The organism is Psychrobacter sp. GTC18467 (genome assembly GCF_055397455.1).
In genome coordinates, this window is sequence record NZ_AP038920.1 from 286,931 (window position 1) to 517,616 (window position 230,686).

General features: G+C 45.7%; 182 protein-coding genes, 1 tRNA gene, 1 other RNA gene and 2 pseudogenes (1 of these 186 only partly in view). 84 read left to right on the forward strand and 102 right to left on the reverse strand.

Going from position 1 to position 230,686, the window contains the following annotated elements:
• Nucleotides 1–66: the 5' end (the start) of an enoyl-CoA hydratase/isomerase family protein gene (locus ACZ5XY_RS01190; RefSeq protein ID WP_464742208.1), read on the reverse strand. 1,125 nt of this gene lie to the left of the window's left edge; only the first 66 of its 1,191 coding nucleotides appear in the window; the start codon lies at nt 64–66; its stop codon lies beyond the left edge, outside the window.
• A gap of 82 nt (nt 67–148) precedes the next feature.
• On the reverse strand, nt 149–1,276 hold the full coding sequence (locus ACZ5XY_RS01195) for an MFS transporter (protein ID WP_464743667.1): 1,128 nt from the start codon (nt 1,274–1,276) through the stop codon (nt 149–151).
• A 454-nt stretch (nt 1,277–1,730) separates the two neighbouring features.
• Here ACZ5XY_RS01195 and ACZ5XY_RS01200 point away from each other — a divergent pair, with 454 nt between their 5' ends.
• Nucleotides 1,731–2,480: a hypothetical protein gene (locus ACZ5XY_RS01200; protein WP_464742210.1), complete on the forward strand. Its 750-nt coding sequence runs from the start codon at nt 1,731–1,733 to the stop codon at nt 2,478–2,480.
• An 82-nt stretch (nt 2,481–2,562) separates the two neighbouring features.
• On the opposite strand, the gene ACZ5XY_RS01205 is transcribed toward ACZ5XY_RS01200, so the two are convergent.
• From ACZ5XY_RS01205 to ACZ5XY_RS01215, 3 genes are all read right to left on the reverse strand, one after another.
• Nucleotides 2,563–3,363: an ankyrin repeat domain-containing protein gene (locus ACZ5XY_RS01205; RefSeq protein WP_464742212.1), complete on the reverse strand. Its 801-nt coding sequence runs from the start codon at nt 3,361–3,363 to the stop codon at nt 2,563–2,565.
• A gap of 104 nt (nt 3,364–3,467) precedes the next feature.
• Nucleotides 3,468–3,935, reverse strand: a complete 468-nt coding sequence (locus tag ACZ5XY_RS01210) for an RrF2 family transcriptional regulator (protein ID WP_464742214.1) — start codon at nt 3,933–3,935, stop codon at nt 3,468–3,470.
• Nucleotides 3,936–4,001: 66 nt separating this feature from the next.
• Entirely contained in the window at nt 4,002–5,249 is a 1,248-nt protein-coding gene (locus ACZ5XY_RS01215) for an NnrS family protein (protein ID WP_464742216.1), read from the reverse strand.
• 146 nt (nt 5,250–5,395) lie between these two features.
• Here ACZ5XY_RS01215 and ACZ5XY_RS01220 point away from each other — a divergent pair, with 146 nt between their 5' ends.
• Nucleotides 5,396–5,629, forward strand: a complete 234-nt coding sequence (locus ACZ5XY_RS01220) for a hypothetical protein (RefSeq protein ID WP_464742218.1) — start codon at nt 5,396–5,398, stop codon at nt 5,627–5,629.
• A 108-nt stretch (nt 5,630–5,737) separates the two neighbouring features.
• Here ACZ5XY_RS01220 and ACZ5XY_RS01225 read toward each other — a convergent pair.
• Nucleotides 5,738–6,414: pseudogene (locus ACZ5XY_RS01225) on the reverse strand (aldehyde dehydrogenase family protein).
• Nucleotides 6,415–6,663: 249 nt separating this feature from the next.
• Between ACZ5XY_RS01225 and ACZ5XY_RS01230 the strand changes: the two are divergent.
• The 6 genes from ACZ5XY_RS01230 (at nt 6,664) to ACZ5XY_RS01255 (ending at nt 13,759) form a co-directional block, all read left to right on the forward strand.
• Nucleotides 6,664–7,287, forward strand: coding sequence for a TetR/AcrR family transcriptional regulator (locus ACZ5XY_RS01230; protein WP_464742220.1), 624 nt, complete (start codon nt 6,664–6,666; stop codon nt 7,285–7,287).
• Nucleotides 7,288–7,506: 219 nt separating this feature from the next.
• Entirely contained in the window at nt 7,507–8,709 is a 1,203-nt protein-coding gene (locus ACZ5XY_RS01235) for an iron-containing alcohol dehydrogenase (RefSeq protein WP_464742222.1), read from the forward strand.
• 44 nt (nt 8,710–8,753) lie between these two features.
• Nucleotides 8,754–9,824, forward strand: a complete 1,071-nt coding sequence (locus tag ACZ5XY_RS01240) for an NADP-dependent oxidoreductase (RefSeq protein WP_464742224.1) — start codon at nt 8,754–8,756, stop codon at nt 9,822–9,824.
• Between the two features lie 77 nt (nt 9,825–9,901).
• Complete coding sequence (locus ACZ5XY_RS01245) at nt 9,902–10,579, forward strand: type 1 glutamine amidotransferase domain-containing protein (protein WP_464742226.1); 678 nt, start codon at nt 9,902–9,904, stop codon at nt 10,577–10,579.
• A 211-nt stretch (nt 10,580–10,790) separates the two neighbouring features.
• Nucleotides 10,791–12,482: an efflux MFS transporter permease gene (locus ACZ5XY_RS01250; RefSeq protein ID WP_464742228.1), complete on the forward strand. Its 1,692-nt coding sequence runs from the start codon at nt 10,791–10,793 to the stop codon at nt 12,480–12,482.
• A 41-nt stretch (nt 12,483–12,523) separates the two neighbouring features.
• On the forward strand, nt 12,524–13,759 hold the full coding sequence (locus ACZ5XY_RS01255) for an HlyD family secretion protein (RefSeq protein WP_464742230.1): 1,236 nt from the start codon (nt 12,524–12,526) through the stop codon (nt 13,757–13,759).
• Nucleotides 13,760–13,848: 89 nt separating this feature from the next.
• On the opposite strand, the gene pdxH is transcribed toward ACZ5XY_RS01255, so the two are convergent.
• The 4 genes from pdxH to cysS all read right to left on the reverse strand — a co-directional run bounded on the left by pdxH (nt 13,849) and on the right by cysS (nt 19,310).
• Complete coding sequence (pdxH, locus tag ACZ5XY_RS01260; RefSeq protein ID WP_464743669.1) at nt 13,849–14,496, reverse strand: pyridoxamine 5'-phosphate oxidase; 648 nt, start codon at nt 14,494–14,496, stop codon at nt 13,849–13,851.
• A 91-nt stretch (nt 14,497–14,587) separates the two neighbouring features.
• Nucleotides 14,588–15,955, reverse strand: coding sequence for a phosphoglucosamine mutase (gene glmM / locus ACZ5XY_RS01265; protein ID WP_464742232.1), 1,368 nt, complete (start codon nt 15,953–15,955; stop codon nt 14,588–14,590).
• Nucleotides 15,956–16,150: 195 nt separating this feature from the next.
• A complete protein-coding gene (gene guaB / locus ACZ5XY_RS01270) occupies nt 16,151–17,620 on the reverse strand; it encodes an IMP dehydrogenase (RefSeq protein ID WP_464742234.1) in 1,470 nt (489 codons plus the stop codon).
• Nucleotides 17,621–17,864: 244 nt separating this feature from the next.
• Nucleotides 17,865–19,310: a cysteine--tRNA ligase gene (cysS, locus tag ACZ5XY_RS01275; protein ID WP_464743670.1), complete on the reverse strand. Its 1,446-nt coding sequence runs from the start codon at nt 19,308–19,310 to the stop codon at nt 17,865–17,867.
• Nucleotides 19,311–19,503: 193 nt separating this feature from the next.
• Between cysS and ACZ5XY_RS01280 the strand changes: the two genes are divergently transcribed.
• A complete protein-coding gene (locus tag ACZ5XY_RS01280; protein ID WP_464742236.1) occupies nt 19,504–20,133 on the forward strand; it encodes a cob(I)yrinic acid a,c-diamide adenosyltransferase in 630 nt (209 codons plus the stop codon).
• 95 nt (nt 20,134–20,228) lie between these two features.
• Here ACZ5XY_RS01280 and ACZ5XY_RS01285 read toward each other — a convergent pair whose 3' ends face one another.
• Nucleotides 20,229–21,197: a hypothetical protein gene (locus tag ACZ5XY_RS01285; RefSeq protein ID WP_464742238.1), complete on the reverse strand. Its 969-nt coding sequence runs from the start codon at nt 21,195–21,197 to the stop codon at nt 20,229–20,231.
• Between the two features lie 179 nt (nt 21,198–21,376).
• Between ACZ5XY_RS01285 and ACZ5XY_RS01290 the strand changes: the two genes are divergently transcribed.
• The 7 genes from ACZ5XY_RS01290 to ACZ5XY_RS01320 all read left to right on the forward strand — a co-directional run bounded on the left by ACZ5XY_RS01290 (nt 21,377) and on the right by ACZ5XY_RS01320 (nt 30,226).
• Entirely contained in the window at nt 21,377–22,120 is a 744-nt protein-coding gene (locus ACZ5XY_RS01290; RefSeq protein ID WP_464742240.1) for a glycerophosphodiester phosphodiesterase, read from the forward strand.
• Nucleotides 22,121–22,590: 470 nt separating this feature from the next.
• The gene (locus ACZ5XY_RS01295; RefSeq protein ID WP_464743672.1) at nt 22,591–23,769 is read left to right on the forward strand and encodes an acyl-CoA desaturase; all 1,179 of its coding nucleotides are present in this window, start codon (nt 22,591–22,593) and stop codon (nt 23,767–23,769) included.
• A gap of 134 nt (nt 23,770–23,903) precedes the next feature.
• The gene (locus ACZ5XY_RS01300) at nt 23,904–25,379 is read left to right on the forward strand and encodes a protein adenylyltransferase SelO (RefSeq protein ID WP_464742242.1); all 1,476 of its coding nucleotides are present in this window, start codon (nt 23,904–23,906) and stop codon (nt 25,377–25,379) included.
• Between the two features lie 263 nt (nt 25,380–25,642).
• A complete protein-coding gene (locus ACZ5XY_RS01305; protein ID WP_464742244.1) occupies nt 25,643–27,976 on the forward strand; it encodes an NADP-dependent malic enzyme in 2,334 nt (777 codons plus the stop codon).
• Between the two features lie 134 nt (nt 27,977–28,110).
• The gene (locus ACZ5XY_RS01310) at nt 28,111–29,292 is read left to right on the forward strand and encodes a tRNA nucleotidyltransferase (protein ID WP_464742246.1); all 1,182 of its coding nucleotides are present in this window, start codon (nt 28,111–28,113) and stop codon (nt 29,290–29,292) included.
• A complete protein-coding gene (locus ACZ5XY_RS01315; RefSeq protein ID WP_464742248.1) occupies nt 29,279–30,088 on the forward strand; it encodes a pteridine reductase in 810 nt (269 codons plus the stop codon). The genes ACZ5XY_RS01310 and ACZ5XY_RS01315 overlap by 14 nt, the downstream gene beginning before the upstream one ends.
• A gap of 61 nt (nt 30,089–30,149) precedes the next feature.
• Nucleotides 30,150–30,226 (forward strand) — tRNA-Ile (locus ACZ5XY_RS01320).
• A gap of 143 nt (nt 30,227–30,369) precedes the next feature.
• Here ACZ5XY_RS01320 and ACZ5XY_RS01325 read toward each other — a convergent pair.
• Nucleotides 30,370–32,052, reverse strand: coding sequence for an NAD-dependent malic enzyme (locus ACZ5XY_RS01325; RefSeq protein ID WP_464742250.1), 1,683 nt, complete (start codon nt 32,050–32,052; stop codon nt 30,370–30,372).
• A 569-nt stretch (nt 32,053–32,621) separates the two neighbouring features.
• Between ACZ5XY_RS01325 and otsB the strand changes: the two genes are divergently transcribed.
• The 6 genes from otsB to ACZ5XY_RS01355 all read left to right on the forward strand — a co-directional run bounded on the left by otsB (nt 32,622) and on the right by ACZ5XY_RS01355 (nt 38,576).
• Nucleotides 32,622–33,545, forward strand: coding sequence for a trehalose-phosphatase (otsB, locus tag ACZ5XY_RS01330; RefSeq protein ID WP_464742252.1), 924 nt, complete (start codon nt 32,622–32,624; stop codon nt 33,543–33,545).
• Complete coding sequence (locus tag ACZ5XY_RS01335; protein WP_464742254.1) at nt 33,542–35,080, forward strand: alpha,alpha-trehalose-phosphate synthase (UDP-forming); 1,539 nt, start codon at nt 33,542–33,544, stop codon at nt 35,078–35,080. The genes otsB and ACZ5XY_RS01335 overlap by 4 nt, the downstream gene beginning before the upstream one ends.
• A 75-nt stretch (nt 35,081–35,155) precedes the next feature.
• Nucleotides 35,156–36,265, forward strand: a complete 1,110-nt coding sequence (locus tag ACZ5XY_RS01340; protein ID WP_464742256.1) for an acyl-CoA dehydrogenase — start codon at nt 35,156–35,158, stop codon at nt 36,263–36,265.
• Complete coding sequence (locus ACZ5XY_RS01345; protein ID WP_464742258.1) at nt 36,253–37,119, forward strand: PIG-L deacetylase family protein; 867 nt, start codon at nt 36,253–36,255, stop codon at nt 37,117–37,119. The genes ACZ5XY_RS01340 and ACZ5XY_RS01345 overlap by 13 nt, the downstream gene beginning before the upstream one ends.
• Nucleotides 37,103–37,885: a class I SAM-dependent DNA methyltransferase gene (locus tag ACZ5XY_RS01350; protein ID WP_464742260.1), complete on the forward strand. Its 783-nt coding sequence runs from the start codon at nt 37,103–37,105 to the stop codon at nt 37,883–37,885. Before ACZ5XY_RS01345 ends, ACZ5XY_RS01350 begins: the two co-directional genes overlap by 17 nt.
• A gap of 22 nt (nt 37,886–37,907) precedes the next feature.
• Nucleotides 37,908–38,576, forward strand: coding sequence for a glycosyltransferase family 2 protein (locus ACZ5XY_RS01355; protein WP_464742262.1), 669 nt, complete (start codon nt 37,908–37,910; stop codon nt 38,574–38,576).
• Nucleotides 38,577–38,582: 6 nt separating this feature from the next.
• Here ACZ5XY_RS01355 and ACZ5XY_RS01360 read toward each other — a convergent pair whose 3' ends face one another.
• Both ACZ5XY_RS01360 and ACZ5XY_RS01365 read right to left on the reverse strand, forming a co-directional pair.
• Nucleotides 38,583–39,341, reverse strand: a complete 759-nt coding sequence (locus ACZ5XY_RS01360; protein WP_464742264.1) for a hypothetical protein — start codon at nt 39,339–39,341, stop codon at nt 38,583–38,585.
• Between the two features lie 182 nt (nt 39,342–39,523).
• Nucleotides 39,524–41,023 (reverse strand): aspartate ammonia-lyase, encoded by a 1,500-nt coding sequence (locus ACZ5XY_RS01365; protein ID WP_464742266.1) that lies wholly within the window; start codon nt 41,021–41,023, stop codon nt 39,524–39,526.
• A gap of 186 nt (nt 41,024–41,209) precedes the next feature.
• Here ACZ5XY_RS01365 and ACZ5XY_RS01370 point away from each other — a divergent pair, with 186 nt between their 5' ends.
• The 4 genes from ACZ5XY_RS01370 (at nt 41,210) to ACZ5XY_RS01385 (ending at nt 46,349) form a co-directional block, all read left to right on the forward strand.
• Nucleotides 41,210–41,743, forward strand: a complete 534-nt coding sequence (locus ACZ5XY_RS01370; protein ID WP_464742268.1) for a DUF2058 domain-containing protein — start codon at nt 41,210–41,212, stop codon at nt 41,741–41,743.
• A 112-nt stretch (nt 41,744–41,855) separates the two neighbouring features.
• On the forward strand, nt 41,856–44,321 hold the full coding sequence (locus ACZ5XY_RS01375) for an alpha/beta fold hydrolase (RefSeq protein ID WP_464742270.1): 2,466 nt from the start codon (nt 41,856–41,858) through the stop codon (nt 44,319–44,321).
• Nucleotides 44,318–45,487, forward strand: coding sequence for a patatin-like phospholipase family protein (locus tag ACZ5XY_RS01380; protein ID WP_464742272.1), 1,170 nt, complete (start codon nt 44,318–44,320; stop codon nt 45,485–45,487). Before ACZ5XY_RS01375 ends, ACZ5XY_RS01380 begins: the two co-directional genes overlap by 4 nt.
• A 40-nt stretch (nt 45,488–45,527) precedes the next feature.
• Nucleotides 45,528–46,349, forward strand: a complete 822-nt coding sequence (locus ACZ5XY_RS01385; protein ID WP_464742274.1) for an SDR family NAD(P)-dependent oxidoreductase — start codon at nt 45,528–45,530, stop codon at nt 46,347–46,349.
• Here the strand turns inward: ACZ5XY_RS01385 and ACZ5XY_RS01390 are convergent.
• The 18 genes from ACZ5XY_RS01390 to ACZ5XY_RS01475 all read right to left on the reverse strand — a co-directional run bounded on the left by ACZ5XY_RS01390 (nt 46,312) and on the right by ACZ5XY_RS01475 (nt 64,375).
• Nucleotides 46,312–47,127: a phosphatidate cytidylyltransferase gene (locus ACZ5XY_RS01390; protein ID WP_464742276.1), complete on the reverse strand. Its 816-nt coding sequence runs from the start codon at nt 47,125–47,127 to the stop codon at nt 46,312–46,314. The two genes, ACZ5XY_RS01385 and ACZ5XY_RS01390, sit on opposite strands and share 38 nt — an antisense overlap.
• A 101-nt stretch (nt 47,128–47,228) precedes the next feature.
• Complete coding sequence (gene modB / locus ACZ5XY_RS01395; protein ID WP_464742278.1) at nt 47,229–47,927, reverse strand: molybdate ABC transporter permease subunit; 699 nt, start codon at nt 47,925–47,927, stop codon at nt 47,229–47,231.
• A 42-nt stretch (nt 47,928–47,969) separates the two neighbouring features.
• Nucleotides 47,970–48,917, reverse strand: a complete 948-nt coding sequence (gene modA, locus ACZ5XY_RS01400; protein ID WP_464742280.1) for a molybdate ABC transporter substrate-binding protein — start codon at nt 48,915–48,917, stop codon at nt 47,970–47,972.
• Between the two features lie 150 nt (nt 48,918–49,067).
• A complete protein-coding gene (locus ACZ5XY_RS01405) occupies nt 49,068–49,571 on the reverse strand; it encodes a molybdenum cofactor biosynthesis protein MoaE (protein WP_464742282.1) in 504 nt (167 codons plus the stop codon).
• Nucleotides 49,572–49,592: 21 nt separating this feature from the next.
• On the reverse strand, nt 49,593–49,850 hold the full coding sequence (locus ACZ5XY_RS01410) for a MoaD/ThiS family protein (protein ID WP_464742284.1): 258 nt from the start codon (nt 49,848–49,850) through the stop codon (nt 49,593–49,595).
• A gap of 47 nt (nt 49,851–49,897) precedes the next feature.
• On the reverse strand, nt 49,898–50,437 hold the full coding sequence (moaC, locus tag ACZ5XY_RS01415; RefSeq protein ID WP_464742286.1) for a cyclic pyranopterin monophosphate synthase MoaC: 540 nt from the start codon (nt 50,435–50,437) through the stop codon (nt 49,898–49,900).
• A gap of 12 nt (nt 50,438–50,449) precedes the next feature.
• On the reverse strand, nt 50,450–51,118 hold the full coding sequence (gene mobA, locus ACZ5XY_RS01420) for a molybdenum cofactor guanylyltransferase (RefSeq protein ID WP_464742288.1): 669 nt from the start codon (nt 51,116–51,118) through the stop codon (nt 50,450–50,452).
• 44 nt (nt 51,119–51,162) lie between these two features.
• Nucleotides 51,163–51,690: a molybdenum cofactor biosynthesis protein B gene (gene moaB, locus ACZ5XY_RS01425; RefSeq protein WP_464742290.1), complete on the reverse strand. Its 528-nt coding sequence runs from the start codon at nt 51,688–51,690 to the stop codon at nt 51,163–51,165.
• A gap of 46 nt (nt 51,691–51,736) precedes the next feature.
• Nucleotides 51,737–52,825, reverse strand: a complete 1,089-nt coding sequence (gene moaA, locus ACZ5XY_RS01430; protein ID WP_464743674.1) for a GTP 3',8-cyclase MoaA — start codon at nt 52,823–52,825, stop codon at nt 51,737–51,739.
• A gap of 69 nt (nt 52,826–52,894) precedes the next feature.
• The gene (locus ACZ5XY_RS01435; protein ID WP_464742292.1) at nt 52,895–54,205 is read right to left on the reverse strand and encodes a molybdopterin molybdotransferase MoeA; all 1,311 of its coding nucleotides are present in this window, start codon (nt 54,203–54,205) and stop codon (nt 52,895–52,897) included.
• A 46-nt stretch (nt 54,206–54,251) separates the two neighbouring features.
• Nucleotides 54,252–54,944: an NTP transferase domain-containing protein gene (locus ACZ5XY_RS01440; RefSeq protein ID WP_464742294.1), complete on the reverse strand. Its 693-nt coding sequence runs from the start codon at nt 54,942–54,944 to the stop codon at nt 54,252–54,254.
• On the reverse strand, nt 54,934–56,094 hold the full coding sequence (locus ACZ5XY_RS01445; RefSeq protein ID WP_464742296.1) for an XdhC family protein: 1,161 nt from the start codon (nt 56,092–56,094) through the stop codon (nt 54,934–54,936). The genes ACZ5XY_RS01440 and ACZ5XY_RS01445 overlap by 11 nt, the downstream gene beginning before the upstream one ends.
• The gene (locus ACZ5XY_RS01450) at nt 56,088–58,568 is read right to left on the reverse strand and encodes a molybdopterin cofactor-binding domain-containing protein (protein ID WP_464742298.1); all 2,481 of its coding nucleotides are present in this window, start codon (nt 58,566–58,568) and stop codon (nt 56,088–56,090) included. Before ACZ5XY_RS01450 ends, ACZ5XY_RS01445 begins: the two co-directional genes overlap by 7 nt.
• A 9-nt stretch (nt 58,569–58,577) precedes the next feature.
• Nucleotides 58,578–59,615, reverse strand: a complete 1,038-nt coding sequence (locus ACZ5XY_RS01455; RefSeq protein WP_464742300.1) for an FAD binding domain-containing protein — start codon at nt 59,613–59,615, stop codon at nt 58,578–58,580.
• Nucleotides 59,612–60,292 carry a 2Fe-2S iron-sulfur cluster-binding protein gene (locus ACZ5XY_RS01460; protein WP_464742302.1) on the reverse strand — a complete coding sequence of 227 codons (681 nt, stop codon included), beginning with the start codon at nt 60,290–60,292 and terminating at the stop codon, nt 59,612–59,614. Before ACZ5XY_RS01460 ends, ACZ5XY_RS01455 begins: the two co-directional genes overlap by 4 nt.
• 220 nt (nt 60,293–60,512) lie before the next feature.
• Nucleotides 60,513–61,448, reverse strand: coding sequence for a formate dehydrogenase accessory sulfurtransferase FdhD (fdhD, locus tag ACZ5XY_RS01465; RefSeq protein WP_464742304.1), 936 nt, complete (start codon nt 61,446–61,448; stop codon nt 60,513–60,515).
• A gap of 1 nt (nt 61,449) precedes the next feature.
• A complete protein-coding gene (locus ACZ5XY_RS01470; RefSeq protein ID WP_464742306.1) occupies nt 61,450–63,144 on the reverse strand; it encodes a molybdopterin-dependent oxidoreductase in 1,695 nt (564 codons plus the stop codon).
• A 115-nt stretch (nt 63,145–63,259) separates the two neighbouring features.
• Complete coding sequence (locus ACZ5XY_RS01475; RefSeq protein ID WP_464742308.1) at nt 63,260–64,375, reverse strand: RNA-guided endonuclease InsQ/TnpB family protein; 1,116 nt, start codon at nt 64,373–64,375, stop codon at nt 63,260–63,262.
• 467 nt (nt 64,376–64,842) lie between these two features.
• Between ACZ5XY_RS01475 and ACZ5XY_RS01480 the strand changes: the two genes are divergently transcribed.
• Nucleotides 64,843–66,042, forward strand: a complete 1,200-nt coding sequence (locus ACZ5XY_RS01480; RefSeq protein ID WP_464742310.1) for an amino acid aminotransferase — start codon at nt 64,843–64,845, stop codon at nt 66,040–66,042.
• An 8-nt stretch (nt 66,043–66,050) separates the two neighbouring features.
• Nucleotides 66,051–67,226, forward strand: coding sequence for an MFS transporter (locus ACZ5XY_RS01485; protein ID WP_464742312.1), 1,176 nt, complete (start codon nt 66,051–66,053; stop codon nt 67,224–67,226).
• Between the two features lie 32 nt (nt 67,227–67,258).
• Here ACZ5XY_RS01485 and ACZ5XY_RS01490 read toward each other — a convergent pair whose 3' ends face one another.
• The gene (locus ACZ5XY_RS01490; protein ID WP_464742314.1) at nt 67,259–68,206 is read right to left on the reverse strand and encodes a WG repeat-containing protein; all 948 of its coding nucleotides are present in this window, start codon (nt 68,204–68,206) and stop codon (nt 67,259–67,261) included.
• 119 nt (nt 68,207–68,325) lie between these two features.
• Between ACZ5XY_RS01490 and ACZ5XY_RS01495 the strand changes: the two genes are divergently transcribed.
• Nucleotides 68,326–69,468, forward strand: coding sequence for a glycerate kinase (locus tag ACZ5XY_RS01495; protein WP_464742316.1), 1,143 nt, complete (start codon nt 68,326–68,328; stop codon nt 69,466–69,468).
• Nucleotides 69,469–69,526: 58 nt separating this feature from the next.
• Nucleotides 69,527–69,877, forward strand: a complete 351-nt coding sequence (locus ACZ5XY_RS01500; protein WP_464742318.1) for a DMT family transporter — start codon at nt 69,527–69,529, stop codon at nt 69,875–69,877.
• A 2-nt stretch (nt 69,878–69,879) separates the two neighbouring features.
• Here ACZ5XY_RS01500 and ACZ5XY_RS01505 read toward each other — a convergent pair whose 3' ends face one another.
• From ACZ5XY_RS01505 to ACZ5XY_RS01540, 8 genes are all read right to left on the reverse strand, one after another.
• Nucleotides 69,880–70,434 carry a histidine phosphatase family protein gene (locus ACZ5XY_RS01505; RefSeq protein WP_464742320.1) on the reverse strand — a complete coding sequence of 185 codons (555 nt, stop codon included), beginning with the start codon at nt 70,432–70,434 and terminating at the stop codon, nt 69,880–69,882.
• A 14-nt stretch (nt 70,435–70,448) separates the two neighbouring features.
• Nucleotides 70,449–71,285, reverse strand: a complete 837-nt coding sequence (cobS, locus tag ACZ5XY_RS01510; protein ID WP_464742322.1) for an adenosylcobinamide-GDP ribazoletransferase — start codon at nt 71,283–71,285, stop codon at nt 70,449–70,451.
• Nucleotides 71,285–72,337, reverse strand: a complete 1,053-nt coding sequence (gene cobT, locus ACZ5XY_RS01515; RefSeq protein ID WP_464742324.1) for a nicotinate-nucleotide--dimethylbenzimidazole phosphoribosyltransferase — start codon at nt 72,335–72,337, stop codon at nt 71,285–71,287. The genes cobS and cobT overlap by 1 nt, the downstream gene beginning before the upstream one ends.
• A gap of 90 nt (nt 72,338–72,427) precedes the next feature.
• On the reverse strand, nt 72,428–73,678 hold the full coding sequence (locus tag ACZ5XY_RS01520; protein WP_464742326.1) for an NAD(P)/FAD-dependent oxidoreductase: 1,251 nt from the start codon (nt 73,676–73,678) through the stop codon (nt 72,428–72,430).
• Nucleotides 73,679–73,917: 239 nt separating this feature from the next.
• Complete coding sequence (locus tag ACZ5XY_RS01525) at nt 73,918–75,249, reverse strand: serine hydrolase domain-containing protein (protein WP_464742328.1); 1,332 nt, start codon at nt 75,247–75,249, stop codon at nt 73,918–73,920.
• An 81-nt stretch (nt 75,250–75,330) separates the two neighbouring features.
• Nucleotides 75,331–75,885 (reverse strand): protein tyrosine phosphatase family protein, encoded by a 555-nt coding sequence (locus ACZ5XY_RS01530; protein ID WP_464742330.1) that lies wholly within the window; start codon nt 75,883–75,885, stop codon nt 75,331–75,333.
• Between the two features lie 90 nt (nt 75,886–75,975).
• A complete protein-coding gene (locus ACZ5XY_RS01535; RefSeq protein WP_464742332.1) occupies nt 75,976–76,932 on the reverse strand; it encodes a MaoC family dehydratase in 957 nt (318 codons plus the stop codon).
• 284 nt (nt 76,933–77,216) lie between these two features.
• The gene (locus ACZ5XY_RS01540) at nt 77,217–78,617 is read right to left on the reverse strand and encodes a 3-oxoacyl-ACP reductase (RefSeq protein WP_464742334.1); all 1,401 of its coding nucleotides are present in this window, start codon (nt 78,615–78,617) and stop codon (nt 77,217–77,219) included.
• A gap of 1,233 nt (nt 78,618–79,850) precedes the next feature.
• Here ACZ5XY_RS01540 and ACZ5XY_RS01545 point away from each other — a divergent pair.
• The gene (locus ACZ5XY_RS01545; protein ID WP_464743676.1) at nt 79,851–81,137 is read left to right on the forward strand and encodes an acetyl-CoA C-acetyltransferase; all 1,287 of its coding nucleotides are present in this window, start codon (nt 79,851–79,853) and stop codon (nt 81,135–81,137) included.
• Between the two features lie 90 nt (nt 81,138–81,227).
• On the opposite strand, the gene ACZ5XY_RS01550 is transcribed toward ACZ5XY_RS01545, so the two are convergent.
• From ACZ5XY_RS01550 to rsmG, 8 genes are all read right to left on the reverse strand, one after another.
• On the reverse strand, nt 81,228–81,575 hold the full coding sequence (locus ACZ5XY_RS01550) for a PilZ domain-containing protein (RefSeq protein ID WP_464742336.1): 348 nt from the start codon (nt 81,573–81,575) through the stop codon (nt 81,228–81,230).
• Between the two features lie 61 nt (nt 81,576–81,636).
• Nucleotides 81,637–82,737: a DNA polymerase III subunit delta' gene (locus ACZ5XY_RS01555; protein ID WP_464742338.1), complete on the reverse strand. Its 1,101-nt coding sequence runs from the start codon at nt 82,735–82,737 to the stop codon at nt 81,637–81,639.
• A gap of 28 nt (nt 82,738–82,765) precedes the next feature.
• Nucleotides 82,766–83,602 carry a 3-deoxy-manno-octulosonate cytidylyltransferase gene (gene kdsB / locus ACZ5XY_RS01560; RefSeq protein WP_464742340.1) on the reverse strand — a complete coding sequence of 279 codons (837 nt, stop codon included), beginning with the start codon at nt 83,600–83,602 and terminating at the stop codon, nt 82,766–82,768.
• 20 nt (nt 83,603–83,622) lie between these two features.
• Nucleotides 83,623–84,729 (reverse strand): tetraacyldisaccharide 4'-kinase, encoded by a 1,107-nt coding sequence (gene lpxK / locus ACZ5XY_RS01565; protein ID WP_464742342.1) that lies wholly within the window; start codon nt 84,727–84,729, stop codon nt 83,623–83,625.
• Nucleotides 84,730–84,740: 11 nt separating this feature from the next.
• Nucleotides 84,741–86,507 (reverse strand): lipid A export permease/ATP-binding protein MsbA, encoded by a 1,767-nt coding sequence (gene msbA / locus ACZ5XY_RS01570; protein ID WP_464742344.1) that lies wholly within the window; start codon nt 86,505–86,507, stop codon nt 84,741–84,743.
• Nucleotides 86,508–86,574: 67 nt separating this feature from the next.
• Complete coding sequence (locus tag ACZ5XY_RS01575) at nt 86,575–87,609, reverse strand: ParB/RepB/Spo0J family partition protein (protein WP_464742346.1); 1,035 nt, start codon at nt 87,607–87,609, stop codon at nt 86,575–86,577.
• A gap of 99 nt (nt 87,610–87,708) precedes the next feature.
• Nucleotides 87,709–88,500 (reverse strand): ParA family protein, encoded by a 792-nt coding sequence (locus ACZ5XY_RS01580; RefSeq protein WP_464742348.1) that lies wholly within the window; start codon nt 88,498–88,500, stop codon nt 87,709–87,711.
• A gap of 57 nt (nt 88,501–88,557) precedes the next feature.
• Complete coding sequence (rsmG, locus tag ACZ5XY_RS01585) at nt 88,558–89,241, reverse strand: 16S rRNA (guanine(527)-N(7))-methyltransferase RsmG (RefSeq protein WP_464742350.1); 684 nt, start codon at nt 89,239–89,241, stop codon at nt 88,558–88,560.
• 196 nt (nt 89,242–89,437) lie between these two features.
• Between rsmG and ACZ5XY_RS01590 the strand changes: the two genes are divergently transcribed.
• The 3 genes from ACZ5XY_RS01590 (at nt 89,438) to ACZ5XY_RS01600 (ending at nt 94,002) form a co-directional block, all read left to right on the forward strand.
• Nucleotides 89,438–92,077, forward strand: coding sequence for an AAA family ATPase (locus tag ACZ5XY_RS01590; protein WP_464742352.1), 2,640 nt, complete (start codon nt 89,438–89,440; stop codon nt 92,075–92,077).
• A 99-nt stretch (nt 92,078–92,176) separates the two neighbouring features.
• Complete coding sequence (locus ACZ5XY_RS01595; protein ID WP_464742354.1) at nt 92,177–93,349, forward strand: helix-turn-helix transcriptional regulator; 1,173 nt, start codon at nt 92,177–92,179, stop codon at nt 93,347–93,349.
• Nucleotides 93,349–94,002: a TerD family protein gene (locus tag ACZ5XY_RS01600; protein ID WP_464742356.1), complete on the forward strand. Its 654-nt coding sequence runs from the start codon at nt 93,349–93,351 to the stop codon at nt 94,000–94,002. Before ACZ5XY_RS01595 ends, ACZ5XY_RS01600 begins: the two co-directional genes overlap by 1 nt.
• A 43-nt stretch (nt 94,003–94,045) precedes the next feature.
• On the opposite strand, the gene ACZ5XY_RS01605 is transcribed toward ACZ5XY_RS01600, so the two are convergent.
• Both ACZ5XY_RS01605 and ACZ5XY_RS01610 read right to left on the reverse strand, forming a co-directional pair.
• On the reverse strand, nt 94,046–95,020 hold the full coding sequence (locus ACZ5XY_RS01605; RefSeq protein ID WP_464742358.1) for an ion transporter: 975 nt from the start codon (nt 95,018–95,020) through the stop codon (nt 94,046–94,048).
• Between the two features lie 55 nt (nt 95,021–95,075).
• Nucleotides 95,076–95,303 carry a hypothetical protein gene (locus tag ACZ5XY_RS01610; RefSeq protein WP_464742360.1) on the reverse strand — a complete coding sequence of 76 codons (228 nt, stop codon included), beginning with the start codon at nt 95,301–95,303 and terminating at the stop codon, nt 95,076–95,078.
• Nucleotides 95,304–95,619: 316 nt separating this feature from the next.
• On the opposite strand from ACZ5XY_RS01610, the gene ACZ5XY_RS01615 reads away from it, so the two are divergent.
• Nucleotides 95,620–96,264 carry an OmpW/AlkL family protein gene (locus ACZ5XY_RS01615; protein WP_464742362.1) on the forward strand — a complete coding sequence of 215 codons (645 nt, stop codon included), beginning with the start codon at nt 95,620–95,622 and terminating at the stop codon, nt 96,262–96,264.
• Nucleotides 96,265–96,407: 143 nt separating this feature from the next.
• Here the strand turns inward: ACZ5XY_RS01615 and ACZ5XY_RS01620 are convergent, their stop codons facing one another.
• The gene (locus ACZ5XY_RS01620; protein WP_464742364.1) at nt 96,408–98,138 is read right to left on the reverse strand and encodes a 2-oxo acid dehydrogenase subunit E2; all 1,731 of its coding nucleotides are present in this window, start codon (nt 98,136–98,138) and stop codon (nt 96,408–96,410) included.
• A 24-nt stretch (nt 98,139–98,162) separates the two neighbouring features.
• Entirely contained in the window at nt 98,163–100,976 is a 2,814-nt protein-coding gene (gene aceE / locus ACZ5XY_RS01625) for a pyruvate dehydrogenase (acetyl-transferring), homodimeric type (RefSeq protein ID WP_464742366.1), read from the reverse strand.
• Nucleotides 100,977–101,657: 681 nt separating this feature from the next.
• On the opposite strand from aceE, the gene ACZ5XY_RS01630 reads away from it, so the two are divergent.
• From ACZ5XY_RS01630 to ACZ5XY_RS01650, 5 genes are all read left to right on the forward strand, one after another.
• Nucleotides 101,658–103,502 carry a hypothetical protein gene (locus ACZ5XY_RS01630; protein WP_464742368.1) on the forward strand — a complete coding sequence of 615 codons (1,845 nt, stop codon included), beginning with the start codon at nt 101,658–101,660 and terminating at the stop codon, nt 103,500–103,502.
• Nucleotides 103,503–103,792: 290 nt separating this feature from the next.
• Nucleotides 103,793–104,197, forward strand: a complete 405-nt coding sequence (locus tag ACZ5XY_RS01635; protein ID WP_464742370.1) for a hypothetical protein — start codon at nt 103,793–103,795, stop codon at nt 104,195–104,197.
• A gap of 61 nt (nt 104,198–104,258) precedes the next feature.
• Nucleotides 104,259–106,259, forward strand: a complete 2,001-nt coding sequence (locus ACZ5XY_RS01640) for a hypothetical protein (RefSeq protein ID WP_464742372.1) — start codon at nt 104,259–104,261, stop codon at nt 106,257–106,259.
• Between the two features lie 98 nt (nt 106,260–106,357).
• Nucleotides 106,358–111,571 (forward strand): hypothetical protein, encoded by a 5,214-nt coding sequence (locus tag ACZ5XY_RS01645; RefSeq protein WP_464742374.1) that lies wholly within the window; start codon nt 106,358–106,360, stop codon nt 111,569–111,571.
• A gap of 69 nt (nt 111,572–111,640) precedes the next feature.
• A complete protein-coding gene (locus tag ACZ5XY_RS01650; RefSeq protein ID WP_464742376.1) occupies nt 111,641–112,408 on the forward strand; it encodes a hypothetical protein in 768 nt (255 codons plus the stop codon).
• A gap of 96 nt (nt 112,409–112,504) precedes the next feature.
• Here ACZ5XY_RS01650 and ACZ5XY_RS01655 read toward each other — a convergent pair whose 3' ends face one another.
• From ACZ5XY_RS01655 to glpK, 4 genes are all read right to left on the reverse strand, one after another.
• Nucleotides 112,505–113,200 carry a TetR/AcrR family transcriptional regulator gene (locus ACZ5XY_RS01655; protein ID WP_464742378.1) on the reverse strand — a complete coding sequence of 232 codons (696 nt, stop codon included), beginning with the start codon at nt 113,198–113,200 and terminating at the stop codon, nt 112,505–112,507.
• Nucleotides 113,201–113,420: 220 nt separating this feature from the next.
• Nucleotides 113,421–114,296 carry an endonuclease/exonuclease/phosphatase family protein gene (locus ACZ5XY_RS01660; RefSeq protein WP_464742379.1) on the reverse strand — a complete coding sequence of 292 codons (876 nt, stop codon included), beginning with the start codon at nt 114,294–114,296 and terminating at the stop codon, nt 113,421–113,423.
• A gap of 516 nt (nt 114,297–114,812) precedes the next feature.
• Nucleotides 114,813–115,325 carry a glycine zipper domain-containing protein gene (locus ACZ5XY_RS01665; protein WP_464742381.1) on the reverse strand — a complete coding sequence of 171 codons (513 nt, stop codon included), beginning with the start codon at nt 115,323–115,325 and terminating at the stop codon, nt 114,813–114,815.
• Between the two features lie 258 nt (nt 115,326–115,583).
• Nucleotides 115,584–117,182, reverse strand: a complete 1,599-nt coding sequence (glpK, locus tag ACZ5XY_RS01670; protein ID WP_464742383.1) for a glycerol kinase GlpK — start codon at nt 117,180–117,182, stop codon at nt 115,584–115,586.
• Nucleotides 117,183–117,396: 214 nt separating this feature from the next.
• Between glpK and ACZ5XY_RS01675 the strand changes: the two genes are divergently transcribed.
• Genes ACZ5XY_RS01675 through ACZ5XY_RS01690 form a run of 4 tightly spaced genes read left to right on the forward strand, consistent with a single transcriptional unit; the run spans nt 117,397 to nt 122,730 of the window.
• Entirely contained in the window at nt 117,397–118,998 is a 1,602-nt protein-coding gene (locus ACZ5XY_RS01675) for a TolC family protein (RefSeq protein WP_464742385.1), read from the forward strand.
• Nucleotides 118,999–119,045: 47 nt separating this feature from the next.
• Nucleotides 119,046–120,323: an HlyD family secretion protein gene (locus ACZ5XY_RS01680; protein ID WP_464742387.1), complete on the forward strand. Its 1,278-nt coding sequence runs from the start codon at nt 119,046–119,048 to the stop codon at nt 120,321–120,323.
• Nucleotides 120,324–120,328: 5 nt separating this feature from the next.
• Nucleotides 120,329–121,594: an ABC transporter permease gene (locus ACZ5XY_RS01685; protein ID WP_464742389.1), complete on the forward strand. Its 1,266-nt coding sequence runs from the start codon at nt 120,329–120,331 to the stop codon at nt 121,592–121,594.
• Nucleotides 121,594–122,730, forward strand: coding sequence for an ABC transporter permease (locus ACZ5XY_RS01690; protein WP_464742391.1), 1,137 nt, complete (start codon nt 121,594–121,596; stop codon nt 122,728–122,730). The genes ACZ5XY_RS01685 and ACZ5XY_RS01690 overlap by 1 nt, the downstream gene beginning before the upstream one ends.
• A 64-nt stretch (nt 122,731–122,794) precedes the next feature.
• Here ACZ5XY_RS01690 and sthA read toward each other — a convergent pair whose 3' ends face one another.
• Together sthA and ppsR are read right to left on the reverse strand one after the other, a co-directional pair.
• Nucleotides 122,795–124,411, reverse strand: coding sequence for a Si-specific NAD(P)(+) transhydrogenase (sthA, locus tag ACZ5XY_RS01695; protein ID WP_464743678.1), 1,617 nt, complete (start codon nt 124,409–124,411; stop codon nt 122,795–122,797).
• A 116-nt stretch (nt 124,412–124,527) separates the two neighbouring features.
• A complete protein-coding gene (ppsR, locus tag ACZ5XY_RS01700; protein ID WP_464742393.1) occupies nt 124,528–125,415 on the reverse strand; it encodes a posphoenolpyruvate synthetase regulatory kinase/phosphorylase PpsR in 888 nt (295 codons plus the stop codon).
• 466 nt (nt 125,416–125,881) lie between these two features.
• On the opposite strand from ppsR, the gene ppsA reads away from it, so the two are divergent.
• The 5 genes from ppsA (at nt 125,882) to rplI (ending at nt 130,707) form a co-directional block, all read left to right on the forward strand.
• Nucleotides 125,882–128,263: a phosphoenolpyruvate synthase gene (gene ppsA, locus ACZ5XY_RS01705; protein ID WP_464742395.1), complete on the forward strand. Its 2,382-nt coding sequence runs from the start codon at nt 125,882–125,884 to the stop codon at nt 128,261–128,263.
• 124 nt (nt 128,264–128,387) lie between these two features.
• Nucleotides 128,388–129,344, forward strand: coding sequence for an RDD family protein (locus ACZ5XY_RS01710; protein WP_464742397.1), 957 nt, complete (start codon nt 128,388–128,390; stop codon nt 129,342–129,344).
• Between the two features lie 196 nt (nt 129,345–129,540).
• Entirely contained in the window at nt 129,541–129,939 is a 399-nt protein-coding gene (rpsF, locus tag ACZ5XY_RS01715; protein WP_169391361.1) for a 30S ribosomal protein S6, read from the forward strand.
• Nucleotides 129,940–129,955: 16 nt separating this feature from the next.
• Nucleotides 129,956–130,183 (forward strand): 30S ribosomal protein S18, encoded by a 228-nt coding sequence (gene rpsR / locus ACZ5XY_RS01720; RefSeq protein WP_169391360.1) that lies wholly within the window; start codon nt 129,956–129,958, stop codon nt 130,181–130,183.
• A 23-nt stretch (nt 130,184–130,206) separates the two neighbouring features.
• Nucleotides 130,207–130,707: a 50S ribosomal protein L9 gene (gene rplI, locus ACZ5XY_RS01725; protein ID WP_464742400.1), complete on the forward strand. Its 501-nt coding sequence runs from the start codon at nt 130,207–130,209 to the stop codon at nt 130,705–130,707.
• A 130-nt stretch (nt 130,708–130,837) separates the two neighbouring features.
• Here rplI and ssrA read toward each other — a convergent pair.
• Both ssrA and ACZ5XY_RS01735 read right to left on the reverse strand, forming a co-directional pair.
• Nucleotides 130,838–131,196, reverse strand: a transfer-messenger RNA (tmRNA) gene (gene ssrA / locus ACZ5XY_RS01730).
• A 93-nt stretch (nt 131,197–131,289) separates the two neighbouring features.
• Complete coding sequence (locus ACZ5XY_RS01735) at nt 131,290–131,976, reverse strand: alpha/beta hydrolase (RefSeq protein ID WP_464742402.1); 687 nt, start codon at nt 131,974–131,976, stop codon at nt 131,290–131,292.
• Between the two features lie 184 nt (nt 131,977–132,160).
• On the opposite strand from ACZ5XY_RS01735, the gene ACZ5XY_RS01740 reads away from it, so the two are divergent.
• Together ACZ5XY_RS01740 and creC are read left to right on the forward strand one after the other, a co-directional pair.
• Nucleotides 132,161–132,976: a response regulator gene (locus ACZ5XY_RS01740; protein WP_464742404.1), complete on the forward strand. Its 816-nt coding sequence runs from the start codon at nt 132,161–132,163 to the stop codon at nt 132,974–132,976.
• Nucleotides 132,977–132,992: 16 nt separating this feature from the next.
• Nucleotides 132,993–134,684, forward strand: coding sequence for a two-component system sensor histidine kinase CreC (creC, locus tag ACZ5XY_RS01745; RefSeq protein ID WP_464742406.1), 1,692 nt, complete (start codon nt 132,993–132,995; stop codon nt 134,682–134,684).
• A 39-nt stretch (nt 134,685–134,723) separates the two neighbouring features.
• On the opposite strand, the gene aroC is transcribed toward creC, so the two are convergent.
• Nucleotides 134,724–135,827: a chorismate synthase gene (gene aroC, locus ACZ5XY_RS01750; RefSeq protein ID WP_464742408.1), complete on the reverse strand. Its 1,104-nt coding sequence runs from the start codon at nt 135,825–135,827 to the stop codon at nt 134,724–134,726.
• An 80-nt stretch (nt 135,828–135,907) separates the two neighbouring features.
• Nucleotides 135,908–137,077 (reverse strand): 50S ribosomal protein L3 N(5)-glutamine methyltransferase, encoded by a 1,170-nt coding sequence (prmB, locus tag ACZ5XY_RS01755; protein WP_464742410.1) that lies wholly within the window; start codon nt 137,075–137,077, stop codon nt 135,908–135,910.
• 341 nt (nt 137,078–137,418) lie between these two features.
• Here prmB and ACZ5XY_RS01760 point away from each other — a divergent pair, with 341 nt between their 5' ends.
• On the forward strand, nt 137,419–138,774 hold the full coding sequence (locus tag ACZ5XY_RS01760; protein ID WP_464742412.1) for a L,D-transpeptidase family protein: 1,356 nt from the start codon (nt 137,419–137,421) through the stop codon (nt 138,772–138,774).
• 82 nt (nt 138,775–138,856) lie between these two features.
• On the opposite strand, the gene ACZ5XY_RS01765 is transcribed toward ACZ5XY_RS01760, so the two are convergent.
• Nucleotides 138,857–139,069 carry a hypothetical protein gene (locus ACZ5XY_RS01765; RefSeq protein ID WP_464742414.1) on the reverse strand — a complete coding sequence of 71 codons (213 nt, stop codon included), beginning with the start codon at nt 139,067–139,069 and terminating at the stop codon, nt 138,857–138,859.
• Nucleotides 139,070–139,345: 276 nt separating this feature from the next.
• On the opposite strand from ACZ5XY_RS01765, the gene ACZ5XY_RS01770 reads away from it, so the two are divergent.
• From ACZ5XY_RS01770 to ACZ5XY_RS01790, 5 genes and pseudogenes are all read left to right on the forward strand, one after another.
• Nucleotides 139,346–140,740 (forward strand): DUF389 domain-containing protein, encoded by a 1,395-nt coding sequence (locus ACZ5XY_RS01770; protein WP_464742416.1) that lies wholly within the window; start codon nt 139,346–139,348, stop codon nt 140,738–140,740.
• Between the two features lie 187 nt (nt 140,741–140,927).
• Nucleotides 140,928–143,600, forward strand: a complete 2,673-nt coding sequence (alaS, locus tag ACZ5XY_RS01775; RefSeq protein ID WP_464742418.1) for an alanine--tRNA ligase — start codon at nt 140,928–140,930, stop codon at nt 143,598–143,600.
• Nucleotides 143,601–143,892: 292 nt separating this feature from the next.
• A complete protein-coding gene (locus ACZ5XY_RS01780) occupies nt 143,893–145,176 on the forward strand; it encodes an aspartate kinase (RefSeq protein WP_464742420.1) in 1,284 nt (427 codons plus the stop codon).
• Nucleotides 145,177–145,550: 374 nt separating this feature from the next.
• Nucleotides 145,551–145,718, forward strand: a pseudogene (gene csrA, locus ACZ5XY_RS01785) (carbon storage regulator CsrA); the annotation flags it as partial.
• A 130-nt stretch (nt 145,719–145,848) separates the two neighbouring features.
• The gene (locus tag ACZ5XY_RS01790) at nt 145,849–146,262 is read left to right on the forward strand and encodes a HopJ type III effector protein (protein ID WP_464742422.1); all 414 of its coding nucleotides are present in this window, start codon (nt 145,849–145,851) and stop codon (nt 146,260–146,262) included.
• 114 nt (nt 146,263–146,376) lie between these two features.
• Here the strand turns inward: ACZ5XY_RS01790 and ACZ5XY_RS01795 are convergent, their stop codons facing one another.
• Together ACZ5XY_RS01795 and ACZ5XY_RS01800 are read right to left on the reverse strand one after the other, a co-directional pair.
• Nucleotides 146,377–146,691, reverse strand: a complete 315-nt coding sequence (locus tag ACZ5XY_RS01795) for a YeaC family protein (RefSeq protein ID WP_464742424.1) — start codon at nt 146,689–146,691, stop codon at nt 146,377–146,379.
• A 70-nt stretch (nt 146,692–146,761) separates the two neighbouring features.
• Complete coding sequence (locus tag ACZ5XY_RS01800; protein ID WP_464743680.1) at nt 146,762–147,667, reverse strand: NAD(+) kinase; 906 nt, start codon at nt 147,665–147,667, stop codon at nt 146,762–146,764.
• A gap of 418 nt (nt 147,668–148,085) precedes the next feature.
• Between ACZ5XY_RS01800 and ACZ5XY_RS01805 the strand changes: the two genes are divergently transcribed.
• Entirely contained in the window at nt 148,086–148,805 is a 720-nt protein-coding gene (locus ACZ5XY_RS01805) for a Bax inhibitor-1/YccA family protein (RefSeq protein WP_464742426.1), read from the forward strand.
• A gap of 110 nt (nt 148,806–148,915) precedes the next feature.
• Here the strand turns inward: ACZ5XY_RS01805 and ACZ5XY_RS01810 are convergent, their stop codons facing one another.
• A complete protein-coding gene (locus ACZ5XY_RS01810) occupies nt 148,916–151,600 on the reverse strand; it encodes a heavy metal translocating P-type ATPase (protein ID WP_464742428.1) in 2,685 nt (894 codons plus the stop codon).
• A 429-nt stretch (nt 151,601–152,029) separates the two neighbouring features.
• Here ACZ5XY_RS01810 and mrcB point away from each other — a divergent pair, with 429 nt between their 5' ends.
• From mrcB to purH, 5 genes are all read left to right on the forward strand, one after another.
• Nucleotides 152,030–154,411, forward strand: coding sequence for a penicillin-binding protein 1B (gene mrcB / locus ACZ5XY_RS01815; RefSeq protein ID WP_464743682.1), 2,382 nt, complete (start codon nt 152,030–152,032; stop codon nt 154,409–154,411).
• A gap of 55 nt (nt 154,412–154,466) precedes the next feature.
• Nucleotides 154,467–155,393 carry a 50S ribosomal protein L11 methyltransferase gene (prmA, locus tag ACZ5XY_RS01820; protein WP_464742430.1) on the forward strand — a complete coding sequence of 309 codons (927 nt, stop codon included), beginning with the start codon at nt 154,467–154,469 and terminating at the stop codon, nt 155,391–155,393.
• A 70-nt stretch (nt 155,394–155,463) separates the two neighbouring features.
• Nucleotides 155,464–156,546 carry a DUF3426 domain-containing protein gene (locus ACZ5XY_RS01825; protein WP_464742432.1) on the forward strand — a complete coding sequence of 361 codons (1,083 nt, stop codon included), beginning with the start codon at nt 155,464–155,466 and terminating at the stop codon, nt 156,544–156,546.
• Nucleotides 156,547–156,602: 56 nt separating this feature from the next.
• Entirely contained in the window at nt 156,603–156,881 is a 279-nt protein-coding gene (fis, locus tag ACZ5XY_RS01830) for a DNA-binding transcriptional regulator Fis (RefSeq protein WP_464742434.1), read from the forward strand.
• 166 nt (nt 156,882–157,047) lie between these two features.
• Nucleotides 157,048–158,625: a bifunctional phosphoribosylaminoimidazolecarboxamide formyltransferase/IMP cyclohydrolase gene (gene purH / locus ACZ5XY_RS01835; protein ID WP_464742436.1), complete on the forward strand. Its 1,578-nt coding sequence runs from the start codon at nt 157,048–157,050 to the stop codon at nt 158,623–158,625.
• Between the two features lie 100 nt (nt 158,626–158,725).
• Here the strand turns inward: purH and ACZ5XY_RS01840 are convergent, their stop codons facing one another.
• Nucleotides 158,726–160,600: a SurA N-terminal domain-containing protein gene (locus ACZ5XY_RS01840; protein WP_464742438.1), complete on the reverse strand. Its 1,875-nt coding sequence runs from the start codon at nt 160,598–160,600 to the stop codon at nt 158,726–158,728.
• Nucleotides 160,601–160,832: 232 nt separating this feature from the next.
• Entirely contained in the window at nt 160,833–161,105 is a 273-nt protein-coding gene (locus tag ACZ5XY_RS01845) for an HU family DNA-binding protein (protein WP_464742440.1), read from the reverse strand.
• Nucleotides 161,106–161,704: 599 nt separating this feature from the next.
• Between ACZ5XY_RS01845 and ACZ5XY_RS01850 the strand changes: the two genes are divergently transcribed.
• The 8 genes from ACZ5XY_RS01850 to fdx all read left to right on the forward strand — a co-directional run bounded on the left by ACZ5XY_RS01850 (nt 161,705) and on the right by fdx (nt 168,245).
• A complete protein-coding gene (locus tag ACZ5XY_RS01850) occupies nt 161,705–162,346 on the forward strand; it encodes a hypothetical protein (RefSeq protein WP_464742442.1) in 642 nt (213 codons plus the stop codon).
• Between the two features lie 257 nt (nt 162,347–162,603).
• Nucleotides 162,604–163,104 (forward strand): Rrf2 family transcriptional regulator, encoded by a 501-nt coding sequence (locus ACZ5XY_RS01855; RefSeq protein WP_464742444.1) that lies wholly within the window; start codon nt 162,604–162,606, stop codon nt 163,102–163,104.
• Nucleotides 163,101–164,327 carry an IscS subfamily cysteine desulfurase gene (locus ACZ5XY_RS01860; RefSeq protein ID WP_464742446.1) on the forward strand — a complete coding sequence of 409 codons (1,227 nt, stop codon included), beginning with the start codon at nt 163,101–163,103 and terminating at the stop codon, nt 164,325–164,327. Before ACZ5XY_RS01855 ends, ACZ5XY_RS01860 begins: the two co-directional genes overlap by 4 nt.
• 14 nt (nt 164,328–164,341) lie before the next feature.
• The gene (gene iscU, locus ACZ5XY_RS01865; RefSeq protein ID WP_464742448.1) at nt 164,342–164,734 is read left to right on the forward strand and encodes a Fe-S cluster assembly scaffold IscU; all 393 of its coding nucleotides are present in this window, start codon (nt 164,342–164,344) and stop codon (nt 164,732–164,734) included.
• 161 nt (nt 164,735–164,895) lie between these two features.
• Nucleotides 164,896–165,216, forward strand: a complete 321-nt coding sequence (iscA, locus tag ACZ5XY_RS01870; protein ID WP_464742450.1) for an iron-sulfur cluster assembly protein IscA — start codon at nt 164,896–164,898, stop codon at nt 165,214–165,216.
• 33 nt (nt 165,217–165,249) lie between these two features.
• Nucleotides 165,250–165,813: a Fe-S protein assembly co-chaperone HscB gene (hscB, locus tag ACZ5XY_RS01875; RefSeq protein ID WP_464742452.1), complete on the forward strand. Its 564-nt coding sequence runs from the start codon at nt 165,250–165,252 to the stop codon at nt 165,811–165,813.
• 151 nt (nt 165,814–165,964) lie between these two features.
• On the forward strand, nt 165,965–167,842 hold the full coding sequence (hscA, locus tag ACZ5XY_RS01880; RefSeq protein ID WP_464742454.1) for a Fe-S protein assembly chaperone HscA: 1,878 nt from the start codon (nt 165,965–165,967) through the stop codon (nt 167,840–167,842).
• Nucleotides 167,843–167,906: 64 nt separating this feature from the next.
• Nucleotides 167,907–168,245, forward strand: a complete 339-nt coding sequence (gene fdx, locus ACZ5XY_RS01885) for an ISC system 2Fe-2S type ferredoxin (protein ID WP_464742456.1) — start codon at nt 167,907–167,909, stop codon at nt 168,243–168,245.
• 48 nt (nt 168,246–168,293) lie between these two features.
• Here the strand turns inward: fdx and ACZ5XY_RS01890 are convergent, their stop codons facing one another.
• The 6 genes from ACZ5XY_RS01890 to ACZ5XY_RS01915 form a co-directional block, all read right to left on the reverse strand.
• The gene (locus ACZ5XY_RS01890; RefSeq protein ID WP_464742458.1) at nt 168,294–168,719 is read right to left on the reverse strand and encodes a hypothetical protein; all 426 of its coding nucleotides are present in this window, start codon (nt 168,717–168,719) and stop codon (nt 168,294–168,296) included.
• 151 nt (nt 168,720–168,870) lie between these two features.
• Nucleotides 168,871–170,286 carry an adenylate/guanylate cyclase domain-containing protein gene (locus ACZ5XY_RS01895; protein ID WP_464742460.1) on the reverse strand — a complete coding sequence of 472 codons (1,416 nt, stop codon included), beginning with the start codon at nt 170,284–170,286 and terminating at the stop codon, nt 168,871–168,873.
• 115 nt (nt 170,287–170,401) lie between these two features.
• Complete coding sequence (locus tag ACZ5XY_RS01900; RefSeq protein ID WP_464742462.1) at nt 170,402–170,833, reverse strand: HIT domain-containing protein; 432 nt, start codon at nt 170,831–170,833, stop codon at nt 170,402–170,404.
• Nucleotides 170,834–170,940: 107 nt separating this feature from the next.
• Entirely contained in the window at nt 170,941–174,582 is a 3,642-nt protein-coding gene (mfd, locus tag ACZ5XY_RS01905) for a transcription-repair coupling factor (protein WP_464742464.1), read from the reverse strand.
• A 166-nt stretch (nt 174,583–174,748) separates the two neighbouring features.
• On the reverse strand, nt 174,749–175,264 hold the full coding sequence (gene rraA, locus ACZ5XY_RS01910) for a ribonuclease E activity regulator RraA (protein WP_464743683.1): 516 nt from the start codon (nt 175,262–175,264) through the stop codon (nt 174,749–174,751).
• A gap of 110 nt (nt 175,265–175,374) precedes the next feature.
• On the reverse strand, nt 175,375–176,073 hold the full coding sequence (locus ACZ5XY_RS01915; RefSeq protein ID WP_464742466.1) for an NAD-dependent epimerase/dehydratase family protein: 699 nt from the start codon (nt 176,071–176,073) through the stop codon (nt 175,375–175,377).
• Between the two features lie 397 nt (nt 176,074–176,470).
• On the opposite strand from ACZ5XY_RS01915, the gene rpsT reads away from it, so the two are divergent.
• Nucleotides 176,471–176,737 carry a 30S ribosomal protein S20 gene (gene rpsT / locus ACZ5XY_RS01920; protein WP_201535991.1) on the forward strand — a complete coding sequence of 89 codons (267 nt, stop codon included), beginning with the start codon at nt 176,471–176,473 and terminating at the stop codon, nt 176,735–176,737.
• Between the two features lie 105 nt (nt 176,738–176,842).
• Here the strand turns inward: rpsT and ACZ5XY_RS01925 are convergent, their stop codons facing one another.
• The 18 genes from ACZ5XY_RS01925 to ACZ5XY_RS02010 form a co-directional block, all read right to left on the reverse strand.
• Nucleotides 176,843–177,685: a histidine phosphatase family protein gene (locus ACZ5XY_RS01925; RefSeq protein ID WP_464742468.1), complete on the reverse strand. Its 843-nt coding sequence runs from the start codon at nt 177,683–177,685 to the stop codon at nt 176,843–176,845.
• 87 nt (nt 177,686–177,772) lie between these two features.
• The gene (locus tag ACZ5XY_RS01930; RefSeq protein ID WP_464742470.1) at nt 177,773–178,240 is read right to left on the reverse strand and encodes a hypothetical protein; all 468 of its coding nucleotides are present in this window, start codon (nt 178,238–178,240) and stop codon (nt 177,773–177,775) included.
• A 112-nt stretch (nt 178,241–178,352) separates the two neighbouring features.
• Nucleotides 178,353–179,069, reverse strand: coding sequence for an orotidine-5'-phosphate decarboxylase (gene pyrF / locus ACZ5XY_RS01935; RefSeq protein WP_464742472.1), 717 nt, complete (start codon nt 179,067–179,069; stop codon nt 178,353–178,355).
• A gap of 108 nt (nt 179,070–179,177) precedes the next feature.
• The gene (locus ACZ5XY_RS01940; RefSeq protein ID WP_201535986.1) at nt 179,178–179,480 is read right to left on the reverse strand and encodes an integration host factor subunit beta; all 303 of its coding nucleotides are present in this window, start codon (nt 179,478–179,480) and stop codon (nt 179,178–179,180) included.
• 348 nt (nt 179,481–179,828) lie between these two features.
• Nucleotides 179,829–181,511 carry a 30S ribosomal protein S1 gene (rpsA, locus tag ACZ5XY_RS01945; RefSeq protein WP_464743686.1) on the reverse strand — a complete coding sequence of 561 codons (1,683 nt, stop codon included), beginning with the start codon at nt 181,509–181,511 and terminating at the stop codon, nt 179,829–179,831.
• Between the two features lie 147 nt (nt 181,512–181,658).
• A complete protein-coding gene (cmk, locus tag ACZ5XY_RS01950) occupies nt 181,659–182,393 on the reverse strand; it encodes a (d)CMP kinase (protein WP_464742474.1) in 735 nt (244 codons plus the stop codon).
• Between the two features lie 129 nt (nt 182,394–182,522).
• Complete coding sequence (tadA, locus tag ACZ5XY_RS01955) at nt 182,523–183,044, reverse strand: tRNA adenosine(34) deaminase TadA (RefSeq protein WP_464742476.1); 522 nt, start codon at nt 183,042–183,044, stop codon at nt 182,523–182,525.
• A 62-nt stretch (nt 183,045–183,106) separates the two neighbouring features.
• Nucleotides 183,107–183,844, reverse strand: coding sequence for a uracil-DNA glycosylase (gene ung / locus ACZ5XY_RS01960; protein ID WP_464742478.1), 738 nt, complete (start codon nt 183,842–183,844; stop codon nt 183,107–183,109).
• Nucleotides 183,845–183,944: 100 nt separating this feature from the next.
• The gene (gene clpA / locus ACZ5XY_RS01965) at nt 183,945–186,452 is read right to left on the reverse strand and encodes an ATP-dependent Clp protease ATP-binding subunit ClpA (RefSeq protein WP_464742480.1); all 2,508 of its coding nucleotides are present in this window, start codon (nt 186,450–186,452) and stop codon (nt 183,945–183,947) included.
• Between the two features lie 311 nt (nt 186,453–186,763).
• Nucleotides 186,764–187,255, reverse strand: a complete 492-nt coding sequence (locus tag ACZ5XY_RS01970) for an ATP-dependent Clp protease adaptor ClpS (RefSeq protein WP_464742482.1) — start codon at nt 187,253–187,255, stop codon at nt 186,764–186,766.
• A gap of 137 nt (nt 187,256–187,392) precedes the next feature.
• Nucleotides 187,393–188,319 carry a hypothetical protein gene (locus ACZ5XY_RS01975; protein ID WP_464742484.1) on the reverse strand — a complete coding sequence of 309 codons (927 nt, stop codon included), beginning with the start codon at nt 188,317–188,319 and terminating at the stop codon, nt 187,393–187,395.
• Nucleotides 188,320–188,563: 244 nt separating this feature from the next.
• Complete coding sequence (gene argC / locus ACZ5XY_RS01980) at nt 188,564–189,631, reverse strand: N-acetyl-gamma-glutamyl-phosphate reductase (RefSeq protein WP_464742486.1); 1,068 nt, start codon at nt 189,629–189,631, stop codon at nt 188,564–188,566.
• A 60-nt stretch (nt 189,632–189,691) separates the two neighbouring features.
• Nucleotides 189,692–190,837 (reverse strand): uroporphyrinogen decarboxylase, encoded by a 1,146-nt coding sequence (hemE, locus tag ACZ5XY_RS01985; RefSeq protein WP_464742488.1) that lies wholly within the window; start codon nt 190,835–190,837, stop codon nt 189,692–189,694.
• A 116-nt stretch (nt 190,838–190,953) separates the two neighbouring features.
• On the reverse strand, nt 190,954–192,126 hold the full coding sequence (proB, locus tag ACZ5XY_RS01990) for a glutamate 5-kinase (protein ID WP_464742490.1): 1,173 nt from the start codon (nt 192,124–192,126) through the stop codon (nt 190,954–190,956).
• Between the two features lie 106 nt (nt 192,127–192,232).
• Complete coding sequence (gene cgtA / locus ACZ5XY_RS01995) at nt 192,233–193,438, reverse strand: Obg family GTPase CgtA (protein ID WP_464742492.1); 1,206 nt, start codon at nt 193,436–193,438, stop codon at nt 192,233–192,235.
• Between the two features lie 201 nt (nt 193,439–193,639).
• On the reverse strand, nt 193,640–195,076 hold the full coding sequence (locus tag ACZ5XY_RS02000; protein ID WP_464742494.1) for a glyceraldehyde-3-phosphate dehydrogenase: 1,437 nt from the start codon (nt 195,074–195,076) through the stop codon (nt 193,640–193,642).
• 150 nt (nt 195,077–195,226) lie between these two features.
• Nucleotides 195,227–196,756, reverse strand: coding sequence for a lipocalin family protein (locus tag ACZ5XY_RS02005; RefSeq protein ID WP_464742496.1), 1,530 nt, complete (start codon nt 196,754–196,756; stop codon nt 195,227–195,229).
• Between the two features lie 324 nt (nt 196,757–197,080).
• Nucleotides 197,081–198,148, reverse strand: coding sequence for an NUDIX domain-containing protein (locus ACZ5XY_RS02010; RefSeq protein WP_464742498.1), 1,068 nt, complete (start codon nt 198,146–198,148; stop codon nt 197,081–197,083).
• Nucleotides 198,149–198,416: 268 nt separating this feature from the next.
• Between ACZ5XY_RS02010 and hemP the strand changes: the two genes are divergently transcribed.
• Nucleotides 198,417–198,581: a hemin uptake protein HemP gene (gene hemP, locus ACZ5XY_RS02015; protein ID WP_201535951.1), complete on the forward strand. Its 165-nt coding sequence runs from the start codon at nt 198,417–198,419 to the stop codon at nt 198,579–198,581.
• Between the two features lie 107 nt (nt 198,582–198,688).
• Here the strand turns inward: hemP and ACZ5XY_RS02020 are convergent, their stop codons facing one another.
• Together ACZ5XY_RS02020 and ACZ5XY_RS02025 are read right to left on the reverse strand one after the other, a co-directional pair.
• Nucleotides 198,689–203,680: a translocation/assembly module TamB domain-containing protein gene (locus tag ACZ5XY_RS02020; RefSeq protein WP_464742500.1), complete on the reverse strand. Its 4,992-nt coding sequence runs from the start codon at nt 203,678–203,680 to the stop codon at nt 198,689–198,691.
• A 173-nt stretch (nt 203,681–203,853) separates the two neighbouring features.
• Entirely contained in the window at nt 203,854–206,976 is a 3,123-nt protein-coding gene (locus tag ACZ5XY_RS02025) for an autotransporter assembly complex protein TamA (RefSeq protein ID WP_464742502.1), read from the reverse strand.
• A gap of 177 nt (nt 206,977–207,153) precedes the next feature.
• Between ACZ5XY_RS02025 and ACZ5XY_RS02030 the strand changes: the two genes are divergently transcribed.
• The 7 genes from ACZ5XY_RS02030 (at nt 207,154) to ACZ5XY_RS02060 (ending at nt 216,185) form a co-directional block, all read left to right on the forward strand.
• A complete protein-coding gene (locus tag ACZ5XY_RS02030; RefSeq protein ID WP_464742504.1) occupies nt 207,154–208,491 on the forward strand; it encodes an MFS transporter in 1,338 nt (445 codons plus the stop codon).
• A 115-nt stretch (nt 208,492–208,606) separates the two neighbouring features.
• On the forward strand, nt 208,607–209,251 hold the full coding sequence (coq7, locus tag ACZ5XY_RS02035) for a 2-polyprenyl-3-methyl-6-methoxy-1,4-benzoquinone monooxygenase (RefSeq protein ID WP_464742506.1): 645 nt from the start codon (nt 208,607–208,609) through the stop codon (nt 209,249–209,251).
• Between the two features lie 215 nt (nt 209,252–209,466).
• Nucleotides 209,467–210,588: a tetratricopeptide repeat protein gene (locus tag ACZ5XY_RS02040; protein WP_464742508.1), complete on the forward strand. Its 1,122-nt coding sequence runs from the start codon at nt 209,467–209,469 to the stop codon at nt 210,586–210,588.
• Nucleotides 210,589–210,598: 10 nt separating this feature from the next.
• Nucleotides 210,599–213,034 (forward strand): esterase/lipase family protein, encoded by a 2,436-nt coding sequence (locus ACZ5XY_RS02045; protein ID WP_464742510.1) that lies wholly within the window; start codon nt 210,599–210,601, stop codon nt 213,032–213,034.
• A 492-nt stretch (nt 213,035–213,526) separates the two neighbouring features.
• Nucleotides 213,527–215,029 (forward strand): cytochrome ubiquinol oxidase subunit I, encoded by a 1,503-nt coding sequence (locus tag ACZ5XY_RS02050; RefSeq protein WP_464742512.1) that lies wholly within the window; start codon nt 213,527–213,529, stop codon nt 215,027–215,029.
• Nucleotides 215,029–216,045, forward strand: a complete 1,017-nt coding sequence (gene cydB, locus ACZ5XY_RS02055) for a cytochrome d ubiquinol oxidase subunit II (RefSeq protein WP_464742514.1) — start codon at nt 215,029–215,031, stop codon at nt 216,043–216,045. The genes ACZ5XY_RS02050 and cydB overlap by 1 nt, the downstream gene beginning before the upstream one ends.
• Nucleotides 216,046–216,068: 23 nt before the next feature.
• Nucleotides 216,069–216,185, forward strand: coding sequence for a DUF2474 domain-containing protein (locus ACZ5XY_RS02060; RefSeq protein WP_464742516.1), 117 nt, complete (start codon nt 216,069–216,071; stop codon nt 216,183–216,185).
• 88 nt (nt 216,186–216,273) lie between these two features.
• Here the strand turns inward: ACZ5XY_RS02060 and murU are convergent, their stop codons facing one another.
• Entirely contained in the window at nt 216,274–216,993 is a 720-nt protein-coding gene (gene murU, locus ACZ5XY_RS02065; RefSeq protein WP_464742518.1) for an N-acetylmuramate alpha-1-phosphate uridylyltransferase MurU, read from the reverse strand.
• A 22-nt stretch (nt 216,994–217,015) separates the two neighbouring features.
• On the reverse strand, nt 217,016–218,116 hold the full coding sequence (locus ACZ5XY_RS02070) for an aminoglycoside phosphotransferase family protein (RefSeq protein WP_464742520.1): 1,101 nt from the start codon (nt 218,114–218,116) through the stop codon (nt 217,016–217,018).
• Nucleotides 218,117–218,889: 773 nt separating this feature from the next.
• Here ACZ5XY_RS02070 and ACZ5XY_RS02075 point away from each other — a divergent pair.
• Together ACZ5XY_RS02075 and ACZ5XY_RS02080 are read left to right on the forward strand one after the other, a co-directional pair.
• On the forward strand, nt 218,890–221,469 hold the full coding sequence (locus ACZ5XY_RS02075; protein WP_464743688.1) for an LPS-assembly protein LptD: 2,580 nt from the start codon (nt 218,890–218,892) through the stop codon (nt 221,467–221,469).
• 117 nt (nt 221,470–221,586) lie between these two features.
• On the forward strand, nt 221,587–222,963 hold the full coding sequence (locus ACZ5XY_RS02080; RefSeq protein WP_464742522.1) for a peptidylprolyl isomerase: 1,377 nt from the start codon (nt 221,587–221,589) through the stop codon (nt 222,961–222,963).
• A 438-nt stretch (nt 222,964–223,401) separates the two neighbouring features.
• Here the strand turns inward: ACZ5XY_RS02080 and ACZ5XY_RS02085 are convergent, their stop codons facing one another.
• Nucleotides 223,402–224,529, reverse strand: a complete 1,128-nt coding sequence (locus ACZ5XY_RS02085; protein WP_464742524.1) for an endonuclease/exonuclease/phosphatase family protein — start codon at nt 224,527–224,529, stop codon at nt 223,402–223,404.
• A gap of 355 nt (nt 224,530–224,884) precedes the next feature.
• Between ACZ5XY_RS02085 and asd the strand changes: the two genes are divergently transcribed.
• Both asd and tgt read left to right on the forward strand, forming a co-directional pair.
• Nucleotides 224,885–226,018 carry an aspartate-semialdehyde dehydrogenase gene (gene asd, locus ACZ5XY_RS02090; RefSeq protein ID WP_464742526.1) on the forward strand — a complete coding sequence of 378 codons (1,134 nt, stop codon included), beginning with the start codon at nt 224,885–224,887 and terminating at the stop codon, nt 226,016–226,018.
• 180 nt (nt 226,019–226,198) lie between these two features.
• Entirely contained in the window at nt 226,199–227,350 is a 1,152-nt protein-coding gene (tgt, locus tag ACZ5XY_RS02095) for a tRNA guanosine(34) transglycosylase Tgt (protein WP_464742528.1), read from the forward strand.
• Between the two features lie 97 nt (nt 227,351–227,447).
• Here tgt and ACZ5XY_RS02100 read toward each other — a convergent pair whose 3' ends face one another.
• The 4 genes from ACZ5XY_RS02100 to fabZ form a co-directional block, all read right to left on the reverse strand.
• Nucleotides 227,448–227,579, reverse strand: coding sequence for a methionine/alanine import family NSS transporter small subunit (locus ACZ5XY_RS02100; protein ID WP_464742530.1), 132 nt, complete (start codon nt 227,577–227,579; stop codon nt 227,448–227,450).
• A complete protein-coding gene (locus ACZ5XY_RS02105) occupies nt 227,580–229,064 on the reverse strand; it encodes a sodium-dependent transporter (protein ID WP_464742532.1) in 1,485 nt (494 codons plus the stop codon).
• Nucleotides 229,065–229,319: 255 nt separating this feature from the next.
• On the reverse strand, nt 229,320–230,099 hold the full coding sequence (lpxA, locus tag ACZ5XY_RS02110; protein ID WP_464742534.1) for an acyl-ACP--UDP-N-acetylglucosamine O-acyltransferase: 780 nt from the start codon (nt 230,097–230,099) through the stop codon (nt 229,320–229,322).
• Between the two features lie 51 nt (nt 230,100–230,150).
• Nucleotides 230,151–230,663, reverse strand: a complete 513-nt coding sequence (gene fabZ / locus ACZ5XY_RS02115) for a 3-hydroxyacyl-ACP dehydratase FabZ (protein ID WP_464742536.1) — start codon at nt 230,661–230,663, stop codon at nt 230,151–230,153.
• Nucleotides 230,664–230,686: the final 23 nt, after the last annotated feature.

The following is a 230,686-nucleotide window of genomic DNA, read 5'->3' on the forward strand; positions in this document are numbered from 1 at the left end:
CTTAATTTTTTCAAAAATTACCACATCGTTCGCCATTTTTTGAAAGTCATTATTCTTGGCAGTCATCATTTATCCTTTAACTTAACGCATTAAATCGTAGCAAAATTAGTTATTTAACATCAATTATTTAGCAGCAGTGGCACTAGGCTTATCCTGCCGCTGCTTTTTTCATTTTTACCATGCCAAAGCTTGCCATAAGCAGCGCTAAGACTTGAACAAATAACAATAACCCGACCGTCATTGACCACGCGCCTTTGGCAAACGCAATGCCGCAAAGCCAAGCGCCAATCGTGCCGCCGGCGTAATAGCCCATGTAATAAAGCCCTGAAGCAAGCGAGCGCCCCGATTTGACATTGACCGCGATATAGCTGATGGTCGCCGCTTGGGTGATAAACACGCCCGATGACATGATGGCAAGCCCTGCAATCACCCCCCAAAGCGGCGTCACCAAGGTAATTAAAACACCTGCCATCGACATAATCACTGCCGCGCGAACGGTTTTTGCCGCCCCAAATCGGCGCAGCAGCTTGGTTGATAACGGCGTAATCACTACGCCAATCAAATAAACGGCAAAAATGTTGGCAAGCGCGCCGGTTGATAACTGATAAGGCGCCGCAGCTAAATGCAAATTGATAAAAGTAAAGCAGCCAACGAGCGAAAAAAGCACGCAAGCGCCAAGCAGACAAGCGGTGATGACATAGCGGTTGGTCAAATGGGATTTTAGCGTTGCCATTGCCGAGCGAAAATTGGGGTTGGGAACAAATTTTTTGGATGCCGGAAGCGTTTTGGCAACCCAAGCTGCACCAACCAATGTCATCAACGCCATCACAAAATAGCCGTGCCGCCAGCCGATAAATTCGTGCAAATGCCCCAGTAAAAAGCGCCCTAAAAAGCCGCCCAAAACCGTTCCTGACACATAAAATGACATCAGCTCAGTGACCGCGCGACCCTCAAACTCCTCGCCGATATACGCCAAAATCACCACGGTAATCCCCGGAACGGATAAGCCTTGCAAAAACCGAAACAGCGTCATCCAGCCAATGCTTGGGCTAAAGGCAATCAGCGCGGTTGGAATGGCTAAAAATAACAGCGCCCCGACCACCAAAACTTTGCGACCAATGGCATCCGACAGCATCCCCAAAAACGGCGACATAATTGCAATCGCCATTACCGTTGCCCCGACGACCACCCCTGCTTGCACCTCGGTTGCGGACAAATCACTCATCAATACCGGCAAAATGGCTTGAATCGAGTACACCTGCAAAAACGCAAACATCCCAATCATGCCAACGGTCAGCTTGAGCAGCAATGACGGCAAGGCAGAATTGGGAACATTGTTTGGTGCGTTTTTTGACGTATTTAAAGACGCGTTTTGCGGATTGGACGGACTGTTAGATGAGTTCACAAGGATTCTGGCTATATTGGTCGCGGTGATAAGTCGCTTGAGTGATTGAAAAGTAATAATTTTAACGGTTCATAAGAGCCAATAACGTAAACTTTAAATGATAAGCGATTTATATAATATCACAATAATGAGTGTTTTTAGGGGGCAAAGTGTGATTCATTAAAAGTAAGCGCGTGGTGAATAGTAAGACAAACCCTCAATTTGCCATAATATAATCGCAACGCAATACCCCGCTTTGCTAACAGTTCGCCCCCCCCTTATTCTCTTTATAATGAAAAAGTTATCGTAAAACCAAACCAATAAAAACAACCTTAGGAGAATAACAATGAGCGATTCGATTACGGATTTAGGGTCAGGATTTTGGAATATCCGCGGCTCGTTTCGGGTGGTAGGCGTTATCGATGTGGGCGCTCAATGCTCATTGGTGCAGCTCAACTCCGGAAATTTTATTTTTTTAGACAGTTATACGCTAACAGATGACGTCCGCGATGAAGTCATGAAGCTTACCGACAATGGCAAAAAGGTCGAAGCGGTGCTTAACGTCCATCCCTTTCATACCACCCACGGCGCGCAAATGGCAAAGGATTTTCCAGAGGCAGCCTTTTTTGGCAGCCGCCGTCATCATGAGCAAGTCCCTGAAGTTAATTGGGCGGAGGAGTTGGTTGAAAGTGACGCGGTCACCAGCCGCTATCCGGAGCTTGAATTCTCCTTGCCAAGAGGCATTTATTACATTGCGCCCAATGACAACGTTCACACTGGCTCCTTGCTTGCGTTTCATCCTGCCAGCAAAAGCCTTCACGTCGATGACACCTTTATGACGCCGCCAATGAAAATCCTTGACGCACTCTTGCCCGAGGTGCTGTTAAGCCCGACGACCAAAGCCGCCCTTCTTGATGAGCCAGACGCCGGCAAGCAGTATTGCGACTGGGCAATGGTTATTACTGATAAATGGGGCGATACCCGCAATTTTTGCGCGGCGCACACGCACCGGATTGAATTTAAAGCGGGTGAATTTGGGCAGGCACTGACTAAAGCCATTGACAAAGCCCGACCGAAACTTGAGGAAGCTGAATAAGTTTTAAAAGCTATTAAACAATAAAAAGGCTGTCAATATGAGCAGCCTTTTTGTTTACTTGTGTTTTTTTACTTTTGCCCGCTTACTCGCAGCTTGCCTTTCCAGTTCTATGATTTATCGCGCCATTAGCAGCAAGCAGCTGCTGCATCTCAACCAGACCACGCGTGCAAGCGTAAGAATAAGCGCCTTGGTTGTATGACCCCATACTTTTGTCTTTGGTGGTGGCAACCAAATTTGGATTCGCGCCTTGCGACAGCAAGTATTTTACCGTTTCAATCCGGTTGTTACTTGCCGCTACCATAATTAGCGTTTCGCCGTCGCTCTCAACGGTTTGGTCATTTAAATCGACCGCGCCTTTTGACTTTAAAATTTGATGAATTTTTTTGACGATATTGGTATTTTTACCCAGTACGGCTGACTTCATAACATTATAAACGTCGCCTTTATCGGTCGCATAAACACTTGCGCCTTGAGACAGCAAATAATCAACCATATCCTCATAGCCAATAAACGCTGCCCAGCCAAGCGCGGTTTGACCCAAGCTTCCGGTGTCTTTGGCTTCCAAATCTTGACCGTTTTGGGCCATATATTTGACCGTTGCCAAATCACCGCGTTTCACTGCATCAAACCAAGCGGCATCCGCGCCTGTTGATGGCTTATTATAAAAAATCCGATGCGCTAATTTATTTTTATTGGCGATATCGGCATTTTCAACATCGCTAAAGCGAAATCCAGATTGCGGCGTTGGCGCAGCGCTTACCGATGCTACAGCTTGCACAGCGGCATCTTTTTTGACGTTCTCATCAGTGTTCATTGCTGAGCAAGCGCTCAATAGTGCTGCACCTGCCAGTATCAAAGCGCTTATGTTTAAAGTCTTGGTCATTACATTGCCCTTTTTTAAGTTAACCTATTTTTATTTTTATAGCAAAAAAGTTAATTATAAGTTAACAATAACCTTGCTGTAAATCAAAAATATTCAGCTATTTATTAAGCCAACAATGCCGCAAGCTCGGCGTCATTTTGGACAATATCGGCAAGGCTATAGCGGTCAAGAACGCCAATAAATGCTTTGAGCGCCTCGGAAAACACGCGCTTTAGTTGGCATTCAGGGCTGATCACGCAGCCGACGACTTCTTGATAAATCAAATCGGATTTAGGCGCTACAGACTGCCCAAAGCACTCCACCAACTCAAAATCCGGCTCAATTTGCCGAATCAGCGCGCCCAAATTAATATCTTCAGGGTTTTTTGCCAAGCGAATGCCGCCGCCTTTACCGCGAATGCTTTCGATATAGCCAAGTTTCCCTAGTTGATGAACAACTTTGGTTAAATGGCTTTTTGAAATGTGATAACTGTCCGCAATATCGCTGATGTTGGCAAGCATGCCATCTGCCGGAACGACCGCCAAATACATAAGCGTTCGTAGCGCAAAATCACTATAAGTGGTCAATCGCATAAGCTTCCCAACCTTTTTAATTTGTTTATAAGCCCGTTTTTAGCAAACGATGCCATTGCCATGACCCTAGCCAAATAGCCCATCGGGTCGCGGTTTGGCAAGTATCGGCAAATAATAACGGCAAAACAGCACAAAGCAGCCAATCCAACCTGCCTGCGCAATCATTATCCACCATAAATAATGGCTGCTATCGACAAGCGGCAACAAGGATCGGCTCACGAACACCAGCGCCATTAACAAAAACATCACCGTCACCGCGCGCGGCGGCGTATGAATACTGCGACCGGTGTGACCAAGCGAGACCCGCGTCATCATCGCCACCGTCATCATCCCAATTCCTGATACCGCAAGGGCATGAACAGCAAGGCTATGACTAAAACCAAGCCACGGCTGCACCGCAAACAAGAAAAAGCTGATGCACATGCCTAAAAATGCCAAAAACAGCGACCAAAGCAGCGGCTTTTGCCAAATGTTTGGATGATACCAACCCAAAAGCCGCTTGAAGTTCACAAGCCCCACCCCAAGCGCGGCAATACTGAGCAGATACGGATTAGCATAAAACACATCGACAAGAAAAAACACCAAAAACAGCAGCAAACTTGCAATATCTTGCCAGCGGCTATTTTTTACTTTTATGGGGGCAGGCAGGTCAGGACTCAATCCACGCTCAATAAAAAAGGGCACAACGCGGCGACCAATGGTCAAAACCAGTCCAATAATCAAATAAAACCCAAGATAAATGCCGATTTTACTTAGCGCCATATTGCTGCTAAAAATGCCCAAATAACAAAGCCCATTGGCAAGGGTGAGTAGCGCAAGCTTTGCTAAAATTCCCAATTGCTTATATTGCTTGACCGCCAAAACTGCTCGAAAAATCGCCCCTGCCATCGACAGCATAAATAAGCCATCAAAAATAAGCGCCGCAACGAGCCAAACCTGCGAGCCAATCGCCCCGCCAAAATCAACCCCAAAGCCAAACAGCAGCCAACCAAGCCTTGCAAGTAGCCAACACATAAAAATGCCAAGCAAGCGATAGCCATAAGGCATCATCTGCCCCGTCCAAGTCTTCACCGCCGTCAGTAAAAACCCTGCCACTACCGCGAGCGCATAACCAAAAATCATCTCATGACCATGCCAATAAAATGGATTCAGGATATTTGTATCAATCTTGCCGTGACCGGTAAAAATAAACGCCCAAGCCGTCATAATGACAATGGCAAAAAGCCCTGCAGCACTAAAAAAAATCCGAAACGCTAAATTTAAAATCGGGTGCGGCGAGCTTGGCGGCTTAGACGGCAGGGAGATGGATTGCATGGCGATTGTCCTTAAAAAACAACGATGATTACCAATAGATTCATTTTAAATGAATGTTATATAAGAAGCAATGATTACTCAAACACCGTGATGAGCCCTTGACTCCCTAAAGCGGCATTGCTTAAATAGCGGTAAAGGAGAGCACTATGACCGCAACTGACGACAGCAATACCACCAAAAAACGCCAAATCATCAATCGATTTTTGGCAAAGCTGACCCGTGATGACCCGCAAATGTATTACGCGCCGACCGCGGAGGTGGCTCGCGCTTTATTTATAATGATAAAAGAGCATCATAACCGCTTGCCCGTTGAGGAGCAGTTGCTGGTAAAACATTTAACCAGCCGCGATATTGAAATGATTTTGGGATTTCATCATTGATTTTTTAATACTGATTTTTAAACAACCTATAAAAAAGACCAGAATTGCGCTGGTCTTTTTATTAAAAATACAAGATTAAACTTTATTTAACTGCGGATTAATCCCTATTTAAAATGGATAATCGCGCGGCTCATGCTGAACCGAAATCCAATGCAGTGTGGTGAACTCGTCCAGTACCCACTCACCATTAAAGCGCCCGACGCCAGAGTTTTTCTCGCCACCAAAGGGCACATGGTTTTCATCATTGACCGTGATGTCATTAATGTGGGTCATTCCAGCTTTAATACGCGAGCAAAGCGCAAGCCTTTTTGCAGATCGTTGGTAAAGACCGCGCTTGATAAACCAAACCTCGTATCGTTGGCAATCTCAAGGGCGTCGATTTCGTCTTTGGCGCGGATGATACCGACCAAAGGTCCAAAGATTTCATTTTTTGCCAAATCCATATCGCGGGTAACGTTGGTGAAGATATATGGCGACACCAGTTGACCGTTGATGTCCCCTTCAAGCTTGACGGTGGTACTCCCCGACTCTTTCACCAGCCAATCGATGATTTCGTCTTTTCTAGAATCAAAAATCTCAACGACTTTATAAAGCACTTGAGCGCGCTCACTTGGCGTTTTTTGCGCCCAGTCGATTTGTGCTTGCTTGGCGACTTGATAAGCGCTATCTAACTGCGCTTTGGTTGCTTGCGGAATTTTAACTAAGGTTTCGCCGTTAAAGGGATTGGTATCGACATTTTCGCTGTCGTCCTCGCCTTTTTCCCAGTAGCCGGCGATATATTGCAAATGAAAATCTTAATAGCGGTTTTTGGTAGCGGCGTTTTGGCTGCTGTTATTTTGCTTGTTGTTATTGTGGTTATTGTGGTCGGTCATAATTTATCCTAATTTTTATTAAAAATATGATTACAGCTTTTCTTAAGGCTCACGAATTTTAGGCTAACATAGCCGCTTGATTTCTCATCTGATTTTTTGCAGAAATGTGTTTACAATACGTAATCTTAAGTCTGATTTAAAACCAGGAACCTTTTTATCATTATGACAGAACCACGTTTTTTAAAGCCGCAAGCAAATTCACATCAAGACACCAAAACGCATCTGCTTGAGGTTGGCTATCAGCTGCTTGCAAAAAAAGGCTTCTCGGCGGTTGGACTTCAGCAAATATTGACCACCGCCGGCGTTCCTAAAGGGTCGTTTTACCATTATTTTGCTTCAAAAGAAGCCTTTGGCGAGGCGATTATTGAGCATTATTTTTTGCAATATCAAAACAAGCTTGATGAGCTTTCTCAAACCCAATCGAGCGCAAGTCAGGCACTTTATCAGTATTTTTTAAGATGGTACGACACTCAGCAAAGCAGCTGCGATGTGGATAAGTGCTTGGTGGTAAAATTAAGCGCGGAGGTTGCCGATTTGTCCGAGGCGATGGCAAATGCGTTAAATTTTGGCTATGAGCAAACCATTCACTGGCTTGGCGGTCAAATCGAAATTGCCATTAACGCCGGCGACATGAACCTAAAAAATGACGCGGACAGTCAAGCAAAAAGCCTTGCCAAACGCTTATATTTTGCTTGGCTTGGCGCAAGCTTAGTCACCAAAATCAGTCGTTCAACCGCGCCGCTTGATGAGGTTTGGCAGATGACTTGTGAAGCCTTAAACCTTTGATCAGAATTGTAAAATTAATTGCAAAGCTAACTTCGTGTTTTGCCACCACACCCTTTGAACCAATGTTTGTTTTTTATAGCGACTTTTAGTCTTTTTAGTTTTGTTAATCAATGACTCTTAATTCAGCAGTTTTTTGTAAAAATTACTAGACGACCGGTCTAATTTTAGTACAATGCACCGTATCAAAGATTTCTGCACCCTTTAAGAATTAGGTTAATTATGAAAAATTTCCAATATTACAATCCGGTTCGAATTGTCTTTGGCGACAATCAAATCAAAGAGCTTGCCAATTTAGTGCCGCCTGAATCACGGGTGCTCATCACCTTTGGCGGTGGCTCGGCAAAAAAACATGGCACGCTTGATGAGGTCAAAGCCGCGCTTGAGAGCAATGGGTCGCGCGAAGTCTTTGAGTTTGGCGGCATTGAGCCCAATCCTGAATTTGACACGCTATTAAAGGCAGCGGATAAGGTCAATGAGCTTGATATTGATTTTATCTTAGCGGTCGGCGGCGGCTCGGTGATTGATGGCAGCAAATTTGTGGCGTTGGTTGCGTCTTTAACCGATGACGGTAACTCAAAAAAAGTATCGCGTGAAAAAGCTTGGCAAGCGCTGACCAGTCGTTGCCGCAATTTAGATTCTGCCATTGATTTGGGCGCGGTGCTGACCATTCCGGCAACGGGGTCAGAGATGAATTCTGGCGGGGTGATTAATGACAGCAATCGCCAAGCCAAACTGTCCTTTAGCAATCCGCTCGTTTATCCTAAATTTTCTATTTTAGACCCAACCAAAACCTTAACACTTCCTGAGCGGCAAGTGATGAACGGCGTTGCGGATGCGTTTGTTCACGTGATGGAGCAGTATTTGACCTATCCGGTCAATGCTAAAGTTCAAGATGCGTTTGCCGAGCAGCTGCTTAAGATTTTAATTGAGGAAGGTCATACGGTTTGCCAAAATCCTGAGGATTTGGAAACTCGCAAAAACATCATGTGGTCGGCGACGATGGCGCTCAACGGCTTGATTGGAACGGGTGTTCCGCAGGATTGGACGACGCATATGATCGGTCATGAGTTGACCTCGCTGTTTGGCATTGACCACGCGCGGACGCTGACCATTTTGCTTCCTGCCGTCATGCATGAGCTAAAAGCCAGTAAAAAAGGCAAACTGCTGCAGTTTGCTAAAAACGTTTGGGACTTAACCGACGACAATCAAAGCGATAATGACAAAATTGATGCTGCCATCGACATGACCGAAGCGTTTTTTCAATCGCTTAATTTGCCGGTATCTTTAAGTGATGTCAATCTTGACGCCAGCATCCTTGATGCGGTCATTAATCAGCTTGACGCCCACCAAATGACCGCTTTGGGTGAACATGGCAGCAATGACTTGGCGGTATCGCGGCGGATTTTGCAGCGCGCGGTTTAATTTTAAACTTAAAAACAATAACTATCTTAAAAAAAGGATAACTCATGAGCTTTATTAACAACAACAGCCAACAAAATCATCAGCAAAATAACCAACAAAACCGTCAAATCAAGCTTGCCAGCCGACCTAATGGCGAGCCAAGTTTTGATAATTTTGCTTGGGAAACCAGCCCTATTCCAAAGCCAAAAGATGGTGAAATGCTGCTTCGGACGGTTTATTTGTCGCTTGACCCTTATATGCGCGGTCGAATGAGTGCAGCAAAAAGCTACGCTGAGTCGCTTGCTATTGGCGATGTGATGCTTGGCGCGGCAGTTTGCCAAGTGGTTGACTCCAACCTTGATGGTTTTGAGGTAGGCGATTTGGTCGTTGCTAATGCCGGTTGGCAGGATTACAGCGTAAGCTGCGGCGCAGGCGTGGTTAAACTTGATAAAAATATGGCGAACCCCTCTTATGGCTTGGGCGTTCTTGGCATGCCAGGGTTCACAGGATACATGGGGCTGACCGACATTGGCAAACCTAAAAAAGGGGAAACTTTAGTCGTTGCTGCTGCTACAGGACCTGTTGGTGCAACCGTCGGTCAAGTTGGAAAGCATTTAGGGCTTCACGTGGTTGGCGTGGCAGGTGGCGCAGAAAAATGCGCGTTTGCGACAGATGAGCTTGGCTTTGATGACTGCCTTGACCACCAAAGCGCGGACTTTGCGGAAGCTTTGGCAAAAGCTTGCTCCAATGGTATCGATATTTATTATGAAAACGTTGGCGGCAAAGTCTTTGATGCGGTGTTGCCGCTTTTAAACGCTCACGCTCGGATTCCGGTTTGCGGCTTGATTTCTCAATATAACGCCACTTCCTTGCCGGATGCTCCTGACCGCTTGGGGCTACTCATGGCAACGATTTTACGACAGCGCTTAACGGTTAAAGGCTTTATTATCTTTGAAGAATACGGCGAGCACTTCCCTGAGTTTTTAGCCACCATGACAGATTGGGTCGAATCCGGCGTTGTCAAAACCAAAGAGCATATCACCGATAGGCTGCAAAATGCGCCGCAAGCGTTTTTTGATATGTTAAAAGGTGATAACTTTGGCAAAACGGTGGTTAAAGTTGCTGATGTTCAATAGCTTTATAAATAGTAGCTTTATAAATAGTAGCTTTATAAAAATAACGTTTAATAAATAGCTTATAATAAGGATAACTGATGAAAATTTTAATGGTATTAACCTCACACGAGCGCCTAGCCGACACCGGCAAAAAAACTGGCTTTTGGCTTGAAGAGTTTGCCGCGCCCTACTATACCTTTTTAGATGCTGGCTGCGACATTACGCTTGCCTCACCCGCCGGTGGTCAGCCGCCACTTGACCCAAAAAGCGATGAGCCTGCCGCACAAACCGACGCGACCCGCCGCTTTAAAGACGACAAAGATACTCAAAACAAGCTTGATCACACCAAAAAACTTGCCGAAGTTAGCGCCAAAGACTTCGATGCAGTATTCTACCCCGGTGGTCATGGTCCCCTTTGGGATTTGGCAGTGAGCCTTGATTCCATCGCGCTGATTGAAGATTTTAACACTCAGCAAAAACCGGTTGCCTTTGTCTGCCATGCCCCTGCCGCCTTGAAAAACGTCAAATCAGGGGACGACTATTTTATTAAAGATAAAAAGGTCACCGGATTTAGCAATTCTGAGGAAAAAGAAGTTGGACTTTATGATGAGGTGCCATTTTTATTGGAGGACATGCTCAAAGATCGCGGCGCTCATTATGACAAAGGCGCGGATTGGTCATCGTTTGTACTTACCGATGGCAATTTGGTTACTGGTCAAAATCCGGCGTCATCAGAAGATACTGCTAAAGCACTGCTAAAAGTGCTTGGTCAATAAGCACTTTTGAAATACGACCCTTAAAATGAAAGCATTAAAAAACATAACCAAGCGTTATGTGGTGATTAAAAAATTGTGATAAAATAGCCCAAAACAGTCTTGGGCTGTTTTTTTTGCCTTTTTAAATGCCAATAATTACAAATCACGTATTATCAGCGCCAAGATTTTACTTAATAATGGAGTTGACTTCTAGCCAACCGATGATGTAATCATGAGTCAAGAATACCAGTTCAAACCCCACGAACGCCCCATCATGGTAGGCTCTCCTGCCAACCCTGACCATCCGACGCGCCGCAAGTTTTTCTACCTGATGATTGGTATTTTTATCGGTCTTACCGCAAGCTTTCAAAATGGGCTGTTGGTTGCCAATCTTAGCCAAATCCAAGGCGAGCTTGGCTTAACGCCGGTTGAGGGCGGCTGGATTTCGGTCGCTTACAACATGACCAACGCCTGTATTACCATTTTACTGTATAAAATCCGGCAGCAGTTTGGCATGTCGCTGTTTAGCAAAATTACCATGTTTTTTTTGCTGGCGGCAACCAGTTTGCAATGGCTTGTCAGCAGCGGCATTATTGAAACGTCCTTTGGTGCTTGGGTTGAGCCGTATTATTTAGAAATGGTGGCGCGCGGCTTTAGCGGTATTGTGGCAAGCGCGATGACGGTATTGTCCATTTTTTATTGCTTGCAAGGCATGCCGACCGCCAAACGAATTAGCGGCTTGATTTTGGGCTTTGGCTTGGTTCAGTTTGGCATCCCGTTATCACGGATTATCTCTCCTTATTTGGCGGGTGATGGCTCACTTGATACTTTATTTTTATTTGAATTTGGCTTGGTGCTGATTTGCTTTAGCCTGATTAATCTGCTTGAACTTCCTGCCGGAATTACCGAAAAAGTCTTTGAAAAGCTTGATATTATCAGCTTTGGGCTATTTGCCATTGGTATTGCGGCACTTTGTGTATTTTTGGTTCAAGGTCGCATTTTGTGGTGGACGACGCCTTGGCTTAGCATTCCGCTGATTATTGCGGTGGTAACCATTATTCCGGCGCTTTGGATTGAAACGCACCGCAAAAACCCGATGCTGCAAGTTCGCTGGATGCGCAGCCGAACGATTATTGCCTTTACCATTACCGGTGCAGTGATGCGCATTTTGTTGTCCGAGCAAACCGTCGGCGCGGCAGGACTGCTTGCCAATTTGGGCTATGGCAATGACCAACTGATTACCTTTTATGCCGTGGTTTTAGCAGCCAGTGCGTTGGCATTGGTCACGAGCATTTTTACCACCAATGCGATGGATTTGCGCCGACCGGTGATTTTTGCAGTGGCGCTCATTGCCGTTGGCGCTTGGATTGATATGGGGTCGTCCTTAAATTCAACGCCGTCGATGTTTTATTTTAGTCAGTTTTTAATTGCCTTTGCCGCCGTTTACTTCATGGGACCTATGGTGTTTGAAGGCATGTTCCGCGCCATTGCCAATGGTCCTGCCTACATTATCAGCTTTTCGGTGATTTTCGGGATTTCACAAACCATTGGTGGTCTTGCAGGGGCAGCCGCCATTCAAGCCTTTACCACCATTCGAACGCAAATGCATTACGCGGATATGGTAAGCTCGCTCAATCTTGGCGATGCAGGGCTTGCCGCAAGGGTTGCCGGTGCTCAAGGGGCGCTGTCCGGTCAAATCACCGACCGTGCTCAAGCAGGAAGCACGGCGATGGGGCAAGTGCTTCAAGGCGTTCAGCGGCAAGCAACCGTTGCCGCCTATGATGATTTATTCTTTATTCTTGCCACGATTGCTACCATTACCGCGCTGCTTTTATTAATGAACTATTTATATTACCGCTATCATAAGCGCAATCCTTTAGCCAAAGAGCTTGCTGCGCTTGCTAAGATGAGAGCACGTGATTAATCAAACCTTTTTTATAATGACTAAAAATTTAGGAGCAAGTCATGAGTGAACCCTCTCCCCGCGAACCGGCAGACCCTCATGATGACCGCGCTACAGTCAATGAGCTGCCAAAATCAAGTGACAACGCCGAGCAAGCCGCCAATGAAAAAATGGCAGAAGACAGCCTAAAAGCCGATGAAGCTGCGCTTGAAAACGACACGCCGATGCCGCCAAAAGAGCCGATTGATGAGCCTGCCGGCTGGTCGCCGAAGAAAAAATCGATGTTTAATTTGGTGCTGTTGATTGCTTTAATTGCCATTGGCGTAGGCTTAATTTTATACGCTTGGCGGCTGCCACCCTTTACCCCAAGCGTTCAAAAAACGGACAATGCCTTTATTAAAGGTCAAACGACCATCATCAGCCCGCAAGTTTCAGGGTATGTGACCGAAGTTGCCGTTGAAGACTTTGCACAAGTAAAAGCCGGTGATTTATTGGTAAAAATTGATGACCGAACGTTTCGCCAGCAGCTTGAGCAAGCTCAGGCAAATATTGAAGTGGCGCTCACCAACCGCTCAAGCAACGAGCAAGATACCGGAACCAGTGAGGCGCAAATTAAAGCTCGGGAAGCGGACGTTTATAGCGCAAAAGTTAGCGTTGACAGCGCTCGTGAAGACGTCAATCGCTATCAAGGTTTGGTCGCCATTGGCGCTGTGGCGCAGGCAGAAGTTGCTCATGCCCAAGCGCAATTGGCAAAAGCAGAAGCTGCCGTTCGCCAAGCCGAAGCTAACTTGCAAGCCGCAAAAGAAGCCGGCAAAAAAACTACCGGAAGCCGAGCCTCACTGGATGCCAACATCAAAAACGCTGAAGCTGGCGAAAAACAAGCCAAAATTAACCTTGAAAATACCATCATCCGCGCTCCTGAATCTGGTCAATTAAGCCAAGTCAGTGTCAAAGAAGGTCAATTTGTCAACGCCGGAACGCAGCTGATGTACATCGTCCCGCGCGGCGTTTGGGTGATTGCCAACTTTAAAGAAACGCAAGTGGCAAATATGAGCATTGGTGAGCCTGCAACCGTTCACGTTGATGCGCTTGGCGGCGTGAAATTCCGTGGTCACGTCAGCAACATCTCTCCGGCAACGGGAAGCGAATTTAGCGCAGGAGCGGCTAACCCTGCCACGGGCAACTACATTAAAATCGCTCAACGAATTCCAGTTCGCATTGATTTGGATAAAAATCAGCCGCGCCTAGGCGAGCTGCGACCGGGGATGTCGGTATCGGTCAATGTTGATACCAAATAACGACTTTGAAATAAAAGCATAAAAAACCCTTTAATAGCTTATTAAAGGGTTTTATTGTTATCAATTAAAAAACGAGTTCATTTTAAAAATTAAGGCAATAAGCGCTCAATATTCCAAGTTGAGTCTTGCTGATTTTTTGAGTAAACAATCCGGTCATGCATTCGGTTAGCGCGACCTTGCCAAAACTCGATGTTTTCAATGGTGATTTCATAACCGCCCCAAAATTCAGGCGTTGGCACTTTATCATTTTCGGGGAACTGTTTGACCAATTCCTCAAACTTTGCTTGCATTATATCGCGATTTTCAACCACGCCACTTTGCGGCTGACTGACCCAAGCGCCCACTTGGCTGTCATGCGGTCGTTTTTGAAAATAATCGGCAGATTTTTGCGCGTCAATCTTGGCAATGCTGCCACTGATGCGGACTTGACGCTCAAGCTCATGCCAAAAAAACAGCGCCTCAGCGTTTGGATTTTCGCTGATATCTTGACCTTTCGCACTGTCATAATTGGTATAAAACACGATGCCTGTGTCCGTCACCTCACGAAGTAGCACGATGCGAACCGAAGGCTTCATGTCCGCGCCGCAAGTGGCAAGGCTCATGGCATAAGGCTCTTGAACCTTTTCTTCAAGCGTTTCCTTCATCCAAGCATTAAACAACTCAAATGGCGACTCTGGAACAGATGCTTTATCAAGCTCGCCTTTTTCATATGACAACCGCTGGTCGGTAAAGTCCATTTTCATAAATTCGCCTTTTTATTAACGTGACTAAATCAATCTAATGAGTAATATAAGCCGATTACGATAATTTTGCCATTACTTATTCAAATTAGCTATCAAGCTGCTGCTTAATCTTCGCCGCTAACTCATTGGCAATCACATCACATTCAATCTCATCATCAGACTCGACCATAACCCGAATCATGGGCTCCGTTCCTGATTGACGAATTAACAGTCTGCCACGACCTTCAAGCGTCGCTTTGGCGTTATCAAAAGCCGAAACCAGTTCTGGATAAGCAAACGGGTCTTGCATTTGCGATAAACGAACGTTAACCAGCTTTTGCGGTAATACCTCAAACCCTGCGGTCAAATCACTAAGCGCCAAATCACGCTCTTGCATGACTGCCAACACTTGAAGCCCTGCAATGATGGCATCCCCTGTTCGGCTTTTATCTAAGCATAAAATATGCCCCGACGGCTCACCGCCTAAAATCCAGCCGTTGGCTTCAAGGTCTTGCATGACATAGCGGTCGCCAACTTTAGCGCGGCAAAAGTCAATTCTGGCGCGGTTTAGCGCAAGCTCAAGCCCCATATTGCTCATTAACGTTCCGGCAACGCCAACCGCTTTAGTTTGACCTTGAGTGGCAAGAATAAATAAAATACCGTCGCCATCAACCAAACTGCCTTTTTCGTCAACCATGATGATGCGGTCGCCGTCACCGTCTAAGGCAATCCCAACGTCAGCGTTATAATCAACCACCGCTTGTTGTAAACCCTCAGGATGCGTTGAGCCACATTTTTCGTTAATATTAATGCCATCAGGCTTATTATTAATGGCAATAACAGTCGCGCCAAGCTCACGAAGGACGCGCGGCGCCACGCTATAGCCTGCCCCATTGGCACAATCAACGACGACCGTTAAGTTTGACAAGTCATACTGATAAGGAAAGCTGCCCTTACAAAATTCGATATAGCGACCTTTGGCATCATCAATGCGATGATTCTTACCCAATTGTGCAGGGTCAATAATAGGCATAGCAACACAATTTGAAGCATCATTTGCCATAATCGCATCGAGTTTTTGGTTGATGGCATTTTGCATGTCATCGCTGATTTTTTTGCCATCGCTTGAGAAAAACTTCACCCCATTGTCAAAATAAGGATTGTGTGAAGCGGAAATCACCACTCCTGCATCGGCATGAAAGCTGCGGGTTAAATGGGCAATCGCTGGCGTTGGCAGTGGTCCTAACATATGAACGTCAACCCCTGCCGCGTTAAAGCCAGCTTGAAGTGCCGCTTCAATCACATATCCTGAAAGCCGCGTATCTTTGCCAATAACCACACTTGGCTTTTTGCTCGTGGCACCATTTTCAACCAACACGCGACCGGTCACATAACCCAGTTTTAAAATAAAATCGGGGGTAATGGGCAGCTCGCCAAATTTACCGCGAATGCCGTCGGTGCCAAAATAGCTCATAAAATATCCTTGGATTATTATTGTGCTTTAAAAATATAAAAAATCGTTGTCATGAGTACCAAGCCACGAAACGATTGGGCTGCCTAATTTTACAAAAAAAACAGCCAACAACATACTAGTATTGTTGGCTATTTGTATCTTTTATCGCCAAAATCGACCGCTTATCGATTGGCGCTTGTTATTAAGGACTTTTTATTAAACGCGGTAGTTCGGCGCTTCTTTGGTAATTTGAACGTCATGAACGTGCGACTCTTTCATTCCCGCTGATGTGACTTGAACAAACTGCGGTTTTTTGCGCATCTCCTCAATAGTCGCGCAGCCGGTATAGCCCATCGATGAGCGCAAACCGCCGACCAATTGATTAACAATTCCGGCAACAGGACCTTTGTAAGGGACGCGGCCCTCGATACCTTCAGGGACAAGCTTTTCAACGCCTTCTTTGGCATCTTGAAAATAGCGGTCTGATGAGCCATGCTGACCTGACATTGCGCCCAAGCTTCCCATGCCGCGATAGGCTTTGTAGTAGCGACCTTGGAACAACTCAACCTCTCCTGGGGCTTCTTCTGTTCCTGCCATGAGTGAGCCGACCATAATACAAGACGCCCCTGCAGCAATGGCTTTTGCTAAATCGCCTGAATAGCGAATACCGCCATCAGCAATCAATGGGATGCTGTCTTGAAGCGCGCTTGCCACGTTGTCGATGGCAGAGATTTGCGGAACGCCAATACCAGCAATGATTCGGGTGGTACAAATTGAACCCGGACCAATACCAACTTTAACCGCATCAGCGCCCGCATCACGAAGGGCTTGTGCCGCGTCACCGGTGGCAATATTGCCGCCAATCACTTGAATTTGCGGGAAGGTTTTTTTCACCCAATTGACTTTATCAATCACACCTTTTGAGTGACCGTGAGCCGTGTCAACCACAATAACGTCAACGTCAGCAGCAATCAGTGCTTCAACGCGAGCTTCGGTGTCCGCCCCTGTTCCCACTGCCGCGCCAACCCGCAAGCGACCTTGGTTGTCTTTACAAGCATTAGGATTGTTTTCAGCTTTGGTAAAGTCATTGACGGTAATCAATCCGCGCAGGCGAAACTCATCATCAATGACAATGACTTTTTCAATTCGGCGCTCATGAAGCAGCTTTTTGATGTTCTCATTGCTCTCGCCTTCATGGACGGTAACAAGCTGCTCTTTTGGAGTCATGATTTGACTGATGGGCAATGCCAAATTGGTTTCAAAACGCCAATCGCGGTGGGTGACGATACCGACCACGTTGTCCGTGCCTTTTTCAACCACCGGAACGCCTGAGATGTTGTTGTCTTGAGTGATTCGTAGCAGCTCACCAATGCTCATTTCAGGGTGAACGGTGATGGGGTCAACGACCGTTCCTGCTTCAAACTTTTTGACACGGCGAACTTGGGTGGCTTGCTGAGCAATGTCCATATTTTTATGCAAAATGCCCAAACCACCAAGCTGCGCCATGGTGATTGCCATATCTGACTCAGTCACGGTGTCCATTGCGGCTGAAATCAGCGGCAAATTGAGCGTGATGTCTTTGGTCAATCGGGTGGTTAAATTTGCGGCTTTTGGCAACACTTCAGAATAAGCAGGCAACAACAAGACATCGTCAAATGTTAATGCTTGATCGACAATTCGTAACATAAAATCCCCTAGCAGTGGTTATTTTGAGCGGTGGGAACTCAGACGTTGCTAAGCCGCTATTTTAAAAATAACGCAAAATTGTGCCGCTACTTTCAAAAGTGACGTTATCCCTTAAAAATAACGCCACATTATACCAAAAAAACCAGCTTTCCGTTTGATTTATTTTATATCCGCGCAACTTTTTTGCCGTTTTTTTTATCGCAAATTTTTTAGCAACAAAGTTTTAATAAGCGCTTTGGCAAATTCATGACGCGCGCCGCCAAGTCGTTCCGGCTCGGCTGTCCTCAAGCTCAATGCCAGCGTCTTTGAGCGTTTGGCGAATCTCATCCGCTCGAGCAAAGTTTTTATCAGCTTTGGCGGCGGCGCGCTCGGCAATCAATTGCTCAATGGCATCATCACTTAAGCCATTGTGATTACCGCCAATGCTTGCCTGCAAAAATTGCTGCGCCGATTGCTGCAAAATGTTGAGCGGCTGCGCCAATGCTTTTAATAATTGCGCTTGCTGCCACGCTTTTTTAGTATCGCCTTCTTTAATGGCTTTATTAATATCGCGAGTCAGCCCAAACAGTACGCTGATTGCCGCCGAGGTATTAAAGTCATCATTCATCGCGGCAATGACATCTTGACCGGCTTGACTTTGCCAAGCGTCTTTACAAATATCTTTAATAGCCGCTTCATCAATGTGGCTATCTTGCCCCTGTTGCTCAGCGGTTTTTAACGCGTGGTATAATGTACTTAGGCTATTATGAGCTTCGGTTAACGCGCTGTCCGAAAAGTTCACTTGACTGCGATAATGACTGGATAATAAGAAAAAGCGAATGGTTTCGGGGTGAAACTGCGCCATCACCTCGCGAATGGTAAAAAAGTTGCCCAAGGATTTGGACATTTTTTCGCCATCAACATTGATAAAGCCAACATGCATCCAATTGCGGGCATACTCACAGCCCGTTGCCGCTTCGGATTGGGCAATTTCATTTTCATGATGCGGAAACTGCAAATCGTGACCGCCGCCATGAATGTCAAAGCTGTCGCCTAGGCAGTGCGTTGACATTGCTGAGCACTCAATATGCCAACCAGGGCGACCTTGACCCCAAGGTGATGACCACTGCGGCTCATCAGGCTTAGCGGCTTTCCAAAGCACAAAATCAAACGGATGGCGCTTATTGTCATCGACATCAACGCGAGCGCCTGCCTGCATATCCTCCAAATTGCGCTTGGACAATTTGCCATAACCTTCAAAGCTATCGATGGCATAATAAACGTCGCCATTGTCTGCTTTATAAGCATGATTACTGGCGACAAGTTTGCCAATCATTACTTGCATCTCATCGATATACTCAGTCGCTCGCGGCTCAGCGTTGGGTGGCGTGCAGCCAAGCGCGGCGGCATCTTCATGCATGGCGTTGATAAAACGGTCAGTCAGCTCATTGATGCTTTCGTTATTTTCAATGGCGCGGGCGATGATTTTGTCATCAATGTCGGTGATATTGCGGATATAATCGACGTCAAAGCCCAAGGTGTTAAGCCAGCGAACGACCATATCAAAGGCAACCATCACCCGAGCATGACCAATATGACAATAATCATAAACCGTCATTCCGCAAACATACATTCCCACTTGACCGGCTTTTAGCGGCTCAAAAACGCGCTTTTTGCCAGTTAATGAGTCATAAATCGTCAAATGGTTCATGGCGTCGGCAAGAGGGTTGGTCATTAAATTCGCCTTTTAAAATCAATGCAGTTCAGCGCGGCTATCGCGTTATCATTGCAGTTAGGGTTGATAAAGTGACCGCTATCTTAGCGAAGATTGCCAAAAAATGCCACAATAGCACGCCTTACTTTCAATTGGTGATTAAAATTACGCACAACGATAAGGAAAAATTATGGGAAACCGCTTAAGTAAAATTTATACCCGAACCGGCGACGATGGCAGCACCGGAGTGGCAGATGGCAGCCGCGTCAGTAAAGCTGACCTGTTATTTGATGTGATGGGTGATGTTGATGAGCTGAACTCGCAACTTGGCTTGGTTCGCGCCTTATTAAATGATGCTCAAAAAAACGCTACCCTTCCTGAGCGCGTTTTTAACGATAACGAAAATAAAAGCGCAAAATTTGCGCAAAGCTTAACCATCATTCAGCATTTATTATTTAACCTCGGCGGTGAGCTTGCCATGCCTGAATTCGTTGGGATGACGGCGGCGCATATCTCTTGGCTTGAGCAGCAAATCGACGCCATGAACGCTCATTTGCCGCCGCTTAAAGACTTTATTTTACCGACAGGGTCGCTTCTTGTCAGCCAACTTCACGTAGCAAGAAGCATTTGCCGCCGCGCCGAGCGTCAAGCCGTTCGCTTAAAAAATGCCAATCCGAACGCCATCAGCACTCCTGCGCTGCAATTTATCAACCGCCTATCCGATTTTTTATTTGTGGCGGCAAGATTTTGCACCGATTCTGCGCAAACTCGAGAAGTGCTTTGGGACAGTCAAGTGCTGAGCGTTTTTGATGACAACTAATCTTTGAAAAATGGTTTCTAAAGATATTTTGCAGAAAATAAAAAAGGCTTATCCATGTAAGCCTTTTTTAGTTATAAAGCAATTAACTTAACTGATTAATAAGTGCCATTTTCTTCGATGATGACCATGTCGATACTGTCATCTTTTGGCGCAGAAGGTTGCGGCTTGGCAGCAGGTTTACTTGGATTGGCGCTTTCAGAATTGCTGCTTGTCGCTGAGCTGTTTGAGCTTGAAGATTGCGAACTTGAGCTTTGATTGCTTGAGCTGTCATTGTTACTTGAGCTTGGCTTTGGCGCTTCAGCAGGTTTTGATGGCTGAGCCGGTCTTGCAGGAGCGGCAGGTTGAGCCGGTACCACCGGTCTTGGCGCGCGAACGACCGGCGCTGAGTCTTGATTGCTGCTTGATTGCGGCAAGCTTTGGCTTTGATTATCGAGCGCTGATTTGAGCATTGAGCTTGCGATCACATCAGCGGCTGCCGTTAGCAATGGAGGGTTGCTGACAATACGAACTTGGACTTGACCATTTTGCGTCCCCACAATATAAGTTAACGCATCATCAATCATGGTATTGCTGCTCATTCGAACTTGATCTTGAGCAACTTGCGCTTGAACGGTTGGGTGACCATTGTCAGCATTGAGCTGGTTGGTTAAAAACACATCTTCGCTGGTTAACACCACACTCACCGCTGCCTGACAAGTGGTGATGCCGTTATTATTTGCCGCCTGAATCATTGTGATGTTGTTAATTGCTACCCCTGTTGCATTGATTTTATTGCGAATACTTCCCAAATCAAGACTAACATCAGCTTCACTGGCATAACTTGAGGCAAGCGACTGCGACTGCTGATATAAGGCGTTTTTAATGGCATTTTTAAGGCGGTCTTGAACCAATGGGTCTTGACAACCCACTGCCGGTGCAACCTCGCTATTGTCCACAACGACTGTCTCATCAGAAACGTCTGCCGGCTTATCAGCTTTACTACAACCGATAAGCGCCATGCCAGTCATAACTCCTATTCCTGCTATTTTTGACCACATGAGTGGTGATTGCTTCGCTGCGCTCATTATCCCTTGCTCCTAAACTTGTCGATAAATAAAATGAAGCCATTATACGGAATTTATAATCTTGGGTCATTACCCAAACCAATTGATTCCATATTATCTTATCCAGTAAACTAAGCTTTATTCGCTTGAAATTTCAATTTGCAATGTGATCCGCCTCAGCGCGCAATTAGGACATCAGCATGATTGCACTCAATCGAACTCAGCTGTTAGGGCATCGCGGCGCACGTAGTGAAGCGCTTGAAAATACTTTATTTGGCTTTGAATACGCCAAACGGCTTTTGCTTCGGGGGCTTTCTGGCATTGAGTTTGATGTTCAATTAACCCAAGACAATCATTTGGTGGTATTTCACGATGATACGCTGCAACGGCTTTGCGGCAATCAATCAAGAATTGACCAATTGACCTTAAAAGAAATCCACCGGCAACTGCAATCAGGTCACCCCATCATCACCCTTGAAACCTTAATTCAAGTCCTCAATCAGGCAGAAGCGGTGACCGCAAATTTTAGTCATATTGAGCTTGAAATTAAAACCCACAATCGAACTTCCTACCAAAATTTAATTAAAGCGCTTAATACCGCGTTCATTGGTGCAGAAATTCACAACCTACCGATTGTTTTGACCACGTTTGACGATCAATTGCTGTCGCGATTACAATGCCACGCTATTTTAAAACAAGTGCCACGCGGATTATTAATTCAAACACCCGAAGCCTTAACCCATGCCGCAAACCGCGCGCTTCAACTCGGCTGCCAACAAGTGGGCATTTATTACCCCCTATTAACCCAAGCCGTAATTCTAAACTGTCATCGCTATGGTCTAAAAGTGAGTGCTTGGACCGTCAACGATATTGAAGTCATTAAAACTTTGGTGCTTTGGCAAGTTGATGTTGTTATCACCGACATTCCGGCACAAATTTTGTAGCGGTTTTCTACGACTTATCATAAAAAAACTCCTCTAAAACTCTGTCGAATAAAAGCTTTTTTAATTACAAATTGCGCTAAATCCTGAAAGGTATCAGGGTTTTAGTTCAACCTCCTACTAAAATTCATACAAGTTATTGTTATTTAGTAATATTTTTATGAATAATAAGCGTTCACTTTCTGAATCAATTGCGGTAAGATAAGGGCTGAAATCAATACCGCTAGGGATATTATATGATTGCAAAAAAAGCAATGGGCTTGCCACTTAAAGGCTTGCGATTGGCAATCCAATCTGGTGATGCATTAATCCAAACTGCTGGGACTCAGGCACTGCGCCTAAAGTCGTGGCTTGAGGACAAAGACGCACCAAAAACTAATCTGCAGCCAAAATCCAACTTATCAACAAAGGCAAGCAGTTATCTCAATAAACCGTCAACGGCGACTGAGGTCACCATCAGTGAAGCCATTGACATTCGTGAACTTGAATTTAAAAAAGCGCCGATTAACTGGATTCCAGCAACGATTTTGGTTGCAACGCCACTTGCTGCTGCTGTCATTACCCCGTGGTATCTACTCACTCACAAAGTCAGCTTACCCGTTTGGGGCGCGTTTGGCTTTTTTATGGCGTGGACGGGGCTTAGCATCACCGCAGGCTATCACCGCTTGCTGTCGCATCGCTCCTATAAGGCGCACCCGTTTGTTAAAAACTTTTTATTAACCGGTGCCACCCTTGCTATTCAAGGTTCAGCGTTTGATTGGTGTTCAGGTCACCGAACCCACCACCGCCACGTTGACCACGAAATGGACGACCCGTACTCAGCCAAGCGCGGCTTTTGGTTCAGCCACATCGGTTGGATGCTAAAAAACTACCCAAGCGGTAAGTTTGATTATAAAAACATCCCTGATTTGACCCAAGATAAAACGCTGCAAATTCAGCACAAATACTATGGTCTTTGGGTACTTGCGGCCAACATCGGTATCGTCGGCGCGGTAGGTTGGTTGTTAGGTGACGTTTGGGGAACGTTGGTGCTTGCAGGGCTTCTGCGCTTGGTGCTTACCCATCACTTCACCTTTTTTATCAACTCCTTATGTCATATGTTTGGCACGCGACCTTATACCGACACCAATACCGCGCGTGATAACTTTATCCTAGCGATTTTCACTTGGGGTGAAGGCTATCATAACTACCATCATTTCTTCCAATACGACTACCGAAATGGAGTGAAATGGTGGCAATATGACCCAACCAAATGGCTGATTGCAGGATTGTCAAAAATCGGTTTGACCAGTGATTTACGAACCATTGATGACGCCACCATCAAGCATGCTGAAGTTCAAATGCAGTTTAAACGCGCCCAAGAGCAGATTGACACCGTAAGCACCAGTGGTATTGATTTGCCTCAAGCGATGATTCATTTCCAAGAGCGTATCAAGCTTGAATTTGAGGCGTTCACGCAAACGGTTGAAGAATGGCAAGCGCTAAAAACTAAGACCATTGAGATGAAAAAGACAGAGTTTGCTGACCGCTTGCATGAAGTTGATGAAAAGCTGAAGCACGAATATGCGAAAATTGAGCAAAAAATCATTGCCCATAATGACAATTTAAAAATTGCCTTTCGCTCATTGGGCTTTGACCAAAAAGCTGCTTAATCCTTAATTTAATCCGCTTTTCTCCTCCCTCTAACTGACACGGTTAGGGGGATTTTTTTATGTTGCTTTTTATAGCCAGTTTTTTCGTCCGATTGCTGCTGTGATATAGTGGTAAAAAAGTAAGGACAGCCATTATGAATTACCAAAACACTTACGTGAATCTCGACCCAAGACTATATCACCGTCAGCCGCCAACGCCGCTTGATTCACCAATACCGGTTCATTTTAACCAAAACTTAGCAAAAAAAATCGGGTGGTCTGATGATGATGACTTAATGAAGCATTGGGTTGAAATTATTGGTGGTAGCTACATTTCAGATGGCTTTTGCCCGCTTGCCATGGCATATGCCGGTCATCAATTTGGGCAATGGGCAGGTCAGCTTGGCGATGGTCGCGGGCTGCTTTTGGCGCAAGTGATTGATAACCACGGCAAGCTTCAGGATTTGCATTTAAAAGGCAGCGGCTTGACCCCGTATTCGCGGATGGGCGACGGTCGGGCGGTACTTCGCAGCAGTATTCGCGAGTATTTGGGTGGTCATGCCCTCACCCATCTTGGCATTGCCTCATCAGAAGCGCTTGGTATCGTTACCTCAAAAACGCCGGTTCAGCGCGAAACGCTAGAGTCAGGAGCGGCGCTGATTCGCGTGGCTGATTGCCATATTCGCTTAGGTCATATCGAGTGGATTGCAAGCTTTGCGCCGGATTTATTAAAGCCCTTTACCGATTATATGATTGCCACCTATTACCCAGAATGTCAGTCCGCGGACAATCCAGTTTTGGCATTTTTAGAAAATGTCGTTAAAAATACCGCGCGCTTGATTGCCGATTGGCAGTTAATCGGCTTTGCTCATGGGGTGATGAATACGGACAATTTGTCCATTACCGGCAGTACGCTTGATTTTGGTCCTTTTGGCTTTATGGAGCGCTTTAATCCGGCTTGGATTAACAACCATTCCGACTTTACCGGTCGTTATGCTTACCAAAATCAGCCGGCGATTGGGCATTGGAATCTAAACGTTTGGCTGCCGCATTTTATGCGCTTATCCGGAATAAGTAGGCAAGCGCTTGGCGATACTTTAGCCCATTATGAGCCGACTTTTATGCAGCGTTATCAACTGGGGCTTTGCGATAAAATGGGACTGCCTCACAGTGAGGAAAGCTTAAGCTTGGCTTTTGATTGGTTAAGCTTGTTGCAAGATTACCGTTTGGATTATACCAACAGCTTTCGGGCGCTATTAGCACTTATTGACCCTGATAAATTCACTTTTGAGGCGCAATTACTTAAAACGCTTACTCAAGAAATCGAAAATCAAGGCGATAAGGCGTTGCAATCTTGGCAGGACTGGCAATCACGCTATCAAGCGCTTTGGCACAATCTGGCTAAAAATGAGGTTATCAAGCGCTTAACAGCGAACAATCCGGTTTATATTTTGCGAAATGACATGGCTCAGCGCGCCATAAAGGATGCTGAAAACGGTAACTTTGATGAGGTTGCCCGCTTATTTGAACTCTTGAGTCAGCCGTTTAGCGTTCAAGATATTGCGACAAGGCTTGATTGCACGCCACCAAACCATGACGCGCCGCCGCTTGCGATTAGCTGTTCGTCTTAATTTAAAAAAATATAATATTATCAATAGCTTACAATTTTAGGTAGTAAAATTTTTTATCGTCTAATTTTCGATTATCATTGCAATAATCGTTATGTATTATAGTTTTGTATATTAATAACAGTTCACTGGTCAGTAAATTATTAACAGTGCTAGAATGAATGGCGATTGGCTTTTCGGGAAACGGGGGCGAATCGCCATTCAAGGTTGCGGCAGTAGTTAAGCGCTCGCGTTATTTTTATGATTTTAACCATGGCACTATTATTATGACCGATATGACTGACGATAAAAATTTAAATTCAGACCATCCGAATTCGGATAAAGAGCAGTTTGAACAAGCTGCCCTGCATTATCACGCCCACCCTCGCGCCGGTAAAATCTCGGTTACCCCCACCAAGCAGCTTGCCAACCAACGCGACCTTGCCCTAGCCTACTCGCCAGGGGTTGCCGTACCTTGTCTTGAAATTGAAAAAGACCCGACCCTTGCGGCAAAATACACTGCCCGAAGTAATTTGGTTGGGGTCATCACCAATGGTACGGCGGTGCTTGGGCTTGGTAATATTGGCGCTTTGGCATCAAAGCCGGTGATGGAAGGCAAAGGTGTTTTATTTAAAAAATTTGCCGGAATTGATGTTTTTGATATTGAAGTGGCGCAAAATGACCCCGACAAATTTATCGAGGCGGTTGCCGCGTTAGAGCCGACCTTTGGCGGGATTAATTTAGAGGATATCAAAGCGCCTGAGTGCTTTAAAATTGAGCGCGAACTTCGTAAACGCATGAACATTCCGGTGTTTCATGACGACCAACATGGCACGTCCATTATCGTTGGGGCTGCCCTTTTAAATGCCTTATTGATTGCCGATAAAAAAATCGAAGAGATTAAAGTGATTTGCTCAGGCGCAGGCGCTGCGGCGATTTCATGCCTTGATTTACTTTGCGCGCTTGGCGTTCAAAAGCAAAATATCTTTGTGGCAGACTCGCGCGGCATCATTTCAACCCATCGTGATAACTTAGATGAGTCCAAACAGCGTTATGCTCGCGACACCGATGCCACCACCATTGAGGCGCTTATCGATGGTACAGATATGTTTTTAGGGCTATCGATGCCCGGAATTCTTACCACCGATATGGTCAAGCGCATGGCTCGCGACCCGATTATTTTTGCACTTGCCAACCCAACTCCTGAGATTATGCCCGAAGTTGCCCATTCGGTGCGCCCAGATGTCATCATGGCAACGGGGCGTTCGGACTACCCAAACCAAGTGAATAATGCGCTTTGTTTCCCTTATATTTTTCGCGGCGCGCTCGATGTTGGCGCAACAACTGTTAATGAGGGTATGAAAATTGCTTGCGTCCGTGCGATTGCGGCTATGGCTCATGTTGATGCCATGTCAACCACCACGCGCGCGAAAACTGATGACACTAGTAAACGCTTTGGTCGCGATTACTTAATTCCAAGTCCCCTTGAACCAAATTTAATCATTGAGATTGCCCCTGCGGTTGCCAAAGCGGCGATGGATTCTGGCGTTGCCACTTTACCCATTACTGATTTTAAAGCGTATCGTCAGCAATTGTCCGAATTTGTTTACAACTCCGCCTTTGTCATGAAGCCGATTTTTGCTCGTGCCAAATCTGAGCCAAAACGTATTGTTTATTGTGAAGGTGAAGACCAAAATATCTTGCTTGCCGTTCAAGTAGTGGTCGATGAAGAGCTGGCTAAGCCGATTTTGGTTGGTCGCCCTGCCATTATCGAAAAAAATATCAAGCGCTTGGGACTGCGCCTCAAAGATGGCGAGAACATCACTATCGTCAATCAAGACAACGACCCGCGCTATAAGGATTATTGGCAAGGCTACTATGAAAAAAATAAACGCGCAGGTGTCAGCCCTGAGCTTGCCCGCCGTGATGTTCGCCGAAAAACTTCCCTTATCGGCGCACTTTTGGTAGAAAATGGCGCAGCGGATGGCATGATTTGCGGAACATATAGCCATTATCATTTGCACCTGCGCTATATCCAAAACGTTATTGGCAAAAAAGCGGGGGTGAAAGACTTTTACGCCATGAATGCCGTGCTTATGCAAGACCGCAACATTTTTATTGCCGATACCTATATCCACGATGATCCAACTGCCGAGCAATTGGCGGAAATGACCGTTCTTGCTGTTGCCCAAATGCGCCGCTTTGACATCACCCCGCGCGTAGCACTGGTGTCACATTCCAACTTTGGCACCTCAGACCGTCCAAGCGCGGTCAAAATGCGCAAAGTTTACCAGCTTTTAAGCGATATGGACGTTGATTTTGAATTTGATGGCGAAATGCAAGGCGATGCGGCGCTTAACGAGCGTATTCGTTTGGATGATTTACCATCAAGCACCCTTAAAGGTTCCGCAAATTTACTGATTTTACCATCTGTTGATGCGGCAAACATCGCTTTTAACTTGCTAAAAACGGCAACACAAAGCGCCTCGATTGGTCCTATCCTACTTGGTGCAAACAAACCCGTGCATATTTTGACCCCATCAGCAACCGCTCGCCGCGTCGTTAACATGACCGCGCTTGCGGTAACCGAAGCCCAAGATTTGGAAAATGCTCAGCATTAAGCTTTAGCATGGTAATTATCAAAATTTACCTTAGCCAATATCGCAAGATGTTGGCTTTTTTATTCTAAAAGCCTTTAAAATAAGCCATCAAAAATAAAGCTTAAAAATGAAGCTTAAAACGAACTGAGGTCAGTATGAAAGTTTATTTGGTAGGCGGCGCCGTTCGCGACCAACTGCTTGGACGGCAAGTCAAAGACCAAGACTTTGTGGTGGTTGGCAGCACAGTCGATGAGATGCTTGCGGCTGGGTTTTGCCAAGTTGGCGCTGACTTTCCGGTATTTTTACACCCAAAAACCAAAAATGAATACGCCCTTGCCCGAACCGAGCGCAAACTTGGTCATGGCTATCAAGGCTTTGCTGTGTTTGCCAGTCCCGAGGTGACTTTAAAAGAGGACTTACAGCGCCGCGACTTGACCGTAAACGCCATGGCAATCGAGGTCAAAAGCTTAAGCGACCCCTCGCCGCTTAACGGTCGCGTGATTGATTATTACGGCGGTCTTGAGGACATTAAAACCAAAACGCTGCGTCACGTTTCAAGTGCCTTTAGCGAAGACCCATTGCGAGTGCTGCGAACGGCGCGCTTTTATAGCCGCTATTTTTCACTTGGCTTTGCTATTGCAGACGAAACTTTGGCGCTGATGACCTCACTGGTTGATAGTGGTGAGCTTACCCATTTAAGCCGTGAGCGCATTTGGCAAGAGTCAAGCCGCGCTTTGATGCAAGACTCACCGCAAGTTTATTGGCAATGCCTTGATGATATTGGCGCAATCAAAGCGCTTTACCCTAAGCTTTTTAAGGCTTGGCAGCAAAATAAGGCGGCTAATCAATTAAAACGACAAGTTCTTAGCAGTCTTAAACTTTCCCAAAGTTTTCAGCTAAATTTGCAGCAGCGCTGGGCATTACTAATGAGTAGTTTTAGCCCGTCCTCATCCTCAGAATTAGAAGATGCGCTTGTCACTATCCGAAGCTTCGGCAATCAAAATAAAGTTCCTAAAAATGTCACCCAATTTGCGCTTTGGCTTGTCACTCATGAACAAACTTTAACCAATTTTGATACGATTAATGCAAGCCGCTTAGCAGATTTTATTCAATCAGTATCTTTGGATAAGCACCCTGAACGCTTTATTGAGCTGATGAAAGTAAAGCAAATTTGGCAATTGGCAGGTCAACAAATCAAAATATTGCAAGCAATTGAGGACTATAACAGCATCTCGATTAAGGATATTGACCCCAATTTACAAGGCGCGGATATTGGCGCCGCGATTAAACAAGCAAGGATTGATAAGATTCACGCCAAGCTTCATGATGCCATTTGAAATGAACTCGCCAACTTTTAAAACAACAAATGCGCCGGTTATGTTGGTCACGGGCGCGGCAAAACGAATCGGCGCGGCGATAATTTGCGCGGCGCATCATCAAGGTTACCGCGTCATTATCCACTGCCATCAAAGCGAACAAGACGCTTTAGAATTAGCAAAAAAATTGAACGCCAAACGCGATAATAGCGCTGCGGTTATTAAAGCTGATTTGACCGTGGTTAATTGTCCGCGAAAACTTAATGATTTTGCGCAAATGATTATTCGCACGTTTGGCAGGCTTGACGTACTAATTCATAACGCTTCGCGATTTTATCCAACACCGATTGGCGATATTACTCTGCAAAACTGGGATGAATTGATGCTAAGCAATGCCAAAGCGCCGCTATTATTAACTCAAGCGTTACGCGCTGAGCTGGCAAAAACCAAGGGCTGTATTATTAGCTTACTTGATATTCACGGACTTCAGCAGCCATTTTTAGGCTATACCGTTTATAATATGGCAAAAGCCGCTCATGCTATGATGGTCAAATCTTTAGCGCTAGAGTTTGCGCCAAAGATTCGAGTGAATGGCATGGCTTTAGGGGCTAATATTTTGCCTGAAGATGACAGTGACCAAGCGCTAAGCACCCTAGAAAAGCAGCAGATTTCTCAATCTATTCCGATGCAGCGCTTGGGAGTGCCAGAAGATGTTGCCGATTGCGCCTTATATTTAGCAAAAGCCAGTTACATCACAGGAGAAATCATCACGATTGATGGCGGTCGCAGCCTTACCATAGCAGGCGGCTTAGCTTAATCAACGCTTAACTTTTACTTGATAATTTTAGAAAATCAGGTATCATAATGCTTCTTCATTAGGGCCTATAGCTCAGTTGGTTAGAGCAGAGGACTCATAATCCTTTGGTCGTAGGTTCAAGTCCTACTGGGCCCACCAAACATTCTAAAAAAGCAAACCCTTACAATCATTGACTTGTAAGGGTTTTTTTATGTTCTAAATTCATGATGCGTAATAAAAAAACCCAACGCTGCCACTTCCTGCAACGTTAGGTTCGGCTGAATCTACATTATTTGCCAAATTTAGAACGCAGTTCGGCGATAATTGCGGTATTTAGGCAACCAAAAATTCGTTTTTAAACGTTTTTCTAGGTTTTCTGCAGTGACCGGTAACGCTAACTTGTCTTCAACAGCTTGGTGAGCAACGGCATAAGCAATTTTTGTGCTGATTTCTCTGATAAGTTTAATCGGCGGCAAAATTGCTCCAGGCGCTTTGTCGTATTCCATAGAAATGTCTGCAAGGGCTTGACTGGCTGCCATCAGCATATTGTCACTGATTCCGGTCGCTCGCGCTATCAACGCGCCCAAACCAACGCCTGGGAAAATATAGCTGTTATTGCACTGAGAGATCTCGAAAGTTTGACCTTCAAACGTGGTGTGCGCAAAAGGACTTCCTGTTGCAATGATGGCGCGACCACGGCTCCAGTTGGTGATTTCTTGCGGGGTCGCCTCAATTCGTGAGGTTGGGTTTGACAGTGGCAAGATAATTGGACGCTCAGTATTGTCACACATTGACTCAATTACTTCTTGCGTGAATAACCCTTTTTGACCACTTACGCCAAACAAGACGGTGATTTTTGCTTGTTTGACCACCTGTAGCAAACCAAGTTTTTGGCTTTTGTCCCAATTTTCGATATCGGCTTCTTTTTGAACTAATGGTTTTTGGAAGTCTTGAAGCTCAGTCATTGCGTCAGTCAGTAGACCATAACGATCAACCATAAATACTTGCTTGCGCGCCTGCTCTTCGCTTAAGCCTTCGCGCTGCATTTGACGAACAATATGTTCAGCAATACCGCAGCCGGCTGACCCTGCCCCTAAAAAGGCAACGCGCTGTTCGCTTAATTTTTGACCGTTATTCAAGCATGCCGCAATCAAAGTTCCCACGGAAACGGCAGCCGTTCCTTGAATGTCATCGTTAAAGCAGCAGATTTCATCACGGTATCGGTTTAATAATGGCGTGGCATTTTCTTGAGCAAAGTCCTCAAATTGCAACAACACCTCTGGCCAGCGGCGTTTGACGGCTTGGATAAATAAATCCACAAACTCGTTATACTCTTCGCCTGAAATGCGTGGGTTTCTCCAGCCCATATACATCGGATCATCAAGCAATTCTTGATTGTTCGTGCCCACGTCCAATAAAATTGGCAAACAATACGCAGGGCTAATGCCGCCACAAGCGGTATATAGTGCCAATTTACCGATAGGAATCCCCATTCCGCCAATACCTTGGTCGCCAAGTCCCAAAATGCGCTCGCCATCGGTCACAACGATAACTTTAACTTTTTGTTTGGTGGCATTTTGCAGCATGTCATCGATTTTGTGACGTTCAGGATAAGAAATAAACAAACCACGTTTGCGGCGGTAAATCTGCGAGAATTTTTCACAAGCTTGACCGACCGTTGGGGTATAGATGAGCGGCATGATTTCTTCAATATTCTGCTCAACCAAATGATAGAACAACGTTTCATTGGTATCTTGAATATTGCGCAAATAAATATGCTTATCCATATTACTGTCAAAAGATTTTAGCTGATGATAGGCACGAATCGATTGCTCTTCAATGGTTTCAATGGTGTGCGGCAATAATCCCGTTAAATTAAAGTTATCGCGTTCCTCTGCTGAAAAAGCACTGCCTTTATTAAGTAGCGGGGTTTCAAGTAAAGCAGGTCCTGCAAAGGGAATATATAACGGGCGTTTGGTTTGCATAATAAAATCCTTTTATTAAAGATATTAGGTTGGGGCGTTTTTCTTGGGCGCTATTATACATAGCAGCGGCAGTTTTTTCTTAAGTAATATCACCTTTAGGCAAAAATCAGCCTGTAAAGCAGCTTACTTAAGCTCAACGAAATAGGCGTGGGAGCATTAATAGCGACGTAACGACGTAACGACGTCATCAATCACAACGCTAGGTCAGGAAAATTGCTGTTTTAAAAATATTGCGGCACGCCATTTTAACAGATGCTTTACGCTCAAGCTACCAATCTTAGCAGCAATCGCTTTAATAGCATTAAGGCTTGCTAAAAATAAACTATAACAATAATTTTTATCTCACTTCTTCATAAAACATTCAGAGTTTACTCGAACTTTAGGGCAATAATTGAGCCTCCATAAGCGTTAACTGCGAGTACAGTTACACAACTCCTGCCAAATGATGCACAGTTGTTAACGTTGCCCAGTTCAAACCATGGCAGACTAAAGCTTAAATTTGCCTGTTTGAGTTCACGCATATCTAATTAAATGATTAAAAATCAGTTTGTTATTGATGAGGAAAAAGTGTGACTTCAGCCAACGACTCTCGCCTCAAGGCGCAAGCGACGTATATTCAGCCAAAGAACCTGAGCAAGGTGTTATCTTGCCACCAAAATTATGCTTTATTTTTGGACATTGATGGCACGCTAGCCGAATTTACCCTTGAGCCAAAAGACAGCGTGATTCCAAAAGAAACGCTCAACCTTTTGCAAAAAATTCAGCAGCAAGGCGTCAATGTTGCCGCCGTGACCGGTCGCAGCTTGGTTGAGGCGCGGCAAATGCTTTTTCCTGTCAAACTGCCTATCGCGGCAACTCATGGTTTAGAAATTGCCTTTGATAGCAGTCTGCACGACAAAAGCAGCCATCAAACCCCGACTTTAATTAATAGCGATGAGCTTATCGCGATCAAGCGCGCTATTTGTTCAGCCTGCCTGCCTTATCCAACATTGAGAATTGAAGATAAGCCTTACTCCATTGCCTTGCACTTTCGAAAAAGCCCTAACCTAGCCGATAGCGCCTATCAAATTATGACCGCCCTATCTCATGACTACCCAAATTGGGAGCTAAAATCAGGAAAGTTCGTTTGGGAGCTGCTTCCCAAAGGGGTCAATAAAGGCGCAGCGATTTTAACGCTTTTAAAAAAAATGCCGAACTATCCTAACCTTTGTCCCATTTTTATCGGTGATGATGTCACCGACGAAGCAGGATTTTTGGCAGTTCAGGGCGAAAGGTTGGCTAAAAGCGATACGATAAAAAACTGCAGTAATATCAATGGCATTGGCATCAAAGTTGGTAGTGCGCCGACCTTTGCGCGCTACTATTTGCAAAATATTGATGAAGTCACCAACTTTCTTAAAAGCTTTTTAACCTTTTGCCAAAGCAGTTCTCAAAAACCAACGTCCTATTTTGCTAAAAATACAACCAAGCAAATCACAAGGAGCGCGATATGAGCCGATTAATTGTGTTGTCCAATCGCGTGAAGCTTCCTGACAATAAGCCCATGGCGGGCGGTCTTGCTGTTGCTTTAAACGATGTTTTAATTGAGCACCCTGCCATTTGGATGGGCTGGAATGGCGAGATTATTGAAAGTAGAAATTCAGATAAGGACAGTTTGAACCAAAGCGCGGTCAATCAGTTTCACGAAGTTCGCCACCCCATTAGTGCCGATTTAACGCCGACTCAAGCGAATATAAGCTATGTCACCACAGCGCTTAGCAGCAAGCAGTATCAGCATTTTTACTGCGGATTTGCCAATAATGTGCTTTGGCTTATGCTTCATGGAAATACCGAGCTGATTACTCAAGACCCAATGGACTTTGCCGGCTGTCAAGCGGTCAATCGGCTTTTTGCTGAGCAGTTAAGCCATATTGTCGAGCCGGATGATGTGATTTGGGTTCATGATTATCATTTTTTAAGTGTCGCCTATTACTGCCGAAAGCTTGGGATTAAAAACCGGATTGGCTTTTTTTTACACGTGCCCTTTGCCGCGCTGCCTTTTTGGCAATCGCTGCCCCAAAGCGCTGAATTAATTACGCAGTTAGCAAACTATGATTTAATCGGAGTTCAATCACAGCGTGATAAAGCCAACTGTTTGGCTGTATTCAAGCACTATTTAGCAGAGCGCCTGCTAAGCGTTAATAATACCAAAAACCAGTTAACATTCAGCCTTGATGATGCTTGCCATAAGTTGACGCTTGATGCTTACCCTATCGGTATCAATGTCGCCAAAATTCAGCAAGAGGTTGAAGATTTAAGCCCACTTCAGCAAACCGGTGATGAAAAATCTAGCGCTCAGCAAATCATTGCCGTTGACCGAATTGATTACTCAAAAGGTTTATTAGAACGGTTTTCAGCTTATAGCAAGTTTTTGCAGTGTTATCCTGAGTATCAACAGCAGCTTAATTTATTTCAAATTGCCTGCCCAAGTCGCTTGGATTTACCCGTTTATCAGCGCCTTTATGACAAGGTTAAACAAGCCGCCGGTCAAGTCAATTCAGAATTTGCTTTAAAAAACACTAACGTAGATGATTTAACGTCGTACTGGCAGCCCATCACCTATAGCGAAACGGTGCGAAACCGGACGGCGCTGATGGCGGCGTTTTGGCAAAGTGATGTGTGTTGGGTTAACTCCTTAAAAGATGGCATGAATTTGGTCGCTAAAGAGTATGTCGCTGCGCAAAATCCGCAAAACCCGGGGGTGCTGTTGCTGTCTTGCTATACCGGCGCGGCGGAACAAATGACCGCAGCGGTCATCATCGATCCAAACGACCCGCAAAGCATGATAAACGGCTTAAAGTTAGCGCTAACCATGCCCCTTAGCGAGCGAAAAGCACGCCATCAAATGCTGCTTCAAGGCTTGAAAAATAATGATTTAGAACACTGGCAGCACAATTTTTTAAAAGATTTGTGCCCCAAAAATAGTAATTTAAAAAACAACTCTCTAAAAGACAGCGGTTTTGAAGCTTGCCAAAACGAAACTGCTTGAAATAAAGTTAAGGTTAATAATTTTATAAAAAAAGACCGATAACAATAAAAATTTAAAAATAGCTAGGAAGCTTTTATGTCACTTGTTACATCAAAAGGCGCTATATCACAAGGCACTGCCAAAAATTTGTTATTAACCCAAATCAAAACTACGATTACCGGCGTATTTCCTACCGAGGCAAACGCTAGCGCGGCAACCGTCATGACCGATGAGTTGCGGCGCAAGATTTTAGATATTTTGGTCAGCTTTAGCGAGCAAATCCCTCACCCTGCAAGCGGTACAAACGGTTCAGGGTCGCAAACGCTGATTCGTTGGCAGATCTTGGCGTTTGTTGCAGGGCTTGATTTGACGATTGCCAAATGGTTTGAGTCGCACCTTGACGCATTCAGTATTTTAAAGGAAGTTGGCGATATTAAAGCGCAAGGGCTTTGGGCAGTTTGGGCAGCTGAGGGGCATCCTGACCCGATTCGCTTTGAGAGCGGTAAGATTTTTGGGACTAAAGCGTGGTGCTCAGGAGCAAATATGGTCGATTTTGGGCTTTTGACCTATCGCGATGATGCCGGACAATCGCAACTGGTCATGGTCGATATGGCGCAGTCTGGGATAGCTATTGATAATGGCGCTTGGCAAGCGGTTGGAATGCAAGCGACCGATACCGCAACCGTTCAGTTTCACGGCGTCCCTGCGCGCCTTGTCGGCAGTCCAAATGCTTATTTAGACCGGTTTGGATTTTGGCATGGGGCGGCAGGCGTTGCGGCGTGTTGGTTTGGGGCGACAACAGCAATAGCAGACTATTTGTTAACTGCTTTTGCAAAAAAGCCGAACCCTTTTAAAGCGATGTATTTAGGACAAATTGCGACGGCGCTCGCAGTAAATCAGCAGTATTTTTATGACGTTGCTGACTTGATTGACACGAAACCAAACAGCAATCATGAGCTTATGATCCGGCAGCTTCGGGCAAATACCGAGCAAGTCGCGCGGCAAGCGTTAGACACCGTTGGGCAAGCTTTGGGCGCAGCACCATTTTGCACTCAAGCGCATTTTGCAAGGCTGTCAGCGGATTTGACCGTTTTCATTCGTCAAAGCCATGGCGCATTTGATTGGCAGCGCATTGGTGAGCTTAGCGCGCAAAGTCAAAAAGCTTTAGGTTCAAACGAACATCAGGAGCGCTTATGGCAACTTTAACGGCAACAAAATCAGCGTTTAATGAAAACGGTGCTGACTCAGAAAGCCTTTTAGTCAATCCTGATGCAACCCCGCTTCATCCGATTGTCGGCGACCGCGTCATTAAAGGCGATGGCACAAGTTGCGAGACGTGGCAAAACTGGCAAGGGCTTCATAATTTGCCGCGATTAGACGTCACAAAGCACTTTGCACCGAACAAGCGTGTTTGTATTTTTGCGCCGCATCCTGACGATGAAATTTTAGGTTGCGGCGGTCTGCTGCAACAGTTGGCGGCAAATGATGTTCCTATTGTCATCGTTTATGTGACGCGCGGCACACAAAGCCATCCTGACTCTAGCATTTATCCGCCAAATAAGCTTGGGACTATACGCCCGCAAGAAAGCGCTGCTGCTCTTAATGCGTTAACCATTGCTGGAAAAGTGACCACGGTTAGCCTTGATTTACCGGACGGTGATGTGATTTCAAATCAAAGTGAGTTTACCAAAAAGCTGAGCGCGATTGTCCGTTCTGATGATATTTTGGTGACGCCTTTTGTTCATGACGGTCACCCCGACCACGAGGTAACGGGGCAAGTGGTGGCAAACTTTGCCAAAGCCCATCATCTGCCTTGCTATCAAGTGCTGATTTGGGCGTGGCATTGGGCAAGTCCAAATGACCCGCGAATCCCTTGGAAAAATGCCCTTCGGCTTGATTTAACGGACAATCAACTTCAGCGAAAATCAACCGCCATTTCATGCTTTACCAGTCAAATTACCACCGACCAAAGCACCGGAAACCCGCCGATATTATCCGAAATCACCATTGCCAGAGTCAGCCAACCTTGGGAGGTGTATTTATATGAAGCCTACGATTGATACCATCACGCCCATGAATCTTGCCAATCAGTTAAACGCGGCGGAAGCCATAAAAGACGATGGCGCGACGGCAAATTATTCAGAAGCTTATTTTGATGCGCTTTATGAGGGCAATAAAGACCCGTGGCACTACCAAACCCGTTGGTATGAAAAAAGAAAACGGGATATCTGCTTGTCGCTACTGCCCCAAAGTCAATATAAGCGCGGCATTGAACTTGGCTGCGGTAATGGCGTGTTTAGCGAGCTGCTTGCAAGCCGTTGCCAAAGCTTGGTCAGTATCGATGGCAATCGCCAAGCGGTAAGCTTAGCCAAACAGCGCTTAGCCAAAGCCTATCATGCTAAAGTGATTCACGGCATTATTCCTGATATATTTTCAACGTTGCCAAAAACACTTTTGCAAAATGGCGCGCCAACCAACAACAGTTTGCAACCAACTTTTGATTTGATGGTCATTAGTGAGATTTTATATTATTTATCAGCAACTGATATTGATATTGTGATTGCTTGGGTGCAAAAGCACTTAGCAGTAGGTGGGACGCTGCTTTGCTGTCACTGGCGCTACGAGATTGATGGCTTTGACATGACCGGCGCGCGCGTTCATGAGCGCTTGCAAAATGCGTTTAACTTGCCGGCGAGCATTGAGCCAAATCAAAAAACGCCACAAGCGGTGTTCACTCATCAAAGCTGCCTTGTTGACCGCGACTTTTTGTTGGACGTTTGGCAAAATACGCTTTCTTCAGTCGCTGAGCAAGAAAACTTGGTATAAATTTGGATAATTTAAGATTAATATGAAAATTGGTATTGTCATTCCGGCGCATAACGAGGCGCTAACGATAGCGGACTGTTTGGCGGCAATACAAACTGCCATTGCGCAATTGCCGGACTCTGTTGACGCTTATCCGCTTGTGGTTCTTGATAATTGCAGCGATGACACGCAAAATATTGTTAAAGCTTTGGGCGTCGATTGCTTATCTTGTAACTATCGCTGCGTGGGACGGGTGCGGGACTTTGGACTTCGCCATGCGATTGATAACGGCGCAACTTGGCTTTGCTGTACCGATGCGGACTCGACAGTAAGCAAAGATTGGTTGGCTCAGCAAATCAATCATTTACAACAGCCAACCGATATGATTTGCGGTGTGGTAAGCATCGCGGACTGGTCACATTTAACCGCAAAAACGCGCGCCCACTATCTTGCGCATTATCAAGACATGATGGGGCATCGCCACATTCATGGCGCAAACTTAAGCTTTAGCAGTCGCGCTTATCTTGCGGTGGGCGGTTTTGAGCCCATGCCTTGCCATGAAGATGTGAGTTTAGTTAAAAAATTTGAAAATCAAGGCTTTAACCTCATTTGGAGTAACCGCGTTCGGGTGACCACAAGCAGCCGGCTAGAAGCGCGAGCCGCAGAGGGCTTTGCGGCGTTTTTGGCAAATTTAGAAAAAAGTAATTCATAGCAACAATTATAACGTTTTGCGAAAGTTTAAAATTTGCCCCCTGACCACCTGCTCAATTTGTTGCCAATCAGCAAGATTATGACGAGAATACTGCACACTGAGATCTAATGCCATCTGTGGCTCTGAATCGAAGAGGTGTTGACAAGGTGGGCTTGGTACAGCTCTATTACTACACTTTATATAAGTTGTGATTTGTCCCATATCATCTCTTTGAATAAACACATCTTCTGCATCAATGTCTTCACGCCATGATTTATTGGTCTTCGGGTCGATACCTGGCGGTGCGTAAACTTCCAATCCGTATTGATCATTGTCAAGCTTTGCATATCTATAAACGGGGTGTACGTCACTTGCACTAATCGTTCCATCCCCCATACGGTGAATCCCACCTGCTCCATGATATCTGTCTCCAGATGAGACGTTTACCGATACCCAAGGGCTATCCGGTAAGTTCTTTTCTTCATCATAAGCGCGTTTGATTTCCTTATTGCTCTTATCAAGCATGGTGTTATCGGTATAACGCACATCAAAGCCAAAGCTATTAATCTTTGAATCATAGCTACGTGTAGGTTTTGGACCCTCCCGTTTTTTGCCCCAAGCAGGGTCACCGTCATACTCAACTAGATGTACGAGACTCTTCGGTAGATCAACGGGAGTACCGCCTAAATCCCCAATATAGTTTGTAGAAAACACATCGCTACAAGATGCCATGAAGGTCGAGGTCATCACCATAATCATTACCTGACTTAATTTTTGGATAAACATTGAATACCTGAATAAATTGAGAAGCGACTATGTTTGGTTTTTATTGCTAGGTAGTTTGATTAAAAATACCCAAATTTACCTTTGCAAATTTGACATAAAAGGTCAGTAATAAAAAGCTCCTAACTCATATTAGAAGCTTTTTTATTTAACCATTGGGCTTATTACAACGGCTCAAGCTTTGATTACAAATTATGAATGATATTGCCAAGCGATAAGATTTCTTCAAGCTCGTCTTCGGTGAGCAAACCCTCTTGTCGAACCAAATCAGGAACGCTCACCCCGCTCATCAGCGCCTGCTCGGCAATTCGCGTGGCATTTTCATAGCCAATATGCGGCACAAGCGCGGTGACAATGCCGATGCTGTTTTTCACGTGCTGCGAGCAGTGTTCTTTATTCGCCGTAATCCCTTGAATACAAAGATTATCGAGTATGTGAATGGCTTTTTGGAGCATGCGAGCGTTATTGAGCAAATTATAAATAATGAGCGGCTCCATCGCATTTAGCTGAAGCTGACCGGCTTCCGCTGCCATGGTGATGCTCATATCCGTTCCCATCACTTGAAACGCCGTTTGATTAACCGCTTCCGGAATTACCGGATTGACTTTACCGGGCATGATGGAGGAGCCAGGCTGAACGGCGGGGAGGTTAATCTCGCCAAGTCCGGTTCTTGGACCACTGGACAACAGACGCAAATCATTGCTAAGTTTTGACAGTTTAATGGCAAGGCGACGAAGGGTCCCTGAAAACTTCACAAACGCGCCCATATCCGAGCTTGCGGCAATCAAATCTTTGGCTAAATGAATGGGCAATCCGCTGATTTGGGTCAACTCATTAACCACCGTTTCGGCATAGCCATTTGGCGCGTTAATCCCTGTGCCAATTGCCGTTCCGCCCAAATTCACCTCGCAAAGTTGATGACAAGAATGGTTAATCTGCGCCACCTCCCCGCCCAAATCACTAGCAAAGGCTTTAAACTCTTGACCAAGGGTCATCGGAACGGCATCTTGCATTTGCGTTCGCCCCATTTTTAGCACCTCAGCAAACTCATCGGCTTTTTTTGCCAAACTGTCTTGAAGCTGATTTATCGCATCTTTTAACGGTTGAGCGGCAAAAATAACCGCCAAGCGCGCCGCACTTGGATAGACATCATTGGTTGATTGCGATTGATTGACATCATTATTGGGGTGCAAAAACTGATATTGACCAAACTCAAGTCCCATTTTAGCAAGCCCGATATTGGCAATCACTTCATTGGCGTTCATATTGGTTGACGTCCCCGCCCCGCCTTGAATCAAATCAACGATAAACGCCTCGTGATGCTCCCCTGAAATCAGCTCTTCACAAGCCTCAATAATGACCTTAGCCTTGTCATCGCTTAGCAGTCCATGACGCTGATTTGCCTTTGCAGCTGACAATTTAACCATTGCAAGCGCGACGACCAACTCTGGAAAGTGGCTGATAGGAACGCCGGTAATATGAAAGTTTTGGTGAGCGCGCTGAGTTTGGATACCGTAGAGTGCATCGGCCGGAACGTTTTGCTCGCCAAGCAAATCCGACTCCACCCGAAATTCAGGAGGGTTATCTAAAGCCGTGGTCAAATCAACATCTGTCAAAAAAGAATCTTGCAACTTATTTATGCTGCCGCTGTTACTGCTACTTGTTGTTGGGGCTGCAACTGCCATAATACGTCCTAATTAAAATATGAATGCCTTTTGATAATAGCACTTTTGTAGAGCCAAAATGCTCGGTACTGTGTGATAAATGTAGGCAATTTAACAGCTAAATGAACACGACAAACTGCGCCAACCTTCTTTAAAATTTGCTACCATAGTCTTTTGAGTGTTATTGATGATATTTTAGGAAAAACTATGGCAAAAAACGCCCTACAAGCCCAACTGTTAAAAGCCGGACTGGTGGATAGCAACAAGGCAAAAAAACTGAACAAACAATCGGCTCACGCCAAGCGCACCGGCGACGACGCGGCGACTGAAGCCAAAAAAGCACTGGCTGCCGCTCAAGCTGAAAAGGTTGCCAAAGACCAACAGCTCAACCAAGAAAAACAGCAGCAGCTTGAACAAAAAACCCTTGCCGCCAACATCAAACAAATGATTAAGCAGCATCAAATTGCAGATACCGCAGGCGATGTCAGCTATCAGTTCGCCGATAACAGTAAAGTCAAAAAAATCCATACCACGCAAAAACTTTTTGACCAAATCGTGTCCGGTCATGTGGTGATTGCACGCTTAGATGACAATTATGCGCTGCTGCCCTACCCACTAGCTGAGCGCATCAATGACAAAATGGAGGGCTTTATCGTTGTTTCAAACGACAAAAACAGCGCTGAGGTCGATGAAGATGACCCGTATGCCGCTTATGTCATTCCGGATGATTTGATGTGGTAACGGCTAAATTTAGCGTTAAATTAACAACTAAACACCCCTCGTTAAATTTTAGCGCTTTTGCTATGCTTCTTAACACGGATTTATAAACTTTGATTCGGAAAAGGTCTTAGCAGTGTCGTTATATCAGCTCAAATCAGGGTTTCAACATCAGCTGCGACCTATCAGCAATCACTTGGTAGCGATAGGCATCAGCGCAAACCAAGTGACCATTAGCGCAGTGGCGTTAAGTGTTGGAACGGCAGTTATTATTGCGCGCATTGATTGTGACCATCAGCGCCGTATTTGGCTGATATTGCCGTTGTCCTTATTTTTGCGAATGGCAATGAACGCCATTGATGGCATGATGGCACGCGAGCACAAGCAAGCAACCAAACAAGGCGCTATTTTGAATGAAGCCGGCGATATCGTTTCAGACTGGGCGCTGCTTGCCAGCTTTCGGGCGCATTTAACGCCTGATCAACAATGGCAGTTATCAAGTGTTCAAAAATTAAGCCTGATTACCGAACTCATTGCCATTGCAGCTGAAAAAACAGCAGGAGCGCGCGCCAATCATGGACCGTTAGGAAAAAGCGACCGCGCTTTTGAAATAGGTATCATCGGTACATTGGTTGCCCTAAATGCGCCTTTAAAACCCATCACTTCCTTGTTATTAGCTATCAATCAATTACTGCTCATTAAAACCAGTCTCAATCGCCTTGCTTTTATCGCCGAGCATTATTTTAATCATTTCCATCCGCCGCCATTGGCAATCGCTCAATCAAAGCCCTTACCGTTTTTTAGCCCATCGCAAGGAGGCGATATGCCAAATTCATCAACTAAAACGCCGCCAATCATCAGCGAACAAAGCTGCTTTAACGCTTACGATGGCACGGCGATTTATTATCGCTATTGGCTAACCATGCCTTTATCCGAGCTAAAAAATAGCCAAAACGCGCAAAAACAAGTCATCCTAATGCACCGAGGTCACGAGCATTCAGGGCGATTAGAAGACGTGGCGTTAGGCTTTGTTAACTCAGGCTACCAAGTTTTTGCTTGGGATGCTCGCGGCAATGGTCGCTCAGGCGGCATCAAAGATTATGCCAAAAGCGTGACCGAGCTTGAACGCGATTTGGACGATTTTGTGCGCTTGGTGGTTAAAAAATCAACCATCGCCATTGACAACACCGTCATTGTCGCAAGCAGCATTGGCGCAACGCTTGCCGCAGCTTGGGTTCACGATTACGCGCCTAATATTCGCGGCATGATTTTGGGAACGCCTGCCCTGCGCATTCGGCTTTATTTGCCGTTTGCCCTGCCAATGCTCAAAGCCGCTCGCAAGCTTAACCTGATGCCGCGCGTGTCAAGCTATGTCAAAGCGCAAGTATTAACCCACGACAAAACCGCGCAAGCCGAATACCAAGCCGACCCGCTGATTTCAAGCAGCATTTCAAGCGACTTGCTGATTGACACCCACGCCACCGGAAAGCGGCTACTTGAGGACGCCGGCGCAATTACCACGCCGACCTTTATCCTTTGCGCGGGCAAAGATTATGTCGTGGATAAACAAGCTGAACGCGAGTTTTTTGAAGGTATCCGCGCGCCTAACAAGCGTTGGAAGCTTTATCCTGACAGCTTTCACGCCATTTTTCATGAAACCAACAAGGCTGAGATCATCCAAGACTGTATCAATTTTGCCGAAACGCTGTTTGACGCGCCTGCCAAAACCGTTGATTTAAGTCAAGCTCATAACGACAGCGCGAGCAAGGATACCGTCGATAGGCTTGCCATTAAGCCATTTAACCCAAGCTTTGCCCTCACCCGACTTGCCATGCAAAAATTCGGTCATATCAGCGATGCGATTGCAACAGGGCTTGAGCATGGCTTTGATTCTGGCAGCTCGCTTGATAAAGTTTATGACAATCAGCCTCGCGGCAAAAACGTACTTGGTCGCGCCGTTGACAGATTTTATTTAAATAATATTGGTTGGCAAGGCATTCGCATTCGCCGTCAGCATTTATTGGAGCTTGCTAAGCTTGCCATTGATGACTTAAGTACAGATAAAACTCCCCTAAAGCTGCTTGATATTGCCAGTGGCAACGGCTATTACGTGATGGAGCTGTTGCAACAATTTGCGCACATCAGCGCCGAACTTCGTGATTATGACGCTCATAATATCAAGGTTTTGCAAGAAAAAGCGCTTGAGCATGGCGTAAGCACGCAAGTCCAAACACTGCAAAAAGACGCCTTTTGTAAAGACAGCTATTTAGACCCATCTGAATTTGATTTGGCAATCGCGTCAGGCGTTTTTGAGCTGTTCTCAAGCAATGACTTAATTATGACCGCGCTTGAGGGCATTTATCATAGCCTAACTGACGGCGGTTATTTCATTTACACCAATCAGCCGTGGCACCCTGAACAAGAATTTATCGGCAAAACGCTCACCAACCATCAAGGTCAAAGCTGGCTCATGCGCTGCCGCTCGCAAGCTGAAATCGACCAATTGGTGCAAAAAGCAGGATTTACCAAAGTAGCGATGCGAATCGACCATTTTGGCATTTTTACGGTTTCGCTTGCCAAAAAAGACAGCTGCGCGATATGACGCCTTATCAAAGGGTCTTGCTATTTTCAGGCGGCAGCGTTCGATTTGGCTATTATTTGGGCAGTTATGCCGCGCTTTGTGAGTTTGGTTTGCCGCCCGATTTGATTTTAGCATCTTGCGGTGGCAGTTTGGCGGCGCTTTTGGTGGATATCGCCCCTGACCCAAAAGACTTACGCGACCTATCGCGAAGCCGAGCCCTTTATCACGCCCTTTGCCAAAATCAGCCCAATAGCACAAAAAACCCGTTTAGCATGACCAATCATCGTCATTTATATCAGGCGTTAAAGCGCTACTGCTTAAATCAAAACCGAAGCCAAAGCTATTTAAACCAAAAGCTTAAAAAATTTGCCGATTACCGCGCCGCTGACTGCATGGAAAGCTTGCTTGATGAGCTAACAAACCAAGCGCTATTTACCATTGATGACGATTGGCTAACTCCGCTGCTAACTTTAAAAGCAAATTCCAATGCGAAAACTATTCCAAAAGCTCCAGATATTGCCATTATTGCCAGTCGTTTTTATCAACCGAATAATGAAACCAAAGCGACGACCCTATTAAAAACGCGAACCCCAAACTTTTATCTTCAAGAAGTGCTTTTTGCGCCAAAAGCTTTAGCCAACCATCCTTTGCTAATGGCAATGACCTGCCCGCTGCATCAAGCCGCGCCCAACCGAATTGCCAAAAGCATTTACCCCGTTTTTGATTGGCAGTTTGAACACGCCGTTCGCGCCTCTATTGCCGATATGTATTATTTATCACCGATTTATATTGATGATTTGGGTTGGTCGCTTGGCGGGGTGATTGATTTAACGCCCATTGAAATGGCAGTGACACTTGGCAAAACGGTCTTTGCCGAAACCAAAGCCGATTATGACCCAAAACTTGCCAGCCCTGCTATCAAGTACGTTTTTGGTTTTGACCCCAATCAGCGTTGGCAAAATGTTTATCAAGAATTTGGCGACTCTTTAGAACATAACGTTCACTGGCTGCCTTTTGCCGACCAAGTTGCCGCTTTAAATGGCAATTATATGGCTAAAAAATTTCGACCGCTATTAGGAAAAGTTGAGCTGAATTATCCAAGCTATGATAAGTTTGTTCAGCAAATGACGGCGCAGTGGCAATTTGGCTATCAACGAACTGCGGATTATCTTAAAAAATTATCTTAAAAAATTACCTTAAAAAATTAGCTTAAAAAGGACAATTCACTTGCCTGACAATGATTTAGCCAATCCGCCAAGCGTGCTAATTTTTGGCGGCACAAGCGGGATTGGTCTAGCACTTGCACTTCGGCATTTGGCAGACGGTTGGCGCGTTACCGTTGTTGGCAATTGCTTAGATAAAATTAACAAAATTCGTAAAACTTATCCCAATATGCAAACGCTACAATGCGATTTAACGTTAACGTGTCAGCGGCGGCAGTTGTTTTATCAGCTTAAAAATGACACCAAGCCTTTTTTTAATCGTGTGATTTATTCAGCGGGTTGGTATCTCAACGAGCGCCAATTACAATTAAATAGTGAGGACAGCCATAAAATGCTGGCGATAAATTTGCAAGCGTTTAACGATATGATGCTTTGGGCAAGTGAGGTGCTGACCGCGCAAGCAAATCATCAACCTTTAAATTCAAACTTGCCAAAACCTGCCATAATTTGCCTCGCCTCTATCGCCGGAATAATGACTTACCCTTACGCCAGTCTTTATGCGCGCTGCAAACACGCCATGATTGCCACTTGTGACGCTTACCGATTGGCGCTGAAACCTTTTAACATTCAGGTCAATTGCATTGCCTCAGGCTACATCGATACCCAAAGCCTTCGCAACTTAAATCATGGTGATGCCAGCCACAAGCCGTTTATTATCAGTGAGGCGCTCGCAACCGATTATATGATGACCGCCATTAATGACGATATTAAATTGGCGATTTTTCCAAAGCCCATGCGCTACCTTGTTCAAACCTTAAACGCCCTCCCCAAGCCTTTACTCAACTTTCTTATGAAAAAACGCTTGGATAAGCCTGCCAATAAATAAGGGTAAATAAAGGCACGCCAATCAGCAAACTGTCCACGCGGTCTAATATGCCGCCATGACCGGGCAACAGCGCGCCCATATCTTTGACCTGATGGCGGCGTTTAAATGCCGAAACGAGCAAATCGCCGCAAATCCCCGTCACCGCCAATACATAGGCAACCCCAAAGCAAACAAGCGCTCCAAAAGGCGTCAACCAAAGCCCAAGTAGCGCTGCTAATAGTGACGATAACAAACTGCCAAATACCGCCCCTTCAATCGTTTTATTGGGGCTGATCGTGGGCGCAAGTTTTCGCTTGAACAAGCGCTGACCCAATGCTTTTCCGCAAAGATACTGCGCAATGTCGTTAAATTGACTGGCAAACAGCACAAACAATATCACGCCATGCTGATGATGATAAAGCGTCAAATGATTGAGTAAGATTAAGCTTAAAATTAACGTAAAAAATAGAACCGTTAAAATTACGGTGAATAACGTATGTTTTTTCGCAAGGCGATTGCGAGAAACCCTGAACATCTCAATGCCGCCTTGAGCCCCCATTAAAACAAACAACCCATCTAATAGCCAACGATAAGGATAACTACCTGCCGCATTTTGCCATTGTGACCATAAATAGCCAGAAAATAAGATAACAAGCAGCCACCACCATGAGCGGGCAATTAAGTAAATCGAGGAAAATTTTTGATGATTATCAGGCAAGCGCAGCCACTGCCAAACCACAAAATTGACAGCTAAAATAATGACAATAAACTGCTGGTCGGAAGCTAAGTCTGCGGTCATTGCCTTTAACCTACCATTAATTCAACAGCAAAAAAGCGGATTAAAATCACAATTTCACTAAACTTAAGCTTTATTATACGGCTTTCAATTAAAAAAGGCGCTTAGCGAACGCCTTTTTTGCCAACGCTTGCAATCAGCGCGACCATCACCATTCCCATGATGATTAACATCAGCGACATCGTGTGCGCAGCTTCATAATTGAGCGCCTCGACCTGCTCATAAATAGCGATGGATACGACCTTGGTTTCATGCGGAATGCTGCCGCCAATCATCAAAACGACGCCAAACTCACCAATGGTATGGGCAAAGCTGACCAAGCTGCCAAGGATAATGCCGATTTTAACTTGCGGTAAAATCACTTGCCAAAAGCAGCGCAACCGGCTTGGCTCAAGCAAATGCGCTGCCTCAAGCATACTTTTTGGCAAGCGCGCGCACTGAGCGTAAACCGGCTGAATGTAAAACGGCAACGAATAAACAATCGAGCCAATGACCAAGCCTTCAAAGGTAAAGGTCAGCGCGCTTAAATGATGACTGACAAGCCATTTGCCAATGCCATAATTTGGGCTAAATAGCAGCAGCAAATAAAAGCCAATCACCGTTGGCGGTAGCACCAGCGGCATGGCAATCACGCCCATCAGTAGCACTTTGATACGCTTGACAATCGTGGTGCTACTTGGCTTAGCAAGCCAATAGGCAAGCGGAGTGGCAAAAACAAGCAAGCAAAGCGTCGTCACAGCAGCAAGCTTAATGCTTACCCAAACGGGGGCAAGCATTTCAGCCGCAACCACCTGCCCTATCATTATAACAACACCTAATGTTTACCTAAAATAAGCCGTTAGACCTCATTTCAATGGCAAATAACCGGCTTTGGCAAAGTAGTCTTGACCTTTTGCGCCAAGTAAATAGTTGGTAAAGTCGGTGGCAACTTTGCCCTCTTTTACTACGATGCCGTCTTGCAAAATCGCCGGATAAGCGCTTTGCTCTAAAACGTAATATTTATCAGCAGGTGCGTCCACGCCTTTGACTTGCGATAACGCCACAAAGCCATAATCAACGCTTCCAGTGTGCGCGTATTGAAACGCTTGACCGATATTTTCCGCCTGAATCAGCCGCTTTTTGGCAACCAAGTTATCATAAGCTTTTTGGTCGCTCAGATACATTTTCGCTGCCGCACCATACGGGGCAAGGTCAGGATTGGCAATGGTAAATTTATTGCCGCTGTCTTCGGTGACCAGTTTTTTCAGCGAGTCAGGGGTAAAATCCGTTAAAGCGTGTTTGGTGCTGTAAAGCGTTAGCTGACCTTGAGTGTAAGTGAATGGCATGCTTTTGTCTTTAAGCATGCCACCTGCAAGCTTTGCCGGAAAATCTTGGTCAGCCGATAAAAAGATATCGTAAGGCGCGCCGGCTTCAATTTGAGCAACCAGCTTTCCTGAGGAGGCAAAAGTAACGTCAATTTTTTGATTGGGAATATTATTATCAGCTTTATAACTGTCGATGATTTCCGGCAACACGTCCGATAAGTTGGCGGCGGCGGCAATGCGGATTTCCTTTCCTTCGGTCGGCTTAGCATCCTGCGCAGTTGCGTCTTGGCTTTGCTCTTGTTGGTTAGGCTGTTGCGATGACGTCTGCGTAGTTTCTTGCGTAGTTTGGTTAGCAACAGGGTCGCTTGGTGCTTCAGTTTTGCTACAAGCGGTTGCCATAACCCCAACAGCGGCGCTCAAACCAATCATCAATAGCTTTGATGGTTTGGTTACTTGTGCGGTTAATAGTTCGCAATCAGCTTGGGTCATCGCAATCGTCCTTAATTTCGATAATTTTATGAATTTTTAATCAGCAAAGAGTCGATAATCGTTCTATTGTGCCAAAGCACTTATTATAATGATACTTAAATTACCAATTTAATTATAATTTTAAGAAAAATAGTTATATCGACCAATTTTTTAACCATTGTTGCTTAGCCATTTTGATGGCGCATCAGGATAATATTCTTGCTTCCAAATTGGAATATCTGCTTTGACGGTATCCAAAATCCAGCGGCAAGCTTCAAAAGCGGCATCTCGATGCGCCGCCGAAACGCCTATCCAAACCGCCACATCGCCAATCGCAAGCGCGCCAATTCGGTGCATGGCAACGGCATTGACAATATCAAATTTTGCTTTGGCCTCAGCAATAATCAAGCGACCTTGGTTAATCGCCAAGTCCTCATAGCCATAGTAGGTGAGGCGCTGAACGCTACTGTCATTGTTATGATTGCGGACGCGACCATCAAAGCTGACCAGCGCCCCGCTTTCATCATTAATTAGCGCGCGTTTTAATCGCTCTTCATCAATCGGCAAATCTAGCAGCGCAAAGCCGTCATTAATAGCAAGATGATAAGCGTCATCAGCGCTACGTTTAATTTTCATTGCGCCTTGATGAACGCTTTTTTCAATATGATTTTGCATGACCGTTATCCTCGTTTAAGCTTAACCACCAGCAACAGGGCTGATAAATACAATACTATCACCGTCGTTAATAGCATCGTCCCATGAGGCAAAATAGTCGTTGATTGCCACGCGCAGCAATGATTGCGGCAGGCTTAACTTATGCTTTTGCCGCAGCATTTCATAAAGTGTGCTCAGCGAGGTATTTTTATCGATGGTCAGCGTTTCATCATTGATTCCGGCGTCATCGGCAAGGCTTGTAAAATATAAAATAGTAATTTGAATGGTTTCTGCGCTCATAGTCAACTCCTTTTGTGAAAACTTAAATAGTTATATGACTTTTTGCGCTATTTATCGCCGCTCATTGCATAATCCGATTTGCCACCAGTTTTTTGCAATAGCTGAATATTATCAATGACAATATCGTGCGATAGGGCTTTGGTCATGTCATAAATGGTCAAGCAAGCCATGCTGACGGCGGTTAAGGCCTCCATTTCAACGCCGGTCTTATGAGTAACTCTGACGGTCGCAGTCACGCTGATGGCAAAGTTTTTATCATCAAAGTCAAAGGTCAAACCAATCTTATCAAGCGGCAATGGGTGACAAAGTGGAATAAAATCGGCGGTTTTTTTCGCCGCCATAATTCCTGCAATGTGCGCCGTTTGGGTGATGCTGCCTTTTTTGGTCATGCCATCGGCGGCTTTGATTTGCGCGTAAATTTCGGGTAAAAAACGCACCTGAGCTTGGGCGGTCGCCTCGCGCGTGGTCGCTAATTTGCCGCTGACATCGACCATTTGAATGTCGCCTGACGCATCTAGGTGCGACAGTTGATTGGCGTTTTGATTGTCGCTGCTATTTGACTGACTGGTATTTAATTGACTGCTCATAACTTTCCAAAATTATAAATCTTTTAATGATAATTTTTTTAATGCTATAAAAGCTTGGCAAGCGCTTTTAAAGTCAGCTTGGGTGTTAAAGTTTGCTAGCGGCTGCCAAGATTTTGGTGCATCGACTGCGTCAGCCTTTGGCATGATAAATGGCATCACTCGGCGCTCACTACTATCAAGGTATGTCTTTAATTCGTTTGCTAATCTTAAACGATAAGCGCCCAATAACGGCAGAATTTTATGCTCGCTATTTAAGCAAATGATATCAGCTTGATTTGTATTATTTGCCGAAGCAACTTCATCGCGCAGTTTTTCCCAAAGCATCTTGGCTGAAATCAAACTGTCACAGCTCACTACCAATAGCCAACCATCATCAGGCAGCTCTTTCAGTGCTTGCATCGCGCCTAAAATCGCGACCAACGCCCCGCCCTGATTTTGGGCTTGAGCGCCTTTTATTTTGTAATCGCTGATTTGCTTTATATTTGTGCCATCACGGTTTTTTACTTTATCGAAAAAACCTTGACCATTATCTGCAATCAAAATCGGGCAGTTAAAAGCTTTTGCAGAATCAATATGATAATCAAGCAGCGGCTCACCATTTGGCAAGGTTAACAGCGCCTTTGCTGACCCCATCCGCCGTGATTGACCCCCTGCCAAAATAACGATAGCAACAGGCTTCAAAAGATTATCATTTGCCAACATATTATTTGCTTTAATTACGCTGATTAATGGCTTGGATTTTCACCTAAAAAGTGGGCGACAAAGTTACAAGGTCGGGTTCGGTTATCCAGTTGCTCTTTTAAAATACCTTCCCAGCCCGTTCGGCAAGCGCCCGATGACCCCGGTAAGCAAAAAATGCCGGTATTGTTTGCCATTCCGGCAATGGCTCGCGACTGCATGGTTGACATGCCAATATCGTCTTTGGAAATCAAGCGGAACATCTCGCCAAAGCCATCAACCAACTTATCAAACAGCACGCTGACCGCTTCAGGAACGCTGTCGCGCTTATAAAACCCAGTGCCGCCGGTGGTGATAATGGCGTGGATGTTTTTGTCAGCAATCCAAGCGCTAATGACGGCGCGGATTTGGTAAACATCATCGGTGACCACTTTTCGGTCGGCAAGATTGTGACCGGCTTCGGTTAAGCTGTCGGCAAGATATTTTCCTGAGGTGTCCTCAGCCAAAGTTCGGCTGTCGGAGACGCAAAGCACGGCAATATTAAGCGGTAAAAATGGCGCTTGGAGCTTACTCATTGGTGATCCTTTTTTATGTTTTTTAATGAAGTCTTTCTTATGACTTTTAACCGCCAATGATGGATAAATTGGTCATCATTCCGCTGTTGTTATCGTGCAAATGGTGGTGCTCAGGTTTGATTGGCATCAGATTTTGCAGCGCATTTATTAATGGCTGCGGATTATCCTGCTGCAAAAAAGGTCGAATATCATAGTTACCTTGGTCAAATAAGCACAAATGAACGCGGCCGTGACAGCTGACCCGAAGCCGGTTGCAATTGTCGCAAAAATGGGCAGCATAAGGGGCAATAAGCCCAATCCTACCTAAATAATCCGGATGCGAAAATTCAATGGCAGGACCATCGCTTTGACCTCGGATTTCTGCCTGCCAGCCGCGCTCAAGCAGATAGCTTTTAACGCGGTCGGCGTTGGCATGCTGCGCAAAAAACAGCTGACTGTTGTCACTGGTCTGCATAAATTCGATAAAGCGATAGGTGACCGGTCGCGATTTAACAAAATCAAGGGCGTAAATCAGGTTATCAAAGACCGTTTCTTTCATCAAAATGCTGTTGATTTTAAGCTTAATATCGGTGCTTTCAAGCAGCATTTCCATATCTTTCATGAGCATAGGTAACGTATTCATGCCGGTCATTTGATGAAAAATATCAGCATCAAAGCTATCAATGCTGATATTCAGCTGATTAAGTCCGGCAGCTTGCCAGCCTGCCAAATGCTTGCCAAGCTTATAGCCATTACTGGTCATCGCAATGGTGTCGATTCCGGCAGTTTGGCGAACGGTTTCGATAATTTGGGTAACGTCTTGGCGGATGGATGGCTCGCCGCCGGTGATTCGCACTTTTTTGGTGCCAAGCATGGCAAAGCCTTTCACCAAGCATTTGATTTCAGGCAAGGTCAGCTCGTCTTTGGCGCGAACGCCTTGATAACCGTCAGGCAGGCAGTATTCACAGCGAAAATTGCAAAAATCGGTGATGGAGAGGCGCAAATAAGTCAGCTGCCGCGAAAATCCGTCGGTAAGCGCATCAACCGTTTCGGACGCTGGAGCGATTGCACTCAACTTTGGCGAATCAACGCTTGCGCGAACAGGCGTCGGCACAAATTGCTGAGCGGTGTTGGCAGTTGGGCGCTGATACGTCATCATTCACATCCTTGGTTGATGGCAGGTTCGTGGCAGTTATAGTTAACCATCTTACATATATAAGGTTTTTTAAGCAAAACTCCATGGAAAAGGCTGAACTACTACGTCACTTCCTGCCTTTAGGCTTCCTGAATCCTTATCAAGAACGATAAAGCAATTGGCATCGCTGAGCTGCTTGATTCGGTGCGACTGCTGATGGGCACTGCCTTTGACTTCATAATTGCCCAAGCCATCTTGGGTCAAAATACCGCGCTGAAAGTCTTTGCGACCGGCGGCTTTTTTAATGTCGCAAGTCAGCTTGGCTTTTATCATCAATGGCTTTGGAATGTCGCAAGTAGCTGTCCCTGACAGTTGCCAAAGCGCCGGAATGACAAATTGCAAGGTTCCTACCAGTGCCGATAACGGATTACCCGGCAAGCCAAAATATAAAATCGGTGCTGAGCTGTTTTCTGCCGATTTTGAGCGCTTTAACTCCCCAAAAACAAACGGCTTCCCCGGTTTCATGGCGACTTTATAATGGTTAATTTTGCCGACTTCTTCGATGACCGGCGTTAAAAAGTCATAATCACCAACGGAAACGCCCGCGCTTGAGACCAAAACGTCGCACTCGGTTGTCGCTAATTTTATAGCGTTAATGGTGGCGTCTTTATTATCAGGAATGATGCCATAGTCTTTTATATTGATAGGCAAGTCAGTAAGTAAGGTCTTGATGGTTGGCGAGTTGCCGTTATAAATCTGCGCTAGGCTCTCAAGCTTGCCACCAAGCGCCACAAGCTCGTCACCAGTAGCAATCAGCCCAACGGTTAACGGTTTAAAAACTTGAACTTCCGCTATTCCTAAATTGGCAAGCAAGCTGATATCGGTAGGATTTAAGCGTTTTTGGGCGCTAAGAACCACCGCGCCTTTGGTGATTTCCTCCCCTTGGCGGCGGATATGGTTATCCACGCTTGGCAAGTCGGTGACGGTAATATCATAAGGTTTTGATTTGTCGATGTGATGGCGAATGGTGGCAAAATCGGTATTTTCTTGGATTAAAATGCGGTCGCAATCGCTTGGAACGACCGCACCGGTAAATATCCGAACGCCCTCACCTGACTGCAAATTGCTGGTAAAGGCGCGACCGGCTTGCGACTCGCCAACAATACTGATTTTGGCATCTTTGGCAATCGTCGACCCTTTGGCAATCGCATAACCATCCATCGCCGATAAGTCCTGCCGTGGCACATCAAACGGCGCGGTAACATCGACCGCCAAAATATGATTAAGACTATCAAGTAGCGGAACAGTAATAGCTTGGCGCTTGTTCAGTGGCAAATCAGTTTGGTTATAATCATCAATCCGCGCGCTAATCGCGGCAACCAGCGCTTCCATCGTAATCATATTTGGCTCTTTTTATTTGTTTTTTTTAAATAAGTTTGCTTTTTTCTTAATCATCTAGCCAGCCATTTTTTTGCGCAAATTCAAGCTGACTTTTGGTATCAATATCATAGCAAAGCTTTGGATTGGTTAAGGTTGCAATTTGGCAAGCGTCCAAACTACGAATTAGCACACGAAGCCCTTTATCGCCTGAAAGCTTATCTTGCCACTCCATAAGCTTAGCATAATCAATGGCAATAGGAAGCCCAACAATATTAGCGCGCGGGTCATCAAGATTGGCAGAGGCGTTACAATCTTTTGGATAACGGCTCGCTGCGACGACTTTTTTAACCGCTAATAGTTTTTGCAGAAAATCGCTGTTTAAATGAATTTGGTCAATTCCTAAAATTAATACGCGGTTAATACCAAAGCTTTCTGGCAAAGATTTAAGCATTTTTATCCCTAAATTTAAGCTTTGACCCATGCCTTTTTCGGGAGCCGGATTGATAACAATGTAATTGCGATTCGATAATTTGCTAAGAGAGGTTAAAACATCAGCTAAATTTTTGGATTGGTTTTGACTGATGATAATGATGGCAGCAGGGTTGGTTTTTAGCGCGGCTTTGGTCATCACTTCAATTAATGGTTGACCATGTTTGCAAAGTAGCTGCTTTGGCGTTCCAAGTCGCGTGCTTAACCCTGCCGCTAGAATAATGACGACGTGACGGGAAGTTGGCACTGCATCTTGAAATTCAGTGGTCATTGTTTTTTTGACCCTCTTCCATTTTTATCAAATCACAATCATGAATAACCGCGCTCATTTGCGCCATGATGCTAAGGGCTAAGGCTTCAGGACCATCGCCGCCAAGCTTAAGACCAATGGGGAAATGCAGCTTTTTAATCCCTTGGTTAAAAATTTCAGGAGTTAAACTTGCCGTTTTAATCTCGCCAATCAAGCGCTCAGTTCGATATTTGGGACCAAGTTGACCTAAATAATGATAATGATTTGGTTTGGCAAGCAATATATTAAGCCTTGCTCTATCTTGACTTAAGCTGTGCGACATGACGGCAATTAAGGCATTTTTGCTTAAATCAAGCAGCGTTTCGGCATCATCAAGTGAAACGCAAAGTACGTTATCAGCCGCCGAAAATCGTAACCTTGTTGCATAATGCGCTCGGCTATCAATGACGGTCACGTGCCAATCTTGCATTTTAGCAAGGCTGACCAGTGGCATCACGTCGTTTCCTGCACCGCAAATTAGCAGTCGAATTTGCGGTTTTATTTTTTGAATCAGCCAAGTGCTTTTATCCACTTCACAATGAATAAAAGGTTTTTTATCAAATTTTTGCGCATTAAAATCGGTTAACTTCGGCAATAATTTATCGCCAATAACTTGCGCTTTATCTTGACTATTTATTAATCTATTTTCATCTTGCGATAAATCATCTAAGCAAAACCGTGTTCCGATAGCAAACTTTGGGTTATTTGAATCAATAACGGTGGCAATCGTTTTAGATAATTGCGATTGCCGGACGTGCTCAATTAAGCTTAAGAAAGGTTTTGCGGCAGTTAACCGCTCAAATAACACGTGAACGCGACCGTTGCAGCCAAGACCAAAGTTTAACGCTTCATCGACCTCGTCGTCGTCATCGTCGCTGTTGCCCGTTTGGTAAATTTGAACGGTTGCGCCGGCTTTGGTGAGCCAAAACGCTTTTTTGATGATATGCGGCTCAAGGCAGCCGCCGCTGATCATACCAACGGAGCGACCATCTTCGCAAATGAGCATCATCGCACCAACTTGCCGATAAGCTGAGCCTTCAGTTTTCACCACCGTTGCCAAAACCGCGTCAATGCCCTCATTTCGAGCCGTTTTGGCAAGGCGTAAAATATCGCTAACTTGGTTCATCAGCATTCAGGAAGCTTGTCAAGTAAGTGCTCGATTTTAATAGGAAACTCACGGATACGGACGCCAGTTGCGTTATAAACTGCGTTGGCAATCGCTGCTGCCGCCCCCGAAATCGCCGTCTCACCAATGCCTTTAATGTGAATGGGATTGGTATATTTATCGTCCTCATCGAGCAGGGTAACGTCAAGCTGTGGCACGTCAGCATTGACCGGAATATGATATTCTGCCAAGTCATGGTTACAAAGGCGACCGGTACGTTTGTCGTGAACGATTTCCTCCATAAGCGCTGAGCCTATACCAAAGACCATGCCACCATAGCATTGGGACGTTGCGGTTTTGTGGTTTAAAATCCTGCCGGCGGTAAAGACGCCGGTCATTCGGCGAACGCGAATCTCGCCGGTAACGCGATGAACGCCAACCTCAACAAAGTTTGCGCCATAGCAAGCTTGGCGGTAGTCTTTTTGGGTTTTCCCTGGTTTAATCGTGCCAAGGGCGCTGATTTTATTGTCATCAAAATGCGTTAATATTTCGCTTAAATTTTTGGGTGAGGATAAATCGATTGGGCTAGTTTTATGGCTGTCTTGGTCTTGTTTTCCTTTGTTATCGTTAGAGAGCTTATTAAGCGCATCTTTTGCGGTTTCGGTTGCTTTGTTGATAATTTCAGCTGAAACGATTTCGGCTTTTTCTTTAACTGCTTGTTTTAACTCATCAATCATTCCAGAGTGATTTTGCTCATTCTCGTCAGACTTTTGAGCCGTACCGTTATCCATAGTGAGGCTATCGCTTGCAATACTCGCACGCTCGGCAATCAGTTCGCGAAGTTTTTGACAAGCTAAATAAACACTGCTTCCGGCACTTGCGGCGCCAACACTACCGCCTGATCCGGATGCCGGTGGCAAGTTGGTATCGCCTAAATTGATGACGACGTGGTCAAGCGGTAAGCCAAGCATTTCAGCGGCAATTTGCGCAAGAACCGTATAAGAGCCCGTGCCAATATCGGTCATATCGGTCTCAATGACAGCTTCAATGCCAAGCGGCTTTTGGTCACTTAATTGCAGGCTTGCTCGGGCTTGCGACTTTTGCAAATTGTTGACGCGGCAAGCCACCGCCACTCCCATGCCAACGAGCCAATCGCCATCGCGGGTGCTGCAAGGGGTGGGTTGACGCTGATCCCAGCCGAACTTTTCCGCGCCAACTTTCATACACTCCACCAAGTGACGGCTTGAGTAGGGAATGTCTTTACTGGGGTCTTTTTTGGGTTCGTTTAAAATCCGCAATTTAATAGGGTCAAGGTTCAGCTTTTCGGCAAGCTCATCCATCGCGCATTCCATGGCGATTTGACCAACCGCCTCCCCTGGCGCGCGCATGGACCCTGCCAGCACTTGATTCATCCGAACCATTTTATAGCTGATTTTGCGGTTGTCCCCTTGATATAAAAACGGCGTGGACTCCGCGGTTGGCTCATAAAACGTTTGGTCAGGCAAATTGGTAATGATGCTGTCGTGAATAATGGTATGAATTCGACCGTCCTTGTCCGCGCCAAGTCCGATGCGCTGCTCGGTGTTGGAACGGCGAACGGTGGCTTCCATCACTTGCGGTCGTGACATAACCACCCGAACCGGTGCGTTTAATTGTTTTGCAGCCACGGCAGCGGCAATGAGTTCAGGGGCAATCCCAAGCTTACTGCCAAAGCCGCCGCCAACAAATCGCGACACCAAGCGAACGTTATCGGGCTTTAAATCAAGGGCATCAGCAACTTGCTGCTTACAGGACGCCAGCATCTGATTGGCAGTATAAAGGGTGATGTTGTCGCCATCCCATTTGGCAATGGTCGCGTGCGGTTCCATCGGCGAGTTGCTTTGGCTTGGTGTGATGTACCTTTTATCAATGCTAACTTCTGCATCTTTTAGCGTTTTTTCAGGGTCACCTTGGATTTGGGTCGGCACTTTGGGCATGCTATGCGCGCCCATTTTTTCTTTAGCAAAATTAAATGCGCCGTTATCTGTCTCATCTTGATATTCAATTTGAACTAATTTTGCCGCCTCGGTTGCTGCCTCAAAAGTTTTGGCAACGGCAAGGGCGACCGGCTGACCATGATAAACGATGGTATCGGCGCCTTGTGATGGCGACTTTTTCTTGCCGCCTTGCTGAGGATGGCGGATAAATTGCTCAAAATCGATGACGATATCCACAACGTTTGGCAGTTTTTTTGCAGCATCCGTATGAATTTGCGAAATTTTGCCTTTGCCAATGGTTGCACAAACCAAAACGCCAAACAGCTCATCGTTAAAGCGGTATTCGGCAGCATATTTGGCGTGACCGCTGACTTTTAAATCACCATGTAAGCGGTTGACCGGCTTGCCAACTTCAGGATTTGGCGTTTGACCAAGCAACGTTGGCACCGCCTCGTCCATGGTCAGCGTTTTGTGCGGCGCAAGTTTGTCATCAAGAAGCGATTTAATCTCAGAAATAGATGGCATAACGCGCTCCTAAGGCAAATTCAGATTGTCAGGTTGGACGGTGGTGTCAATCGCGGTATTTTTACTGGCACTGATGGCGCGCTCAATCGCTTGGATGATTAAGCGCTTGGTTAATGGCACTTTAAAGGCGTTTTGCTCGGTGGTTTTGGCGTCATTTAATAGTAAGTCAGCAGCTTGAGTGATGGCTTCGCGCTCGCCTTTTGAGCTCATTAGCATTGCCTCAACCGCCCTATTGCGCCACGGCATCACCCCAATACCACCAAAGGCTAACTGAACGGTGGTCAAATTACCCTCATTATCAACATCGATAATCGCCGCAAGCGACACGAGGGCAAAGGCATAAGAGGCGCGGTCGCGAACTTTGTCGTAAGTTTGCATACCACTTACCGGTGGCGGCAAAATAATATGCGAAATCAGCTCGCCAGATTGCAAATTGGTTTCGATATTTGGGGTATCTTTTGGTAAGCGGTAAAGCTCATCAAGGCTAAGCGTTCGCGAGCTGCCATCGGCAAGTTGGGTAATAACTTTGGCATCAAGGGCGCGCATTGCTACCGCCATATCTGAGGGATGCTGAGCAATGCAGTCATCACTTACACCCAAAATGGCAAGCTTTCGGCTCTCGCCTTGAATCGCAGGGCAGCCAGATTTGGGAACGCGTTTGTTACAAGGACTATCCGGCTGATAAAAATAATAGCAGCGCGTCCGTTGCAGCAAGTTGCCAGCGGTCGTGGCTTTATTACGCAGTTGCCCCGATGCGCCTGCCAATAATGCTCGTGATAACACCGGATAATTGGCAATAACTTCAGGATGGGCTGCAAGGTCACTATTACTTACCAATGCGCCAATTTTTAACTCGCCAGAATCCAATTTTTCAATTTGACTCAGTTCTAAATGAGTGATATCAACAAGTTTAAGCGGCGTTTCAATTTCATGCTTCATTAAATCTAGTAAATTGGTGCCGCCCGCGATAAACGTAGCATCTTGCGCCGCGCCATCTTTAGTTGCTGCACCTATATTATCAGGACGCTGATAAACAAAAGGTTTCATGATTCAGCTCCTAACTTATTTGCCGTTTGGTTTTGTGTATTTTGACGCGAATCTTGCTTGGGATTGGCGTTGCTTGCAGGAGGTGACCAAATTTGCAGTTTGCTTGTTGTTGAAGGGCTTGATGTTGCAGAAGTTGCAGCATCAGTAAACTTATCCTCAATTTTTACCAAGCCTTTATTGGCTAATACTTGATAAATCGCCTTGATGATATTGGGATACGCCGAACAGCGGCAAAGGTTTCCGCTCATGCGCTCGCTGATTTCTTCAATGGTAATTTGTGGGTTTTTTAAACTTGAGGTGACGTGACTTGACCAAAGCTTAGCAATCTCATCCATCATTGCGGTTGCTGAACAAATCTGCCCCGGCGTACAATAGCCGCATTGAAAGGCATCATGATCGATAAAAGCTTGTTGCAGTTCGCTAAGCGAATCCGGCGTACCGATGCCCTCAATGGTGGTAATCTCATCGCCGTCGTGCATGATGGCAAGGGTCAAGCAGCTGTTAATGCGCTTGCCGTTGATTATCATGGTACAAGCGCCGCATTGACCGTGGTCACAGCCTTTTTTAGCACCGGTTAAGTCAAGATGCTGACGGCAAACGTCAAGCAAACTGGTTCTTGGGTCAAGGTCATCAAAATGATGCGCTTGACCATTTATCGTTAAGGTCAAATTTGGCATGCTGGCATCTCACAGGCTGGCAATATTTTTTGTTATCACAGAATTTACTAATCGTTATCGATATTCTTTTTTATCATATCGGCTTTACGACAGTTAATTTTGCCAATTGCGTTGAGCTTGCGTGATATTTTTCGACCGTTAATCAGCAGTTTGGTAACGTTGGTTAAAAATTGTGAGTTTAAATGAGAAGCGTTTAGGATGAGAAGCTATTGGTCAAAGATTACGGATTTGAATAAAAAGTCACCCGATTGCCACGTAAAAACCCGCCAAGTCCCAAGCCATAACGCTCAGCAACCAAAACGGCGGTACTCGTTGGCGCAGACATGCCAATCAGCCACGGAATATCAGCGCGGATGGACTTTTGAACCAGTTCAATCGATAGCCTTGAGGTCATCACTACATAATCAAGCGTTACGCCAGTTTTAAGCAGCCAGCCAATCAGCTTATCAAGGGCATTATGACGACCGACATCTTCAAATAAAAACAGCTGACCGTTATAAATGGTTGCTGCCGCATGAACCGCGCCGGTTAACTGGTGGGTAAATTGGGAATCGTTAATGGCTGAGCGAACAGTTAATAAGGTTTCAAGACTTGGTTTTGACGTCGTTTTAACGATAGGTTGCAGCTTTGGAAGCGCTTGATAAACCCCCGTCATCCCGCACATGCCGCAGCCCGTTCGCCCTGACAGCAGCCGCCTTTGCGCTTGAATGCGTTGATGGCAACGCTGATTTAAGGTCAGCTCAACCAAATAAATGTCATAATCGCTTAAATGCGCTAAATCACTATTTTCATCAAATTCAGCTGACGTGCTTATCGTATCAGCAAGCACCGTCAAATCGACAATCGGCGTAATTTCCCAATCTATTAAATCCGACTTTTTTGAAATAAGCCCTTCGCTAAATAAAAACCCAAACGCCAGCTCGTCTAACTGGTTTGGACTTGCCATCAAAATGGCGTAATGAATGCCGTTAATGACAATGGCAATCGCCGCTTCAACGACTAAGCTTTCGGCGTTGTCGATTTTTTTTACTGGTTTTTCTACCTGATTTCCCTGATTATCGTCACAAATATGCTTTTGGGTGACATGCTCACGACTTAGCGGCGCAATTTCTGTTGCTACTAAGTTGTTATTTTTAAGTTTTTGATAGTCCTTCATATTAGGCACTGACGCCTTGTTCTTCACAGCACGAGATGCTGACGGTCATTGACTTATAAGCCGGCGTTCGCGACTCAGGCGCGTGACTGTCAAGGTCGATTAAATCATTACATTCTGGATAATAAGTGGCAACCGACCCTGCCGCGATGTCCATTTTGGTTAATACTAAAGCTCCAAGCGTTCGTATATTTCCGCTACTGTCCTCACGCGTGACCATGACGCGCTCGCCCTCATTTAAGCCTATCCGCGCCATCTCGTCAGGGTGCATAAACAGCACGTCTCTTTGGTGCGTCTGCCGATAGCGGTCTTCAAAACCAAAAATCATGGTGTTAAATTGGTCGTGGCTGCAGACGCTGGTTAATTGCCAAACTGAGCCGTGATTTACCGTTTGCTCAATTTTGGCGGCGCGGTCGGCAACTAGCGTAATCGGATGGGTTGGAAGCTCAAACTGCGCTTTGCCGCTTTGGGTTTTCCATGAGCGATGGCGCGCTGGATGGTATAAATGAAAGCCGCGCTTGTGCTCACGGATTTTGGCATTAAAGTTTTCAAAACCTTCAATCGCTTGGGCAATATAATCGCGAGTAAAATCAAAATCGGTACTCATTTTTTGCCAATCAATTTTTGATTTTTCAGCATTATCAAGTAGCTTAAGCGCAATTCCAGCGATGATTTCAGCCTCTGATTTTAAATGCTCGCTAATGGGTTTTAAATGACCTTTGGTCGCGACAATTTGGCAAATCGAATCTTCAATGGTGGCAAACTGCTCGCCGTATTCCGTTACGTAGCGCTCAGTTCGGCTCAGGCACGGCAAAATAAGGCTGGTTGTTGCCGGATAAAGCATCGTTTCGTTATCAATAAACTCATGGTTAATCCTATCGTTTTCAACAAGCCATTTTGCTATTCCAGTTAACAGCGCCACATCGCCGCCCACGCGAATTTGAATCACGTTATCGACCATCTCATCGCTCATTCCCGCCGCCATGTGCGTGGGCTTTTGCGGGTTGCGAAATGCTTTTAAGCCTTGCTCGCGCATGGGATTAATAGAAATAATCTTACAGCCCTGTTTATGAGCATGAGCAAGCATCTCAAGCATTCGTGGGTGATTGGTGGCAGGATTTTGCCCAAACATTAAAATCAGTTTGGCGCGCTCAAAGTCCTCTAAAATAACGGTCGCTTTACCAACGCCAAGCTGCCGCGCAAGCATCACCGAGGTCGGCTCATGGCACATATTTGAGCAATCGGGCAAATTGTTGGTGCCAAAGCAGCGCACCATCAATTGATATAAAAACGCCGGCTCATTGGTCACCCGACCTGAGGTGTAAAATAGCGCCTCATCAGGATTTGCCAGTTTTTTTAGTTCTTCCGCCACTTTTGCAAAGGCATCTTCCCAAGAGATGGGCAAATAGCGGTCTTGCTTACTATCATAACAAAGCGGTTCGGACAAACGCCCTGCATGCTCAAGCTCATAGCCTGACCAGTCTTGCAGTTGGCTGACTTTGTTTTGATAAAAAAACTTGGCATCAGCCGTTCGACTTGTCGTCTCGCTTGCCAAGACTTTGATGCCGGTTTCGCAAACGTCAAGCGTTTTATGGGTTTTGTGGTCAGGCCAAGCGCAGCCTGGGCAATCAAAGCCGCCATGGGGCTGATTGCTGTGCAAAACGCTGACACTGCCGCGCAAAAAGGATTGATAATCCATCAGTTTTCGGCTTGAGGCAACGAGGCTGGGTGCGAATAAACAGGAATTTGGCGCATAAGCTGACCTTTTAAAATGGGTGAATGGCAATAGGCAAAACCTTGACTTCCTCCCCTCCCTAAAGGGAGGGGATTCCTACTGCTAGACGGTCAAGCCCGACCGCAAGAATGTTCTTTGCCGCGTTGATATCGCGGTCATTGGTGACACCGCACCCACAAGTCCATTTTCTTATTCCAAGCGCCTGACGCCCCTTAGGGCTACTGTCACCGATTTGGCGACAGCTGGAACAGGTTTGGGTGGTGTAACGCTCATTCACGATCTCAAAGTGGCAACCTGCATACTTGCATTTATAGTCCAATTGCCGTTTAAGCTCAAACCAACCTGCATCGTAAGTCGATTTAGCAAGATTGGTTTTCCTAGAAGTGAATGATTTTGATTTGATACCGCCGACCACAATCAGCGAATTGTCTTTAACCAATTGGGTGGTGAATTTATGAATGATGTCTTTACGGGTATTTTTAATCTTGGCGTGAATGGCGGTTACGCGCTGTTTGTTCTTGGTACGCCCCGCTATTGCCAGTTTTTTAGCCCATTTTAGGGTTTGTTTGACAGTAAGCTTGTCGCCACTTGAGGTAGTCGCCGCGTCTTTGAGTCCTAAATCAATGCCAACTTTGCCGCTACCGCTTTGGGCTTTGGCGTCAGTTTGAGCTTTGGCTTTAACCGTGATACAGGCGTACCATCTACCCCTCGCGTCTTGAACCAGCTCAAGAATATTGATTTGATATAAGCTTAGATTGTAGCTGTCAAACAATTCAATAATCAGCTTTTGACCTTTAGCCAGTGACAGCTGAATGGTTGATTTAAGCGCCTTTTTACCGCTTTGTCGTGTGGCGAGGTGTTTGATGGCACTCTTTTTAAACGGAATCCAACCTAAGCTTTTTTTGCCTGTCTTAGGCTTATTGGTTCGCCATCGAAGCTTGGCTTTTTTAAACTGCTTTCGGCTTTTGGCGTGGGTTTCACTAATCGCTTGAATGGTTTGCGAGTGCAATCCTAAAAACTCGCCGCTACCTTTGGTATATTTGGCTAAATCGTAAGCACTAAAAAACTTTCCAGTTTTTTGTAAGTGCTTTAAACTCAACTCATTGACATAGTTCCAAACGAAATTAACTGAACCGCTTAATTGCGTAAGCGGCAGTGCGTGTTTGTCTTTAAGTCGAAGTTTAAGAGTTTTCATGGTTTGATTTTGCTAGGTTTAGTGAGTCTTAGCAAGCTTAAAGCCGCTTTAAACGTCAACCGCTGTCACCTGATATCCATGCTTAGAGAGGCATGGTTTTACGGCGAGTTTAGATAAACAAAAAACTATGACTAAAAAGCTATGAATAAAAGGCATTAATGTTTAAACTTTTCAATTTTTATTGAAAAAATAATTTTAAAAACAATCGTTTTACCTTAGGCTTTTTTGCAACCCTTGTAAATAAAGAAAGACCGATAGCTACAAAAACCGTAATAAAGCCTTAAATTTAGCTACATTGGCATTGAGCTTAACGCTTAACTGGTTTATCCTGACTACGTCGCAACCCTTAATGCGACTTTTCTTTTGACGAGTTATCTCTCTTTTTTTGGCATCACCGCGCTGTGAGGCTATTCTTATTTATAGTGATAGCGTCTTTATCAAATTTTAGAAATTTATAAGAGAAATTTATGTTTAATCATATCGAATATTATGCAGGCGACCCGATTTTGGGCTTGGTCGATACCTTTGTGGCGGATGAGAACCCAAATAAGGTTAACTTGGGCATCGGCATTTATTACGATGAGCTTGGTGGTTTAAACGTTCTTGAGTGCGTAAAAACTGCTGAACGCCGCATTGCTGACCCAATTTTACCAAGACCGTATTTGCCAATGGCAGGGCTTCCGGGTCACCGCTTGGCATGTCAGCAGTTATTGCTTGGTAAAGACTCAGCCGCCCTCAAAGAAGACCGCGTGGCTACCATCGCCACCATCGGCGGCTCAGGGGCGCTCAAAGTTGGTGCCGAATTTATCCATCAGTGGTATCCAGATGCCAAATGCTACGTAAGCGACCCAACTTGGGGCAACCATATCGGCATTTTTGCCGGTAGCGGCATGGAAGTTGGCAAGTATCCGTACTACGACACACCAACTAACAGCGTCAAATTTGACGAAATGAAAGACTTTTTTAGCAAGTTAAATGCCCATGACGTGGTTTTATTGCACCCTTGCTGCCATAACCCAACCGGAATGGACTTGACCCATGAGCAGTGGGATGAGTTGCTTGTTTTAATCAAAGAAAAAGAACTTATCGCGTTTATGGACATTGCCTATCAAGGCTTTGGCGAGGACATGGACGAGGACGCTTACGCGATTCGTAAAGCGGTTGATTTAGGCTTAAGCTTATTTATCAGCAACTCTTTTTCTAAAAACTTATCGCTTTATGGTGAGCGCGTTGGCGGCTTGTCGGTCGTTTGCCAAGACAGTGCCGAAGCGAATTTGGTCTTTAGCCAATTGCAATTGACCGTTCGTCAAATCTACAGCAGCCCACCATCACACGGCGGTCACGTGGTCGATATCGTGATGAACGATGAAGCACTTCATGAGCAGTGGCTTGGTGAAGTTTACGCCATGCGCGACCGTATCAAAAAAATGCGCTCACAATTAAAAGCAGTGTTGGAAGAAAAAGTTCCTGGTCGCAATTTTGATTATTTAACCCGTCAAAAAGGCATGTTTAGCTTCACAGGGCTTACGCCAACTCAAGTTCAGCGCCTGCAAGATAAGTTTGGTATCTATATGATTTCAAACTCAAGAATGTGCGTGGCAGGACTTAACGATAGCAATATCGATTATGTGGCAAACGCCATGGCTGAAGTCTTGCAAAACGCGTAAGTTAACTAATGACTGCTTTGACCGCTAAGCCCTCAGCGCCCTTGCCGTATTGGCAACTGTTTGCGTTTACCCTTGCTGGGTTTTTGGTGATTATGACCGAAACCATGCCGGCAGGACTGTTGCCGCAAATCAGTGCGTCGCTTGGCGTGTCAAAAGCGTTGGCAGGTCAGCTGATTACCCTTTATGCGCTTGGCTCGGTGCTTGCTGCCATTCCACTCATTGCGGCAACGCGAAGCTGGAATCGGCGGCGGCTTTTGCTGGTTGCCATTGGCGGCTTGCTGCTGTTTAATGTCATCACTGCCCTATCGACGCATTATGGCATCATTCTCGCGGTTCGTTTTGCCGCCGGAATGATGGCAGGGGTAATTTGGGGGCTATTTCCTGGTTACGTGATGAGACTTGTCAAAGATGGCTTGCAAGGTCGCGCTTTGGCGATTGCCGGCGTCGGTCAGCCGATAGCGTTTGCCGTTGGCGTCCCGCTTGGCACTTGGCTTGGCGGGATATTTGACTGGCGCGGCGTGTTTTGGGTGATGTCCGCCTTAACTTTGATGCTGTTTTTTTGGATTCGGTTGTTTATTCCTGATTTTGCTGGTCAAGCCGCAAGTCAGCGCTTACCGTTGAGTCAAGTGGCTAAAATTAAAGGCATTTGGGCAATTTTATTAACGCTATTGTTTTGGATTTTGGCTCACAATACCCTTTACACTTATATTGAGCCGTTTTTAACCTTATCAGGACTTGAAGCGCGCGTTGATGTTGTGCTGTTATTGTTTGGCGTTGCCGCGTTATTAGGAATTTGGCTGACAGGACTTTTGGTTGATAAATATCCACGGCAGTTAACGCTACTAAGCTTGGCAACGTTTGTGATTGCGGCGCTTGCCTTAGGCTTGTTCGGTGATGTTAAGCCCGTCGTATTTATCGCGGTTGCCCTTTGGGGCGTGACCTTTGGTGGCGCGCCAATTATGCTACAAACCGCCCTTGCCAATGCAGCTCGCGAAAATACCGATGTGGCGCAATCGATGTTTGTGACCATCTTTAATATTGCGGTGGGTGGCGGCAGTTTAACCGGTGCGATATTACTCAATCAGTTTGGCGCGGTGTCCTTCCCTTGGGCGGTGCTGATGTTGGCAGCCGCTGCGCTTATGATTGTTTGGTCAGCACGCCGACATGGGTTTCGGTCGCGCTGATTTTTAAACTTTTAATAAAATTTTTTAACCCTCTAGCGACAAGCGACCGTTTTGCCGGACTTGTTAATACAAACCGGTTCGCCATTTTTAGTGCTGACTTCGGCAACGCCTTTATCAAAAACGAAATAAGTCGCCCCTAAATAATTTACCCCGAGGCGTTGAACGTTGTCATCAGCATAGCGAAAGGGGATGACTACTTTATGAGCGCCATTAACAAAGCCCCAATTTTTGCCTTTGAGAACGCCTGCCAATCCTTCAGAAAAAGGTCGGACTTCATCGTAAACTATGGGTATAGCAACTTTGCCAGTTTTGGTAATAAAGCCCCATTTCTTGCCTTTTTGAACCGCCAACAACCCTTCAGAATAGCCTTCATTGCCGCCAAGGGTTCCATAAACATTGTCATAAATCGGCGCAACAACTTCTTTTCCTGAAGCGTCAATCACGCCATATTTTTGCGATTTTGCGGAAAATACAACCGCCCGACCATCTTTAAAGCCATCAATTGTCGCGTATTTATTAAACGGAACGATGATTTTGTTATTAGTGTCAATAACGCCAAATTTACCGTTTTTCTTGACGGTGATACGACCGCTACTGACTGCATTTGCCCAAGATTCATCGTATTTATTATCCTCATCGCCAACGCTGTCATAAACGGTCGGAACAACCAGCTTACCTTGGGTATTGAGGTAGCCGATTTTGCCATTTTTGGAAACAGGCAATAAACCTTCGCTGAGCTCCCAAGTTCCAACCTGATCAAAGCCTTTTAAGCTTGCAATCACTTTACCTTGCTTGTTTAATAAGGCTTGCGACTGATAATTTTTATCCATGCCAACAAAAATATTGGCATCACTTGTACAAAGCGTTTCACTAAAGCCGGTTTTTGGCGGTTTGCAGTCATCGTCACTATAAGCAAAGGCTTGCGAAGTTAAGCCAATGGTCAAAATGGCAGCAAATAATGGGGCAAAATGCAGTTTCATAAGTATTCCTAACTTTTTGAAAAATTAATCAACATAAATTGAATTGATTATTATAACAAATTGGCTCATTAAATATAGGCAAAAGTTTATTTGTCAATACTAAAAACTTAAGGCTAAATATGAACATTCTCCTCGCCCCCGACAGCTTTAAAGAAAGCCTTGCCGCCATTGACGTTTGCCGCGCCATTGAATCAGGATTTAGGACAGTTTTCCCAACTGCCAACTTTACTCTGCTGCCGATGGCAGATGGTGGTGAGGGTACAAGCGAGGTGCTTGCCTTTGCACTTGGTGGCAACTGGATTGAGACCGTAGTTCATGACCCGCTATTGCGACCGATTCGCGCACGCTACTTAATGCTTACCAACAAAACGGCGGTGATTGAAACGGCAAGCGCTTGCGGATTGCCCCTACTTGCAGGTCATGAACGCAATCCTATGCTCACCTCAAGCTTTGGTGTTGGCGAATTAATCAATGCCGCTATTGATAACGGCGCTGAGCGCTTAATTATCGGACTTGGTGGCAGCGCAACCAATGACGGCGGCGCAGGAATGCTGCAAGCGCTTGGAATGAAGTTTTTTGATGATAAAGGTCAACTGTTAAAAAGTGGTGGCGGCGCGTTAATAAACTTGGCGCGAATGGATTCGAGCGGTTTTTTACTTAAAGACATTCCCATTGAGGTAGCAAGCGATGTCATCAACCCGTTATGCGGTCAACTTGGTGCAAGTTCAGTTTTCGCCCCACAAAAAGGCGCAAGCGCAGCGGACGTGATTCATTTGGACAATAGCCTATCCAACTTTGCTAACATCACCCGTAATTACGGTTATCCTGACTTTCAAAACACCCAAGGCGCAGGCGCAGCAGGCGGTCTTGGCTTTGCGCTGTTAACCTTTTTAAATGCCAAACTGCAATCGGGATTTGACATTGTCGCGGACAGCGTTCAACTATCAGAGCATATTAGCCGCGCTGATTTGGTCATCACTGGCGAGGGCAAACTTGACGCCCAAAGCCTGATGGGAAAAGTCGCGGTTGGTGTTGCCAATTGTGCCAAAGCGCAAAATAAGCCCGTCATTGCCATCTGCGGCGGCGTTGATGACGGCATTTATCAGCAAAATCATGATTTGGATTTGCCATTTGAGGTGATTTTGCCAAGTATTCAGCGGCTTGACTTGCCGGATATCGTCTTTGCGTCAGCGTTTGACAATATTCAACTTACTGCAAAAAACTTAGCCGCCGCGCTGAAACTTGGTAGCCGGATTTTTTAACTTGCTTACCAATTACGCGATATAATGATTCGTTTAATGCAAATTTTTGAGAGTCGTTATGAGCAGCAACCCCGTCGTCGTGGGCTATACCTTTTTGGCGCTTGCCATTGTTTTTGAGGTCAGCGGAACGACGTTTTTGATGAAATCCGAGCAGTTCACGCGGCTACTGCCAACGCTTGCGACCGCCATACTTTATGTTTTTTCGTTTTATTTTTTGACCCAAACGCTCAAAACCCTTCCGCTTGGCATTGCTTACGCCATTTGGGGCGGCGTGGGTATTGTGTTGACCGCGCTCATTGGGCTGATTGTGTTCAAACAGCGCTTGGATTTGTTTGCCATTATCGGCATTGTGATGATTGTCGGCGGCGTTTTGGTGATTAATTTATTTTCTAAAACGGCAGGGCATTGATTTTATTTTATCTCAAGAACGCGAAGTTCATTGTAGCTTACCGCTTTTGACCACGTTGCGGCATCAGTTGGCACGGCTTGGTCATTGGCAATCATCGTTGCCGCGCTAATCCAACCGGAATGACCAACGATAAGCTTTGGCAAATTTTTTTCATTATCAAAGCTTGCTATAAGGTTTTCAATTCGCGCAAAAAACTCGGTCAAGTTTTCGCCATTATCCGGCGCAAAATTTGCAAAATCAGCGCACCAAGCATCGATTTGCCCTTTATCAATATTTTGCCAAAACCTGCCATCCCAATCACCAAAATTAATTTCCATCAATCGCGAATCAATATGACAAGTAAAACCACGAGCTGCTAAACACGCGCCAACTTGCCGCGAGCGCTGCAATGGACTGACCCAAATCACTTTTGGTAAATGATGTCGGCGGACAAAACGGGAAATGCGATTGGCAAGGCGTTTAATTTTACGGCGATTAACGGTTAAGTCTGTCTGACCAATGCAGCGATGTTGCGCGGCAATGGGCTTTGGGTGTCGCCAAAGATAAAGCGTTGTCATTTTATTTTTGCCCATTAATTAAATGGAAATGTCGCGGCAAATCCTGCATAAATGGCAATCTCGCTTAATTGCTGAGTCGCCCCAAGACCATCACCGGTGTAGCCGCCAAGCCGCCGTTTGAGCAATCGCCGAAAATAATCGGTCGCGGCAATTGCCAGAATGACGGCTAAAATCCACTGAAAAAGGCTGATATTTTGCAGCGTTTTTGGAAAAATAAGCATTAATAACAACAGTGCTATCACAAGCCAGCTGCCCGCTACCAATGCCTGCTTGAAGCTTAATGATTGCGCCATCGGTTTTGCGCGGGCATGCTCAATATCGCCGCCATAAGACAACAGCGCGATGAGGCTAATGCAGCAAAGCCGCGATGCGCCGTGGGCAATTATTAAAGCGATGACTGCCAAAACAGGCGGCAAACTGGCAAGCAAGACAATTTTTGACAAAATGGCTAATCCCAATCCCAAGACGCCAAACGTACCAAGCCTTGAGTCTTTCATAATGGTCAGCGCGCGCTCGCGGGTGTAGCCGCCGCCAAGACCATCGCAAATGTCAGCAAGACCATCCTCATGAAATGCACCCGTCAACCGAACGCCAAATGCGGTACTGACTATCGCTGCAATCAATGGCGTAAAAATTAAGCTGACAAGCCAAAAAATAACCGCGCAAAGCACGCCAACCAACAACCCTACCGCCGGAAAATGGCGGCTGCTTTGGTGCAGCCAATCGGGCTGATAGTTTGAAATACTTGGTACGGGGATTCGGGTTAAAAACTGAATAGCAATTAAAATAAGCCGCCATTCATGCTGCAAGGTAGCGACAAGCCCGACCGATGATTTTTGCGGATTTGCCATTAATGAGCCGGTACCGATTTTTCGCTAACGCCGGCTTCACTAAAGCTTGCCATCTCATTCATAATCACGCAAGCTGAAACCAGTAACGGATAAGCAAGCGCTGCGCCGCTACCCTCACCTAAGCGCAAGTCCATTTCTAAAAGTGGTTTGGCATTAAGCAGTTTTAGCATTTCAATGTGACCGGCTTCAGCAGATTTATGAGCAAAAATAGCAAATTGAGCCGTATTTGGCGCAAGATGCTCCGCAACTAACAGCGCGGCGCTTGCAATAAAGCCATCAATGAGCAAGACTTTACGCAGGCTTGCGGCTTTTATCAGCGCCCCTGCCATCATCGCAATCTCAAGACCACCAAGCGCGGCTAAAATCTCAAACGGCGATTTGGCACTCTCATATCGAGTTAGCACTTCGGTTAAAATGGCTTGTTTTTTTGCTAAACCCTTATCATCAAGCCCCGTTCCGCGACCGATACAAGTTGCTATCGGTAAATTGCCCAATTTTGCCAGCAGCAAACTTGCAAGCGATGTATTCCCAATTCCCATTTCGCCAACAATAAGCAAATTGCCGTTCATATTTTCAGCAATGGTCATGCCCTGATTCAGCGCGGTTTGGCATTCCGCTGCTGTCATTGCAGGCTCAGTGAGCGCATCGCGGCTGCCCATTCGGACTTTGCAATCAATTAAGTTTTTATGGGGCGCAAAGCTTGCATTGACACCGGCATCAACGACTTTTAAGCCAATATGATGCTGCCGCGCCAAAACGTTAATCGCCGCGCCGCCATTTAAAAAGTTTTGTACCATTTGCGCCGTTACTGCACTTGGAAACGCTGAGATGCCATGTTTTGTTAACCCGTGGTCAGCAGCAAACACGTAAATTTCGGGATTGACAATCGTTGGCGTGGTGGTGCCCAAAATCATCCCAAGCTGAAAGGCAAGCGTTTCAATCCTGCCAAGCGAGCCTTGCGGCTTGGTTTTATCATCAAGTTTTTGTTGCAGTTTGGCAGCAAGGTTGGGGTTATCAATAGCAGCAACCGTTGGGGCAATAAAAGCAGTCAAAGGAACATCCTAAAAGTAAAATAAAAACGCATGCAAAAAAGCCACTGCCAAAGTTGAAGTTGTACTTTGACAGTAGCCTTTTATTAACCACTAATCACCAAATCGGTCAGCATTAAATGGTTTAACATCAACCAATACGGGTTTTTTATGAATCAGCTCTTCCATAATTCGCCCCGTGACAGGACCTAAGGTAAAGCCTTGATGACTGTGACCAAAGGCAAACCATAAATGCTCATGCTTATTTGCCGCGCCAATCACTGGCTTCATATCCGGCATACAAGGTCGCGACCCTGCCCAAGCTTCGGACTCGACCGCCTCATCAAGCGGCAAAATCCGGCGCGCAAATTTCAGCACCGTTTCAAGCTGACCGAAGTTTTTCGGCGCGTCCATCAAGGTCATCTCAGCGCCCGTGGTGATGCGAATGCCCTGCTGAAAGGGTCCCATCACAAAGCCTTTATCCATATCAAACATGCTATGATGGATGGAGTTTTTATTATTAATAATAAAATGCTGATGATAACCGCGCATCGGAAACAGTGGTAAATCATAGCCTAGCGGCCTAATCAAATGATTTGACCAAGGTCCTGCGGCAACGACCAAATCATCGGCGTTAAAGTGTTCACCGCCGTCGGTCGTGACTTGCCAGCCGCCCTCAAATTGCTCAAGGCTCGTTACATCAAGCGTTAATAATGTGCCGCCGATGTCCTCAAAATTTTTGGCATAAGCTTTCACCAAAGCACTTGGATTAGAAACTTGCCACGAGTTCAGCCAGTGAATTCCGCCAACAAAATCATCAAAATTGGCATTTGGCTCTAAAGCTTTGAGCTCGTCAATGCTAACCACTTTATGCTCAACGCCGACCTCTTGGTCGCGAACGGCTGCTGCAATTGCGGCTTTTAACGTCTCCTCTGAGCGGTGCAATTGCAACCAACCATCACGCGAAATCAAGTTATCCGCGCCGGACGCCTCAATCATGACTTGATGCTCACGGGTACAATGCTCAATCAGGGTTTGCCATTCTTTTTCGATTTTGGCAATTGACTGCGGCGTTGAATATTTCCAATATTGCAAAAGCGCTTGCGAATATCGAAAAATCGCTGGCAGCCGGTAGCGAATGTCGGTGCCTTGGTTGGGCAATACCCGAAAAATCTCCGAAATCTGGCGCGGAAAAGGATGGGTATGCACCGCCTCACGCTGAATGAGCCCTGCATTACCGTACGACGTTTCTGACCCTGGCAGCTTTTTGTCGAGCAGCAGTACCTTTGAACCATTTTTTTGCAAATGCCAAGCGATGGACGTTCCCACCATTCCTGCCCCAACCACAATCACATCATAGCGCATATCTGACCCTTTTTATGACTTTAAGCTTATGACATTAAGCTACCAAAAAAATAACGCCGCGCCTTTTTTGTTGCTGCGTTACGATATAGAAATAGTGATAGTAACGCTAATATTAAAAATAATAAACCTCTCTTAACTAATTTTTTTGATTAAGCTAATTTTTAGCTATAAAATTATATCAAGACAAAACTTATCATTATGATAAGAATAAATTTTTAAAAACTTATGACTTATCGCCTTTAAAGCAGCTCATCGACCATCGCAATTACCGCCTCAGTCAATGCAAATTGGCGAATGTCGGTCAGCATCGTCACATCAAAATTATGCACAAAGGCAAAGGATAAATTGCGCTCGGGGTCACACCACGCTGATGCGCCATTGTAGCCCATATGTCCAAAGCCAAGCTTGCCGTTATCATTGCAAACTTGAAACAAGCGATGATAACCCAGCCGCCAAGTCATGTTGGTGGGCATGACTGCATCTTGACCGTCCACTTGCGGCGTTGATAATTTGGCAAAAGTCGCGCTATCTATCAGCGTTTTATCCTGCCAAGTTCCGCCACTTGCTAGCATCGCATAAATGATGGCAAGGGCTTTGGCACTGGCAACGCCATTGACCGCAGGCATGACCGATTGCAGCGCATCGGGCGCGTAATAATTAATCCCCGCGCCATTTGGAATGAGCGCCGCTTTATAGTTTTTTAAATTCAGCTTACTTTGGTTAAAGTATAATTGGCTGATTTGCGCCGTATTAAGCGGTTTATCAAAACTTGCAATGCCATTTTTAATAGCAAGTTCTTGCCAACAAGGATAACTTGGTAGCCTCTCAAACGTGGCAAGCGTCTCTAAACTTTCAGCTTTGAGCACCGGCTTTCGGCGTTTTTTGGCAGGCGACTGTGCCGCCGCCATTGGTGCAAAATCTTTGGGCAGTTTAGCGACAAAGTCGACCTTATCACTTGGCACGCCAAAATAGCAGCTGCTACTGATACCAAGCGGCTCGGTCAAATAGGTTTTTAAAATCTCTTGAAAAGGCTGATGGGTTGCTGCTTCAATCACGCCGCCAAGCACCCAACCGTAAACTAACGCGCTGTAAGCACTGGCATACGGCAATTGGCTATCAGGCATCGGCTCAGGAATGGTTAGCGACATTGCCGCGACTTTTTGCAGCATCAATGACCAATCCATCATTGAGGGCGCGTCAATCTCAAGGCTGGTAATCGCAAACAAATTGGCTTGATGCGACAACACCTCACGAAGGGTAATTTCTGCTTTGCCATTCACGCCAAAATCTGACCAATAACGGCTAATCGGCGCGTCATACTCCAAAATGCCATTTGATACGAGCACGTGAATAAGCGTTGCTAAAACCCCCTTTCCCGCCGAAAAATTCAGCGATAACGTATCAGGCTGCCACGGCAAATCGGGACGCGCCAATCCTACCGCCGCGCTTGCCAAACAAACGCCATCTTGATAAACCACCACCGCCCCGCCCGCCGGCGCATCATCAAGCTGTAACTGGGTTAATAAAGATTGTAATCGGTCTTGAATGGCAGAATTTGGTAGTGCGGTCATGAAATTACTCTTAAATTATGGCAAATTAAATATTACCAAAGCTTAAAACAAAAACTTATGTTAAATAACAATTTTGAAGAACTATCTTGGCACCAGCAGCCGGTTATAAACTTCATCTTCAAGTCCTGTTAAGCCATGACTGCGACCGCGCTCCATTGCCGTATCCATTTTGCGACCGCGAAGCCAACCTGCCCGAAGCGCGGCAGCGGCGCCAACGCGATTGCCAGATTTGCAGTGCATGGCGATTTTTTTACCATGATGCTTGCGTAAAATCCCATCAAGCACCAAAATATTGAGCTGCTTTAAGTCCTCCGCATCACGAATCGGCAGCGATTCATAAGCCATTCCGCTATTTTCAACGACCGATTTTTCATCAAATGTAAGCTCATCTTCCGGCTGAAGATTAATGACCACTTTAATGCCCGCATCAGCAAGATGCTTAACTTTGTCCTCATCAAGCGCACCGCAAACCACGGTCAACTCATCAGGTCGAAAGTATGGCGTTAGCACCTCACTAAGCGCCACCCCATTGTCACTATCAAAGCTATCAGCATTTAACTTAGCGCCAGCTTGCTCGTTTTGACGTGTTGAGTTTTGTGGTAACTCATCGTCGAGATTTAGATTTTCAGTCGTCATAACCGTCTTAACGTTAATATTTATTTAAAAAAGAAAGGAAAAAAAAGAAAAAGACCAGTTATTATAACCGGTCTTTGTTATTTTAGTCGCTTAGTCATTATTATCATGGTCATCGTCGCTTTCGGCGATAATGTGCTCGTCTGCAACTTTTTTATCAACAAGTTTAATCACACCTGCCAAATGCGGCTTGTCGTTTTTGGCATTATAAAGTCCAAAGGTGCACTTATCATCGACTTTTTCAAGCTGACTAATAGGCTCACCAATCAGCTCAACTTCTGACGGTAAAAAAATCGGCAGCTTAAAAGACACTCCAGCGGTGCAAGCGTCCGGTAACTCGCCCATGAGCGCCAAGCATTTTGCCTTTGACCACATACCATGAGCAATCGCTTTTGGAAAGCCAAACGCTTTTGCTGATAACGGATGCAAGTGAATTAAGTTAAAGTCGCCTGAAACAAAAGCATAACGGCGACCGATGTCTTCAGGAACTTCAAAAATATCGTGAACGCCTTTTTCATCAACCAACGGCTTTACCGTTACTTTTTTTGGCTTATTACTGCTTGTGGTTGGCTTTTTACCGCGCGCCAAATAGGTGGATACCCCCTCCCAAATCACATCATCTTGCGATTTAACTTGGGTCACAAAGTCAAACTGCTGACCTTGGGCATGGTCACGAAGGTTGGCAAAATGCACCGCCATCGAAACCGTTTCGCGCTCGCCAATTTGGCGGTACTGAGTCACGCTATTTTCAACGTGAACCAACCCAAGCATGGTAAAGGGAAACGGCTCTTTGACCATCATGTTCATTTGCAGCGCTTGCGACAGCACGGCAAAGTAAGTGATAGGTACTTTACCATCAGCTTTAAAGCCGCAAATTTTGCGATAATCCTCAAGGTTACTTTGGTCGATATGCAAGGTATCTACAAAATAAGTAGCTTGTGGCAACTCATCTTTATCGGCTTGCGCTTCGCCAATCGGCAATAAGCTTTTGATAATATTGGCATAAGTGGTGTGCGCTTTGGGCAGCGCATCATAGTGTTTGTCTGACATAATCTATCCTAAATCCAGCTTAAATAAGCCATCCGTGTTTTAACTGACCGTTTATTTTCAATGAACCGCAAGGTTAAAAAACCAAAAAAATTTTGACCCGTAAGTTTAACAAAGTTAACCAATAAAAGTTGTGAATATTAACCAATTATTTTTTATCCATTTATTTAGGTTATTTAAAGTTGTAACACACAAAAGCCGCCGTTGGGCAGCTTTGTGGTAACTTTTGACAATTTTTTGGTAAATACTTATGTCAGCTTAATATATTTTATATTAAAATCAAAAGCTTAAGCACCAAGTAAACTTTGACCACAAACGCGGACGATGTTGCCATTAAGACCGCCGGATGCCGGTGAGGCAAGCCAAGCGATAGTTTCGGCAACATCAATAGGCAAGCCGCCTTGGCTTAATGAGTTCATGCGGCGACCGGCTTCACGAATGGCAAACGGAATAGCGGCGGTCATTTGCGTTTCGATAAATCCGGGGGCAACCGCGCTGATGGTCATGCCTTTGTCATTGTTTTCAAGCTGTTTAGCGGTTGCATTTACCAGTCCAATCACGCCGGCTTTTGAGGTTGCGTAGTTGGTCTGCCCCATATTTCCGGCAATCCCTGCAATGGACGACACGCAAACAATGCGAGCGTTAGCATTTAACACGTTATTGTCGAGTAAATAGCGATTAATTTTAGCAATGCTGGCAAGGTTAATACTTATCACCAAATCCCATTTTTGATCATCCATATTGGCAAGGGTTTTATCACGGGTGATGCCCGCATTATGGATAACCGCATCAAGACCGCCGGTACTTTTAACCGCTTCGGCAATTTTCGTGCCAGCATCATCACTGGTGATATCTACCAAAAGCGCCGTACCTTTAAGCTCGTCCATCAGTTTTTTTAAGTCGTCTTGTTGCGCTTCAACATCCAAACCAATCACGTGAGCGCCCTCGCGCGCCAATACTTTAGCAATCGCCTCGCCAATGCCGCGACTTGCACCGGTAACGAGCATGGTTTTACCTTGAAGCGGCTGCGTCCAATCCACATCGATATGATGTCCTGCTTGAATATGAATCACTTGACCGGAAACATAAGCGGAGCGCGCTGAGGTAAAAAAGCGCAAGGTTGAATCAAGGTTTTGTTCCGCACCTTTAGCAACATAAATCAGCTGCGCGGTGATGCCCCGCTTAAACTCTTTGCCAACCGAGCGCACAAAGCCTTCAAGGGCGCGCTGAGACAACGCCGCATCAATATCATCTAAGTCCTCAGGTGGTCGTCCCAACACAATCACCCGACCTGACATTTGGACGCGGCGGGCAACCTTATGAAAAAACTCGTAAACTTGCTTTAAATCATCGGTATTGGCAACGTTGCTGGCGTCAAAAATCAGCACTTTAAACTTAGTCTCATCATCTGTCGCCGTTTTTGCGTGAATCCCTGCGCCATCAAGCGCGCTTTTGATACTGTCACCGCTATTCGCAAAAACTTCGGCTTGCAGCTTTGATAACACACCGGTTATCGCTTGACTTAAGCTTTGGTCACCACCATTTGCCCGACCAATCAGCACGCTGCCACGAACCAAACGCTGACCACTTTCAAAACGGTCAAGCTCAACCGGAAGCGGTAGTCCTAAATTTTTTGCAACTTTTTTGCCAATTGAGGACTGAACAAAATCACCATAACGGTCTGACATAATTTTTTTCCTAATCTAATTTGGTAGTTATTATTAAAAAAGCCCATGTTCGCTAGACAAGCAGCAATCAATTTTACGACAGCCAACAATTATAAAGAATACCACCGCCGCACTTTATTGCGATTTGGTAAATTTGCCATCATCAAAGTGCTGTTGGCAAATATTATGGCTAGCCGTATCAGTCAGCTTTAAAGCCCAAAGCTTGCCAAGCAAATCAATTAACCATGCTAAACTATTTTAAATCGGTTATCAAAAGCTAATGGTTTGATAATTTACAGTTATCAATAAAGCTTATTTGCCACTTAAGCGTTAATCAATCAAAGCGAAAGTTTGCTAAAGATATACAATAAACTTAAAAAATTTGATTATGATAGAGAAGATTTTACCCAGACGAAAACTCGGTCTTATCTTGTTCACCGTTTTATATTTTTCATAAGAGCAATAATTAAATAAAATATTTTTAAGGACATCACCATGAGCGATAAAAAAAATACCCCTATCGTTGAAACTACCGTATTAAAAGGCTCAGAGCCAACAAAGAACAACAATAATGACGTTAAAGATGCTCAAGACAACCACCAAAATGATGACGCTCATTTTGATTCTATTGCCGAGCTTGCCCGCGCCACCGAAATCGTCGATGCTGATGGCAATCCGGTGAATCAAGGCGCAAGCGGTGATAAAGATGAAAGCGACGCCGCTAAAAAGGCGCGCCTTGCCGATGAGCTTGCCCGCGAAAAACAGGCGGACGCCGAAGCCGCTAATCCTGATTTAGCCGCCGCTCATACTGCAAACACGGAAGCAAAAGACCAAGATAGCATTAAAGCTGATGCCAATAATCAGCAAAACAACGCGGATAAAGACAAAGCTGACAAAAACAATGCTAAAAAAGAAGACACATCTGCGTCAAAAGCTTCTGATAGCCAAGATAACAAAACTCAAAACAGCCAACCTCAAGATAATTTGCAAGATGCTGCTGCCAAAGATAATAATCAAAACAGCAAGCAGCAAGCAGCCGATGACAAGGCAGATGAGAAAAACGAGCCGGCAACATCGCAAGATGACGCCAAGCAAGACTCTGTCCAAAACGCTACTGATGACACCGCAGCAGACAAGTCAAAAAGTGAAAACACTCAAAACAACGACAACCAAAGCAGCGACCAAAAATCTGAGCAGTCGCAAGACAATAACAAAGCCACAACTACTCAGCCGAAATCAAAGCCAAGCAAACTCATTTCAGGTCAGCACCGCGTTGCCATCATCGGCGGTAACCGAATTCCGTTTGCGCGCTCCAATGGCGCTTATGCTGATGCCAGTAACATTGATATGCTCACCGCGGCGCTTAACGGCTTGATTGAGCGCTTTAATCTGCAAGATGAAAAAGTCGGTGAAGTGGTTGCAGGCGCAGTGCTCAAGCTTAGCCGCGATTTGAACTTAACCCGCGAGTCGGCGCTTAATACCGCCCTTGACCCGCACACCCCTGCTTATGACATTGCTCAAGCTTGCGCAACCGGAATGCAAGCCACCTTTGCTTCCGCCAATAAAATCGCCCTTGGCATCATCGACTCGGCAATCACCGGCGGCGTTGATACCACCTCGGATGCGCCAATTGCCATCGGTGACGGTCTTCGTAAAGTCATCTTAAAACTGGGCGCAGCAAAAAATAACAAAGACCGCCTAAAAGCCCTGCTTAGCCTAGACCCAAGAGAGCTGATTGACACCCCACAAAACGTTGAACCAAGAACGGGGCTGTCCATGGGCGACCATCAAGCCATCACCGCGCTTGAATGGAACATCAGCCGCGAAGACCAAGACCAGTTTGCCTTTGACAGTCATAAAAAGCTTGCCCGCGCCTATGAAGACGGCTTTTTTGATGATTTAATCACCCCTTATAAAGGCTTAACGCGCGATGACAACTTGCGCCCCGACTCAACCCTTGAAAAAATGGGTAAATTAAAGCCCGTCTTTGGTAAAGACAACGCCAACCCAACGATGACCGCTGCCAACTCAACGCCGCTCACCGATGGCGCCTCCGTTGTACTGCTTGCCAACGACGATTGGGCCCAAGAGCGCGGGTTAAAGCCACTTGCCTACATCACCCATCAAGAAACCGCTGCCGTTGACTTTATCGGTAAATCAGGCGACAAAGAAGGTCTTTTAATGGCGCCTGCTTACGCCGTTCCAAGAATGCTTGAGCGCGCAGGATTGACGTTGCAAGACTTTGATTTTTATGAAATTCACGAAGCCTTTGCCTCACAAGTATTGTCAACGCTTGCCGCTTGGGAAGATGAGACGTTTTGTAAACAGCGCTTAGGACTTGACGCGCCGCTTGGCAGCATTGACCGCGATAAGCTGAACGTCAATGGCTCATCACTTGCCGCAGGGCATCCCTTTGCTGCAACGGGCGGTCGAATTTTAGCAACCGCGGCAAAACTTCTCGACCAAAAAGGCTCAGGTCGCGCGCTGATTTCAATTTGCGCGGCAGGCGGTCAAGGCGTGACTTGCATTTTAGAAAAATAAGCCTGTCGTAAAATTAAGTCATAAAAAAAGTGGGCATCATGATTGCCCACTTTTTTATGTTTGTTTAAAATAGAAAATAACGTTTTAAAACTACATGGTGTAAGTCGCTTGCAGCCCTTCGGTTTTGCCAGCAAGCAAACGCTCAACTTCATTTTTAATTTTAAGACCGGCAGCATCGTTACCAATTTGAACCGCAAATCCTGCCGGACGATTGGCTTGTGATTTATGGTTAATCCAAACCACTTTGCCATTCATCGGTAAGCGCTCGCTTGACCCGGGTAAAGTAATGGCGATAAATACCTCAGCGCCAAGGGTTTGCGGTCGCTCTGAGGGCACAAATATCGCGCCGTTATCGACAAAGGATAAATAACTGGCGTAAAGCGTAGGAATGTCTTCAATTTGGCAGGTCAAAATCCCGCCACGACCGGGCATTGCCATAACTTACTCCTTGTTTATTATTGCTTTATAAAATCTGAATGATTAGCAAAAATCCAGCGGTCTAAAATGCCGCTAATACTGCCATCAGCTTATCATAAGCCACTTTTTCTTGCACATTTTGTTGAAGGGCAATTTTTGTGGTATCAATCTGCGCTAAAAACTGCTGAATGGCGTCAAAACTCGGTTGATGCTTTTGTAAAATATTGTCAAAATCAATATCTTGCTGAACACTTGGCAATCCCAAAAGAACCCGCTGAATGTCGCTCATCATAAGTTTACTTAACTCAATAAACTCCGTCAGCGAAAGCTCATTTTGCCAATAGTCGCTTGCGGCAATCACGCTGCGTTTTTTGCTAAACAGCGCTTGCCACGTGGTCAACCAAAGCGCGCGTTTGCCATACCAAGGCGACTGCGCCAAAGCTAGTGCCGCAAGCGGTGCGCCACAAGCAATATTGATTAACTGCTGAATGTCATCATCGGTTGCTGCCATTTTTTGAATGACGCCACCCAGTGCTTGGCTTACAAATTCAAAAGCTAGCTTGGGGCTGACCTGCTGAATCGGCAGCTGCTGCAATCGGCTGTTGATGGTTGGTAGCAGTTTGGCTTTGCTGTCGGTAATCAGCATTAAATGAACAAAATCTTGCGGCTCTTCAAGGGTTTTTAACAGCGCATTAGCCGCCGCCATGGTCATTTGCTCAGCGTTATCAATGACGCAAATTTTTAACCCTTGACCACCTTGATAAATAAACGGCTGAATGGCGCGAATGTCATCGACCTTGATGGTGGCATCTTTGGGCTTAGCGGTTTTTTTGGTGCTGTCGTCTTTGGCTACCACGTTAGGGTCTTGAGGGTCGCAAGGCAGCTTGGCAAGCGGCAGCACTTGTAGATTAGGATGTGTTCCTGATTTGAGCCAATGGCAGCTTTCACAAACCCCGCAAGCGCCCATCGGATGGCTTGCTCGCTGATAGCAAAGCAGCCAAGCTACCAGCCGCCAAATAAAGGCGCGCTTGCCAAGTCCCGCCATTCCTGAAGCAAGCAGCGCATGCGGTAGCGGCTTGTTAGGATTTTGCGAGCGCGTCGTTACTTGCTCCCAAAGCGCGGTTTGCCAAGGCAGCAATGGAGCAAAGTAAATGGCACTGGTTTGAGTGGCTTGATTTTGCATAAGAGTTACTTAATATTTTTTACTTAGGCTATTTTTCTTGAATAAAGCTTAAAAACTCAGCAAGCGGCATGGCATTGAGCCGAGCTAAATCCTCCGCCGTATCCACGCCAGCAGGAAGCTGTTTTTTAGCCTCGGCAATAGCAATTTGACCGCCATTTTCCAAAATCCGCAGCTGCTCTAAGCTTTCAAGCCTCTCAAGCGGCGTTTGCTCCCAAGTGACAAATTGCTTTAACAAGCTGACGCGATACGCATAAAGCCCAAGGTGGCGATAGGCGTTTTTTGGCGCGACTGCGGTTGGTGCAATTCCCAATACTTCATCACGATAGCAGGGAATCGGCGCTCGGCTAAAATACAAAGCGCGCTCAAGGTTGCGCTTGTTTTTATTGACGGTTGCCTTGACGACTTTAACGACTGACGCTCGCAAAAAGCTGTCCCTATTCTCAATCGGCTCATAAAGCGTTGCCATGACGCTGTCATTATCATGGGTAAGCAGCGCTTGAACCTGCGCAAGTAGCAGCGGCGGCACCAGCGGTTCATCGCCTTGCATGTTGATGACGATGTCGTTGTTATCCCAACCTTTAATAGCAGCAACTTCGGCTAGTCTATCCGTTCCTGAGGCATGACTAACTTTGGTCATGACCACATCAAAGCCGGCATCGCGGCAAACGGTGGCAATGCGCTCGTCATCGGTGGCAATACACAAATCATCAGCAAAATCTGCCATCTGCGCTTTTTGCGCGACCCATAAAATCATCGGCTTGCCATGGATATCAAGCAGCGGCTTGGCAGGCAGTCGTGAGCTTTGATAGCGCGCAGGGATGACGATATGCGTTTTAGTTGTCGCGTTATGGGTTTCGTTACTCATCAGCCGCTCCAATTGTTATTTTAAGTTAAATGAATTGAAAATTTTGCCAAGTCTTTTTGCAATTTATCATAGCAATTTGGGCTTAATTGAGCGCTCACCGGAAGCTCCCAAAGCCTACTTATCAAACCAACTAACAAGTCAAAACTTTCAGCGCCGCTTTGTGAAAACTGCGCAAACAGTAACGCGCGAATTTTTACCGCATCTTTACTGGTAACAATGATGGGATAATTTTGGTAAGGCTGCAAGTCGGCAAGGCTAAAGTCATGATGGTCAGGAAAAGGATGCTCAATGACGTTAAAGCCTAGTGCTGTAAGCGTTTCAAAAAAGCGCTTAGGATAGCCAATACCGCTGACCGCGTGAACGGTATCACCGGATTTTGGCGGGGTAATTTGGTGTTGTAATAATTGCGACTTTAAAGTGGCATCGTGAACCCTATCGGATAACAGTATCGGCGATACCTTATCAGGAACTAAAGTCATGACAAGTTTATTATTAGCCTTGTCAGCTTGAGAGTTAGGCTTTTCATGATAAATAACGGTCGCATCTTGTAGCCGCGATAACGGCTCACGCAAAAATCCGGTTGGCAGCAACTGCCTATTGCCAAAGCCGCGAGCAGCATCCACGACAATCCATTCAATATCGCGACTTAAAGCAAAATGCTGCAAGCCATCATCAGCGACAATCAGTTGAATATCCGGATGCGCGGTCAGCAGCGTTTCAATGGCTTGCTGACGATTGGGACAAACGGCAATTGGCGCGCCCGTCACCGCCGCAATCAAACATGGCTCATCGCCAACCTCACTTGGCAGGCTCACCGAACTCACAAGCGCGGGCATCTTATCAGTATCGCTGCCGTAACCGCGACTGATGACACCAACTTTAACCTGCTTTTTTTGCAAAAATTGCACGAGGCTGATAATAAGCGGTGTTTTACCACTGCCGCCAACGGTGATATTACCGATGACCATCACCGGAACAGGAGCGCGGTAACTTGCTAAAATGCCAGTTTGATAAAGCTTGCGCCGAAGCCAACTGATGGCGCCATAAAGCCAAGATAACGGCAACAAAAACCAAAGCCAAACGGCTTTATTTTGCCAAGCTTGGGTAATTTTTGTTTCAAGGCTCATGGCAGCAACCGTTATTCAAAATCGCGGGCGTACATTTGCGCATAAGCCCCGCGCTTTGCCATCAGCTCGTCATGCGTTCCAAGCTCGACAATGCGCCCTGCGTCCAGCACCGCAATTCGGTCTGCCGACTCAATGGTGGTCAAGCGGTGCGCAATCACCAGCGTCGTTCGGTTTTTCATGACGTTATCAAGCGCTTTTTGAATGTAATGCTCTGACTCATTATCAAGGGCACTGGTGGCTTCATCCAAAATCAAAATCGGCGCGTCTTTAAGTAGCGCTCGGGCAATCGATAGCCGTTGCCGCTGACCGCCGGACAGTTGCAGCCCTTCAGCGCCAATTTGACTTTGATAACCTTGCGGCAATTTCATAATAAAATCATGAGCAAAGGCGTCTTTTGCGGCTTGCTCAACTTCTGCTTGCGATTTATTGGCAAGGCTACCATAAGCAATGTTGTTAAAAACGGTGGTATTAAATAACACCACTTGCTGATTGACCATGGCGATTTGTGAGCGCAAGCACTGCAAGGTGATGTCCTCAATCGGCAAACCATCAATGGTAATTTGACCGGTTGAGGTGCTAAGCGTTCGCGTCAGCAAGTTAACCAGTGAAGATTTTCCCGCCCCCGAGCGCCCAACCAAGGCAATCGTCTCACCCGCTTTAATATCCAAAGTAAAGTCTTGCAGCGCCACCGTTTTATCTGGATAAATCAGACTGACATCCTTAAAATCAATCGCGCCTAAAATTTCAGGGCTTAAAATGCCGCTGTCTTGCTCCTCTGGCTCATCAAGCAGCGCAAAAATTGACTCCCCTGCCGCAATGCCTTTTTGCAATTTTTGGTTGACGTCGGTTAATGAGCGCACCGGTTTGCTTAACAGCCCTGCCGCGGCAATGTACGAGATAAACTGACCTGCCGAAATGTTGTCAATCACCGCTGGTCGCAGCGCAAGCCAAACCACCACCGCCATTGCCATTGCCATAAGTAATTGAACGGCAGGCGTATTAATGCTGTTGGTCACCACCACTTTCATGCCTTGGCGCAAGTTTTTTTTGGAACTGGCATCAAATCGGCGCGACTCATACTCCTGACCGCCGTAGTTTTTGACCACGTGATAGCCGCCAATCACCTCATTGGTGATGTGGCTGACATCGCCCATCGTTTCTTGAATGCCTTTGGACAATTTTAAATAGCGCTTTGAGGCCTTTTGAATGAGCCATAAAATCGGTGGCAGCACCACAAATAAAATGAGCGTCAAGCGCCAATTGCTATAAAACAAAAAGCCAATGAGACCGATGACCGTCAAGCCATCGCGAAGTACGGTTTTCATCGACTCAGTACTGGCAGCGGTCACCTGCTCGACATCAAAAATCAGCTTGGAGGAAATCGTCCCTGCCGGATTGACCAAATAAAAAGCGCTTGGCAGCCGCAATAGCTTGTTAAAAATCTGAACGCGAAGCTCATAAACCAAATTGCGCGACACCAATGCCGAATAATAATTGCCCAAAAAGCTGCCAACGCCGCGAACAAAAAACAAAATGACAATCAGTGCCGGAAACCAATCTTGCTTACTTTGGTCGTTATTATTAATGGCATCAGTGATAAACTGTAAAAGCTTGGCAATCCAAATCTCGGTGGCAGCATTGATGGCAAAGCCGATGATGGTTAACGCAATCGCCCACCAATACGGCTTAAGATAGCTTAATAGCCGCAAAAGCGTCTTATGCTTTGGCGGCAATACCGCTTCAATCAGCGGGTCTTTAGTCATATTTGGTTGGCTCATAAAAGCCTCAAATCAGTAAGGTACAACAAAAAAGGCGCTTGGTTCAATGACGTAGCGTCCAGTATTATCAGCCCGTCACGCCTAAGTGCTCAATTAACGCGGCAAGCTCATCAGCGCTTTGAAAAAAAATCTCAACGCTGCCTTGACCGTCTTTTTTATGCTTAAGCTTGACTTCAGCGCCAAGCGTTTCGGTTAAACGCTCAATTAAGCGCTCCGTGTCGCGATTGCGAGCGGCTTTGGCAGGAGTGGTCTTGGGTTCAGGCTGCAAGATGGATTTGACCAAGCGTTCGGCTTCACGAACGGTCATGCCGCCATCGATGATTTTTTGGGCGATAATCGGCTGCTGCTCAAGCGATAACGCAAGTAAGGTTCGCGCATGCCCCATATCAAGGGCACTGGTGGCTAAGTGGTCTTTGACGGTGTCGTGAAGCTGATTGAGCCGAAGTAAGTTTGAAACGGTCGTTCGCGCTTTTCCCACCACATCGGCAATCATGGCGTGACTCATGCCAAATTCAGTATGAAAGCGCTGTAAGGCGGCGGCTTGCTCGATGACCGATAAGTCCTCGCGCTGAATGTTTTCAATAAGCGCCAACGCAATGGCAAGCTCGTCGGATAAGGCGCGCTCAATTGCCGGAATGTCTTTTTTTCCTGCCATTTTTGCCGCCCGCCAGCGCCGCTCACCGGCGATAATCTCGTGGGTGACGTCATCGCGGCTTTTGTCCTCCGTGGCAAGCAGCGGTCTGATGACAATCGGTTGCATGATGCCGTGCTGCTCGATGGACGCGGCAAGCTCGCTAAGCGCCGTTTCGCTCATGTCGCGGCGCGGCTGATATTTTCCTGCTTGCAGGCGCTCAACGTCAATTTGAATCAAGCTGACTTGGTCATCGCCCATTTCAACCGGTTTTTTGGTAGGCTTAGCGGCTTTTGGCGAGCGGAGTTGGCGCGGGTTTGTTTCGGCTTCAGGCAAAGCTTCCTGCGAGTCGTGATCATGGCGCAGCGCCTCACCTTGTAGCGCGGTGGCGGTGATTTGCTTTTCTTTTTTGATTGACCCTAATAAGGCGTCTAAGCCCCGATTGGCAGCCAACCCTCTTTTTTTCGCCATGATTTGCTATCCTCAACTGTTAAAAAACTGCCCATGTCAGGGCGCTTTTTCATTTTTATGCCGTTTTTGAATGAAAATAAGCCCTAAAATGCTCGCTGATTATACTTGATTTTGCAAGCTTTGTTTGATGACCTCACCGGCAAGCTTTTGATACGCTTTTGCGCCTTTTGAGCGTTTTTCAAACGCCAGTACCGGCATGCCATGAGCCGGCGCTTCTGCCAAGCGGATATTTCTTGGAATATGCGTTTTGTACATGATATTGCCAAAATGCGCCTCAAGCTCGTTTGATACGTCATTGGCAAGGGTGTTTCTGGCATCAAACAGCGTTCTGACCACGCCTCGGATGTGCAGCTTGGGGTTTAATTCGGTCAATCGATCAATGGTTTGTGACAAGTCGGCTAGACCTTCTAAGGCATAATATTCGCATTGCATTGGGATAATGACGCCATCGGTTGCCACCAACGCGTTGATGGTTAACAGGTTTAAGCTTGGCGCGCAGTCCATAATCACAAAATCATACGGCTTTTTTTTCGAGGTTGCTTGGTCGTCAATCAGTGCTGCCATCGCGTTTTTCATCAATTCATGACTGTTGGCTTGACCCATCAAAGTGATGTCCATGCCGGCAAGCTCACGGTTGGCGCCGATAACGTCAAATCCTGCAGGACTTTGGTGAATGGCGTCCATCAGCGGCACGCCGTCAAGAAGCACATCCGCCATGGTTTGCTCAAGGCTATTTTTATCAAGTCCGGTGCCGGTTGTGGCATTGCCTTGCGGGTCAAGGTCGATGAGCAGCACCCGCTTTTTTCGCGCCGCTAAGCTTGCGGTCAAGTTTACCGCTGTGGTGGTTTTCCCCACCCCGCCTTTTTGGTTGGCAATGGCTATGATTTCCATACATGTACTCAAATTTATTGATAGAGGACGCTAACCGCGCCTTTTTATGCTGTAAGCTTAGTCATTTTTTGGCGATAATTCAATCAAATGGCGACTGTCATTTAAGTTTGGCACCAAAAGCGCGGTCGTTGTTATTTGCCAGTCATTTTGCAAGGCTTTAATTTCATCCGCACTTGGCGCTTTGCCTTTCATCGCACAAAGTTTGCCATCTGTTTTTAAATACGGCTTGGCAGCTGCCACAAAATCCTCAAGGCTTGCAAAAGCGCGCGCGGTAATTACGTCATACTGACCTGAATGTGCCTCAATCCTTGCTGCAACCGGTGTGACATTATTAAGACCAAGCTCACTGCTGATTTGCCGGATAAAGCGAATCTTTTTTTGGTTGCTATCAAGGGCGGTACAATGGCGATTGGGCTCGCAAATGGCAACAATCACTGACGGCAGCCCCGCCCCTGTACCAATATCTAACAAGTCACCTTTGGGCAATTGCGGTATAATGGCCAAGCAATCGATGACATGCTTAATCAGCCCCTCAACTGGGGCGGTAATCGCGGTTAGATTATACGCTTTATTCCAAAGCAATAAGCCATCTAAATAATGCAGCAATTGGGCAAACTGCGCCTCGCTTAAGTCAAGTCCAAGCTGCCGGCTGCTGTCTTTGAGCATTGCTGTCAGGCTATCGGCGTGATTGCCAAGCTTGGCAAAGGGCTTATTGATTTGAAATTGAGGCGCAGCAGTCATATCGCAAGTCCTGATTGGGCGTGTAAACCCGCCATTTTATCATGCACGCTGCGTATTGAATAGTTGCAGATTGCCCCAATGTCTTTTGCCGCGATAAAACCTTAATCATTGACAATTTACGCCTTTTTTAATTGTAAATTTTATTACTCCCAAAGTTATTTTCTTTGAGCCACTTTACCTGAGCGCTAAGCGATTTATGACTAAAACCACTTCTGCCAAAACCATTGATACCCCAATATCACCCAAAGCCGCCTTGCCGCCAGCAGTCGGCGCTGACGAGAGCCGCACTACCAATTCGTTACAACAAGAGGACGTCTTTGAGCGCTGCCAGATTGCAGCCGATAAGCTCAAACGCTATAGCAAGGTCAAAAAACTGCCAAAAACCACCCAAAAAGCGCCGGCGCTTGATGTGGGATTTGGGCAAAAACGGGCGGTAAAAGCGCTGCAAACGGCATTTGATATTAAAGCCAACGGCTATCACGTGTTTGCTGCCGGTGAAAATGGCTTGGGAAAACGCACGATTATCACAAGGCTTTTGCAACAAAGCGCAATTCATGAGCCAACGCCTGATGATTGGGCTTACGTTCATAATTTTACCGACCCGCGCGAGCCGATTGCAATTTGCTTGCCAGCAGGTCAAGCGCTCAAACTACAAAATGAGGTTGATACCCTTTGGCAAAATGCAAAAAAACGTCTAAGTCAGCGCTTTCGCAGCGAGCAGTATCAAAGCAAAATCGAAGCCATCAAAAACGACACCCATCAAAAAGAAAGCCAAGCTTATGAAGAGTTGAGCGCTGAGGGCAAGCAGTTTGATTTGACCTTGACCTTTCGCGCTTTTGATAACAAAGCCATGTTTGTTCACCCAAGTCAGCTTGAGGACGCCGTCGCTGACAAAGACGCCAAATCAACCGTTGACCCTGCAACTGACGACCTAGAAGCCGCGCCCATTGACCAAGATGCTTTAGACAGTTTAGAGGTACCAAACGCGCAATTTGCTCAAAAAAACCACATGCAAAAACGGCTCAATCAATTGACCATTGAGCTTGAAGCGCTTGAAGACGCGGCAAACGATGCTATCGAAGCGTTGCACCGCGACATTGCCAAGCGAACGCTGTCGCCGCTCTTTAATAAGTTGCAAAAGCAATTTGCCAAATTACCTGCGGTCACCACCTTTTTGCAAGCGATGATGGATGATATGGTCAATCACGTCGAGCGCATCGTTAATGCCGATGATGAGGAATTTATCGCCGGCGTGTTTGATAAAACCCCAAGCCGCTACGCCGTTAATGTGATGGTCAGCCACAAGGCAAAAAGCGGCGCGCCGATTATTTTTGAGGACATGCCAACGCATTTTAATTTGCTCGGTCACGTTGAGCAAATCACCCAACTTGGAACGGTCACCACCGACGTCAGCATGATTCGCGACGGCGCATTGCACCGCGCCAACGGTGGCTATTTGCTGCTTGAAGCTAACTCATTACTTGAGCATCCTTATGCTTGGCAAGGGCTAAAGCGCGCGCTGCAATCGGGCAAGATTAAAATGTCAAGCCTTGAGCAAATGCTGACCTTAACAGGAAGTTTATCGCTTGCGCCAAGCCCGATTGATTTGGACGTCAAAGTCATTTTGCTTGGTGAAGCTGACATTTATTACGAATTGCTTGAGCTTGAGCCAGAATTTGACGCGGTATTTAAAGTTCGCGCGGATTTTCACGATGATGTGGCAAGAACCCTTGAGCATGAATTAGCGCTTGTTGCCAAAATGGCAGACATGATTAACGCTGCCAATTTACTGCCCTTTGACAATACCGCGCAAGCTGCTTTGCTTGAACATTTAAGCTTGCAAGCCGAAGACCAAAACCGCTTGAGCCTACATAGCGACCTACTGATTAAATTGCTTCATGAGTCAGACCGCCACGCCAAAAAGCAAAATGACGCCATCGTTAGCGCCCGCCACGTTGAGCGCGCCATTGTTGATATGGATGAGCGTTCAGGATACCTTCGTGATTTGTATTGGGACGAATTAAAAGGCGGTCAGCAGCTCATTAACACCAAAGGTCTTGCCGTCGGTCAAGTCAACGCGCTTACCGTCGTCAGCTACGCCGATAGCGAATTTGGCATGCCGGCGCGATTAACAGCGGTCATTCAGCCGAATACCGGATCAGGCGATATTTTGGACATCGAGCGCGACGTGGATTTGGGCGGCAGCCTTCACGCCAAAGGTATGCTCATTATGACCAGTTATTTGCGCGCCTTATTTAGCCAACATCACGCCTTAAACTTTAGCGCCTCTTTGGCTTTTGAGCAAAGTTACGCCCACATTGACGGCGATAGCGCCACTGTCAGCGAAGCTTGCGCGCTATTGTCGGCGCTTGCTGATGTTCCCATCAATCAAGCCTTTGCCATCACCGGCTCGATGAATCAGCTTGGCGAAGTTCAAGCGGTCGGCGGCATCAATGCCAAAATCGCCGGATTTTTTGACGCTTGTGTCGAGCAAGGCTTGACCGGTGAGCAAGGCGTGATTATTCCCATGGCGAATATCAGCCAACTCATGCTCCGCGACGACATTATAAGCGCAGTAACAACGGGGCAATTTCAAATCTTTGGCGTCAATACTTTAAGCGAGGCGCTGCGGCTCATGACCAACATTCCTATTGACACGCTCAATAAAAAAGGTCGCTTCCAAAAAGACACCCTATTTGGCAAAATCTTGCAGCGCCTTGAGCTTTGGGATGACAGTTTGGACGATGAAGAAATAGAAGATAAAGGCAACAAGAAAAAGAATAAGAAAAAAGGCAAGTCGAAACAAAAAAAACCTAAAGCTGACCCGACAGCTTAATATAAAAGCAGACCGGCAAGCGGCGGCTAAGCTTTCATCATTGCCGCCGCTGCGCTTTTCTGCCATGATAATTGACGCATAATGTTAAAAAGGTAAGCAATGAGTGATTTCAATTCTCCTGAAGCCCAAGACCAAGTGAGCCAAGCTATTTTAGAAAATACTGATTTAGAAAATACTGAGGACACGGCAAGTCGTCACAGCGCCGCCACCACCGCTCGGCAGTGGCAAGTGTTATCACAGCTTCAGCGCAACCGCTGGGTAGGAACGGCGCACATTTATGAGCAGCTGAAACTTTCAGGGTTTGATATCAGCCTGCGCACCGTTCAGCGCGACTTAAACGCCCTAGCTAAGCGCTTTCCCATCGAAAAAAATAACGCCAATCCGCAAGGCTGGCGCTGGAAAGATGACGCGCCGCTTCAAAGCTTACCGCATATGAATTTATCGCAAGCCGTTGCCTTTAACATGGTTGAGGCAAATTTGACTCAATTACTGCCGCCTGCGATTTTAGATGAGCTGTTTCCGTGGTTTGATTTGGCGCGCCGGCAGCTTAAAAACAGCAAAGTCACCCACTCTTGGCTTGATCGCGTCCGTATTGAGCCTGCCACTCAGCCGCTTATCGCCCCTGCTATTGACTTGGACAGTAAAGATCACATTTATCATGCGCTATTTTATCAATTGCAAATCCGCGCCGACTACACCCGAAGCAATCACACGAGCGCCAGCGAATATATCTTAAATCCCATTGCCATCATTCAGCGCGGCGTGATTATTTACTTACTTGCCACCCGCGTGGATGACCCCGACGCGGTCATCCGCACCTTTGCCCTGCACCGCTTTACTTGCGTTGATATTTTAGAGACTCCCGCGCAAACGCCGGCGGATTTTCAGCTTGACCGCTTTTTAGATGCTGGCGTCATGGGATTTTCGCATCCCCTACTTAGTCAGCTGCCCCATCACGGCGAAAATACGCCCGTTGAGCTGCATTTCACCGCAAGAGCCGGCAGAAGCTTGACCGAAAGTAAACTTAGCCCTGACCAACAAGTTATCACCAACGACGATGGTACACTTAGCATTAAAGCCACGGTTAATTTGACCTCACAGCTGGTTTGGTGGCTTCGCGGCTTTGGCAAAGGCTTACTTAGCGCCAAACCCGACGCCCTTTATCAAGCGGTTCTTGACAGTCCCCTTGATTATTCCTCAGCGCCTGCAGAACATTTATTTGATAATGATAATTTAGACCACAAAAATAACGACAACAAAAGGGAAGAATAATGCTCGAAATAAAAAATAAAAATTTGCTTTCAGACAGTTTAAGCAATCTTGGCTTAACTTCCGATATTTTACTGTTTGCGTTAAATTATGATTTTACGCCGCCCGAGAGCAAAAAAAAGAGTATTTTGCAACGGCTTAAAGAAAACCAAGGCGAGATTGACCTTGATTTAAGCTGCGTGCTTTATGATGATGCTTGCCTGATTCAAGACATCGTTTGGTTTAAAGAACTTCGTGACAAGTCCGAAGCCGTCCGCCACCAAGGCGACAGCTTAACCGGCAAAGACCGCGGCTTTGAGGCGATGTATCACGCGCCACTTGACCAAGAGCAAATCCGCATTTATTTAAGTAAACTTCCTGCCAATATCACTAAAATTGCGCTGATTGCCAGCTCCTATTTTGGTCAAGATTTTAATCAGGTAGATAAAGGCGAGATTCATTTAAGTGATGACGAGGGCAACCTTGCTTTTGAGCTTGATTTAACCTCTTTGGAAAAAAAATGTCAAATGCTTTGGGTTGCCCAACTTGAAAAGCAGGTTGATGACTGGCAATTGACCATGCAAAATTTAACCTTGACCAACAAAGACATCCCCGAAGCGGCGCATTTCATCGGTCGCGAACTCGCCCGAGCGCTAAGCCTTCCCGAATCAGGCTAGAGTTTTAGAAAAAGTTAGAAAAATTTGCCTCAATATAATTTCGCTAATCAAGCGACTCGCCGCAATTGGGGCAAAAGTGCTTTTTTTTAACCTCAGCTTCGCGAGCCTCAAGCGCCTGTTCGCGCAGTACTTGCAGCACGATATCTTGGGCTTGTTCTTTATCCAGCCCCAATTTTCGGCGGATATTATCAATCCTCATTTGATTTTGCACCAAATCAAAATCACCATCCATAAGCGACTCGCGAAATTCCTGCTCAAGCTCCTCGCGGCGCGACGCAAGCTCATTGGCAAGCCCAGTTGCCAAAATACCCGCCGGAAGCGCGGCAAGCCCCACCCCAAGGATGGTAATCAGCGCCCCTAATATTTTCCCTGCCGTCGTGATGGGCGTCACATCGCCATAGCCGACCGTCGTGAGCGTGACCACCGCCCACCACATGGCTTTAGGAATGGATTCAAATTCTTCGGGCTGAGCGTGATTTTCGACCAAATAAATACCGCTTGATGCCGTGACAATCATGATGATTAAAATAAAAATCACCGCTTGAAACGAGCCACGCTCTTTATTAATGACCACCAATAAAATCCGCAACGAGGCAAAATAACGGGTTAACTTTAAGATTCTAAACAGTCTTAAGATTCGTAAGAAGCGCAAATCGATGCTGACAAAATAATTTAAAAACGCAGGCGCAATCGCCGCCAAATCAATCAAAGCGGATGGACTGGTCAGCCACTGCCAACGCTGCCGCCACGTTGTATGGTCCGGTTTGGCTTCCGCCACGCTCCAAAGCCTGAGCAAGAATTCTACCGAAAATACGGTAATCGAAAAATGCTCGAACGCTTTAAAATACGCTTGATAAGGATAGTACCAACTATCAACCGACTCAATAATCACTGCCGCGACATTGGTCATAATCAGTACAATTAAGAAATAATCGACATAGCGGCTCAGCCAGCTGTCATGATCATCATTTTGCAAAATGTCATAAACAAACCGCCGAACGCGCTTTAACAAACGCATAACTTGCCTTTAATGAGTAAATAAAATCTAAACACGCAATTTTTAATCGGTTAGGTTAAGCAAAATTTAGATAGTAAATGACGATCAAAGTTAACAGTAAGCCTACCGTAATGGCAAGGCTGATCTGTAAGATGCGCTGCTCCAGCCGTGAAGCCGCACTTGAGCGCTGACTTGCCACTAGCATCATACCACAATCAGGACAACTGCCGTTTGCTTGGTTTAGTTTGACCATAGACCGCGCATTGCTACAGCGCAGCGGCGAGTTACTACAATATCCTATCATGGCAATTCTTATCCTAAGTGAGCTTTAACATATTGGCTCTTTTATTAGCCTATAAACGTTATAGAAATTTTGTCACTGTAAAAAAAATTTCTCAAAAGCGCAACCCACCCTTACATAATGTCAAAAATCTTATTAGAAACAAATGCTTGCAATATTTCTAGTTTCTAACTAAATCACTACTGTTTATAAGGATTTTGTATTATAATGATACTATGGCGAAAGCGACTTTACTCAGTCTCTTGCCAGTTGTTGGTTTAAACCTTGTTGTTATCCCCAATGAGGGTTAAAGATGATCAATCACGTTAAGGATAAAATGATGAAACTACAATCCCTAGTTTTAGCAGCTGCCACCACCCTTGCCATGACCTCAGCCTTTGCTGTTCCCGCCGGAACTTGGACGGTTGGCGCAGGCGCTCACTACGTTGACCCAAAAAGCGACAATGGTACTGTGACAGTTCCAACAAAACCTACTGCTACTACTTTAGCCGTAGATGTTGACAGCGATATCCGCCCAACCCTTACTGGCGAGTACTTCTTTGCCGATAACCTCGGGGTTGAGCTACTTGCTGCGATTCCTTTTCATCACGACATTACCTTAACCGATGCAACCGGCGCGGAAATCAAAGGTCGTACTCAGCACTTACCACCAACTGTCTCACTTCAGTACCATTTTGACGGCTATAACATGCCAATGAACGTCAAGCCTTTTGTTGGCGTTGGTTTGAACTACACCACGTTCTTTAAAGAAAGAATTTATACGGGTGACGACTTAAATATCAAAGACAGCTATGGCGTTGCCGGTCACGTCGGTGTTGACTTCCCCTATAGCGCGACTGAAGCGTTCCGAATTGATGCGCGCTACATGGACATCAAACCTGATGTTGAGCTAAACGGTGCAGACATCGGCTCTGTTGACATTAGCCCTTGGGTTTATGGCGTTGCCTTTGTGAAAAGCTTTTAATTAATACGCTAAAAACCGCTTAAAAAATCAAATAAAAAGCTGGCTTGATTGCTGGCTTTTTTATTGTTTGCCTTTTTATTGTTAAAAATTTTAATAAAAAAAAGGCTATCCGAAGATAACCTTTTTTTTATTAAAATTTACGCTTAAAGCAAGATTTTACGCGGATCCGCCAACAGCTGAGTCACATAACGGGTAAAGACCGCCGCGTCTGCCCCATTAATCACACGGTGATCATAAGATAAGGACAATGGTAGCATGAGGCGAGGCTCAAAGCTTTGGCTGGCTTCATTCCATTTTGGCTGAATGGTCGCCTCTGATGCACCCAAAATTCCAACCTGTGGCCAGTTAACGAGCGGCGTAAAGGCAGTTCCACCAAGCACACCTTGGCTTGAGATGGTAAAACTTGCACCTTGTAGATCTTTTGCGCCAAGCTTTTTATCACGGGCTTTTGCTGCAAGCTCGCCAATTTCAATGGCGATTTGCTTGATGCCTTTGTCCTGAGCATTTTTAATGACCGGAACAATCAAGCCATCATCGGTTGCAACGGCAATCCCCATATTTACCGACTTTCGTAAAATCAGTTGGGTATTGTCATCACTTAAATGACTGTTAAAGCTTGGGAACTGAGTCAAGGCATAAGCCGTCGCTTTAACGATAAATGCTAAAATGGTTAGACCAATACCTTGCTTTTTCAAGTCGCCTTTAAGCTCATTGCGCAAGCTTTCAGTGTTGGTGATGTCAGCCACATCAAACTGGGTCACTTGCGGCAAATAAGTGTTTAAATTCAGCTGCGGAATCGATACTTTTTGCAAGCGGCTTAAATCAACCGTTTCAGTCTCACCCCAAATATCGCTGTTGCTCATATCCGGAAGGCTTGGCAGTCCCGATCCTACCGGCACGCTGCCGCCAACTGATGCGGTATTTTGCGCGGTCATCCGCGTTTTAACGAAAGCAAATAGGTCTTCTTTTAAAATGCGCTCATTTAACGCTGAACCTTGAACTTGGGTAATGTCCACCCCAAGCTCACGGGCAAGTTTACGAACCGCAGGTCCTGCATAAACATCAGTAAGTTTGGCATTAACTTCACTTTCGCTAAGCTTTTGTACGCTTGCTGATTGGCTTGTAGCGGCAGGGCTTGAAGATTTCGGCGCAGGGGCTTGCTTAGGCTCGCCCGTAGTTTGCTCTTGCTGTGGTTTATTATCTGATTTTGCCGCGGCTTCTTGTGGCTTAGGTGCCGCGGCTTCTGAGTCGCTACTGCCCTCGCTTTTAATGACAATATAGTCTTGACCATTGCTGACCATATCACCATTATTCACAAGGATTTTTTCAATGATACCCGCTTCAGGAGCAGGAACTTCAACCGAAGCTTTATCAGATTCAATCAGTAAGATTGCTTCGTCTTTCTCAACGCGATCGCCAACGCTGACCATAACTTCAGCCACTTGCGCCTCATCAACCCCTAAATCTGGCAATTGATGGGTGCTTGATTTTGCTGATACCGCTTGGCTTTTCTCAGCTTTTGGCGCACTTGTTGTTTTGCTCTTTTGATTAGTGGCTACTTCAGAACTATCGGCGCTACTTTCTTGTTTTTCCGATGCTTCTTCTGTACTAGCCACTATGTCATCACTTGCACTGTCATTTGAATCATCAGCGCTTTCCACTTCAATCAGGGTCATACCCTCACTGACCATATCACCAACATTGACGTTGATTTTGGTGACTTTTCCGGCAGCTGAGCTTGGTACTTCAACCGAAGCCTTATCAGACTCAAGCAGTATAATGTTGTCGTCTTTGGCAATGGTATCGCCAACATTGATCATAATTTCGCTAACTTCAGCGCTTTCTACACCCAAATCGGGGGCTTTAATTTCCATCCTAATTCTCCTTGAGTGTCAAAATTATTCTTTGATGTCGTCAGCGTCAAGTAGCGCTGCATCTGCTGGATCTTCAGCACGACCTTCGCTATTGATTTCATCATCATCTTCAACGACAAATTCAGGGACTGGATTAGGATTGACTTTATCCGGCGCTGGTGCATCTGGCGAATGGTCAAATTGCGGCTGCTGATGCCAAGCGGGTGGATGATCAATGTCGATATTGAGGCTTGAAATGGCATCTTTTACCAAGCGCATTTCAACTTCGCCTTCATCAGCCAAGCGCTTTAAGGTCGCCACAACAATGTGCTCAGCATCAACGTTAAAGAAGCTGCGCAGCTGTTCACGGGTATCCGATCTGCCATAACCATCCGTCCCAAGGGTGGTATAGGGACGATTGTCAGGGAGCCAGCCACGGATTTGCTCAGAATAGTTACGCATATAGTCAGTTGCGGCAACGACGATACCTTCGTGCGGGGCTAATTGTTCAGTGACCCAAGGCACACGCTCTTCCTCCATAGGGTGCAAGCGGTTGTAATCATCACAAGCCATACCATCACGGGTCAGCTCGTTAAAGCTGGTTACGCTCCAAACGTTGGCAGTAATGTTAAATTCATCTTTTAAGATTTTGGCGGCTTTTTGAACTTCGCGTAAAATCACGCCCGAGCCGAGCAGTTGAACTTGGCTTGAACCATTGTCTTCTAGCAAGTACATGCCACGCTTGATGCCCTCTTCAACGCCTTCTGGCATGGCAGGCTGCTCGTAGTTTTCATTCATCAGGGTAATGTAATAGTAAACACGCTCGCCCTCGCCATACATTCGGCGCAGACCATCATGCATCACCACAGCAAGCTCATAACCAAAGCATGGGTCATAGCTTACGCAGTTTGGAACGACGTTAAATAAGATTTGTGAATGACCGTCTTGGTGCTGCAAGCCTTCGCCATTAAGAGTGGTTCGACCAGCAGTTGCGCCAAGTAAGAAGCCTTGAGCTTGACAATCCCCTGCTGCCCAAGCCAAATCGCCCACGCGCTGAAAACCAAACATGGAGTAATAAATGTACAAAGGAATCATCGGCAATGCGTTCACTGAATAACTGGTCGCCAAGGCAATCCAAGCACTCATTGCGCCGGCTTCGTTAATTCCTTCTTCTAACATGTGACCGTCGATGGCTTCTTTATAGCCCATCAAGGCTTCGTTATCTTCAGGGGTATATTTTTGACCAACGGCTGAGTAGATGCCAAGCTGACGGAACATGCCTTCTAAACCAAAGGTTCGCGCTTCATCAGGAACAATTGGTACAACGCGGTCTTGAATGTCTTTGTTTTTGAGCATCGCAGACAGCAGACGCACAAATACCATGGTGGTCGATTGCTCTTTGCCATTACTGCCTTTTAAGATGCGATCAAAAATGGACAATTCAGGAATATTAAGCGGAATGTGACCGCTGCGGCGGGTTGGCAAATGACCGCCTAACGCTTCGCGGCGACCTTTAAGGTATTTCATTTCAGCCGAATCTTCATCCGGACGATAAAACGGTAGCGTTTCTAACTGCTCATCGGTAAATGGTAAATCAAAACGGTCGCGGAAATAGACCAAACCTTCTTTATCAAGCTTTTTGATTTGGTGCGATTTATTGACCGCTTGAGTTTGTGTTGATAAGCCGTAGCCTTTAACCGTTTTAACCAAAATAACGGTTGGTTGACCTTTAGTTTTCATAGCCTCACTAAAGGCAGCATAAACTTTTACTGGGTCATGACCACCGCGATTGAGTCTAGTAATATCCTCATCGGTAAGCTCTTTGGTCATTTCCTCAAGTTCAGGATATTTATTAAAGAACTCTTTTCGAGTAAAGGCAGCATCGCGAGCTTCATAAAGCTGATATTCGCCATCTACTGCTTCTTCCATTCGGTATTTTAAGACGCCGGTATCATCATTGGCTAGTAAGTTATCCCACTTGCCACCCCAAATGACTTTAATCACGCGCCAGCCAGCGCCGCGGAACACCGATTCAAGCTCTTGAATGATTTTGCCATTACCACGAACCGGACCATCGAGCCGCTGAAGGTTACAGTTAATGACCCAAATTAGGTTATCCAGCTTTTCGCGACCAGCAAGTGAGATTGCGCCCAAGCTTTCAGGCTCATCAGTTTCGCCATCGCCTAAGAATGCCCAAATTTTACGACCTTCGTCTTCTAGCAAATGGCGGTTTTCCATATAACGCTGAACGTGGGCGTGATAAATTGACATGATGGGGCCAAGTCCCATCGATACTGTTGGGAACTGCCAATAATCCGGCATTAAATAAGGGTGCGGATAGCTTGATAGACCGTGACCGCCAACTTCGCGGCGGAAGTTTTTTAGCTGATCTTCGGTCAAGCGACCTTCTAAATATGATCGCGCGTAAATTCCCGGTGCTGAGTGACCTTGATAGTAAATCATGTCACCACCAAAGTGGTCGCTTGCGGCACGGAAAAAATGGTTAAACCCCGTTTCATAAAGGGTCGCGCTTGACGCAAAAGTCGCTAAGTGACCACCTAAATCATCATCGTTATTGTTCGCGCGCATCACCATAGCAAGCGCGTTATAGCGAATTAAGGCGCGAATTTTGCGCTCAATCGCCAAATCACCAGGATACATCGGCTCATCTTCTGCCGCAATGGTATTGATATAAGCGGTATCCAAACGGTTAAACGGCAATCCTTCTTGAACCGCCATATTATAAAGCGCTTTTAACAAAAACTGCGCGCGCTCTTTATCTGCATGCTTAATCACCGACTCAAATGCACTGAGCCACTCTTGAGTTTCGGTGCTATCAGCATCCTTATAATAGTTCATTGATATCAATCCTTGTTTATAAATCACTTCTGAGCTATCCCAGAAATGCGGGACAAAATAAAGCCACAATACGGCAGATCCGAGCATTGCATCCGTGCTCAATTGTATCGTATCTGGGTTCAGCTAATAAACTTTCAGCGGTCAAAGCTACTATATTGACAACTATTTGTTGCACTTAAATATCGCTAAGATTTGTTCAAATTGCCTTAATCTCTCACTGGTACTAATATTTGGTCAAGATTATGTTGCGGCAAAACATCATAGCATATTGTCAAAAATAAAGGGTAAGCGCTACAGCGCCTACGTTTGAGTTCAGCTAGCTTAACACTGTTAGTATTAGGGTCGCAATCTTTTTGCGATTGCTCAGACTATTATAGAGTGAAAAAATGCAATGGCTTATAGCGGCGGCTAAATATCAATAGCTAAATTATTTCCAAATAAAATATTGTTGGAAATTTTGTTAGCCATTGAATTACGATTTTTTAGCCAATCATCTAAAAAATATTACCCTTTATCTGAACAAAGTCAATTTGATAGCAAATTTTTGTTACTATAGTTTACTTATTGTTCTATAAATGTTAGATTATATTACAACAATTGTTTATAAAGTCTAATTTCATACTGTACTTTTCGGACTGCTTATTACTTGAACAGCTTTCGTAAAGCAGAAATAGGAATATTATGTTGAATCTTTTGAAACCTTACATTCCTCTGCAAGTTGCTAAGTATTTTCCAGTTTTCATCGCTATGTCATCTGGATTGGCTCATGCTACCCCGACAAATATGGGAGTTTTTTCTGATACGTCATCCTTGAGTTTACCAGGTGGAGGGGCGGCTGCCGTTACTGGAAAATATACAACAGCTGGCGGTGCTACAGGAACATTTAAGCTGACTCGAAACAGCGCTACCGGTTATGACGGTGCTGAAATAAAGCAAGAAAATGGTTCTGTAAAAAACGGTTTAGAGATAAAAAATAGAGTAAATCAAGCTAGCAACAACGACCAATTTAATTATACTTTTGAGATTACCCCTAACAAACCTGACGATAAAAACTTTATCCATATTATCAAAATAGCTCAAGCAACCTACGATACAACCGGAAACTCAGAGCCTGCTAAACAAACTATCAGCTTTCAAACGCCGCTAATTTCGTTTCATTCGATGTCAGCCGAGGTAAGTAACAACGAGTCCGTCCCATATCACTACAACGCCATGGGCGACTATATTACAGGAACTAAAAACCCCAACAATACCTTTACCGATAACTCTAATGCTTCGGGGCAGCAGCTGCGTCAAGATGATAGCGGTGAGCCTGAAAATAAACTGTATTATTTTAAGCTTGCTGATTTAAAAGGGGCTAACTCAAGCCCTTATACGATTAGCACTCCGATAGGGTTTAAAGCGAACAAAAAAGGACAGCTCCCCAACCCAGTAAATTTTAATAATTTATTAAAATCCTCAGCTCAGCCTACTACTTATAAAGATTTGGCAAGCAATTTTTCTATCAATAGCGGCGGTACCTTTGTCAGCTATGGCGTAGCAAACGCTAATAGTACCTACGTTATTTCGATAAACAACGCCACGCAAGCCACCGTGAATTATAAAGGCATCATGAACGGGCATATAGGGGGTAGTGAAGTGGGCGAAACTTACAATGAATGGATTACCTTCGGGGTTGCGAGTGTTCCCATTACGGATTTTTATTATACTTTTTCAGGATTCGTTTTTAATGACAATGGCGGAATAAGCGATAGCTTAGCCAATAGTAATGAGGTTAACGCCCCCTATAAAAACAATGCTGCATTTTTTAATGGTAAAAAAGACAGCAATGAGCTTGGTATATCGGGTATTACTATTGCTTTAACGCAATGTAACAACCCATCAACAGTCTTGGCAACTGCTATAACAGGCACAGATGGCGCTTACAGTTTTACAATACCGAAAACAGTAATTGCAGAAAATACGGATATCTGCCTATCAGAAGTGACGCCTCCGGCATTATTCCCTATCTCAACTACTGTTAGTAAAATACAGAGAACCGTCTCCACAGCAACCCCTTCATTTACTAATCTAGATTTCGGTCACGTTGCTAACAGTAATGCGGCCTTAGTCCTCAAAAAATATCATTACGTTCATGATTGCAACACCAATCTTGACTATTCTCAAGTTCCTAAACAAGCTACTTCAGCCTTAGTCGGTTTTAGTATGGCAAGTATCAGTAATGTTGAAGCTGGAAAATGTATTGCTTATCAAATAGAAGCTTATAACCGCGCAAACTTAGACCTTACTCAGGTGCAGATTTTCGATACCTTAAATAAAAGCAATGAGGGTCAATCGGTTTTTTATGCGCCGCTGCCCACAGGCGTAACTTCTACTCTATATTCACTCGCGAGCACAAGTAGCCCAACTATTGGTTTAAATGAGCACGGTACGATTATCTCTGCACCGTTTGACTTACAAGAATCACAGCAAAACAGTCCTAAAATGTTATTTTTTAATTCCAAGTTCCTCCCCAAGTTAGAGTGATATCTAATCAATTGTATATTATTAACCTACTCATGATTCTATGCACTTAAAATCCAAAATATAACCGTTAAGATTATTTTAATGACCATTTGTCGGATTTTTCATTTAAATAACAAATAATGTTTGTTAAAAATTGCCCGCCAGTTCTATAATAGTTTTGTTACGTTGCTTACATAATTTATACGTTATGTTAATTTATATAACATGGCGACCGCATCGCTCAGGAGTTTATGATGTTTGCTCAGTATAAAAAAATATTCCTCTTAGCTGCTATTACAATTAGTGCTTCAATGACATCGGCAGTTGCAGCCGATGCGCTAAAAATGGAGCTTGTTGCCAACAAAGTGGTTAAAAGCGCTGATGGCAAGACAAGCTATACCTCCGTTCGCAATGCCCCTGCGGGCACGGTAATCCAATATAAAGCTACCTATACCAACACCATCAATCAAAATATCGATGATTTACTCGTAACCCTACCAATTCCTGCCAACATGACCTTTAACGGCGAAGCATTTCCGAGCACCGCTCAAGCCACAACAGATGGCAAAAACTACGCCAACATGCCATTGATGCGAAAAGTTAACGGCAAGATGGTAAAAGTACCTTTATCAGAATACAAAGCGTTGCGCTGGAACATAAAGCTACTTCCTGCCAATAAATCAGCCGACGTTTCTTTAAATACTATTGTTAATTAAAAATTTTTGATGTTGTACCAAAAAAACCTGTTTTTAAATTACCTAAATTTCGGAGTCTTTGATGAAAATTACCTATTTTACCCCCTCACTTCTTGCGGTAGGCGTGGTTAGCGCGCTAGGATTAAATAGCGCTTTTGCGGCTGAAACTAACAACACTACCCCGACCGCATCGGCAATTGAAAACATTGCCACAGCAGTATATAAGGTCGCAGGTAAAGACCAGCCTGAGGTTCAATCAAATAAAGTCACGGTAACCATCAATACAACAGCAAACTTTAGCTTAGTATCAGCCAATAACACTGATGCTAATAAAGATGTAAAGGTCGCTCCAAAGGGCACGAGCACATTTACTCATAAGCTATCAAACGATGGTAACATCAGCGACACTTATACCATTAGCGTCAAAGCCGATGACGATGCTAGCATCGTAACGCAAACCCCTGATTATAATTTAAGTCTAGCAGACAATATCAGCTATACCATTACAGGTAAAAACGGTGCAGCGCTTACCCAAGCTCAAATTGACGAGCTTACGGCATTAGGGCAGTCAGCAACTGGCACTATAGCAAATAATGCAGCAATTAAACTTCCTGCTGGTACGGAAGCAACACTAAGTTATAATGCAGTGACCCCAAACACTCAAGAAGGTGGTAATTTTGGTGTTGGCACAATCAGTGCGACAAGTTCGATTTTGACCTCTACCACGCTTGTCAACGAAAACCAAACACTGGTTAGTCTGCCCGTATTTAAGATTGAAAAAACCGCCGCCTGTCAAAGCAATACGACCTGTTCAAGCTTCGATGTAAATGCTACGGATAAGACGATTGACTATACGATTAAAGTCACTAACGTTAATCTTCCTTATAGTGTTGCTGCAAATGTCTTTATTATCAGAGACGTACTGCCAAAAGGTCTGACCCTTAATGGCAACGTCACGATAAATGGTGCTCCTGCTAGCCAAATTAACTCTGCAGGTATTGATGCTAATGGTAGACAGATTATTAACATTCTTGTGCCAACCTTATTGGTCGGTAGTGATATGACAGCGACCTTTAAAGTTGATGTCAATCCTGCGGAGCTGACCGATAAAAACAACTTAGTCAACCATGCCGACATCTATGATAGACTCGGTTCACTTGACCTCTTACCACCGGATCTTACTCCTAATGCGCCAGATGGCTATGATGTCTTTGATACTACCGACATCAGTAACCCAAATAAAAAGACTTATCTAAAGCCAGCCGTTGAGAGCAACGAAGGTAAAGACAGCGCCCCAACGATTACCCTTACCAACCGCAACCTAGCGATTACTCCAGGCACAAGCCAAGAGATTCCGCTGAAAGATAGCACAGTGACTTACGCTCACACCATCACAAACAATGGTAATGCTACCGAAGGCGGTGCGACGCGTCCGATTACCATTACAATTACCGACCCCAGCAGTAGCGCTCCGCTTACTATCACAAACGTATATTATAAAGAGCCTAACGGTCAACCTGTAACGGTAACTCTTGACCAAAATGGCTCAATTACCTTACCCAACACTGTCACTATCGCGCCAGGTGCAACTATTGAAATCGGCTATAATGTGACCTCTTCTGGAACAAATTCAGCTACTGAACTTAATTTATCTGAAGTAAATACAGTGACTGTTGCCGCTGCAAATGGTGGCTCATCAAATAACGCTAGCAATACCACCACTATTAAAGGGTTGCTGTTAAATAAACTGGCCGCTATTTCAACAGACTGTAGCGCTGTGCCTGCCGCTAGCGCCTACTCAGCTACAGTAACCGGTACTGCGAAACCAGGTGATTGTATTTACTACCAAATCACTGCAACTAACGGCTTTGGCAGCTTAGATATGACAGATGTTACTATTTCCGACTTAACCAATCAGTGGAATGGCCAAGCCAAATATAAGGCAGCTTCTGCGATTGCCTCTACAGGTGGAACTAATACTGGTCTTTCAGGCTCAGGTGCGACTGAAAAGGTATCAACCACTTTTGCGACGCTGAACGCCGGCGCTTCAGGAACATTGACATTTGCTGTTGAAGTTAAGTAGACCGTTTTAGTTTTTATATCAACAACTCTCAAGCTTGAAGCTTAAGCTTGAGAGTTACTTAACCTTATATTTTATTGGATAAGAAATATAGACCAGATATGACTAAATTTGCCATCACTCTGCCCAAGCCGTATGTATGCGTTCTGAAACTCTCGACGCTATCATTTGCTATATTATTTATCCAATCAAATACGTCAGCCGCTGCTGGCTTTAACTCTGCATCACCTTTTATTGATAACATCGCCGATGCCAGCTATCATGTTGCGAAACAATCGGCTTTTTTCACCGCTGATTCTAATAAAGTTCGGGTGTTAGCATCTCAGCTACCTAAGTTTGGAATAAAGTTATCGCAAGCACCTTTGGAAACGGTCGCACCGGCAACTTACGCTGAATGGAAAAACACCCTTAGTAATACCAGCTATAGCACCCAAACTATTGATTTATCACTCATTGCGCCAACATCAGTATCAAACGCGCTCATTTACCGAGACTTAAACAACAACGGCAAATTTGACTCAGGCGAAGAGCTCAAGCAGATTACTTTAGGTCAAGGCGAAAGTATAGATTTTATTGTTCAGGCATTAATCAACCGCGATGCCAGTGACGGCGACACCGCCGATATTAAAATCGGGGCTACCGTCCTTGAAGACCCAAGTGTCAAAGCGGCAGTTACCGACAGCCTTGTCGTGGTTGCCCCAAGCATCAACTTTATGACTGACGATTGGCAAATCAAAAAAGACAATGTTCAAATTGGCAACAATGTCTTTGTTGAGGCTAGTTTTGCTCAGTGTAATGCCAACCCAAATAAACCAGACCAAGTTTGGGTTACCATTACCTCAGCTAAAACCAAAGATAAATACTCCCTTAAAGCGATTGAAACGGGTAACAATACGGGCAAATACCGCCTGAGCGCGGTCACTGAAAATAATGCCAATGCCATTAATGATAAAATCATTCAAACCTTATCAGGGGATACGTTATCCGTTGACCTTGTGGCTTGTATCGACCCATCAGTTGGGCTAGACGAGACGCCAAAGCCATCAGACTTTACCTATATCAACGGTTATAGCGACCAAGTTAACGTAGCAAATGAAATACCGCAGCTTAAAATCCAAAAAGACGCCGACGTCAAAGAAGCTGATATTGGCGATTATGTCAACTACACCATCAAAGTTAAAAACGACGGCGCAGCGACCGCTTATGATGTCAATTTAAAAGATGCCCTGCCGCGCGGCTTTAGCTATGTTCCAAACAGCGTTCGTGTTGATAAATTGCGCTCAAATGAATTTAAAGCGATTGGTAAATATCAGGTATTGCAGCTTGGCAACTTAGATGCCGGCGCTGAAAAAAGCATCACTTATCGCGTCTTGATTGGCGGGGCGGCGCTTGGTGGTGACGGTATCAACCGAGCTGTTGCCACGGCTCGCGATAACAAAAATAACGCCTTTACCTCCCTTGAAGCCCAACGACCCGTAAAGGTAGGTCGCGGCGTTATGAATACCGATGGGGTCATCGTCGGTAAGGTTTATCACGACATTAACCGTGACGGCATTCAGCAAAAACAAGATGGCGAAATGGGCGTTGCCGGCGTCCGTATTTATATGGAAAACGGCAACTTTGTGGTCACCGATAGCGAAGGTAAGTTTAACTTTTATGGCGTCAGCGCCAAAACTCACGTGTTAAAAGTTGACCGAACCACTTTGCCGGAACAAACTGAACTTGTTACCCAAAGTAACCGCAACGCAGGTGACGCTGGCAGCCGCTTTGTGGATTTAAAATACGGCGAATTGCAGCGTGCGGACTTTGCGATTGCCGGCGGTCTTGGCGACAGCACCGAGCGCTTAAACGAAGTCTTAATCGCTCGCGCCCGCTTGGTCAATGCCAAAAACGATACCCTTGAGCAAGCTATTAAGCGCGAACTGATTCTTGAACCCGATTACAACCGCAAGCTTGATAACATCGATGCTTACGGCTGCAAAAGCAATGACGAGTTAGAGACTTCCATTACTTGTGATTCAGCCATCGTCCGCGATTTGGCAGCCGAGCCCAATACCCCTGCCCGCTTAAGCGTTAACACCATCGCGCCACCAAAAGAAGTCGAGCTTGAAGAAGTTCTTAAAAACGTTCCTGACAACAAGGTACGCTTTTTAAACTTGACTGAGGGTGACCAAGTTGCTTCTTTTAAACAACTGGTTCAAGTTCAAGCACCGCTTGGCGCAAACTTTACCCTTTATGCCAATAACAACGTCGTTCCCGTTGAAAAAATCGGTAAAACCGCCGAGCAAGAAAAACAAAGCGTCACTGCCTTTGATTATTATGCGGTTGAACTCAATCGCGGCATCAACACCCTTCGCGGTGTGGCGTTAGATGTCAATGGCAAGCTCATTTCTGAAAAGTCCATCACCATCATTGCTCCTGATGCCTTGCAAGGTATTGATTTTGACGCGCAAAAGCAACTGGTTGAAGCTGATGGCGTCAGCGAATATCAAGTGGTGATTAAACTTAAAGACAAAGACAACCGACCGTTTATTGCCTCAACGCCGATTACCATTGATACCAATATTGGTCGTATCAACCTTACGGATAGCAACAAAGACCAAGCCGGAACGCAAGTGATGGTCAATGGCGGTGAGCTGCTGATTCCGGTGGTTGCGCCAAGCACACCGGGTAAAGGCGAGCTTATCATTAAAGCCGGTGACACCAAACAAACTATCCCGCTACAATTTACCGCCAAACTGCGACCGCTGATTGCTGTTGGGGTTGTTGAGGGCAATATTTCTCTTAAAAACTTTGATAGTAGTAATATCACCAGCGCTCAAGGGGCGTTTGAACAAGAGCTTCATGAGTTTTCAAACAGTGATGACCACGCCGCCAGTGGTCGCGCGGCGATGTTCCTAAAAGGTAAAGTTCGCGGCGATTATTTATTAACGCTGGCTTATGACAGTGATAAAAAAGGCGAGCGCTTATTTCGTGATATCGAACCGGGCGAATATTATCCGGTTTATGGCGACTCTTCAGCAAAAGGCTTTGACGCCCAATCCACCAGCAAACTTTATGTGCGCTTAGACAAAGGTCGCTCGTTTGCGATGTTTGGCGATTTAAAAACCCAAATTGACAACGATGACGGCATCAAACTTGGTCAATACAACCGAACCTTAACCGGACTCAAATCACAATTTGAAAACGATAAAACCAAAATTACCGCTTTTGCTGCCGAAACCAGTGCCTCGCAGCGCGTCAATGAAACGCGCGGTCTTGGTGTTTCAGGACCTTACCCTTTAGCAGATAACTTTGACGCTGTTTTTGAAAACTCTGAAACCGTTGAGGTCATCACTCGTGATGCCAATAACGCCGGTCGCATTATTCGCCGCGAAACCTTAACCCGATTTGCCGATTATGACATCGACCCCATCAGCAAAAGCTTGTATTTAAAAGCGCCGATTGCCAGTCAAGACTTTGATGGCAACCCCATTTATCTTCGCGTTACCGTTGAGGTTGACAATGGCGGCGATAAATACTGGGTTGGCGGCATGGCTGCAAAACAACAACTGACCAAAAATATTGCTATCGGCGGCAGCTATATCAACAGCGATGACCCGCTCAATAAAGAAGAGCTTGCCAGCATCAACAGCGTCATCAAATTTAATGACAAGCTTAAACTGATTGCTGAATTTGCCAAAAATAAAGCGGAAAACCCCAATTATCAAGCCAGCAACCAAATCAATGCTGATGAGCTTACCGGCAATGATGTCAAAGGCGACGCTGTTCGTGTTGAGTTGACCTTTGATGACAAACAAACCCGCGCCAAAGCCTACTATAATGATGCGGACAAAGGTTTTGTTACCGGCGCATCCCCGATTACTGCCGGTCGCACGGAGTCAGGACTTGACATCACCCATAAGCTTGCCAACGATAAAACGGCGCTAAAGCTTGAAGGCATTTACAGCAAAGACCACACTACAGAAGCCAGCCGCCAAGGTATCCTTGCCAGTATCGAGCAGCGCTTAAGTCAAAACGTGGTTGGCGAAATTGGCATTCGTCATTATAAACAAGAAGCCAACTCTGCGCGCAACACCCAAGGCGCGGTAGTGACTGAAGGTTTAACAAATGACACGACCTATAATGACAGCATCATTAACCAATCGGCATTAAATAACAGCTCTGAGCGTGACATTGAAGGCACCACGGCACGCGCAAGAATCACCGCAAGATTGCCTAAATTTAACAAATCCTTAGTGTTTGCTGAATACGAACAAGACCTTAGCCACAGCGACCGAAATGCCACCTCCATCGGCGGCGAAACCGCACTGGGTAAGCTTAGCAGACTTTATGCCCGTCACGATTTAATCAATAGCCTATCTGGAACTTATGGCTTAGATGACACTGAGGAGCGAGCGCGAACGGTCATCGGCTTTGATGCCAGCTACATGAAAGATGGTAGCGTTTATAGCGAATACCGCGCCCGCGATGCCATCAGTGCCCGCGAAGCTGAAGCCGCCATTGGACTTAAAAACAAATGGTACGTTCAAAAAGGCTTAACGCTCAATACTTTACTTGAGCGCATCGAAGCGCTTGAGGGCGAAAAAAATACCACCTCAACGGCAGCAGGGTTCGGCGTTGAATATCTTGCCCATGACAATTATAAAACGTCAGCGCGCTTTGAAAAACGTTGGGGCGAGGCTAGTGATACCTTACTAGGCAGTGCCGGAATTGCTTACCGCGTTAACGATGACATCACCCTGCTTGCCAAAGACATTTATTCCAAAGTTGACTATAACGATGGTCACCGAACCATCAACCGCTTTCAAGTGGGCGGCGCTTATCGTGATGCGGCCAGCAATAAGCTTGATATGCTCAGCAAGCTTGAATACCGCTTAGACGACAATGCCACCGGCGACGACCCTTACCAAAAAGACGCCCTGATTTGGTCATGGAGCGGCAACTATCACCCAACGCGGCCGCTGACCTTATCAGGGCACTACGCCGGAAAATACACCAAGTTTAGCGCGGATAACATCGACAGCAACAACACTGCTCACGCCGTTTACGCTCGCGGACTTTATGACTTAACGGAGCGCTGGGATATTGGGTTGCAAGCCGGAAGCTACTGGAATCAAGCTGCCGATGATTTATCGTACATGCTTGGCGCAGAAGTTGGCTTTAGTCCACTGACCAACCTTTGGCTGTCACTTGGCTATAACTTTATGGGCTTTCAAGATGACGAAATTGCCTATGACGACACCACCCAAGAAGGTGCTTATTTTAGATTGCGCTTTAAATTTGATGAAGACCTATTTAATCGCAAACCTTAATTTATTAAGACCAAAATTTGCGTTAAGATAAGTGAAATTAAATGTTATGAGTAAAATAAGGCAGCAGTTATGGCAATTAAAAATAACACCAAAGTGTTTAAACCCATAAACCAACCGTTGATTATCGGGATATCAGTGGCGATTTTTTGCACTCCCGTCATTGCTGCCACACCAAAAACGCCCTCAAATTTTTATCAACGCGCTGAAATTGGCTATAAAAATGCCCTTATCCGCGATTTAAAACAGTATCAGCAAAGTGACAATGCGCTTGAGCGTTACGTCGCTTATCAAGCTCAAGGCTGGCTTACCTTTGCCAATTATGAGCAAAGCCAAAACCACAAAGCGGCAGCTATTAAAGCGTTTGATAACACCCAAAAGCTGTTTGATATGCTCAAACAACATAAAACGGTAACGCTTGAACCATCGCCCTTTTTGCCTGACTCGCGTCCTATCGTTCGACCTGATTTATGGGCGACGCTGAACGCATTAAAACAAAGCGGCGCAATCGATATTGCCCCGCGCGAGATGGCATTAAGCGAAGTCGCCTTGCTTTGGAGTCAAGACAATCAGCACTCGGCTAAACAAATTGGCGCTCAGCTGCGAATGGTTGACCGCTGGCTTGAAATCGCTCGCGAAGCGTTTGTGAACGCTCACGACTCTAGCGACAACGTCCGGCTTGAGGCGCTTATCAATTCTTATTTTAAACAATACAGCACGCAGACGCCTCCTCAGTCATCAACGCCCTTTAGTTATCAAAGTGCTTTGGCACAAGAGGTAAATCTAGGCGCGCCAATTCCGATGCCAACACCAACGGTAACTTATCGAGTGGTTTATTAAAACTACTGTTTTTTAACGCTTGGTAAAAATAGGGGTATAAAAAAACTGGCATTAAACCAGTTTTTCTTTAGCACCAAACGTTTACTTTACGCCCAATTATTTTGCTTTGCGTGGCAATTTTTCTGGCAAATAGCAGCGCAAATAAGCAATCGATGCGGTATTGGCTTCTTGCAAATAGTTATCAGTGATGCTGCCATGATGGCGATAAGACAAGGTGAAAATACCATTAACGATGCTGTAGCCCACCAATAAAATGTCTTGGATATCTTCAAATTTTGGCATCTCGTAACGCTCGGCTAAACGTTGATACACCAACTGAACGATTTGATGGTCGATGTCTTCACCAAAGCCATCACCCTCAAAATCAGGGGTGTTGGTGTCATAAATCAGCTTGGCTTTGGTCTGATCGGTGTGGAAAATTTGCATTGATTTTTCAATAAGCGCGGTCAAATAGCCCTGCCAGCGGTCATAATCGCCCGTTTCAACCGTTGCCAATACCTCTAAAATCTCAATGGCATTTAAAAAGCGCAGCGCCAAAAAGATAGCTTCGATATTTGGGAAAAAGTGATAGGCAGAAGCTCTTGGAATCCCTGCTTCTTCACAAACATCAGCAAGGCTAATATCATTGATTGCACGAGTTTCGCTCAGCTTTTTTGCGCCCATCAATAGCTTTTGACGGCGAATGCGACCTTGTTGACTGGTGAATTTGAACTTATTTGGCACAAGCTTGCGCGCAAGTTCTGAATCGACCAATACATCTTCGATTTTGTTGTCGTCTTTATACTCACTCATTAGAAACCTCGTCGTATGAAGTCTGACTTATCTTCAGACTTTTTGATTTGCGTTTTGACACTCGCCCAATATTTTTATTCTAAGGTCAGTAAATGCTACTGACCTTATCATAAAAATGAAGCATCATCGTTACTTGATTTATATCAAGGTTGCCCCATGAATCTTCAAGGTCTGTCACTTCGTAATATAAAAATAAGCGATTACGATATAACAAATTTGCTTATAATTCATAAAGCTTTATTTTAGCGCGTATGATACCATGATCTGTTGCTTTATCGGAAAAATCCCACTTCAAATGATCATTAAAATAATCTACCTGCTCAACCTGACCTTTGGCAAATTTACTGCTGGCTAAAAACTCTTCTGACACCATCAACTGATCGATCACCTCAGGGACGCCTTGATAAATGTGCGAATACGCCACTTCTTTCATCGCATCGACCCGAGCTTGAACCAAAGCGGCATCAAAAAGCGCCACATCGCGCAGGCTTTTATCATAATTCACTTCGCTAGTCTCGCTCATCAATTGCGTGGTCACACTATTGGTCACATCATTCATATCCCCAAGCAAGATAAGCGGCTCACGCGTGTGCAAAAGGCGCTTGATAATCGTCATCCGAATAGCGGCTGCTTCCGCCGCTCGCATACAAAGGCTGCGCAGCTTTGCCCGAACTCGAATATTTGGGTCGTGCATATCCTCTAACAAATCACCATTTTCATTCCGTAAAAAATAAGCGCGCTTACTTTTTAAATGGGCGGTCACTACCGTTATGGGCATTCCGAATACCTCAAGCCGTAAAAATAATGGCGGTCGCATAAACGTTTGATACAACCCAACATCAGGAACTTCAATAACCGCCTGCTCAGGGACTTCGGTTAACAACAGCTGATCGAGGACAGAAAAGCGGGTCAACATGCCGACCGCCGGCGTTTTTTGCGCGCCAAGCCCTTTGGTAAGTAAGCTTTGCGGATTATTACTTGCCAAAGGCGCAATCACTTGGTCAGAATTAAAACCTAAGTTTTCGCCAAGTTTTATTAGGACGTCCTCATCCCAGACCTCCTGAACCGCTAAAATGTCCGCCCGAACAGGCGCCAATAACGCGGTGAGTCCTGTCAGTTTTTTTTCAACTCTTGCTCACTATAAGGCGGCGTATTTTCATAATATGAGCGATTAGCCTTAGCAAAATTTAATAAGTTTGCTGTCGCAATCGTGAATATTTTATTATTAGCCGATAGCGACCCTTGCAGATTCGAATCAATGCTCATGAATTACCTTTTTTATTAGCATTTGAATTAATTTATTTTAATTATATTAAATAAGAGCCAAATCGCTATTGAGGAGCAAATTTCAATTAACCAATTTAAAGATGCAAAGCGATCATGATCAATCAGCATTTCATTATACTTGAATATGACTGGCATAGAATAGCGTCGATATTAGCCATTCAAAATGGCTTTAAAAAAGCTTTCAAAGTCACCTTTGAAAGCTTCAATATACCATAAGCTTAATTGATTTATAATTATTTAATTTCAATAATGCTCTTCTAATAATTAAATCATCAACCTTATTTAGTTTACATAAAAAGAAAATTGCTTTTCTGCTGCGGCTGACTTAGCTGACGCGATTCCAAGCATCACGAGAGGCAAGCCTTGCATGTTCCCAAGCAAGGCGCGAGTCGCCTTTCACTTCATCCCAAGATCGGCGCAAGTCAGCTTCGTGGTCTTCAAAGCGCGCGCCTACGGGATATCGGGCACGATTGGCATAGCCTACGGCGTACGCTGGGTGCAAGTCGCGGTCGAACTCATAGTCAGGCTTGTAATAATCCGCGTTGGCATATTCAGCCCGCCAATAAGCTTCTTCACGGGTCGGATCAATAGCCTCTGCCGCTGCATGACCAACGCCGCCGCCAACAATTGCACCAATTGCGCCGCCAATAAGCGTTCCTAAAGGTCCTGCTGCTGAACCAATTGCCGCGCCTGCCGCGGCGCCGCCAACGCCGCCGATGCCAGTTCCGACCGGATGTGATCCAGGCTCGCTGGTAATGGCATCAGCATTTAAGTCGCGGCGCGACTCATCAGACATGACTTTGACTTCATCGCGATTAATTTCATCATAACGGCTCATTGTTTTATCCTTATTAAATTATCAAAATTTAAACTTATTTTTCATTGTTATAATTTTCGATTTATAGGTTATTTTGCTTAATAAATCGCCTTACCTTTTAAAGTATAAAAAAGCATTCATCCAATAACTACTTTCTTTATGTAAGTTATGTTCTTAGCAGCAGTTAGTTAAGTTACTATTTGTAGCAAATTGATTGTAGCAAATTAGGTTGCGCATTGGTTTTCTAAAAAATAAATCCATAATTTAAATAAGAGTTTTCTAATGAGATAATGGCATTAACGCGCGCTCAATTGCCTGATGCCATTTTTGTAAGCAATGTTCGCGTTGGTCACTGCTCATGATAGGTTCAAAAATGCGCTCTTCTTGCCAAGCGTCTTGTAAGGTCGCCTCGTCATAAAGTTTGGTGCTAAGCCCTGCTAATAGCGCCGCACCTTTGGCAGTGACTTCGGTGTCTTTGGGTCTCAGAACAGGAACGCCAAGCAAATCAGCTTGAAACTGCATGAGTAAATCATTATTTGCAGCCCCGCCATCAACACGAAGTTCGGTTAGGGGCTGCGGGCTGTCTTTTTGCATGGCAATCAATACGTCATAAGTTTGATAAGCAATGGCTTCAAGGGCAGCGCGAGCAATATGGGCTTTGGTGGTGCCGCGCGTCATCCCCGTAATTGCGGCGCTGACATCGGAGCGCCAATAAGGAGCACCAAGACCGGTAAAGGCGGGCAATAATACCACGTCTTCGCTACTTTTGACTTGCCGCGCTAACTTTTCAATATCGCAGCTCTGATTGATGATACCAAGATTGTCGCGAAGCCATTGAACAATCGCCCCTGCCATAAATACGCTACCTTCTAACGCAAAGCTCACTTGACGATTGGGTTTATTTTGCGCAGTATTTAATATCCTTTTTCCGGATTCAACGAGCATTCCAAGCGCGCGATTTTCAGATTTATGGGCAACTTTTCGCTGCCAAGCAATGGTGGTCAGCAGTTCATGCTCGCTGACTTTGGGCGTATCGCCAATATTCATCAGCATAAAGCAGCCGGTACCGTAGGTGTTTTTTGCCATTCCTGCTTCAACACAGTTTTGCCCAAAAAGCGCGGCTTGCTGGTCGCCCAAAACCGCTTGAATGGGAATGGGCTTGGCAAAAAGACCAGCCTTGGTCGTGCCAAATAGCGCGTCCGACGGTAGCACTTTTGGCAAAATGGGTTTAGGAATACCAAAATAATTACAAAGCTCATCCGACCATTGAAGCTTGTGAATATCAAATAACAACGTCCGGCAAGCATTGGTCACATCAATGACGTGCTCGCCGCCGGTCAAATTAAAAATCAGCCAACTGTCAATCGTCCCGACAGCAAGCTGACCGCTTGTCAACCGCGATTGAACTGCCGGAACGTTGTTTAATAGCCAAGCAATTTTGGTGGCGCTAAAATAAGCATCGAGCCGAAGTCCAGTTTTTTGCTGAATGTCGTGGGCATCGATAGCGCCCTTTGAGCTGTCTTTTGAAGCTTGACTTAATTTTTGGCAAAGCTTGGCGGTTCTTTGGTCTTGCCAAATGATGGCGGGGGCTAAAGGCTTTCCGCTGCTTTTATCCCAAACCACAATCGATTCGCGCTGATTGGTGATGGCAATGGCGCTGACATCGGTGGCAAGAAGCCCTGATTGGTTAATAACGTCGTGAGCGCAGCTGATTTGCGACTGCCAAATTTGCATGGCATCTTGCTCAACGAAGCCTGATTTTGGCGTGTTTAAGGTGGTCGGCTTTTGGGCGATAGTCATGGCGCGGGCGTGGTCATCGTACAAAATTGCTCGGCTTGAGGTCGTCCCTTGGTCAAGTGCTAAGATATATCCGCTCATGCTGCCTCCTTTTGGTTATTTTTTAATTGTTATCATTTTTTAAGGGTATTTTGGCTCAACCCATAGCATAAGGTGCTATTCTTTACAAGTCATGCGGGTAAACAATTGAGCATTGACCCGTCATGATTGGAGTTTTAGAGTATAGCGCGAATTAAGGCGCAACTTACAAATCAGCAAAAACGGGCAGCTTTGTCGTCATTTTAGGATAGTGGTTATGAATCGTGGTGGGTCATTTCAATATCAAGTGCTCGTTGCAGCGCTCGTCATGTTTTCTCAAGCGCAAGCGGCAAACTTAGAATTGCCAAACGATACCAGCCCAATTACTGATATTGCCGAAACTAATTCGGCAGTGGTACCGACTTCCACAGCCCTAACTACACTCATTGACCCTGCCACCCATCTTACGGTGAATAACAGCTATCCGGTTGATATTCCAAGCTTTTTAAGCCTTGAGCAAGCTCAGCAAATGCTCTTACAAGTGTCGCCCAAACTTGCGGCAAATCAAGCCAATATCGCGGCAAGTCAATTTCAATCGGACGCACTAAAAACCCTTGATAAGCCGTTTGTCTTTGCGCAAGCCTCTGCCAATGCTTATCAGCTGCAAGAAGATATTGATTTATCGACGTTAAAAAATGGCGTGGCAAACGGCATCAATCAAGCCCAAAATGGCGCGGTTGACCTGATTCCGCCCATGGTTGATATTCCAAACTTGCCCAATTTTGGCGATTTGGTTGGCGATAAAATCCCCGATAGTTATGAGTTTAAACGCTCAGGGACAAGAACGTCAGCAGGGCTTGGCGTAGCGTGGCCGATTTATACTGCAGGTCGAACCGATGCGGCAGTGGCGCTTAGTGAGGCGCGGACGACCGAAGCACTTGCTGATGAAATTTTGGATAAAAACGAGCTTTACCAAACCTTAATCGAGCGCTATTTTAAGGCGCAGCTTGCCATTATTGGCGCGTATTTGCGCGATGATGCTTATCAAACGCTGCAGCAAACCGACCATTTGGCAAAGCGTTTATTTGAAGAAGGCTTTATTTCCCGAGTTGAGCGCTTAGAAGCCCAGTCAGCGCTTGCCGATGCTAAAAGCGCGTCAAACAACGCCGACAATGATGCAAGGCTTGCCATGATGGCGCTGCAACGACTCTTGCGGACGCAGTACCGAATCAAGCCGACCACGCCGCTATTTGTCTCAAGCAAACCGCTTGCTGATGTCAGTTATTTTCAAAATTTAGCGCTAAAAAATCATCCTGCCCTGCAAAAAGTCGCTGCCAAACGCGCTCAAGCCGAGCAGCTGCACGCGCTATCGGATACAGGGCTTAAACCTACCGTGTTGATGTACGGCTACAGCCAAATTGAGGAAAAACCCAGTTGGCTTGCCGGCGTGTCAGCAAGTTGGAAGCTTTGGGGCGGGATTGACAAATCGGCGCTAAATGCCTCAAGCAGCGCCAAAATCCGCCAAGCAGATTTGACCGCCATTGAGGTCAGCGACAATTTATTGTTATTGGTCGAAAAAAACTGGCACGATGTCAACAACGCCCAATCGCGCTACCAAAGTCTGCAAAGCAACGTTGATTTGGCAGCCGAAGTGCTGCGACTGCGCAGGCTTGGACTCGAGGAAGGCGTCAACACCACGGTTGAGGTGGTTCAAGCGCAAACGCAATACTTAAAAGCTCGAACCGAGCAAGCGCAAGCAGCAAATGATTACGTTCAAGCGTTAGCCGCGTTAATGCAAAGCTGTGGCACGCCGCTTGACTTTAACCGTTATTTAGCTGCTGCTGACATTCATTTGCCAACGCTTTATCAAGCGCCTTAATTTTTCTTGATTCATTTTATCATTTTTAAGCTTTAGGACATTTTGCCATGCGCGACCAAAATACTGACTCAGATAACCTAACTGATGACATGACTAAAGCTGATGAGATATCACCGGAAAACCCTATCAATAGTTCAAATGATACGCCCTTGAATAAGCCTGAATCAGAATCACCACTTAAGGACGAAAGCGTTCCAATTGACGAAGCTGCTACTCCTGTCACCACGCCCTACCCACGAACCGCTGAAAAAAAACAACAAAGCAAAGCGCTGATTAAAGGCATTCTTATTGCGCTGATTCTATTATTGATTTTAGGAATTGTCGCTTATGGCTTATTGCAAAATAATGATGAGCCAAAAAGCATTGCTAATGTGTTTCACAAATCAAGCGAGCAAAGCGCGCAAACCATTACCTTTCAAGGTCAAATGCAGCTTCAGCAAACGTCCATTGCTGCCAAAGTTGCCGGTCGCATTGCGCAAATCTTGGTGACCGAAGGAGACATGGTTGAAAAAGGTCAGCAGCTCATTGAAATGGACTCCCCTGAAATCAATGCCAAAATCCGGCAAGCTGAAGCTGGCAAACAGCTGGCGCAAAGTCAGCTTGATAAAGCCAATAACGGCGCAAGACCGCAAGAAATCGCGCAGGCAAAAGCCGCTTGGCAAGCCAACAAAGCTGCATCCGATTTGGCAGCAAATACGTATGAGCGCATCGACCGGCTTTATGAAGAAGGTTTGATGGCGCGGCAAAAGCGCGATGAAGCTTATACGCAATATTTGGCAACCCAAGACCAAACCGAAGCGGCAAGGCTTCAGTTTGAGCTTGCGCAAGAGGGTGCTCGCTCTGAGGATAAAGCGGCGGCAAGCGCTCAAGTTGCCCAAGTTGATGCCAAGCTTGAAGAAGCCATGGTCGCAAAAGACGAAGCCAATCTCAAAAGCCCCATTTCAGGGCTGGTCGATACCATCATTGTTAATGCCGGTGAGGTCATCGGCGAAGGCGTTCCGTTGTTGACCTTAGTGGATACCAATCAGCAATGGGTGGTTTTAAACGTCACCGAGCGCTATTTAAGTCAGTTTGCCATCGGTCAGCAGTTCACCGGCACGATTCCAGCGCTATCGACGCCGGACAAACCTTTTTCCCAAATCTTTACCGTATTTGCAAGCTCTGCCCTTGCCGATTTTGCCACGTGGCGACCGACCAATAATGACGACGGTTTTGACGTTCGCACCTTTGAGATCAAAGCGCGACCCGACACGCCTGACGCCCGCATCCGCTCGGGAATGAGCGTGGTGGTCGAAGCCAAAAAAGTTACGGACAAGTCGCGGTAATTGATATGACAAAATCAGCAACCGGTTCAGCATTTAGCAAAAGCGCTGCTTTTGAAGGTCGTTTTTTACGCAAAAATCCGTGGGATTTGGCGATGGTTGTTTGGATTCCGCTCATGACCATTGGGCTGATTTGGTGGATATTTTCGCAGTCGCAAATTACTGATTTGCCCGTTGGGGTGATTGACGACGACCACGGCGCGGTTGCTGGTACCGTGGTTCGCTATTTGGACGCCAGCCCCGACATTCGCGTTGAAAAGCTTTATCATAGCCAAGAGGACGCCAAAAACGCGCTGCTTACGCGTGAAATTTATGCCGTTGTTATTATCCCTAATAATTTTACTGCCAATCTTTTATCCAAAACGCCTGCGCCCATCACCTTACAAGTCAATGCGCAATACGGAACACATTCAGGAATCATTCAAAAAAGCGTCCAATCGGTGGTCGGAACGGTTTCCGCAGGCGTTGAAATTCAGCAGCTTATTAAACAAGGCGTGTCGCCCTCGCAAGCAGCCATTGACTACTCGCCCATTAAGGTAAGCCGAGTCAGCTTATTTAATGAGGCGACCAATTATCAGCAATTTTTGGCATCAACGGTCATTCCGGCGCTCTTACACATTTTAGCGATGGTGATTGGCGCAACAACGATTGGTCGCGAGCTTCGAGACAAAACGCTTGGTCATTGGGCGCAGTTTATTGCTGGCAATCGGCAAAATCCGCCCTATTCTTACCCTATAAATCTAGAAAAAAGAGTAACCCAAGCTACAAAAAAAGTTTCATTTTTTACCTTAATATCAGGGCTGTTAGGAAAATACGCTTGGCAAATGCTTGCCTTTGCAATCTGGGCAGCGCTTGCCACTTGGCTTGCCAGCTATCAGCATCATTTGGCGTCGTCGTCCATTTTGCTGACCTTTGGCGCTCAAACCGTTTTACTTTGGTTGTCGTTTTGGCTTGGGGCGATATTTACCTTAGCAGCGTTTTCATTGCGAACGGGGCTTTCAGCGACCGGCTTTATTTCTGCGCCCTCGTATGCCTTTGCCGGCGTGACTTTTCCTTATATTGCCATTAATAAAAGCGCTCAGCATTGGTCGAATGTGCTGCCGTTGACCCATTACTTAAAGCTGCATATTGCGCAACTGCAAATGGCAGCGCCCGCCCTGCTATCATTGCCGATATTTTTTGGGCTTAGTCTTGCGGCGATTATCGCACTGCTTTTGACCACGTTGCTGACGCGCCGAGCATTGGTCAATCCTGCTCGTTGGGGGGCGCGCTAATGACAACTCAAGGCTTTTGGCAAAGCGCGATTTCAACGCTTAAAGACATTGGTCGCGATAAAGGCGTTCTGCTGATGCTGGTCATTGCGCCCATTATTTACGGTTTTTTTTACCCGTGGCCGTACTCATCCGAGGTCGTCAATCACGTTCCAGTCGGCATCATCGACTATGATAACAGCAACTTATCAGCAACCCTTATCCGCTATGCCAGCGCCAGTCCGCAACTTGATGTCAAACGCTTTGCCAGCGAAAGCGAAGCTCAAGCCGCCATTTTTCGCGATGATATTGCCGGATTTATGGTCATCCCAAGCGGTCTTGAGCAAAACGTCATGGCACAAAAAGCGGCAAGCGTCAGCGTCGTTGGCAACGGCAGCTATTTTATTTTAAATAAAAACGTTCAATTTGGCTTTTTAAAGGCAGTCGGAACGGTTTCAGCTGGCATTGAAGTCAAAAAAAGCGTTGCCAAAGGCGCGTATTTAAAAACTGCTGCTAAGCATACCCAAGCCATTCCGCTAAATATCATTCCCCTTTATAACAAAACCGAAGGCTACGGTGCTTATGTCGTTCCTGCCGTGGCTATTTTAATTTTGCAGCAAACCTTGCTGATGGGCGCAGCAATGCTCATTGGAACGTGGTTTGAGGAGCGCCGGCACAATTCGACAATTCGCGGTTGGCTTGGTCGCATTGCGGCATTAAGCGCGATTAGCTTTGTGATTGGCTGCTTTTATTATGGCTGGGCATTTAGCTTGCACCATTATCCGCATGGGGCAAACCTAGCCGGAAGCTTATTGTTTTTGCTGCTATTTTGTCCGACGGTGGCAACGCTTGGCTGCGTTCTTGGGCTTTGGTTTAAAAAACGCGAGCGCAGTTTGCAGATTTTGATTTTCAGCTCATTGCCGCTGTTTTTTATCAGTGGTTATCCTTGGCCGGTCAATCAGTTGCCGACCTTTTTGCAGGCAATCCGCTGGCTTGTCCCAACCACCCCTGCGATAAACACCTCGGTTCAATTGAACCAAATGGGCGCAAGCGTGATGCAAGTGGCAAACGGCTTTTATAGTTTGGCAGCGCTTTGGCTACTTTATTGGCTATTATTACTGTTGTTTTTGGTGAAAGATAAGCCTGAGAAAAATTTTTAATAAAAAAAAGCGCCTAACTTTAGACGCTTTTTATTCATCGGTTTAACTGCCCAAAAAAATTGGACTAAAAAATACGGTTTAAGCCATTTAGCGCGGCAACGCGGTACGCTTCTGCCATCGTGGGATAGTTAAAAGTGGTATTGACAAAATATTCAATCGTATTGTTGCATTTCATCACCGCTTGACCGATATGAATAATCTCGGAAGCGTGGTTGCCGTAGCAGTGGATCCCCAAAATCTCAAGCGTCTCGCGGTGGAATAAGATTTTTAATACCCCTGAGCGCTCGCCGATGATTTGCGCTCGCGCTAAGTGTTTAAAAAACGCTTGACCCACTTCATAAGGCACTTTTTCATCGGTCAATTCTTGCTCAGTTTTGCCGATACAAGAAATCTCAGGGATGGTATAAATTCCCGTTGGCACGCTTGACACGGGCTCGGCATCGTGGTCGCCAACCATAAAGGCAGCAGCGCAGCGACCTTGGTCATAAGCGGCTGACGCAAGCGATGGCCACCCTATCACATCGCCCGCCGCGTAAATGTTTTCAATTTCGGTGCGGTAGTTGTCATCGACTTTTAATTGACCACGGCTATTAGCAGTCAAACCAATCGCTTCTAAATTTAAGCCGTCGGTGTTTCCTGAGCGACCATTTGACCACAAAATAGCGTCTGATTTGATTTTTTTGCCGCTTTTTAGGTGCAAAATGACATAATCATCGGTCGTTTCTAAATGGTCGATTTCTTCATTATTGCGGATAACCACCCCAAATTGACGGAAGTCATGGGCAATGGCGTCGCTAATTTCGCTGTCCAAGTAGCTGAGCAGTTGGTCTTTATTGTTAATCAAATCAACTTTATAGCCAAGACCGGTAAAGATAGACGCGTACTCACAACCAATCACGCCCGCGCCATAAATGATGATTTTTTGAACGACGTAATCCATTTGCAAGATTTTATCCGAGTCAAAGACGCGCGGATGATTAAAGTCTAAAATCTCGGGGCGGTACGGTCGGCTACCAACGGTGATAATCGCCTTATTAAAGGTGATGGTTTCAAAGGTATTTTCGTCAATCTCAATGCTTAGCGTGTGCTTATCCACAAAGCTTGCCCAGCCGTGGATAACTTCAATTTGGTTGCGCTCATAAAACCTAGTGTGGGTGTTGACCTGACGGCGAATCACTTCACGAGCTTTAGCCAAAACGATGTTTAGCGGCACTTGATGGTAGTCCATCGCTTGGGTGAACATCTGGTCGCGGCGAAAGTTAATCAAGTTAAACACCGATTGCCGAAGCGCTTTACTGGGAATCGTGCCAACGTGGGTACAGTTACCGCCAACCTGCTCGCGTGGGTCAATGACTGCCACTTTTTTGCCCGCCTTGGCAAGCTTCATTGCCGCCGCTTCCCCTGCAGGGCCCGCCCCCAAGATGACCGCATCATATTCAAAGCCGTGATTGTCCGCTTTAATACGCTGAGAGTCTTTGGTGTAGCTTGATTTTACATCAATGCGAATGCCATCAAGCGGACTGATGAGGCTTGGGTGATACAGCGCGCCGCTGCTTCCTGCCTGAGCTTGGGTTTGCTTAATATTTTCCGCTTTGGTTTGCTCTTTGGTCGTTTCAGGCGCAGTTTCGGGATCAATACCGTGGTCTTTGTTAGAAACTTCGGTATTTGGGTCGGTGTTCATGTCGTTGGTGGTGTCGCTTCCGGCGTGGTCGCCATCTTTACGTTTGCTAGCCATCATGTCCTCGTCATTTCTATTAATAATTAATAAATGGTAATTGGTTTTGTAGCAATAATTGACTACCCAATCCGGCGTTTTAGTCCCGTCATTTGCAAAATTCGCGTGGCGATTTCTTCAACGGACATCTCCGATACGTCGAGATTTGGAATACCTTGTGAGATATAAATCCCTTGAATGGCGCGCTGCTCTTGTTGGCATTGCTGATAGCTTGAGTAGCGACTGCCGGCGCGGCGCTCTTGACGGATTTTTACCAAACGGTCGGTATCAATCACTAAGCCAAACAGCTTGTCTTTATGCTCGCGAAGTGCTTTTGGCAATTGATTGTCGTATAAATCATCTTCGGTCAACGGATAATTGGCCGCGCGGATGCCAAATTGCAGCGCCAAATACAGCGACGTTGGCGTTTTTCCAGAACGCGATACGCCAATTAAAATAATATCTGCCGCATCATAATGCTTTGTGCGTGCGCCATCGTCATTATCTAAGGCAAAATGAACCGCATCAATACGCTCTTTATAAGTTTCTGAGTCCACATTATCATGAGCATGACCTGAATGACAATCCGGCTCAACGCCAATTTCCTCAGCAATTCGCCCAATCAGCCCTTCATACATGTCCAAATTGCAACTTTGCGCCGAGTTAATCTTTTCGCGAATATCGGCGTTAACAATGGTATCAAACACCAGCGGTAATAGCCCATCGCGCTGATAAGCCAAGTTGATTTGCTCAACAGCGTCTTCGGCACGCTCAAGGGTATCGACATAAGGTAACACCCGCGTTTCAAACGGAACAGAGGCAAACTGACTTAAAATCGAGCGTCCTAACGTTTCCGCCGTGATTGCCGTGCCATCTGAAATAAAAAACGCACTTCTGAGCGCTTGTGAGTTATCGAGGCTTAAGGCATGGCGATTTTGAATGGTTGGACTGCCTTGATTAGATGAATACATAAACGAAACCTTGCCCAAAAACGGGAATTTAACTGCCAAGCCTTTTATTAAGCCTTAGCACGGTAATAAGCTTGATGAATAAATCAGCCCACCAAAGCAAGCGTGATTTGCATTATACGCCCATCAGCTTATTTTTACGACCCAATGTTGCGTAACACCTGATCATTCTAAGCGGTTTTAATTTATTGATTTTTTAAAAGTAAGCGTCGAGTTATCTTGTCCAATATAATAAATCGCAATTTTGCTAGTTTTAGAAGATGTTCCTAAAAAATTAAATTGAATAAAACTCAGTAAATAATAGTAATAATGAATTTGGAAACTCCTTAATCATCTAGTTGCGCTAAAATATTGAGAAAAAGCATAATTTTGACAAAATTATGCTGCCAAAACCTCAAAAAATGTGTAATATAGCGATATCATTTAGCGTTATAATCTTTCCTAAATAACCTTATTTACCGGAGTTATCATGACAGCTCGCGCCTCAGACCTTGTAATTACCCTTGATAAGCTTGGCAAAAACGATGTCGACATCGTTGGTGGCAAAAACTCTTCGCTTGGCGAGATGATTAGCCATTTATCGGATTTGGGCGTGAGCGTTCCAGGTGGATTTGCCACGACTGCCAACGCGTTTAACCGTTTTTTAACCGAAACCGGACTTCTTGACAAAATCAACAGCGAATTAAAAGCGCTTGACGTCAATGACGTGAACAAGCTTGCGGCAACTGGTAAAAAAATCCGTGGTTGGATTATCGACCAAGAATTGCCAAAAGACTTAGAAGAAGACGTTCGCCGCGCCTTTGATAAAATGAGTGGCGGTAAAGATATCGCCGTTGCGGTTCGCTCCTCTGCAACCGCTGAAGACTTACCAGACGCGTCATTTGCCGGTCAGCAAGAAACTTACCTGAACATTCGCGGCATTGATAATGTTTTGATTGCTATTAAAGAAGTGTTTGCCTCCCTTTATAATGACCGCGCAATTTCTTACCGCGTTCACAAAGGCTTTGAGCATGAAGGCGTTGCCTTATCCGCCGGCGTTCAGCGCATGGTTCGCTCAGAAACCGGCGCAGCAGGCGTCATGTTCACTATCGATACTGAAAGCGGCTTTGACCAAGTGGTCTTTATCACTTCAAGCTATGGCTTGGGCGAAATGGTCGTTCAGGGCGCGGTGAACCCTGACGAGTTTTACTTATCAAAGCCATTATTACAACAAGGTCGCCCAGCCATTATCCGCCGCAACCTTGGCAGCAAACACAAAAAAATGATTTATGGCGAAGAAGCCAGCGCCGGCAAATCGGTCAAAGTTGTTGACGTTGAAAAACAAGACCGCATGCAATTTTCATTAACCACAGATGAGCTAACCAACCTTGCCAAACAAGCCATGACCATCGAGAAACACTACGGTCAAGCGATGGACATCGAGTGGGCAAAAGATGGCGATACTGGCGAAATCTTTATCGTTCAAGCGCGCCCTGAAACGGTCAAGAGCCGTCAAGACAGCAACATCATGGAGCGCTACGTCATCAATACTAAAGATGCCAAAGTGCTTTGTGAAGGTCGTTCAATCGGTCAGCGTATTGGCGCGGGCAAAGTTCGCATTGTTGATGATTTAAGCGAAATGGACAAAGTCCAAGCCGGTGATATTTTGGTATCCGACATGACCGACCCTGATTGGGAACCGGTAATGAAGCTTGCTTCAGCGATTATCACCAACCGTGGCGGTCGCACCTGTCACGCGGCAATCATCGCTCGTGAGCTTGGCGTCCCTGCTATCGTTGGCTGTGGTAACGCCACCGAAATCCTAAGCGATGGTCAAGACGTAACCGTCTCTTGCGCCGAAGGTGACACCGGCTTTATTTATGAAGGTCAGCTTGAGTTTGAAGTTCAAACCAACTCGATTGAAACCATGCCTGAGCTTGCTTTTAAAGTCATGATGAACGTGGGCAACCCTGACCGCGCGTTTTCCTTTGCGCAAATGCCAAATGAAGGTGTTGGTCTTGCCCGTTTAGAGTTCATCATCAACCGTATGATTGGCGTTCATCCAAAAGCGCTTTTGAACATGAACACCTTGCCGCGTGAAGTGGCTCAAGCCATTAGCGAGCGCATTGCTGGTTACGCCTCACCAGTTGATTTTTACGTGGACAAATTGGTTGAAGGTATCTCAACGCTTGCCGTTGCCTTTAAAGATCAACCGGTCATCGTTCGTATGTCTGATTTTAAATCCAACGAATACGCCAACCTTATCGGTGGTAAGCTTTACGAGCCGTCAGAAGAAAACCCAATGCTTGGCTTCCGCGGGGCAAGCCGTTACGTTTCTGAAAACTTCCGCGACTGCTTTGAGCTTGAATGTAAAGCGCTTAAACGCGTCCGTGATGTGATGGGATTGACCAACGTTGAAATCATGATTCCGTTTGTCCGAACCACTGATGAAGCGCGTCAAGTCATTGAGCTTCTTGAGAAAAACGGTCTCAAACGTGGTGAAAACGGGCTTCGCGTTATCATGATGTGCGAGTTGCCAACCAACGCCTTACTTGCTGATGAGTTTTTACAATACTTTGATGGCTTCTCAATCGGCTCAAACGACTTGACTCAGCTAACCCTTGGTCTTGACCGTGACTCTGGCATCGTGTCGCACCTCTTTGATGAGCGCGACCCTGCGGTTAAAAAGCTATTGTCCATGGCGATTGAAGCTTGCCGCAATCAAGGCAAATACATCGGCATTTGTGGTCAAGGACCATCTGATCACCCAGATTTGGCGTACTGGCTCATGGAGCAAGGCATCAGCTCAGTGTCATTAAACCCAGATTCTGTTCTTGATACATGGTTCTTCTTGGCAGATGAAAAAGCTTAATTGCTCGTAGACCATTTGCTTTAAGCAACACCCTAGGGCAGAATTGATAATAACAAATAAAGTTTGTGATTTATCAATTCTGCCCTAATATATTGACCTAACATGACCAACGATGTAGGCAACTATGCAAATTTATCTTGCTCGAAATAATGTTCAAGCCGGTCCCTATACGGTGGATCAGCTCAATATCATGCTCGCGTCCGGCGAAGTGGTTCTTGATGATTTGATTTGGCACGACGGCATGAACAATTGGCAGCGCTTGAGCGATGTCACCAATAATCAATTGGTTTATCGACCTTTGCCTGTCACGGCTCCTGCTGAGACTGAAAACGACTCGATCATCACCAATGTGACCGTTTTTCCAGAAGACAACGATCCTCAAAATACTGCTGATAAAATATCGGTTGACAGGCTTTATGGCAAACCTGAGCGCCCAAAATCGGCAGATGCCAAGTTTGACATGACCACCAACCGTGAGCATCAAGCAAACTCACGCGTAACGTTATCTAAAGCCAATCCTGCCTCTGGTCACCAAAAAAAAATTGGTGATGTGGTTTTAGCGCCGGTCATGCTTCGCGTTACCGCGACCTTGATCAATGGCGTGTTATACCTTATGGCGATTTTGCCGCTGATTTTAGCACTTGGCAAAATGGATATTGATCTTACTAAATTTCAAAATATCCAAAATATGGACGCCGCTTATCAATACTCAATGACGCTCATGGAGAGCATCCCAAGCTCAACGCTGATGGTATCGCAAGTTTTAGTTTTTGGTTTATTGGCGCTTCAGCTGTTATTTATTTTGCTGCGCGGTCAATCCATTGGTAAGCTCATCACCGGCATTCGCGTTGTTGATAAAGATACGCACAAACTGCCTTCGTTTATCCGCTTGGTTGGCGTTCGCACGGTGTTGCTGCTGATTATTTATAACTTGCTGTTTTCTTATTTAAATGTGTTTGGGATTATTGTGATTGCCATTAATTATATTTTGGCGTCCAAAAGTCCTGAAAATATGGGTTGGCATGACCGATTGGCAAAAACTTGGGTCGTTCGCGCTGATAATAGCCAGCTTAAAAAATAGTTTTTAAACGGCTTAACATGCCAAATTTTTATAAAGCAGCCAAATGATCAGGCTGCTTTTTAATTCGTGCCGATTTTGATTGAGTTAACCAATTGTCAGTGCTATAATACGGCGCTTTATAATCTAAGCAATTAGCTTATAAATCTCCTTGCCATCGACATAGGGTTGATGGCTGATTAATCCGTAAGGAGTCCTTATGCGACATTACGAAGTGGTGTTATTAGTACACCCAGACCAAAGCGATCAAGTGGTAGGAATGGTTGAGCGCTACATTAAATTGGTTCAAGACAACAATGGCGTTATCCACCGCCTAGAAGATTGGGGTCGCCGCCAACTTGCCTACCCAATCAACAAAATTCATAAAGCCCACTACGTGTTATTCAACATCGAAACTGATGGCGAAACCTTAGCTGAGCTTGAAGAGCTGTTCCGTTATAATGACGCGATCATTCGTAGCCTAGTTATCCGCCGTGACGAAGCCATCACCGAAGAGTCACAGTTAGCCAAAAACGCTGATGAAAAGCGTGCTCGTAAAGCTAACCGTCGTTCAGACAACCGTCAAGACAATGACGACAACGACAACAGTGAAGACTAATTAAAGGAGAATACTCATGGCACGTTTTTATCGCCGTCGCAAATTCTGCCGTTTCACTGCTGAAGGCATCAAGCACATCGATTATAAAGATGTCGAATTGCTCAAACAGTACATCAGTGACAATGGCAAAATCGTTCCTAGCCGCATCACCGGAACGTCAACCAAATATCAGCGTCAACTAGCGACCGCCATCAAACAAGCTCGCTACCTTGCGCTATTACCGTACACTGACAACCATCAGTAATTACCGATTATCTGGAGTGACTCATGCAAGTTATTTTGTTACAGCGTATCGTCAACCTTGGTAAGCTCGGTGAAACTGTCGATGTAAAACCAGGCTACGGTCGTAACTTTCTTATTCCTCAAGGCAAAGCCCTTCCTGCAACTGCCGCAAACATTGAAAAGTTTGAAGCTCGCCGTGCTGAACTTGAAGCTGCTGAAGCCGAAGAGTTAAGCGCTGCTCAATCTCGCGCTGACGCCTTGACTGACGTTAATGTCATCATGCGCGCCAAATCAGGCGACGAAGGCAAATTGTTCGGCTCTATCGGCACTCGTGATATCGCTGAAGCCTTGACCAACTCAGGTCTTGAAGTTGACCGCTCTGAAGTGAAATTGCCAGAAGGCTCACTTCGTCAAGTGGGTGAATACAATGTTGACATCCAACTTCATCACGACGTGACCGCGACCATTTTGGTTACGATCTTGTCTGAAGATGGTGATGACAACTTTGCCGCTGACGATAGCGAAGAAGAAGACTCAGAAGCGTAAGCTTTTAAGCAGTTAATAAAAAAGCCAGCGTTATGCTGGTTTTTTTATTGATACTATTTACCTTTTACTTTAATCAACTCATTGCGAACATAAAAAAAGTCAGCAACCTAAGTTACTGACTCTTTGAATTTGGTGGAGATGGCGGGAGTTGAACCCGCGTCCGCCGGCATTACGCCCATGACTCTACATGTTTAGCTTCTGTCTTTAGCTTTAATCCGCACCGATCCGACAGTCAGGATGGTTTGGACGAGTCTTTAAGTTTGAACCCAAACGGTTAAGACAACCGCTTGTGGCGAACCTATATGCGTGCGCTTCAACTGAGTTTACCAACTATAGGTAATCGGCAACTGAGTAAGCAGCCCTTAGGCTGCTAGAGCGTAAGTTTCGTCGTTTGCGACTATAACAATATATGTTTGATTTACGAGAGGACATATACTCTCGACATGCATCATTGAGTTTCATCACCAGCGTCGAAGCCAGAACATCCCCAATTGAATAATGCATTATATAAGACTGCTGCCTTTTTTTCAAGACAAAACTTGCTGATATTACACGAAGTTACGTGAAAAATAATCTTGTTTATCAACTGCTTAGAACTTGATTGAGCCAGTTACCAATGCCTTTAATTTGTGGCAGGCAAACTTGATGCGCCATTGGATAGGTTTTATATTCAACCGGATAGCCTTTTTGGGTTAGTAACGCCGCGGCTTGCTCACCAAGAACGCAAGGAACGACGGGGTCATGAGTGCCATGTTCAATTAAGATTGGTAGGTCTTGATTGGCGGTGCTATAAACAATGTCGTCATTGGTTGCAAGATAAGTGGACAATGCCAAAAGTCCTGCTAAACGCTGATGGTAGCTAAGGGCGACGTGATAAGCAACCGCCCCGCCTTGTGAAAATCCAGCAATGACGATATTTTCAGGACGAACGCCCTGCTCGATTTCGCGATCAATCAAGTCATAAATCTGCTGCGTTGATATTTTGATTTGTTCAATATCAACTTTGCGCTCAACGCTCATCTCCAAAATATCGTACCACGCCGGCATGATATAGCCGCCATTAACGGTTACCGGACGCTTTGGGGCATGCGGGAAAATAAAACGAACTGCTAACTCACCGCTTAAGTCAAGTTCAGGAACGATCGGCTCAAAGTCATGACCGCTTGCACCAAGACCATGAAGCCAAATGACGGCGTTATTGACGCTTTTTTGTTTTGGGTTATGAGTGACAATAACGCTGTCTAAATATTTTTTATCTGAACTTGACATATTTCAACCTTAGTTTAACGGTAGCTTTTAAATTTTAGCTGCCTATTTTACCAGTTTGGTTTGATAGTTTTGGCGCGATTCACCAATTTTTCACAGCTTTGTAAGCTGCCATGAGCGCATAATCTTGCTGTTGTGCTAGGATATTAACATAGGCTTTGAGGACAGCTTAAGGACGCGGTAAATTATGACGCAAATTTTATTGGTAGAAGATGATCCAGCTATTGCTACTTCTTTAAAAATCACATGTAAGCGCGAAGGGTGGCAGATGACTTGGCTGGATCATGCTTCAAGCGTGATGCCGTATTTAGAATCAACTGAGGCACAAGCATTAGCGGCAATCATTTTAGACGTTGGGCTTCCGGACGGTGATGGTCTAAGCCTTTGTCAAAACATTCGGCAATCGGCTGATATTGGCGCGCTTAATGATATTCCCATCGTGTTTTTGACCGCCCGTAGCGATGAAGTTGACAGAATAACCGGTCTTGATTTGGGCGGCGATGATTATTGTGCCAAGCCTTTTAGCCCGCGCGAGCTTGTGGCAAGGCTCAATGCCATTTGGCGGCGCGGCGAGCGGCAATCTATCGATATGACCAGATATTCAAAAAACTCGTCCGAAACTTTAGATGAATTGACCGACAGCACCTCGCAAACCCTAGCTTACAATCAAAACCATACTGCTCAATCAAAAGGCATCACTTTTCATTGTAATTCTGGAATTTGGCAGTATCAGCCGCTTAACTATTCGTTATTTTGGCAATCGGTCAAACTTGATTTAAGCAATACTGAGCGAAAATTACTGCTCACCTTATTAAAAGCGCCTAATCAAGTCTTTAGCCGCGAGCAACTGCTCACAGCGGTCAGCGACTATCCCGACCACCGACTTGCCCGAACCATTGACAGTCATATCAAATCCATTCGCAAGCAATTGGCAAGCGTTGATGACAGCATTGATGTGATTTTTACCCATCGCGGTTTGGGCTACGGGCTTTGTCCTGCCTAATTGTTAATTGACATTTATGACTAAACCAAAACCTTCGCAAACTGAGCTGTCGCAAAAAGCCAATCCTGCTCATTGGTATGCCAAATTGCACACGGTTGGCAGCCCAAAAACTGAAGCAAAACTTAAGCGAAAATGGTTAAATTTAAGCATTTTTTTTCGCATTTGGTTGGCGTTAGCCGTGGTGTTATTGATTGCCGCAACCGCGATTTTCACCCAAATGTTTGGTTATATTCGCCCAACGGCGCATCAAGTTATTGAAGATACGCTTCTTGATACTAGCCGCTTGCTGGCAGTCAATCTGCAAGCGCCGCTTGTCAGTGGTCAGCTTTATGATAAAGACTATCAAGCAAAACTTGATACCATGTTTACAAGTTCGGAAACTGCCGATAAAAAAAATGGCAATCATTACTTATCAACGCATTTTTTACGCAGCCGAATTTATGTGACAGACGCTCAAGGCATGGTTATTTACGACTCGCTTGCCGCCCCTTTTAACGCTGAAGGTCAAGATTACAGCCGCTGGAATGATGTTTATTTAACCTTACAAGGTCAGTTTGGTACGCGAAGCACTGCCGATTTGCAGGAACGCAACAAAACGGCGGTTTATGTGGCTCAGCCCATCATTGATGAGGGCAAGCTGATTGGTGTGGTCAGCGTTGGCAAATCGGTTGCCAGTATTTTGCCTTATCTTGCTGAAACCCGCCATCGAATGCTGATGAGTGCGCTTGTCATGAGTGTGATTGCGCTACTTTTGGCAGGACTTGTGGCTTGGTGGCTCAAGCAAAGCATCACCCTTGTCACGCAATATGCCAAATCGCTTGCTGAGGATACCCAAAAGCCGCATTTTTATTTGGGAAATGAGCTCAACAGCTTAACCGATACCATTGAAACGATGAAGCACCGCTTAGAAAATAAAGGCTATGTTACCGATTATGTCCATACGCTGACCCACGAGCTTAAAAGCCCGCTGACTGCGATTCGCGCCAGCAATGAGCTGCTTGAAGATGGCAGCTTGGACGATGAAGACCGCTTGATGCTCAGTCAAACTATCAACGAGCAAAGTATTAAAATGCAGCAATTGATTGACCGCTTACTACTACTGTCGCAAGTTGAACAGCCAACATTTAAGCTCAATCAGCAGCCAACGGATTTGTTAGCGCTTATTAATAGCTTAATTAAAGACAATGGCGTGAAGCTTCAGCAGCAGCATTTAGCGCCGATTAAGCTTAATATCGATGGCAAAAATTTTTTAAATCATACGAAAATGAATTTGCCGCCATTATTGGTGCTTGCCGATACATTTTGGTTGACCCAAGCGCTGCAAAATATCATGGATAATGCCATTTATTTTGCTAAATCCATCGTCAGTATTGATATTAATAGCAATATGAGCCCTCAAAACAAACCCTTGGTAAGTCTTTGCATTTTTAATGATGGTAAAGCTTTGCCTGATTTTGCCTTAGATAAAGTATTTGAGCGCTATTTTAGCTTATCGCATCAAAGCAGCTCTAATAGCGCGCCAAAAAAAGGCACGGGGCTTGGTCTAACCTTAGTCAAGCAAGTTATCAACCATCACGGCGGAACGGTCGCTATTGATAACGCAAATTATCAAAACCAAGACGGCGTGATGGTGACTTTGACGCTGCCTTTAATCAAGCCCTCTAAATCGCCTAAGCCATCTGCCAAACCTAATCAAGCTTCACTTTAACAGGGTTAATTTTAAAACGATAAAGGCTAAAAATTAACGTTAAACAATCGCCTCAATGGGCGGGATAACATCGGCATTTTGACCACGATGGCGCAAATAATGGTCAAGAATCACAATGGCTAGCATCGCCTCAGCAATGGGCGCGGCGCGAACACCAACGCAAGGGTCATGGCGACCTTTGGTCAGCATATCAACCGCTTGACCTTGGGTATTGATGCTTTTGCCAGCGGTGGTGATGCTTGAGGTCGGCTTGAGCGCAATGCTGACTTTGATGTCTTGACCGGAAGAAATGCCGCCCAAAATACCGCCTGAATGATTGGCAGTAAAGCCAGTCGGCGTCAGCTCATCACGAGCGCTGTGACCAAACTGCTCAGCAACCGCCATGCCATCGCCAATTTCAACGCCTTTTACCGCATTAATACTCATCATCGCGTGGGCAATGTCAGCATCTAAGCGGTCAAAAACCGGCTCGCCAAGACCCACCGGAACGTGGCTTGCGATAATCTCAAGGCGCGCGCCGCAGCTTGTGCCCTCGCGGCGAAGATTGTCAATAAGCGCTTCAAATCGCGGAATGGCATTTTCATCGGCACAAAAAAACGGATTACTATTAACAAAATCCCAATCAATATTTTTGGTGTCTTTAATAGCAACTTTTTCATTGCCAATTTGGGTGACGTGACCGTGAATCTCAACGCCTAAGCGGTCGAGCAGATACTTCTTCGCAATTGCCCCTGCTGCCACGCGCATTGCCGTTTCGCGAGCTGAGGAGCGACCGCCGCCGCGATAATCGCGAAAGCCAAACTTCATGCTATAGGTATAATCGGCGTGACCGGGGCGAAAGGTGTCTTTAATCTCGCTGTAGTCTTTAGATTTTTGATTGGTGTTACGAATCAACAGTCCAATCGACGTTCCGGTGGTTTTGCCTTCAAAAACGCCTGAAATAATTTCAACGGCGTCATCTTCGCGGCGCTGGGTCGAGTATTTTGACGTCCCCGGTTTGCGTCTGTCCAAATCCACCTGTAAGTCCGCCTCACAAAGCAAAAGCCCGGGTGGCACGCCATCAACGATTGCCAAAAGCCCTGCGCCATGCGACTCACCACACGTCGTTACCCGAAACAGCTGACCAATAGTATTTCCTGCCATGACCATCCTTTTGTATTATTTTTCAATTATAAATTGCTCAAATAAAAGGCTAAGCAACCTCTTATCGCTTGCCGTTTCAATTAAAGTGGTCGCTCGTTGCTGTCAAGCAGTCGAACATAGCGCGCAAACAGCTCACGATACTCCATCAATTCATCAAACGTGATGGCAAAAATACCATGACCACCATGGGCGAATTTTAACCATTCAAATTGAATTTCAGGATAGGCTTGGCAAAGTGCCCATTCGCTATCGCCCACTTCACAAACCAAAAGCCCTTCAGGACTTAAGTAATCGGGGGCGGCAAATAAAATCCGATGCACCAAATCCAAGCCATCTTGACCAGCGGCTAGCGCATGCTCAGGCTCATGTAAAAATTCTGGCGGCAAATCTGCCATCACTGCCGCATCCACATAAGGCGGATTGGTAACGATCAGCTCATATTGATGATCGGCGGGCAATTTAGCGAACAAATCGGACTCAATCACATTGACTTGATGCGCCAAATCATGATGGTCAACGTTAACCATCGCCACCTCAAGCGCGCCTTTATCAATATCAACGGCATCAACGAGCGCGTCAACAAACCGCGTCGCCAAAGCAATCGCAATGCAGCCCGATCCGGTACACAAATCTAAAATCCGCTCAGGCTGTGACAACTGTTTCATTTCAAGATTATGATCAAAAAACTCTTCAGCGCCATCGCCATTTTGAATCACCGGCTTGGCTAAATCGGTCACATCAAAATAGGGGTAAAACTGCTGCCGAATCAGTTCGGCAATAGGCGATCTTGGAATTAAAACGCGTTCGTCCACATAAAACGGCAAATCACAAAAATAAGCCAAATTTATCAAATAGCTAAGCGGCTTGCGCTCAACTATCCGCGCCTCAAGCAAGCTTAACACCGCTTGTTTTTCAGAATGGGTCAATCGGCAATCAAGCACCTGCTCATTGGCTGACCAATCGAGCGACAAACAGTGCAGCACTAAGGCTGAGGCTTCAGCAAACTCATCGGTCGTCCCTTGAGCGACCACCACATCGTAATTGCGCAGCTGCGTCACGGCAAAGCGAATAAAGTCACGAATGCTAAACAGTTGCTGGCGAGCTTCATCAAGCTCACGCGCTAAGTTTGCCGCCGGATGAAAGCTGTCTTCTGCCGCCTCAAACAGCGTCTCGCTTTCTAAATTAAAGTCATCATCAGAAGCAAATTGCCGCTGAAACTCTTCAGCGCTCATCGTTTGGTGATCGGTCATATCAACCCTTATATAATTAAGCCTTAATTGGCTGAGCAATTTAGGTTCTACCCTAATAACTGCTATGCGCCTTATATTAACCAAGCATTATAAACGCAATTAAACTTATGCGCCAATGAGTCGCAAAATTTTGCCAGCTCAACTTTGCTAATCTTTCTTAATCTTTCGCAATTATGCTTATTTTATAAGCACTTATCGCAAGCCTTACTAAAGTATTTCTTGATCACAACTGACCGCGTTATAAAAGATGAATGGTAAAAAAAACTGTATCAAAAGTTTGCGATAGCCTGCAATTATGCGCATAATATCGGCATCAATCCTAATCGATGGTGATTAACCTTATGAAAATAAAGCCACTTATTACTGCAATTACCGTTGCTATTAGCAGCTCTATCGCCGTATCCAGTTTTGCTGCCCCCATTGATTCTAAAAAAATCAACGCCAAACCTTCAAGTTTAGCCGTCAAAACCAGTCTTGAAATTAAAGAAAACAGCACTGCTCGAGCCGTTGCTATTGCTCAAGCTGAAGACAATCAGCTACCTACCACCGCTAAAGCAAAAAACAACGACCGCTTAAATCAGCTGATTGAACACAAACAAAAAGCACCAACCGCAGCCACCATAGCTGCCCCCACGGCGGCAGCGGCAACTGCGGTCGCCTTGCAAGATGACCAATCCGACGGCTTTGACGACATCACTGACGGGCAAGTGGTCGCAGCGGTAAGCCCTGAGCAAAAAGCAGACACTGGCGCTGCTGCCGCTGCCATCAAAAGTATCGAGAGCATTGACGGTAAAAAACACACCACCCTTAACCTATCAAACTACGCCAAACAAGTGAATAACGCCGTCTGGTCGCCAAATATGAACCGCAATACGGCAATGACGATTAAATTGCAAGCGCTTCTTGATTGGAATCATGCCTCCCCAGGTCCTATTGATGGCGGTTGGGGAATGAACAGCAAAAAAGCGCTGATGAATTTTCAAAACATGAAAGGACTCACGCCTACCGGCAATATGGACCAAAAAACGTGGGACGCCTTGATTAAAAACATTCCTGCCAATAAGCCTGTGTTGGTCAGCTACACCTTAACTGAGGAGGACGTTAACACCAACTTTGCGCCAATGCCTGCCAGCGCCGAAGCCAAATCCAAAATGAAAGGGCTTTATTATGAAAATATCAAAGAGATGCTCGGCGAGCGCTTCCATATGGATGTTCGCTATTTAGAAAAACTCAATAAAAATAAAACGTATAAAGCGGGCGAAACCATCACGGTATTAAATACCCGTGACCCGTTAAATCAGCGTATCACCCGCGTCGTTGCCAACAAAGCGGACAAAACCCTTTACGCTTATAATGGTGACAAGCTGGTAGCCACTTATCCGACCACCGTTGGTAGTGACAGCACGCCATCACCGCAAGGCACGTTTAAAATCGTCAACAAAGTCAAAATGCCGTGGTACAAAGCCACCGTTGGCTCAGGTGACCAAAAACAAGTTCATATGCTGCCGCCAGGTCCGAACAGCCCTGTTGGGGTGGTTTGGATGGGATTGTCAAAACCGTCTTACGGACTTCATGGCTCACCAAAACCTGAAGGCATCAGCCGTCAAGCGTCAGCTGGCTGTGTTCGCTTGACCAACTGGGACGTTTTAGAAGTTTACGCCAACATCGATAACGGCGCGACGGTTGAGTTGAAATAACTGTTTTCTTGTCTGATAAATTTTTTAAAACAAAAACAGCGCCACTGAGCGCTGTTTTTTTAATGAGGAATTTTGGCATTTATTAAGCGTTATAACCCTCTTCATTACCTGTAATGCTGCCGACTTTTTTAGTGAAGAAGATACCGGCAGGAACAGCAAGTAAGAACCCTGCCCCAACTGCCATCCAAATATGAGGAATTTGATTAAATCCGGAAATAAGGGCGGCAATAATAAGAAGACCAATCAATACAGTTGCTGCCATAGAATAGATTACTGAAAATAAATGCCAGTTCATAATGCAATCCTCATAGTGGTTGTGGGTATAGCTTATTTATAACTTAATTCCTTATAAAAAGTAAGTTTTTGTTGTAGACTTGTAAGACAGATAAACAAAATGACAGTCATTAAAAACCATGCTAGTATTGGGGAGTTTATTGAGGTCTTGGCTTTTAGCGCCGTCTTGGGCGATTTTTACCTTTATCCTGTTGCAAACTTAGCGCCCTTTTTTATAGCCAATCCTTTTATAATAGCGCCTTGATTTTTCTTCTTTTGATTGGTAAGCGGCGCTGACATGACTCATTTAAACCCTACCTTTTTGTCAGACATCACCAGAGTTATTGATAATCCGAGCGCTTTGAGAACGGACATCACTTATCAGCCCCATCAGCTGACCGATGATGACTTTTATCAAACGGTTTGCCTCGCCGCCCCGCTATCCCAACCAATCCAGCAACCCTCAAAGTCGGCAAGCACTGGCGCTGATCCTAAAAATAACGCAACCGAACATCGTGATAAAATTGCAGATTCAGCCACAGATAACGACTTGCTTGATGAATCTAAAAATGATGCCGCGCCGCAAACTATTGAGGCAAAAAAAGAAAGCCGACTTGAGCGCTATAAGCAGTTTTTAGCCGAAAAATTTAGCAATCAAACGATTAACCATGCCGAAGTTCGCGTTTCTATTGAAGCCGGAGCGCTACCGAACAAGTTATTTTTCGTCATGAATACGTTATCAGCCATTATCGCCAGCTACGGCTTAATTGCCGATTCAGCAGCGGTGGTGATTGGGGCGATGCTCATTGCGATGATGCTTGGACCGATTACTGGGGTTGCCCTTGCCATTATTGATTATCGAATGCCGCTATTAAAAAAGTCGCTGATAACTTTGATTGCCGGTGTAATTTTGGTGATAGCTGTGGGATTTATCATTGGCAGCATTCATTCAGCGTCGCCAACGGTTTCTAATGAGATTTTGTCGCGAACCGCACCGACCTCAATGGATTTGCTGATTGCTTTAGCCGGCGGAACGGCGGGCGCTTATGCCATGGTGTCGCCGCATTTGTCAGTGGCGGTGGTTGGGGTGGCAGTGGCGACCGCTTTAGTGCCACCGCTTGCCGCCAGTGGCATTTTGCTGGCTCATGGTGAGATACAACTTGGCTTTGGGGCACTGCTATTGGCGCTGACCAACATTTTAGCCATTCAATTTACCAACGCCTTGGTGCTTTGGGTTTTAGGATTTCGGCGCTTGGTTGAGGACGATTATCAATCGGGAACGTATTTGACCTTTTTACGAAGAAACGCCATTCCGCTGCTGCTGCTTGTTGGTCTTGGCGTTTATTTAACCCTCAATTTAAATAAACGCGCGCAAAAACAAGCCTTTGAAAACCATGTTAAAACCACCATCAATCAGTATTTTGAAGCCGATGGCAACGTGCTCACCAACACTCAGTTTGAAAATATGGATGACTATCAAACCATCCGCGCGGTGATTCGCGGGGAAACCAGCCCAAGCTCCAAAGACGTTCGTCAAATCGAAGCCATTTTGCAGCGCGACATTGCCAAAGACTTTCCCAAAAACCTGCCAGTAAAATTGCAACTGCGCTATCTTCCGGTGCAAGTGATTGAAGCTGACCCGTTTATCAAAGAGTCGCTTGATAAAACCGATGCGTCAATTTTAAGCAATTGATACAAAGCATAGACGCTTAACGGCATAATAATTTTTACCCATAGTCAGCTTGGGCGAAATTCTTACAAGCGATTGGCGATTGTGCTAAAATTGTGAGCATTAATTTTTTCAGCCCTGTTTTTATTTTTTAAAAAATGTTTTGATGGTTAAACTATTAACCCGCCTATTTCGTTTTTAAGGAGCTTTTGTGAGCCAGCCTTTTCGCGCCGACGACATCCGCGCCGCTTTTATCCGGTTTTTTGAAAGCAAACAGCACACCCACGTGCCCTCATCAAGCTTGATTCCATTTAACGACCCAACGCTGCTATTCACCAACGCAGGAATGAATCAGTTTAAAGAAACCTTTTTAGGGCTTGAGCCGCGCGATTACACGCGGGCGGTGACCTCGCAAAAATGCGTTCGCGCAGGCGGCAAACATAACGATTTGGATAACGTTGGCTACACGGCGCGCCACCATACCTTTTTTGAAATGCTGGGCAATTTTTCTTTTGGTGATTATTTTAAAAAAGACGGTATTGCCTATATTTGGGAATTTTTAACTTCAAAAGACTGGTTAAATATCGATAAAGATAAGCTTTATGTGACCGTTTATCATACCGATGATGAGGCATTTGACATTTGGCACAAGGATATTGGTTTACCTGTCGAGCGCATCATTCGCATTGGCGACAATAAAGGCGCACCGTTTGCTTCTGACAACTTTTGGACGATGGGCGATACCGGACCTTGTGGACCTTGTACTGAGGTATTTTTTGACCACGGCGCGGACATTGAAGGCGGTTTGCCTGGCACTCCTGAAGAAGATGGCGACCGCTATATTGAGATTTGGAACTGTGTATTTATGCAGTTTAACCGCCAAAAAGACGGCACGATGCTGCCGCTACCAAAGCCTAGCGTCGATACCGGAATGGGGCTTGAGCGCATCAGCGCCATCATGCAAGGCGTCCACGGCAACTATGAAATTGATATCTTCACTCAGTTGATGGATGCCGCTGCTGATATTTTAGGCATCAACAACGAGCAGCAAGCGTCACTCAAAGTCATTGCCGACCATATCCGAGCGGTGGCGTTTTTGATTGCTGATGGCGTCATGCCAAGCAACGAAGGTCGCGGCTATGTACTGCGCCGAATTATCCGCCGAGCGGTTCGTCATGGCAATAAACTTGGTGCGGCCGGCGAATTTTTTTACAGAATGGTCGCGCCCCTTGGCAAAATTATGGGCGATGCTTATCCTGAATTGCTTGAAAAGCAAAACTTAATTGAAACTGCGATTTTAAAAGAAGAAACGCAATTTGCGAAAACGCTAGCTCAAGGTTTGCGATTGCTCGCCACTGAGCTTGATTCGCTCAATTCTGGCGATGAATTGTCTGGCGCGGCGGCGTTTAAACTTTATGATACTTATGGCTTCCCGCTTGACTTGACCGCTGATATTACCCGTGAGCGCGGTATTACCATTAACGAGAGTGAGTTTGACGAGCACATGCAGGCTCAACGCGCCCGCGCTCGGGATGCCGGTAAATTTGACGTTGATTATAGCCAAGTGGTCAAAGTTGATTCGCCAACCGAGTTTTTAGGTTATGAGCGCTTAACGGACAATAACGTGACCATCAGCGCCCTTTATAGCGATGGCAAAGCGGTGGATAGCTTGGCTGAAGGCGCTGAGGGCGTTTTGGTATTGGATAAAACGCCGTTTTATGCTGAAGGCGGCGGTCAAGTTGGCGAGCTTGGGCAAATTCATACCGAATCGGGCGTTTTTGACGTTCAAGATACCAAAAAATCCGGTCAAGCCATTATTCATCACGGCGTGGTCAGCATGGGCGAAATCCGCGCTGCGCAAACTGCCGATGCGCAAGTTCAATCTAGCATCCGAGCTGCCAGTGCCAAAAACCACTCAGCAACGCATTTGCTTCACGCCGCCTTGCGCCAAGTGCTTGGTGATAGCGTCACCCAAAAAGGCTCATTGGTTTCAAGCGAGATTTTACGATTTGACTTTTCATTTGATAAGCCGGTCACTGAGGCGCAAATCAGCTTAATTGAGCGCTTGGTTAATGAACAAATCCAAGCCAATACGAAAGCTTGTAGCCGTTATATGAGCATTGATGAGGCGATGGAAGCCGGCGCAATGGCGCTATTTGGTGAAAAATATGGTGACGAAGTTCGCGTGTTGACCATGGGCGAGAATACCATTGACGGTAAACCTCAACCATTTTCCATTGAGCTTTGTGGTGGGCTTCACGTTGAGCGCACCGGCGATATCGGTATATTTAAAATCATCAGCGAGTCTGGCATCGCTGCCGGAATCCGCCGAATTGAAGCGCTCACCGGAATGGCAGCGGTCAAATACTTGCAAGAAGGTGAGCATCAATTAAGCGCCCTTGCCAGCCGCCTTAAAATCAAACGCCCTGAGATTAGCAAGCGCATCCAAACCATGAGCGACAAGCAGCGCGAGCTTGAAAAGCAAATCGAGCGCTTAGAGCAAAAGCTTGCCAGCAACCAAGCGGCAAATCTCATGGACAGCGTTCAAGAAATTAACGGCACCAAAGTGCTCATTAGCCTCTTATCTGGAATCGACGGCAAATCCATCCGCCCCTTGATGGACGATGTCAAATCTAAACTTAGCGATAGCGTAATCGTTTTGGTAGGTGATAAAGACGGTCAATTGGCAATGGCAGCAAGTGTTGCTAAATCTTTGACAGGTAAAGTTAAAGCCGGTGACATCATTCGTCATTTGGCAGGTGAGCTTGGCGGGAAAGGCGGCGGCAAGCCGGATTATGCTCAAGGCGGCGCCCCAAAAGCGGATAATACTGAGGCGGCTATCAATAACCTCAGTAATTGGCTAAAACCGCAACTGGAAGCTTAAAGTTAAGCCATCTTAAATTTTAAAGTAATAAGAAAAAACAGCTCATTTTACACGATTGGTTATAAGCGCTATGACCAATCGTCATTAATCAGGGTAAGGCTGCCGCTTAAGTTTTTTGTGTAAATATGATATAAAGTAGCTCGCAACTTTAAGCTTATTTTTTTAAAGCTTGTCATTGCCACAATCATAAGGCGTCTTTTGATGCCCTTTAAGCGACGTGATTTTTACAATTTGGGGGCAGGATACCGCATTGGTAGTCCCTGCCACCTTAATGATTTATAGGTAACTTTTTATGGCGTTAATAGTCCAAAAATATGGCGGCACCTCCATGGGCAGTATCGACCGCATCAAAAACGTCGCCAAACGCGTTAAAAGCTGGCACGACAACGGTCATCAAGTCGTCGTTGTCGTCTCTGCCATGAGCGGTGAAACCAACCGTCTTATTGACCTTGCCCGCCAAATCAGCACTCAGCCTGACCCGCGCGAGTACGACCAAATGGTATCCACCGGCGAGCAGGTGTCCATCTCCTTACTTGCCATGGCAATCAAAGAGCTTGGCATCGGCGCTCAGTCCTTTACCGGTCGTCAAGTGGCGATTAAAACCGACAGCGCTCACACCAAAGCCCGAATTGAAGCCATTGATGATAAAAACATCCGCGAACAGCTCGATGCCGGTAACGTCGTTATCGTTGCCGGATTCCAAGGTATCGATGACAATGGTAACGCCACTACTCTAGGTCGCGGCGGCTCAGACACCACAGGGGTTGCCCTAGCAGCAGCTCTAAACGCGGATGAATGCCAAATTTATACCGACGTTGATGGCGTTTATACCACCGACCCACGCGTCACCTCAAAAGCCAAAAAGCTTAAAAAGATTACCTTTGAAGAAATGCTTGAAATGGCAAGTCTTGGCTCAAAAATTTTGCAAATCCGCTCAGTTGAATTTGCCGGAAAATATGGCGTGCCCCTGCGCGTCTTATCAAGCTTTGATGACAACATCGATGGCAGCTTTGATGACGACTTTAAAAACAACGTCGGCACTTTAATTACGATAGATGAAGGAGACAACATGGAACAGGCAATCATCTCAGGAATCGCCTTTAACCGCGATGAGGCAAAAATCGTGGTTCGCGGCGTTCCTGACCGCCCAGGAATTGCATCGGCAATTTTGACCCCGATTGGTGATGCCAACATCGAAATTGACATGATTGTCCAAAATCTTTCTGCCAATGGCACCACCGACTTTAGCTTTACCGTGAACCGCGCAGACTTAGAAAAAGCCATTAAAGTCGTTAATGACAAAGTGAAAGACGAAATTGGCGCCGCTGACGTGTTAGGCAAAAGCGATGTGGTCAAAGTGTCTTTGGTCGGCGTTGGTATGCGCTCGCATGCCGGCGTTGCCAGTAAAATGTTCCAAACCTTAGCTGAAAACAACATCAATATTGAAATGATTTCGACCAGCGAAATTAAAGTGTCCGTGCTCATTCAAGAGCAGCACCTTGACGCGGCAGTAAAATCACTACACACCGCCTTTGGTCTTGACCGTCAAGATGGTGAAAGCCGAGTTGCCAGCTGATTGCTACTTGACAGCTTTTTGTGATACGCTCCTTATCAGCATCACAATATTTTTTATAAAATTTGCCGCAGCTTTTAGCCATTTGTGACTGCCGAGGCGCGAAGTTTTGACCCTGATTGGCAAAAAGCCGTGACAGGGCTACTTACGCCCCCTATAATAAAGCCATTATTTGAGCTAAATAGAGGTTAGTTTTTGATTTTACGAAGTTTACTGATAATATCAACCAAAGTTCGTTAGAATTAAAAGCCGGTCTCAAGCCATTGTTAGCGTTATAAGATGGTGGCAAGATAAAATTGGCTCTAGGCGATATTCTAAAAAATTGAGATGTCATTTATGATTGATAATTTGTTGATGCGACATAAGGAGTGTGACGCATGTTAATACTGACGCGCCGTGTGGGCGAAACTTTAATGATTGGTGATGAGGTCAGCGTAACCGTCCTTGGCGTTAAGGGCAATCAGGTTCGACTTGGCGTCAACGCACCAAAAGACATCGCCGTTCACCGCGAAGAGATTTACCAGCGGATTCAACACGAGCGCTCCGTACAATCACAAATGCAGCATCTGGAACAAGGCGGCTTTGCGCCCTCTTTTGATGATGAAGACTACTTTAATCGTTAAGTCACACTTTGGGCTTTTATTTCAACCTATCCTATCGTGAGGTTATCGCGTTATGAGCATTCGTCAAACTGATGTCTCAGCCCTACTTAATGGTCTGCAAAAAAAAGCCATTGGTTTTAATGATGTCATCAAGTTCATCGATGACTGCTATTATTATACCCCAACCCCCTTTGTTAACGGTCATCAGCACAACCTTGCCGGCGAAAACGAAAACAGCGCTAAGATTTTGGGATTTGCCAAACTGCGTGGGCTAAATAAAATTGATACGTTAACCTTATTTGGTGAGCATTTTGAAGCGGTAAGAAATACGCCAAACGGCACTGACCACGCCAACATTCGCAACTTTTTGCATTGGGGCTGGGAAGGTGTTTTAATGCAAAAAAACCCACTGGTTGACCGCGCGGATTGGGATGCTGCTGACCACTCGCACCCGATTATGAAATTTATTAAGATGTTTGCGGTTTAGCTTATTGTTAGTACTAAAGTTAAAACGCTAAAATGAAAGACCAAAAAAAGCTGCCTGATGCTCAAGCAGCTTTTTTTATATCAACTTAAAACCTATTTGTTCATTGAATTAGCGTTATTGCTTATTGCGAAATTTAAGCGGCTGAATGGCGCCTTTTGGATTGGGCAAATTGGGATAATGCTGATCATGCTCAACGTCGCAGTCCGCGCCGACAACCGAGCCGTCCTCTCTTATTGGTTTATGAATAAATCCTGTTCGCTCAGCAGGCGGCAAGTGCTCATGCTCCCAAACCATCACCGCTTGCATGCACGTTTCGCGCTGCTCAGGGGTGACTTTGCGACCGTCCGCCCATTTGCCAATCTCAATGGCGAGTCGAAATTTTTCGACAATCTCAGGGGTCAAGCTTGCTAATATGGTTTGTTTGTCCATGGTTCTCTCCAATACCCGCGCCGCAGTTGGCTTGCTTGCTTGCTTACTTTATAAATAAATAAATAGATAATTAATCATCCATCATATCATCATCCATATCCATGCCAAACTCCTCAGCGTGAACATTCCAGTGAAGCTTAATTCGGCAAGCTTCATAAAAGTCAAATCCGGGCGGATGAAGCAGGGTGAGCTTATCCGGATGCTTTCGGATATACAGGCGCTGATTTTTTTCAAGCGGAATACTGGGCTTGCCATCGGCGCTGACCATCGGCTGAGTTCGGTTGTCCTCGTGGATGCGGATGCTGATTTCGCTGTTGCCACTCACCACAATCGGGCGACTCGATAACGTATGCGGGTACATGGGAACCAAACAAATGGCATCCATGCTTGGGTGAATAATAGGTCCCCCGCCCGATAACGCATAAGCAGTTGAGCCGGTTGGCGTGGCTGCAATCAAGCCATCACTGTGCTGACGATAAACGTTTCGACCGTCAATTTTCATTTGAAAATCAATCATATGCACCGACTTTCCGGCATGAAGCACGACATCGTTTAGCGCCATGTCCTCGTGAATGACGTTTTTGCCCTCGCGGATTTCCATGGTTAATAAAAAGCGGTGGTCAAGCTGATAATCGCCCATCAAGACTTGACGCAGTTTAAATTCAACATCGCTTGGGCGAACATCTGCCAAAAATCCTAAGCGACCACGGTTGACGCCAAGCACTGGAACGCGGTATCGGGCGAGCGCTTCGGCGGCGTGCAAGATTGAGCCATCACCGCCAACCACGACGACCAAATCACAAATCTCGCCAATAAGACTGCGCTTGACCACTTTGACCCGCTCAATTTCGGTAAAATCAAGCGTTGGCAATTGCGCGGTCTCAGTGTCCATAATCAACGTAAGATTCATCTCGTTGATGGTTTGGGCAATTTGCATCAGACTTTGGGTGACGCTGCGTTTACCGGCGCGGCCCATAAGACCGATACGCCGGAACGCCGGATTTTTGATGGCGTGAAACAATTCAGACTCGTGAAGGTGAGGCAATCGCTCGGACTGCGCGAAGTTTTCCATAAAACGACTCGGCATAAGCGTTAACATGCACGGTTAAAAGACGTCACAATGATAACGATAATTGCGCCTGCAAACTAGCATAATTTATCAATCATTACTAAGCGCTACTGTAAACTTGTCAATCAGCCCCCATATCATAACCAGTAACGCTGACAAGCCAAGCAAGCTTAGTGATTGATTTTTAACCCTAAAGCTTGCTTGATGGGTGCTCACGCAATCGCTGTTGACAATTATGGCGGTTTTGCTAAAGTTACCAATATTTCTTCAGCGTTTAATTTAGTCAACATTTTGAGCGTGTTTTTTATTATCTAAGGATGTAATCATGGCAAATCCTATTGTCAGTCGGGCGGAACTGGCTGTTGGCGGTCGACCGATGAGCGTCAAGGGCGTGGTTCAAAAAACCTCCATGCTGCTTGGCTTATCTGCGGTATCTGGACTGGGTTTTTTCTTTTATGCGTTAATGGCAGGGCTATCAAGCGGCTTTATTTATATGGCGTCGATTGGCAGCATGTTTGCAGGCGTTATTGTTGCTTTTTTAATTATGTTTAAGCCGCAAATGGCAAAATCATTGGCCGTACCTTATGCGCTGCTTGAAGGCATCTTTTTAGGCGGCATTTCAATGATTTTTATGAAAATGTACCCAAGTGTGCCATTAACTGCACTTTGCGCCACTTTTGTGACAGCCGCGGTGATGCTTGGGCTGTATCGTTCAGGAATCGTGAAAGTCAACGATAAGTTTCGCTCAATCATGATGTCAGCTATCTTTGCCATTATGATTTTGTATGTGGTTCAGTGGGGCTTTGTGCTGTTTGGTTCAAGCTTACCGTTTTTATTTGACGGCGGTATGATTGCTATTGGCTTTAGCTTATTTGTGGTGGTCATCGCCTCCTTTAGCTTGCTGCTTGATTTTGACAACATCGAGCGCGGCGTTGCGGCAGGCGTTTCTGAAGATTACGAATGGGTCTTTAGCGTGGGCATTTTAGCAACCCTTGTTTGGATGTATATCGAATTTTTACGTTTGTTAAGCTATTTACAAGACTAAGCTTTTTCATTATCGCTTATTAATTGCAATTAAAAAAAACCGCCTAATATTGGGCGGTTTTTTTATGGTTTATAAAAAAATAACGGATTAAAACAGTAAAAAATGAACGGCTAAGCACGTTTTAACCGAAGAGCATTTAAGACCACAACCAAGGAGCTTAGCGACATACCAATCGCCGCAAGCCAAGGCGGAACGTAACCAAACACCGCCGGAATCAATACGCTAAAATTGTAAGCAAGCGCCCAGCGAAAGTTTTGTTTAATGATGCGCTCGGTTTTGTCAGCAATACGTTTGGCGGCGCTCACCGCTTCAATTTGACCATTTAAAATAATGCTATCGCTTGACACTTGCGCTAAGTCCGCCGCCCCTGCTATGGACGCTGAAACGTTGGCAGCACCAAGCACTGGCGCATCATTAATGCCATCTCCAACCATCAGCACAATGCCGCCTTCTTGCTGAATGGCTTTGATATGCTCAACTTTATCGCTTGGCGATAAGCCGTTAAAGGCGCTATCGATGCCTAAGTGATTCGCCATCACCAAAGCCTGCGGGCTTGGGTCGCCGGTGAGCATAAGCGTTTTAATTCCAGATTGTTGCAAAGATTGCAGCATGTCCAAAGCATGGTCGCGGACTTTATCATTAAAATAAAACACCGCTTGCGGCTGCCAAATGTTGTCAATATTTGCTGACAATACCACGGCAAGGCTTGCTTGGTGATGGCTTAAATCAACCACGCTTTGCGGCGGCTTTGAACCGCCAAGGGCAAAGACCTCGTGACCTATTCGGTAAGTTATGCCGTCAATATTCGCTTCAACGCCGCCTGCCGGATGGTGAATTAAGTTTTGGGTGACCGGCAAATGGTACTGATAAGCGGCGGTTAACAGCGCATGGGCAATTGGGTGACGGCTGCCTACCTCTAAGGCAGCAGCAATGGCTAAAAACTTGCCTTTTTGTTCATTGCTATTTTTTACCGCATTTGGCTGAACAAGCTCGGTGGTCAATAAGTTGGGTTTGCCAAAGCTTAGCGTTCCGGTTTTATCAAACGCTACGTGGGTGATTTCGGCAAGGGTTTGCAGCGTATGACCGCGAGTGACCAAAAAGCCGTAACTTGCCAGCCGGTTGGTGGCAACGGTAAGCGCAATGGGGGTGGCAAGCGACAGCGCACAAGGGCACGTCGCCACCAAAACGGCAACGGTTGCCCAAAGCGCTTGGTTTGGGTCAACGATGTACCAACCGATAAACACCAAAGCTGACAATACCAAAACTCGCGCCACAAACCAGCGCGCAAGCTTGTCCGCCTTTTGCGCAAGTTTGGGCTTTTCGCTCATGGCGCGGTTCATCAAGCGGTCAATCAAGCCAATTTGGCTGTCTTTTGGCAGCGCGGTAATGAGCATCATAAACGGCTGACTGTCATTTTGCGCGCCGCCAACGATATAATCGCCTTGGTGTTTGACAATCAAATCGCCCTCGCCGGTCAATAAACTTTGCGACACCGTTGCCGATTGGCTTAATAAAATACCATCGCTAATAATTTCCGCGCCTGCCTCAATCAGCACAACGTCGCCCACTTGCAAACTTTGGGCGGTAACCATGTCTTTTTGCCCGTCGTTTTTTGTCGTTGGATATTGTTGCCAAGCATTTTGCCAGTCTTGAGCGATTTTTTGCGATAAGGCTTTGGTTGCCTCATCAAGGCTTGCCATAAAATTTGCAGCGTTGTTATTGTTGTCAGTGCTGTTATTTTGACTTACCAAAAGCTGTTGTAAAATTTGTGCTGCTGCCGCTTTATCCTCGCCAACTTTTTGCACCAAAACCGGTTCTAAAACGACCAAATCGTTTGCCATACTCGCCGCTTTTAGCCTTGCGTTGTGCTCAATATAACGCCCTGCCAAAAGAAAAAATATAAACATGCTGACCGAGTCGAAATAGGTCTGACCATGACCGACAATCGTGGCATAAAGGCTGGCAAAAAAAGTGATAATCAGCGCCACACTGACCGGAACGTCCATATTGACTTGGCGCGCGCGAATCGCTGACCACGCCGAGGTAAAAAAGGGCACGCCGGAATAAAAAAACACCGGAACGCTGACAAACAATGACACCCAACGAAAAAAATCACGCTGAAACACCAGCATATTGCTGTATTCACCAAAATATAGCGCCACCGAATACATCATCGCTTGCATCGCCCCAAGCGCGGCAATCCCCAAGCGCAAAATCATTTTGCTGTTATGGCGGGCGAGCATTGCTTCATGGGTGTCTTGGCGATACGGCTTGGCATCGTAGCCAATTTCATTAATGACCGCTAAAATCTGACTGATGGGCAGCTTGGCTTCATCCCAAACCACGCGCATCCGCTGACTGGTTAAGTTGACTTGGCAGCTCTCAACACCGTCCAGTTCATAAAGGCGTGACTCAATCAGCCATGTACAAGCGGCGCAGCGCAAGTTATTCACCGACAATTCAGCGACCGATAAGCCATCTTGAGCATAGACAAATTGCGATTTGATTTCATCGTGGTCATAAGCTTCAAGGCGGCTGATTTCGGTGGGCAAGCTTGCGGTGCGGTTGATTTCGGAGCGGTCAAGATAATACTGCTCAAGCCCCGCCTCCACGATACTTTGCGACGCCAGTTGACAGCCCAAGCAGCACATCTCACGCTGTGACCCTAAAATCGTACTAAAAAATGGCGGACTTGGCACCGGATCGCCGCAGTGAAAACAATGACCCTCAGGGGGCAGCACCAGTCCTTCAACCAAAGTGGTGTCAAACGAAGATACAGTCGCAGGGTTCAACATACGCTTACGATGTCCTTTATACAATCGAAAAACAGCTTACGAGGATTTTTTGGATAAGATGATTGATTATGATGCTGCTTTTTTTAGCAATATCAATGCCAGCGGCAAGCTTAGCGGTGACGTCCATCATCGTATTTATGATGAGTTTTAATCTGTTTTATTCACCTTTTAAAACCATCAACCAGTATACACCTTTATATAGTTGCAATCTTCAAACGCTTGCGTAACGCAATGACAAGGATAATAGATTGAAAAAGTTATCAATTTGCGTCATTATGAGGCATTTTTTTAGCCCCAATCGGTATTCCTTCAGTGCAAAATCTGCCAATGACCCCTGCTTACTTAAAAAACTTACCTAAGACCAATTCACCAAAAAACCAGCATGGCTTAATTTTTGGCGGACTGCTGCTTATCGTCGTTATTATTGGCATGGTGCTGTTTGCCTTATATTTACTTAAACTTGACCGCACCATTACCCACAAATTTGAGGGCAAGCGTTGGGACATTCCGGCGAAAGTCTATTCGCAGCCCTTAGAGCTTTACCAAGGCGCAAGTGTTGATAACAACACCATGACCTCTTGGCTTGACCTACTCAATTACCAAAGCAGCAAAAATTACGATAAAACCGGCAGCTTTCACAAGTCCGGCAGCACCTATTTTATTCACACGCGCGGCTTTACTTATAGTGCCAATGATATCGACCCTGAACAAGTGATAAAGCTGAGTATTGAGGGGGGTAAGATTAAAAGCATTCAAAGCACCAAAAAAAATAGCTCAGGGGTGCTTCGATTAGAGCCGGTAAATATTGGCGGCATTTATCCAGACAACAACGAAGACCGAATGGTGATCTCCTTAGAGGACGTTCCAAAGCCATTGATTGACGCCTTGATTGCCACCGAAGACCGTAGATTTTATGAGCATCACGGCGTATCGCTTCGTGGGATTGGTCGCGCATTTTTAAACAACTTTACCGGCGGCTCAAGGCAAGGTGGCTCAACCATCACTCAGCAATTGATTAAAAATTTTTATTTAAATTCCGACCGCACCTTTAAGCGCAAAGCCAATGAGGCTTTAATGGCGGTGCTTTTGGAGCTGCATTATACGAAAGATGAGATTTTACAAGCCTATTTAAATGAGATTTATTTGGGTCAAAATGGCAAACGCTCCATCAATGGCTTTGGCTTGGCATCACAGTTTTATTTTGATAAGCCGCTTAAAGAGCTGCGAACTGACCAGCAAGCGCTGCTTGTTGGCATGGCAAAAGGTCCAAGTATTTATAACCCGCGCCGCCATCCTAATGACTCTAAAGCCCGCCGCAATACGGTGCTTAACAACATGCTGGTGGAAGGTTATTTGTCCCAAGAAGACTATGATGCCGCCATTAAAAAACCGCTTGGGGTTGTTGATAAACCTGCCGATGGCAAAAGCCGCTTCCCTGACTTTTTAGACATCGTCAAACGCGAGTTAAACGAAGTTTATTATTCAAATGATTTAAAAAGCGAAGGCTTGACCATCATCAGCACCATGAATCCCATCTCGCAAATGGCAGCCGATAACGCGGTCAGTAAAAAGCTGGGCGAACTTCGTAAACAAAGCAGCAAAACCAAAGGGCTTCAAGGGGCTTTGGTGAGCGCCAATCCTGAAACCGGCGAGCTGGTTGCTGTCGTTGGTAGCGGCAGTGAATTTACCGGATTTAACCGCGCGGTTGATGCCAAACGACAAGTGGGGTCGCTACTAAAACCGGTCATTTATATGAGCGCCCTTGAAAGTGGTCGCTATAATTTAGCAAGCTCGGTCGATGATTCTCCTATCACGGTCAATCTTCGCGATGGTGGCGATTGGACGCCGCGCAACTATGACGGTCGTGACCATGGGTTTGTCCCCCTCACCACCGCGCTGTCGCAGTCTTATAACCAAGCTGCCGTTCGGGTGGGCATGGAATTTGGCATTGATACGTTTGCCAACCAGTTAAAACGCTTGGGCGTTAAAGAAAATATTCCCAACTACCCCTCAGTGCTATTGGGTTCGGTCAATTTAAGTCCGATGGACATGCTTGGGGTTTATCAAGTGTTTGCCACAGGCGGCTTTCGAACTCCCATTCATAGTATTCGCACCGTGATTGACAACAAAGGGCGAATTTTGCAGCGAACAGGGCTTAACACCAAACGCAGCATCCCCCCTGAAACCAACTATTTGGTCAATTATGGCTTGCAGCAGGTCGTTAAAACCGGAACGGCAAGGCGCATTCAATCCCTTGGCAGCAACCTTAACTTAGCCGGAAAAACGGGAACGACCAACGACTTTCGCGATGCTTGGTTTGCAGGTTACAGCGGCAATTATGTCAGCGTGGTTTGGGTAGGCCGCGATGATAACAAATCCATCGGGTTAAGCGGCGGCTCAGGGGCGCTTCCGGTTTGGTATGATTATATGAACCGCTTGAAACTTACGCCCGTTGCCCTTCCTGAACCTGAAGGTATTGAGTGGCTTTGGCTTGAAAACAACTCAGGAAAACTGTCCAATGAGCGCTGTCCGGAAGCGCGGTATTTGCCGGTATTATCTCGCTATCTTCCTGATGAAGCCAGTAGCTGCGCGATTGCCATGTACCAACAAGACCGCGCCCGAGCGCAGATGCAGTGGCAGGGTCAGGAGCGTGAAATCATGGAACAGCGCCGCCGTGAAGGGCTTGATAACGATGAGAATTTTGAGGATTCTGACAATCAGCAGCGCAACATCCCGATTGATGGCGAACAAATTCAGCGCCAGCTTAAGCATCTTTACCGGCGCGCTTTTGAATTGTTTGAATTGCAATAACAGCGTTTACAAATAATCGTACGACATAATAATTTTTTTATAAAAGGGTTTCATCATGGCATGGCAACAACTGCATTTACAGTGTAAAAAAGATGATGTTGATTTGGCAGAAAGCTTACTACTTGAGGCAGGGGCGTTATCCATTGCCCTTGATGACGCCGGCGACCAGCCACTGTTTGAGCCGCTTCCGGGGGAATCGCCGCTTTGGGATGAGGTGATTTTAACCGCCCTTTTTGATGCTAATACCGAAAACGGCAGTCGATCCGTGGTGGAAGCCCTAAGCCATGAGGTTGCGGCTGAGAGTAACGCCAGCCGATTTTGGGTCACAGGACTTGAGGATAAAGACTGGGAGCGCGAATGGATGGTGCATTATCAGCCTATTGAATGCGCCAATAATTTATGGATTGTTCCCAACTGGCTCACCCCGCCGAATCCTGATGCTGTGAACATCATCATGGACCCAGGGCTTGCTTTTGGCACCGGCTATCACGCAACGACAAGGCTTTGCTTGGATTGGCTTACTGAGCAGGATTTAACCGATAAAGTGGTCATTGATTACGGCTGCGGCTCAGGGATTTTAGGAATTGCCGCGCTGCTTTTGGGAGCAAAGCAGGTTTTTGCTGTTGATATTGACCCGCAAGCGGTGTTAGCAACCAATCAAAACGCTGAGCGCAATCAGGTCGCCGATAAATTGCAAGCCTTTTTGCCGCAAGACTTTGATGATTTTAAAGCTGACCAAAACCTAGCTTTAGTTGACGTCATCGCCGCCAACATTTTAGCCAAACCGCTTATCGGACTTGCGCCGTATTTTGCCACCCTCATTGCGCCAAAAGGCAAAATTGTCTTGGCAGGGCTGATTGAGTCGCAAACCCAAGACGTCAAAACTGCCTATCAACCTTATTTTAGCATCGATAATAAACACGCCTTTAGCGCTCAAGAAGACCAGCATTGGCAGCGGCTTTCGGGGACATTTACAGGGTAGCAACAAATCCTTACATCTGTTACGATAGGGAGTCAGCATAAGTCCGCTGACTCAATCTGGATTGGAAACTATGAGCTCCCCGATAAAATCTCAATGTCCGCATTGTCAAACTGTGGTCAGTCTGCCACGCTTAGCGTTAAATGAGGCGCGCTCAACGCTCCACTGTGAGCAATGTGGCAATGTCTTTTTAGCCAATGATCATCTGATTGTCCCCGCTAAGGCTTCTAGTAACGAAGATGATCTTTTGATCCATGATGACATGGACATTGAAACCACCGAGGCGTTTCAGGATTATCACTCTATCGATGACATGGAAGCTTGGTTAAATCAGCATGAAACTCAATCCAACCAAAACGATCACTCAGCCGCGCCAAACCAAGAACCTTCCTTAACAGCGCCTAACCGTCAATCTACGAACTCAATAAAAAAAGAAGCGGCACATTTTCAAAAAGCCAACAACCTTGCCAGCAATCAACGCAACAGCGCCGCCGAAAATGCTTGGCTTGAAGACTTATTACAAGCGCAAGCCAACAGTGATCAACCCCAAGCCGTTCATCCCGACGACCCAGAATTGACGCAACTGCTCAGCGACATGGGAATGAAAACAGACGATGCTGAGCACCTTGAAAAACAGCGCCAAGCTAAGATTGCAGCCCGCTTAAGACTTGATGACCAACCTAAGCGGCAATCGATAGCGACCTTTTTATGGGCAATTGGTTGCGTGGTACTGGGGTTATTATTAGCCGCGCAGTATGTAATTTTTAATTTGGATTCGTTAATTAAAAACCCAACTTATGCGGCAAGGCTACAAAATTTATGTACCATAGCGGCTTGTAGTTTGCCCCATGCGGATATTGCAAAGATTGCCATCAGCGAACCGCAAATTCGGGCAAGCAAAGTTAAGTCTGCAAAAAAATTTAGTGACATTCAAGCCACCCTAATCAATCAAAGTGATGACCCTCAGCTGTTGCCAAATATGAAAGTTCACTTGTATAACGACACTACATTGGTCGGTGAGTTTATCGCCCGACCTGAAGATTATGTGTTAGCTTACGAATCACAATTGGGGGCAAACCATCAAAAATCCATCATGTTTACTGTGCCCTTAAATAAAACTTACCTAAATCAAGTCATCATTGAGCCTTTTTATTAAAATCAGCCTGATGACAAGCTTCGCTACCACCCTTTTTTGTTTTTGACGATACCCTTATGCCAAATGAACTTCAATCTTCTATAATAGTCACTGACGAGTTAACTGCCTTACCGCTTCGTGATCATGTTGAGCGCGTTGTTCGCGACTATTTTGACGCCCTTGATGGGGAAACCCCAAGCGATGTTTACGAGTTGATTTTACAACAGATTGAATTGCCGCTACTTACCGTGGTTCTTGAAAAAACACGCGGCAATCAATCCAAATCGGCACAAATTTTAGGGCTGAACCGCGGAACGCTGCGCAAAAAGTTAAAAAAATATCAATTGATGGCGTAATATCATTTTTTGAATACTGGCACGTTTTGCTTTATGATGCGGCTTTAATTTTTTTAACAACCCTTTTTATACGCTAAACGCTGATTTTAAATTTTAAAACAGCAAGCAAGTTTTGCTTGTTAACATTGACCTGCCAATTGTTTTGGCGCTGTTATGGAATAATTTTATGGCTACCACACCGCTTGCCCTACTCTCGGTCTCCGATAAGTCCGGAATCGTTGAGTTCGCTCAAGGTTTAATCGCTTCAGGGTTTGGCTTATTGTCCACGGGTGGCACGTACCGCTTGCTCAAAGATAACCATGTTGCCGTTACTGAAGTTTCTGATTACACCCAGTTCCCTGAAATGATGGACGGTCGGGTGAAAACCTTGCATCCCAAAATTCATGGCGGTATCCTAGCTCGCCGCGGCATGGATGATGCGGTGATGAGTGACCATGACATTCAGCGCATTGATTTGGTGGTGGTCAATTTATATCCCTTTGCGCAAACGGTTGCTAATCCAAACGTCACCATGGCAGATGCCATTGAAAATATCGATATTGGCGGTCCTACCATGGTTCGCGCTGCCGCTAAAAACCATGCTCATGTGGGTATTGTCACCAGTCCTTGCGATTATGACCGCGTTCTTGATGCCTTAAATGGCGGCACAGCATTAAGCGATGAGCTGCGCTTTGATTTGGCAGTAAAGGCGTTTGAGCACACCGGGCAATATGACGGCATGATTGCTAACTTTTTAGGTCAAAGAGTTAATAAAGAGCATTCTGTTGACGCCTATCCAAGAACGCTCAATTTGCAGTTTACTAAGTTAGAAGACTTGCGTTACGGCGAAAACCCACACCAATCCGCCGCGTTTTATGTGGAAAGCCAAAATAGCCACCATGAAGCCTCCATTGCTACTGCCCAGCAATTGCAAGGCAAAGCGCTGTCTTATAACAATATTGCCGATACTGACGCTGCCTTAGAGTGCGTTAAAGCGTTTAGCGCGCCTGCTTGCGTGATTGTCAAGCACGCCAACCCTTGCGGCGTTGCCATTGACCAAGACCAAGTTAGCGCTTATAAAATTGCCTTTAGCACCGACCCTGAATCCTCGTTTGGCGGCATCATTGCGTTTAACCGCCCCTTAACGGTGGCAACCGCGCGCGCCATTATTGACAATCAATTTGTTGAAGTGATCATTGCCCCAAGCTTAGAAGATGGCGTGCTTGACATCACAGGAACAAAGAAAAACGTCCGCGTTTTAGTCTGCGGTGAGTTACCAAAGCCTGAAGCTCGCGCTGCCCAACTCGATTTTAAGCGCGTCAATGGCGGGCTTTTGGTTCAAGAGCAGGATTTGGGACTCATTTTGCCAAGCGATTTAAAAATCGTCACGGACGTTCAACCAACCCAAGCACAAATTGACGATTTGCTGTTCAGCTGGTCAGTTGCCAAATACGTTAAATCAAACGCCATCGTTTATGCCAAAGAGGGTCGCACCATCGGCATTGGCGCAGGACAAATGAGCCGCGTCAACTCCGCTCGAATTGCAGCAATTAAAGCCGAGCACGCAGGACTTATCACCAAAGGCGCGGTCATGGCCTCCGATGCGTTTTTCCCATTCCGTGATGGCATTGACAATGCCGCTGATGTGGGCATTTCGGCGATTATTCAACCCGGCGGCTCGATGCGCGATGACGAAACCATTGCCGCCGCGAACGAGCACGGCATTGCGATGGTCTTTACCGGAATGCGCCATTTCCGCCATTAATTTTTACCGCTTATAGTTGTAAAAATAGTTATAAAAAAAGCCACTTAATCGTAAGTGGCTTTTTTAGTTTGAGATTAACACAGGCAAATCTTAACGACGCTTAACGACCTTGAGCACTTGCCATATTCGCCTCGTTAACTTCAACTTTATGAACCACGCGCAGGTATTCCAGATAATCTTGCAATTGGTCTTGACCTAAATTATCACGAATAATTGCCGCAGTTTGCGCTTTTTCAAGGGCTGACAGTTGCGATTGCTGTTGGGTTTTAATCGCGTCGCCGATGATTAAGGTTGCCCCCATCTCAGTCTGACTTGCCATTGCCGCCACGCCATCTTTTGGCGCAGGTTGACTAAACGCCAAGCTGCGCTCTTTATCAGTCAATAGCGTTGATTGACGGTTGGTGTCCCCAAGCGCCTGAAATGCGATGCCTTGCTGATTGATATCATTTACCGTTTTAATTTTGGCGGCGATATCTTTTGCAGCTTTTAAGGCAAGCGCACTGGCTTTTTGCTGTTTGAGAACTTGAGTGATGTTTGCTTTAGCCTCAGCTAAACTTAGTGCTTTGGTTGGGCGATAACGGCTCGGCTGAACCCAAACGGTTGATTTTCCGGTATCAATGCCGGTAGTCACCGACTGGTCTTGGATAACAAACTCATCAAAGGCTTGCTTAATCACCGCCGGCTGCGACAGCACTGACGTGTTGTTGTCTTGCGGATAATCTTTGATGCGTTTTAACGGAACATTTTCTTGGCTGGCAATGTCCTCAATGCTAAAACCATCAGCCGCCAAGTCGTTAATCGCCGTCACTTTATCAGCAAATAGCGCTTGCTGCTTATAAGTTTTGGCACGTTTTACCATCTCCTCGCGGACACTGTCCAAACTTGGCACTTGGCTTGTGCCTTCGCTGGTTACCATAAAGATTTGATAACCAAATTGAGTTTTAACTGGCTTTGAGGCTTGATTCACCTTTAAGCCATTAAGCGCCTGCTCGACGGCGGCGGCATCACGACCAAACACCGCAGGGTTAAATTGCCCAATCGCGCCGCCACTTGCTCCTGATGGGTCGTCGGATTCGGCTTTGGCAAGCGCTGCAAACGATTCACCCTTATCAAGTCTTGCTTTAATCTTATCAGCGCGCGCTTTAGCATCGCTTCCGGTCAATAAAATCTGGCTGATTTGACGCTCATCCGTCATCCCAAGTCCTTGCTTAAAGCTTTGGTATTGTTCGTTAATCTCGTCTTTGCTGACCTCATTAACTTTAATCATCTCAGGGGTCAATTCAATATACGCCAAATCTACCATTGCCGGACGTTTAAGCTCGGCTTTATTGGCATCATAGTAGCTTTTAATCTCAGCATCACTTACGGTCACTTGCTGCTGATAGTCTTGCCAATTAAAACGATGCAGCCAAATATTTCGCGATTCAAGTTGCAGGTCGATCAACTGACTGACCGCCTTCATGGGATAAATGGCGGTGCCAACGATACTGGCGTTTAATTGATCAAGGCTTAACTGGTTGCGAAACTCCGCAAATAGCTGCTCTTTGGTCATGCCGCGCTGACGCAAAAAGGTGGCAAATAAGTCGTTAGAAAAGTTGCCATTTTCATCTTTAAAGATTACCTCTTCACGAAGCAAGCGATTGATGGTTTCATCGGACACGGTCATGCCAAGCTTTTTAGCTTGCTGCTCAAGGAGCGCTCGATCCACAAGACCGCGCAGCACCTGCTCATGAAGGACATCTTCATTAAGCAAACTTGCATCCTCAAGATTTTCTAAAATCTCCGAGCGCCGATTGTTCACCGCGCTTTGATACTCATTTAAGCTTATGCTGGCATCGCCAACTTGAGCGATTTGGTTGGGATCAACCCCACTATGAAAGTAGCTTTCGATTCCCAATAAAGCCAGTGGCGATAGGCATAAAATCAGTAAAATCCGACCCGGCCAGCTTTTTAAAAAATCGCGCAATTTATCCATAGTCGTTCTGCTTATTCACCTAAAATTGATAAAGTAATGATTGTTGATTCCCGTTCAGCAGTTAGAGTTTCAGGATTATCGTTGGTACCAACTGCTCAAGCAATCGCCTATGATACGTGAATTTTGGCTAAGACTCAAAATATTCACCCAAGCTTTTAAACAAATTTTTGTCATAAAAAAAGCACCTAAATCAAGGTGCTTTTTTTAAGCGTGTTTTAAAAGCCGTAAGCTTTTAGTTTAAACGCTCTTTTAAGTTTTTACCGGCTTTAAAGCTTGGTACTTTGCTTGCAGGAATAGACAGCTCTTCACCTGTCTTTGGGTTACGCCCAGTACGCGCTTTACGGTCTTTTACCGTAAAAGTACCAAAGCCCACAAGTGAGATGGTATCGCCCGCTTCAAGCGCTTCACCGATACTCTCCATCATCGCATTAAGCGCGTCCCCTGCTTGAGATTTGTTCAAGCCGCTTTTTTCGGCAATGCTATCAACGAGTTCTGACTTATTCATAAAATTTCCTTCAAAGTTAAGGTCGGTAATCAACGCTCAAGGCAGGCATTGTATCGTTGTCAGGGCTTTTACGCAATAAAAACCATCATAGGATTATTTATAACTGACAGTTGAACCTAAATGCACGATTCGCGTTATTAACGCCTTTATATCAAGGCTCTTAGGCGAGCGCAAGCAGTTTTACACTTTTTTGGCGGCAAAACTACGCATTCGACACTTATCGTTACGCAATTCCTCTGTAATTCAAAATTAAAGCTGCTAAGTGGAATCCGCGCTTTTGCTTTAGAAAGAGGATTTGGCATTGTTTATAGTTAGCGCATCTTTTAAAATAGCGCCCATTTTTTTAAAGTAAATGACGCCACGCCAAAACATCCAAAGCGTTTTAAAACAATTTATTAACTGACAGGCGTTGCAATCCTTTTTATGATGGCAACAACGCTAAGATTAGCTGATGGTTTGAGTCGCCCTTTGCTGCTTAAGGTGATAAAGAAACTCAAACGATGGCTTATAAACTTAGGGAAAAAATTGGAAAGTATTGTAAGGTTTTGAGAGATTTTTAATCATTTTTTAATCATAAAAAATAATAATGGATGGAATTCATGAAGCGCTCAACATTGTCTCACTCGTTTTTAAATATTGTTTTGGTGTTCATTGAGTCGGCGCTCACGCTGCTATTAAGACTCGATCCTGCGCTTCGGCGCGCCGCCTACCCCCTTGCCAAACAAGGTACGAGGGTAAGTTTGCGCTTGTATTTACCGCATATTGAGGTGTTTGCCACCTTTAGCTATAAAGGCGTTTTGCTAGATTTGGCGACGCCTGAAGATGACTTTGAGCCGGATGTGGTGATCAATGCTTATAGTTTGCAAGTCTTGCTGGCGGTGGCAACTCATGATGCCCAAAAAACCGAAAGCTTGCAGATGCGTGGTGATAGCGCCCAAGTTCAGTTGGTGAAGCAGTTTATCACCCAATTAGGACTTGGCAGCCTAATCCACAGCGTCATTAACCGAGTCACAGGCAGTAAAGCCCCTAAGGCTAGTGATAGTGAAAAAGCAGAAAAAACCGAAAGCTATAAGCGCAAAATCAGTGAGCAGCAAGCGCAAATTAGTCATTTAACGATCAAAAACCGTGAGCTCGAAACGACGGTAAAAGAACTTGAAAGCAAGCAAAAAATGTTCATGATAGCCACAATCGTTATGACCATTATCGCGATCATTGCCATTATTGGCTGGGTCATGAGCTGATTTAAGCGGGCTTTGATGAACAAAAAAGCGCTGAGGCAATATTCAGCGCTTTTTCTTTAATTTTATCAATCTTGATCTTCGGTTTACCTTATCGCCTATTTCTTCAACAATCTTGACTAATTTAGTCAGGATTTATATAATAACAGTACGGAGCAGTTTATCAAAGCTGATAGCAACGACTATTCTAAGCATCATATTGATAAGCCTTTTTAATCTTTGGATAAACTGTTAGAGCTTGTTTAGTTTGGAGAGATGATATGCGCTTAACCACCAGAGGCAGATATGCGGTGACAGCATTGCTAGATTTGGCGCTGCAAACTCGTCAGCAAGACGGTGCGGTGTCGCTATCTGATATTGCCAAACGGCAATCTATTTCGATCTCTTATTTGGAGCAGCTGTTCTCAAAGCTTAGAAAGCGCGGTCTTGTAACCAGTATTCGCGGCGCCTCGGGTGGTTATTACCTAGCTAAGCCATTGGATGAAATTGATGTGATGAGCATCATCTCAGCTGTGGATGAGTCGGTGAATGCCATGCAGTGTGAGGGTCGCGGCGATTGTCAAGGCGGAACGATGTGCTTGACCCATGATTTATGGTGCGCGCTTTCTAATCATATCGAGCAGTACTTGAAAAATATCACCTTAGCACAATTATTAGATATGGAAAATGTACAGTCAATCTCAGAACGACAGCATCTTCCAACGATGATGAAAGACATCAATACCATCACTTTACCGACCAGCGAGGCAAACCCAGCATGAGCCAACATTCCCATTTAATTTACTTAGATTACGCCGCGACCACCCCGGTTGCCAAATCTGTTGCGGCCAAAATGAGCGAGTATTTGACCTTTGAAGGGGTGTTTGGAAATCCTGCATCACGCTCACATGGGTTTGGCTGGCAAGCAGAAGAAGCGGTTGAAACAGCCCGTCAGCAAATCGCGGATACGATCAATGCTGACCCACGCGAGATTGTTTTCACTTCAGGGGCAACAGAGTCTGATAACTTAGCCATTAAAGGGGCGGCGCACTTTTATCAAGGTCGCGGCAAACACATTATTACCAGTAAAATTGAGCATAAAGCGGTTTTAGATACTTGCCGAGCGCTTGAGCAAGAAGGTTTTGAAATCACTTACCTTGAGCCACAAAAAGGCACAGGACTGATTTTACCTGAACAAGTCAAAGAAGCGCTTCGCGATGATACGATTTTAGTCTCACTGATGATGGTCAATAACGAGCTTGGCACGATTACCGATGTGGCAGCCATTGGCGAGATTACTCGTGAGGCCGGCGTTATTTTTCACGTTGACGGCGCGCAGTCCGTTGGTAAAATCCGTGTTGACCTTGAAAAAATGAAAATCGATTTAATGAGCTTTTCAGGTCACAAAGCTTATGGTCCTAAAGGCATTGGCGCGTTATTTGTTCGCAGAAAACCTCGCGTTCGCTTAAAAGCTGAACAGCATGGTGGCGGTCATGAACGTGGCATGCGCTCAGGAACGCTGGCTACCCACCAAATCGTTGGGCTTGGCGCGGCATTTGCTTTGGCAAACGAGCGCTTTGACGAAGATCACGCTCACGTTAGCAAACTTCGCCAAAAGCTTTGGGATGGTCTGCAAGACATTGAAGAGATTTATTTAAACGGGGATTTGGATCACAGCGTTCCGAACATCATTAACATCAGCTTCAACTTTGTTGAAGGCGAGTCGCTGATGATGTCACTGAAAGACTTAGCCGTATCGTCAGGATCAGCTTGTACCTCAGCCACCCTTGAGCCCTCTTACGTACTTCGCGCCATTGGGCGCTCCGATGAACTTGCGCACAGCTCGATTCGCTTTAGCTTTGGGCGCTACACCACTGAAGAGGACATCGACACCGTCATCAGCCAAATGCATGGCGCGGTGGATAAGCTTCGCGCGCTCTCGCCGCTTTGGGATATGTATCAAGAAGGCGTAGATTTAGATTCGGTTGAATGGACTGATCATTAATAAGGAGAACTCTCATGGCTTATAGTAACCAAGTAATTGACCATTATGAAAACCCACGTAATGTGGGAAACCTTGACAAAAACGCCAAAAATGTTGGTACTGGAATGGTTGGCGCGCCCGCTTGTGGTGATGTGATGCGCCTACAAATCCAAGTTGACGACAACGGCATTATCGAAGATGCCCGTTTTAAAACTTACGGCTGTGGTTCCGCCATTGCCTCAAGCTCATTGGTCACTGAGTGGCTCAAAGGCAAAAGCTTAGAGCAAGCCGGCGAAATCAAGAACATGGACATCGCAGAAGAATTGGCACTACCGCCAGTAAAAGTTCACTGCTCAGTCCTAGCTGAAGACGCGATTAAAGCGGCAATTAGCGATTATAAAAGTAAGCATACGGAAGCTGCCGAATAAAGAAGCCGCTTTAGGTCATGCTTAACTTTTGACCGTTTTATCATACCGTCTTGCCATCATTGTCAGGGCGGCTTGGGTGACAATAACCAAAGTTTTTGTCACCTTTATTTTTAATAAGTTCTATCCTAAAATTTTATAATGAGACAAATTAAGGAGTTGGCATGATTGAGATGACAGAACGCGCCGCTCAGCACGTGCGCGACTTTTTAGACAACCGTGGTCATGGTGAAGGCATCCGCGTGGGCATCCGAACTGCTGGTTGCTCCGGATTGGCTTATGTCCTTGAATTTGTGGACACGCCAGACAGCGCTGATACGCGCTTTGAAAGCCATGGGGTAAGTATTTTTATCGACCCCAAAAGCTTGGTTTATTTAGACGGTCTATTAATGGACTATGAAAAAGAAGGTCTAAACGAAGGCTTTAAATTTACCAACCCCAATCAAAAAGGCGAATGTGGCTGCGGTGAGTCGTTTACCGTTTAATGTTTAATCCCCATACAGCTAAGGTTACTTTTTATGGCTACCATGAGCGCGCCGTTTGAAAATTATTTTACCTTGTTTCGTCAGCCCATTCAGTTTGAGTTGTCGCAATCAGAGCTTGACAATCAGCTTCGGCAACTGCAAAAACAGTATCATCCTGACTATGTCAATCAAGAGGATATAAAAGCTCGGCAAGCGGCAGAACAAGCCTCAGCGGTCATTAACCAAGCTTACCAAACGCTCAGCCACCCCGATAGCCGAGCAGCGTATTTACTGACTCTTGCCAATCAAGGTCAGAATTTAGAGCAGTCCATTGCTGATATTGAGTTTTTAGATGACGCCATGCAGCTGCGAATGGATTTAGACGATGCCATTGATAGCAGCGATGCGGCAACTCTCACTGCTTTAAAGCCACAAATAGATGCCCGCCTGCAAGCGCAATCCAAGCGTTTTTTATTGTCCTATGAGGCAGGCGATTGGGAGACGTCAATTGATGCGACCCAAAAGCTGAAATTTTTGGTGAAGCTTGCAGCCGATGTGGCGCGTGGACTTGATTCGGTGACCAGCCAAAATAGCGATGACGACGATTTATACGTTTGATAAAAGGCGCTTAAAAAAGGAAGTTAAAATAAAGCGCCTTATACCGTATAATTAGCAGGATTAAAATTGCAACACTGAAAATTTAAGCTGAAGAGCTAGGGAATCAGGCTCCTTTCGCCTGAGGTTATTTATTTGTTATCTGAGTGATGATATGTCTTTATTACAAATTGCAGAACCCAACCAAAGCAGCAAACCGCATCAGCATCGCTTTGGGCTTGGCATTGATCTTGGAACAACGCGATCATTAGTCGCGGTGGTTCAATCGGGAAAAGCAAGAGTACTAAATACCGGTTCAGATAGCGATAAAGATACGCTGTTGCCCTCGGTGGTTTATTTTCCAAAAGAGGGCGCGCCGATAGTTGGCGCAAAAGCGCTTGAGTATGTCAGCGATGATCCACAAAACACGATTATTTCGGCAAAGCGCTTTATGGGTCGCAGCAAAACGGATATTAAGTTCTCGCATCCTTATCAGCTTGAGGGCAAAGATGACGCCATGCCTGCCTTTGTCACCCATCAAGGGGCAAAATCGCCCGTTGAAGTTTCGGCGCGGATTTTAGCAGTATTAAAAGCGCGCGCTGCTGCTGCCCTTCCCGATGACAGCATTTCAGGCGCAGTGATTACCGTTCCGGCATATTTTGATGAAGCTCAGCGCCAAGCAACCAAAGACGCTGCCGAAGCTGCTGGAATTCATGTGCTTAGGCTATTAAATGAACCGACTGCTGCTGCCGTGGCTTATGGTTTGGACAAACCAAAAGATGACCGCGAGCATTATTATTTGATTTATGATTTGGGCGGCGGCACTTTTGACGTGTCGATTTTAAAGCTCAGCGATGGCGTGTTTGAAGTGCTCGCAACTGGCGGCAATAGTGCGCTTGGTGGTGATGATATTGACCGACTGCTTGTCAATTGGCTGATTAAACAAGCCGGCATCGATCCAAAAGATGTCAGCCTTCATGACAAATCAGTGCTCGCGCAACAGGCAAAAGCATTCAAGCAAGCGCTAACCGACAATGACAGCGTTGCCGTTACTATTAATGTTAATACTCAAGCCTTTAACGGTCAATTAACCCGCGCTGATTTAGTAGCGATTGCTGCCCCTGTCAGCCGCCGAACGATTAGCGTTTGCGAGCAAGTGCTTCGTGATGCCAAATTAACCGCTGACAATCTTGATGAGGTCGTTTTGGTTGGCGGCTCCACCAGAATGCCCGCCATTCAACACGTCGTCGGTGATTTTTTTGGTAAAGAACCGCTTTGTAAATTAAATCCTGACGAAGTTGTGGCTTTAGGCGCAGCGCAAACCGCAAATCAGCTGATTAATAAAGACAGCAGCAATTTATTATTGCTTGATGTGACGCCATTGTCGTTGGGACTTGAAACCATGGGCGGCTTGGTTGAGGTAATTATTCCAAGAAATACCCCGATTCCCGTCAAGCGCCGGCAAGTTTTTACCACCTATCAAGACGGTCAAACCGGAATGGTGATTCATGTCGTTCAAGGGGAGCGCGAAACGGTGGACAACTGCCGCTCGCTTGGTCGTTTTGAATTGTTTGGCATTCCGCCGATGAAGGCAGGCTTTGCGCGAATTGAAGTTACCTTTAGCATTGATGCCAACGGTCAGCTCACCGTCAGCGCCCAAGAAACGACCACCAAAACTGAAAGCCAAATCGAAATCACTCCCTCTTATGGCTTATCCGACGAACAAAAAGAGCAACTGCTCATCGCCGGATTCCAAAACGCTGAAGCAGATAAGCAAGCGCGCTCGTTAATTGAAACCAAAGTTGAAGCCAATCGCGAACTGTTAGCGCTTGAATCGGCATTAAAAGATTTTGGTCAGCTATTAAGTGATGACGAGCAAGCGCAATTGCGTGAGCAAATGAGCGCCCTTCAAGACGCCTTAGCTTTTGACAATGTGAGCGACATTGACCAAAAGCAAGCAAGCTTAAAACCGTTTAGCGATGCTTTTGCCGCCAAAATTATGAACCAAAGCGTTCAATCAAGCCTTGCCGGAACCAGCGCTAAAGACTGGTAAGCCCATTGAATCGACATTGCTATTTTATTTTAAATATTTTAATTCATTAAGCCGGATTGTTACCATGCCAAAAATCACTATTCTTCCCCATCACGAAATTTGCCCTGAAGGCGCTGAAGTTGACGTCGAGTCCGGCGGCAACCTTTGCAAATCGTTGCTGGCACAGGGGCTTAAAATTGAGCACGCCTGCGAGATGTCAAAAGCTTGTACCACTTGCCACGTGGTGGTTCGTAAAGGCTTTAATAGCTTGGAGGAAATGGACGATATTGAAGCTGACCTTCTCGACCGAGCTTGGGGACTTGAGCCGGATTCACGGCTATCTTGCCAAGTCATCGTTGAAGATACAGATTTGACAATTGAAATTCCCAAATACACCCTCAATCACGCCAAAGAAAATCATTAATTTTTATAATGACTTGCTTTATTTTGCCTTAATTTTTTTAATAACCGCTTAGCGAATTCGGCTTTGCGGTTGTTTGTAGTTGGATTCTAAAATATCGACTTCAACGTGGCTGCTATAAACATCAACATTGATGAGCGGATTGCCATCGACGATGATTTTTTTGGCGTATTGAGGAATTTTTCCGGCGGTTAGCGACTTTTGCATATTGGCACGAGCTGCTTTTGAGGAAAACAAGCAGTCGCCTGAATCTTCAAAATCGCCTTTATTAAACTCATAAAAATTGGCACGGTCTTGGCGCAAAATGCCGGCGACGGTCGCATTACTGTAGTTTTGGGCAATTGATATGCCTTTAGAGTTAACTTTATCGCTCGGCGATATGCGAGCGGTATAGCTACAAAGATAAGCGGCGGAAGCAGACAGTGAATAAAACAGCGTTGCCATCAATATGAGACAAATTGCGCGATTAGCTTTCATGGCAGGCTTCCTTGTGATGGCTTGATTAAACCCACGCCTTATAAATAACGTTCAGTAGTCATTAAAATAGTAAACAAATACTGTTTTTTTAGCAACTGCTAAATGGATTTTATTGGCTGGTCGCTATTCTTAGCAGTAATTTTCTTATTGATTAAGACATTAGGTTATTGTCTTCCTTATCATTTTCTATACTAGCGCGCTGCTCTTTTTCAAGACGCTCTAAGGCAAAATTTAAGCGTCTTTTAATCTCTTGATAATCGTAATTTTTAATGTCTTTAAAGTTTAAATGCAAATTAAACCCAGGCAAGGTGTGATCCATCCACTTAGACAGCTCGCCGCGCTGATTGTTAGGGTCAAGAACCTGCCAAGCGGCGACTTTTTCATCAAAGCCTTTAAGATTAAATGTCCCTGCAAACTCGCACTCATAATCATGGCAAATGTAGTCATAAGTGGCTTGGCTGATTAAAATTTCGCTTTTTCCGGCTGCGCTTTCAAGCCTTGATGCTAAATTTGCCTCTTTACCAATAATGGTGAAGCTCATTCGGTTACTGCTGCCAAAGTTGCCAACGTGACAATAGCCAGTTGAGATGCCAATGCGAACGTAAAGCCCCTCAAACCCCATCAAGCGCCAAGTTTGCCGAAGGCTGCGCATCTCGCGGCGCATATCAATCGCCATGGCAACGCAGTCTAGCGCATCTTGGCGTACCCCGCGGCTGGTTGGTTCACCAAAAAAACAAACCATACCATCACCGATAAACTTATCCAAAACTGCCCCATGACGGTTGGCTATTACGGTCATACTTTGCATATAGGTATTTAAAATTTCAGACAAATTATCCGCACTTAAGCTTTCTGAAAGCTCGGTGAATCCGGCGATATCTGAAAACATGATGGTTAATTTGGCGCGTTTATTAGACACGACCACCGGACTGTCGGTTTTGACAATCGGCTGCCAAATTTGCGGCGGCACAAAGCGGGTCAGTTTATTAATCACCGAAACCATGGTCGTGAGCCGCTCGCGTGACCGGCTGGCGGTTTTAAAATAGCGCTGATAGCTTCGATTCACTTTCCAATATTGCCACAATATCGTGCTGATACTGATAAACAATACCGTTGGTGGTAAAAATCCCTCATTACAGTTCGTATATTTGCCGTTTAACGTGATACTCACGTAATAAAACATCAAGCTGGTAATTACCGCAACGCTGACAAGCTTTAACCGATCCTCACTCTCGCTGACAATCACCCGAAACCCTATCAACATAGCAAGGCTAAGTGAAATCACGCTACAAAACTGTGACAACCCGATCATGGTTGCCAGCAAAATAACAACGATATTGGACGTCCAAAAGCTTGGGGCTCGGTAGTAGTTATACACCAAAATCATGATGCTTGGCAAAACGACAATCACCAAGCGCGCCATCGAACTTGGGCTGAATTCAAAATATAACGCTGAAAAAATGCCCGCAATAATCAGCACAAACGCTTCAGGATAGTCAAATCGACCCTTAGCATTGCCGGTTGCTTTTAACCCATAAACCTCAATTAGCCGGCTCAAAAAAGACATGATTGGCATCCGCTGCAATAAGAAAATGGTCAATAATTATAGGTTTTCTCAAGAAATAATTTAACCATTTTAATCACAAGGAACCATACGTTTCAACCGCAATGATCCTTAATAACTACATCCGCCAATCAAATGGCATTTGGTGGTGACCGCGAAGCGCCATCATGAGCGCCTGCTGCATTTGGGTTAAAATCTCTTGCGAATACGGCACGGCAGGAACGCCCCAAACCGGATTTGGCCACTGGCTGTCGTTTTGATAACGGACGATGTGATGAAAATGCAATTGCGGCACTTGATTGCCAAGGGCGGCGACATTCATTTTATCGGCTTGAAAGGTTTTGGCAAGCTGACTTGACAGCCAACTTGACTCGCGTAAAAACTGAGCTTGATCCGACTCGCTTAATTCATAAAGCTCTTTGACCCCTGAGACGCGCGGCACCAAAATCAGCCACGGAAATTGGCAGTCGTTAATCAAGCGGCAGGTCGATAAGGGAAAATCTCCTACCAAAAAACTGTCGGCGGCAAGCTTTGGGTGCAGTTGAAACATAGTGTCGATGGCTCATTTTAGTAATTTTAGCTAGTTTAGCAAAATTCCTAAGTTTGGCATAGCACCTTAATCCTGACTTAACCGCCTTTAGCTTTAACTGCCGCCAATTAAACCGAATCCGTAATATTTTCATTAAAATAATTGAGTAGCTCGGTTACCGTGTCAACTCGGGATTGCGCCGTGGTCAATTTTTCTGAATTACTAAAGCGAATGGCTGAGGCGCCGTTCATTTTAAAATGATTGGCATCAGATTGAATCAGTTTAATAATTGCCAACGCTTCAACAGGCGTATCCGGCGCAAACTCTAGGGTAACGCTTGAGGTACTGGCATCGATTTTGTTAATTTTTAACGGTTCAGCCAATAGCCGCAACTGATGAACGGCAAATAGCTGGCGGGTTTGCTCAGGCAACACGCCAAAGCGGTCAATCATTTCGGTGCGAATATCAATCAGCGCCGCTTTGTCCTCAGCATTGCTAATGCGTTTGTAAAACAACAGCCGCTGATGAACATCGTGTAAATACTCCTCCGGAATAAGCGCGGAAGCATGCAAATTAATTTCACTGGTTAAAGACAGCGGCGAGCTTAAATCCGGCTCACGACCGGCTTTAATGGCTTTGGTGGCGCGCTCAAGCATGTCCATATAAAGGCTAAAGCCAATCGCTTGCATGTTACCGCTTTGCTGCTTGCCTAAAATCTCCCCTGCCCCGCGGATTTCTAAATCCTCACTTGCCAGCATAAATCCTGCGCCTAACGTATTGGCGCGCTCAATGGCATGAAGGCGGCGTTTGGCATCACCTTTTAAGCCTTTAAGTGATGGCACGAGCAAATAGCAATAGGCTTGGTGATGGCTGCGACCCACACGACCGCGAAGCTGATGCAGCTGCGCAAGCCCAAACTTATCGGCACGCTCAATGATGATGGTGTTGGCATTTGGAACGTCAATTCCGGTTTCAATAATGGTGGTACAAACCAAAACGTTAAACTTTTTATGGTAAAACTGCTGCATGATTTGCTCAAGCTGACGCTCTTGCATCTGACCGTGAGCCACACCAACGCGAGCCTCTGGCACCAATTCGCGGATGGTTTCTGCCATTCGCTCAATGCTTGCAACATCGTTATGCAGCAAATAAACCTGACCACCGCGAAGCAATTCGCGCAAAATTGCCTCCTTCATCAGCGCTTCTGTTTTTTGCATGACAAAGGTTTTAATTGCCAATCGGCGCGCAGGCGGCGTGGCGATAATTGACATATCGCGCATGCCCGACAGCGCCATATTCAGCGTTCTTGGGATGGGCGTTGCCGTCATAGATAGGCTATCAACGTTGGTTTGAATCGCTTTAATCCGCTCTTTATGGCGAACGCCAAAGCGGTGCTCTTCATCAACAATCATAAGTCCTAAATTGGCAAATTTGACATCCGGCTGCAATAGTTTGTGCGTGCCAATGACAATATCTACTTTACCGTCGGCTAAATCGGCAAGCACTTTTTCTTGATGTTTTTTGCCGCCAAATCGCGATAACGACTCAATGCGAACCGGCCAATCGGCAAATCTGTCCAAAAAGTTATCTTCATGCTGACCGGCAAGCAGCGTCGTTGGCACAAGTACCGCCACCTGATAACCGGCGCTTACTGCAATAAATGCCGCTCGCATGGCAACTTCGGTTTTGCCAAAGCCCACATCACCACAAATCAGGCGATCCATCGGCTTATTTTGCTTCATATCATGCATGACCGCATGAATAGCATTGGCTTGGTCGGGCGTTTCTTCAAAGGCAAATTGACTGGCGAACAAATCGTAATGCGCCATGTCAATGTTAAAATGAATACCCACTTTAGCATCGCGGCGCGCTTGCATGTTTAACAGTTCGGCGGCAACGTCATGAATTTGCTCAAGGGCTTTTTGCTTGGCTTTATCCCATTTGCCGCTACCGATTTTATGCAACGGCGCAAGCGCAGAGTCGCCGCCACTATAGCGGCTAATCATATTTAAATTGGCAACGGGAACGTAAATGCTCGCGTCATCGGCATATTTTAAATGGATAAATTCTTGCTCGCCCTCACCAACATCCAGCGTAATCAAGCCATCATAGCGACCAATACCATGCTCAATATGAACGACCGGACTGCCCTCGGTCATCTCGGTCACACTTTTGACCAAAAATTCCTCAGAAACGCCACTTTGACGGCGGCGGCGCGTTTGTAGCACTTGCCTGCCAAACAATTGCGTCTCGCTAATCATCACCAAACGCTCAGGGACAAACACCCCGCGCTCAATGGGCGCTACCGTCAAGCCAACGGTCGGCAAGCCACGACTTTGACTAGTGATGTCATTTTCAGCTAAAAATTCTTTAAAACTTGGGTAAATTTTGGTGTTAATTTTACCTTTAAACAGCTCGGTTAAAATCTCGCGGCGACCTGCCGTTTCTGCGACAATCAATATCGGCGCGCTTAAATTTTCCGCTAAAAAATCCAAAAGCGCGGCAAGCGGCTCAGCTTTTTGATGATTTACCGGCAATTCTGGCGGCGGCAAGGCAGGTAAGGTAACCAAACCTTGAGCGCCTTCTTTTGCCTCAATTATCTTATCATCAGCGCCCAAAATCACGCGCGGATAACCGTTTAAATATTCATTAAGCAAGCTTGATGGCAAATACAGCAGCTCAGGCGGCAAAATGGGCTTGTCGATATCATGGCGGCGCTCTTCATAGCGGCGCTGAATTTGCGACCAATATTCCGCTTGGTTTTCGCTAATCAGCTCATCGGTAATCAGCAGCGCATCTTTTGGCAAATAGGCAAACAAATTGCCCTCCGCCTGCCAGTTGTCTTGGTCAAAAAATAGCGGCTGATAATACTCCAAACCGCTACTGGCAATCCCCGACATCACATCTTGATGCAGCTCAAACTTTCGGCTACTGGTGTTGGGAAACATCGCGGCAAAATTGGTTCGAAAGGTTTCGCGACCCTCATCAAGTGGAAATTCTTTTGCCGGCAAAATTTGAAACTGTTTAATCGGCTTTGAAACATCTGGCAGTTTGTGCAGCAGCGACAACGACTCTTGGCGAATGTTGTCATCTTTGCCAGCAATAATATTTGCCAAATCCTCTTGGGTGAGCGTCCTTTGTGTTTCTGGATGAAAAAAGCGAATGCTATCGATTTCATCATCAAATAAATCAAGGCGCATCGGGAACGGCTGCCCCATCGCAAAAATATCGACGATGCTACCGCGAACCGCAAATTCCCCCGGTTCAAACACGTTGTCAACCGCTCGGTAGCCCGCTTTGGTCAATAGTTCGCGCTGATTGTTAATATCAAAAGTATCACCAACCTTTAAGTCAAAATGCTGACCGATAAGCCAACTTGGCGGCGCAACCCGTTGCATCAGCGTTTGAATAGAAATAAGTAGAACGCCGGAGGTTGGCATTTCCGTTAATAAATTGATGCGCTCGCTGACGATATCTTGATGCGGCGACAGTTCATCGTAGCTGAGCGTCTCCCAGTCAGGGAACACAAAGGCATCAACGCCGCAAAAGGCAAGCTCGGTTTCGATTTGATTAAGCTGATTTTGGTTGCGAGCGACCACCACTTTTAGGCGCTTGTCCAACTGCCAAAGGTCAGTATTGACAAGGCTTGACAGCCATAAGCTACCAACCGCGCCATAAACTGGGGCAAGCCAGCGGCGCTCATTTTTGATAATCGGAAAAAGTTGCTCGTTAATCGGAGCAAAGGCAGCAGTTAAAGCAGAGATAGGCATAAAGGTTAAAAATTAAGATAATAAGATTAAGAACTATTATACGAAAGTCTTGGCAATTGACCAAAACGATTGCCGTAACGGTTTGTGATTGCAAAAGCCCGTTAAACACGCTTTCATAGTAAAAAATCCCAGTGAGGACTGAGATTTTTTATAAATATAGACCAGATTAAATCAGCGGCTTATCACTTGCAATCATGCCGTTATTATCAGCATAAATATACATTCCAGAATTCAGCGTCAAATCACCAAAGCTGATTTCAATATCGGTTTGACCTTCATCACGGCGCGTTGATTTGCGCGGGATACAGCCGATTGCCATCACGCCTAAGTCCATTTCTGCCATCGCATCGACATCACGGACGCAACCGTAAATCACCACCCCTTCCCAACCGTTTTTGACCGCAGATTCGGCAATCATATCGCCAAGCAGGGCGCAGCGCATTGAGCCGCCGCCATCAACGACCAAAACTTTGCCATTGCCATTATCGTCACGACCGTTTGAGCCAAGCAGGGATTTGACGCGGCTGTTGTCCTCAAAGCATTTTACCGTCACGATTTGACCGCAAAATTTGTCTTTACCGCCAAAGCTATAAAACGATTTACCCTCGATATTGGGCAGGCAAACTTGCGATTCTGGGTTGTCGTCCAACAAATCACAAGTTACAAAGTTATCTTTGGTCATCTTTGTCATTGATTTTGCTCCATGCTTTTTTTATTGAGATTTATTTAATTTTTTACCAAAATCTTAGTAAAAATTATCGACCATAACATAGCATAACTGCCGCCAATCGCCTAATGCTTTACGCGGGTCATAGCCAGAAGTTGCTTATTTTCGATGATATCCACGGTCGGATACGCAGTTTCGCGGTATTTGCCACTTTCATAAACGGCTTGGGCGCTCATTGCCATGGCGATAGCTACCCTTTGTGCTGAAATGGGTCGCAGCGGCAGGGATTCTGACACCAACGGCGCAATTAGCGAAAAGGCTTTTTGGCTGATGCTTTCAAGCGGTCGACCTTTGTGTTTGCCAAGCAGCAGCGAGGGGCGAAAAATCACCAAGCGGCTGAAATTAAGCCCAATAATTGATTGCTCGGTTTCTGCTTTCACCCGATTGTAAAAAAAGCGGCTGCGCTTGTCGGCATTCATCGCCGACAATAAAAAAAAGTGCTGAACGCCTTTATCGCGGCACAATTTGGCAAAAGTGACGTTATAATCATGGTCAACTTTAAAAAACGCCTCATCGCTTCCGGCTTGCTTTTTGGTCGTTCCAAGGCAGCTGAACGCGTCCGTTTTTGCGTCCGCGCCAACGCTTGCAAACACTTCTGTTAAATTGTCAAAATCATTAACCTGATAAAAGCGCATCCGGCTATTGATAAAGCGCGGCGGGCGGCGGGCAATCACAATCAAGGTGTCATAAAGCGCGCCGAGCTGCTCCACCAAATGTTGACCGACCAAGCCGGTCGCCCCAATCACAATCGCTTTTTGCCGCATAGCTTACTCATCTTTGTGTCATTAAATTACCAACAGTTTAGCACTGTCAGGATTCTATCAGCCCTTTACGTTACCTTATCTCAAAACATTTTGGGCATGATTTATTGTAAAAGAGTTTATCAAAGCGCGCACTTTTTGCTGAATTATTTTTTAATCTTACAAGGTTAGACTCTTTTTGCAATCTTCGCGTGATTGGTCTTGAAATATATTGTTCTTAGGCTAAGAATTTGCTAAGATAACCGGCTTTATACGCTAGCGTTGCTACATATTCCCAGCAGCTTTAGCACCATTGATGAGAATCATCGGCATCATTTTGACGAGACGGCTGCTCGTCGGCCTTATTGGTTCACTGAATTTTGCAATCAACCTTTATCACTTTATCTTCAAGGAGATTCGCGTGGCTAACTCTGCTCAAGCTCGTAAACGCGCCCGTCAAAATACCAAACGTCGTCAACATGCGGCATCACAGCGTTCAATGGTTCGCACTTATCTTAAGCGCGTTGACGCTGCAATCGCCACTCAAGATTACGCAGCGGCGACCGAAGCTTACAAAAAAGCGGTTCCTGTTATCGACCGTATGGCTGACAAAGGCATTATTCACAAAAACAAAGCCGCTCGCCGTAAGAGCCGCTTGAATAAAGCCATCAAAGCTTTGCAAGCTTAAGCTTACCTTTAAAAGCTATAGTTTTTAACAACGATAGCTTTGACAAAAAAACCTTACCAATCGTGTAAGGTTTTTTTATGGGCTTCAGCTTTGCAGTTTTTTAATTTATTTAAAAATACCCCAATTGACCTCAGGCGGTAATAGTAGCTGCCGAGGCTCAAGCCCAAGCGCTAAATAGCGGTCCAACAACCCCTTGATAGGACGAGAATAAACTTGACCGCGCCAAACAAAGTGTACGGTACTTTGAAAAAAGGGCTTGTCGTCAAACCATAAAAACACCCCTTCCATCATCTTTGGCCAATCGTTCCAAGTGATATTTACTGAACCCAGCATCACCGCTAAGAATGCCGACAACAGGGTGTCGTGGCTAACCGCCAGCATTAAATGACCGTGATTTGGTTGCTGCTGATAAAACAGCGATAAAATATCAAGCGCGCCTTGATAGCTGTTTTTTGTGCCTTCAAGATTGCCTTGTAAAAAACGGTTGATAAAGTTGAGGACGCCGATTTCTTTAAATAGCGGACTTGCAATTTCAGGGTCAATGACCAAACTGCCCGGTTCGACCAGTAGCGGCTGCGGCGCGATATGCCGGCTCAGCCCTGCCCCTTCTTGCATCAATTGCGCCGTGTCAATACAGCGCATAATTGGGCTTGAAAGGCTATCCACATCCATCGAGTATGGCAAATTCCCTGAAAGCCAGCACCCCCAAGAGCGCGCAAGAACGCGACCTTTTTGGGTCAACGGCAGCTGCGAGCTTGCAAAGCCATGACCCTCAGAGCGCTCGCGAATGGAGTGACGGGTGAATAAAATCAATGGCTTGTCCGCCGGCAGTAGCGTCACGGACGGTATCATGCTGTCAGGAAGGTGCTCGGGCGCAGCAGCACGGCTTTGGTGCAAGCTTGCTATCGTTGGTACGTGACCATGAGCGTGGGGATGGTTTGAAGTCATGGTTTAAGACTAGCAGATTTTTTGGCTAGGGTGAACCAATGACAAGTTTTGTAGCAATCAATTTTTACGGTGGCGTGTGAATATTATTTATCCATAGCTTTTAGATGAGAAATACTCAAATGTCCTATGCGAAGATTTTAATACGTATCTATAAATAACGATGCAGGTGATTAAAAATATATCTTCCTCCGACAACTCACCTGACCATCTTAAAGCTTTCATACCGTCAAGCTCAAAAATATCAGTTTGATAACCATCCACATTTATCTTTAGCCTATCACCTAAAGTTTGGCGGCATTCAAAATTTCTATTAGAATTAATCAACTTGTTTTTTTTAAAGATAAAAATCGTATTTTCATCTATTCTACCTATTAACCTTTCCATGAAAAACCAACCTTTCAGCTTTCCTTGATAGCAGGCTTGATTAAGATAATTTTTAATATGAAAGTTTCGCAGGAAATAGTCAACGGTTATCTTAAAATATAAAGCGCCGTTACGTACCAGCTCTAAACTGCCTATCTCAGTACAATATAATTTATACTCAGTTGTCATCATTCTTGTTTTCTATAAAGCTAATACCGCAAATCTATCTTTAATAACGGGTATTAATTAACATCAAAAAAAGCTGAGCCTTTCACTCAGCTTTTATAATCCTCTTTAATCCCAACTAAATCCCTGCCAAAATCAAATTTAGCTTCGCCAATGGGTCGCTTGCGGTCGTAATGGAGCGCCCAATCACCAAAAAGTCCGCACCATCATGAAGCGCTTGCTTTGGCGTACAAATCCGCGATTGGTCATCGCTACTGTCTTCAGGTAAGCGAATGCCAGGAGTGACAAGTTTAAAGTTTTGACCGCAAAGTGACTTGAGCATTTTTGCCTCACGAGCTGAGCACACTACCCCATCAAGCCCTGCATCACGAGTGAGCATCGCAAGTCGGCTCACTTGCGTATCAAGCGCATCATTCACCCCAATTTGCGCAAGCCCCGCCTCATTCATCGAAGTGAGTACGGTAACGGCAATTAATAGCGTTTGATAATCCCCATCAACAAGCGCTTTTTTTGCTCGCGACATCGCTTCAAATCCTGAACTGGCATGAACATTGACCATCCAAACGCCCAATTCTGCCGCCGCCTTGACCGCTTGCGCGGTGGTGTTTGGGATATCGTGAAACTTTAAATCCAAAAATATCTCAAAGCCCCGATTTTGCAGGTCAGTAACAATTTGAGGACCGCAGCGGGTAAACAGCTCCTTGCCAATTTTCAATCGACACAATTTAGGGTCAAGCTTATCAGCTAGCGCAATCACCGCCTCTTTTGTCATATTATCGAGTGCCACAATCACAGGTGAGCTAACAGAGTTTGGGCGCGAGGGAGTCGTGTTCATATTAAAGTCGCTTTAAGTAAAGAGTAGAAAAATAGCATTATCGATAGATTAAGACATTTGATACAAAAAAAACGCTGATTGAAAATACTCCAATCAGCGTTTCATCACTTATGCCAAGGCATTGTCATTGACCGCTTCCCGAAGCGCTTTGCCCGGCTTAAAATGCGGAATGGCTTTTGCTGGAACCGGAACGCTCTCACCTGTTTTTGGATTGCGACCGGTTCTGGCGCGGCGATGATGCAAGCAAAAACTACCAAAACCGCGAACTTCAACGCGACCGTCATTGGCAAGAGTATCAATCATCAAATTTAAAATTTCGCGAACCGCATCATCAACCACCACCTCGGTCATGGTGTCGCAGTTGGCACTTAAATTATTAATAAAATCAGACTTATTAATCGCTTGTTGCATTGTTACGCTTACCTTATTAAATCATGAGTATTATCGTTGTCAAAACGTCATGAGCCGATTTTGACACTCTAGATGGTGATTATTGCTTTATACTTCGGGGTGAAACCTGTTATCAACTTTAAAATAGCTTTCACTAAAAAATAGTTTTTATAAAAGTTAATGCGATTTCAACCACTTAGTCCTATTTTACATTTCGTTACCCAATGTTGCAAATAATAGCGTGCAATTTATAGGATAAAAATCATTTCAAAATAGTTTTAGCCATAAAAATGCCGATTTGGACATTTACCACCACAAAAAAAAGCGACCGAAGCCGCTTTTTTTATTTTTTCACTGACTACTTAGCAATTATTGCATTTGCTCTTTGATTAAGTCACCAATGGTTTTTGGCTGAGCATCTGCTGACTGCTGAGTGTTGCTGCTCAAGTCTTTGATGGCTTGACGCTCTTCAGCTTCGTCTTTAGCTTTGATTGACAAGCTGATGCCGCGAGACTTACGGTCAACGCTGATGATTTTTGCTTCAACGTCATCACCAATATTTAAGTGTTTGGTGGCATCTTCAACGCGGTCACGTTGAATTTCTGAAGCGCGAAGATAACCTTCAACGTCATCAGCCAATTCAATGACTGCGCCTTTCGCGTCAACTTCTTTCACTTTACCCGTGACGATTGCGCCGCGGTCATTAGAAACAAGGTACTCATTGAACGGATCTGAGCTTAACTGCTTGATACCAAGGCTGATACGGTTGGCTTCAGCATCTACAGACAATACCATAGCTTCTACAGTGTCGCCTTTGTTGTAGTTGCGGATTGCATCTTCGCCAGACTCGTTCCAAGAGATGTCTGATAAATGAACTAAGCCGTCGATACCGCCATCAAGACCGATGAAGATACCAAAGTCAGTGATTGACTTGATGGTGCCTTCGATTTTGTCACCGCGCTCATGTTTTTTGTCAAACTCATCCCAAGGATTGGCAAGGGTTTGTTTGATACCAAGGCTGATACGGCGACGCTCTTCGTCAATGTCAAGAATCATCACGTCGATATCATCACCCACTTGAACCACTTTTGATGGGTGGATGTTTTTGTTGGTGTGATCCATCTCTGATACGTGAACCAAACCTTCGATGCCCTCTGAGATTTCAGCAAAGCAGCCGTAATCGGTCAAGTTAGTTACGCGGGCTTTAACCACGCTGCCTACTGGATAGGTTGCGCCAACGTTATCCCAAGGATCAGTGCCAAGCTGCTTAAGACCTAAGCTTACGCGGTTGCGCTCACGGTCAAACTTCAATACTTTAACTTTTAGGTCTTGACCAACTTCAACCACCTCAGATGGGTGCTTGATGCGGCGCCAAGCCATATCAGTGATGTGAAGCAAACCATCAATACCGCCTAAGTCAACAAACGCACCGTAATCGGTTAGGTTTTTGACGATACCTTCAACTTCGATACCTTCTTCAAGCTTGTTTAACAGCTCTTCGCGCTCAGCTGAGTTTTCAGCTTCCATTACTGCGCGGCGGCTAACCACAACGTTATTGCGCTTTTGGTCAAGCTTGATTACTTTGAATTCAAGCTCTTTACCTTCTAAATGCGTGGTATCACGAATCGGACGAACATCAACCAATGATCCTGGCAAGAATGCACGAACTGAACCGATATCAACCGTAAAGCCACCTTTTACTTTACTTGAAATGATGCCTTTGACAATCTCATCGTTGTCATAGATTTTTTCAAGGACATTCCAAGTTTCAACGCGCTTGGCTTTTTCACGAGACAACAAGGTATTTCCCATACCGTTATCAACCGCTTCAACCACCACGTCAACGCTATCGCCAACTGCTACTTCAAGCTCGCCTTCGTCATTTAAAAACTCTTCACGAGCGACGATACCTTCAGATTTAAGGCCGGTGTCCACAGTAATCCAGTCGCTATCGATAGCAACAACCGTTCCGGTAATAACTGAGCCACGCTCAATATCAAGACCTTGATCTTCAATGCTCGCTTCAAATAGTTCAGCAAATGATTCCATTATTTCTACCTTTGTATAGCCGTAGCCTGTCCAGCACAGTACGGATCAAATTTATGGCACTATAAAACGAGATACTGGTTTTTTATTTTATCTTGCCATATAAAAAAGCTGTTGCTAATAAGCTTATCAATTTACTAGCAGCAACTGTCTTTAGCAGCAAATACCCTTGGATTGGCAATAGCGCTTAATGGTGGTATAAACTTCGGTTGCATCCAAGTTTGAGCTGTCAATAATTAGCGCATCAGCAGCAGGTTTTGACGGCGCGGTAGTTCTTGTTTCATCGCGAACATCACGAGCTTGAATCGTTGCTAAAATCTGCTCAAAATCTGCGCTTTGGTTATCGTTTTCAAGCTGAATCACGCGTCTTTTGGCGCGAGCTTCCGCGCTTGCGGTCAAAAATATCTTCACTTCAGCATCCGGAAACACTACCGTTCCCATATCGCGACCATCTGCCACGAGTCCTGAGCGCATTGCCATATCTTGCTGCAATCTTAACAAAGCAGCGCGAACTTTTGGAAATACCGCCACTTGAGAAGCAAAACCGCCAACTGTTTCGTTACGGACTTGGTTGCCAACAATATCTCCATTAACAACGATATCCACGCGGTTTGAATTACTATTTGGCTCAAAGCTGATTTGCAGACTTTGCGTTAATTGCTCAAGTAACGCTTCATCAAGAGCTTTATTCGCATCGCCGCTCAACAATCCAGCTTCAAAAGCTTTTAAACCAACGATTCGGTAAAGCGCTCCTGAATCAAGCAGTTGATAGCCCAAATCTTGCGCCAATCGCCAAGCTGCTGTCCCTTTTCCTGCACCGCTTGGACCATCAATACAAATCACCGGAAAGCGTTTTGATGGTTGGGCGTTTAGCGAGGGCAAAGACATGGCAAATAACCGTTAATAAAAACCTTGAGGCTCATTCAGCACTTACAAATGACAAAACTGAGCGCACTGTCATTTTCGTAGTCAAATAGGGCAATATTATAGCATAAAAAATATCGCAATCACTAGCACTTAACTGATGTTTTTATCTTTAATTGTAACGGCGACGCTAGCCAATGACGCTTGCTTTGCCGCTTTCGCAGCTTGCCGTCGTTGTTTAAAAAACTGTTTTAATAAACTTGCACTTTTTTCGGCAAGTAAGCCATCATCGACTTGCAATTGATGATTATAAAAATCTTGACGGCTTAAATCCATCTGACTGCCGACCATTCCTGCGCGCGGCTCGAAAGTTGCAAAAACCAATCGCGAGGCACGAGCATGAATCAGCGCGCCAATGCACATGGTGCAAGGCTCAAGGGTCACAAAAATGGTTGAGTTTGGTGGTAGGCGGTAGTTGTTTAAGTGATTGCAAGCGGCTCGTAGCGCTACAATTTCAGCGTGGGCGGTGGCATCTGATTGTTGAATCGGCGCGTTAAAGCCTTCGCCAATGAGTTGATTGTCATGAACAATCACCGCACCCACCGGAACTTCGCCAACGGCTGCGCCCTGCTTTGCTAAAGCTAGCGCTTGCCTCATCCAATAGACGTCTGTCATTGACCAAAATTTTTGCTCGGCACAATTATCTGGGAGCATAAATGGTGATAAATCTTTGACCATTACTGCGGTAACTGCCAATCTATCGGCGTTTTGCCGTGTTGGATTAAATACTCATTGGTTTTAGAAAATGGTTTGCTGCCAAAAAACCCACCACGATTGGCAGCGAGCGGTGAAGGATGAACGGCAGTCAAGATTAAATGCTTATCGGTATTGATATATTTACCCTTTTTTTGCGCGTGACTGCCCCACAAAATAAACACCGTATTTTCAGTTTGTTCATTAATCACATCGATAACCGCGTCGGTAAATTGCTCCCAACCGATGTCTTTGTGGCTATTTGGCGTCGCCTCTAGCACGCTAAGCGAGCTGTTTAACAACAAAACGCCCTGCTTTGCCCAATAGCTTAAATCGCCATGCTTTGATGGTGGAATGCCAATATCATCTGCCATTTCTTTTAGGACGTTGTTCAGTGATGGGGGTTTGGGAATCGCTTTTGGCACTGAAAAAGACAATCCCATCGCTTGACCGGCTTTGTGATAGGGGTCTTGACCTAAAATCACGACCTTAACTTTGGATAACGGCGTTAAATCAAAGGCATTAAACATCAAGCTTGCTGGCGGATAAATCGCCTCACCTTTTTGATAAGCTTCGCTTAAAAACGCGCGGATGTTATCCATATTGCTTGAGGTCAGCTCATCTGCTAACGCCGCTTTCCAATCTTGCGGCAAGCGAACTTTGTCTAAAATGGCTTGTTTTTCAGCCGCTGATTTTTCATGGTCATCAAAAAGTGCCGTCATAATTTTGACCTTATTTTATTTCTTAGGATAAATTTTTTTGTTATTGATATTATATAAAAAAACGGCTACTGGCGTAACCGTCTTTATAATTACTTATTTTTTAAGCCAGCGATTCTGAGTCTGAATGCGGCTCATGCGTTTCAACAACGGTAAGAACAATCCGGCTGTCTTTATTGCCGCGCTCGCCTTGCGCTTTGTCACTATCCGCCTCATCTTTTGGCGCAAGCGTTAAATGAACCACACCGCCATTGACCAACTCGCCAAACAAAATCATACTTGCTAAAGGCTTTTTGATTTCATCTTGAATCAAGCGCTGCATCGGTCTTGCGCCCATCAAGCGGTCATAACCTTTTTCTGCCAAATAGTCGCGAACCTCATCGTCAATTTCAAGAACGACTTGTTTGTCGTCAAGCTGAGCTTGCAGTTCAACCAAGAATTTATCCACCACCGAGATAACCACGGTTTTATCCAATGGGTTAAAGTGGATAATAGCGTCTAGGCGGTTACGAAACTCGGGGGTAAATACTCGTTTTAACGCCTCACTATTGTCGCGGCTGTGATCTTGATGGGTAAAGCCCATTGATGATCGGCTGATGCTTTCCGCGCCTACGTTGGTCGTCATAATCACAATCACATGCTTAAAGCTTGCGACCCGACCGTTGTTATCGGTAAGCGTCCCATGATCCATGACTTGCAACAATAGGTTAAAGACATCAGGATGCGCTTTTTCAATTTCATCAAGGAGCAGCACACAATGTGGATGCTGATTGATTTTTTCGGTCAAAAGCCCGCCTTGATCAAAGCCCACATAGCCCGGAGGCGCGCCAATCAATCGCGAGGCGGTATGCGCTTCCATGTACTCTGACATATCAAAGCGAACCAATTCAACACCTAAAAGACTTGCCAGCTGCTGCGAGACTTCTGTTTTCCCAACCCCTGTAGGTCCTGCAAACATGAATGAGCCAATTGGTTTGTCCGGTGCTTTCAATCCTGCTCGCGACAACTTAATGGCGTCAGCAAGGGTGCTGATTGCCTCATCCTGACCAAAGACTAAGCGTTTTAAATCGCGCTCTAAATGCTCAAGGATGCTCTTATCATCGGTTGAGACCGTTTTAGGCGGAATTCTGGCAAGCTTCGCCACAATAGCTTCAATATCGCTGACGCCAATAACGACAGGGGCAGTTTTACCTTTGGATTTTGACTTGCCTTTCGTGGCTTTTTTAGCGCTTGCCTCATTGTCAAAGTCTGGCTCAACAAAGTTCAAATTTTGATTGTCGCTGTCAATAGCAGCCGTTTCTTCGCCTAAATCAGCCAGCAGCTCATTTTCTGCTTTGATATCGTCTTCAATATCTTGAACTTCAGGAATTACCCCAAGGCGTTTATAAGCGCCCGCCTCATCAATGACATCAATGGCTTTGTCCGGTAAAAAGCGCTCGTGGACATGTTTGGCAGACAATTCAACCGCGCTAACTAACGCTTCATCGGTATATTCAACGTTATGAAACTCTTCATAGCGTGATTTTAAACCGCGCAAAATGTCAATGCTGTCTTCAATGCTTGGCTCTTTGATGTCGATTTTTTGGAACCGGCGCGACAATGCATGGTCTTTTTCAAAAACCTGCCGATACTCGGTAAAGGTCGTTGACCCTACGCAGCGCAGCTCACCGTTTGCCAACGCAGGCTTGATAAGGTTTGACACGTCCATATTGCTGCTCATGGACGACCCTGCACCAATAATCATATGGATTTCATCAATAAATAAAATCGCATTGGGTTTTTGTTTGAGGGAATCCAGCAGCGATTTCATGCGTTTTTCAAAGTCGCCGCGATATTTAGTTCCGGCAATCAGTGCGCCAATGTCAAGGCTATAAATCACGCAGCCGCTTAGTGGCTTTGGTGCTTTGTCATTGATAATCAACCAAGCTAAGCCCTCAGCAATCGAGGTTTTACCGACCCCCGGCTCCCCAACAAGCAAAGGGTTATTTTTGCGGCGGCGGCAAAGCACTTGCGCAGTTCGCTCAATTTCCGCACTACGACCAATTAAGGGGTCAGTTTTGCCTTCAGCAGCGCGCTGATTTAGATTGGTGGCAAACTCGGTCAAGGGGTCTTTGCCCCCTTTTTCAGAAACCGCTCGGCGCTCGCCACTTATCGGTCGCGCTGGCTCATGGCTTTCGGTTTTACTTTGACCATGCGATAGGTACTGGGTCAATTCAAGGCGGCTGATGCCCTGTTTTTTCAGCAGATAAACCGCATAGGTATCATGCTCTGAAAACATGGACACTAAAATATCTGAGCCTTCAACGAGACGACCACCGCCAATCGACTGAACATGGAAAATCGCACGCTGCAAAATCCGATCAAAGCTTTGCGTCGGCTGTGGTGATTGTTCCACATTTTCATCAAGGGTCGGCGTGTGCTTATTAATATAAGTCTCAAGCTCAGAGCGCAGGCTTGAGATATTGGCATTACACGCGGTCAGCGTATTTGCCGCGTGGGTGTTTTCAAGAAGCGCCAGCAACAAGTGCTCAACCGTCAAATATTCATGTGACTTTTGGCGTGCAAGCGTCATGGCTAATCGTAAGGAGACTTCAAGATGACGACTTAACATAGCGAATTCCTATAAGTTGTTCCTATTGCTATCATGATTTTTGACCATATGACCTTCATGACAACCATAAAATATCTTTATTAATAATAAGCAGATTTTAGCCCATGGGTTAACTATCATCACACCATGATAATGGGTCTGAGTCAATCAATTAACCGCTGCTAAAATGTATCAAAGATTTTAAGAAGAAAGCTTTTGTTGATTTAAAAGCCGCCAGTGCTCGGCGCTTAGTCAAGAATGGCAATAAAAAGCGGGAAGTATTGTCTTTTATATAGGGAGTATAAGTAAAAAATCAAGGTAACGGCTTTTGGTTATTCACCTTGATGCGGCTCAATTTGTGTAAGTAGTGGATACCCTTCACGGTGAGCCAGGCTATTTACGGCTTTGGCTTTGGTTTCGGCAATGTCTTTTGGATAAATGCCGGCAATCCCTTTACCGTTATTATGGACAGTCAGCATAATTTCAACCGCCCTATCAAGCGAGTGCTTAAATTCTGCTTGCAAAACATAAACCACAAATTCCATCGGGGTGTAGTTGTCGTTATACATAACCACGGCATACATTGGCGGTTTGGCAAGCTCAGGCTCAGCAACCACAACGTCAGTTTGCGGTGTTGAGTGTGGCACGCCTTCTTCATGAGCGCGCGGAAAATTTGGAAATTGCGGCGCCGCAATGGGCGCACTGGGTAAATGCCAGTCGCCAACGGTGGGTAAATGCCAGTCGCCAACGGTGGGTAAATTCTGAGAAAAAGTCGTTGCCGAACTGTTTTTTTTAGCAAAACGCAGGCAACAAGATTTGTTCAAAGTGATAGTCATAAGCTTTTATTTGATTACCTTAATTTAATTTTTTAATCATGCCATTAAATATAAGCCTGAAAACGAAGATGACCCTTTAATGGGGTCATTTTGGCAAAAGCTAAACACAAAAACAGCTATCTGTCTTATTTTTTAGCATCTGCTTTTTCCGCCGTCTTTTTATCTGAACTGTCTTTTTGCTTTGCTTCACTCTCAATAGGGCTTTCGTCAGGATTGCCTAAATCAAGTAGCGACAACGGCATATTGTCCACCATATCACCAAGCTTCCAATCATAAAGCTGTTCAACTTCTTGTTTTCCCGCCTCAAGGGTGAGTTTAACTTGCAGCGGTTTAAAGCCTTTTGGCATCACAAAGCGACCGCGAATACGAACGATACCTTGAATGGTATAGCTTGGTGGGTCAAGCGGAACTTCAATAAAATTGTCTTTATCTTGCAAAGTTAAGCTGACTTTTAAATTTTTAGCTTTACCATCATCGCTGAGCATGCCCACATCAAAACCATATTCAAACGCATTTTCAGGGAGCGGTTCGATTTTTGCGCCAAGCACTTGCAGCGGCATTCCGCCTTTGTCTGCAAGTAGCTCAGCATACAACTCATTAAGCTGCATGACTTGTTTGTTTTCAACTTTAAGCTGACTTTGGTCGTGGCGCAATTCATCTAAATTGGCAAGGCTAATCGCCAGCTCTTGCTTGGACGTTTCCACTTGATTGCTTAAAACTTTATTAGTAATTTGCAAGTCTTTCAACTGTTTTGCGGTTTGTTCACTGGTGCTGACCACTTTTTGCGTTTCTGCCTTAATGGCATGATAACCGCGCTGATAGCCAATTTTATGACCGAGCAGCAATGCCACTATGGTGCTGACCAAAACCGCAGCGGCAAATAAAGCAAATAATCCTGTTGCTGCACCACGTTGGCGGTTGGCAGGCAGCCTTATTGACTGGGGTAAAGCTGAGGCGTAAGAAGATAAAGACTTAGGCTTTGGGGTCACCGGTAACGAGCGCGGCGGCAAACTTTGCGAGCATTGCAGGTGGAGGTCAGTCTTAACACGCATCTTAACAGCATCTCATAACAGGAAAAAGGCGAGACATTATAACGGAAATCAAAATCAATACCTAGCTGCCGCCTGTAATCAGACAAACACTTGCGCAAAGATTCTGTAACAAAGAAAGATTATCATTATCAATTATAACATCTAACTGCCTTTAAATTAACCTTTGAAGTCAAAATTTAACCAGCTTGCCCATTACCTATAGCTTATTACCTATAGTTTAATAAGGGCGTTTTAACCATCACAACTAGGGTACAATCGGCGCAAAATCTAGCCCAAGCGTTTCATTTATGCCAAACATCACGTTCATATTTTGAACCGCTTGACCGGCTGCTCCTTTGACCAAGTTGTCTTGAACCACAAGAACGGTCAATTCCATTCGCTCATTGTCTTGATGGATTGCAATGCGTAAGCGGTTGCTGGCGCGAACGCTTCTTGTATCCGGAAGCATGCCTTTTGGCAACACATCGATGAACAATTCGCTTCGGTAGTTGGCTTCAAAAACTTGCTGCCAATCCACTTTTGTTCCTGCTTCGGTTAATTCTAGGTGAATTGAGCTGAACATACCACGAATCATCGGCACCAAATGCGGCAAAAAGCGAACGCTATGCTCAAATTGACTGCCAAGCAACTGAGCAATACCTTGCTCAATTTCTGGTAAATGGCGATGACCTGCCACGCCATAGGCACTAAAATTATCTGCCGTTTCAGCAAAATTTAATGACAGTTTGGCTTGACGACCTGCTCCTGAAACCCCTGATTTGGCATCAATCACAATGCGTTTGCTGATGAAGCGCTCAGACTGCTCATTTTGCGCCTCAATAATGGGTTTTAGTCCCAAAATCGCAGTCGTCGGGTAGCAGCCAGGATTGCCAACCACCAAAGCGTTAGCAATTTTTTCACGCGACACTTCAGGCAAACCATAAACCGCCGATTTAAGCAGTTCAGGGCAAGCGTGCGGCTGCTGATACCAGTGCTCAAAATCACTTAACGACTGCAAACGAAAATCAGCTGCCAAATCAATGACTTTCACCCCAGCTTGAGTCAATGCTTCAGCTTGCTTCATTGCCACGCCATGCGGGGTTGCAAAAAATACCACATCGCAAGCTTGCAATTTTGATAAGGTATCGTCGCCAAGGTCACTAAAAACAATGTCTGAGATACCGCGAAGGCTTGGAAAAATACTGTCCGCACGGACTCCGGCTTCACTTCTTGAAGTGAGCAGCTCAAGGCTCACGTTTGGATGGGCAGAAAGCAACCGGATAAGTTCAACTCCGGTGTATCCTGTTCCGCCGACAATCGCCGCTTTAATCATAAATTGTCCTTTTTAAATCATGGCGTTAACCTGCCATTAAACTGGCAGGTCATGCTTTTTTTAAATTTGATAGTTGTGAACCGCATCAATAAAGTATTTGGCATGGTCGGGATTGACCCATTGAGTAATGCCATGACCCAAATTGGCAATATAGCCGGTCTTATCACCAAGCGCATAAGCACCATCTAGCATTGAGCGAACTTCACGCTCTATGGTGGCTTTCGAACCGTAAAGGGTGGCAGGGTCAAGGTTACCTTGAATTGCTTTTGGCTTTTGCAATTTTTTGCGGGTTTTGGTCAGATGCCGTTGTCTTTCGGTCAGCACGCGGCGGGCGCGCTCAAGTGGCATCGTCCAATCAAGCCCTAACGCATCGGCTTCACTGTCCGCTTGAATGTCAAGCCACAATCCACCACCTTTGGTGAACAGCACCACCGGAACATGCGGATGACGCGCTTTTAATTCTGCCACAATACGTTTGTTGTAGTTATGAGAAAATTCAACAAATTGGCGATGACCAAGCGCGCCGCCCCAACTGTCAAAAATCTGCACCACTTGAGCGCCGGCATGAATTTGTGCGTCCAAATAGTCGGTCACGGCAACGGCAACTTTATCAAGCAGTTGATGTAAAAAATCAGGCTTACTATAAAGCAGCTCTTTGGTATAGCGATAGTCTTTTGAGCTGCCGCCCTCAACCATATAGGTCGCTAGCGTCCAAGGGCTTCCTGAAAACCCAAATAACGGCACTTGACCATTAAGCTCTTTACGGATACTGGTTACCGCGCGCATCACATAATCAAGCGAATCATTCACGTCCAAAACTGGCAATTGCTCTAAATCGGACTGCGTGCGAACGGTATATTTAAACTTAGGACCCTCACCCGTTTCAAAATAAAGCCCAAGCCCCATCGCATCAGGAATGGTTAAAATATCGCTAAATAAAATCGCCGCGTCCAAATCATAACGGCGCAGCGGTTGCAGCGTCACTTCGGTGGCGCGAGCGGTATCTTTACAAAGGCTTAAAAAATCACCCGCTTCCGCGCGCGTGGCTTTATATTCTGGTAAATAGCGACCCGCTTGGCGCATCATCCAAACCGGCGTGGTATCCACCGGCTCAAAGCGCAGCGCCCGTAACAAACGGTCGTTTTTTAGCGGCGCAAAATTATGCTTTGGGGAATTGTCATTATTGGTATTAAGGGTAGCGCTCATCTAAGCTCTCCAAAGGGACGCAACATTTGCCATCCATCATTTATTAAAAACTACAACCCATGAAAAATAACAGTCAATAACGGTTAATAACAGTCAATAAAAACCATCAAAATATATCAAACCGTTATGGCAAGGTTATCACGGTGAACCATCACCACCCGTTCTTCTTTATTGCCAAAAATTTTGCCAAAGTGTTCGGTGCGCTCACGAGCAACTCGGCGCGCGTCATTGGCAGCAAAATTTACCTGACCGACGGCTAAGCGCTTATTGGTGTCTTGGTGAACAATCTCAACCACATCGCCTTCGTCAAAGTCACCGCGAACCTCAACCACGCCGACCGGAAGCAAGCTTTTATGATGCTCAATCAAAGCTTTTGCGGCGCCGGCATCGACAATCAACGTTCCGGACATTCGTAAATGAGCCGCAAGCCATTGTTTGCGCGCAATCATCTTATCTTGATCATTGGTGGTCAGTAGCGTTCCGACAGCCTCTCCTGAGACCACGCGGGTGATGACATCATCAATAGCGCCGCTGACGATTACCGTTGGACAGCCGCCCATCGCCGCCAATCGTCCGGCGCGAATTTTGGTGGTCATACCGCCGCGACCCAGTTTGCCGCCATCGCCGGCGATATCAAATAAATAATCTGCCATCGCCCGCTCTTGACGAATGAGGCGAGCATTAGGATTGTCACGCGGATTGTCGGTAAATACGCCTTCTTGGTCCGTTAAAATGATATATAAATCGGCGTTAACCATTGCCGCTGCCATTGCCCCAAGCGTGTCATTGTCGCCAAATTTAATTTCATCAATGGTAATGGTGTCATTTTCATTAATGACCGGTAACACGCGCCACTCTAACAGCTGCGTCAACGCACGAGCCGTATTTAAATAACGATTGCGGTTGGACAAATCATCGTGAGTCAGCAGCAATTGCGAGCTTTGAATGCCGTATTGAATCAGCGCTGACCACCACGTTTCAATCAGTCCCATCTGACCGATTGACGCACAAGCTTGCAGCGCCGCCAAGTTTTTAGGGCGCTCCTCCAAGTCCATGCGAACGACGCCCTCGGCAACTGCGCCTGAGGACACCAGCAGCACTTCCATGCCTTGATTGTGCAGTCGGGCAATTTGTTTTGCCCAATTATAAATGGCAGTTCGATCAAGACCGCGACCATTATTGGTTAATAATGATGACCCTATTTTAACAATCACCCGTCTGATTTTAAAATCGCGTGATTGCTGAATAAATCTTGCTTCGTCGGTAATTTGCTCCGAATCAACTGCCATAATAACTCCTGTAATCTGACATTTGGATTAATAAAAACTTTAGTAGCGGCGGTTTTATTTTACAATAACCACTCTAAGCCCAAGCCACTGCAAAACGCCGCAACGCTTAAGGCACATAAACCACTTCAACATCGTGATTGTCGTCATCATCGTCAAAGTCGCTTGACAGACCTTCACGCTGAGCTCGGCGCATCTCGCGGTAAGCTTCGCGCTGAGCTTCGGTATTGCGGCGAACTTCCGCCTCAAGGCGCTCAAAACGCTCTTTTTGCGCTTCTGCAAAAATAGGGTCTTCTTCTTCGCGCTCGCGTTCGCGCTCAATTTCATTCATTAAATGATATTTAATGGCATCAACGCCCTCCCCAGTCAGCGTTGAGGTTCGAAAAACCATTCCAGACCAACCAAGCTCAGCCACGATATGCGTACAAAGCGCATTTAACTCAGCCTCCTCCACTTGGTCAATTTTATTTAACACCAAAATTTGTGGCAAATCAGCAAGCTCAGGGGAGAAGCGCTCAAGCTCATTAAAAATGATTTGCGCATTAGCAACAGGGTCGCTGCCATCAATCGGCGCAATATCCACCAAATGAAGCAGTCGGCGCGTTCGAGCCACGTGCTTTAAAAAGCGAATCCCAAGCCCTGCGCCCTCAGAGGCGCCTTCAATCAGCCCTGGAATATCTGCCATAACAAACGAGCGGTGACGACCAATATCAACCACGCCTAGATTTGGTACAAGCGTGGTAAATGGGTAATCAGCGACCTTTGGTTTTGCTGCCGACACTTGGCGAATAAAGGTGGACTTTCCGGCGTTGGGCAGTCCAATTAGCCCCACATCAGCGACGACTTTTAACTCAAGCTTTAACACTTTCAGCTCACCTTCAAACCCTGAGGTGGCTTTTCTTGGCGCTTGGTTGGTTGAGCTTTTAAAATGAGTATTGCCAAGACCGCCATCACCACCTTTTGCCACAAGCAGCTTTTGACCAATTTCAGTCAAATCACCAATGACTTCGTCGGTTTCGGTGTCAATGATGGTGGTGCCAATTGGTACGGGTAAATAAATATCGTCCGCGCCTTTTCCGGCGCAGTTTTTACTGTGACCGTTTTCACCGCGGCGCGCATCATAGCGGCGCGTATAACGATAATCGACCAAAGTATTGGTGTTGTCATCGGCAATCACAAAAACACTGCCGCCGCGACCACCATCACCACCATCAGGACCACCGCGCGGGACGTATTTTTCTCGGCGAAAACTGACGATGCCATTGCCGCCGTCTCCTGCTTTGACCGTAACCACGGCCTCATCAATAAATCGCATACTACGTTCCTACTTTTTAACTCTAGTGGTTTGTAAAAAATAACGATTGCCCATTATGGCAACAACACCCGATGACCAAACGGACTATCGGGTGTGATTATAACCAACGCTAACTTGCAAACGCTTTTTCAAAGCATAGTCATCAATGCTTTATAATCAAGGTTTGATAGTTTAAATGCTATCGATAGCGACACAAAGCCGTTACGCAGGAAGTTTTGCGTAATTAATCCCTGCCATTTGTGCAGCTAAGCGTAACACTTGGGTGCTGTAACCCACTTCGTTATCATACCAAATATAAACGGTGGCATGGTTATCAGTGACAATCGTTGCTTGAGCATCAACAATGCCCACGTGCTTGGTGCCGACAAAGTCTGTTGATACCGCTTCGGTAGAGTCGGTATAAGCGATTTGTGATTGCCACTGGTGACTGTTGGCGATACCTTTTAAAAACTCATTTAAGCTTTCTGCGCTTTTTGGGGCAGTTTTTAAATTAAGGTTTAAAATGGCAAGGCTCACGTTTGGCGTTGGTACGCGAATGGCATTACCGGTCAATTTACCGCTTAATTCAGGAAGTGCTTTACCCACAGCTTTTGCCGCGCCGGTACTGGTGATAACCATGTTAAGCGCTGCACTACGACCACGGCGGTCCGCTTTATGATAGTTATCAATTAAGTTTTGGTCATTGGTAAAGGCGTGAATGGTTTCAACGTGACCGTTGTCAATGCCAAATTCATCATTAAGCACTTTTAGCGTTGGGGTGATGGCGTTGGTGGTACAGCTTGCCGCGCTGACAATTTTGTCCTCACCAACGGTATCATTATTAACGCCAAAAACGACGTTTTTAATATCGCCACTGGCAGGAGCGGTCAACAATACCTTTTGAACGCCTTTTGACGCTAAATGTTTGCCAAGTCCGGCTTCATCTTTCCATTTACCAGTGTTATCAATCACAAGGGCGTTATCAATGCCATAAGCGGTGTAATCGATTTCGCTTGGGTCGTTGGCATAAATCACCTGAACAAAGCGGCCGTTAATGATGATGCCGTTGTTGTCTTCATCAACTTTGGCAGTGCCGTTAAAGCTGCCATGAATGGAGTCGCGCTCAAGTAGTGAGGCGCGTTTTGCCAAGTCGCCGGCAGCCGCAGGACGAACTACGATGGCTTTTAATTGTAAACCACGAGTGGTTGAGGCTTGCGACAATAGCAAGCGGGTTAAAATACGACCGATGCGACCAAAACCATAAAGGACAACATCCGTTGCGCCGTTTTGTTCGCCTTTTTCAAGACCTGCTAACGCTGTAGTAATGTCCGTGTTGTTTGCAATCAATTGACCCACATCAATGCTTGCTGATTGGATGCCGGCATCACTGATAGCGCGAACCATAGCTAACGTGTCATTAATGTCAATGGCAGCTGCATTTTCTTGACGCGTGGCGGCTTTTTGATGCAATGCCAACACTTGATTGACTGATGCAGCATCAATGGCTTCGCCAAATAACGTCACTTGAACGTCGTTGTCATTATAAAGCTTGTTTAAAAGTCCCATCAACTCAATGGCTTTTTGCTCTTGGTTGTTGTAGTTTGACAAATGGTTTTGATGCAGTTGACGCAAAGATTCAGCTTGACTCACAAGAAACATCCTTTTGATAATCGGTTATGAGGGGCGAACAAAGGGGATAGCACAAATTTGGTTGTCACATGAGTCGCGACAACCAAAGCAATTTGCAAATTGACTAGATTTTAGCGTAATTCCTCACAATTAGCCAGTTAAAATCAAAGCCCTTATCGATTAAGGCGACAGCTGAACCGACTGCCCTGATTGCGGCGTTAAGGTAAAGCTGGTCAAGTCATAACCTTGCTGCTGAGCAATCTGGCGGTATTTGGTATAGGTTTCTTGGCTGATGTTTGGGGTTCGCGCCAACAGCCAAAGGTATTTTTGATTGGGCGTTCCCACCAAAGCCGTTTGATAATCCTCATCGCGAGCAAGCACCCAGTAGTCCGCGCGACCAACCGGCAACCAACGAATCCACGAGGGCAAAAAGCTAACTTTAAGCTTACTTCCTGAAGCATCAACCGGTTTGGCTTGACCTTTTGCACTCATCATTGAGCCATCATTTTTGGCGCAAGCATTCAATACTTGGATGCTGCCATTGCTATTGGGCGTATAAGTTGCCGTCACATCGCTGGCGCATTTTTTTTGAAACGACATCGGCAGCCGACCAATTTCAAACCACGTTCCGGCGTAGCGTTCTAAATCAACACTATCAACAGTAGTCGGTATTGAGGCAGGGTTATAAATAATGTCGCTTGGCTTAGTATCAATTATCGTGGGTTGCGTTGCGGCACTATTTTTGGTCATTGGCACGTTTGGGGTTGCCGCATAAGCCGTAAACGCCGCAAGTGGGATAATGATGGCAAGGGCAATAAAGGTATGTTTCATTAAACTGTTCATAAATACTCGCTCAGGAATGCTTGCTTGTGGCGGCTGATGATATGCCGGCTGATTGGCTAATACCACAAAGTCTTGGTTATTATTAATATGGTTGTTATTAGTTACGGGTGCAAACGTCAAGCTGTCATCAATGATTTGTGTTGGCGCCGGTTTTTTATCCATTGCTTTGGAATCAGGCGATTTTTTATAAGTTGATGCGGTTTCATAATCAAAATCAAACGCTTGCTTGGGCTGACGTTGCGGCGCTGCCGACTTTATGGTGATTGATTCTAATAACGTTGGCTCAGCCGCCAACTTATCAATATCTGCCACTGTTAAGATATTAAGCTTATCCTCCTCACTTTCTAGTAGCGCCAACGCTTCTTGTTTGAGCTTATCCAGCTGATTGCTTTTTACTGCCTCAAAAGCAGCAGCTTGTAAGCTGACATCATCAATTTTTTCGATGTCTTCCATTGAAGTAATGCTTGCCACGGTTTTATCGGCAAAGTCTTTATCTGCCAAGAGCGAGGAGCGCTGAAATTTGGTATTTTGCGCCGGTCTTCTATAGCCAAAATTAATAATGGTCGCGCCAACTTGGGCTTTACTTGGGTCAGGTTTTTGGTGGTCAGGGTCGTCTATCCTGCCCTGCTCGCCATTGTTATTACTATCGTTATCGCCATCAACGATGAGCTCTTGATGATTGCGCTGATAAGCTGCCATCAACTCTTGAACTTCTTGTTCATAAGTGGCATCGTTAGACGCAAAACGGTCACGAGTTAGGTAGCCGCTGCGGGCAAGATAAGGGCTTGGTGGCGTAGCAGGGATAGCCTGAGAACCAGTTTCCTGGATGTCAGACCACTCTGACCACGGTAACTCATTGGTTGTCATATTACACCACACTTATTTATTAAATATTATTTACTGATTCTAAATATTAATAAGTGGCGTTAGTAAACAGCGTCCTTTAAAAAACCTTAATTTCACAGGTAACGGCTGACCTTATGCTAAACATTGCTGCTACGAGTCACTTTATTAATTCATAATCTATAATAGGGACGCGGCATTTTATAAAACAGTGCAGCAATGTAGGAAAAAGCAACGGTTTGTAAGCAAATCAGGCTGTATTCAGAATTTGGAATACACTGTAACGGCTTTGTAATTCTTAATTTTGAGTTCGCTTTTTTTGTTGGTTTTACTAAAAGATAATGAATGTTATTCAATTTTTTCTAAAAACTGCCGAATCCCTGCCACAGCTATGGCACCAAAATCTTGAGCAGCAGCCAACTGCTTTGGCGACAATCCGCCTAAGGCGATAACCGGAACATCAGCAAGCGTTGCAAGTGTTGACCACGCCTCCCAACCCAGTACCGCCTCATTGGGGTGTGATTTTGTGGGCAGTACAGGAGCCAGTAAAATGGCGATGACAGGTGGCAGCTGCTGCGACAGTCTTAATTTTGCAAGAGTGTTGGCGGCAATTATGCTGACTTCATCATGACAACTGACAATCAAAGGATAGGTAAAGTTTTGCAGCTCAAGACTACCATAATTTTCGGCTAACAATTCAGATTGCGATAAATGCCCTGCAATAAGCTGTGGCAGCGCTTGGCACTCCTTGGCTAAATCTTGGGCGACAGCTACCGGCAGGATAGCCTTAAGGTCAGAGCGCTGATTGACAAGCTGCTTTGCCAGTATCGCCTCGTTATTTTTATTGTGCCCTACAAGGCAGGCTTTAGGACGAATATAAACCCAAGCATTTTTTGGTATGGCGGTTTGGTGATAATCAAGCCACGTAAAAGCGTGCTCAAATTCCGTCAATGGCAACGTAATTGCTAAGTGCGGAGGCAAAGTCAACCACGCCAAAATCGTCAAATTGGCTTTAGGCAAGGGAAATTTATGCGCCAATAGCTCAGCTTTGTTTGCCCAAATGAGCGGCTGATTTTCAAGACCTTGGGTTTTTTGACCATACTTTGCAAACTGACTCTCAGTTAGGCTAATTTGATAAACGTGAAGGCAAACGCTTTTATCCTCGTAATCATGGCAAATCCTGCCAAGTTTTAGCGGCTTATTTTGATAAATATCCAATCCGGTTTCTTCAAGAACTTCACGGCAAAGCGCCTCAGTTGCGGTTTCATTTGCTTCAATTTTGCCACCGACAAATTCAAACAACTCGCCTTGGTGCTGATGGCGGCTGCGATAGCCTAATAAAAAATCGTCCTGATAGCGAATCACGGCAACGGCAACGTGGACCACTTGATTTGGTTTGAAATTTGATAGCATCATAATAATTTAACTGTAAATTGAGAACTAAACGGATTTTATAATAAAAACGCAACCATGATTTAATATCGCCGTAAAAAAAACCTGTTATACGGTTAACTTATGTTTACATAACTTGATGATTATTTTTTATTAAAGGCTTGCTATTTTTAAAATTCTAAATGATAATAGTTATCGTTAACTTAGAACTCAGGGCAGCATGATCCGCTAGCCACTGATGAATATCAGCAAAGCATATTTTAATCACTGCTAATCACCAAAGGAATTCGTCATGAGCCTCGTCATTTCTCGCTACCTAAACTGCCGCGAAAATCGTTTGCCAACGCTGCAATCTCAACATTTATTTGCGCTCACTAAAGAAGTACGCATTGAACATGAGGGCGAAGAGTACCGCCTACGCTTAACCCGTAACAACCGCTTGATTTTGACCAAATAACCCTAACTGAATAACTGTAAGTGATGGTTGGACAATCTTTCAGCCCACTTTAGCAAAACAAAAACGCCTAAGCTTAGGCGTTTTTTTATTGGGTCAATTTTAGTCAATTAAAACTGCCAGCTGTAAACCACATCAATTGCATTTTCAGCAGCAGAGGTGGCTTCAATATAAATGCGCCGCGTCAACTGATATCGAATCGATAAGCTGTTTTGGGCATTAAAGACGCCAACGCCGTAGCGGATATACAAATCGGGAGTCACGTAGCCTGTGACATTAACGTTGGTGTCTTCACTGTTGCCCGAAGCATCGACGGTCAAGCTTTGCAAGCCAAAGGCTTTACCGATTTGATTGGTAAGGCTGCGCGTACCACTTAAGCCAAAGCTGAGCCCTGCGGCGGCTAGGTTGTTGGTCACTTCGGACTTAAAGCCTTGCTCGCTGATTTGGGTGGCGCTCTTATTGTCAATTCGACCAGTGACCAGCGCATTCATAGCTTGCTGCTGAGTCAGCCCTGCATTGTTAAAGACGATGATATTTGGACTTTCGGTGTTGCCTTTAACGCGCAGCCCAACGGTTTTGCCACTGATTTTTTTGACCGCTTCAATGCTTAAGTTAGGCTTCATCACGTCACCATTAAAGCGTACTTGACCGTAGTTGAGCTCTAAGCCTTGTCCAAAAATATCAACGTTGGTTCGCCGTGATACCTGAATGACGCCTTTAGCATTCATTACCCCTTGACCTTTTTGAGTGATATTGAGCGCCCCTGCCAGTGGGATAACCGCGCCAAAACCACGGAAGTTCACATCGTCGCCTAAGTCCACACCAATATCGGCGTTGATTGACCACGGTTGAGTCACTTTTAACACATCTTCAATATTACCGATCAAACGGCGATCCAAAACCACGGCATCTTCAGTTTGCGTGACGATGTCTTCACTGGCTTCAGGAGGTCTGATGGTGGCAGACGGCACACTGACCGCGCCTTCGATATTGATGTAGCGATCATTTGGGCGGACGATAATGTCAATATCTGGATTGACTTCAGCAAGCAGCAATGGCGGCTGAGTCAGCACCAAACGCTCGCCTTCAATGCCAATCTTAGCTTGCAGCTTTTGTTGCCAGTTAACGCTGCCGGTCAGTGTTCCTGTTCCGCTACCGCTGTTAAATTTACCCTCAATCACCGCATCTGTGCCACGAACTTTGGCGGTGGCGTTGACTTTGGTTAAATTAATCGGCAGATCAAGCATGGCAATGCGACCGTTGTTTAATTTAACATCACCGTAAAACTGCGGCTTGGTTAAGCTGCCACCAAGACCGCCCGCCATGGTCATGTTGCCCTCAAGCACGCGCATTCCGGGGAAAAAAGGTTTAAAGACAGCCAAATTAAGCTCATTTAACACCAATGCGCCCGAAATCGGTTTTTCCGGCTTATAAGGGTCAACGACCACCTCAGCATAACCGCGCGCCCCTTGACCGGTGTTGATATCAGAGCGCAGCTTTAACCCTTCCGGAACAGAAACCGCAATCAAGGACACGCGCTGATAAGGCAAAGTAATCGGGGCAGGGTCGCCATCTTGGATCAGACCGATTTTGCCATTGTCAGAATAAAGGGTGGTGTTGATGGTCGGCGGTCGACCTTTTTGCCAACCAACAATCGCGCGACCATTGATTTTGCCTTGCCAACTGATGTCGTCAGGTAAAAACACCGAAAACAATGACGTATCCAGCTTTTGTATCGCCAAATTAACTTGACCTTGTGAGCTTGAAGCAATGAGGTTTTCACGAAGGCAAAGCTTGCCCGATTGGTCCTCAGCTTGCCAGCAGTGGGCAGCAAGTTTAACTTTCAAATCACTGGTTTTGCCACTCTTGCTTTGCGGTAAATTGACAATCAATTGCGCCGGTTGCAACTGATCGAGCGTAGCAAATTCTGATTTTAATTGCCCATTACCGATCGCCCCTGACCAAGTCAGCGACTGGCGATCAAAGCCGCCTTTGAGCCGCGCCATGACAGCAAGCTTTTCGTTTTTCACATCAAGATTAACGGTGTGATCTTGTTCCGTACCATCAAAGCTTAAGTCTATGGCGTTAAAGCTTTGATTTGCCACATCAAGACCTTCAGCGTGAACGATGAGCTGACTGGGACTGGTGGCTAAGTTGACAATTTTGCCGCGAATTTGACCTTCACGTAAAATCAGCCCAAACAAAGACAAGCGCTCACCAACAAGGTCGATGTAAAGCGTTGGCAGAGCTTGACCAGTTGGCTGCAACAGCGTTATACCGCCGGTGACTTTACCGCCAAGCTTTGGTGATAATTGATCAAGGCTGGTGATATTGATATTGGCTTTTAGATTTTTGGCGTTACCATTTGCCGTTAGATAATTGTTTCCTAAGCGAATGACTAGGTTATCGGCATCTAACTGCTCAATTAAGGCATTAATTTGCTGGTATTGCGTTGCCGCTTCTTGGGCTTTGAGCTTGTTAAAGTAAGCTGCCAAATCCTCTGGTAGGTGTAGTTTGGCGCTCAAGCTGCCTTTTGCAGATAAGCTTTCGCCTTTAACCGTCCCATTTAGGTTGAGATTGTTTAAATTGATAATTTGCTGATCTTTACCCCAACGACCATCGCTGGTTAGCGTTCCGGTGATCACACTTGGGGTATCTTTTAAAAAGTAGCCCAAGTTAAAGCGATCCATAGTGGCGTTAAGATTCCAAGCAATGCCGTTTTGCAGATTAACTGTTCCGGTGGCATCAATTGATCCTGCGGCGCCTTGGTGCGATAGGCGCTCAATCGAGATGTTTTGCGTATCGCCTGCTGCTTTTACGCGAAGCTTGCCGGCGGGCAGTTGATCGGCAGCTACTGTGCCATCAAAATCAACGGCAAATTTTTGCAGTTTTCCTGAATCCTGACTATTTTTCGGCGCAGCTTGCCACTCACCGCTCGTTGTCAAATCGCCAGAAACAATCGCGGCATTGTTGGGCAAAAAACACCCCAAGTTAAATTGGTCAAAATGACCTGAGATGTCCCAACCAATGTTGCGCCGTAAGTCGATCTCACCTTTGGCTTGAACCGCTCCTGCTTCGCCTGCGTAATTTAATTTTTTGACGCTCACAAGCTTTGGCGTTCCTGAGGCAGCAATAATCAAATGACCTTTAGGAACATCTTTGGTGTCAACGTGACCGTCAAATTTGGCATCAAAGGTGCTTAGTTCACCGCCTATAATATCGACATTGCCCTCGCCAAAACCGGTGATCTTAATGGCGCGATCGTCTTGCGAGGCATCAAGAACGGCGCTTAAATCAGTGTTGCTAAAAGAAAAAATATGGCGCTGACCGCGAGCGCGACCTTTACTGATATTCAGCAGGCGACCGCGAGCGCTAATGCGACCACTTAAGCGCTCAAGTGGTAAATCTGCATTGTATTTTTTGGGCAATAAGCCTTTGGTTTGCGCGTCAATCTGCCACGTTAACGGCGATTTTTTGTTGGCAAGCATGATGCTGCCGTTACCAGATAAGTGACCAACAATGCCATTATAATCCAAATGATTGATCGTAATGTTGTCGCCAGATTTTTGCGCGCGGACGTTATAAATGCCTTTTGGCGCGGCGTTTAATTTATTGATATTGGCATGAGCATCGACAGACAGCTTGCCACCGCTAACAATAACGCTTGCGCGACCGCTTGGGCTATCAAGTTCACCAATATTGGGCAAATTATGACGAACAAGCTGCTGCCAATCGGCATCGATATACCAAGGTGCAGGCTGCTTTGATTTTGCCGAAACATTACCGCGAATCAGCTTAGCATCGATCTGCTCGCCATCTTTTTGGCGCAAGTTGGCATTGATTTGGGTATTGCCAACGGTATTTTTTTGCTGATAGTGAAACGCCAATTTGCCGTTTAAATAGCGCGGGGCATAGACTTTATAATCCGCATAGTCTTTTGGAATCGCATCTTGCAGATTAAAGCGATTACTGGTCGCGGTCACATTGGCATCAAAGCTGTATTGCCAATCAAGAGTCCCTTGAAGTAAGACATTGCCTTCAGGAACGCGAGCCTCTAATCGATCCACTTTTAGCTGCTTGTCCACCAGTACGGCGCGACCTTGATAGTGACCTGAGGGAATGTCTTTGGCAGAAAGCTCACTATTAATTCGCAAGCGAACTTCAGAAAGCACCCCATCCGCGGTCAAAAGACCACTTTTTAACTGAATATTTTGCGACTCTAAATAAGGAATGAGCACCTCATCCCAGCGCAATTTGGCTTGGAACGGCGTACCTTTATCAAGGGCTTGAACGACCACCTCGCCTTCAACATCGCCTTCATTATAACGGCTTTTGATTTTACCAACCGCGCGCTTGAGGCTTCCGGTGGCGGTGATATTTAGCGGGTCAATATAAACTTTTTCAAGGGCGCTCACCTCAGCAATGGCGCTCAAATTCAGCGGATAATCCCCTTGTAAATCAATATCACCTGCAAGGGCACTGACCTTAACCAGCTCACCATAATGCAAGTCGCCGCGACCAACCGCAACTTTGCTGCCAACCCACGTCAAATCACGAGCCTTAATGTCATGAACCACGATTGGGTCGCGGGTAACTTGTTTATAGACAACGCGATTTACTTTTGCGTTGTCAAAGCGCAAATTGACCGGAAGTTTGAGCGTTTTATAATCGTAAGGTTCATCGGTCGGTGGTTTTTTATTAATAATTTCAATGATATTAATGTCTGCTTCGCGCAGATGAACTTCTTTAGCAAATACTGCCCGCCAGCCGATTTTGACATAAGCTTTGTCAATCAAGACTTCTAAATCGTCAGTGGCTTTAATATCAATATCCGTGATCCAAAGCCCTTCGCGAAGATTGCCCTCGCCATATTTAAAGCTGATGCCAGCCTCAGAACCGATTTTGTCTAAAATAAACTGAGTGCCGCCATCCGTCCCTGCCATATAAAAAAAGATAGCAATCATCAATGCCAAAACTATGGCAATCAAAATGAGTAGCTTTAATAAAAAGGACAACGGAAACCAATGCCGAACCATCCGCGCATCACGTTGAGCCGGATCGTCGTTTGGATTAGGGTTTGGCGGCGGATTGGTGGGCAACATGACTCTCAACTACAGTAAAAAATGACGCCCAAAATAATGGGCGTTACTGAGGTTCAACAACCAACATCAAAAAAAGTGTGATGTTTTAATAGTTTGATGATGATAACGTAAAACTTCCTATAAACAAATCTTAATCCGCCCTTTTTATTTACTTAATTTTTCGTTACAAAATATTAAAGCGGCGAGCCGATAAAAAAGTGTAAGCGAATTGGAATGTCATCTTCGCTCACGCCTGCGGCAATATCGGCGCGAACCACCCCAATGGGGGATGCCCAACGGATACCAACACCAACGCCAACTTTCGTTTCTGTTTCAAAGTTTTTATCATAGGCATTACCAACGTCCGTAAAAACAGCCCCGCGAAAGCCCGGTTTAAACTCATAGTTATACTCAGCGCTACCAACTGCCAAAATTTGACCGCCGGTTAAATAACCCTTTTCAATGGGCGACAGGCTGTTGTAGTCATAACCACGGATACTTTGATCGCCGCCGGCAAAAAAGCGCAATTTGTAAGGCACATCATAAAAATCATCTGCCCAAATATAGCCGGACTCCAAGCGACCGAGCACTTGGTGCTTTTTGTCCTCACCAAAGGTATAAATTCCGCTTAAGCCGGCATGCAAAATTGCCAAGTCCGTATCACTCGCCACGCTTTTTGACCCCGCCTCAATGCCATAATACTGCCGATAACCGCGCGTGGGGTTGGTGGCACTGTCAGCGGTGGTTTTGCTCATGCCATAGCCTAACAGTAGCGCTTGCTGGCGCGGCTTTGAGGAGGTAAAGCGGATGGGCAAATCTTTAAGCTCAGCATCATCGACGCCAGTTTCAAGCTCATCTAGGCGGTAACGCACAAAATAACTACGGTCCCAACCGCTGTCTTTGTGCATATTTCGCGCAAGGGCAGCTTTGAGCGTTTTGGTTGATAAGTCAAAGTTGCCCTCGCCTTGGTCGATCAGCTCTTCTTCATAAGTCACTTTAGCTTCAAGCTTATCATTTAAAGGATGCGATAGTGGTCGGCTGCCATAGATGGCGGCACTTTTATTGATTCGTGACAACGCCGCCTCAGCGCCAGCTTGATAGCCTTGTTTATTGATTAAGTTGTAATCAATTTTGGCGGTCGCTCGAACCCCCGTATCCGTACCATAACCAATCCCCACTTGGGCATCCCGCGGCTTGTCAGCAGAAACGAAGACATAAAGGGGGACTTTTTTATCAGCAAAAACCTGTTCAGGGGTCTTTTTGTCGGCAAGTTTTGGCGGCACGAAGTTGTCATTTGGGCTTAAAGGCTCATCATCGGGGAAGATTTTTTTAGCAATGCTGCTGACAGAATCGCTGATTTTGCCCAAAATGCTGTTGCTTTGACGCTTTTTTTCATCCAAAACGCGGTCATTAGGCAGATTGCTTAAACGATTGGCTTTTTGTTTAACCGCAAGCAGTTTGTCATGGGTAGCCTCATCAACTTCGAAGTTAATGGGCGTAATGTCTGCGGCATTAACCCGATCGCCACTATTTTCCGCCACTTGGTTCTCAGAAAGTTCACTGGGCAGGGCTTGGCTGCGGCGGTCGTTGACGTCAATATCATTACTGGCAACCAAGTTGTTGGCATCAATATTGTCTGAATTATCACCATCACTACTGTCTGCGGTTGTGCTGTTGTCAAAAGCTAAAGTGGTGGCTTTACTGCGCTCATCAGGTGGCAAGATGGTTTCGACGTTGACGGTGTTAAAGTAGCGCGTTGCTGATAAATCATTGCTTAACTTGGTAACGCTTGGGCGATAAAATGGGTCGTTTTCACGAAACGCAACCAGTTTTCGCAGCAGATTTAAATCAACCGGCAGTTTTTCAGGGTCAGCGGTCAGCTTGTGGTTTTCTTTATCGTAGGTATAAAATACGACATCATCAAAGGCGTAGCGTTTACCGGTATCATAAACCACTAAAATGTCTGCCACATTGTCCGGCAAGATAATATCTACCGACTTATTTAACCACTCTTGGTCAAAATAACCATAAGTGCTACTTAAGCTTTCAAGCGCCGCTTTGCTATTTTTATAAACGCCGTGATCAAATATTTCGCCGGCCTTTGGCAACAGCTCTTGTTGCAGCTTAATAAATTCAGCTTGGGTTGCCCCCTCACCGCGAACTTCGTAAACCGGATTGTCCTCAACCTTTACCGGTTCGCCAAGTTTTTCAATAATCACATCAACGGTGTCCGCACTGGATTGGCGCAGCCGCATGGTGACGTCGTAATAACCCACGGCGCGTGCCGCATCAAGGGCGGTTTGCCGAAGCCGTGGCAAAGCCGCAGTAAAATCAGCTACCGATTGCACAGTGATGTCATCAAGGGCAGCCTTAATATTTTTAATCGGTTGTAAGCTGTCGTCGGCTTTGATCAGCCGATTTGAATCACCAGCTTTATTGGATTGGAAATAAACGGTCGTTTCAACATGGGGCAGCGCCATATAACCGTCATTAAAAAACCGATTGTATAAGCGCTTGACCAGACTTACTTTTTTTCGCGCTCGCGGTTTAGGCTTTGCCGCTTGTTCAATGCTGTCGCTCACCGCTTGCGTTTTATCATCAGCTTGATAGTCGGGCAAATAGTCATCGGGGTTTAGCGACTCTAGGTTTTGATTGTCTGCCGATTGCGGCAATTGCCCTGACTGGATTTGCGCGGTCAATTCACTGGCGGAGCTTTTGTTGCTGGGTGCAGCAGCGTTATTTTGCTGTTTTAAGGCAGCATTTGGATTGGCACTTTCTGTAACACTGGTTGCTAAATCAGCCTGACCGCTGCTGACGGCGTCACTGACTTTAATAGGTCTTGACATGACCTCAGCCGTTTTGCTGTCATTAGTAATGCCTAAGGTTTCTAAATTGGTCGGTGCCGGCAACGCGGTTGCATCTAAACTGCGGTCAAAACCTTGTGGCGGCGTAGAGCTATCAAGGGTTGCAATGGGTTTGTCAAAGCCATTGTTAAGCTGATTTTTCGGATGGAAATTTTGACTGTTGGCAATTTCGCGCTCAATTTGCTCAGGGGTTAAGGTTTGATAGCCTTGACGCTGAGCCTCTTTGGCTTGCTGCCAAAGCTTACTATCTGAGTCGTCATCAATGGTTGCGGGCAGCGGCGGTGATTTGTTTGCTGATGTGCTTGACGCAGGCGCGGTGCTGACTGCTGCCATCGTTGGGGCGCTACTTAGCCCAAGCGTTAGCCCTGCAATAGCCGCGGCAAGCGCTGATTGAGAAAAATTGGGCGTGCAGGCGCGATTTGGGCGATTGGGGGCTTTTAGGTTGCCGCTCATGATGTCATACTTCCTGTGGTTTCTCGAAATCAGCGCCCCAGCGTTTTAAGGGCATAAAAATTAAGCTTACAAATCATAACTGACATCACTTTTAAATCATAGCGTTTGCCGACACTAATTGTGTTACTGGTTTTTAATGGTTCATTTTTATCTTGCCGCCTGTTTTTAGGAGTTGTTATGGCAAATCAGTTTGCGTTATTTAAACGCCGCCGCTTTAGTTCGATGTTTTTTACCCAGTTTTTAGGGGCGTTTAATGACAATGTCTTCAAGCAGGCACTGATTTTGGTGCTCACCTATACCGCAGCCAGTCAGCTTGGGGTGGCGGTCAGTATCTTAAATAACTTGGCAGCGATGCTGTTTATTTTGCCGTATTTTTTATTTTCAGCCTTAGCCGGTCAGTTTGCCGACAAATTTGAAAAATCCAAGCTGACGCGATTGGTCAAGCTGCTTGAAATTGTCATCATGGTACTTGCCGCTGTCGGCTTTGTATTTGAAATTTACAGCTTGCTGTTTGTGGCGCTATTTTTGATGGGAACGCAATCTACCTTTTTTGGTCCCATTAAGTACGCTTATTTGCCGCAAGCCATGAAAGAGGACGAACTGGTTGGCGCCAATGGCTTGTTTCAAATGGGAACCTCGCTTGCCATTTTGCTTGGGATGATTGTGGCAGGGCTGCTCACGCAGCTTGCAAATCCGCTCTACTGGATTAGCGTTGCCGTCCTTGCTATGGCAGCGCTTGGCTATTTTGCGTCGCGCTTTATTCCTAATATGCCCGCCATGCAGCCCGATTTAACAATTAATTGGAACATCTTTACCACAAGCTTTGCCACGGTTCGCTATTTATATTCCCTGCCGTTTTTGTTTTTTATTATTTTAGGCAACAGTTGGTTTTGGTTTTATGGGGCGACATTTTTGACGCAAACGCCTGAATTTAGCAAGGTCATTTTGTTCGGTGATGAGTCGGTGGTGATTTTTTTACTAACGCTGTTTTCAGTTGGGGTGTCGATTGGCTCGCTGCTTTGTAAAAGTTTGACCAAAAACCAAGTGAGCCTTAAGCTATTGCCCTTTGGTATTGCCGGATTGAGTCTGTTTGCTATTGATTTGTATTTTTCATTATCAGCGCTCAACATTAGCGCTACAATGACGAACGAAAGCCCTCTTTTAGGAATTGGTCAGCTGATGTCAGAACGCGGCAGCATTCGGGTATTTGCCGATTTATTTTTATTAGGCTTTAGCGGCGGGCTGTATATCGTGCCGCTTTATGCCGCCATGCAAGCTTACGCGCCTGTCAGTCATCGCGCGCGCATCGTTGGCGCTAATAACATCTTTAACGCCATTTTTATGGTCGGCTCGGCGATTTTTGCTATTGTTATTCTTAATATGATTCACCTTGATTTGCCGCAATTGTTTTTGGTCACCGGAGTGATTAATATTATTTTTGGGCTGTTTTTGCTTAAAAAACTGCATCATCATATCAAAGCGGCGGTGATTCAAACTCATGAGACGCTGATATAGCTGATATAAAAGACCGTTTGGTGTTAACCCTAAAAAGTGATATTAAAATAAAACCATGATAAAAAAGTGGTTATAATCGTTTGGACTTTTTAAAAAATATGAGCAGGAGCTTGCAATGAGCGTACGATCTTTGACCAAAGTTGATGAGTTATTGCTTAGCGTTGACAAAGCGCTGCGGGCGGTGGTGCCAAACTCCAACCCATCAACGCGACCGCTTCCGGTCACAAGCACTAAATTACCAAGCTTAAGTATCAAAGAGTCGCGGCACGTGGCAGGGCTGATGCGGATTAATCATACCGGTGAGGTTTGCGCTCAAGGGCTGTATCACGGTCAGGCATTTAGCGCTAAAAATGATGCGGTCAAGCAAGCCATGCAGCACTCTGCGGACGAGGAAGTTGACCATTTGGTATGGTGCGAAACAAGGCTTTCTGAGCTTGGCAGTCACCCCAGTATTTTTACCCCGCTTTGGTATGGGATGTCGTTTGGGCTTGGGGCAATAGCAGGGGCGATTTCTAATGAGTTTAGCTTGGGCTTTGTTGCTGAAACCGAAGCCCAAGTCAGTGAGCACTTGCAAGACCACATCAAACAGCTGCCACCGCAAGACACTCGCTCCAAAGAGATTTTGGCGCAGATGGATATTGAGGAGTTGCACCATCGGCAGCTTGCTTTAGACAACGGCGGCTCAGCGCTCGCGTTGCCGGTGCGCTTTGCGATGCGTTGGATGGCAAACGGTATGAAAGCGACCGCTTATCATTTATAATTTTTTAGCAGAAAATTCACAAGGTTGCCACTTAAGGGCTATACAGCACCGCATAATATTTGCTACGGTAAGGCGATGCGCCATCACAACAGACCAGACGGACTTGGTTTATTGTTGAATAATCCGTGAAGCGTTGATTGTTTTTGTTTGCCGTGACTTATTTTTATTGCGGCAACCCCCTTGATTACTAAACCCGATTTAAGGTTGTTATATTTATGAATGTTCACTCCCAACCCTCTTTTGCAAATCAAAAGTCGCTGACGATCAGTGCCCTTGCGGCAGCTTGCGCGATTGCCTTTTCCGCTCCCAGTATGGCGGCTGATACCACGGATGCCAGTGCCGTGCCCTCCGCGGTTGATTCAAGTCAACGCGTCATTCGCCGAGCCGCCTCAAGTCCTGCGCCTGTTGCGACGCCAGAGGCTTCAAGCGAGGTTGACGAGCGCCAAGAGCAAAATACAGCTGCCAATCTTCATATTTCTTTATATGAAGCTCCGGCAACAACTTTAGCCAAGCCGCCCGTTGTCGCAACCCCAACCCTGTTAACTCAAGCGCCGCGCCCCATCCAAGCCACAACTCCTCCAGTCAAGGAGCCTGAAATTCAAACGGAAGTTCGAGTTTATCAACCCGCGCCAATGACGACGACAGGGGTTGACATTAGCGGCGGTCAGCTTGCCGGAATCCCTGCGCCAAAGCTTAGTGTTTCAAACATCAGCTTTGTGCAGACAGTCTTGATCCCACAAAAAACAGGACTTGGCACCGATAAAATTGACGTCAGTCTTCTTGATGACTTTATTAAGCAAGTGTCACCAAACGCGCGCCATTATCCACCAAATTTCCCAAACCGTACTCAGCGCTATTATGCCCGCGAAAAAATTAAAGTATTCACCGATTGGATTGAGCCTTATGCCAAAAAGCCGGACGCGTCTTATGAAGTGCTCCTTCGGGCGGCAAAATTAAATGGTATGGGTCGCAACTTAGACTTAGGCTCAGACTACGCGGTTCGTGGTGGTCAATATGTTGACCGCGCCATTAAGCTTAAGCCAGACAGCGCTGAGGCTAACTTTTTATATGGCATGATGCTCTCAGAAGGTGGCGGCTTTAAAGAAGGTCAAAAATACCTTGATCGCGCCGTTAAACTTGGCTACTTAGAAGCTGAACAAAGCCTTGCTCAATCTGACTTGTTAAGCGATAAAAAATCACAAGCCCTAGAGCGACTACAACGTTTGCAGCAGCAGCATCCTGAAAACACCCAAATTCCAAAACAAATTCAATTGATTGAGGAAGGTAAATACTACATTTGGGACTTGCCTGCCCCTGGCATTAATTTAAAGCTATAAGCTTACTTTGATGCAAATTTTTAATCGATTGATGGTTCAAAAAGGCGCTCTTATTTTAAGAGCGCCTATTGTTGCTTGTACGCTGATATTTACACTATCGGCTTGCAGCACAATCAAAGTCAACAAACAGCCTACAGCCAAAACCATTACCGCTCAGCGCGGCAACATTGTCACTGACAATAAACTTAGCAGTCATACCGCATCGGCGCTCTTATCGGCAGGACTCAATGAGCAAGCTTGCCTTAAGCATTTTGATTTGTGCCAAGCGCAACTGTCCGACAGCCTACTCACTGACCGCTACCGGCAAGCGCTAGCCGTCTTTGCCGAGCTGCACTACGCCAAAGCGCGCAGCCTTATGGAAAGTCGCGACTGCCAATCGGTGTTGGCAAGACCGCCGATTGACCCCTACTTTGCCAATGCCAAACCTAGCGACAAAGAAGCTGAGGAGTTGCAGCAAAGCTCACAACTATGTTTGCTTGATTATCAATCAAGGCTCATTGATGCCATTAAAACTAGTTATACCTTTTTATTTTATGACAGCCTTGAGCATGATTTTGAAACTAAGAGCGCTCATTCAGTCTTAGAAAAACGCCACAATTCAAGACTACCCACTGAGCTTGACATTCAAACTCAAGACATTTATAACGCCGCAAGCAACGACATCATCACAAGGCTTTATAAAGAAAACGCCAATCCCCATTATCAATTTGGGGATAGCACCAGTTTTACGGTCAATTATTTGCCAACGACCATGACCACCAGCGCTGATTTAATCGCTAACGCCCCTGCCCCATTTAGTGACCCAACAAAGCAAATTAAGGTAATGACGCTTGCCTCAGACCACTATAACCTCAATGTTTTTTTGCCCAACGAAAGCAACTATTTGCAAAATGCCCAAAAGCAAACCTCAGCGCTAAGCGATTTGATTTCTGCGTATGAGCTTAGGCTGTCAGGGCTCAACTCCATCAGCAAACGCCCCGGTCTTGGGGTAAGTCTGGTGGCATCCTTAGATGACCGCTACACCACCACCATTCGCCAGCTTTTGGTGTCAACGCTTTCAGGGAAACTCAGCAAATCAAGCCATAGTGATGAAGACCCTGCCGCGCGAATTTATCCCACCGGTCATTTACTGATGACAGGATTGATTCAGCCGAAAGGCGACAGCGTCCTTGATGTGCTTGCCAGTAATGATTTGGACATTCATCTTTATAACCCGTATCGCACTGACAGCGTTCATATTTTAGGTGAAGATTATCCCTTATCTGCCAACTTTTCGGCAAGTTATGGGCTTTGGTTGGCTGAAAACCAGCTTGATAGTGTGGGCTATTTAAACCTACTGACCCGCCAGCAAGAAGCCAGCCTGCCCAAGCTGTTTATGCTTGAGCCTTATGACCCAAGCAAACGCGTTATCATCATGCTTCACGGGTTAGCCTCAAGTCCTGCGGCTTGGGTCAATTTGACCAATGACATTTTTAATGATGAAATCTTGCGCGACCATTACCAAGTTTGGCAAGTGTTTTACCCGACCAATTTGCCGATTTTAGAAAACCGCTACCAAATCCAAAAGTTGTTAACCGCCGCTTATAAAAAAACTGACCCAAGCGGCAATCAGCCATCAAGTAAAAACAGCGTCATCATCAGTCACAGTATGGGCGCGGTGATTGCCCGCTTGATGCTGTCTAATGACAATTTGGCGCAGCGCTTTGATGAGTTGCAAGACAGCGACGCGCTGACCAACGCCAACAAACGGCAAATCAATACCCTGCTAAAGACCGCCTTTAGCTGTGAGGAGCTTGGCAAGCGCTTTGAGCTGACGCCGTTACCGCAAGTCGATACTGCCGTATTTTTATCCGCACCGTTTCAAGGGACAGATTACGCCGATAGATGGTTTACGCGGGCGCTTCGGCGCATCATTTATCTGCCGCTTAACCTCATCAAAACAGTAACGGACAATCTAGCTGCCATTGCCACTCAAGGCGACTTGGCGCAAAATCCTTTAGGGGCGCTGTATTTGCAAAATGGCGCAAGTCAATTAAGCGATAAATCCTCATTTATCAAACTGACCCGCGATGTGAGCATTGATAAAGGCGTTACTTACCACTCCATCATTGCCAGTAATGATTCGGACTTGACTCAAGGCATCGCTCAGCTTCAGCCAGAAGGCGCAAAGCTTGATTTGTCAAAAGCTGACAAAGAGGTGGATAAGACCGAAACGCTGAAAAAACTACCCAGTGAGCCGTTAATTGCCGCGGTCACCGTGGACAATCGCTTAAGCCAAGCGTTAACCGACCGCTTATCCGATGGCATTGTCCCGTATAACAGCGCGCATTTGCAGGGCGCAGCAAGCGAAACGGTCATTTCAGGGGGTCATAGCATTCAATCCAATCCGCAAACCATCTTAACGCTGCGGCGAATTTTGCATGAGCAATTAAAAAACAAACCTTAATATTAAAATCAGCCCTAATTTTCAGGGCTTTTTTATTGGCATTTTTTTATCTGCGCTATTGGATTTCCACTAACTGTTTTTTCTGCAAAACTCCACAGTTTTATCATTGAATTAAGAAGATTTTCTAAATAATTATACTTAAATTCAGCGTTATTTTTTCAATGCTAAATACTGACTTTAAAGTTTGTTTCAGTGTTTTACAGTTACTTGCACCGTAATACCAATGGGCGCATACTATATGCCATATCGGTTCAGGGTCAGCTTAATATTTTTCTTAAAAAGTTAGGATTACAAGCGCGCTATCAATTTATAAATTATGTAATTTAACTTAACTTAACACTATCCATACAAAAAGGCGAGTTTAATAACATTTTATAAACTTTGCCTTAAATTCTGCCTAGTGCGGCTGCCTTGACCAAACCTGATAATGCTTTAGTCAAAACGATTGCTTACTGATATTTTGACCAAGCTTACAATTAAAGGTAGCTTTTTATGTTTGCAACAGTGATTAGCCAGCTTGATGCGTTAATTTTGGCACGGATTCAGTTTGCGTTTGTCATCTCTTTTCATATTGTCTTCCCCGCTTTTTCTATTGGTCTTGCCAGTTGGCTGACGGTGCTTGAGTTTCGTTGGCTCAAAACTGGCAAACCCATTTATGCCGAAGTTTATAAGCACTGGGTCAAAATCTTTGCTGTGGTGTTTGGTATGGGCGTGGTGTCCGGCGTGGTGATGTCGTATCAATTTGGTACCAACTGGGCGGTGTTCTCCGACCGCGCTGGCAACGTGTTAGGACCCTTACTTGCTTATGAGGTGCTAACCGCGTTTTTCCTTGAAGCGTCATTTTTGGGAATTATGCTGTTTGGTTGGGGTCGGGTTAGTAAGCGGATGCACTTTGCGTCAACGGCGATTGTGGCGGTGGGAACGCTGATTTCTGGATTTTGGATTTTATCCGCCAACAGCTTTATGCAAACGCCGCAAGGCTTTATGGTCGGCGCGGATGGTCTTTTATACCCAACTGATTGGCTCAAAGTCATTTTTAACCCATCATTTCCATATCGCTACGCGCACATGATTACGGCAGCATTTTTGTCGACGGCGTTTGTGGTTGGTGGCGTTGGTGCTTATTATTTGCAGTCCAAACGCCACAGCGAGCACCGCGCTCACGGTCGCGTGATGCTTGGTATGGCGATGGTGATGGCGATATTTATTGCGCCAGCGCAAGTGTTGATTGGGGATGAACATGGCTTAAATACGCTTGAGCATCAGCCTGCTAAAGTTGCTGCGATGGAGGGCATTTGGGAAGATGAAACAGGAGCAGCTTTACGGCTGTTTGCCATTCCTGACCAAAAAAACCAAACCAACAAATATGAAGTTGCCATTCCTTATGTGTCGGGGCTGATTTTAACCCACTCTTTTGATAAAGAAGTTAAGGGGCTTAAAAATTGGGCGCCTGAAGACCAACCGCCAGTAATTATCGTATTTTGGGCATTTCGGATTATGGTTGGCATCGGGCTGTTGATGGTGATGGTGGGGCTATTTAGCGTTTATAAATACTTTAAAAAGCAGCAGTTTGATAAAGACAGCGTTTGGTTTCATCGAGCTTGGATGATGATGATGCCGATGGGCTTTATTGCGCTGTTATCGGGTTGGTTTGTCACCGAAACCGGTCGGCAGCCCTACACGGTTTATGGGGTGATTCGAACGGCAGAAAGTATGTCACCACTTGCCGCTCAGCAAGTGGCAACGACGCTGATTGGCTTTATTGTGGTTTATGCTTTTGTCTTTGGTGCAGGGACGTTTTACATTTTGCGGCTGATTGGTCAAGGTCCAAAACCCTATGACGACCCAAGTGAGGATAACTTCTATGAGCATTCAGTAACCGAAGGTCAAGGTCGAACGCTCAGCGGCGACCAAAGCGCCGGCGAAAAAACCGAGCAGCACGCCGGCGATTTGGACGCGCCTGCTGAAGATGTGGACGATGGAGGATTACGCTAATGTTTAACTTTGGTGATGTGCTAGATTTGCCGCTGATTTGGGGCGGTCTGATTGCCCTTGCTGTCTTTGTTTATGTGCTGCTTGATGGTTTTGATTTGGGCTGTGGTATTTTATTTCCCTTTGCCGGTTCTGACAAAAACCGAAGCCGAATGATGAACTCCATCGCCCCATTTTGGGATGGCAATGAAACTTGGCTGGTTTTAGGTGGCGGCGGCTTGTTTGCCGCGTTTCCGGTGGCTTACGGCATCATTATGACGGGGCTTTATTTGCCCGTGATTTTTATGCTGTTTGGTTTAATCATGCGCGGGGTGGCGTTTGAGTTTCGCTTTAAGGCATCCTCAAAACGCTACGTTTGGGACTTTTTCTTTTTTGCAGGCTCGGTGGTTGCCGCATTTTTCCAAGGGGTGATGCTTGGGGCATTGGTTCAAGGGTTAGAAGCCAGTAACCGGCTTTATACCGGCGGTCCTTTTGATTGGCTCAGCACCTTTTCCATTGTTTGCGGAATTTCGCTCATCATCGGTTATGCGCTGTTAGGCTCAACGTGGCTGATTATTAAAACCGAGCACAAATTGCAAGTTTGGGCGCGCAAAGTGTCTAACTGGCTGCTTATCGCCTTGGTGCTTGCGATGGTGGTGGTTACGGTATTTATGTATTTTTCAGACATCGATGCGCTTGAAGGTTGGTTTAGCTTGCCGGGGATTTTGTACCTTGCACCGATGCCGATTATTGTGGTCGTGCTGTTTTTTCTTATGCGCAAAGACTTGTCCACCGAGCGCGAATACCGACCCTTTTTACTGACCGTGGCGCTATTTTTGATGGGTTATATTGGCGTTTGCTTTGCGGTGTTCCCGCACATTGTGCCTTATCAAATGACCCTTCATGAAGCAGCAGCGGCAGATACTTCGCTATCGTTTATGCTCATTGGCGCGGCAATTATGCTACCGATTATTTTAAGCTATACCGGTTATGCGTACTATACGTTTAAAGGTAAAACGGACCATGAGCACATGTATTAATTGTTAAATTAAACGAGGTGATTATGAAACGGTTATCAAAAAAACAGTCACAATGGGCTTGGTTTATCGGGCTTTATTTGGCAGGGTTTTTGACCATTTTTAGCATTGCGCAAATTATTAAATGGGCAATGGGCGTTTAAAGCTTTAATCTTTTTTAAGGTTAAAAACAAAAAATCGCTGAAACTTAGCTTCAGCGATTTTTTTATTAAGAAAAAAATTAATAAGAATTTAGCGACCTTGATGCTCAGGATTTTTGCTCTGAACAAAGTCATTCACTTCTGCTAAGCGCTCAGGCGTGCCAACGTCAATCCAGTTGTCTTTGATGATGCTCCCTGACACCTGAAACTTAATCATTGCTTTTCGCAGCAGCGGCGCAAGGGGCGCGGCTTGACCATGAACCAAGCCAGCAACGATTTTTGGCGACATGACGCTGATGCCTGAAAAGGTAAATTTATCGCCGCCTGCAATCAGCTGCTCGCTGACCAAGCCATTATTTAAGGCAAAATCGCCGCCATGATTGTGAGTTGGGTTGTCAATTAATAGCAAATGCGCTTTTTGGTCGGGGCGCAATTGATAATCGGTTAAGTTGGCAAAATCATAAGTCGTCCAAACATCAGAATTCACCAAAATAAACGGCTCGTCTTTTAATGCCCCTGATTGCAGCGCTTGAAAAATCCCGCCCGCCGTTTCAAGCGGCTCATCTTCGACTGACCACGTTAAGTTGACGCCAAATTTTTCACCATCACCAAGCGCGCTTACAAGCTTGTCAGCAAGCCAAGAGGCGTTGATGGTAATGTCAGTGATGCCAGCGGCTTTTAACGCTTTGATATGCCAAACAATCAGCGGCTGACCAGCTACCTCAACGAGCGGCTTTGGCGTGGTATCGGTTAGCGGTCGCAATCGTGTGCCCTTTCCTGCCGCCAAAATCATCGCTTGGGTGATGCTCATAATGCTACCTCCTACTTTATTATTATTTTAAGTCACTAAATTTTTGCTGAAAAATGGGTAAAATTTGTGATTGCAGCCACTCTGAAAAGTCAGAAATCACCGATTGCAATTGACTATTGCCCTGATAATTCAAATCTGCTTTTTGCAAATAATCAAGCTCAATCACCAAATCACGCATCACCTTTGGCATATCTGCCAAATAGCGGTCTTTGCCATCGCGCTCGGACAATCGGACAAAAATACCCAGCACCTTTAAATGGCGCTGAACGCCCATGATGTTGACTTGGGTTTCAAACTCAGCAGCGGTTTTGGTGGTTGGCATATGGTTATCAATAAGCTTTTGCCAAAAATCAGCCATCCATTTTTGCACCCAACTTTCAGGAAAATCGATATAGGCATCGCGAACCAGTGACACCAAATCATAAGTATAAGCGCCAATGACCGCATCTTGAAAATCAATGACTCCAAGGCTGGTTTTATCATTTTGGTTTTGCATCAAATTGCGGCTGTGATAATCACGGTGAACGATAACTTGCGGCTGAGCGCTAATCGCGGCAATCAGTTCTGACTTCAGCGATTGCCAAAGCGCGGGCGCGATCGTTACGCCCAAATATGGCAGCAGCCAATCGCTAAATAAATCCATCTCGCGATTTAACAGCTTGGCATCATAATCAGGAATTTGATGCTTTTCTTTTGCAGTCTTAACAGGGATTTTTTGCAGCTCAATCAGCGCCGCCATCGCCCATTGATAATAGCCATCGATGGCTTGGTCGTTGGCATCAACCAATAAATGAGCAAACTCCACCGCACCAAAATCTTCCAATACCAAAAACCCTTGCGGCAAGTCTTTGGCAATCAGTTTTGGTACGTGAATTTTTGCGCTCATCAATTCAGCAACGTTGACAAATTGCGCCATGGCTTCTTTATCCGCTGAGGAGTCCATGACAATGTAGCTGATACCATCACTGCTTAAACGGTGATATCGGCGGGAGCTTGCGTCCCCTGCAAGGCTTTGAACGCTAAAGTCGGTGTCAGCAAACACCGACTCAAGCCATGTCAGCAATGCCGAATCAAGCGCGTTGTTGTCGTTTAAAGAAGTATTTAAGGATAAAGGTTGGGTCATAACGGCATCACAAAAAGTCAATCGGAATATCGGTCAGCGCAATTACTAACGAACGACCAAAATAATGATAATTTTCAAAAATTCTTGTTAAAATAGCTCACCTTTTAACGCATGATGGTCAGCTTTGCTATTAAGCGCCGTATTGATATTTCACGTAAAATACCGATAGTCTGACTTAAAACTGCGATAAAAAAGTGCTCAATAGTGTAGCTGATTTGCTTTTTTTTGACTATGATAAGTCGTCAAGATATGTAAATTGACGCAAGATTGTTGTCATCACGACTTTTTGCCTTTGCCTCATAGGTGTGACCTTGTTATATTCTCGGCTTTATCAAAGCATTCGCTTGGTTTTATTTGGCTCGCTTGCGGCAGTGGCTTTGAGTGCTCAAGCGGCAACCCCAAACGGTGATCAAGAACTGCCCGCGCCAAAATCCGCTGATTTGAGCAATCAAAAATTTGGCAACAGCACATCGCAAACGATTTCCTATAAAAACAGCCGAAGTGTTGCTAATCGCGCTTTAGCCAATCAGATTACGCAAAATGACGCCGCTGCAAACGATGATTGGCATGAGCGCGCCGTCACGCCTGTTTCGGTAACGGCGATTAATGATGCTAATAATATTAGCGCAGCCGGCAACGATTTTGCCGCTGACAACGCTGACAACGCTGATAGCGCTGATAACGCTGAAGACTCTGAAAACGCGGTCGCCAACGCCACGCCGGCTTTAAATAATCATCCCACTGTGCCCAAACCTTCACGCGCTGAACAAAACATGGCGGCTGGCCCTGACCGTGACAACCAGCGCCTTAATGTCAGCGATGAAAGCATTCAAGAAAGCTTAGCACGGCTTGCTGAATTTTATGAATTAAAGCCCAAAGCGGCAGAAAATACGGCGCCGCAAGTCACTCAAAACGGCGCAAAAGTGCTGCCCAAGCTTGGCAATAATTTAACCCTACTGCGCCGAAATGTTGACACCTCCGAGCGCTGCGAGGGTCAATGGGTTTATCCGCAGCCGAACCCCAACTATCAGCGCGCCGTTGCAGAAGCCGGCGGTCAAGTGGGCAGCATGAACACCGCAACCGGTGCCAATAGCCAAGCGCCGATTTTTACTGAATCCGATTATGGCTACTATGACAACGTCGATTACGCCGAGCTTGCCGGAAACGTGGTCATCAATCAAGGCAGCAACCAAATCGCAGCGGACAAGGTCATTTTAGATTTGACCACCGGTGTTGCTAGCGCCCAAGGCAAAGTGCTGTTTACCGACAAAGCGATTGGCAATCAAGTGACGGGCGATTTGGCACAATTTAAAGATGGCAAGCTTAATATCAGCGAAAAAGCCAGTCAAGGCGGCTTGATTGGCGTCGCTGACAGCTTAGCTTATAGTACCGAGTCGGGACAATCGACCGCTTATGGGGTCGCGTTTGCAAGCGTCCCCTTGCAAGCTCACGGCTATGCTAAGCGCTTAAATCACCCAAGTGATACCCAGTATGAGCTTGATGAGGTGATGTTCAGCACTTGTCCGCCGACAGATAGAAAGTGGCAGCTTGAGGCAAAAGGCATTGATTTAGATACCGAAACGGGTCGCGGAAAAGCTTACGATACCACTTTTCGTATTTTAGACGTTCCGGTATTTTATCTGCCATATTTTAATTTCCCCATTGACAGTCGGCGCACCAGTGGCTTTTTGCTGCCAAGCGCCAGTATCAGTAGTGAAAGCGGTCTTGAGGTGGATATTCCCTACTACCTCAACCTTGCGCCAAACTATGACGCCACCTTTAATACTCACATTTATACCAATCGCAACCCGATGCTGTCAGGCGAGTTTCGTTATTTGACCGATGATTTTGGTGAAGGGATTATCAACGGCTCCTACTTGCCAAGCGACCGTAAATATAACGACGAAGACCGCAGCAGCTTATTTTTTGACCACTATTGGGCCTCAAAAAACATTCCAAGGCTCAGTGGCGATGCTAAATACAGCTATGTGTCGGATGCCGATTATTTAAACGATTTTGATACCCTTGGGCTGTCCAAAAATACGCTCAATTTGCCGCGCCGCGCCCGCGTGAATTACTATAATGATTTTGTTGATGGCGAATTAAAAGTCGAAACTTTTCAGACATTGAACGCCATTATCAATAACGGTGAGCCGCTACAAGACAAGGATAAGCCCTACTCAAGACTGCCGCAGCTGCAATTAAATTATCGATTGCCATGGTTAACAGGATTTGATATCACCGGCGTGAGCGATTCAGCGTATTTTAAAAAGTCGATTGACGATGGCTCAGAAGCCGAAAAAAGTGGCGTCCGCCTTTATAATAAAATCAGCGCGGCTTACCCCATTGAGTCCGCTTGGGGCTATGTCAATCCAAAGCTGAGCCTGCAGCACCTTTATACCTCTTATGACAAAGACAGCCTTGAAGATAACGATTTAACCAAACAAGATGGCAGTCAATCGGTGTTTGTGCCCCAAGCCAGCATTGATGCCGGATTGCATTTTTACCGCTCAGGGTCACCATTTGGCAAATTTGACGACTCATTAGGGGGCTATCAGCTGCTGAGCCCGCGCTTAAAATATACCTATTCGCCGTATAAAGACCAAAACGACATTCCTAACTTTAACACGCGGATTGCGTCAATCAACTACGAACAGCTGTTTTCGGACAGTTGGTTTTTAGGTCATGACCGCCTGCAGGACTTGCACGCTATCACCCCCGGAATTAACTATCGTTACATCGACGCAACGGGCGTGACACGTTTGGATGCTAGTATTGCAGAACAGTTTTATCTCGATCAAGGTCGCGTGACCTTAGATGACGATAAGTCGGTGTTTGATGCCTCCTCATCAGGAATGGTCTGGTCGGCAAGTGCTCAGCCTTATAATAATGTTTGGTTGGATGTCAGCGGCGCGCTGAATCACCGCTATGATTTAAACTTTTTTACCACTGAGCTTCGCTATCAGCCAACTGAAAACAGCTTATTTAACGTGGGATTTGTCAAACGTAAGCTTGATGACAACACCAATCAATTACCATTAACGGCGCTTACCGGCTCAACGATTTTTCCGATAAATAACAACTGGCGGGTGCTGGCTCAAGGTCAATATGACTACCGCGAGAACAAAATGCTTGATGCCTTAGTTGGCGTTGATTATGAGGACTGCTGCTTTGGCTTTGCCGTTTATGGCAGGCGCTACTACAACGATTTAAACACCAGCGATGAGCCGACCCAAGCCATTATGGCGGAAGTTCGGCTCAACGGTCTGGGCAGCGGCAGCAGTCGCTTGACTAAACTGTTATCCGAAAAAGTCTTAGGATTTGAGCCAGTTCAATCGGCTTGGAAAGATTAAGCGCTTAACTTTTTAACGTTAAGTAATCACAATTTTTGTAACCGCTCAGAGTTACTTTTGAGATATTTAGAAATTTTTGAATGACCATCCGATGCGATGACATTGATGAGGAGCATCATGAACGTTTTTTCACCTTCAAAGGCTATTCTTGCCGCCTTGGTTAGCGCCGCGTTATTCAGCTCAGCGCAGGCAGCTACGGTTAAATCAAAAGCAGCAACGACAAGCGCAAACAATCAAGCAACCAGCCGCTTAAGTGCCGCAACCAGCGCGGATGGCGTCATTGCCATGGTCAATGATAATGTTATTTTAAAAAGCGATTTGATGGCTGCCATCGCCCAAACTCAAGCGCGAGCACAGGCGGCAGGACAACCGATTGCCAACTCGCCGCAACTGCAATCAGAAGTATTAAACGCCCTGATTTTGCGCGAGTTGCAATTGTCCTTTATCAATCGGGCAGGACTACGCCCCGATGAGGCGGCGATTAACGAGCGCTTGACTCAAGTTGCACAGTCTCAAGGCTTATCAAGCTTAAGCGAATTGCAGCAAGCCCTTGACCGTCAGCAGCCGAGTGGCTATGCGGCATTTCGAGCGCAGTTGATTGAAGATGCGGCGATTCAAGCCTTGCAGCAGCGCCAAATCAACAGCCGAGTTCGCATTTCAGAGCAGGATATTGATGCGTTTTTAGCCTCCCCTGAAGCAAAACGCTTAAGCCAAAGCGAGTATCAAACCATTCATATTCGCGTGCCTTATATTGATGATTATAACCGCCTATCGACTGCTCAACGTGATGAGGCGATGCGCGTGGCTGAAGAGGTTCGTCAACGCCTACAAATGCCAAACGCCGATGTTAATGAAATTATTAAAAGCACTCAAGGTCGCTATCCGCTCGAAATTCAAGGCGGTAACATGGGCTACCACAAAGCTTCTGCTTTACCAACCGAGCTTGCCGATGAAATCGTTAAGCTTAATGTCGGCGCGGTCAGCGCTCCGCTGATTACCCCTGAAGGCATTGACATCATCAAGCTTGCGGACAAAAAATCAAGCGACAAAGTCATCATCCCGCAGTGGCATACCCGTCATATTTTGGTAAATGTTGATGAGTTGCAATCGGACGCTTTAGCCGAACAAAAAATCAATGACATCTACGAGCAATTGCGCCGCGGCGCTGATTTTGCTGCGCTTGCTTCGACCTACTCTGATGATGCCGGTTCTGCCGGTCGCGGCGGCGATTTGGAATGGGTCAACGAAGGCGATATGGTCGCCCCCTTTGAAGCCGTCATGAAAAAAACACCCGCCGATGACTTTTCAGCGCCATTTAAATCGCAATTTGGTTGGCATATCTTAAAGGTTGAAGGCACACGCGATTTTGACGCCACCACCCAATACCGTCGAAACCTTGCCCGCCAAGCTCTTTTTCAGCGCCTAGCGCCCCAAGCCAAAGAAGACTGGCTGCAAGAATTGCGAGCGGCAGCTTATATTCAAATCATTGACTAGCTTTTAACGACCAGTTAACTAGATGAAAAAGATGACTGATGGCAGTCATCTTTTTTTTGCGGAATAAAAAATCTTTTAGTCGCCATACAGGGCACCAACTCATTAAGTTAATTGAATAATCAACTTAAAATCAACAACTTAATCACAAGAAAAAACCCCGAACCTAGGGCGATGGGTTCGGGGCTTGGGCGCATCTTTTTGTTATTATTATTATCACTTCCCTGCGGACTTATCCTAAGTCGCAATACGGATTTTAAGATAGCGGGCTGAGCTATGTTAAAATCCATGCCTCAACACTGCATCCTTGCTTATCCTTGTGCTGATAATGGATATTTTATAACAGGTGATTGATATCAGCTAGACGCTAAAAACCCTAATTATTGTAAGCTTTTGCTTACAAGACAATAGTTCGCAGAATTTGTAACGATATGGCTGACCTTAATCCGACTTTTCTTGTTGATGCTCGCAAGATACGGCGACACCCTCTTTTTTTCCCGCACAAATTTTTTCCTCAGCGGCATAAAAGTCATCAATAGTTGCTTTTTCGGCGTTTTGCTCTTGAGCACAAATTGATTCGGGTTCAAATTGTAGCACCGTCATCACCGGAAAATGGTCAGAGCCGATGCTTGGCAGGCGCTTAATTTCAACCAAAGTAAAGCACGGACTGTGAAAAATATGGTCAAGTGCCCAGCGCAAAAATGGATATTTGGCGTGAAAGGTATTGACAAAATCACGACCTATTCGCGGGTCAAGCAGCCCTGAGATGCGCTGAAATCGGCGTGTGGTTTTGGACCACGCCACATCATTTAAGTCGCCGGCTAAAATTGCTATTTGATTTTGCGACTTAATATGTCGCCCAACCATCAGCAATTCAGCATCGCGGGTGGTAGATTTGGCAGCCTCCGTTGGGCTTGGCGGCATAGGATGCAGGCAATATAGCCAAACGGTTTGACCATTGTTAAGTCTAATTTGGGTGTGAATGGAGGGAATATCATCAATAATTAAAAACTTCACTTGAGGGTCAATCAGCTTAAATTTTGAATACAAATGCATGCCGTATAAGTTATCCAGCGGCACTTTAACGCTAAATGGAAAGTCCGGCTCAATCACCGATAGCGCATTTTCCCAAACTTTATCAGTTTCAAGCGTTAGTAAAATATCAGGATGCTGCTCGGTGACCAAATCAATCAGTGCTTGTTTGTTGACATTAGACGTTAACACGTTCGACACCATAATGCGAAGTCGATGGCGATTATCCCTGCCATTTTTTGCGCTTTTTACCTCTTTTTGCCAAATCCGCGTGTATGGCAGCACCATTTTAAGCTGAAATGCCAATGCTGCCACCAACGCGGCAAGTAGCAGCCAGTGCCAAAATGTAACGTCTTGCCAAAAAGCAACTGCCACCATGCCAATTAGGCTTGCGGCACCCAACCATAAAATCTGTAGCCTTGGGAAATCAACGCCGCGAATCCACCAAAAATCAAGTGGCAATAACCCCCAAACGGTCACAAAAATGATGCCGCCTGACATGACCTCTAAGATAATTGCGATAAGCTCTGTATCCATAGATTGCCTTATAAGTAAAAATTAAAGCTGAGTAATTTTTGTTTATTATAATTTAGAAATTTATGCTGAAACCTTTTTTCTAATCAAGCCCAGTTTAGTTAAAGTCATCCGCAGTTGCGCTAAGCGGTTTTTTAACCACATTACTTTATTGCCCATTGTCAGCTTATTATGAGCGCCATTAGCAGCGCATTCTTTTAATAACCAAAATTTAATAACCAAAAGTTTTTCGGAATTAAGCCATTATTGATTAAAATTGACTCAAATGGCGTGAAAATGGCTTGCAATTTAGGCGCTTTCACGGCATTGTAATCGGTTGAGATGGCAATACTTCTGGGTAAATTAAGGACAACACGTCATGAGCAATTTGAAAGTAGGCTTGGTCGGCTGGCGCGGCATGGTCGGCTCGGTTCTTATCGAGCGGATGCGCGAAGAAAATGACTTTGCAGGAATCACGCCGGTATTTTTTTCGACCAGTAATGCCGGTGGCACAGCGCCAAGCTTTGATGGCATCGACACGGGAACGCTAAAAGATGCTTATGACATTAAAGCGCTGAGTGATTGCGACGTGATTATCACCTGCCAAGGCGGCGACTACACAACAGACGTCCACAAGCCCCTTCGCGATAGCGGTTGGAATGGCTATTGGATTGATGCAGCAAGCACCCTACGCATGGCGGACGACAGCATCATTATCCTTGACCCTGTGAATAAAAACGTCATCGATGAAGCGCTAAAAAACGGTAAAAAAGACTTTATCGGCGGCAACTGCACGGTGTCACTGATGCTGATGGCAATCGGTGAGTTGTTCAATAAAGGCTGGGTTGAGTGGGTCAGCGCCATGACCTATCAAGCTGCCAGTGGCTCGGGCGCGAACAATATGCGCGAGCTCATCAATGGCATGGGCGTACTTCGTGATGCCGTTGCCGAGGAGCTTGCCAATCCTGCCAGCGCCATTTTGGAAATTGACAAAAAAATCGCGCAAACTCAGCGCTTGGATGATTTTCCAAAACAGTATTTTGGCGTGCCGCTAGCCGGAAGCCTCATCCCTTACATCGACTCGCAGCTTGACAACAAGCAATCGCGCGAAGAGTGGAAAGGCGGCGTTGAAACCAACAAAATCTTGGGCAACGATGAAAACAGCCAAATCGCCATCGACGGGCTTTGCGTTCGCATTGGCGCAATGCGCTGTCACGCTCAAGGCCTGACCATCAAGCTTAACAAAGACATTCCTTTAGAGGAAATCGAAGACGCGCTTAAAAATAGCGGCAACCAGTGGCTTGATGTGGTTGAAGACACCAAAGACGCTGCCATGAACCGTTTAACCCCAGTTGCGGTCACCGGAACGCTTACCGTGGCGCTTGGTCGCTTGCGGAAGCTCAACATGGGCGGCGAATATCTGGGCGCGTTTACGGTTGGCGACCAACTGCTTTGGGGCGCGGCTGAACCGCTTCGCCGGATGCTCAACATCATCCGCGAGCAGCAAGCGTAGTTTTTTTAGTATAGTATTTTCGCTTTATTGGGCGTAAAAACTTATTGGCAAAACCGTATTCAAAAAGGCAGCATTAAGCTGTCTTTTTTGTTGCCACTGCCTGTTGACCAAGCGGTAAATACCATCGCACGGCAAGCGGTGCTATAATTCAGCTTATTTTTAAAAGATAGCGATGTTGATATGCAATTTACCCTTCATAAAACGGCAAGCGGTGACACGCGAGCGCGCCGTGGTACAGTTCACTTAAATCACGGCGACGTTCAAACCCCTGCTTTTATGCCGGTTGGCACGTATGGTACGGTCAAAGGTATGCTGCCGCGCGACATCCATGAGATTGGCGCAGAGATTATCCTTGGCAATACCTTTCATTTGTGGCTGCGACCAGGAACGGAAGTGATTGATAAATTTGGCGGTTTGCACGACTTTATTCATTGGGATAAACCGATTTTGACCGATTCTGGCGGCTTTCAAGTCTTCAGCCTTGGTGCCATGCGTAAAATTACCGAAGACGGTGTTCATTTTAAATCGCCGATTGATGGCGCAAAGGTGTTTTTATCGCCTGAAAAATCCATGCAAATTCAATACAGTTTAAATTCTGACATCGTCATGCAGTTTGATGAATGTACGCCCTATCCTGCCACCCATAGTGAGGCGAAAAAATCGCTTGAATTGTCGCTGCGTTGGGGCAAACGCTGCTTGGATGAGCATCAGCGCTTAGAAAGTAACAACGCGCTATTTGGCATTATTCAAGGCAGCATGTACCCTGATTTGCGTCAGCAGTCGCTTGAGGGCTTGCTTGAGATTGGCTTTGATGGTTATGCCATTGGCGGGCTGTCAGTTGGGGAGCCTAAAGAAGAAATGATTGATGTGTTAGATTACATCCCCGATGACATGCCAAGTGACAAGCCGCGCTATCTGATGGGCGTTGGCAAGCCTGAGGACATCGTTGAGGCCGTTCGCCGCGGTGTGGATATGTTTGATTGCGTCATGCCGACCCGAAACGCTCGCAACGGTCATTATTTCGTCACTGGAAACATCGACAACGGCGGCATCGTTCGTATTCGCAACAGCCAATACCGCTTGGATGAAACCCCGCTTGACCCTTATTGCGACTGCTACACCTGCCAAAACTTTAGCCGAGCTTATTTATACCATCTGAATAAATGCAAGGAAATGCTTGGGGCGCAACTCGCCACCATTCACAACCTGCGCTACTATCAGCGCTTAATGGCAGCAATTCGTGAGGCGATTGACAATGACCGCTTTGATGAGTTTGTCAGCGACTTTTATGAAAGGCGCGGTCAAGACGTTCCAGAATTGAATTTACGCTAGCGAATTGCTTTAAAAGCTAAATTGAAAATTTTTACTGTTAGCAATTAAAAAAGGCTTAATCAAATTAAGCCTTTTTTATGAATTAAGCTTTATAAAGTTAAGGCAACTCTTCGGGCAGTTTTTCAAGAGGTAAATCGGGGTGCTTCATTAAATGAATGATTGCCAGTGCTAAACCGCCCCAAACCAAGATGATTGCTACCGCCATCAATACCATTGCTGATGAATTCATTTAAACCTCCTCGCCTCGACCTTTAAGGGCAGTTAATAATAATGCGCCAATCGCAAAAATCACCACGATTCCCCAACCAAAAATCAGCTGAGTGAGCATCGGATAATCCCCGTAACCTTCTGTTAGCAAGGATTTTAAAGTCAATACCAAAGCAATCAATAAGGATATGGGGGTGACGACGGTCAACATAAACACCCAAGTTTTGCCAAGTTTAATGCTTGAGATGCGATTGACATGCTCAATAAGTGCCGGAATAACCGAGCGATTAAACCAAGTAATCCAAACGATGGACAATAGCGCCCCAACCACGATGCCGATATTGTTCGCAAAGTTGTCAATAATATCAACAAAAGTAATGGCGTTTTTGGTGGAAAATAATACAATCGAAATCAGCGCGCAGCTGCCGCCAATGATGGTCACGGCTTTATTCCGCGACCAGCCGAATTTATCTCTAAACGCCGCAATCGGAACTTCTAAAATACTAATAATCGAGGTGATGCCAGCAATCACCAGCGAGCCAAAAAACAAAAATCCTACAAGGTCGCCGCTGCTGCCCAAGCTTGAAATCAGCTTTGGAAAGGCAATAAACGCAAGACCAATACCACTTCCCACCACCTCAGCAATCGGAACGCCTGTTGCTTGCGCCATAAATCCTAACGCCGCAAAAACACCGATTCCGGCAAGCAGCTCAAACGACGAGTTGGCAAAGCCAACCACCAACCCCGATGCCGTCAAGTTGGCATTAGGTTTTAAATAAGATGCAAAGGTCAGCATGATACCAAAGCCAATGGACAGTGAGAAAAAGATATGACCATAAGCGGCAAGCCAAACTTTAGGATTGGTCATCGCGCCCCAATTGGGGGTAAAAAAGGCATTTAACCCATCAACTGCCCCTGGCAGTCTGAGCGATTGGAAAACAAGCAGACAAAACATGACAACCAATAGTGGGATACAAATTCGGTTGGCAAGCTCAACGCCTTTTTTGACGCCACCGTATAAAATAATCAGCGCCAATGCCCAAACGATGACCAAGCCAATAAACAACTGCGGTACAAACGCCGCTTGCAGACTATCGGCATTTTGCAAGTAAGTATTAAAGAAAAACGCTTCGGTGTCTTGACCCCACTGCTGACCGAAAGAGAACACCATAAAGTTCCCCGCCCAGCTCAGCACGCTGGCGTAATAAATCGCCACCACGGAGCAGACAAGCACTTGCCACCAACCGATGGACTCTGCGGATTTAATCATCCGCCGATAAGCTATCGGCGCCCCGCCACGATATTTTTGACCGACAATGTAATCTAAAAACAGCAAGGGCAATCCGGCGGTCATCAATGCAATCAAATAAGGAATAACAAACGCGCCCCCACCATTGTCATAAGCCACATAAGGAAAACGCCAAATGTTGCCAAGACCAATGGCTGAGCCTACTGCCGCTAAAATAAATCCTGAGCGACTAGACCAACTCTCTCTAGGTTCTGCCACAACTCTCTCCTTAAAACAAAGTAAATAAACACAAAATTAAAAATGTTACTTGAGGAACAGGGCAAACCGGAAATCAAATTTACATTCATAATTAGGTAATAAGAAAGTTACCCACCTCCTATTTACCGTAAGTTTCTGTTAACTTTGCAGGCTTGTCAATATAATGATATAAAAAAACCATAACTGATTGTCATGGCTTTTTATAAAATGGATAATATTTGGACTATTTTACAAACTATTGTGGGAGTTTAGGAATTAACGAACCACCCCGCGGTTGCTTTGGGTGAGCGAGTCAATCAGCATTTGAACTTTTGGCTCTTTTGGCAACAGCTCATTTTGCAAAACTTCTAAAGCTTGTTGGGTAGTCATTCCCGAGCGAAAAATCACTTTATAAGCTTGTCGCAGCACCTCAATCGTTGCCGCTGACCACTCTTTTCGGCGCATGCCCTCAACGTTCAGCCCATGCGTGTGGGCAGGATTTCCTGATACCATCGTAAAAGCCGCCACGTCTTTTAAAACCAAGCTTGCCCCGCCAATTAAGCTATAATCATCAACGCGGCAAAACTGATGGATGCCTGAATTACCGCCGATAATGGTATGGTTGCCGATATGGACGTGACCGGCGACACCGACATTATTGGCTAAAATATTATGGTCGCCAATCATACAATCATGAGCAATATGCGTGTTAACCATAAACAAATTGTGACTGCCAATCTTAGTCAGCCCGTTGTCTTGAACCGTACCCCGATGTAGGCTACAAGCTTCGCGAATGGTATTGTTATCGCCAATTTCAAGCCAAGTACGCTCGCCATTGTATTTTAAATCTTGGCAATCCTCACCGATGCTCGCAAATTGATAAATGGTGTTGTTTTTGCCAATTTTGGTAAGCTTGGATACCACCACATGGCGCAACAGGGTCGTTCCTGCGCCAATGCTGACCTCATCGCCGATGATACAATAAGGACCAATCACCGCTAAATCATCGATGGTGGCAGTGGGTGAAATGAGTGCCGTTGGGTGAATCTGACTCATAATACAGACCTTGATATCATCGGTTGTTAAAAAGATACGTCAAGCAAGCAATCATGACTGAGCTTGGCGCGCAATCATCACTTCAGCGCTGGCAGCAAGCTCATCTTCGACATGAACGCTGCAATCAAACTTATAAATACCGCGCTTTTGCATTTTGAGCGTTGAGCGAATAATCAGTTGGTCACCGGGAATCACACGGCGCTTAAAGCGGACTTTATCCACCCCTGCAAACAAATACAAATAACCGTCTTCTGCGGTCATCCCTGCGCTGATAAATCCAAGAACGCCTGAAACTTGCGCCATTGCCTCAACCATCAACACCCCTGGCATAATCGGCTCATCGGGAAAATGACCATTAAAAAACTCTTCATTTATGGTCACGTTTTTAATGCCCGTAATGCACTCGCCCGGCTTACAAGCGACCACTTTGTCCACCAGCATAAATGGATAGCGGTGCGGCAAATAGTGTTTTAGCGTATGGTAAGTTAGCGGTAGCGTTAAGCCTTGTTCCGCTAAGCTTTTGATATCATCGTCAGTTAAATTTTTAATGTCATTGGCGCTCATAAAGGCTTCCTTGCTATGGCAGG

Coding starts and splice junctions, on each gene's coding strand:
- glpK (WP_464742383.1), bottom strand. CDS start 117,182: ATGAGCGGATATATCTTAGCACTTGACCAAGGGACGACCTCAAGCCGA.
- ACZ5XY_RS01710 (WP_464742397.1), top strand. CDS start 128,388: ATGCAAATTTATCTTGCTCGAAATAATGTTCAAGCCGGTCCCTATACG.
- pdxH (WP_464743669.1), bottom strand. CDS start 14,496: ATGGACTTTACCGACCAGCGGTTGTCATATGAAAAAGGCGAGCTTGAT.
- moaA (WP_464743674.1), bottom strand. CDS start 52,825: ATGACGTATCAGCGCCCAACTGCCAACACCGCTCAGCAATTTGTGCCG.
- ACZ5XY_RS01640 (WP_464742372.1), top strand. CDS start 104,259: ATGAAAATTACCTATTTTACCCCCTCACTTCTTGCGGTAGGCGTGGTT.
- ACZ5XY_RS01390 (WP_464742276.1), bottom strand. CDS start 47,127: ATGACCGCAGACTTAGCTTCCGACCAGCAGTTTATTGTCATTATTTTA.
- ACZ5XY_RS01895 (WP_464742460.1), bottom strand. CDS start 170,286: ATGTCTTTTTTGAGCCGGCTAATTGAGGTTTATGGGTTAAAAGCAACC.
- iscA (WP_464742450.1), top strand. CDS start 164,896: ATGATTGAGATGACAGAACGCGCCGCTCAGCACGTGCGCGACTTTTTA.
- ACZ5XY_RS01200 (WP_464742210.1), top strand. CDS start 1,731: ATGAGCGATTCGATTACGGATTTAGGGTCAGGATTTTGGAATATCCGC.
- cobS (WP_464742322.1), bottom strand. CDS start 71,285: ATGGCAAATCCGCAAAAATCATCGGTCGGGCTTGTCGCTACCTTGCAG.
- ACZ5XY_RS01345 (WP_464742258.1), top strand. CDS start 36,253: ATGGCAACTTTAACGGCAACAAAATCAGCGTTTAATGAAAACGGTGCT.
- ACZ5XY_RS01555 (WP_464742338.1), bottom strand. CDS start 82,737: ATGCAAAATCAAGCCACTCAAACCAGTGCCATTTACTTTGCTCCATTG.
- tadA (WP_464742476.1), bottom strand. CDS start 183,044: ATGACAGACGTCTATTGGATGAGGCAAGCGCTAGCTTTAGCAAAGCAG.
- moaB (WP_464742290.1), bottom strand. CDS start 51,690: ATGAGTAAGCTCCAAGCGCCATTTTTACCGCTTAATATTGCCGTGCTT.
- ACZ5XY_RS01305 (WP_464742244.1), top strand. CDS start 25,643: ATGACCGATATGACTGACGATAAAAATTTAAATTCAGACCATCCGAAT.
- ACZ5XY_RS01635 (WP_464742370.1), top strand. CDS start 103,793: ATGACATCGGCAGTTGCAGCCGATGCGCTAAAAATGGAGCTTGTTGCC.
- ACZ5XY_RS01500 (WP_464742318.1), top strand. CDS start 69,527: ATGAGCAGCAACCCCGTCGTCGTGGGCTATACCTTTTTGGCGCTTGCC.
- ACZ5XY_RS01855 (WP_464742444.1), top strand. CDS start 162,604: ATGCGCTTAACCACCAGAGGCAGATATGCGGTGACAGCATTGCTAGAT.
- creC (WP_464742406.1), top strand. CDS start 132,993: ATGACTAAACCAAAACCTTCGCAAACTGAGCTGTCGCAAAAAGCCAAT.
- ung (WP_464742478.1), bottom strand. CDS start 183,844: ATGACGGCACTTTTTGATGACCATGAAAAATCAGCGGCTGAAAAACAA.
- modA (WP_464742280.1), bottom strand. CDS start 48,917: ATGACCCAAGCTGATTGCGAACTATTAACCGCACAAGTAACCAAACCA.
- hemE (WP_464742488.1), bottom strand. CDS start 190,837: ATGAGCGCTACCCTTAATACCAATAATGACAATTCCCCAAAGCATAAT.
- modB (WP_464742278.1), bottom strand. CDS start 47,927: ATGATAGGGCAGGTGGTTGCGGCTGAAATGCTTGCCCCCGTTTGGGTA.
- ACZ5XY_RS01245 (WP_464742226.1), top strand. CDS start 9,902: ATGAAAATTTTAATGGTATTAACCTCACACGAGCGCCTAGCCGACACC.
- ACZ5XY_RS02045 (WP_464742510.1), top strand. CDS start 210,599: ATGCAAATTTTTAATCGATTGATGGTTCAAAAAGGCGCTCTTATTTTA.
- coq7 (WP_464742506.1), top strand. CDS start 208,607: ATGAGCGTACGATCTTTGACCAAAGTTGATGAGTTATTGCTTAGCGTT.
- ACZ5XY_RS01925 (WP_464742468.1), bottom strand. CDS start 177,685: ATGACTTCAAACCATCCCCACGCTCATGGTCACGTACCAACGATAGCA.
- ACZ5XY_RS01690 (WP_464742391.1), top strand. CDS start 121,594: ATGACAACTCAAGGCTTTTGGCAAAGCGCGATTTCAACGCTTAAAGAC.
- ACZ5XY_RS01300 (WP_464742242.1), top strand. CDS start 23,904: ATGAATTACCAAAACACTTACGTGAATCTCGACCCAAGACTATATCAC.
- ACZ5XY_RS01845 (WP_464742440.1), bottom strand. CDS start 161,105: ATGAATAAGTCAGAACTCGTTGATAGCATTGCCGAAAAAAGCGGCTTG.
- hscA (WP_464742454.1), top strand. CDS start 165,965: ATGTCTTTATTACAAATTGCAGAACCCAACCAAAGCAGCAAACCGCAT.
- ACZ5XY_RS01655 (WP_464742378.1), bottom strand. CDS start 113,200: ATGAGTGAGTATAAAGACGACAACAAAATCGAAGATGTATTGGTCGAT.
- ppsA (WP_464742395.1), top strand. CDS start 125,882: ATGACAGCTCGCGCCTCAGACCTTGTAATTACCCTTGATAAGCTTGGC.
- ACZ5XY_RS01550 (WP_464742336.1), bottom strand. CDS start 81,575: ATGGCAATGCCCGGTCGTGGCGGGATTTTGACCTGCCAAATTGAAGAC.
- ACZ5XY_RS01735 (WP_464742402.1), bottom strand. CDS start 131,976: ATGTCAAGTTCAGATAAAAAATATTTAGACAGCGTTATTGTCACTCAT.
- cysS (WP_464743670.1), bottom strand. CDS start 19,310: ATGAACCATTTGACGATTTATGACTCATTAACTGGCAAAAAGCGCGTT.
- fabZ (WP_464742536.1), bottom strand. CDS start 230,663: ATGAGCGCCAATGACATTAAAAATTTAACTGACGATGATATCAAAAGC.
- ACZ5XY_RS01350 (WP_464742260.1), top strand. CDS start 37,103: ATGAAGCCTACGATTGATACCATCACGCCCATGAATCTTGCCAATCAG.
- ACZ5XY_RS02040 (WP_464742508.1), top strand. CDS start 209,467: ATGAATGTTCACTCCCAACCCTCTTTTGCAAATCAAAAGTCGCTGACG.
- ACZ5XY_RS01605 (WP_464742358.1), bottom strand. CDS start 95,020: ATGCGTTTGTTAAAGCGCGTTCGGCGGTTTGTTTATGACATTTTGCAA.
- ACZ5XY_RS01220 (WP_464742218.1), top strand. CDS start 5,396: ATGACCGCAACTGACGACAGCAATACCACCAAAAAACGCCAAATCATC.
- ACZ5XY_RS01840 (WP_464742438.1), bottom strand. CDS start 160,600: ATGGATAAATTGCGCGATTTTTTAAAAAGCTGGCCGGGTCGGATTTTA.
- ACZ5XY_RS01685 (WP_464742389.1), top strand. CDS start 120,329: ATGACAAAATCAGCAACCGGTTCAGCATTTAGCAAAAGCGCTGCTTTT.
- tgt (WP_464742528.1), top strand. CDS start 226,199: ATGCAATTTACCCTTCATAAAACGGCAAGCGGTGACACGCGAGCGCGC.
- ACZ5XY_RS01365 (WP_464742266.1), bottom strand. CDS start 41,023: ATGGCAGTTGCAGCCCCAACAACAAGTAGCAGTAACAGCGGCAGCATA.
- ACZ5XY_RS01450 (WP_464742298.1), bottom strand. CDS start 58,568: ATGCCATCTATTTCTGAGATTAAATCGCTTCTTGATGACAAACTTGCG.
- ACZ5XY_RS01740 (WP_464742404.1), top strand. CDS start 132,161: ATGACGCAAATTTTATTGGTAGAAGATGATCCAGCTATTGCTACTTCT.
- ACZ5XY_RS02070 (WP_464742520.1), bottom strand. CDS start 218,116: ATGACCCAACCTTTATCCTTAAATACTTCTTTAAACGACAACAACGCG.
- prmA (WP_464742430.1), top strand. CDS start 154,467: ATGGCATGGCAACAACTGCATTTACAGTGTAAAAAAGATGATGTTGAT.
- ACZ5XY_RS02030 (WP_464742504.1), top strand. CDS start 207,154: ATGGCAAATCAGTTTGCGTTATTTAAACGCCGCCGCTTTAGTTCGATG.
- prmB (WP_464742410.1), bottom strand. CDS start 137,077: ATGACCGATCACCAAACGATGAGCGCTGAAGAGTTTCAGCGGCAATTT.
- ACZ5XY_RS01445 (WP_464742296.1), bottom strand. CDS start 56,094: ATGCTGATGAACCAAGTTAGCGATATTTTACGCCTTGCCAAAACGGCT.
- ACZ5XY_RS01890 (WP_464742458.1), bottom strand. CDS start 168,719: ATGAAAGCTAATCGCGCAATTTGTCTCATATTGATGGCAACGCTGTTT.
- ACZ5XY_RS01600 (WP_464742356.1), top strand. CDS start 93,349: ATGCTCGAAATAAAAAATAAAAATTTGCTTTCAGACAGTTTAAGCAAT.
- ACZ5XY_RS01900 (WP_464742462.1), bottom strand. CDS start 170,833: ATGTTTCAACTGCACCCAAAGCTTGCCGCCGACAGTTTTTTGGTAGGA.
- ACZ5XY_RS02000 (WP_464742494.1), bottom strand. CDS start 195,076: ATGTTTCTTGTGAGTCAAGCTGAATCTTTGCGTCAACTGCATCAAAAC.
- cgtA (WP_464742492.1), bottom strand. CDS start 193,438: ATGCGATTTATTGATGAGGCCGTGGTTACGGTCAAAGCAGGAGACGGC.
- argC (WP_464742486.1), bottom strand. CDS start 189,631: ATGATTAAAGCGGCGATTGTCGGCGGAACAGGATACACCGGAGTTGAA.
- ACZ5XY_RS01575 (WP_464742346.1), bottom strand. CDS start 87,609: ATGGCGAAAAAAAGAGGGTTGGCTGCCAATCGGGGCTTAGACGCCTTA.
- ACZ5XY_RS01650 (WP_464742376.1), top strand. CDS start 111,641: ATGGCAATTAAAAATAACACCAAAGTGTTTAAACCCATAAACCAACCG.
- lpxK (WP_464742342.1), bottom strand. CDS start 84,729: ATGAGCCTTGAAACAAAAATTACCCAAGCTTGGCAAAATAAAGCCGTT.
- ACZ5XY_RS01490 (WP_464742314.1), bottom strand. CDS start 68,206: ATGAAACTGCATTTTGCCCCATTATTTGCTGCCATTTTGACCATTGGC.
- ACZ5XY_RS01335 (WP_464742254.1), top strand. CDS start 33,542: ATGAGCCGATTAATTGTGTTGTCCAATCGCGTGAAGCTTCCTGACAAT.
- ACZ5XY_RS01315 (WP_464742248.1), top strand. CDS start 29,279: ATGATGCCATTTGAAATGAACTCGCCAACTTTTAAAACAACAAATGCG.
- lpxA (WP_464742534.1), bottom strand. CDS start 230,099: ATGAGTCAGATTCACCCAACGGCACTCATTTCACCCACTGCCACCATC.
- ACZ5XY_RS01580 (WP_464742348.1), bottom strand. CDS start 88,500: ATGGAAATCATAGCCATTGCCAACCAAAAAGGCGGGGTGGGGAAAACC.
- rsmG (WP_464742350.1), bottom strand. CDS start 89,241: ATGACTGCTGCGCCTCAATTTCAAATCAATAAGCCCTTTGCCAAGCTT.
- ACZ5XY_RS01290 (WP_464742240.1), top strand. CDS start 21,377: ATGATTGCACTCAATCGAACTCAGCTGTTAGGGCATCGCGGCGCACGT.
- rraA (WP_464743683.1), bottom strand. CDS start 175,264: ATGACCAAAGATAACTTTGTAACTTGTGATTTGTTGGACGACAACCCA.
- ACZ5XY_RS01215 (WP_464742216.1), bottom strand. CDS start 5,249: ATGCAATCCATCTCCCTGCCGTCTAAGCCGCCAAGCTCGCCGCACCCG.
- ACZ5XY_RS01770 (WP_464742416.1), top strand. CDS start 139,346: ATGACTCATTTAAACCCTACCTTTTTGTCAGACATCACCAGAGTTATT.
- ACZ5XY_RS01485 (WP_464742312.1), top strand. CDS start 66,051: ATGACTGCTTTGACCGCTAAGCCCTCAGCGCCCTTGCCGTATTGGCAA.
- ACZ5XY_RS02060 (WP_464742516.1), top strand. CDS start 216,069: ATGAAACGGTTATCAAAAAAACAGTCACAATGGGCTTGGTTTATCGGG.
- ACZ5XY_RS01675 (WP_464742385.1), top strand. CDS start 117,397: ATGAATCGTGGTGGGTCATTTCAATATCAAGTGCTCGTTGCAGCGCTC.
- proB (WP_464742490.1), bottom strand. CDS start 192,126: ATGGCAGTTGATTCGGAGCAAATTACCGACGAAGCAAGATTTATTCAG.
- ACZ5XY_RS01590 (WP_464742352.1), top strand. CDS start 89,438: ATGACTAAAACCACTTCTGCCAAAACCATTGATACCCCAATATCACCC.
- pyrF (WP_464742472.1), bottom strand. CDS start 179,069: ATGAACACGACTCCCTCGCGCCCAAACTCTGTTAGCTCACCTGTGATT.
- ppsR (WP_464742393.1), bottom strand. CDS start 125,415: ATGTATTCATCTAATCAAGGCAGTCCAACCATTCAAAATCGCCATGCC.
- ACZ5XY_RS01860 (WP_464742446.1), top strand. CDS start 163,101: ATGAGCCAACATTCCCATTTAATTTACTTAGATTACGCCGCGACCACC.
- rpsR (WP_169391360.1), top strand. CDS start 129,956: ATGGCACGTTTTTATCGCCGTCGCAAATTCTGCCGTTTCACTGCTGAA.
- ACZ5XY_RS02005 (WP_464742496.1), bottom strand. CDS start 196,756: ATGACAACCAATGAGTTACCGTGGTCAGAGTGGTCTGACATCCAGGAA.
- ACZ5XY_RS01355 (WP_464742262.1), top strand. CDS start 37,908: ATGAAAATTGGTATTGTCATTCCGGCGCATAACGAGGCGCTAACGATA.
- ACZ5XY_RS01680 (WP_464742387.1), top strand. CDS start 119,046: ATGCGCGACCAAAATACTGACTCAGATAACCTAACTGATGACATGACT.
- ACZ5XY_RS01610 (WP_464742360.1), bottom strand. CDS start 95,303: ATGATAGGATATTGTAGTAACTCGCCGCTGCGCTGTAGCAATGCGCGG.
- ACZ5XY_RS02085 (WP_464742524.1), bottom strand. CDS start 224,529: ATGGATACAGAGCTTATCGCAATTATCTTAGAGGTCATGTCAGGCGGC.
- ACZ5XY_RS01800 (WP_464743680.1), bottom strand. CDS start 147,667: ATGGGCCGCGCCGGTAAACGCAGCGTCACCCAAAGTCTGATGCAAATT.
- ACZ5XY_RS01280 (WP_464742236.1), top strand. CDS start 19,504: ATGGGAAACCGCTTAAGTAAAATTTATACCCGAACCGGCGACGATGGC.
- ACZ5XY_RS01805 (WP_464742426.1), top strand. CDS start 148,086: ATGGCAAATCCTATTGTCAGTCGGGCGGAACTGGCTGTTGGCGGTCGA.
- ACZ5XY_RS01410 (WP_464742284.1), bottom strand. CDS start 49,850: ATGAGCGCAGAAACCATTCAAATTACTATTTTATATTTTACAAGCCTT.
- asd (WP_464742526.1), top strand. CDS start 224,885: ATGAGCAATTTGAAAGTAGGCTTGGTCGGCTGGCGCGGCATGGTCGGC.
- ACZ5XY_RS01310 (WP_464742246.1), top strand. CDS start 28,111: ATGAAAGTTTATTTGGTAGGCGGCGCCGTTCGCGACCAACTGCTTGGA.
- ACZ5XY_RS01380 (WP_464742272.1), top strand. CDS start 44,318: ATGACGCCTTATCAAAGGGTCTTGCTATTTTCAGGCGGCAGCGTTCGA.
- glmM (WP_464742232.1), bottom strand. CDS start 15,955: ATGAGCTATTTTGGCACCGACGGCATTCGCGGTAAATTTGGCGAGCTG.
- ACZ5XY_RS01930 (WP_464742470.1), bottom strand. CDS start 178,240: ATGATGACAACTGAGTATAAATTATATTGTACTGAGATAGGCAGTTTA.
- clpA (WP_464742480.1), bottom strand. CDS start 186,452: ATGTTAAGTCGTCATCTTGAAGTCTCCTTACGATTAGCCATGACGCTT.
- ACZ5XY_RS01505 (WP_464742320.1), bottom strand. CDS start 70,434: ATGACAACGCTTTATCTTTGGCGACACCCAAAGCCCATTGCCGCGCAA.
- ACZ5XY_RS01235 (WP_464742222.1), top strand. CDS start 7,507: ATGAAAAATTTCCAATATTACAATCCGGTTCGAATTGTCTTTGGCGAC.
- ACZ5XY_RS01540 (WP_464742334.1), bottom strand. CDS start 78,617: ATGTCAGACCGTTATGGTGATTTTGTTCAGTCCTCAATTGGCAAAAAA.
- fdx (WP_464742456.1), top strand. CDS start 167,907: ATGCCAAAAATCACTATTCTTCCCCATCACGAAATTTGCCCTGAAGGC.
- hscB (WP_464742452.1), top strand. CDS start 165,250: ATGGCTACCATGAGCGCGCCGTTTGAAAATTATTTTACCTTGTTTCGT.
- ACZ5XY_RS02080 (WP_464742522.1), top strand. CDS start 221,587: ATGAACGTTTTTTCACCTTCAAAGGCTATTCTTGCCGCCTTGGTTAGC.
- mfd (WP_464742464.1), bottom strand. CDS start 174,582: ATGCCTATCTCTGCTTTAACTGCTGCCTTTGCTCCGATTAACGAGCAA.
- iscU (WP_464742448.1), top strand. CDS start 164,342: ATGGCTTATAGTAACCAAGTAATTGACCATTATGAAAACCCACGTAAT.
- rplI (WP_464742400.1), top strand. CDS start 130,207: ATGCAAGTTATTTTGTTACAGCGTATCGTCAACCTTGGTAAGCTCGGT.
- ACZ5XY_RS01195 (WP_464743667.1), bottom strand. CDS start 1,276: ATGTTTGCGTTTTTGCAGGTGTACTCGATTCAAGCCATTTTGCCGGTA.
- ACZ5XY_RS01470 (WP_464742306.1), bottom strand. CDS start 63,144: ATGGATTATCAATCCTTTTTGCGCGGCAGTGTCAGCGTTTTGCACAGC.
- sthA (WP_464743678.1), bottom strand. CDS start 124,411: ATGAACACCGACCCAAATACCGAAGTTTCTAACAAAGACCACGGTATT.
- cydB (WP_464742514.1), top strand. CDS start 215,029: ATGTTTAACTTTGGTGATGTGCTAGATTTGCCGCTGATTTGGGGCGGT.
- ACZ5XY_RS01795 (WP_464742424.1), bottom strand. CDS start 146,691: ATGGACAAACAAACCATATTAGCAAGCTTGACCCCTGAGATTGTCGAA.
- ACZ5XY_RS01240 (WP_464742224.1), top strand. CDS start 8,754: ATGAGCTTTATTAACAACAACAGCCAACAAAATCATCAGCAAAATAAC.
- ACZ5XY_RS01455 (WP_464742300.1), bottom strand. CDS start 59,615: ATGAAACCTTTTGTTTATCAGCGTCCTGATAATATAGGTGCAGCAACT.
- ACZ5XY_RS01530 (WP_464742330.1), bottom strand. CDS start 75,885: ATGACGACTGAAAATCTAAATCTCGACGATGAGTTACCACAAAACTCA.
- murU (WP_464742518.1), bottom strand. CDS start 216,993: ATGAGCATCACCCAAGCGATGATTTTGGCGGCAGGAAAGGGCACACGA.
- ACZ5XY_RS01435 (WP_464742292.1), bottom strand. CDS start 54,205: ATGATTACGATGGAAGCGCTGGTTGCCGCGATTAGCGCGCGGATTGAT.
- ACZ5XY_RS01850 (WP_464742442.1), top strand. CDS start 161,705: ATGAAGCGCTCAACATTGTCTCACTCGTTTTTAAATATTGTTTTGGTG.
- ACZ5XY_RS01230 (WP_464742220.1), top strand. CDS start 6,664: ATGACAGAACCACGTTTTTTAAAGCCGCAAGCAAATTCACATCAAGAC.
- ACZ5XY_RS01765 (WP_464742414.1), bottom strand. CDS start 139,069: ATGAACTGGCATTTATTTTCAGTAATCTATTCTATGGCAGCAACTGTA.
- ACZ5XY_RS01460 (WP_464742302.1), bottom strand. CDS start 60,292: ATGCCAAATTTGACCTTAACGATAAATGGTCAAGCGCATCATTTTGAT.
- ACZ5XY_RS01780 (WP_464742420.1), top strand. CDS start 143,893: ATGGCGTTAATAGTCCAAAAATATGGCGGCACCTCCATGGGCAGTATC.
- ACZ5XY_RS01285 (WP_464742238.1), bottom strand. CDS start 21,197: ATGAGCGCAGCGAAGCAATCACCACTCATGTGGTCAAAAATAGCAGGA.
- ACZ5XY_RS02020 (WP_464742500.1), bottom strand. CDS start 203,680: ATGTTGCCCACCAATCCGCCGCCAAACCCTAATCCAAACGACGATCCG.
- ACZ5XY_RS01630 (WP_464742368.1), top strand. CDS start 101,658: ATGTTGAATCTTTTGAAACCTTACATTCCTCTGCAAGTTGCTAAGTAT.
- ACZ5XY_RS01520 (WP_464742326.1), bottom strand. CDS start 73,678: ATGCGCTATGATGTGATTGTGGTTGGGGCAGGAATGGTGGGAACGTCC.
- ACZ5XY_RS01480 (WP_464742310.1), top strand. CDS start 64,843: ATGTTTAATCATATCGAATATTATGCAGGCGACCCGATTTTGGGCTTG.
- ACZ5XY_RS01210 (WP_464742214.1), bottom strand. CDS start 3,935: ATGCGATTGACCACTTATAGTGATTTTGCGCTACGAACGCTTATGTAT.
- guaB (WP_464742234.1), bottom strand. CDS start 17,620: ATGTTACGAATTGTCGATCAAGCATTAACATTTGACGATGTCTTGTTG.
- ACZ5XY_RS01535 (WP_464742332.1), bottom strand. CDS start 76,932: ATGTCAGACAAACACTATGATGCGCTGCCCAAAGCGCACACCACTTAT.
- ACZ5XY_RS01620 (WP_464742364.1), bottom strand. CDS start 98,138: ATGGAAATTAAAGCCCCCGATTTGGGTGTAGAAAGCGCTGAAGTTAGC.
- aroC (WP_464742408.1), bottom strand. CDS start 135,827: ATGGCAGGAAATACTATTGGTCAGCTGTTTCGGGTAACGACGTGTGGT.
- rpsF (WP_169391361.1), top strand. CDS start 129,541: ATGCGACATTACGAAGTGGTGTTATTAGTACACCCAGACCAAAGCGAT.
- ACZ5XY_RS01250 (WP_464742228.1), top strand. CDS start 10,791: ATGAGTCAAGAATACCAGTTCAAACCCCACGAACGCCCCATCATGGTA.
- ACZ5XY_RS01810 (WP_464742428.1), bottom strand. CDS start 151,600: ATGTTGAACCCTGCGACTGTATCTTCGTTTGACACCACTTTGGTTGAA.
- ACZ5XY_RS01940 (WP_201535986.1), bottom strand. CDS start 179,480: ATGCAACAAGCGATTAATAAGTCTGATTTTATTAATAATTTAAGTGCC.
- ACZ5XY_RS01790 (WP_464742422.1), top strand. CDS start 145,849: ATGAGCATTCGTCAAACTGATGTCTCAGCCCTACTTAATGGTCTGCAA.
- ACZ5XY_RS01360 (WP_464742264.1), bottom strand. CDS start 39,341: ATGTTTATCCAAAAATTAAGTCAGGTAATGATTATGGTGATGACCTCG.
- fis (WP_464742434.1), top strand. CDS start 156,603: ATGCCAAATGAACTTCAATCTTCTATAATAGTCACTGACGAGTTAACT.
- ACZ5XY_RS01760 (WP_464742412.1), top strand. CDS start 137,419: ATGAAAATAAAGCCACTTATTACTGCAATTACCGTTGCTATTAGCAGC.
- fdhD (WP_464742304.1), bottom strand. CDS start 61,448: ATGAAGGACTATCAAAAACTTAAAAATAACAACTTAGTAGCAACAGAA.
- ACZ5XY_RS01370 (WP_464742268.1), top strand. CDS start 41,210: ATGGCAAAAAACGCCCTACAAGCCCAACTGTTAAAAGCCGGACTGGTG.
- ACZ5XY_RS02050 (WP_464742512.1), top strand. CDS start 213,527: ATGTTTGCAACAGTGATTAGCCAGCTTGATGCGTTAATTTTGGCACGG.
- mrcB (WP_464743682.1), top strand. CDS start 152,030: ATGGTGCTGTTTGCCTTATATTTACTTAAACTTGACCGCACCATTACC.
- ACZ5XY_RS01405 (WP_464742282.1), bottom strand. CDS start 49,571: ATGCAAAATCATATTGAAAAAAGCGTTCATCAAGGCGCAATGAAAATT.
- ACZ5XY_RS01495 (WP_464742316.1), top strand. CDS start 68,326: ATGAACATTCTCCTCGCCCCCGACAGCTTTAAAGAAAGCCTTGCCGCC.
- ACZ5XY_RS02010 (WP_464742498.1), bottom strand. CDS start 198,148: ATGATGCTATCAAATTTCAAACCAAATCAAGTGGTCCACGTTGCCGTT.
- ACZ5XY_RS01255 (WP_464742230.1), top strand. CDS start 12,524: ATGAGTGAACCCTCTCCCCGCGAACCGGCAGACCCTCATGATGACCGC.
- ACZ5XY_RS01975 (WP_464742484.1), bottom strand. CDS start 188,319: ATGCGTGTTAAGACTGACCTCCACCTGCAATGCTCGCAAAGTTTGCCG.
- ACZ5XY_RS01440 (WP_464742294.1), bottom strand. CDS start 54,944: ATGACCACTGAATTTCAAGATGCAGTGCCAACTTCCCGTCACGTCGTC.
- ACZ5XY_RS01595 (WP_464742354.1), top strand. CDS start 92,177: ATGAGTGATTTCAATTCTCCTGAAGCCCAAGACCAAGTGAGCCAAGCT.
- hemP (WP_201535951.1), top strand. CDS start 198,417: ATGAGCCTCGTCATTTCTCGCTACCTAAACTGCCGCGAAAATCGTTTG.
- ACZ5XY_RS01645 (WP_464742374.1), top strand. CDS start 106,358: ATGACTAAATTTGCCATCACTCTGCCCAAGCCGTATGTATGCGTTCTG.
- cmk (WP_464742474.1), bottom strand. CDS start 182,393: ATGTCTTTGCCCTCGCTAAACGCCCAACCATCAAAACGCTTTCCGGTG.
- ACZ5XY_RS01325 (WP_464742250.1), bottom strand. CDS start 32,052: ATGCAAACCAAACGCCCGTTATATATTCCCTTTGCAGGACCTGCTTTA.
- ACZ5XY_RS02100 (WP_464742530.1), bottom strand. CDS start 227,579: ATGAATTCATCAGCAATGGTATTGATGGCGGTAGCAATCATCTTGGTT.
- msbA (WP_464742344.1), bottom strand. CDS start 86,507: ATGAGCCAACCAAATATGACTAAAGACCCGCTGATTGAAGCGGTATTG.
- ACZ5XY_RS01615 (WP_464742362.1), top strand. CDS start 95,620: ATGAAACTACAATCCCTAGTTTTAGCAGCTGCCACCACCCTTGCCATG.
- ACZ5XY_RS01525 (WP_464742328.1), bottom strand. CDS start 75,249: ATGACCGCACTACCAAATTCTGCCATTCAAGACCGATTACAATCTTTA.
- aceE (WP_464742366.1), bottom strand. CDS start 100,976: ATGAACTATTATAAGGATGCTGATAGCACCGAAACTCAAGAGTGGCTC.
- ACZ5XY_RS01205 (WP_464742212.1), bottom strand. CDS start 3,363: ATGACCAAGACTTTAAACATAAGCGCTTTGATACTGGCAGGTGCAGCA.
- ACZ5XY_RS01915 (WP_464742466.1), bottom strand. CDS start 176,073: ATGCGGCAAAAAGCGATTGTGATTGGGGCGACCGGCTTGGTCGGTCAA.
- ACZ5XY_RS01475 (WP_464742308.1), bottom strand. CDS start 64,375: ATGAAAACTCTTAAACTTCGACTTAAAGACAAACACGCACTGCCGCTT.
- ACZ5XY_RS01825 (WP_464742432.1), top strand. CDS start 155,464: ATGAGCTCCCCGATAAAATCTCAATGTCCGCATTGTCAAACTGTGGTC.
- ACZ5XY_RS02075 (WP_464743688.1), top strand. CDS start 218,890: ATGGCGGCTGGCCCTGACCGTGACAACCAGCGCCTTAATGTCAGCGAT.
- ACZ5XY_RS02025 (WP_464742502.1), bottom strand. CDS start 206,976: ATGAGCGGCAACCTAAAAGCCCCCAATCGCCCAAATCGCGCCTGCACG.
- kdsB (WP_464742340.1), bottom strand. CDS start 83,602: ATGAGTAACGAAACCCATAACGCGACAACTAAAACGCATATCGTCATC.
- ACZ5XY_RS01665 (WP_464742381.1), bottom strand. CDS start 115,325: ATGAGCCGTTATGATGAAATTAATCGCGATGAAGTCAAAGTCATGTCT.
- purH (WP_464742436.1), top strand. CDS start 157,048: ATGGCTACCACACCGCTTGCCCTACTCTCGGTCTCCGATAAGTCCGGA.
- ACZ5XY_RS01340 (WP_464742256.1), top strand. CDS start 35,156: ATGTCACTTGTTACATCAAAAGGCGCTATATCACAAGGCACTGCCAAA.
- moaC (WP_464742286.1), bottom strand. CDS start 50,437: ATGAGCAGTCAATTAAATACCAGTCAGTCAAATAGCAGCGACAATCAA.